This is a genomic window from Thiohalorhabdus sp. Cl-TMA (assembly GCF_041821045.1).
Taxonomy (GTDB): domain Bacteria; phylum Pseudomonadota; class Gammaproteobacteria; order Thiohalorhabdales; family Thiohalorhabdaceae; genus Thiohalorhabdus; species Thiohalorhabdus methylotropha.
The window spans coordinates 1-179,177 of sequence record NZ_JBGUAW010000009.1 but is presented as its reverse complement, the minus strand read 5'-3'; the positions used below and the strand labels follow the sequence as shown (position 1 = coordinate 179,177).

The 179,177-nt window shown below is 67.6% G+C and carries 153 protein-coding genes, 2 tRNA genes and 1 pseudogene; 45 read left to right on the top strand and 111 right to left on the bottom strand.

Going from position 1 to position 179,177, the window contains the following annotated elements; translation table 11 throughout:
- The 7 genes from ACERLL_RS14095 to ACERLL_RS14065 form a co-directional block, all read right to left on the bottom strand.
- Positions 1–218, bottom strand: a 218-nt coding sequence (locus ACERLL_RS14095) for a 5'-nucleotidase (protein WP_373656741.1), incomplete at its 3' end; no start/stop codon positions are given.
- A 2-nt stretch (positions 219–220) separates the two neighbouring features.
- Positions 221–1,759: a hydantoinase B/oxoprolinase family protein gene (locus ACERLL_RS14090; RefSeq protein WP_373656740.1), complete on the bottom strand. Its 1,539-nt coding sequence runs from the start codon at positions 1,757–1,759 to the stop codon at positions 221–223.
- Positions 1,760–1,897: 138 nt separating this feature from the next.
- On the bottom strand, positions 1,898–2,335 hold the full coding sequence (locus ACERLL_RS14085; protein ID WP_373656739.1) for a hypothetical protein: 438 nt from the start codon (positions 2,333–2,335) through the stop codon (positions 1,898–1,900).
- Positions 2,336–2,524: 189 nt separating this feature from the next.
- The gene (locus tag ACERLL_RS14080; RefSeq protein WP_373656738.1) at positions 2,525–3,961 is read right to left on the bottom strand and encodes a Glu/Leu/Phe/Val family dehydrogenase; all 1,437 of its coding nucleotides are present in this window, start codon (positions 3,959–3,961) and stop codon (positions 2,525–2,527) included.
- A 129-nt stretch (positions 3,962–4,090) separates the two neighbouring features.
- The gene (locus tag ACERLL_RS14075) at positions 4,091–4,846 is read right to left on the bottom strand and encodes an NRDE family protein (protein ID WP_373656737.1); all 756 of its coding nucleotides are present in this window, start codon (positions 4,844–4,846) and stop codon (positions 4,091–4,093) included.
- 138 nt (positions 4,847–4,984) lie between these two features.
- Positions 4,985–6,343 (bottom strand): pyrimidine/purine nucleotide monophosphate nucleosidase domain-containing protein, encoded by a 1,359-nt coding sequence (locus ACERLL_RS14070; RefSeq protein WP_373656736.1) that lies wholly within the window; start codon positions 6,341–6,343, stop codon positions 4,985–4,987.
- 157 nt (positions 6,344–6,500) lie between these two features.
- Positions 6,501–9,674, bottom strand: a complete 3,174-nt coding sequence (locus ACERLL_RS14065; RefSeq protein ID WP_373656735.1) for an EAL domain-containing protein — start codon at positions 9,672–9,674, stop codon at positions 6,501–6,503.
- A gap of 120 nt (positions 9,675–9,794) precedes the next feature.
- Between ACERLL_RS14065 and ACERLL_RS14060 the strand changes: the two genes are divergently transcribed.
- The 7 genes from ACERLL_RS14060 (at position 9,795) to ACERLL_RS14030 (ending at position 18,931) form a co-directional block, all read left to right on the top strand.
- Complete coding sequence (locus ACERLL_RS14060; protein ID WP_373656734.1) at positions 9,795–10,370, top strand: hypothetical protein; 576 nt, start codon at positions 9,795–9,797, stop codon at positions 10,368–10,370.
- A 109-nt stretch (positions 10,371–10,479) separates the two neighbouring features.
- Positions 10,480–11,277: a LytTR family DNA-binding domain-containing protein gene (locus tag ACERLL_RS14055; RefSeq protein ID WP_373656733.1), complete on the top strand. Its 798-nt coding sequence runs from the start codon at positions 10,480–10,482 to the stop codon at positions 11,275–11,277.
- 205 nt (positions 11,278–11,482) lie between these two features.
- Positions 11,483–11,914: a response regulator gene (locus ACERLL_RS14050; protein ID WP_373656732.1), complete on the top strand. Its 432-nt coding sequence runs from the start codon at positions 11,483–11,485 to the stop codon at positions 11,912–11,914.
- 21 nt (positions 11,915–11,935) lie between these two features.
- On the top strand, positions 11,936–15,262 hold the full coding sequence (locus ACERLL_RS14045) for a PAS domain S-box protein (RefSeq protein ID WP_373656731.1): 3,327 nt from the start codon (positions 11,936–11,938) through the stop codon (positions 15,260–15,262).
- 62 nt (positions 15,263–15,324) lie between these two features.
- A complete protein-coding gene (locus ACERLL_RS14040; protein ID WP_373656730.1) occupies positions 15,325–17,229 on the top strand; it encodes a sensor histidine kinase in 1,905 nt (634 codons plus the stop codon).
- The gene (locus ACERLL_RS14035; RefSeq protein WP_373656729.1) at positions 17,226–17,663 is read left to right on the top strand and encodes a response regulator; all 438 of its coding nucleotides are present in this window, start codon (positions 17,226–17,228) and stop codon (positions 17,661–17,663) included. Before ACERLL_RS14040 ends, ACERLL_RS14035 begins: the two co-directional genes overlap by 4 nt.
- Complete coding sequence (locus ACERLL_RS14030; protein ID WP_373656728.1) at positions 17,663–18,931, top strand: GGDEF domain-containing response regulator; 1,269 nt, start codon at positions 17,663–17,665, stop codon at positions 18,929–18,931. The genes ACERLL_RS14035 and ACERLL_RS14030 overlap by 1 nt, the downstream gene beginning before the upstream one ends.
- A gap of 7 nt (positions 18,932–18,938) precedes the next feature.
- On the opposite strand, the gene ACERLL_RS14025 is transcribed toward ACERLL_RS14030, so the two are convergent.
- Positions 18,939–20,936, bottom strand: coding sequence for a hydantoinase/oxoprolinase family protein (locus ACERLL_RS14025; protein WP_373656727.1), 1,998 nt, complete (start codon positions 20,934–20,936; stop codon positions 18,939–18,941).
- 204 nt (positions 20,937–21,140) lie between these two features.
- On the opposite strand from ACERLL_RS14025, the gene ACERLL_RS14020 reads away from it, so the two are divergent.
- Positions 21,141–21,932, top strand: a complete 792-nt coding sequence (locus tag ACERLL_RS14020) for a DUF4412 domain-containing protein (protein WP_373656726.1) — start codon at positions 21,141–21,143, stop codon at positions 21,930–21,932.
- Between the two features lie 40 nt (positions 21,933–21,972).
- Here ACERLL_RS14020 and ACERLL_RS14015 read toward each other — a convergent pair whose 3' ends face one another.
- Positions 21,973–22,425, bottom strand: coding sequence for a hemerythrin domain-containing protein (locus ACERLL_RS14015; protein ID WP_373656725.1), 453 nt, complete (start codon positions 22,423–22,425; stop codon positions 21,973–21,975).
- A 200-nt stretch (positions 22,426–22,625) separates the two neighbouring features.
- Here ACERLL_RS14015 and ACERLL_RS14010 point away from each other — a divergent pair, with 200 nt between their 5' ends.
- Together ACERLL_RS14010 and ACERLL_RS14005 are read left to right on the top strand one after the other, a co-directional pair.
- The gene (locus ACERLL_RS14010) at positions 22,626–23,249 is read left to right on the top strand and encodes a TatD family nuclease-associated radical SAM protein (protein ID WP_373656724.1); all 624 of its coding nucleotides are present in this window, start codon (positions 22,626–22,628) and stop codon (positions 23,247–23,249) included.
- Between the two features lie 23 nt (positions 23,250–23,272).
- A complete protein-coding gene (locus ACERLL_RS14005) occupies positions 23,273–24,202 on the top strand; it encodes a cation diffusion facilitator family transporter (protein ID WP_373656723.1) in 930 nt (309 codons plus the stop codon).
- 339 nt (positions 24,203–24,541) lie between these two features.
- Here ACERLL_RS14005 and ACERLL_RS14000 read toward each other — a convergent pair whose 3' ends face one another.
- Both ACERLL_RS14000 and thpR read right to left on the bottom strand, forming a co-directional pair.
- On the bottom strand, positions 24,542–26,203 hold the full coding sequence (locus ACERLL_RS14000; RefSeq protein ID WP_373656722.1) for an ABC-ATPase domain-containing protein: 1,662 nt from the start codon (positions 26,201–26,203) through the stop codon (positions 24,542–24,544).
- Between the two features lie 63 nt (positions 26,204–26,266).
- On the bottom strand, positions 26,267–26,803 hold the full coding sequence (gene thpR, locus ACERLL_RS13995) for an RNA 2',3'-cyclic phosphodiesterase (RefSeq protein WP_373656721.1): 537 nt from the start codon (positions 26,801–26,803) through the stop codon (positions 26,267–26,269).
- Between the two features lie 152 nt (positions 26,804–26,955).
- Between thpR and ACERLL_RS13990 the strand changes: the two genes are divergently transcribed.
- Positions 26,956–27,630 carry an energy-coupling factor ABC transporter permease gene (locus ACERLL_RS13990; protein ID WP_373656720.1) on the top strand — a complete coding sequence of 225 codons (675 nt, stop codon included), beginning with the start codon at positions 26,956–26,958 and terminating at the stop codon, positions 27,628–27,630.
- Positions 27,631–27,721: 91 nt separating this feature from the next.
- On the opposite strand, the gene acs is transcribed toward ACERLL_RS13990, so the two are convergent.
- The 5 genes from acs to ACERLL_RS13965 form a co-directional block, all read right to left on the bottom strand.
- Positions 27,722–29,704, bottom strand: coding sequence for an acetate--CoA ligase (gene acs / locus ACERLL_RS13985; protein ID WP_373656719.1), 1,983 nt, complete (start codon positions 29,702–29,704; stop codon positions 27,722–27,724).
- 59 nt (positions 29,705–29,763) lie between these two features.
- Positions 29,764–31,254, bottom strand: coding sequence for a M14/M99 family metallopeptidase (locus ACERLL_RS13980; protein WP_373656718.1), 1,491 nt, complete (start codon positions 31,252–31,254; stop codon positions 29,764–29,766).
- Positions 31,251–32,504: a L,D-transpeptidase Cds6 family protein gene (locus ACERLL_RS13975; RefSeq protein WP_373656717.1), complete on the bottom strand. Its 1,254-nt coding sequence runs from the start codon at positions 32,502–32,504 to the stop codon at positions 31,251–31,253. The genes ACERLL_RS13980 and ACERLL_RS13975 overlap by 4 nt, the downstream gene beginning before the upstream one ends.
- Before the next feature lie 139 nt (positions 32,505–32,643).
- The gene (gene cimA, locus ACERLL_RS13970) at positions 32,644–34,308 is read right to left on the bottom strand and encodes a citramalate synthase (RefSeq protein WP_373656716.1); all 1,665 of its coding nucleotides are present in this window, start codon (positions 34,306–34,308) and stop codon (positions 32,644–32,646) included.
- A gap of 57 nt (positions 34,309–34,365) precedes the next feature.
- The gene (locus ACERLL_RS13965) at positions 34,366–35,607 is read right to left on the bottom strand and encodes an aspartate kinase (RefSeq protein ID WP_373656715.1); all 1,242 of its coding nucleotides are present in this window, start codon (positions 35,605–35,607) and stop codon (positions 34,366–34,368) included.
- Positions 35,608–35,823: 216 nt separating this feature from the next.
- On the opposite strand from ACERLL_RS13965, the gene ACERLL_RS13960 reads away from it, so the two are divergent.
- From ACERLL_RS13960 to ycaO, 6 genes are all read left to right on the top strand, one after another.
- Entirely contained in the window at positions 35,824–36,882 is a 1,059-nt protein-coding gene (locus tag ACERLL_RS13960) for a PDC sensor domain-containing protein (RefSeq protein ID WP_373656714.1), read from the top strand.
- Positions 36,883–37,000: 118 nt separating this feature from the next.
- Complete coding sequence (locus ACERLL_RS13955; RefSeq protein WP_373656713.1) at positions 37,001–37,201, top strand: (2Fe-2S)-binding protein; 201 nt, start codon at positions 37,001–37,003, stop codon at positions 37,199–37,201.
- Positions 37,202–37,353: 152 nt separating this feature from the next.
- On the top strand, positions 37,354–37,827 hold the full coding sequence (gene bfr / locus ACERLL_RS13950; RefSeq protein ID WP_373656712.1) for a bacterioferritin: 474 nt from the start codon (positions 37,354–37,356) through the stop codon (positions 37,825–37,827).
- Positions 37,828–37,894: 67 nt separating this feature from the next.
- A complete protein-coding gene (locus tag ACERLL_RS13945; RefSeq protein ID WP_373656711.1) occupies positions 37,895–39,736 on the top strand; it encodes an autotransporter assembly complex protein TamA in 1,842 nt (613 codons plus the stop codon).
- Positions 39,737–39,768: 32 nt separating this feature from the next.
- The gene (locus ACERLL_RS13940) at positions 39,769–43,710 is read left to right on the top strand and encodes a translocation/assembly module TamB domain-containing protein (RefSeq protein ID WP_373656710.1); all 3,942 of its coding nucleotides are present in this window, start codon (positions 39,769–39,771) and stop codon (positions 43,708–43,710) included.
- A gap of 232 nt (positions 43,711–43,942) precedes the next feature.
- Positions 43,943–45,694, top strand: coding sequence for a 30S ribosomal protein S12 methylthiotransferase accessory factor YcaO (gene ycaO / locus ACERLL_RS13935; RefSeq protein ID WP_373656709.1), 1,752 nt, complete (start codon positions 43,943–43,945; stop codon positions 45,692–45,694).
- Between the two features lie 74 nt (positions 45,695–45,768).
- On the opposite strand, the gene alaS is transcribed toward ycaO, so the two are convergent.
- The 14 genes from alaS to rpiB form a co-directional block, all read right to left on the bottom strand.
- The gene (gene alaS, locus ACERLL_RS13930) at positions 45,769–48,414 is read right to left on the bottom strand and encodes an alanine--tRNA ligase (protein WP_373656708.1); all 2,646 of its coding nucleotides are present in this window, start codon (positions 48,412–48,414) and stop codon (positions 45,769–45,771) included.
- 133 nt (positions 48,415–48,547) lie between these two features.
- Entirely contained in the window at positions 48,548–49,039 is a 492-nt protein-coding gene (locus ACERLL_RS13925; RefSeq protein ID WP_373656707.1) for a regulatory protein RecX, read from the bottom strand.
- A 73-nt stretch (positions 49,040–49,112) separates the two neighbouring features.
- On the bottom strand, positions 49,113–50,234 hold the full coding sequence (gene recA, locus ACERLL_RS13920) for a recombinase RecA (protein WP_373656706.1): 1,122 nt from the start codon (positions 50,232–50,234) through the stop codon (positions 49,113–49,115).
- Positions 50,235–50,436: 202 nt separating this feature from the next.
- On the bottom strand, positions 50,437–51,315 hold the full coding sequence (locus tag ACERLL_RS17805; RefSeq protein WP_474104452.1) for a CinA family protein: 879 nt from the start codon (positions 51,313–51,315) through the stop codon (positions 50,437–50,439).
- A 95-nt stretch (positions 51,316–51,410) separates the two neighbouring features.
- On the bottom strand, positions 51,411–51,878 hold the full coding sequence (locus ACERLL_RS13910) for a phosphatidylglycerophosphatase A family protein (protein WP_373656705.1): 468 nt from the start codon (positions 51,876–51,878) through the stop codon (positions 51,411–51,413).
- The gene (thiL, locus tag ACERLL_RS13905; RefSeq protein WP_373656704.1) at positions 51,875–52,894 is read right to left on the bottom strand and encodes a thiamine-phosphate kinase; all 1,020 of its coding nucleotides are present in this window, start codon (positions 52,892–52,894) and stop codon (positions 51,875–51,877) included. The genes ACERLL_RS13910 and thiL overlap by 4 nt, the downstream gene beginning before the upstream one ends.
- Positions 52,884–53,321, bottom strand: a complete 438-nt coding sequence (gene nusB, locus ACERLL_RS13900) for a transcription antitermination factor NusB (RefSeq protein WP_373656703.1) — start codon at positions 53,319–53,321, stop codon at positions 52,884–52,886. Before nusB ends, thiL begins: the two co-directional genes overlap by 11 nt.
- A 196-nt stretch (positions 53,322–53,517) precedes the next feature.
- Entirely contained in the window at positions 53,518–53,985 is a 468-nt protein-coding gene (ribH, locus tag ACERLL_RS13895; protein WP_373656702.1) for a 6,7-dimethyl-8-ribityllumazine synthase, read from the bottom strand.
- Positions 53,972–55,261 (bottom strand): bifunctional 3,4-dihydroxy-2-butanone-4-phosphate synthase/GTP cyclohydrolase II, encoded by a 1,290-nt coding sequence (locus ACERLL_RS13890; RefSeq protein WP_373656701.1) that lies wholly within the window; start codon positions 55,259–55,261, stop codon positions 53,972–53,974. The genes ribH and ACERLL_RS13890 overlap by 14 nt, the downstream gene beginning before the upstream one ends.
- A gap of 180 nt (positions 55,262–55,441) precedes the next feature.
- Complete coding sequence (locus ACERLL_RS13885) at positions 55,442–56,113, bottom strand: riboflavin synthase (RefSeq protein ID WP_373656700.1); 672 nt, start codon at positions 56,111–56,113, stop codon at positions 55,442–55,444.
- Positions 56,114–56,293: 180 nt separating this feature from the next.
- Entirely contained in the window at positions 56,294–57,415 is a 1,122-nt protein-coding gene (gene ribD / locus ACERLL_RS13880) for a bifunctional diaminohydroxyphosphoribosylaminopyrimidine deaminase/5-amino-6-(5-phosphoribosylamino)uracil reductase RibD (RefSeq protein WP_373656699.1), read from the bottom strand.
- 136 nt (positions 57,416–57,551) lie between these two features.
- Positions 57,552–58,010, bottom strand: a complete 459-nt coding sequence (gene nrdR, locus ACERLL_RS13875; RefSeq protein ID WP_373656698.1) for a transcriptional regulator NrdR — start codon at positions 58,008–58,010, stop codon at positions 57,552–57,554.
- 24 nt (positions 58,011–58,034) lie between these two features.
- Positions 58,035–59,288 (bottom strand): serine hydroxymethyltransferase, encoded by a 1,254-nt coding sequence (glyA, locus tag ACERLL_RS13870; protein ID WP_373656697.1) that lies wholly within the window; start codon positions 59,286–59,288, stop codon positions 58,035–58,037.
- A gap of 89 nt (positions 59,289–59,377) precedes the next feature.
- Positions 59,378–59,815 (bottom strand): ribose 5-phosphate isomerase B, encoded by a 438-nt coding sequence (gene rpiB / locus ACERLL_RS13865; protein WP_373656696.1) that lies wholly within the window; start codon positions 59,813–59,815, stop codon positions 59,378–59,380.
- 108 nt (positions 59,816–59,923) lie between these two features.
- On the opposite strand from rpiB, the gene ACERLL_RS13860 reads away from it, so the two are divergent.
- The 4 genes from ACERLL_RS13860 to ACERLL_RS13845 all read left to right on the top strand — a co-directional run bounded on the left by ACERLL_RS13860 (position 59,924) and on the right by ACERLL_RS13845 (position 65,874).
- Positions 59,924–61,591: an NFACT family protein gene (locus ACERLL_RS13860; protein ID WP_373656695.1), complete on the top strand. Its 1,668-nt coding sequence runs from the start codon at positions 59,924–59,926 to the stop codon at positions 61,589–61,591.
- Between the two features lie 78 nt (positions 61,592–61,669).
- The gene (locus ACERLL_RS13855; RefSeq protein WP_373656694.1) at positions 61,670–62,254 is read left to right on the top strand and encodes a Maf family protein; all 585 of its coding nucleotides are present in this window, start codon (positions 61,670–61,672) and stop codon (positions 62,252–62,254) included.
- A 105-nt stretch (positions 62,255–62,359) separates the two neighbouring features.
- Positions 62,360–63,901: a methyl-accepting chemotaxis protein gene (locus ACERLL_RS13850; RefSeq protein ID WP_373656693.1), complete on the top strand. Its 1,542-nt coding sequence runs from the start codon at positions 62,360–62,362 to the stop codon at positions 63,899–63,901.
- A 104-nt stretch (positions 63,902–64,005) separates the two neighbouring features.
- Positions 64,006–65,874: a methyl-accepting chemotaxis protein gene (locus ACERLL_RS13845; protein ID WP_373656692.1), complete on the top strand. Its 1,869-nt coding sequence runs from the start codon at positions 64,006–64,008 to the stop codon at positions 65,872–65,874.
- A 770-nt stretch (positions 65,875–66,644) separates the two neighbouring features.
- On the opposite strand, the gene ACERLL_RS13840 is transcribed toward ACERLL_RS13845, so the two are convergent.
- Positions 66,645–67,385, bottom strand: coding sequence for an SDR family oxidoreductase (locus tag ACERLL_RS13840; protein ID WP_373656691.1), 741 nt, complete (start codon positions 67,383–67,385; stop codon positions 66,645–66,647).
- Between the two features lie 117 nt (positions 67,386–67,502).
- Between ACERLL_RS13840 and ACERLL_RS13835 the strand changes: the two genes are divergently transcribed.
- On the top strand, positions 67,503–68,036 hold the full coding sequence (locus tag ACERLL_RS13835; protein WP_373656690.1) for a hypothetical protein: 534 nt from the start codon (positions 67,503–67,505) through the stop codon (positions 68,034–68,036).
- 143 nt (positions 68,037–68,179) lie between these two features.
- Here the strand turns inward: ACERLL_RS13835 and ACERLL_RS13830 are convergent, their stop codons facing one another.
- The 9 genes and pseudogenes from ACERLL_RS13830 to ACERLL_RS13790 form a co-directional block, all read right to left on the bottom strand.
- Positions 68,180–68,620 carry a ProQ/FINO family protein gene (locus tag ACERLL_RS13830; protein ID WP_373656689.1) on the bottom strand — a complete coding sequence of 147 codons (441 nt, stop codon included), beginning with the start codon at positions 68,618–68,620 and terminating at the stop codon, positions 68,180–68,182.
- Positions 68,621–68,788: 168 nt separating this feature from the next.
- Positions 68,789–69,991 (bottom strand): EAL and HDOD domain-containing protein, encoded by a 1,203-nt coding sequence (locus ACERLL_RS13825; RefSeq protein WP_373656688.1) that lies wholly within the window; start codon positions 69,989–69,991, stop codon positions 68,789–68,791.
- 96 nt (positions 69,992–70,087) lie between these two features.
- A complete protein-coding gene (locus ACERLL_RS13820; RefSeq protein ID WP_373656742.1) occupies positions 70,088–70,696 on the bottom strand; it encodes a diguanylate cyclase domain-containing protein in 609 nt (202 codons plus the stop codon).
- Between the two features lie 21 nt (positions 70,697–70,717).
- Positions 70,718–70,984 (bottom strand): annotated as a pseudogene (locus ACERLL_RS13815) (hypothetical protein); the annotation flags it as partial.
- 349 nt (positions 70,985–71,333) lie between these two features.
- The gene (locus ACERLL_RS13810; RefSeq protein ID WP_373656687.1) at positions 71,334–74,411 is read right to left on the bottom strand and encodes a DNA polymerase III subunit alpha; all 3,078 of its coding nucleotides are present in this window, start codon (positions 74,409–74,411) and stop codon (positions 71,334–71,336) included.
- Between the two features lie 201 nt (positions 74,412–74,612).
- The gene (locus tag ACERLL_RS13805) at positions 74,613–74,990 is read right to left on the bottom strand and encodes a GxxExxY protein (protein WP_373656686.1); all 378 of its coding nucleotides are present in this window, start codon (positions 74,988–74,990) and stop codon (positions 74,613–74,615) included.
- Between the two features lie 218 nt (positions 74,991–75,208).
- Complete coding sequence (locus tag ACERLL_RS13800) at positions 75,209–76,357, bottom strand: DNA polymerase Y family protein (protein ID WP_373656685.1); 1,149 nt, start codon at positions 76,355–76,357, stop codon at positions 75,209–75,211.
- A 12-nt stretch (positions 76,358–76,369) separates the two neighbouring features.
- A complete protein-coding gene (gene lexA / locus ACERLL_RS13795; protein WP_373656684.1) occupies positions 76,370–76,972 on the bottom strand; it encodes a transcriptional repressor LexA in 603 nt (200 codons plus the stop codon).
- Positions 76,973–77,358: 386 nt separating this feature from the next.
- Positions 77,359–77,655: an HU family DNA-binding protein gene (locus ACERLL_RS13790; RefSeq protein ID WP_373656683.1), complete on the bottom strand. Its 297-nt coding sequence runs from the start codon at positions 77,653–77,655 to the stop codon at positions 77,359–77,361.
- 324 nt (positions 77,656–77,979) lie between these two features.
- Between ACERLL_RS13790 and ACERLL_RS13785 the strand changes: the two genes are divergently transcribed.
- A complete protein-coding gene (locus tag ACERLL_RS13785; RefSeq protein ID WP_373656682.1) occupies positions 77,980–81,771 on the top strand; it encodes an AfsR/SARP family transcriptional regulator in 3,792 nt (1,263 codons plus the stop codon).
- Positions 81,772–81,814: 43 nt separating this feature from the next.
- On the opposite strand, the gene ACERLL_RS13780 is transcribed toward ACERLL_RS13785, so the two are convergent.
- Both ACERLL_RS13780 and ACERLL_RS13775 read right to left on the bottom strand, forming a co-directional pair.
- On the bottom strand, positions 81,815–82,582 hold the full coding sequence (locus ACERLL_RS13780) for a TIGR01458 family HAD-type hydrolase (protein WP_373656681.1): 768 nt from the start codon (positions 82,580–82,582) through the stop codon (positions 81,815–81,817).
- An 84-nt stretch (positions 82,583–82,666) separates the two neighbouring features.
- A complete protein-coding gene (locus ACERLL_RS13775) occupies positions 82,667–83,371 on the bottom strand; it encodes a type 1 glutamine amidotransferase (protein WP_373656680.1) in 705 nt (234 codons plus the stop codon).
- 229 nt (positions 83,372–83,600) lie between these two features.
- On the opposite strand from ACERLL_RS13775, the gene metK reads away from it, so the two are divergent.
- From metK to ACERLL_RS13760, 3 genes are all read left to right on the top strand, one after another.
- Positions 83,601–84,749 carry a methionine adenosyltransferase gene (gene metK / locus ACERLL_RS13770; RefSeq protein WP_373656679.1) on the top strand — a complete coding sequence of 383 codons (1,149 nt, stop codon included), beginning with the start codon at positions 83,601–83,603 and terminating at the stop codon, positions 84,747–84,749.
- A gap of 126 nt (positions 84,750–84,875) precedes the next feature.
- Positions 84,876–85,892 carry a hydroxyacid dehydrogenase gene (locus ACERLL_RS13765; protein ID WP_373656678.1) on the top strand — a complete coding sequence of 339 codons (1,017 nt, stop codon included), beginning with the start codon at positions 84,876–84,878 and terminating at the stop codon, positions 85,890–85,892.
- 93 nt (positions 85,893–85,985) lie between these two features.
- Positions 85,986–87,512, top strand: coding sequence for a glycosyltransferase family 39 protein (locus ACERLL_RS13760; protein ID WP_373656677.1), 1,527 nt, complete (start codon positions 85,986–85,988; stop codon positions 87,510–87,512).
- A 14-nt stretch (positions 87,513–87,526) separates the two neighbouring features.
- Here ACERLL_RS13760 and ACERLL_RS13755 read toward each other — a convergent pair whose 3' ends face one another.
- The 3 genes from ACERLL_RS13755 to ACERLL_RS13745 form a co-directional block, all read right to left on the bottom strand.
- On the bottom strand, positions 87,527–87,736 hold the full coding sequence (locus ACERLL_RS13755; protein WP_373656676.1) for a DUF2970 domain-containing protein: 210 nt from the start codon (positions 87,734–87,736) through the stop codon (positions 87,527–87,529).
- 94 nt (positions 87,737–87,830) lie between these two features.
- Positions 87,831–88,586, bottom strand: a complete 756-nt coding sequence (gene cysZ, locus ACERLL_RS13750) for a sulfate transporter CysZ (RefSeq protein ID WP_373656675.1) — start codon at positions 88,584–88,586, stop codon at positions 87,831–87,833.
- On the bottom strand, positions 88,583–89,812 hold the full coding sequence (locus ACERLL_RS13745) for a cation:proton antiporter (protein WP_373656674.1): 1,230 nt from the start codon (positions 89,810–89,812) through the stop codon (positions 88,583–88,585). The genes cysZ and ACERLL_RS13745 overlap by 4 nt, the downstream gene beginning before the upstream one ends.
- A gap of 412 nt (positions 89,813–90,224) precedes the next feature.
- On the opposite strand from ACERLL_RS13745, the gene ACERLL_RS13740 reads away from it, so the two are divergent.
- Positions 90,225–92,054 (top strand): cation:proton antiporter, encoded by a 1,830-nt coding sequence (locus ACERLL_RS13740; RefSeq protein ID WP_373656673.1) that lies wholly within the window; start codon positions 90,225–90,227, stop codon positions 92,052–92,054.
- Positions 92,055–92,079: 25 nt separating this feature from the next.
- Here ACERLL_RS13740 and ACERLL_RS13735 read toward each other — a convergent pair whose 3' ends face one another.
- The 12 genes from ACERLL_RS13735 to ACERLL_RS13680 form a co-directional block, all read right to left on the bottom strand.
- Entirely contained in the window at positions 92,080–92,388 is a 309-nt protein-coding gene (locus ACERLL_RS13735; RefSeq protein ID WP_373656672.1) for a Na+/H+ antiporter subunit G, read from the bottom strand.
- A gap of 9 nt (positions 92,389–92,397) precedes the next feature.
- A complete protein-coding gene (locus ACERLL_RS13730) occupies positions 92,398–92,670 on the bottom strand; it encodes a K+/H+ antiporter subunit F (RefSeq protein ID WP_373656671.1) in 273 nt (90 codons plus the stop codon).
- Positions 92,667–93,167 carry a Na+/H+ antiporter subunit E gene (locus ACERLL_RS13725; RefSeq protein WP_373656670.1) on the bottom strand — a complete coding sequence of 167 codons (501 nt, stop codon included), beginning with the start codon at positions 93,165–93,167 and terminating at the stop codon, positions 92,667–92,669. The genes ACERLL_RS13730 and ACERLL_RS13725 overlap by 4 nt, the downstream gene beginning before the upstream one ends.
- A complete protein-coding gene (locus tag ACERLL_RS13720) occupies positions 93,164–94,678 on the bottom strand; it encodes a monovalent cation/H+ antiporter subunit D (protein WP_373656669.1) in 1,515 nt (504 codons plus the stop codon). Before ACERLL_RS13720 ends, ACERLL_RS13725 begins: the two co-directional genes overlap by 4 nt.
- Positions 94,675–95,016 carry a Na+/H+ antiporter subunit C gene (locus ACERLL_RS13715; RefSeq protein WP_373656668.1) on the bottom strand — a complete coding sequence of 114 codons (342 nt, stop codon included), beginning with the start codon at positions 95,014–95,016 and terminating at the stop codon, positions 94,675–94,677. The genes ACERLL_RS13720 and ACERLL_RS13715 overlap by 4 nt, the downstream gene beginning before the upstream one ends.
- On the bottom strand, positions 95,004–97,847 hold the full coding sequence (locus ACERLL_RS13710; RefSeq protein WP_373656667.1) for a monovalent cation/H+ antiporter subunit A: 2,844 nt from the start codon (positions 97,845–97,847) through the stop codon (positions 95,004–95,006). The genes ACERLL_RS13715 and ACERLL_RS13710 overlap by 13 nt, the downstream gene beginning before the upstream one ends.
- A gap of 282 nt (positions 97,848–98,129) precedes the next feature.
- Entirely contained in the window at positions 98,130–98,630 is a 501-nt protein-coding gene (locus ACERLL_RS13705) for a hypothetical protein (RefSeq protein WP_373656666.1), read from the bottom strand.
- A gap of 46 nt (positions 98,631–98,676) precedes the next feature.
- Entirely contained in the window at positions 98,677–98,919 is a 243-nt protein-coding gene (locus ACERLL_RS13700) for an FmdB family zinc ribbon protein (protein WP_373656665.1), read from the bottom strand.
- 155 nt (positions 98,920–99,074) lie between these two features.
- Positions 99,075–101,591, bottom strand: a complete 2,517-nt coding sequence (locus ACERLL_RS13695) for a nitric oxide reductase activation protein NorD (protein WP_373656664.1) — start codon at positions 101,589–101,591, stop codon at positions 99,075–99,077.
- Between the two features lie 161 nt (positions 101,592–101,752).
- Entirely contained in the window at positions 101,753–102,613 is an 861-nt protein-coding gene (locus tag ACERLL_RS13690; protein WP_373656663.1) for a CbbQ/NirQ/NorQ/GpvN family protein, read from the bottom strand.
- Between the two features lie 144 nt (positions 102,614–102,757).
- The gene (locus ACERLL_RS13685) at positions 102,758–104,125 is read right to left on the bottom strand and encodes a YhjD/YihY/BrkB family envelope integrity protein (protein WP_373656662.1); all 1,368 of its coding nucleotides are present in this window, start codon (positions 104,123–104,125) and stop codon (positions 102,758–102,760) included.
- A gap of 27 nt (positions 104,126–104,152) precedes the next feature.
- On the bottom strand, positions 104,153–105,478 hold the full coding sequence (locus ACERLL_RS13680; RefSeq protein ID WP_373656661.1) for a YhjD/YihY/BrkB family envelope integrity protein: 1,326 nt from the start codon (positions 105,476–105,478) through the stop codon (positions 104,153–104,155).
- Positions 105,479–105,593: 115 nt separating this feature from the next.
- On the opposite strand from ACERLL_RS13680, the gene ACERLL_RS13675 reads away from it, so the two are divergent.
- Positions 105,594–106,949, top strand: a complete 1,356-nt coding sequence (locus tag ACERLL_RS13675) for a TrpB-like pyridoxal phosphate-dependent enzyme (RefSeq protein ID WP_373656660.1) — start codon at positions 105,594–105,596, stop codon at positions 106,947–106,949.
- 1 nt (position 106,950) lies between these two features.
- Here ACERLL_RS13675 and ACERLL_RS13670 read toward each other — a convergent pair whose 3' ends face one another.
- The 18 genes from ACERLL_RS13670 to ACERLL_RS13585 form a co-directional block, all read right to left on the bottom strand.
- Complete coding sequence (locus tag ACERLL_RS13670) at positions 106,951–110,769, bottom strand: ATP-binding protein (protein ID WP_373656659.1); 3,819 nt, start codon at positions 110,767–110,769, stop codon at positions 106,951–106,953.
- A 153-nt stretch (positions 110,770–110,922) separates the two neighbouring features.
- Complete coding sequence (locus tag ACERLL_RS13665) at positions 110,923–111,642, bottom strand: cytochrome c1 (RefSeq protein WP_373656658.1); 720 nt, start codon at positions 111,640–111,642, stop codon at positions 110,923–110,925.
- On the bottom strand, positions 111,642–112,850 hold the full coding sequence (locus ACERLL_RS13660) for a cytochrome b (protein ID WP_373656657.1): 1,209 nt from the start codon (positions 112,848–112,850) through the stop codon (positions 111,642–111,644). Before ACERLL_RS13660 ends, ACERLL_RS13665 begins: the two co-directional genes overlap by 1 nt.
- 11 nt (positions 112,851–112,861) lie before the next feature.
- Positions 112,862–113,452, bottom strand: coding sequence for a ubiquinol-cytochrome c reductase iron-sulfur subunit (petA, locus tag ACERLL_RS13655; protein WP_373656656.1), 591 nt, complete (start codon positions 113,450–113,452; stop codon positions 112,862–112,864).
- 254 nt (positions 113,453–113,706) lie between these two features.
- Positions 113,707–114,468 carry a Nif3-like dinuclear metal center hexameric protein gene (locus ACERLL_RS13650; protein WP_373656655.1) on the bottom strand — a complete coding sequence of 254 codons (762 nt, stop codon included), beginning with the start codon at positions 114,466–114,468 and terminating at the stop codon, positions 113,707–113,709.
- Positions 114,469–114,554: 86 nt separating this feature from the next.
- Positions 114,555–115,313: a twin-arginine translocase subunit TatC gene (gene tatC / locus ACERLL_RS13645; RefSeq protein ID WP_373656654.1), complete on the bottom strand. Its 759-nt coding sequence runs from the start codon at positions 115,311–115,313 to the stop codon at positions 114,555–114,557.
- The gene (gene tatB, locus ACERLL_RS13640) at positions 115,306–115,797 is read right to left on the bottom strand and encodes a Sec-independent protein translocase protein TatB (protein ID WP_373656653.1); all 492 of its coding nucleotides are present in this window, start codon (positions 115,795–115,797) and stop codon (positions 115,306–115,308) included. Before tatB ends, tatC begins: the two co-directional genes overlap by 8 nt.
- A 68-nt stretch (positions 115,798–115,865) precedes the next feature.
- Positions 115,866–116,108 carry a twin-arginine translocase TatA/TatE family subunit gene (gene tatA, locus ACERLL_RS13635; protein ID WP_373656652.1) on the bottom strand — a complete coding sequence of 81 codons (243 nt, stop codon included), beginning with the start codon at positions 116,106–116,108 and terminating at the stop codon, positions 115,866–115,868.
- A gap of 46 nt (positions 116,109–116,154) precedes the next feature.
- Positions 116,155–116,877 carry a bifunctional phosphoribosyl-AMP cyclohydrolase/phosphoribosyl-ATP diphosphatase HisIE gene (hisIE, locus tag ACERLL_RS13630; RefSeq protein ID WP_373656651.1) on the bottom strand — a complete coding sequence of 241 codons (723 nt, stop codon included), beginning with the start codon at positions 116,875–116,877 and terminating at the stop codon, positions 116,155–116,157.
- Positions 116,874–117,632: an imidazole glycerol phosphate synthase subunit HisF gene (gene hisF, locus ACERLL_RS13625; protein ID WP_373656650.1), complete on the bottom strand. Its 759-nt coding sequence runs from the start codon at positions 117,630–117,632 to the stop codon at positions 116,874–116,876. Before hisF ends, hisIE begins: the two co-directional genes overlap by 4 nt.
- Positions 117,622–118,359, bottom strand: a complete 738-nt coding sequence (gene hisA / locus ACERLL_RS13620) for a 1-(5-phosphoribosyl)-5-[(5-phosphoribosylamino)methylideneamino]imidazole-4-carboxamide isomerase (RefSeq protein WP_373656649.1) — start codon at positions 118,357–118,359, stop codon at positions 117,622–117,624. The genes hisF and hisA overlap by 11 nt, the downstream gene beginning before the upstream one ends.
- Positions 118,350–119,021 (bottom strand): imidazole glycerol phosphate synthase subunit HisH, encoded by a 672-nt coding sequence (gene hisH, locus ACERLL_RS13615; RefSeq protein WP_373656648.1) that lies wholly within the window; start codon positions 119,019–119,021, stop codon positions 118,350–118,352. The genes hisA and hisH overlap by 10 nt, the downstream gene beginning before the upstream one ends.
- Entirely contained in the window at positions 119,021–119,614 is a 594-nt protein-coding gene (gene hisB, locus ACERLL_RS13610) for an imidazoleglycerol-phosphate dehydratase HisB (RefSeq protein ID WP_373656647.1), read from the bottom strand. Before hisB ends, hisH begins: the two co-directional genes overlap by 1 nt.
- A complete protein-coding gene (gene hisD / locus ACERLL_RS13605; RefSeq protein ID WP_373656646.1) occupies positions 119,611–120,930 on the bottom strand; it encodes a histidinol dehydrogenase in 1,320 nt (439 codons plus the stop codon). The genes hisB and hisD overlap by 4 nt, the downstream gene beginning before the upstream one ends.
- Before the next feature lie 167 nt (positions 120,931–121,097).
- Positions 121,098–121,754: an ATP phosphoribosyltransferase gene (hisG, locus tag ACERLL_RS13600; RefSeq protein WP_373656645.1), complete on the bottom strand. Its 657-nt coding sequence runs from the start codon at positions 121,752–121,754 to the stop codon at positions 121,098–121,100.
- A 192-nt stretch (positions 121,755–121,946) separates the two neighbouring features.
- On the bottom strand, positions 121,947–123,203 hold the full coding sequence (gene murA, locus ACERLL_RS13595; RefSeq protein ID WP_373656644.1) for a UDP-N-acetylglucosamine 1-carboxyvinyltransferase: 1,257 nt from the start codon (positions 123,201–123,203) through the stop codon (positions 121,947–121,949).
- A 192-nt stretch (positions 123,204–123,395) separates the two neighbouring features.
- Positions 123,396–123,704 carry a Grx4 family monothiol glutaredoxin gene (gene grxD / locus ACERLL_RS13590; protein WP_373656643.1) on the bottom strand — a complete coding sequence of 103 codons (309 nt, stop codon included), beginning with the start codon at positions 123,702–123,704 and terminating at the stop codon, positions 123,396–123,398.
- 30 nt (positions 123,705–123,734) lie between these two features.
- Positions 123,735–123,989, bottom strand: a complete 255-nt coding sequence (locus ACERLL_RS13585; protein WP_373656642.1) for a BolA family protein — start codon at positions 123,987–123,989, stop codon at positions 123,735–123,737.
- 259 nt (positions 123,990–124,248) lie between these two features.
- On the opposite strand from ACERLL_RS13585, the gene ACERLL_RS13580 reads away from it, so the two are divergent.
- The 4 genes from ACERLL_RS13580 (at position 124,249) to ACERLL_RS13565 (ending at position 127,862) form a co-directional block, all read left to right on the top strand.
- Positions 124,249–124,542, top strand: a complete 294-nt coding sequence (locus tag ACERLL_RS13580) for a hypothetical protein (RefSeq protein ID WP_373656641.1) — start codon at positions 124,249–124,251, stop codon at positions 124,540–124,542.
- 856 nt (positions 124,543–125,398) lie between these two features.
- On the top strand, positions 125,399–126,703 hold the full coding sequence (locus ACERLL_RS13575) for a hypothetical protein (protein WP_373656640.1): 1,305 nt from the start codon (positions 125,399–125,401) through the stop codon (positions 126,701–126,703).
- A gap of 74 nt (positions 126,704–126,777) precedes the next feature.
- Positions 126,778–127,344, top strand: a complete 567-nt coding sequence (locus ACERLL_RS13570) for an FMN-binding protein (protein WP_373656639.1) — start codon at positions 126,778–126,780, stop codon at positions 127,342–127,344.
- Between the two features lie 2 nt (positions 127,345–127,346).
- Positions 127,347–127,862: a hypothetical protein gene (locus ACERLL_RS13565; protein ID WP_373656638.1), complete on the top strand. Its 516-nt coding sequence runs from the start codon at positions 127,347–127,349 to the stop codon at positions 127,860–127,862.
- A 219-nt stretch (positions 127,863–128,081) separates the two neighbouring features.
- Here the strand turns inward: ACERLL_RS13565 and ACERLL_RS13560 are convergent, their stop codons facing one another.
- Positions 128,082–128,849, bottom strand: a complete 768-nt coding sequence (locus tag ACERLL_RS13560; protein WP_373656637.1) for an ABC transporter permease — start codon at positions 128,847–128,849, stop codon at positions 128,082–128,084.
- On the bottom strand, positions 128,849–129,781 hold the full coding sequence (locus ACERLL_RS13555) for an ABC transporter ATP-binding protein (protein WP_373656636.1): 933 nt from the start codon (positions 129,779–129,781) through the stop codon (positions 128,849–128,851). Before ACERLL_RS13555 ends, ACERLL_RS13560 begins: the two co-directional genes overlap by 1 nt.
- A gap of 244 nt (positions 129,782–130,025) precedes the next feature.
- Here ACERLL_RS13555 and ACERLL_RS13550 point away from each other — a divergent pair, with 244 nt between their 5' ends.
- On the top strand, positions 130,026–130,304 hold the full coding sequence (locus tag ACERLL_RS13550; RefSeq protein WP_373656635.1) for an oxidative damage protection protein: 279 nt from the start codon (positions 130,026–130,028) through the stop codon (positions 130,302–130,304).
- Between the two features lie 10 nt (positions 130,305–130,314).
- Here the strand turns inward: ACERLL_RS13550 and hemF are convergent, their stop codons facing one another.
- Positions 130,315–131,226, bottom strand: a complete 912-nt coding sequence (hemF, locus tag ACERLL_RS13545; protein WP_373656634.1) for an oxygen-dependent coproporphyrinogen oxidase — start codon at positions 131,224–131,226, stop codon at positions 130,315–130,317.
- A 143-nt stretch (positions 131,227–131,369) separates the two neighbouring features.
- Here hemF and ACERLL_RS13540 point away from each other — a divergent pair, with 143 nt between their 5' ends.
- On the top strand, positions 131,370–131,666 hold the full coding sequence (locus tag ACERLL_RS13540; protein ID WP_373656633.1) for a hypothetical protein: 297 nt from the start codon (positions 131,370–131,372) through the stop codon (positions 131,664–131,666).
- 76 nt (positions 131,667–131,742) lie between these two features.
- Here ACERLL_RS13540 and ACERLL_RS13535 read toward each other — a convergent pair whose 3' ends face one another.
- Positions 131,743–132,528: a thiazole synthase gene (locus ACERLL_RS13535; protein WP_373656632.1), complete on the bottom strand. Its 786-nt coding sequence runs from the start codon at positions 132,526–132,528 to the stop codon at positions 131,743–131,745.
- Complete coding sequence (thiS, locus tag ACERLL_RS13530) at positions 132,525–132,773, bottom strand: sulfur carrier protein ThiS (protein ID WP_373656631.1); 249 nt, start codon at positions 132,771–132,773, stop codon at positions 132,525–132,527. The genes ACERLL_RS13535 and thiS overlap by 4 nt, the downstream gene beginning before the upstream one ends.
- A 222-nt stretch (positions 132,774–132,995) precedes the next feature.
- On the opposite strand from thiS, the gene ACERLL_RS13525 reads away from it, so the two are divergent.
- The 5 genes from ACERLL_RS13525 to ACERLL_RS13505 all read left to right on the top strand — a co-directional run bounded on the left by ACERLL_RS13525 (position 132,996) and on the right by ACERLL_RS13505 (position 136,542).
- Positions 132,996–133,069, top strand: a tRNA-Gly gene (locus ACERLL_RS13525).
- 63 nt (positions 133,070–133,132) lie between these two features.
- The gene (gene mutY / locus ACERLL_RS13520; RefSeq protein ID WP_373656630.1) at positions 133,133–134,173 is read left to right on the top strand and encodes an A/G-specific adenine glycosylase; all 1,041 of its coding nucleotides are present in this window, start codon (positions 133,133–133,135) and stop codon (positions 134,171–134,173) included.
- A 36-nt stretch (positions 134,174–134,209) separates the two neighbouring features.
- Positions 134,210–134,285, top strand: a tRNA-Phe gene (locus ACERLL_RS13515).
- 518 nt (positions 134,286–134,803) lie between these two features.
- Positions 134,804–135,691, top strand: a complete 888-nt coding sequence (locus tag ACERLL_RS13510; RefSeq protein ID WP_373656629.1) for a sulfotransferase family protein — start codon at positions 134,804–134,806, stop codon at positions 135,689–135,691.
- Positions 135,692–135,882: 191 nt separating this feature from the next.
- Positions 135,883–136,542, top strand: a complete 660-nt coding sequence (locus ACERLL_RS13505; RefSeq protein ID WP_373656628.1) for a protein-L-isoaspartate O-methyltransferase family protein — start codon at positions 135,883–135,885, stop codon at positions 136,540–136,542.
- A gap of 574 nt (positions 136,543–137,116) precedes the next feature.
- Here ACERLL_RS13505 and ACERLL_RS13500 read toward each other — a convergent pair.
- The 10 genes from ACERLL_RS13500 to murJ form a co-directional block, all read right to left on the bottom strand.
- A complete protein-coding gene (locus ACERLL_RS13500; RefSeq protein ID WP_373656627.1) occupies positions 137,117–138,064 on the bottom strand; it encodes a PilW family protein in 948 nt (315 codons plus the stop codon).
- Positions 138,061–138,558 (bottom strand): type IV pilus modification PilV family protein, encoded by a 498-nt coding sequence (locus ACERLL_RS13495; protein WP_373656626.1) that lies wholly within the window; start codon positions 138,556–138,558, stop codon positions 138,061–138,063. Before ACERLL_RS13495 ends, ACERLL_RS13500 begins: the two co-directional genes overlap by 4 nt.
- Positions 138,551–139,078: a pilus assembly FimT family protein gene (locus ACERLL_RS13490; RefSeq protein WP_373656625.1), complete on the bottom strand. Its 528-nt coding sequence runs from the start codon at positions 139,076–139,078 to the stop codon at positions 138,551–138,553. Before ACERLL_RS13490 ends, ACERLL_RS13495 begins: the two co-directional genes overlap by 8 nt.
- Before the next feature lies 1 nt (position 139,079).
- Positions 139,080–143,063, bottom strand: a complete 3,984-nt coding sequence (locus tag ACERLL_RS13485) for a pilus assembly protein (RefSeq protein WP_373656624.1) — start codon at positions 143,061–143,063, stop codon at positions 139,080–139,082.
- On the bottom strand, positions 143,063–143,476 hold the full coding sequence (locus ACERLL_RS13480; protein ID WP_373656623.1) for a hypothetical protein: 414 nt from the start codon (positions 143,474–143,476) through the stop codon (positions 143,063–143,065). The genes ACERLL_RS13485 and ACERLL_RS13480 overlap by 1 nt, the downstream gene beginning before the upstream one ends.
- A gap of 128 nt (positions 143,477–143,604) precedes the next feature.
- Complete coding sequence (gene ispH, locus ACERLL_RS13475) at positions 143,605–144,528, bottom strand: 4-hydroxy-3-methylbut-2-enyl diphosphate reductase (RefSeq protein WP_373656622.1); 924 nt, start codon at positions 144,526–144,528, stop codon at positions 143,605–143,607.
- Between the two features lie 43 nt (positions 144,529–144,571).
- On the bottom strand, positions 144,572–145,060 hold the full coding sequence (gene lspA, locus ACERLL_RS13470) for a signal peptidase II (RefSeq protein ID WP_373656621.1): 489 nt from the start codon (positions 145,058–145,060) through the stop codon (positions 144,572–144,574).
- A 47-nt stretch (positions 145,061–145,107) separates the two neighbouring features.
- Complete coding sequence (gene ileS / locus ACERLL_RS13465; protein WP_373656620.1) at positions 145,108–147,918, bottom strand: isoleucine--tRNA ligase; 2,811 nt, start codon at positions 147,916–147,918, stop codon at positions 145,108–145,110.
- A 213-nt stretch (positions 147,919–148,131) separates the two neighbouring features.
- Positions 148,132–149,067, bottom strand: a complete 936-nt coding sequence (locus ACERLL_RS13460; RefSeq protein WP_373656619.1) for a bifunctional riboflavin kinase/FAD synthetase — start codon at positions 149,065–149,067, stop codon at positions 148,132–148,134.
- A gap of 123 nt (positions 149,068–149,190) precedes the next feature.
- Positions 149,191–150,765, bottom strand: a complete 1,575-nt coding sequence (murJ, locus tag ACERLL_RS13455; protein WP_373656618.1) for a murein biosynthesis integral membrane protein MurJ — start codon at positions 150,763–150,765, stop codon at positions 149,191–149,193.
- A 169-nt stretch (positions 150,766–150,934) separates the two neighbouring features.
- Between murJ and rpsT the strand changes: the two genes are divergently transcribed.
- Positions 150,935–151,198 carry a 30S ribosomal protein S20 gene (rpsT, locus tag ACERLL_RS13450; RefSeq protein ID WP_373656617.1) on the top strand — a complete coding sequence of 88 codons (264 nt, stop codon included), beginning with the start codon at positions 150,935–150,937 and terminating at the stop codon, positions 151,196–151,198.
- Between the two features lie 144 nt (positions 151,199–151,342).
- Here the strand turns inward: rpsT and proB are convergent, their stop codons facing one another.
- The 16 genes from proB to ACERLL_RS13370 form a co-directional block, all read right to left on the bottom strand.
- Entirely contained in the window at positions 151,343–152,473 is a 1,131-nt protein-coding gene (proB, locus tag ACERLL_RS13445) for a glutamate 5-kinase (RefSeq protein WP_373656616.1), read from the bottom strand.
- A complete protein-coding gene (cgtA, locus tag ACERLL_RS13440) occupies positions 152,454–153,473 on the bottom strand; it encodes an Obg family GTPase CgtA (RefSeq protein WP_373656615.1) in 1,020 nt (339 codons plus the stop codon). Before cgtA ends, proB begins: the two co-directional genes overlap by 20 nt.
- 209 nt (positions 153,474–153,682) lie before the next feature.
- Positions 153,683–153,940, bottom strand: coding sequence for a 50S ribosomal protein L27 (rpmA, locus tag ACERLL_RS13435; protein ID WP_054965631.1), 258 nt, complete (start codon positions 153,938–153,940; stop codon positions 153,683–153,685).
- Between the two features lie 47 nt (positions 153,941–153,987).
- The gene (gene rplU / locus ACERLL_RS13430) at positions 153,988–154,299 is read right to left on the bottom strand and encodes a 50S ribosomal protein L21 (protein ID WP_373656614.1); all 312 of its coding nucleotides are present in this window, start codon (positions 154,297–154,299) and stop codon (positions 153,988–153,990) included.
- Between the two features lie 162 nt (positions 154,300–154,461).
- Positions 154,462–154,695, bottom strand: a complete 234-nt coding sequence (locus ACERLL_RS13425) for a formate dehydrogenase subunit delta (RefSeq protein ID WP_373656613.1) — start codon at positions 154,693–154,695, stop codon at positions 154,462–154,464.
- Complete coding sequence (fdhD, locus tag ACERLL_RS13420) at positions 154,688–155,551, bottom strand: formate dehydrogenase accessory sulfurtransferase FdhD (protein ID WP_373656612.1); 864 nt, start codon at positions 155,549–155,551, stop codon at positions 154,688–154,690. The genes ACERLL_RS13425 and fdhD overlap by 8 nt, the downstream gene beginning before the upstream one ends.
- 1 nt (position 155,552) lies before the next feature.
- The gene (gene fdhF, locus ACERLL_RS13415) at positions 155,553–158,414 is read right to left on the bottom strand and encodes a formate dehydrogenase subunit alpha (protein WP_373656611.1); all 2,862 of its coding nucleotides are present in this window, start codon (positions 158,412–158,414) and stop codon (positions 155,553–155,555) included.
- Positions 158,415–158,436: 22 nt separating this feature from the next.
- A complete protein-coding gene (locus ACERLL_RS13410; RefSeq protein WP_373656610.1) occupies positions 158,437–159,969 on the bottom strand; it encodes a formate dehydrogenase beta subunit in 1,533 nt (510 codons plus the stop codon).
- A complete protein-coding gene (locus tag ACERLL_RS13405) occupies positions 159,966–160,433 on the bottom strand; it encodes an NAD(P)H-dependent oxidoreductase subunit E (protein WP_373656609.1) in 468 nt (155 codons plus the stop codon). Before ACERLL_RS13405 ends, ACERLL_RS13410 begins: the two co-directional genes overlap by 4 nt.
- A gap of 393 nt (positions 160,434–160,826) precedes the next feature.
- Positions 160,827–161,690 (bottom strand): diaminopimelate epimerase, encoded by an 864-nt coding sequence (dapF, locus tag ACERLL_RS13400; RefSeq protein ID WP_373656608.1) that lies wholly within the window; start codon positions 161,688–161,690, stop codon positions 160,827–160,829.
- 218 nt (positions 161,691–161,908) lie between these two features.
- Complete coding sequence (gene lysA / locus ACERLL_RS13395; protein ID WP_373656607.1) at positions 161,909–163,177, bottom strand: diaminopimelate decarboxylase; 1,269 nt, start codon at positions 163,175–163,177, stop codon at positions 161,909–161,911.
- A gap of 14 nt (positions 163,178–163,191) precedes the next feature.
- Positions 163,192–163,341 carry an LPS translocon maturation chaperone LptM gene (gene lptM, locus ACERLL_RS13390; protein WP_373656606.1) on the bottom strand — a complete coding sequence of 50 codons (150 nt, stop codon included), beginning with the start codon at positions 163,339–163,341 and terminating at the stop codon, positions 163,192–163,194.
- On the bottom strand, positions 163,338–164,726 hold the full coding sequence (gene argH / locus ACERLL_RS13385; protein ID WP_373656605.1) for an argininosuccinate lyase: 1,389 nt from the start codon (positions 164,724–164,726) through the stop codon (positions 163,338–163,340). The genes lptM and argH overlap by 4 nt, the downstream gene beginning before the upstream one ends.
- Positions 164,727–164,793: 67 nt before the next feature.
- Positions 164,794–165,231 carry a hypothetical protein gene (locus ACERLL_RS13380; RefSeq protein WP_373656604.1) on the bottom strand — a complete coding sequence of 146 codons (438 nt, stop codon included), beginning with the start codon at positions 165,229–165,231 and terminating at the stop codon, positions 164,794–164,796.
- Between the two features lie 115 nt (positions 165,232–165,346).
- Positions 165,347–165,730 carry a VOC family protein gene (locus ACERLL_RS13375; RefSeq protein WP_373656603.1) on the bottom strand — a complete coding sequence of 128 codons (384 nt, stop codon included), beginning with the start codon at positions 165,728–165,730 and terminating at the stop codon, positions 165,347–165,349.
- Between the two features lie 144 nt (positions 165,731–165,874).
- The gene (locus ACERLL_RS13370; RefSeq protein WP_373656602.1) at positions 165,875–167,467 is read right to left on the bottom strand and encodes a dynamin family protein; all 1,593 of its coding nucleotides are present in this window, start codon (positions 167,465–167,467) and stop codon (positions 165,875–165,877) included.
- A 472-nt stretch (positions 167,468–167,939) separates the two neighbouring features.
- On the opposite strand from ACERLL_RS13370, the gene ACERLL_RS13365 reads away from it, so the two are divergent.
- From ACERLL_RS13365 to fusA, 3 genes are all read left to right on the top strand, one after another.
- Positions 167,940–168,845: a deoxyribonuclease IV gene (locus ACERLL_RS13365; RefSeq protein WP_373656601.1), complete on the top strand. Its 906-nt coding sequence runs from the start codon at positions 167,940–167,942 to the stop codon at positions 168,843–168,845.
- 296 nt (positions 168,846–169,141) lie between these two features.
- Positions 169,142–169,945: a PEP-CTERM sorting domain-containing protein gene (locus ACERLL_RS13360; protein WP_373656600.1), complete on the top strand. Its 804-nt coding sequence runs from the start codon at positions 169,142–169,144 to the stop codon at positions 169,943–169,945.
- A 159-nt stretch (positions 169,946–170,104) separates the two neighbouring features.
- Positions 170,105–172,144, top strand: a complete 2,040-nt coding sequence (gene fusA, locus ACERLL_RS13355; RefSeq protein WP_373656599.1) for an elongation factor G — start codon at positions 170,105–170,107, stop codon at positions 172,142–172,144.
- A gap of 8 nt (positions 172,145–172,152) precedes the next feature.
- Here the strand turns inward: fusA and serA are convergent, their stop codons facing one another.
- From serA to ACERLL_RS13340, 3 genes are all read right to left on the bottom strand, one after another.
- Positions 172,153–173,730 (bottom strand): phosphoglycerate dehydrogenase, encoded by a 1,578-nt coding sequence (gene serA / locus ACERLL_RS13350; RefSeq protein ID WP_373656598.1) that lies wholly within the window; start codon positions 173,728–173,730, stop codon positions 172,153–172,155.
- Positions 173,731–174,008: 278 nt separating this feature from the next.
- Positions 174,009–174,671: a protein-L-isoaspartate(D-aspartate) O-methyltransferase gene (locus tag ACERLL_RS13345; protein WP_373656597.1), complete on the bottom strand. Its 663-nt coding sequence runs from the start codon at positions 174,669–174,671 to the stop codon at positions 174,009–174,011.
- Between the two features lie 221 nt (positions 174,672–174,892).
- On the bottom strand, positions 174,893–175,696 hold the full coding sequence (locus ACERLL_RS13340; protein WP_373656596.1) for a choice-of-anchor W domain-containing protein: 804 nt from the start codon (positions 175,694–175,696) through the stop codon (positions 174,893–174,895).
- A 412-nt stretch (positions 175,697–176,108) separates the two neighbouring features.
- Here ACERLL_RS13340 and ACERLL_RS13335 point away from each other — a divergent pair, with 412 nt between their 5' ends.
- Both ACERLL_RS13335 and ACERLL_RS13330 read left to right on the top strand, forming a co-directional pair.
- Complete coding sequence (locus ACERLL_RS13335) at positions 176,109–176,693, top strand: cell wall hydrolase (RefSeq protein WP_373656595.1); 585 nt, start codon at positions 176,109–176,111, stop codon at positions 176,691–176,693.
- Positions 176,693–176,938, top strand: a complete 246-nt coding sequence (locus ACERLL_RS13330) for a hypothetical protein (protein ID WP_373656594.1) — start codon at positions 176,693–176,695, stop codon at positions 176,936–176,938. The genes ACERLL_RS13335 and ACERLL_RS13330 overlap by 1 nt, the downstream gene beginning before the upstream one ends.
- Before the next feature lie 121 nt (positions 176,939–177,059).
- Here the strand turns inward: ACERLL_RS13330 and ACERLL_RS13325 are convergent, their stop codons facing one another.
- Positions 177,060–178,403, bottom strand: coding sequence for a hypothetical protein (locus ACERLL_RS13325; protein ID WP_373656593.1), 1,344 nt, complete (start codon positions 178,401–178,403; stop codon positions 177,060–177,062).
- Positions 178,404–178,785: 382 nt separating this feature from the next.
- The coding region (locus ACERLL_RS13320; protein WP_373656592.1) for a caspase family protein at positions 178,786–179,177 on the bottom strand (392 nt) is incomplete at its 5' end.

Sequence of the window (179,177 nt, the reverse complement as noted above, 5' to 3'; positions counted from 1 at the left end):
ACCGAAGCCTGAGGAGCCCCCAAAGCCCGTTTACTTCTCAAGGCCTGCTGACTGTCCAACGGAATGGGTCCACCCCACATATACGCTCTATATTCAGCTACTGCTGTCTCGGGATCCTCCTCTTTTTTTAACTGAAAAATACGGTCCGTCTCAGAAAGATCAAAGAGAGCTGTGGCTGAAATACCAATTACCAACGTTTCCGACAGATCGACCGGCAAAATTAACCCCTTAAAAAGCTTTTATTTTCCCCACGAGCTCCAAACCCACCCCCACCCGGCAATTCCAAAACCAACACCTCCCCAACCCCCATCCCAAACGCCGCCTTAGGTTTCAGTTCGGAGCCCTCCAATACCACCCGCCCAGGCCGCCCAGCCTCACCACCACCCACCCCAGGCGCCCCGGCCCGAGTCCGCTCCGCCATAACGGAAACATGCGCAGGCTCATCCACCGTCAACCGCACCCGCTGCCCGCGCCCCCCGGTGTGGGTGCCGGCGCCGCCGGAGTCCTCGATCAGCGACTTCTCCAGAATCCGCACCGTCGTCGTCGCCTCGATCACCTCCACGGGCACCGCCTGCACGCCGGACGGGAAGGCTGTGGCGTCGAGGCCGTCCCATTCCGGGCCGGCGCCCATGCCGCCGCTGAGGAAGAAGGTCTGCGCCCAGGGGCGCTCGGTGCCCTGGATGTTCACGCCCCACAGCCCCGTCGCCCCCTCGGCGGGCAGGGGGATGGCCTGGCCGAGGGCGCCCATCACCGCCGGGGTGGCGAAGTGGCCGATGATGTGGCGGGCGGCCACGGGCTGGGGCGGGACGGCGTTCAGCAGGCAGCCTTCCGGGGCGGTGACATGGATGGGGCGGAAGGAGCCGGCGTTGTGCGGGATGTCGGCGGCCACGGCGCAGGTGACGGCGTAGATGGCGTAGGCGGCGGTGTAGTTGAGCACCACGTTGATGCCCCGCGCCTGCGCGGGGGCGGTCCCGGCGAAGTCGCAGGTGAGCTCGTCGCCGCTCACGGTCACCGTGCAGCGGATGGGCAGGGGCTCCTCGAAGCCATCCAGCCAGACCTCGTGGGAATAGCTGCCGTCGGGGACCTGCTTGATGGCCTCGCGCACCGCCGCCTCGGAGCGGCCCAGGATCTCGTCGGCGAGGTCGTTGACGTCCAGGTCCAGGCTCTCCAGGCGGCGGGTGGCCACCTCGCCGCCGGTGACCTGGGCACGCAAGTCGCCGAGTACCACCTCCGGCACGCGCACGTTCTCGCGGATGATGGCCTCGATGGTGGGGTCCGGCTCGCCTTTGCGGTGGAACTTCACCCACGGCAGGCCCAGGCCTTCCTCGAAGACGTCGCGGCCCTCGGTGGTGAGGCCCCGGCCGCCGATGTCGGCGGCGTGGCAGGTGGAGGCGAAGTAGGCGACGGGGGCGCCGTCCCCTGATCCTGACTGGAAGACGGGGGTGACCACGGTGATGTCGTGGCGGTGGCCGGAGACGGCCCAGGGGTTGTTGGTGAGCAGGACGTCGCCCTTTTCCAGGCTGCCAACGGGGACGTCTTCGAGCATGTCGGCCACGGCCTGGGCCATGGTGTTGATGTGGCCGGGGGTGCCGGTGACCGCCTGGGCGAGCATGCGGCCCTGTTTGTCGAAGATGCCGGCGGAGAGGTCGCCGGCCTCGCGCACCACGTTGGAGAAGGCGGTGCGCTGTAGGCTCGCCGCCTGCTCGTTGACCAGGGCCACCAGGCGGTTCCAGCTGGTGCGCAGGCCGATCTCGCTCATCGTCCGCTCCCCTGCCCTTTTCCGTGCTCGGGCGGTTGTGCCTTCCGTTCGTTGGTGTGGGCTCGCCTGTCGCGGCCGGAGGCCGCTCCCACGAGGGGCTTCGGGTCCCGACTGGTGCCTTCGCGCTCCCCGGCTCGGTCAGGGCTCGGAGTCGGAATCGCCCAGGACCCAGATCTCCCCTTCCCCGGAGCTCTCCGGGCAGTTGAGGCAGGCGAACCCTTCCATTCTGCCCCGCACCACGCGGCCCACTGAAGGCAGGGCCGTGACCGGGCCGGTGAGGCGGACGGTCTCGGCGTCCCAGGAGCTGCCGGAGAGGTCCACGGCCTCCAGGGTGAAGGGGCTGACCACGCTGTCCGCCTCGCGGTCGGCGGACTCTTCCGCCGGCTCCTCCTGGTGCGGCGTCTCGTCCTCGTGGATCACCTCCACCATCCAGGCGCCGTCCTCCCCCTGGTAGGCCTTGCCGGTGCCCTCGTAGACCAGGGGCGCTTCAGTTTGCTTCTGCACCAGCCGGGCGCGGAAGAAATAGATCGCCCGGCCGGGGGTCTGCTCGTCTCTATCTTTCCTGTCGGGACTCATTCGCGGGCTTCGGTTCGCTCGGTTCGATTTTGTCGGGTAGCCGCATGTTATTTCCGGGCTTGGACATGACCGTAGCGCCGTACGGGGCTGTCCGCAAGCGCGTTGGGCGCGGGGAAGGCGGGCTCCGGAGGGCGGGAAGGGGCGGGGGCTGGGTCTTGTCGCGGCCGGAGGCCGCTCCCATCAGGAGCGCTAGTAGACCCCCACGTCCAGGTAGGAGCGGGCGATCTTGCGGATGGCGATGACGAAGGCGGCGGTGCGGTAGTCGTCCACGCCGTCGTCCTCGGCCAGCACCTCGCGGATGCCCTGGAAGGCGAGGCGCATGGTGTCGTCGAGGCCGGAGCGGATCAGGTCGATCTCGTCGGTGGGCTCGGCCAGGTTGGCCCGCACCTGCTCGGGGATATGGATGCCGCCGTGCTCCATGAGCAGGGCCGCCATCTGCGTGCCGCGCAGCTCGTCGTGGCGGCGCTGCATGCGGCCGAAGCGGATGTGGGAGAGGTTCCGGATCCACTCGAAGTAGGAGACGGTGACGCCGCCCACGTTCACCAGGCTGTCCGGCAGCACCACCACGCCCCGCTCGCGCAGGATCTCGTCGGCGCGGAAGGTGACCGGGCCGTTGGCCGCCTCCACCACCACGGGGGCGCGGATATTCCGGGCGTTCCCGGAATGGATCTGCGCCTCCAGGGCGGCGGGGATGAGCAGGTCGCAGTCCAGCTCCAGGGCGCCGGCACCGTCCTCGCTGAAGGTGCCGCCGGGAAAGCCGCGCACGGCGTGGTGCTCCTGCTGGTAGCGGTGTAGATCCTCCACGGACAGGCCGTCCTCGTTCATCACCGCGCCGTCGCGCTCGATCACCGCCACCACTCGGACGCCGTCCTCCTCGGAGAGGAACTTGGCGAGGTGGTAGCCCACGTTGCCCAGGCCCTGCACGACGATGCGCTTGCCGCGCAGGCCGCCGGACAGGCCGGTCTCGGCCACCGCCTCGGGATGGCGGAAGAGCTCGCGCAGCACGTACTGCACGCCGCGCCCGGTGGCCTCCACCCGGCCGCGGATGCCGCCCAGGTGCACGGGCTTGCCGGTGACCGCCGCCAGGTAGTTGATGTCCTCGGGATAGAGGTGCTTGTAGGTGTCGGCGATCCAGGCCATCTCCCGCTGGCCGGTTCCCATGTCCGGCGCCGGGACGTTGGTGGCGGGGCTCAAAAAGCCCTTGCGCACCAGCTCCAGGGTGAAGCGCCGGGTGATCTGCATGAGCTCCTGGCGGGTGTAGGCGGTGGGGTCGATGAGCAGGCCGCCCTTGGAGCCGCCGAAGGGCACGTCGGCCATGGCGCACTTGTAGCTCATGAGCGCCGCCAGGGCCTCCACCTCGTCCTGGTCCACGTGGGGATCGAAGCGCAGGCCCCCCTTGGCGGGCAGCCGGTGGGTGCTGTGGGTGGCGCGCCAGCCGGTGAACACCTGGACCTCGCCGCGCAGCTCCACGGGGAAGGTCACCTGGATCACCGAGTTGCAGGGCTTGATGGCGGCGGCCACGCCGGGGTCCAGGTCGATGGCGGCCATGGCCCGGTCCACCATGCGGTCCACGTTCTCGCGGAAAGAGACCTGGCCCTCCGGGGGCTCGACGGTTTCCGGGCCCATAGATGGTCTCCGTAGCTGCGGGAGTAAGGGGACGGGGCCGGGAGGCCCCTCCCACAGGGAACCATCGCCGATGCAGCCCCCTTGTAGGAGCGGCCTTCGGCCGCGACTGGCCCGGGCGCCCCGCCGCCCCTAGTAAGGCACGGCGATGGACTCGAAGGGCGTGCGGTCCGGCGGGCCGGCGGCGAACCAGAACTGCGGACCGCCACCATAGCCGGGATAGCGGGGGATCGCCACCAGGTGGCTGCAGATGGTGCCGAAGCCGTCGTGATCCAGGTTCATGGCCGCGCTAGCGTAGCCCTCCGGATGGCCGCGGTCGGCGAGCAGGGTCCGCCAGGTGTCCCAGTCCTCCAGCTCCGGGTCGGGGGCGGCGGCCTCGCGGAAGCGCGGCAGATTGAAGTTGATCCGGTAGTCGGTGGGGTCGTCGAGGTCGCCGCTGGTGAGCATGTGCAGGCCCTCCCCCACCTCCCGGACCTCGATGTCGCCGCCGTCGTCCTCGCGGTGGGCGATCCAGTAAGCGGTGGAGGGGCCGCCCACTAGCAGGTTGAAGGCGCGGTAGGCACGCGGCTCCAGCTCCGCCAGGGCGGAGGCGGCGCGCTCCGGCTCGGCGTGCTCCAGGGCCTCCAGCACCAGCTCGCCGCGGCTGCGCTTGTCGTCCATGGGCCCCAGGGTGCCGGTGCGGTTGGCCACGGCGGCCACCATGCCGTAGCGATTCACGCCGAGCCAGCTTCCGTGGCCGTGCTCGTCCAGGCCGCCCACCACCTCCGGCTTCTCCGGCCAATGCCGGCCCGGACGCTCCCAGGCGCGGCCGCGCATCTCGTCGCGGTTGGCCCCCACCAGGAGGGGCCAATCGTGATGGGGACGGCGGAGAACGATGAGGGTACACATTACCTGCCCCAGTGGCGCGGTGTGGATTTACGCGGCGGGCCGCCGCGTTGGGCCGGCACGAGAGCCCGCCAGCCCCCATGGTTGTGGCAATCGAGCCGGCGGTTCAAGGCGGGCGGACCCTCGGGGGAATCCGCGTGCTCAGCTGATCCGGTAGGGCCGGCGGTACTCGCCCTGCAGCTTCATGCGGCCGTGCGCGTCGAACCATTGGATGAGCGCGTCGGTGGCCTCCAGGATGTCCCGGTCGCCGTAGATGCGGGGCAGCTCGCCGCCCCAGGCCTCCGCCTCGTCGGGGTACTTCACCGCCAGGTGCACCAGGGAGGAGAAGAAGCGCCGCAGGTTGAGGAGCAGGTCGAAGGGCGACTGATTCCGGGACAGGTCCAGCGCCTCCAGGTTGTCGAAGGTGACCTGGAAGGTGCTCTGCACCTCGGGGGGCACGTACAGGGTGTCGTTCCAGAGCCGGGAGGTGTCGATGTCCGCGCAGGTCTCGTGGATGTACTCGGCGTAGGAGCGCGGGCTGCCCACGTGGACGTGCATGAGGCCGTCCAGGGCGTCGCCGAAGCAGGTGCGCAGCCACTCCGTGACCCGCTTGGCGTAGTCGCCGCCGGTGCGCTCCACCAGATCGAAGGGATAGACCTCGTCGGCGTTCTCCGGGTGGGCCTTCATGCCCAGGAAGGTGAGCATCTCCTCTACGGTGCCGGCGCCGCCGGGGTGGATGCGGCCGCGGTGGGAGGCGCGGATGAAGGCCTCCATGCGCTTCTCCACGTCGGGGAAGATCACCAGCTCGGAGACGATGCCGTTGGGGGCCTCGGCGGCGATGATGCCGCGCTCGGAGAAGCCGATGTAGTCGCGGTGCACGCCGCGCTTGTGGTAGTCCTGCTTGCCGTAGGCCACCAGCGCGCCCTTGAAGGGCGCCTTCATGACTCCCGGCCCGCAGCCGGTGATGAACTCGGTGCCGTTGCCGAGGGCGTCCCAGTAGCCGGTCTCCTTGGCGAAGTCGTATTCCTCGCGGCTGATGGCGTGGCCGCCCCAGACGAAGGTGCGCGGGCGCGGCGCCTGGTCCAGCAGCGGGGTGCGCGCCACATAGCTGCGCACGTAGCGGGAGGTGGCGGCGGAGGGGTCGGTGGCCTCGGGGAAGGCCGGCTCCATGACGAAATCTCGCACCGCCTGGCAGATCTGGCGCTTCTGCCGGGCGGGCAGGTCGCCGTTCAGCAGCGAGCCGGGCGGCACGCCCGTGCAGCGCAGGGTCAGGCCGTGGTCCTCGCGCTGCACGGAGATGTCCATTTCGGCGAACTTCTCGCGCAGCTCGCGCTTGTCGTCGTTGTCCTCCTTGTGGATGTCCATGAGCGCCGCGACGGTCTCGCGGAAGCCGTTGCGGTCGGACTGGATGCGCTCGGCGATCTGCTCGGCCACGGCGCTGTGGAAGGTGTCGATGCCCAGGATGTCGGCGCGGATGCCGACTTCGAGGGTCTCGGTCTCGGGCGGCGGTGTTCGATTCATGGCGCCTCGCTAGGGTTGCGGAGCGGCCGGATATGCCGGACCTACCACCATAGCAGGTTCGCCCTCCCTGCCGATCCCCGCTGGGCCCTCGCATTGACCGCCGCCGAACCTCGGCCAGCACAGGGGCGGGCGCCCCGGGCTCCGGCGCCCCCCGCGCCTACGCCACGAAGTTCGGCACCGCCCGGGGGCGCGCCCAGAGGAAGCCCTGTCCCTGGTCGCAGCCCTCCGCCACCAGGAATTCCCGCTGGCGCCGCGTCTCCACGCCCTCGGCGATCACCGTGAGGTCCAGCGCCCGGGCCAGGGCGATCACGGCACGGGCGATGGCGGTGTCGTTGCTGTTGTCGGGCAGCTCGTCCACGAAGCTCTTGTCGAGCTTGAGCTTGTTCACGGGGAGCTGCTTGAGGTAGCGCAGCGAGCTGTAGCCGGTGCCGAAGTCGTCGATGGCCAGCCCCACCCCCAGCTCGCGCAGGGTGCCGAGCACCCCGAGCGCACGGTCCTCCTCGCCGATGATGAAATCCTCGGTGATCTCCAGCTCCAGGCGCTCCGGGGGCAGGCCGCTCTCGTGCAGGTAGCGGGCCACCAGCCCGGCCAGGTCGCCGCGCTGGATCTGCGGGACGGCGATATTCACGGCCATGCGCCCGAACTCGATGCCCGCGTCCAGCCACTGCCGCGCCTGCTGGCAGGCGGTGCTCAGGACCCATTCGCCCAGGGGATGGATCAGCTCCGTCTCCTCGGCCACCGGCAGGAAGTCATTGGGCGGCACCATGCCGGTCTCGGGATGGTTCCAGCGCAGCAGGGCCTCCACGCCCACCACCGCCCCGGTCCGCAGGTCCACCTGGTTCTGGTAGTGGAGGAGCAGGTCCTCCTGCTGCATGGCGCGGCGCAGGTCGCCCTTCACCAGGACGTTCTGCAGCGCCCGGCTGGTGAGCTCGCGGGTGTAGAACTGGAAGGTGTTGCGGCCCTCCGCCTTGGCCCAGTACATGGCGGCGTCGGCGTTCTTGAGCAGCGCCTCCACGCTGTCGCCGTCGCGGGGATAGAGGCATATGCCCACGCTGGTGGTGATGAACAGGTCCTGCCCCTCCACGGCGAAGGGCTCGGCGAGAGCGCTGGTGAGCTTCTCGGCCAGTTCCCCGGCCTGCTTGGGGTCCTTGAGCTCCTCGGTGAGGACGATGAACTCGTCGCCCCCCAGGCGGGCCACGGTGTCGGCGCGCCGCACGGTGTCCCGGAGGCGCGCGCCCACCTGGGCCAGTAGGGAATCCCCCACGGAGTGGCCGAGGCTGTCGTTGATCTCCTTGAAGCCGTCCAGGTCCAGGAACAGCACGCCCAGCTCCTGGCGGTGGCGCTCGGCCAGGGCCATGGCGTGCTCCAGGTAGTCGTTGAGCTGCATCCGGTTCGGCAGACCGGTGAGGGGGTCGTGGCGCGCCTGGTACTCCAGCTCTGCCTGGGAGCGCTTGATGCGGCTGATGTCCGAGAAGACGCCCACGTAGTTGGTGATCTCGCCGCGCTCGTTCTCCACGCCGTTGAGGGTGAGCCAGATCGGGAAGTACTCGCCATTCTTGCGGTAGTTCCAGAACTCCCCCTGCCAGGCGCCGGCGTGGATGATGTCCGCCCAATCGATGGTCTCGCCGTTCTCGTCGAGCCGATTGTCGTGGAGGAAGGGCGGGATGCCGCCCACGGATTCCTCCGCGGAGTAGCCGGTGATCTCGGTGAAGGCGCGGTTCACCTGCTGGACGCGCCCCTCGGAATCGGTGATCAGCACGCCCTCGTGGGTGCTCTCGAAGACCGCCGCCGCCTGCCGGAGCTGCTCCTCCTGCCGCTTGCGGTCGGAGAGGTCGCGCAGCACGGCCAGCAGATAGCCCCGCTCCCCGAGCACCACCGGGGTCAGGCTCACCTCGGCGTCCACTTCCGTGCCGTCGGCGCGCAGGTGGCGCCACTCGAAGCACTGGGGCTCGCCGTCGTGCGCCGCGCCCGTGTAGCGCCGCGCCTTGTGGCTGGAGAGCTGGCCGTCGGGCTGCAGGTGCGGGGAGAAATCCAGCGGCGACCGGCCCAGCAGCTCCTCCGCCGGGACGCCGAGCAGCCGCTCCGCCTGGGGATTCACCTCCGTGAAGCGCATCTCGGCCATGAGGAAGAAGGCGTCGTTGGCGTATTCGAAGAGCTTGCGGTAGCGGGCCTCGGTCTCCTCCAGGGCGGCCTCGGTGCGCCGCTGGGGCGTGAGGTCGTGCGCGAGCACCACGTGGTACTCGCGGCCCTGGAAGCGCAGGAAGCTGATCCGCAGCTCCACGGGGATGTCGGTGCCGTCGCGGCGCCGGTGGATCGTCTCGATGCTGTCGTAGCCCTTGCGCTCGAGCTGGGCCGAATTTTCCCGGAACTGCTCTGCGGAGAAGGTGGGGTCCAGATCCGGGACCGTCATGCCCAACAGCTCCTCGCGGCCGTAGTGCAGGGCCCGGCACGCCGCCTGGTTCACGGCGACGAAATGGCCCTGCCAGTCCACCAGGAAGGCGGGCTCGCCGATCTGGTCGAGCAGGAGCTGGGACCATTGCTCCAGGTTGTTGGGCAGGGAAGACTCCCGGCGGTTCAGCACGCTGGCCAGGAGGTCAGTGCAGTCCAGGATGCCGCGCACCTCGCCGTTGCCGTTCAGCACCACCGCCCGCCGGTGGCCCTGCTCGCGCAGCCTACGGGCCGCCTGCCGCACCGAATCCTCCCGGGACAGCAGCAGCGCCCCTTCCCGCGCCTCGGCCACGGGGCTCTCCGCCCGGCCGCCCTGCAGCCAGGCAAGGCCCTGCTCGGCGCCCAGGATGGCCGGCGGCAGGGGACCGCGCAGCACCACGGCGCCGCCGCGCCGGGAACGGCCCAGCCGGCTCAGCACCGTCGCCGCGGGATCGACCTCGCTGACCACGGAGGCGGCGGTGGAGCCGCTCGCGCCCACCACCAGCGCTTCCGGGAATTCCTGCAACGCCAGGTAATCGAAGCAGACGTACGGGCTCACCAGCCCCAGGAACGCCCCCTGGCCGGTGGTCACCACCAGGGCGTCCGCCCCCTGCCGGAGGAGGCGGGAAACGGCCTGATCGAGGGCCTCGTTGGGGGCGGCGAAGGTGGGGACGGCCATGATCTCCAGGGCGCGCGCCTTGCGCGAGCCTCCGGGCGGGGAGGCGGCCACCAGATCGCGGGCCGTGAGCAGGCCGAGGGGGCGGCCGCTCTCGCAGACCGGTATGACACCGGCTTCGGCGGGCGGGACCCGGGCCAAGAGGTCGTCGACGGTCTCATCCGGCGCGGCGGTCACCGCCGCCGGCCGCATGACCGCGGCCACATCCACGCCGTCCCAGCTGCGCATGCTACCCCCTTTTGGGGAAAGAGAGGTTCCGATACCGGGCTTTATATCTCCCCGGGGCCCTCATGGTAAGGGGTCGGCGGGGTTTTCGCCCATTTTCTTTCCGCCCTGGAGGTTACCGGAATGAGGCTCAACCAAGATCTGCATATCCATACCACCTGGTCCACGGGCGATGCGTCGGTGGTGCCCGAGCAGACCGTGGACCTGGTGGCCCGGGTGGGTCACGCACGGATTGTGGGCATCAGCGACCACTTCGAGCACGTGGCGGAGGTATGGGACGCCTACGCGCAAGAGGTCCGGGAAGCCGAGCTCCGCCTGGGGACCGAGGTCAACGGCGCCGCCTGGGTGGAAACCGCCCTGGGCGTCAAGCCGGACTATTATATCTACCATTGCTTCGACACGGATGCCGACTACCGGGGGCTGGAACGGCTGCTGGCCAGCGACCGCCCGGTGATCGTCGCCCATCCCAACGCCCTGGACACCGACCTCGACCGGGTGCCGCCGGAGGCCTACGTGGAGCTCAACAACCGCTACGTCTGGCGGTGCGACTGGCTGGAATTCTACGGCCCCTACCGGGACCGCTTCAGCTTCGTGCTGTCCTCGGACGCCCACCGCCCCAACTGGCTGGGCCAGTCCGTGGCCCGCCGGGCCGCGGAGGAGCTGGAGGTGGGCGAGATCCTCGTGTGGCCGATGACGTAGATGGATGAGCCAGCTGTTGCCAAATCGGTGATTGGCCCATTAGCTTAAGGGCACGGTCGGCTCCGCGCCGGCCCGTTCGCATCCCGCAATCCCGATACGGCGCAGGCCAATGACCGAACCCACAAGCAGGAACACGGCCGGATGGACGGAGCCGGAAAGCGATCCCGCGGCGCTCCGGGAACAGATCCCCGGCCTGCTGTCATCCAGTCACATGCTCGTGGCTCTGCTCGACGAAGCCGGGAAGCTTCTGTTCACGAACCCGGCCCTGCGTGCCCAGATCCGACAGGCTCCGGAGACCGTTGCCACCTTCCCGGACCTCTTCACCGCCTGGTCCCGGGACAAGGTCCTGGAGTCGGGCCTGCCGATGGCCCGGGAGCAGGGACTCTGGGAAGGGGGGCTCACCCTCTGCCGGTCCCACCGGAGCCCGGCGGTTCACGCCATCCTGGTGGGCCCGCCATCGCCGGACGAGGGGGACACGATCCTGGCGTTGCTCGTGCCCCATTTCGGAATCGTCGCCAACGGCTCCGATATCGGCACGGATATGCCGGACTTCTCCGCGCGCCTGGCCGTGCCGCTCTATCACGAGACCCGCTTCCTGGATCCGGAGGAGATCGGCTACCTGGAGGCGCACGGCTCCTATACCCAGATCTTTCTCTCCGGACAGACCCTCCTAACCAGCCTTTCCCTTTCCAGCTTCGGGCAGGCGCTCCCGGACAGCTTCATGCGGGTGCACCGCAGCTTCGTCGTCAATCTCCAGAGGGTCCATGCCCTCGTCCGCCGGGATGGCCACCTCTTCCTCAAGCTCGATGATTCCGCGGCCCACGAGGTTCCGGTAAGCCGGCGCCGGGAGCGTCAGCTCCGTCTGGTCCTCGACACCGCTCGACAGGTCAACAACGCCGCTCGTTGACCGCACCCGCGCTCTGACAAAACCGTCCTTGCGGCGTAAAGCCGGCAGCCTACAATGCGCCTCCGGCGGGCCAAGCCGGAGAGGCCTCGTACCGCGCTGACGTTCCCGGCCCCCCAGCGGCGCCGACCGGACTGGGCCGGGACACGCCGGCCCACGCCACCTTCCCGCCGCCCAACCGCCGAAGACCGAGGATCTGAGCCCAAGAATGAAGCCCTTGAGCATCCTGCTCGCCGAGGACTCTCCCGCCGACGCCCGGCTAATCGGCGAAGCACTGGAGGAGAACCGCTTCTTTGTGGCCCTGCACCACGTCATCGACGGCGTGGAGGCTCTGCGCTTCCTGCGCCGAGAGGGGCTCTACGCGGACCGGGAGCTGCCGGATCTGATCCTGCTGGATCTCAACATGCCGCGCAAGGACGGCCGCGAGGTGCTGGCCGAGGTGGAGCAGGATCCCCGGCTGCGCCGCCTACCGGTGGTGGTGCTCACCACTTCGGGGGTGGAAGAGGACCTAGTGCGCTCCACCATGGATCACGCCAACGCCTTCCTCACCAAGCCCGTGAACTGCGATGAATTCATGGCCCTCATCCGCCGGCTGGGCGATTTCTGGCTCACCGCGGTAAAGCTCCCTCCCCATGACTGAGACCGGCCGAGTCAGCCGCCCATGACCGATCCGTCCCCTTCCGTCCCGGACCAGCCCCTGGCCGGGCTCCTGGAGCTGACCCCGGCGGGCACCATCCGCCGCGCCAACGGTGACGCCGCGTGCCTGCTAGGGGCCGACCCCGGCTGTCTCCCCGGTGGCGCCTTTGTCGATTACCTCCCCGCAGACAGCCCGCTGCGCGCGGACTTGGCGAAGATGGCCCGGGGCGAGCGCGAGGTCGCCAGGCGGGAGGAGCGCATTTCCGGGGGCCCGGGAGCGGCGGTCTGGGTGGAGGTGTCGGCCGCCCTGTTGACGGATGCCGAGGGCGCTCCCGAGCGGATCAGCGCAGTGCTCGGCAATACCACGGCCCGGCGTGGGTCCGAAGCCCGGGATTACTACGAGGAGATGTTCCGCAAGAACACGGCCCCCAAGCTTCTCATCGACCCCGAAACCGGCTTCATCGCCGATGCCAATCCGGCGGCCCTGGCGTTCTACGGCTACACCATCGAAGACATCCGGCAGCGGCGCATCCAGGACATCAACCAGCTATCGGAGGAGGAGGTCCGAACCGAGTGGGACAAGGCGCGCCGAGAGGAGCGCCGCTACTTCGAGTTCCGCCACCGCCTCGCCGATGGCGGGATCCGCGATGTGAAGGTCTACTCCGGCCCCATCGAGATCGGCGGGCGCCAATACCTGCACTCCATCATCCATGACGTCACCGAATCCCGCCGCTACCAGCAGTCCCTGGAGCGCTACAAGGCCCTCTTCGACACCTTGCCGGTGGGCGTGTACCGCAACGAGGCGGGCTCGCAGGGCTATTTTTCCGAGGTCAACCCGGCGATGGCCCGCATCTTCGGCGCCGAATCCCCAGAAGAGCTGCTGCGCCACCCCACCGCCAACCTGTACCGCGACCCCGCCGAACGCCAGCGCTTCAGCGACGACCTGCTGGACCGGGGCGCGGTCCACCAACGCGAGGTGGCCCTCCGGACCCTGGACGGCCGCCCCATCTGGGCCGCCATTACCGCGCTGGTCCAGGATTCTGGTGAGGGGGATCCGGTCTTCGACGGCATCGTGGAGGACATCACCGAACGCAAGGCGACCGAACAGGAGCGCGACCGCCTGGTGGCCATAATCGAATCCACCCCGGACCTCGTCGGCATGGCGGACGGGGAGGGGCGCCCCTTCTATCACAATCCGGCCTTCCGGAAGCTGCTGGCCGACCGGGTGAGCACCGGTTCCCTCCCGGACTCGGTGGCCGCCTTCCATCCGGCTTGGGCGCAGCGCAAGCTCGCCGAGGAGGCCTTCCCTCGGGCCCGGGAAACGGGCATCTGGCAGGGAGAAACCGCCCTTCTGGGACCCACGGGCGAAGAGGTTCCCGTATCCCAGATTGTCCTGGCGCACCAGGACGAGACTGGGGCGGTAGTGCGCTACTCCACCATCATGCGCGACCTGTCCCCCATCAAGGAGGCGGAGCACTTCAATCGCCAGCTCCTGGACAGCCTGACCGCGGGAGTATTCGGCATTGATGTCCAGGGACGATTCACGTTCCTCAACGCCGCCGCCGTGGGGCTGTTCGGCTTCCAAGACGAGGCGGCGGTTCTGGGGAAGGACAGCCACGCCCTGACCCACCACAGCTTCCCCGACGGGTCGCCCTACCCAGCCGATGCCTGCCCCATTCTCCAGGTCCTGACCACCGGCGAGCCTCTGGGCGCTTGGGAGGATTGGTTCTGGTGCGCCGACGGCTCCGCCTTCCCGGTGGAGGTGTTCGCGGCCCCCATGCGGGATGCCGCCGGCAACGTGGAAGGGGCGGTGGTCTCCTTCCAGGACATCAGCGAGCGCCTCCGGGCCGAGGCTACCCGCAACCAGCTAGTGGAGGTGCTGGAGGCCACGCCGGACTTCGTCTCCTTCGCACGGCCCGACGGTACCATCCTCTACATCAACCAGGGCGGGCGGCAGATCCTGGGCCTTCCGCCCTCCTCCGGGTATTGGGGCGACGACGTGCCGGCGGACGTCCAGGCAGGCGAGATTGCCGGCCGCTGGGGCCACCCCGACTGGGCTGCCCGGCGTATCAGCGAGGAAGGCATCCCCACCGCCATGGCGGAAGGCTACTGGGAAGGCGAGTCCGCCCTCCTCGACGTGGAGGGGCATGAGATCCCCATGTCCCAGGTCATTATCGCCCATCGGTCGGCGGACGGCGAGGTGGAGCGCCTGTCCACCATCATGCGCGACATCGGGGACCGGGTGCGCCTGGAGGAAGCACTGCGGGAGGAGCGGGACCTGGTCCAGGCCATCCTGGAAGGGCTGCCCGGCGTCTTCTACCTCCTCGACAAGCGGGGCAATTTCACCCGCTGGAGCCGCGACATGGAGCTGGTCACCGGCCTGGACAGCGAGCAGCTGGGCGCCGCCCATTTCACCGAGCTGTTCGGCGACGAAGACCAGGACCGGATCGCAGAGGCCATCGGCCGGGTGTTCAGCGAGGGCGAGGTGACCATCGAGGCGGGGCTGCGCACCATCGACGGCAGCTATACCCCCTACTTCTTATCCGGCCACCGGGTGGAGCTCGGCGGCGCCCCCTTCCTCACGGGTCTGGGGCTGGACATCAGCGACCGGGTGCGGCTGGAGAGCGAGCTGCGGGCCACCAACCAGGCCCTGGAGCACTCCAACAGCGAGCTGGAGCAGTTCGCCTATGCCGTGTCCCACGACCTCCAGGAGCCGCTGCGCATTATTAACAGCTACCTGGGGCTGCTCCAGCGCCGCTACGGTGACCGGCTGGACGATAAGGCCGGGCACTATATCGCCACTACCACCGAGGCCGCCGGGCGCATGAGCCGCATGATCCAGGACCTGCTGGAATACTCCCGGGTCAAGCGCCTCGGCGAGGATATGGAGCCGGTGGACCTGGACGAGGTGCTGGAGGAAGCACTGGCGAATCTGCAGCAGGCCCGGGAGGAGGCCGGGGCCACCATGGAAGCGGACGAGCTGCCCACTGTCTCCGGTGACCAAGGCCAACTGGTCCGGCTATTCCAGAACCTTCTGAGCAACGCCTTCAAGTACCGGCGTCCCGGGGTGCCGTCAAGCATCGCCGTGCGCCTGAAGAAGCGTGACGGCGCCTGGGAGCTCTCCGTAGCCGACAATGGTATCGGCATCGATCCCAGCCAGGCCGGGCGGGTCTTCCAGGTCTTCCAGCGCCTGCATACCCGGGACGAGTACGAGGGCACCGGCGCCGGCCTGGCCCTGGCCAAGCGCATCGTCGAGCGCCACGGCGGCACCATCTGGGTGGAATCGGCGGGGGAAGGGCAAGGAAGCACCTTCCGTTTCACCCTTCCCGTCGCCGAAGACGCGGAACGGTGACCTTCCCCACCCCTCCGGGCTCACCCCGTCCACGATGGAGCCGGCTGGCTGGGGCCGCCGGCTTGGCTGGCTTGGCGGTGCTGGGCAACTTCCTCCACCTCCCCCTGTTCTTCGGCGTGGACCTGATCTTCGGCTCGGTGGCCGCCCTGGTGGCCCTGGCCTGGCTGGGACCGGTCGCCGGGATTGCGGCCGCCGTGGCCGGCGGCCTGTACACACTGGTGCTATGGGGGCACCCCTACGCCCTGGTCATCCTCGTGCTGGAGGTGGCGGTAGTAGCCTTCCTCCTCCACCGCGGCTGGTTCCTGGTGCTGGCTGATGCCACCTTCTGGCTGGTGGCGGGTGCCCCTCTGGTGCTGGCCCTCTATACCGGCCCTCTGGGGATGGACCTGAGCACCGCGGGGCTGATCGCCCTCAAGCAACCCGTAAACGGCCTCATTAACGCCCTTCTCGCCAGCTTCGTCCTGCTCGCCCTGCAGGCCGCCGTCCCTTTCGAGCACCCCGGCGCCCCTAGACAAATCCGCTTTCGCAATCTTCTGTTCGCCCTCTTCATGGCCTTGGCCCTCATTCCCGGCACCCTCCTCGTAGTCACCGAAGCCCGGAGCTTCCGCCAGGGGCTGGAGTGGGCGCTGGCCGAGCGCATGGCGCTGGCTGCATCCTTGAGCACCCTTCGGGGAGAAGAGAAACCGAGGTCCGGGAGTCCATCGGCACACCTGGACGACGGGCTGCGCGTGGCCATTGCAGCGGCGGACTCGTCGGATACCGTCCCCACCCGCGCGGAACCGGGCCATGCCAGGGCCGCGCAAGTGTCCGGCCTGCGCATCCACCTGCCGTCGGCGGATGCCCTGCCGGCCATGGTGCGCTGGAAGCGGGCCGTGTACTCCTACACCCGCCCGTTACCCGATGGTGGGCGGGTGCGGGTCACCGCGCCCGCTGCGGGCCTGGTGGAGCGGATGCGGACGGACTACCGCCGCCAGCTGGGCCTGCTTGCAGGACTGGCACTGCTGGCCGCCGCGGGCGCGGCCCTTCTGAGCCGGTGGCTCACCGGGCCGCTGGACCGCCTCAACCGCCTGAGCGCCCGCCTGCCCGAGCGAACCGGCACGGACGGTCCCCTGCCCGCTTTCCCGCGCAGCCAAATCGCCGATTTTGACACCCTCATCGCCTCGGTGAAGGACATGGCGGTGGCACTTCGAGACAGCCTGCGGGAGAGCGAGAAGGCACGTTCCGAGCTGGAATCGAGGGTACGGGAGCGCGCTGCGGCCCTGGAGCGCAGCAACGCAGAGCTCCGGCGGCTGGCGGAGATTTCCGCCCACCACTTGCAGGAGCCGGTACGCCGCGCGGTCATCTACACCCAGCGCCTGCGCCGCCACCCCGAAGATGATGCCCCGGAGTGGCAGCACCTGGAGGAGCAGTTGGGCTGGATGTCGGAGCTGGTCACCGACCTGCAGCGGTACCTGGCCTACCTCAACCGGGAGCCGCAAACCGTTGCAACGGAACTGGATTCCGTGGTGGCCGAGGCCCGCGCGAAGCTGGGGACGGAGCTCGACGATGCCCACCTGACCACGGACCCCGAGCCCCTGCCCCAGGTCCGGGCCGATCCTGCCCTGCTCACGGAGGTCTTTCGGCAGCTACTGGCCAACGCGGCCCGCTTCCGACGCGTAGAGGCGGAGCCGGCGGTCCATATCACCGCCAGGGCCCACCCCGGCGCCTGGGAGGTGGCAATCACCGACAACGGCCGCGGCCTGGATCCGGAGTATGCGGAACGTATCTTCCGGCTCTTCGAGCGCCTCGATCCCCGGCAGGGCCCCGCAGGCACCGGGATCGGCCTGACCCTCGCCAAGCGCATCGTGGAAAATCACGGTGGGTGGATCCGCGCCGAGTCCGACGGCCCGGAGCGCGGCACCACCATCCGCTTCAGCCTGCCCCACCCGAAAACACCCGAAAACGATACCCGAGGAGCGACCCCATGAGTGCCGTTCCCATCCTTCTGGCGGAGGATTCCGCCGAAGATGTCGACCTTATCCATGAGGCCTTCGAGATCCACGACCTACCGGTGGAGCTGCACCCCGTGCGTGACGGGGTGGAGGCCCTGCGCTTCCTGCGGCGGGAGGCGGATTACGCCGATGCGCCCTGGCCGGGGTTGATGCTGCTGGACCTCAACATGCCGCGCAAGGACGGCCGCGAGGTGCTGGCCGAGGTCAAATCGGACGCCGAGCTGCGCCATCTGCCGGTGCTGATCCTGACCACCTCCGATGCGGAGGCCGATATCGTCGAGTCCTACAACCGCCGCGCCAACGCCTACCTCACCAAGCCCACCGACTTCGACGATTTCCTGGACCTCATCCGCTACCTGGGCGAGTTCTGGCTCACCGCCGCCCAGTTGCCGCCCCGCGGGAGGCATTGATGGCCGAGGGTTCGTACCGCTTGCTTCTGGTGGAGGACAACCCCGCGGACGCCGGACTGGTGGCCGAGCTGCTGGAGGAGGCGGCTGATCCCGGCTTCACGTTGACTCATGCCGACCGCCTGGAAGCGGCGCTGGCTCTTGCCGAAGCCCGCAGCTTCGATGTGGTTCTGCTCGACCTGGGCCTGCCCGACTCCCAGGGGCTGGACACGGCACGCCGCTTCCGCGGGTCCAGCTGCTGTCCCGTGGTGATCCTGACCGGTCAGGAAGACCAGACCCTGGGCAGGCAGGCCATCCAGCTTGGGGTCCAGGATTTCATCCCCAAGGCGGACCTCGCACCCGCCATGCTAGAACGGGTGCTCCATTACGCCGTGGAGCGCCACCGAACCCAAATGCGCCTGCGCCTTCTGGCCGCCGCCTTCGAGAGCGGCCAGGCCGTGCTCATCACCGACGCCGCAGGCACCATCGAGGAGGTAAACTCCGCCTTCACCGCCATAACGGGCTACGAGGCGGAGGAAGTCATTGGCTGCAACCCGAACATGCTGGCTTCGGGATATCACGACGCAAAGTTCTACCGGGCCTTGTGGGATCAGATCCTGGAGGAGGGCCATTGGGAGGGCGAGATCTGGAACCGGCACAAGAGCGGCCGGATCTTCCCGGAATGGGAATCCATCTCCGCGGTACGCAACGAGGCTGGCGAGGTGGAGCGCTTCGTGGCCGTTTTCCATGACATCAGCGAGCAGAAACGCCTGGAAGCGGAGCTGGAGCGCCTGGCTACCCACGACCGGCTCACCGGCATCTACAACCGCACCAAGCTCTACGAGCTGCTGGGGCAGGCCCAGGCGGCCCATGAGCGCTATGGGATACCGTTCTCGGTGATCATGTTCGATATCGATCACTTCAAGGCCATCAACGACCGGCAGGGCCACCATGCGGGCGATCAGGCCCTGTGCGAGCTAACCCGGCGGATCGAGGAAAACCTGCGGGACACGGACGCGCTGGGGCGCTGGGGCGGTGAGGAGTTCCTGGTGCTGGCCACCAGCTCCGACATCGAAGCCACTGCGAGGCTGGCGGAGCGCTTGCGGGCTGTGGTGGCGGGAACACCCTTCGAGGCGGTGGGGACAGTTACCATCAGTTTGGGCGTGGCGAGCATCCAGCCCGGGGAATCGGTTACGCAGCTGGAGGAGCGAGCCGACCGGGCCCTGTACATGGCCAAGGGAACCGGGCGCAACCGGGTGGAGCGGGCGGATTCGGCGATCGCCACCGGCTAAGCCGCACTCAGGACAGCATCAAGCGCAAGCTGCCGTCGCCGAGCAGGTCCACCCGGGCCCCGGGCGGCACCACCAGGGTCGAGGCGGCGTCCACGATGAGGGCCGGGCCGTTCAGGTGGGGCGGCAGGTCGGCGCGCCGGTAGCGCGGGGTGTCCACCCAATCGCCGTCGAATACGGCGGGCGCCTCGGCGTAGGGCTCGCCGCTGCCCGGCTGGACCTGCGGCCAGCCGATCTCCGGGGCGGGGCCCGTGACGCGTACCCGCCAGGAGACCGCCTCCACGGGATTGCCGGGGGCGGTGCGGCCGAACAGCTCGGCGTAGGCGGCCTCGAACCGCGCCCGCAGGTCGTCGCGGTCCAGCTTGCCCTCCGCCAGGGCCACCGGGACCTCGGTGCCCTGCCCCGCGTAGCGCAGGGTGGCCCAGCGCTCCACCGCCACCTCCGCGGCGCCGGCATGGCTCAGGCGGTCCAGGCAATCGTCCTCCAGCGCCTGGAGCAGCCGGTCCACTTCCCCGAGATCCAGCTCCGCGAGCCCGCCCGGCCAAGAGCGGGTGCGCTCGAAGGCGGGCGCCTGCGCCAGGCAGCCGTGCGCCGAGGCCACGCCCGCCCCCACGGGCAGCAGCACCGTCCGCACGCCCAGCCGCGCCGCCACCGAGGCGGCGTGCACCGGGCCGGCGCCACCGAAGGCCACCATGGCGAACTCGGCGGGGTCGAGCCCTTTCTCCACCGCGTGGATGCGGGTGGCCTCCACCATGTCCTCGTCGACGGCCTGGCGCACCGCCCAGGCCGCCTCCACCGGATCGTCGGCGAGGCTCCCCAGGGCGGCCCGCGCCGCGTCCACGTCCAGGCGCATGGCACCCGCCGCGAAGGCCTCGGGGTCCAGGTAGCCGAGCAGCAGGTCGGCATCGGTGACCGTGGGCTCGGTGCCGCCGCGCCCATAGCACACCGGTCCGGGATCCGCCCCGGCGGAGTCCGGGCCGGCCTGGATCAGGCCCAGCGGGTCGCGGCGGGCGATGGAGCCGCCCCCGGCGCCGATCTCGATGAGGTCCACCACCGGCACCAGCATGGGCAGCCCGGAGCCCGCCCGGTGGCGGTGGACCCGCGCCGCCTCGAACCGCGGCTCGATGAGCGGCCGGCCGCCCATGATGTAGCAGGCCTTGGCGGTGGTGCCGCCGATGTCGAAGGACAGGATGCGCTCCTCGCCGGGCATGGAGCGCGCCGCCTCGGTGGCGCCGGCGGCGGGGCCGGATTCCAGGATGCGGATGGGGAAGTGGGCGGCATCCTCGGGGGTGGTGATGCCCTCGTGGGACAGGGCGATATAGAGCGGCGCTGCCAGCCCCTCGGCGGCCAGGGCGTCGCGCATGCGCTCCAGGTAGCGACGGGCGATGGGCAGCACGTAGGCGTTGGCCATGGCCGTGGTCATGCGCGGGTATTCGCGGATCTCCGGGGCCACCTCCGAGGAGAGCGAAACGTCCACGCCCTCGGGAAGCGCGTCGCGCACGGCCTGCTCGTGGCCGCCGCCGGCGTAGGCGTGCAGCAGGCAGACCGCCACCGCCTCCACGCCGGAGAGGTCGAGCTGTTTCACCGCCTCCGGGTCCACCGGGGCCAGCTCCGTGCCGTCCGCGGCCAGCCGTCCCGGCACCTCGAACCGGTGGTCGCGCGGCACCAGCGGCTCCGGCTTGCGCAGGGCCAGGTCGTAGAGGTCGTAGCGGCCCTCGTCGCCGATGTCGGGCAGGTCGGCGAAGCCGGCGTTGGTAATGAGCGCGGTGGGCACCCCCTTGCGCTCGATGAGGGCGTTGGTGATGAGGGTGGTGGCATGGACCACCGCCTCCGCGGCGCCGAAGTCCACGCCCTCCGCCGCCAGTCCGCGGATGCCCGCCACCACGCCCTGGATGGGGTCCGCTGGGGTGGTCAGGACCTTGCGGTCCACGCGCCCGTGGCTGCCCGGCTCCACGGCCACCACGTCCGTGAAGGTCCCGCCGATGTCCACGCCGATGCGCCAGGCCATGTGCCCTCCTATGCCGAGCCGTTTGCTCCCGGAGCCGGGAACCGAAAGGGTAGCGCCCTCTTCGCCGCGAGGGGAAGCCCCTAGGCGCTCTAGGGGGCCACAACCGCCCGTGGGGGCTGTGCAGGGCGCCACCTGTGGGCTAACAATCGAAATTCGGGCTTGTTCTTCCGAAGCGTAGACCAACCATAGCGAGGGGGGAATTTCATGGTCGCCCAACACTGGCTCCGAACCGCGCTCGCCGGCGTCCTGGCCCTGGCCGCTTGGCCCGCCCAGGCCGGGATGGAAATCATCGGCGAGGAAGGCATGACCACCCTCATTTCCGAGGGGCAGCTTAAGAGCATGGGACAGGGACCCAACGATCCCACCCATATATTCGACGTCAACGAGGGCCGGGTCACGCTCGTCTATCCCGCCGAGGAGGTCTATGCCAGCGGCACACCCGAGGAGTACTGCCAGGCCCTTAAGGGGCTTCAGGAGGATATGGAAAAGCGGATGACCGAGGAGGAGCGCCGCATGGTGGAGGAGTTCAAGCGCGGACTCCGCGAGAAGACCAAGCGGAACCCCGAGGTCCGCGTGGAGCCCCGGGGTGGCGGCGGCCAGGTGGCCGGCTTCGGCACCCAGCACTACGCGGTGTACGTGGACCAGCAGCTCACCGAGGAGGTCTGGCTCAGCGACGAGGAGGCCCTGATGCGGGAATTCGGGGACTACCAGAAGCTCATGGACATGACTTCCCGGATCAGCCGCTGCATTTCCTCCACCATGGGCATTGCCGGGGGCTCTCTGGAGGAGCAGAAGGCCTACCAGGAGCTCATGGAGAAGGGCGTGGAGCTGAAGTCGGTGGAGCACACGGACGGGGTCTCGCAAACCGAGCAGGTACAGGATATCGTCCGTCGCGACATCCCGGCTTCCACCTTCGAGCCCCCCGAAGGCTTCAAGGAGACCTCCATCAAGGAGGTGATGCTGGCCGAGCAGGAGGCCCAGAACCAGGGCGGGTGAGCGGGCACGGGCTCCCGCCTGGCCGCCCCGGCTCCGGCGGCTAGGCCTCCGTCCGGATGGCGGCCAGCAGCCCGGCGCATTCCGAGGGGTCGAGCAGGTTGTCGATGGCGGGGTACAGGACCTGCTCCTCCTTGCCGTTGTGGCTGGAGAGCAGCTCGCGGAGCCGTTCCTCCGGCTCCGCCAGATTGCCCACCCAACCGTCGGCCAGCGCCCGCCGGATCTCGTCCAGCACCGCCTCGATCTCGCGATGCTCGCGGCGCATGACCGCCGTGGGGCCGGCCATCTGCATGCCCATATGCGCCTCGAAAACCGGGAACAGGCGCTCCTCCTCCCAGCCGATATGGCGGCGCAGACCCTCCGCGAAGGCGTCGAAGCGGTCCAGGGGCTCCGGGATCCCCAGCGCGCGGGCGTCCTGATACGCCTCGAACAGCCCGTCCAGCCGCCGGTGGTCGTCCTGGAAGAAGGCGGTGATGGTTTCGGTGCCGCATTCCATGGGGTTTTCCCTCCTGTTCGGGCACCCTGGGTCCGGGACGGCCGGGCCGCGGCCGGACTGGCGGGCCTAGCCCAACATGGGCAATCTACGCCCCTACGCCCTAGAGGGAATTGACGGCCGTCAAGACACGGGTCAAGAATACGGTGGTCGAGAATTTCAGTGCGGTATTTCCGGAAGCAATCCCCCGGGAGATCCCCCAGTTGAGCAAGCAAAAGGACCCTCCGGGCCGGCTGGTCTATGCCCTCGGCGACCGGCTTTACATCAACCTCACCAGCGGCTGCAGCCTGAAATGCCAATTCTGCCTCAAGAACAATGACACCGGTCCCATGGTGGGGGATGTGGACCTCTCCCTGGGACGCCAGCCCTCGGCCACGGAGATCCGCAAGGCGCTCACCGACCTGGAAGGCTATGCGGAGGTGGTGTTCTGCGGCTTCGGCGAGCCCACGCTGCGCCTTCCGACCCTCCTGGAGCTCGCGGAATTCCTCAAGCGGAAGAACATGCCGGTGCGGCTGAACACGGACGGCCTCGCCAACCGGGTCTTCCGCCGCGACGTGACGCCGCAGTTCGCGGGACGGATCGACCGCATCTCGGTCTCCCTGAACGCCCAGGATGCCGAGACCTACAACCGGCTCTGCGCGCCGCCGTGGCCCGATGCCTTCCAATACCTGATGGACTTCATCCGCAACGCGCGTGACCACGTGGAGGAGGTATCCGCCACGGCCATCGACGGCCTGGAGGGCGTGGACATCGAGGCATGCCGCCGGCTGGCGGAGGAGGACCTGGGGGTGATGTTCCGCCCCCGGCCACTGGATGATATCGGCTGACCGCGACCGAGGGAGGGCCGCTGTTGGGCGCCCAGCACAGCCACGGCCATGACCACGATCACGGAGCGGGCAACGACCGCCGCCTGCTCTGGGCCCTCGCGCTGACGCTGGGCTTCGCGGCCGTGGAGGCGGTGGGCGGCTGGCTTTCGGGGTCCCTGGCCCTGCTCGGCGACGCCGGCCATATGCTCACCGATTCCGTGTCCCTGGGCTTGGCCGCGCTGGCGGCCCGGGTGGCCCGGAAGCCGCCCACCACCCGGCACTCCTTTGGCCTGGGCCGGGTGGAGGTGCTCACGGCCCTGGTGAACGGCGTCTTCATGCTCGCCGTGGTGGGCGGCATCGCCGTGGCGGCCCTGGAGCGGTTCGCCCATCCGCAGGAGGTGGCCGGCGGCATGGTCCTGGTGGTGGCGGGGCTGGGGCTGCTGGTGAACCTGGGCGCGGCCTGGCTCCTGCACGGCGGCGAGGGTCTGAACGTGCGCGGCGCCATGCTCCACATCATGGGCGACCTGCTGGGCTCCGTGGCGGCCCTCACTTCCGGCGCGGTGATCCTGCTCACCGGCTGGATGCCCATCGACCCCATCCTTTCCCTGCTGATCTGCGCCCTGATCCTCTTCGCCAGCTTCAATCTGCTTCGGGAGGGGCTGCACGTGCTCATGGAGGGGGTGCCGCCCCATCTGGACCTGCCGGAAGTGGGACGGACCCTGGCCGCCGTGGAAGGCGTGCATTCCGTGCACGACCTCCACATCTGGGTACCGGACTCCGGAATGACCGCCCTCTCCGCTCACGTGGTAGTGCAGGACCTCAAGGACTGGGAGGTCCTGCTGGACCGCCTGCACAACGTGCTCCGCCGGGAGTTCAACATCGAGCACGCCACCCTGCAGCCGGAGCCCCTGAACAAGCCCCTGCACCACATGACGCTGGACGCCGCGCCCCATACCGGCTCGACGCTGGAGTGAGCCGCCGGCCTCCAGGCCGGGGCCGCTATCGGCTCTTTCCGGGCTAACGGGAAAGCGGGCCACACCGGATGCAAGTCCTGTGGGCACGCGGATGGGGGGCACGCCTCGTTCCCGGGAGCCTCCGGACTCCCGGGCTACGGGCGGCTTACCCTTCCCCAGAGCAAACCGCGTACCAGGACGGCCACCCCTCCCGTACATCACTGAAACTGCGGCGCGTTTTCTTCCTCCTTCGTCGCCCACGCCGGAAACCGTAAACTTTCCCGACACCGGGAACGCCGCGTAACCGGACCCTTCTCCGGCCAGGCAGCCGGACGAACGTTCCGCGCGCCGACGGCCCCGCTACTTCAGGCGCACCCCCCGCAGGCGGTTGAGGGCGGCCATGGCCTCGAACACCCGGGGCAGGGCCAGGTCGCCGTCGGGCTTGTCGAACAGACGGTGCCATTCGGAGCCCGCCAGACGCTCCCGCAGCCAGGAGGGCGGGTCCTCGACGGTCCCGCCCTCGTCACCGAGCTTGGCCAGGAGCTGGCCGATGGCCCGCACCTGGGAGGCATCCGCCACCTGCTCCACGGCGCGCAGGTCCACGTCCTCGCGGCCGAAGACCAGGTGGTCGCGGCCCTTGCCCTGCACCTTGCGCTTGCCCTTCTTGACGGTGGGATCGACCGATCCGGTCTGCAGGCCGCGGACGCGGGGCCGCTCCAGGTCGCTCTCGTGCTCCTCGCGCCGGCCGGTGACGTGGGTGGCGGCGATCTCGCGCGCCTTTTCGGTGACGTCCAGCGGGATGTACTCCTGCATCTGGACCACTGTGTCGGCGCAGTCGAAGTAGTCCCCGGAGCCCCCCATGACCAGGATGGTGGAGACGCCCAGCCGGTCGCGGAGCTGGCGGATGCGGTCCACGAAGGGCGTGATGGGCTCGTTCTCCTTGACCACCAGGGCCTGCATGCGCTCGTCGCGGATCATGAAGTTGGTGGCCGAGGTGTCCTCGTCCACCAGCAGCGACTGGCAGCCCGCCTCCAGGGCTTCCTGCAGGGCGGCGGCCTGGGAGGTGGAGCCCGAGGCCAGGTCCGTGGAGAAGGCGGTGGTGGACTTGCCGTAGGGCAGATGGTTGATGAAGGGCGACAGGTCCACGCCGGAAACGGCGCGGCCGTCCTCGGCGCGCACCTTCACGGCCGTGGGGTCCGCCACGATCCGCTCGCGACCGTCCCCGGGCACATGGTCGTAGACGCCCGTCTCCAGGGCGTTGAGGAGCGTGGACTTGCCGTGGAAGCCGCCGCCCACGATCAGGGTGATGCCCCGGGGGATGCCCATGCCGCTGACCGCTCCGGCGTTGGGCGTGGCCAGGGTCACGCGCAGGGCGTCCGGCGTCTGCCAGGGAACGGCGTCGGCGAGCGGCCGGTCGTCCACCCCGGAGCGGCGCGGCAGCACGGCGCCCTCGCCCACGAAGGCCACCAGCCCCCGCTCCTCCAGGGCGTCGCGCAGGGCCGCCTGGTCCTCCGCCGCCGCGCAATGATCGAGCAGGGCCCCGGTATCCAGGCGCTCCGCCTCGGCGGCGGAGCGGATGATCTCCGGGAGGCGGTCGCAGAGCAGCTCCCGCGCCTTGCGGCCGAGGATCTTGCGCCCCGCGGCGGGGAGACCGGCGGTGAAGCGCAGCTCCACGCCCGCCTCCGTGAACACGCAGGCGGTGCGGTCGAGGATGGTCTGCCGCCCGGCATCGATGTTCACGTCATCCTCCTCCCGGGCGGCCCGGCGGAAGGCCCGGGCCAGGAAGTCCCGGGCAGCGCGGGTGCGCGGCGGGGAGGCGTGCACCTCCTCCGGGAGGTCGGTCACCGCCCAGGGAATCACGGCGCGCAGCCGGGAAGGGGCCGCGAAGGGGTCCGCCTGGACGTGGTCGATCAGAAGAGTGAAGCGCTCGAAGGCGTAACGCCCGGCGATATCCTTGTAGGCCTTGTAGCCGCGTCCGTCGATGCGCTCCAGGGTCTGTTCAAGCTGCTTTGCGTCGGCCATCTGCGCTCCTCGATGACTGGTTCGGCGTCGCGGCGCCCCCCCGGGCCGGCCTCCTCCGGCGTCCTAGCCGTGAAGCGGCCATTCCCGGAGGAGGGTGTAGGCCGATCCCCCGGGACCGAGCTGGGAGGCCACCAGCACGAAGCGGTCCACCCGCCATTCCAGGGGATCCATGGCCTGCCGGGGCGGTTGCCCGGCGGCCTTGCGCGCCAGGGTGAGGTGGGCCCGGAAGGGGCGGCGATCCCGCTCCAGGCCGCAGGGCTCCAGGGAACGGCCCAGCTCCGCCGCCAGCGCGGGCAGGGCCTCCGGGGCCCGGGAGGGTCCCGCCCACAGCAGCCCCCGGCGGGCCCAGAGCCCCAGCCGGTCGATGGCAAGGGTGAAGGACGGCAGCTCCAGGGACCCGGCCGCCTCCTCGGCGCACTCACGGGTCCGGGCGTCCACCTCGCCCAGGAAGGCGAGCGTGACGTGCAGGTTCTCCGCGGGCACCCGCCGCGCCCGCCGCCCGTCCAGCGCCTCCCGCGCCCGCTCCGCCAGCGCGCGCTGCAGCCCGGGCGGGGGCCACAGGGCGAAGAACAGTCGCTGCTTCCCGGTATCTTCAGGCATGGGCGCCCCCGAAACGGACAAGGCTAACAAGCTCCCGGCACGGGCCCCAAATGCCCCCGGAAGGCCGGCATTCTTGCCGATTACCCTCCACAATCCGTGGCGGGTTACAATCGGAGGCTTGGCTTCCGTTTCGATTGGAGGTGGCCGCCACCATGAACCTGCCCGACGGACTCCTGCCGACCTCCTGGCTCCTGGTGAGCCACCTCGTCTTCGCCCTCCTGCTCGTGGGGCTCATCCGTCTGGCGCCGTGGCGCAACTTGCGGGCCCGGCCCGATCTGGCCCTGGTGTTCGCCGGTTTCCTGGCGGGGGTGGTCCTTCTCTGGACCGTCCGGGCGGGAATCCCGCAGAACCCCGGCCTCAATCTTCACCTGCTCGGCGCCACCATCCTGACCCTGGCCTTCGGCTGGCCGCTGGCGCTGCTGGGCCTCATCACGGTGCTCCTGCTCACCACCCTAATGGGGCTTTCCGGGTGGCAGACTTTCTCCCTGAACGCCCTCCTGCTGGCCGGCGTACCGGTGCTGGTGGCGGCGGCGGTGCACCAGTTCGTATACCGCAAGCTGCCCAACCACCCCTTCATCTATATCTTCCTCAGCGCCTTTCTGGGCGGGGCGCTGACCATGGGCGCCCTGGCCGCGGCCTCGGGCGCGGTGCTCACCTTGTCCGGCACCTACGGTATGGACGCCCTGGTGCGGGAATACCTGCGCTACTTCCCCCTGCTCATGTTCCCGGAAGCCTTCCTCACCGGCGGGGTGCTGTCGATACTGGTGGTGTACCGTCCGGAGTGGGTGGTCACCTTCGACGATGAGACCTACATCAACGGCAAGTAGGCTCCCGGCCTCCCGGTCACAAACCGTCCAGCCACAAAAAGGCCCCGGCATGCGCCGGGGCCTTTTCCGCAGCGTGACCGGCCGGATCTCCTCAGGCCTTTCCCTGGAGCTGGCGCACCACGTTCTCGTCCTCCAGCGTGGAGATATCCTGGGTCACCTCGTCGCCGGCGGCGATGGTGCGCAGCAGGCGGCGCATGATCTTGCCGGAGCGCGTCTTGGGCAGGGAGTCCGCGAAACGGATCTCGTCGGGGCGGGCGATGGCGCCGATCTCGTCGGTGACGTGGGCCCGCAGATCCTGGCGCAGCTGGTCCAGGTCCTGGTCCTCCCGCTTCCCCTGCAGGATCACGAAGGCGAAGATGGAATTGCCCTTCACGTCGTCGGGACGGCCGACCACGGCCGCCTCGGCCACCTTGTCGTGGGAGACCAGGGCCGATTCCACCTCCATGGTGCCCATGCGGTGGCCGGAGACGTTGATGACGTCGTCGATGCGGCCAAGGATCCAGAAATAGCCGTCCTCGTCCTGGGTGGCCGAGTCGCCGGCCAGGTAGAGGTACTGGTCGGTGAAGTGGCTGTAATAGGTGTCCACGTAGCGCTGGTCGTCGCCCCAGATGGTCCGCAGCATGAAGGGCCAGGGCCTGCGCACCACCAGCAGACCGCCGTGGTGGGAGCCGGGCTCCACGGAATTGCCCTCCTCGTCCACCACGTCGGCCATGATGCCCGGCAGCGGCCTGGTGCAGGAGCCGGGCTTGAGCGGCGTGGCCCCGGGCAGCGGGGCGATCATGTGGGCGCCGGTCTCGGTCTGCCACCAGGTGTCCACGATGGGGCAGCGACCGCCGCCGATCTTCTCGTAGTACCACATCCACGCGGCGGGGTTGATGGGCTCGCCCACCGTGCCGAGCAGCCGCAGCTTGGACAGATCGTGCTTGGCGGGCCACTCATCGCCCTGCTTCATGAGCGCGCGGATGGCCGTGGGGGCGGTGTAGAAGACGGTGGTGCCAGTGCGCTCGGCGATGGCCCACAGCCGGCCCGGATCGGGGATGGTGGGCGCGCCCTCGTACATGACCTGGGTGGCCCCCACCGCCATGGGACCGTAAGCGATATAGGTGTGGCCGGTGACCCAGCCCACGTCGGCGGTGCACCAGTAGACGTCGTCCTCGCGGATGTCGAACACCCACTTCATGGAAACGATGGCGCCCAGCAGGTAGCCGGCGCTGGAATGGACCACCCCCTTGGGCTTGCCGGTGGAGCCGGAGGTGTAGAGGATGAACAGCGGGTGCTCGGAGTCCACCGGCTCGGGCGGACAGTCCGCCGATTCGCGCTCCATGATCTCGCGGAAGCCGACGTCCCGGCCCTCGGTCCAGTCGATCTCGTTCTCGGCGCGCCGGAGCACCACCACGTGGTCCACCGTGTCGCAGCCCTCGTTCAGGGCGCGGTCCACGTTCTTCTTCAGGGCCACGGTCTTGCCGCCGCGGATGCCACCGTCGGCGGTGATCACCGCCTTGGCGCCGGCGTCCTCGATGCGGTCCTTGAGGGCCTCCGCCGAGAAGCCGCCGAAGACCACCGAGTGGGTGGCGCCGATGCGGGCGCAGGCCTGCATGGCCACCACCGCCTCGGGCACCATGGGCATGTAGATGATCACCCGATCGCCCTTGCCCACGCCATGGGACTTGAGGGCATTGCCCAGCTTGCTCACCTCGTCGAGGAGCGCCTTGTAGGTCAGGGAACGGGTGTCGCCGGGCTCGCCCTCCCAGAGGATGGCGGTCTTGTCGCCCCGGCCGGCCTCCACGTGGCGGTCCAGGCAGTTATAGCTGACGTTCAGCTTGCCGTCGCCGAACCACTTGTAGAAGGGCGGCGTGCTTTCATCCAGCACCCGGGTGAAGGGGGTCGCCCAGGTGATCTCCTGATTGGCCTGCTCGGCCCAGAAGCCCTCATAGTCCTGAGCGGCCCGCTTCGCCATTTCCCGGTACTGATCCATCCCGGCGATTCGGGCATTCTCGGCGAATTCCGCGGGCACCTCGAACACCCGGTTCTCAGTGAGCACTGACTCCAAGGTTTCGTCCGTCATAACACCCATTCCTTGCCATCTCGCATGAGCTCCCCGACCCCCTCGCCGCCGCGGGGAGCCGGCCTCTATCACCGCTGGGCCGTGGCCTCGGTCGGCTGCTCCGTTTCCTCCCGGACCCGGACCCAGATACGCCCGATTTCCTCATCCTCGCCGTTCACGGCAACCACCGGATAGACTCGGCCCCGTCCCCGCCGGGAGTACTTGGACCAGAAGGCGCCGTCCATGGCGATCTCATAGCCCCGGTCGTCGCCGTCGTTGACCCCCGATTGCTCGGGCACCCAGCCCTTGAAGTTCAGCTTCGGCTGCATGTCGTTGATGCTGTCGCCGAAGGTCTTTACCAGACGCAGGCTGTCATCGGGGCCCACGTCCACGGTGGCTCCGTCCAAGAATACGCGCTCTTCGCCGTTGATCTCCACCAGGAAGACGCGGTGCTCCGTCTTGTGGCGGCCGTTCAGACGAACCGGGATGGCCGCCATGGGCTCGTTGTCCTTGCGGAAGACGATGCGCGTTTCGGCCTGGACCTTCACCGCCTTGCCCAGGTCGTTGAGCCCGGCATAGCCGGCCACGTCGCAGGAAAGGCCGCGCTCGTAGTTGGCCTGGATCTCCGTTACCCCGACCCGATCGCCCTTCTCCACCCATAGGGTCTGGCCGTCCTGGAGGGTGCGCGGCTCACCGTTGACCTGCACCACCGCGTACCGGAGGCGCGGCTCCGGCAGGAAGACCTGGGGGCTCTCCGGGACGATGTCGAGGCGCTCCATGAAGGCGTTGATCACGTAATTGTGGTGGCGGACCTTCATCTCCAGGGTGGGCAGGTGCTTGGAGGCCTCCACCCCGAAGGCCGGCGTGCAGTGCTTGCGCAGCGCGTACCAGGTGGCCGTCTTCTTCATGGACGGGAAGGGCGTATCCGGCTTCCAGGTATGGGTATTGAAGTAGTGGAGGTGGTGCTTTTCCTTGGGGATCCGGGCGTTGACCTCTTTCAGCACCCCCTTTGCCCAGCCTTTCAGGTCCAGCTCGGTGCCGTTCTCGCACGGGAAGCGGTTGGCGTCGGTGATGATGGATTGGCCGTAGCGCTTGGGATTGCGCCACTTGCTCACGTATTCGGGATAGTGGAAGCCCCAGCCGTCGTGCAGGTGGAGGAAGAGGTCCGCCTCCCCCATGAGCTTCTTGAGCTTGCGCACCACCCGGTCCATCTCCTTCTTGACCCGGGGCTGGCTCAGGAAGCGCCGGTTCATGTCGCCGTCGGCGCCGCGCTTGTCCAGGATGATGGACTTGAGGTTGGCGCGGGGAACAACGATCAGGTTGCCCTTCTGCAGGGAGAGGTCCGAGTAGAAATCGGCGGACATGAAGGCGCCCGGCTCGTCCCCCTGGATGCCGCCGACGATCAGCAGGGTCTTGCCGTCGTGGCGTCCGTGGATGCGGTAGATGTTGAGCTCGTAATTGGTACCCGCGAAGTGCACCTCGTGCTGCGTGGAGGGGCGCTCTACGGCCTGGACCCCGCTCGCTCCCCCCCAGGCGAGGACCCCAGCCAGGGCCAGCAGCCATCCCCCGAACCGTTTCAAGGCAGTGGTCTCCAATATTCCGCGGAAATTTCAAATGCCCCGGGGCAGCCGGAAAGCACCAGCGTTTTCACCCCGTAGTCGTTGTAGTCGTCGCTGCGGAAGCGCTGATCGAAGCCCACCACGTACCGGTTGGGACGTATGCGCCGCACCCAGAGGTGCTCCATGCCCACCTGGATGTTGGAGCGGCGCTGGAACACGCCCTTCTTGTAGGTGCGCCACTGCTCCAGATCGGCGCCGTTGTGGGTGAAATCGGCGGCGTAGTGGTCCAGGTAGGAGCCCAGGTCCCGGTTCTCCCAGGACCGGCGCCACCCGGCCAGGAAGTCCTTGACCCGGCGCAGGATCTCCGGGGCGGCGGCGCGGGGGAAGTACTCGGCGGCCATGAGGCGCGGCCGGCCGGACTCGCCCTGCTTGAAATACAGGCGCTTTCGCCCGTAGGCGGCCACGTTGGCGGCGCAGTAGAACTGGTCGAAATCGTAGACCACCCGGTGGCCGTTCTCCTTGTAGACCTGGATGTGATCGGCGTCCACCTGGCGCTGCGGATAGAGGTCCATGAGCCGCTTCTTCTGCGCCAGGTAGGCCTCGGCGTCCTCCCCTTGCGCGTTGCGGAAGTCGGGGTGGACATAGGACTTCAGGGCGGCGAAATCGTTGTTCTCCCAGGCGGACAGGAAGCCCTTAAGCCGGGCGAAGAGGTCCGCGCGGCGCTCCTGATAGCGGGCGGGGGAGAGGAACTCGGCGTCCTTGGTGATCACCACCGGGGTACCGATGTCCAACGCTTCTTTGAGGACCTCCAGGTTGCTGTTGTCGAAAGCCACGCAGCCCTTGGTGGCCCGCTTGTCCTCATCGTCCTCGTCCACGCCGTGGAGCCAGATGCCGTAGCCGGTCTTGTCCTCGATGCGGTCCACGATGTTCGGGTAGTTCAGGGGGAAGGCGCCGGCGCCGTACATGGCCGCCAGGCTCGTGGAGGGGATATAGCGCTGGATATAGTAGACACCCTCCGGCGTGCGCTTGTCCCCCTCCACCAGCTTGTCGCCGCCGTTGGCGCCCATGAGCACCTGGTCGAACCGCTTCACCACCCGGGGGCGGTCGTTCTCGGCCTCCACCAGGTAGGCCGAGTAGGCGTCCTTCTCCACGAGGACCATCTGCTGGGCGGGGCTGTTGTGGAAGAACGCGTTCCCCACCACGGACTCGGCGGCCATCGCCGCCGGTGCCGCCACCCCCAATAGCAAACCGATCAGCACCCGTACGCGCATCGCTCCCCGTTTCCGGCCATACCGGTCCTCGCCGGCCGCGCCCGTTGCCTTGCCGTACCCCGTCCCGCAGCCCGCCTCCGGGCCGTCCCCGGACGCAAGAATCCCCGCTTGCCGCGGGGATTCTCGAGCCGGAACGTCCTCAGCGGGACGCGTCCAGTCCGGCTTCCGCCCGTTCCGCGAAGGAATCGCCCGCCTGCAAATGGTCGGAACGGCCGCTCTTCGCGAGCTTGTAGGTTACCGCATCCACCAGCGCCTGGTAGGAGGCCTCGATGACGTTGGCGGAGACGCCCACGGTTCCCCAGTTGCCGTGGCCGTCCCCGGATTCGATCAGTACCCGCACCGCGGCGTCGGTACCGCCGCCGGCGGAGACCACCCGGACCTTGAAGTCCACAAGATCCATCTCCCGCAGCTCGGGATAGAATCCCGCCAGGGCCTTGCGCAGGGCGTGGTCCAGGGCGTTCACCGGACCGTTGCCGCTGCCGGCGGTATGGGCCCGTTCGCCGCCCACTTCCAGCATGACGGTGGCCTCGCTCTCCGGAGCCTCGCCGGCATGGCGCTTGGCGTCCAGCACCCGGAAGCCCACCAGGCGGAAATACTCGGGCAGGTCGCCGATGACCCGGCGCACCACCAGCTCGAAGGAGGCGTCGGCGCCCTCGAACTGGTAGCCCTGGTGCTCCAGGTCCTTGACGCGCTCCACCACCTGGGTGACGGCGGCGTCGTTGCCCTCCAGCCGCTCCATGAGCCCCAGTTCCTGGAGCTTGTGGACGATGTTGGACTTGCCGGACTGGTCGGAGACCAGGATGCGGCGGATATTGCCCACCGCCTCCGGGGCGATGTGCTCGTAGGTGCGCGCGTCCTTGCGCACTGCCGATACGTGCACGCCGCCCTTGTGCGCGAATGCGGACTGGCCCACGAAGGGCTGGTTGTTCTGCGGACTGCGGTTGGCCAGCTCATCCACCAGCCGCGAGGTGGCCGTCAGGCGCTCCAGCTCCGCAGTGCCCAGCGCCCCCCCTCGGTAGCCCAGCTTAAGGATCAGGTTGGGCAGGATGGCGGTGAGGTCGGCGTTGCCGCAGCGCTCGCCCAGGCCATTCAGGGTACCCTGCACGTGGCGGACGCCGTGCTCCACGGCGGCGAGGCTATTGGCCACCGCCAGGCCGCCGTCGTTGTGGCAGTGGATGCCGGCCACCGTGTCCGGGAACCGCGTCCGCACGGCGTCCACCGCCTCGCCGATCTGCGCCGGCAGGCTGCCGCCGTTGGTGTCGCACAGCACCAGCCGGTCGGCGCCGCCCGCCACGGCAGCGTCCAGGGTGCGCAGCGCGTACTCGGGATCGGCGCGGTAGCCGTCGAAGAAATGCTCGGCATCGAACAGCACCAGCCCCACCTGCGCCTTCAGGTAGGCCACCGACTCCCGGATCAGGTCCAGATTCTCCTCCAGGCCGATGCCGAGCCCCAGCTCCACATGCAAGTCCCAGGCCTTGCCGAAGATCACCACGCCGTCCGGCCGGGCGGAGACCAGGCCGGAGAGCACCGGATCCTCCGCCGGCGCGTTGCCGGCGCGCATGGTGGAGCCGAAGGCGAGCAGGCGGGCGTGCCTGCGCGTCAACCCTCGCGCCGCCTCGAAGAAGGCGTCGTCGCGGGGATTGGCCCCGGGCCAGCCGCCCTCGATGAAGTCCACCCCCAGGTGGTCCAGGGCCTCCGTCAGCTGGAGCTTGTCCTCCACGGAGAAGCCCACGGCCTCGGACTGCCCGCCGTCCCGGAGGGTGGTATCGAAGACTTCGAAGGTTTTATCGGTAAGATTCGCCAAGGCCGCTGCATCCCAATGGCGCGTCCGGGGCCGGTACCGGCCTCCATACGCCCCTGTCTAATGGATGTGATCGCGCTCGTCCACCGGCTTGTCCAGCTCGAAGGCCTCGTGCAGGGCGCGCACCGCCAGCTCGGTGTACTTCTGGTCCACCACCACCGAGACCTTGATCTCCGAGGTGGCGATCATCTGGATGTTCACCCCTTCGTTGGACAGCGCCTCGAACATGCGGTCCGCGACGCCGGCGTGGTTGCGCATGCCCACGCCCACCACGGAGATCTTGGCGATGCGGTCGCTGCCGGTGAGGGCCTCCGCCTCGATGTCCTTGCACACCGGGTCGAGCATCTCCATCACCTGCTTGTAGTCGGCGCGAGGCACGGTGAAGGTGAAGTCCGTCTTACCGTGCTCGCCCTGATTCTGAATGATCATGTCCACGTTGACGTTGGCCTTGGCGACGGCGCCGACCACCGCATGGGCGATGCCGGGGCGGTCCGGGACGCCGATGATGGTGATCTTGGCCTCGTCTTCGTTGTGGGCGATCCCGGAAACTAGGGCCTTTTCCATGGCCTCCTCCTCCACGGTGATGAGCGTGCCTTCCCCCTCGCCAAAGGTGGATCGCACACGCACCGGGACATTGTACTTGCCTGCGAATTCCACCGCCCGGATCTGCAGCACCTTGGCGCCCAGGCTGGCCAGCTCGATCATCTCCTCGAAGGTGATCTGGTCCAGCCGCCGGGCGTCGGCCACGATGCGGGGATCGGTGGTATACACGCCGTCCACGTCGGTATAGATGTGGCACTCGTCCGCCTCGAGGGCGGCCGCCAGCGCCACGGCGGTGGTGTCGGAGCCGCCCCGGCCCAGGGTGGTGATGGAGCCGTCGGGCGCGACGCCCTGGAAGCCGGCCACCACCGGTATGCCGCCCCCGTCGAGCACGACCCGCAGGTTCTCCCGGTCGATATCCAGGATGCGGGCCTTGGTGTGAACGTCGTCCGTATGCACCGCCACCTGGCCGCCAGTGAAGGAGCGGGCGCCGTATCCCCGCTGCTGCAGGGCCATGGCCATGAGGCTAATGGTGATCTGCTCGCCGGTGGCCAGGAGCTGGTCCATTTCACGGTCCGGCGGGCTCTCGTGGAGCGCCTCGGCCATCTCGACGAGCTGGTCGGTCTGCCCGCCCATGGCGGATACCACCACCACGACGTCGTTGCCCCGCTCCCGCTCGGCCAGCACCCGCTCGGCGGCGTGCCGGATCTTGGCCACGTCCGCCAGCGAGCTACCCCCGAATTTCTGAACGATTAACGCCATCGGTTCCCTATTTTGGTGCAGTCCGAAAATCGCCCGCTGCACCATCTTGGTGCAACTGCGAACCGTGTGTCGCGTATTGTACCGTATGCAGCGTACCTCCGGGAGACACCCTATCCGCCGAATTCCCGTACCCACGGGCGTTTCGCCCCGCCTTCACGGTACGGCATCCCCCTTGCAGGAAAATACGCAGTAGGCATCAACCGGGAAAGGCCCGTCATGAGCAGCATGAGCTACATCCACATCCTGGAGCGTTACCACGACCACCGCGGGGCGATCGCCGACCTGCTGGCTTCCCTGCTGACCGGCGTCGCCGAGCAGCGGGCCCTGGACAACCCGGAGCTGCTGGAGCGCGGGGTGAACGCCCTTGTGGACCACTACCCGTTCATCGACATGGTCTTCACGCTGGATGCGGATGGCGTACAGACCAGCGAGAACATCGTCAACCAGCGCAAGACCCTTTCCCATTCCGGGTTGGGCTCCGACCGCAGCCAGCGGCCCTACTTCCGCCTCGCCCGGGGCTCGGACGAGGTGGTGGTGACCGCCCCCTATCTCTCCAGCACCGGGCACAACCTCTGCCTGTCGGCGGCGCTGGAGTGGCGGGACCACAGCGGCGCCGTCCGCGGCTATCTGGTGCTCGACGCCGACATGGCGGAGATCGTCGCCTTCCTGCTGGGTGACAGCCGGCGCCGCCGTTTCCAGCCCTTCTTCAAGACCATCTATACCCTGATCGTGGCCGGACTGCTCACCGTGGTCGGCGTGCTGCTGCTGTTCTCCTTCCTGGAGCTGACCGCCCTCCTGCCGGGCGAGGGGCCACCGGCCGACGCCAAGACCACGCACCTCAAGCCGTTCGGGGTCATCATCTTCCTCACCCTCTCCCTGGCCATCTTCGATCTGGCCAAGACGATCCTCGAAGAGGAGGTGCTCACCCACAAGGACATCTTCCGGCACAGCTCCACGCGACGGACCATCACGCGCTTCATCGCGGCCATCCTGATCGCCGTCTCCATCGAGTCGCTGCTGCTCATGTTCAAGTCGGCGCTCGGCGAGGGGGCCGGCATCCTGCCCGCGGTGGCCATGATGCTCACGGTGGTGGGCCTGCTGCTGGGGCTGGGCGTCTATGTCTATCTGGGCAGCCGCGCGGAGGTCCATCTGATGAGCTGGCAGAAGCAGCAGCAGGAGGAATTCCGCAGCCCAGGACCGGCGCACCCGGTGCCCGGCGCCCCCATGGCCCGGGAGCCCCGCGCGCCCGCTCCGGAGCCGGCCAGGGTGGATTGAAGGCCGGCGGCGGGGAACCCGCTGCCGGCCACCGGGTCGAAGGCAAAAGAAACGATTGCGAATCGTTCCCATTTTGGGTACATTACTCAGAAATACCTTCACCCGGCGGGGTTTGCTCATGTACGTGTGCATCTGCAAGGAGGTCACCGAGCGCCAGATCCACAGGGCCGTTGCCGAAGGGGCCCGGGACCTGGACCATCTCCAGGAGTGGCTGGGCGTATCCACGGGCTGCGGCACCTGCGCGGAATTCGCCGCCGAATGCTTGCAGGAAGCCCTGGAGCAGCTATCCGCTCCCGAGCTCCTGCCGTCCCCCGCCTGAGAATCGCCGGCCTACTACGGGTGCCCGGGCAGCGCCTGCCGGGCTACGGGCACCCCCTGCCGCCGTTGCGGTTATCCCCATGTTTTTCTTCGCCATCCACTGCTTCTGCTAATGTGGACCCTGTACCGTAGGCAGCAACCGCGGAGGGGGCCATGCAGGGCGACGCCAAGGTGGTGGAATACCTGAACCGCGTGCTCACCAACGAGCTCACGGCCATCAACCAGTACTTCATGCATGCCAAGATATGCGAGGACTGGGGGCTGAAGCACCTGGCCTCGGCGACCCGCAGCGAGAGCATCGACGAGATGCGGCATGCCGAGCGGCTCATGGAGCGGGTACTCTTCCTCGAGGGCCTGCCCAATCTCCAGGACCTCAACAAGCTGAAGGTCGGCGAGGACGTGGAGGAGCAGCTGCGCGCCGACCTGCGCCTGGAAGGGGAGGCCATTCCGCTCCTGCGGGAGGCCATCACCTATTGCCGGGACCAGCACGACGAAGGATCCAAGGAGATCCTTCAGCACATCCTCGACGACGAGGAGGCGCACGTGGATTTCCTGGAAACCCAGCTCGCGCTCATCGAGAAAGTGGGCATCCAGAATTACCTGCAATCCCAGATGGAGCCCGGTTAACAGGGCCAGTACCGGCCTCCATCCATACCCGCAGCCGCCCCGGATAGGGCGGCGGAAATGGCTTGCCTTGCCCAGAGCCTCCCTGGCGTTACGGATAGGGCGCGTCCCCCGCCCGCTGCGGTGCTGCGCGGGGCTACTGCTGGTACTGGCGCTCACCGTTCCCGCCGCCCAGGCGGCCCCCGATGCCCTCATGGTGGAAGTGGACGGCGTTAACAAGGAGCTGCGGGAAAATATCCGCGCCTACCTGTCCACCGTCGAGCTAACCAAGGCGAAGGACCCGGATGTCGACCGGATCAGGCGCGCCCAGCGGCGCGCGCGGGAGGAGATCCGCACCGCCCTGCAGCCGTTCGGTTACTATAATCCGAAGATCGACACCTCTCTGACCCGCCAAGGGGATGCCTGGGTCGCCCGCTACCGGGTGGACGCCGGCCCGCCGACCATCATCTCGGAGCTGGAGCTGCGCATTGAGGGGCCGGGCGCCGAGGAGGCGGCCCTGCAGCGCGCCGTGCGGCAATCGGGGCTGAAAGAGGGCAAGCGTCTGCACCACGCCGACTATTCGGCCACCAAGGACGCCCTGCTGGAGCAGGCCGTGGAGGCCGGGTACCTGAACGCCAGCTATACCCGGCATACTATCGAGGTGGACCCCGACCGAAACGAAGCGCGGGTCCGCTTGGTTCTGGACAGCGGCCCGGCCTTTTACTTCGGCGACATCCGCGTCAAGCAGGACATCCTCAGCCCCCGTTTCGTGGCCCGGCTCCTCCCCGTGGAGCGGGGGGAGCGCCTCACTTCCATGCGCCTGCTGGACCTCCAGTTCGCACTCTCGGATACCGACTACTTCGACCGGGTGGCGGTGAACATGATTCGGAAGGAGGCCGTCCCCTTCACCCCGAAGGGCGAGGACGCGCCCGAGGAGGCCCGGCGCATCCCCGTAGAGGTGGATACGAACCCCAAGAAGCCCCGCCTCTACAGCATCGGGGTGGGCTATGGCACGGACACCGGACCTCGGCTGACCGGTGCCGTCGAGTTCCGCCACATCAACCGCGCGGGCCACCAGTTCCGCAGCGACCTGTTTCTCTCGCCGGTGCGGCAGGGCCTGGCGGCGCGCTACCGGATCCCCATCCGGAACGTGCGCACCGACAGCCTCAGCATCCTCGGCCGGATCTCCCAGGAGGAGTTCGGCGACACCCTCAACACGCGGTACGCCCTCGGGGCCAGCGAGGACCTGGGATACCGGGGCTGGCAGCGCAGCATTTACGCCTACGTGTCCCGCGATTTCACCCACGTGAACGGCAGCGTGCAGAGCTACACGCTGTTCACCCCGGGCGCCAGCCTGGCGCGCTCCAAGGCGGACGATCGCCTGTATCCCCGGCGCGGCTGGAGCCTGTTCTTCGACGCCCACGGCGCCCACGAGAGCGCGCTCTCCGATACCACCTTCCTCCAGGGACAGGCCCGCGCCCAGGCGGTGATTCCGCTCCTGCCCCGCTCCCGGCTGCTCATGCGGGTTCACGCGGGCGGCACGTCGGTGGACCGGGTCACCGACATTCCCGCCTCGGAGCGCTTCTTCGCCGGCGGCGACCGCAGCGTCCGGGGATACGCCTACCAGAAGCTGGGTCCAAAGGATGGAGAGGGCAACACCATCGGCGGACGCTACCTCCTCACGGCGAGTGTGGAGGCCGATTACCGGGTTTGGGGAAACTTCGCCCTGGCCACCTTCTATGACGCCGGGAACGCCTCCAACGACTGGCCCCCGGAGCCGGTGGAGGCCGTGGGCTTCGGCGTGCGCTACGCGTCACCGCTGGGCATGATCCGGCTGGATTTCGCCACCCCGCTCGACGAGGTGCTGAACGACAACCTGGAGGAAGTGGCCCCGGCCTGGCGCATCCACTTCAGTATGGGTCCGGACCTGTGATCAAGCGGCTGGCTGCGGTATGGATCACCCTCGTGACTATCGTAAGCGGCGGGGCCTTCCTGCTCCTGAGCGAGACGGGGCTGCAGTGGACCTGGAGCCTGGCGCGACCCGCATTCCCGGAAAGCCTCCGGGTAGCCTCCGTGGAAGGGCGCCTGGTGGGCCCCATCCGGATTCGGGACGCATACATGGAGACCGCCTCCTTCCGTGTCCGCATCGGACGTGCGGTAATGGACTGGCGCGTTACGGACCTGCTCTTTGGGACCGTCTCCATCAACCGGCTGGTGGTGGAGAATTTCCGCTACACCGGCCTGCCCGGCCCGCCGGACCCCCCGCCCGAGCCCGACGAGGGCCTCACCACCAGCGCCCTCCTGCCGGTGCGGGTCGAGCACGCCCGCTTCCTCGACGGCGAGATCCGCAGCGAGCCGGGCGCCGAGCCCCAGCCCATCACCGCCCTCACCGGCGCGGTGGGCATCGGACCGGGCGGCCTGTACTGGCGCACCCTGGCGCTGGAGACGCCGCGCCTGGAGGCGCGCACCAGCGGCCGCATCGACAGCAGGACGCAGGCACCCGACGCCCTGAACGGCGTGCTGCGCTGGACCCTGAAGCTCCCTGGCCGGCCCCGGGCCGGCGGCAAGCTGACGGCCCAGGGCAACCTGCAGGCCCTCGCCTTCGAGCACGAGCTGAACGAGCCCTGGTCCGTGCACATCACCGGGCGTATCCAACAGCCCCTGGAGGATGACCTGCAGTGGAAGGCGGAGATCCAGGGCCAGGAGCTGCCCCTGCAGGCGTTGCGCCCTACCCTGCCGCCGGGACGGGCGGCCATCGATCTGGCGCTCGAGGGCGGCCTGGAGGCGGCACGCACCCGGGGCACCCTGGGGCTCCATCTGCAGGGCCGCCCGCCCCTCCGCCTGCGAACTGCGCTCGAGGGCAACCTCGCCGAGCGCTCGGTCCGCATCCGCAGGCTGCGGCTCACCGCCGAAGGGCTGCCCACCCGGCTCACCGCCCGGGGCCGGGTGGCCATGTCCCCCGGCGGTCCGGAGGCCGACCTGCACGGCGAATGGCGCCAGCTGCGCTGGCCCCTGGAAGCCGAGGATCCACGCTGGGTATCCGGGGAAGGGCGGTGGCGGGTAGCCGGCGGCATGGAGGCGCTTTCCGCGCAGATCCAGGGCGCGCTGGGCGAGGGACGCTTCAACGCGGCCGCCACCTATCGGGGCGGCCCTTTCGGCCTGGCGATCAACTGGCGGGACCTCCGGATGCCCGGGCCCCGGGACATCGCCTCTCCGCGGGGCTACGCCGCCGTCTCGGGAACCACGGAGGACTACAACCTCAATCTGGACGTGACGGCTCGGAGCGAGCAGCTGCCCGGGGCGCGCCTGCGGGCGCGCGGCCGGGGCGACCTGGGCCGCCTGAACCTGGGGCATTTCCGCCTGGATGCCCTGGAGGGCCACATCCGGGGCCAGGGCCGCCTGTCCTGGAAGGAGCGCCTGGGCGCCGAGCTTACGGTGCGGGGCGACGGCATCGACCCCCACGCCCTGCTGCCCCGGTGGCCCGGGAATCTGGACTTGCGCGCGAATGTGCAGCTGGCCATGGCCGACCGGGGCCCCGAGGCCGACATCCGCAGCCTGGAGGTTTCAGGCAAGCTGCGCGAACGCCCCGTTAAGCTGCGGGGGCGCGGCCGCTACGCCGCCGGCATGCTCACTCTGCCGCAGCTCCGCCTGCAAAGCGGCAGCTCCGAGCTCTTCCTGGAGGGCACCGTCAGCCGGCGGGCCGCGGACCTGGATTGGCGGATTGCCAGCGACAATCTGGAGGACCTCTATCCGGGCGCGGACGGCTCGCTCCAGGGCAATGGGCGCGTCACAGGCGATCTTCCACTGCCCAAGGTCACCGCCGACCTTTCGGGCCGCAACCTTCAATGGCAGGCCGCCTCGGTGGCGAAGGTCCGCCTGGAGGCGGACCTGAATCCGCAGGGCGACACCACCTCGCACCTGGACGCGGCGGTAAGCGGGATCCGCCTCGACGGCACCACCGTCCGCAGCCTGCGGCTGGAAGCCCGGGGCACGCCCGCGGACCACACCTTGCGGGCCACCACCGACTCCTCGCTGGGCGGGGCGGAGCTTGCGGCCTCCGGAAGCTGGCAGCAGCAGGCCCGGGAGCTGCATTTCCGGCTCGGGGAGGCCCGCATCCGGCCCGCCAGGCTGCCGGACTGGCGGCTGGAAGGCCCCGTGCGGGGTGTGGTGAGCGCCGACCGGGTCCGCCTCCAGCAGGGCTGCTGGACATCGGAATCCGGCAGACTCTGCCTGCAGGGCGCGCGGGACGCGGGAGGCGTGCGGGGGGAATTCCTGGCGGAGGCCATCCCGCTGGGCTACTTCCTACCGCTCCTGCCGCCGGATACGGGCATAAAGGGCACCTTCAGCGGCTCCGGGGAGGTAGCCATGCCGGCGGACGGTCCCCTCCAGGGCGCTGTCGAGCTCACCACCAGCGCCGGGCGCGTGCTCCAGACCGGCGACGATAACAGCATGGAGGAGCGGAAGTTCCTGGCCTTCAAGCCCAGCTCGATGCGGCTGACCGCCGACGGCGAGCGGATGGAGGCCGAGCTGGTGCTGGACCTTGGGGGGCGCGACCGGCTCACCGGGCGGGTGGCTCTCGCCCAGGGCCGGGGACCGCTCACCCAGCGGCCCCTGTCGGGCCGAATCCGGGGCTCGGTGAACGACTTCGGGTTCCTGCCCATCTTCGCGCCGGAGGTGCGGAAGCTGGACGGTGCCTTGCGCGTTGACCTGGGTATCCAGGGCACCCCGGCCGACCCCCGGCTCTCCGGCGAGCTGTTGGCCACCGCGGAACAGGCGGTGCTCGTCTCTGCCGGCCTGACCATACGCGACATCCGGCTCCGTGCCGCACCGCAGCAGGACCGCAGTATCAGCCTGGAGGGCCACGCGGAATCCGGCAAGGGCGCCCTGAACCTGGTGGGGAGCGTCCGTCTCGACGACGGCACCCCGAAGCTGGATATGACCATCAAGGGCGAGGATTTCCTGGCCTACAACACCGCCGAGATCCAGGTCTGGCTCTCCCCGGATCTGGAGGTGGAGGCGGAGCGGCCGCGGCTGCGGGTCACGGGAGAGGTGAAGGTCCCGCGGGCCCGCATCGAGATCAAGGAGCTGCCCACCTCCGGAGTGGTGACGGTATCCCAGGACCAGGTGATCGTCCGCCGGCACAGCTCCCAGGAGGCCTCTCCCTGGAAGATCTCCGCCCGGGTGCGGCTGATCCTCGGTGACCTGGTCCGGTTCAAGGGCTTCGGCCTGAAGAGCCGCGTGGAAGGGGACCTGACGGTCGAGGAGAAACCGGGGCAGCCCACCACCGCCACCGGGGAGCTGCGCACCGTGGAGGGTCAGTTCCAGGCCTACGGCCAGGACCTCACCATCCAGACCGGGCGCTTGGTATTCGGTGGCGGGCCCGTATCCTCCCCCGGCCTGGAGGTTCGCGCCGTGCGCAAGCCGGAGCCCGGGATCACGGTGGGCGTTGAGGCCAAGGGGCCACTGCGCGAACCAGAGTTCTCGCTGTTCTCGGACCCCGGCATGTCGCAGACCGAGCAGCTCTCCTGGCTGGTGCTGGGGCGCCCCCTGGGAGAAACCTCCGGCGACGAGCAGACCGCCCTGAGCCGGGCCGCCGTGTTCCTGGGCCGTAAGAGCGGCGAGTTCCTGGCCAAGACCATCGGCAAGGATCTGGGTTTGGACGAGGTGAGCCTGCAGACCCAGGAAACCACCACCGAAGAGGGGCAGCGCACCGAGCAGGCCGCCCTGGTGCTCGGCAAGTACCTCTCGCCGCGCCTGTACGTGAGCTACGGGATCGGGCTGTTCGACTCCTCCAACACCTTCCGCATGACCTACTCCATCGACCGCCACTGGAAGCTGGTCACGGAATCCAGCGCCCAGGAAACCGGCGGGGACCTCTTCTACACCATCGAAAGCGGGGGCAATTAAGCTCGAAGAGGGATTAAGAAAACGCCAAGGCAATCCGGCACGGAATTGCTCAGGCAGCTCCAGCCACCCTCCGAGACGCATCACGCGTCTCCCACCGCACCCCCCCGGACTGACGCAAATGCTCGCCCACACGGGCGGTTCCCGGCATAATCCGCGGGCTAGACATGATTACGCCTCCCTGGCGCCGTTCGGCGCCCTGGGCGGCTCCTCTCATTCCCAACCCGGTTTACCCATGGACCAGACCCACCTCAAGGGCAAGGACCGCCCGCTCGAAGCCACCATAGAGAGTTTAACGGAACGCCTGGAAGAGGCCGGATTCGCCGTGGAGGAGGCCTCCCGGCTGAACCCCGTGCCCAACGTCCACTCCGTCCATATCCGGGCCGCGGATGCCCCCATGCTGTTCACCAACGGCAAGGGCGCCTCGCCCAAGGCCGCCCTCGCCAGCGGACTGGGCGAATTCGTCGAACGGCTGGCCAACAACTACTTCTTCGCAGACTTCTACCTCGGCCCGGATGCGGCCGAAACGGAGTTCGTTCACTACCCCCACGAGCGCTGGTTCCCGATTCCGGAGGACAATTCCCTGCCGGAGGGGCTGCTCGACGAGACGCTGCTCGCGATCTACGACCCGGACGGCGAGCTCCACGCCGGGAACCTGGTGGATACCAACTCGGGGGCCTTCAGCCGCGGCATCTGCGCCCTGCCCTACACACGGCAGCGGGACGGCGCCACGCGCTGGTTCCCAGTGAACCTTATCGGCAATCTCTACGTCAGCAACGGTATGTCCGCGGGCAACACCCCGGAGGAAGCCCAGGTCCAGGGACTGGCGGAGATCCTGGAGCGCGCCGTTAAGAACCGCATCATCGCCGAGGGGATCACTCCCCCGCGGGTCCCGAAGGCGGTGCTGGATCGCTACCCGGACATCCGGGCGGGCATCCGCAGCCTTGAGGAGGCGGGCTTCGGCGTGCGGGTCTACGACGCCTCCCTGGGCGGACGCTATCCGGTGATGAACGTCACCCTGCTTAATCCCGCCGACGGCAGCGTGTTCGCTTCCTTCGGCGCCCACCCCACCTTCGGTATCGCCCTGGAACGGGCCCTCACCGAACTGCTACAGGGTCGGAGCCTTGAACAGCTAGACGGCTTCCGGCCACCCACCCTCGACATGGCGGAGGTGGCGGATCCGCAGAACCTGGAGCTGCACTTCATCGATTCCAGCGGCGTGGTGTCCTGGGATTTCCTGGGAGAAGCCCCAGATCACCCCTTCAGCGACTGGAACCTGGAGGCCGACAACACCGCCGAGCGCGACCACCTGATCGGCCTGCTACACGAGGAGGGCTTCGAGGTCTTCATCGCCGACTACACCCACCTGGGTGCCTACGCCTGCCGCATCCTCGTGCCCGGCCTCTCGGAGGTCTACCCGGTGGACGAGCTGGTGGTGAACAACAACAACGAAGGGGCCCGTCTTCGCCCGGAGATCCTGTCCCTGGACCAGCTGGACCGAGCCCGGCTGGATGACCTCTATGAAGCCCTGGAAACGGGCGGGCACAACGACTACCAGCCCGTGCACGAGCTCATTGGCATCGTTCCCGAGCCCGGGACCCTATGGGCCGAGCTGCGCGTCGGCGAGCTGAAGGCCCGGCTGGCGCTCGCCCTGGGCCGGGCCGAGGAAGCCCTGGGCTGGGTGGGCTGGTGCCTACATACCGGGGAGCTGCCGGAGGAGCGGGCACGGCTGTACAGCTGCGTGCACGCCCGGCTGGAGATGGCTCTGGCCGACCGCGCACCCGAGAACTTCGACGAGGCCCTGGCACAGCTCCACGGGACGGAGACGGCCCGTCTGGCGGCCGCCATGGTGGAGGGCCGGGAGGCCTTCGCCGGGATGCTGCCCGCCCCGGGGTCCGCCCTGGATGGACTGGAGCGCCACCGAACCCTGCTGCGGGCCTACGCGCGCCTGCATCGGGTAAAGGAGTCTCCCGCCGGAATCCGGTGACCCGGCCCGAAACGCAAACGGGCAGCCCCAAGGCTGCCCGCTCCCGATGGCAGTCTTTGCCGGTGCCTGCCCGGTCAGGTGGCCAGGCAGCCTTCCACGTACTCGCCTACCCGCTCCAAAGCGGAATCCAGCTTCTCCGGCTCCTTGCCGCCGGCCTGGGCCATGTCGGCGCGCCCGCCGCCCTTGCCGCCCACGCCCTCGGCCACCTGGTTCACCAGGTCGCCGGCGGAGAAGCGATCGGTGAGATCGTCGGTAACACCGGCGATGAGGCTCACCTTACCCTTCTCCGGATCGGGCACGCCGAGGACGATGACCCCGGAGCCGAGCTTCTGCTTGAGCTGGTCCACGGTCTGCCGGAGGGACTTGGGGTCCTGGCCCTCGAGCGCGGCGGCGAGCACCTTGATGCCGCCGATCTCCCGGACGTTGTCGAGCAGATCGCCGCTGGCCGCGGTAGCGAGCTTGCTCTTGAGCCGCTCCACCTCCTTCTCCAGATCCCGGGAGCGCTCCACCAGCTCGGCCACCCGGTCCCCGGCATCGGACCGCGTGCCCTTGAGCATGCCGGCGATGCGGCCGATCTGATCCTCTTGGGCCTGCACGTGGTTGATCGCCTCCTGGCCAGTGAGGGCCTCGATCCGCCGCACCCCGGCGGCGATGCCGGTCTCCTCGACAATCTTGAACAGGCCGATGTTGCCGGTGCGGGACACGTGGGTGCCGCCGCACAGCTCCATGGAGGCCGACCCCATGGTTATGACCCGCACCTGTTCGCCGTACTTCTCGTCGAAGAAGGCGATGGCGCCCTTGCCCTGGGCCTGGTCGAGGGTCATCCAGTCGGCGCTCACATCGTAGTTGGCGCGGATGTGGCGGTTCACTTCGTTCTCGATGGTGCGCAGCTGGTCCGCGGTTAGCCCCTCATAGTGGCTGAAGTCGAACCGCAGGCGGTCCGGCTCCACCAGGGAGCCCATCTGGCGCACGTGGTCGCCGAGCTGGTGGCGCAGGGCGGCGTGCAGGAGGTGGGTGGCCGAATGGTTGTAGGCGGTGGCATGCCGGGCGCTCTCGTTCACCTCGCAGTGCACCGTGTCGCCGGTGTTCAGCCGGCCGCGCTCCAGCCGCCCCACATGGGCCACCAGGCCCGGCAGCGGCACCTGGGTGTCGGTTACCACGAACTCCGCCTCGGAGGTGGTGATGCGGCCCGTGTCACCCACCTGGCCGCCGGACTCCCCGTAAAAGGGCGTCTGGTTGAGGACCAGCACCGCCTCCTCGCCGGCGTTCAGCTCCTTGAAGCAGGCGTCGTCCTTGAGGATGCCGCCCAGGCTGGCCTCGGCGCTCAGGGACTGGTAGCCGAGGAATTCGGTGCCCTGGTGGTTTTCCAGGAGCTCGTAATAGGCCTGCGGCACCTGCTCCTCGCCGGAGCCTCCCCAGGAGGCCCGAGCGCGCGCCTTCTGCTCCGCCATGTGCTCATCGAAGCCGGCGTTGTCCACGGACAGGCCCCGCTCCCGCGCGATGTCCTCGGTAAGGTCGAGCGGGAAGCCGTAAGTATCGTAGAGCCGGAATGCGGCCTCGCCGGGGATCTGCGCGGCGTCGGCGGGGAGGCTGCGGATCACCTCGTCCAGGTGGGCCAGGCCCTCGGTAAGCGTAGCCGCGAAGCGCTCCTCCTCGATCTTGAGGACCCGCTCGATGGTGGCCCGCTGCTCGTCCAGCTCGGTGAAGTGGTGGCCCATGGCATCCACCAGCGGCTGCACCAGCTGGTGGAAGAAGGCGCCCTGAATGCCCAGCATCCGGCCGTGCCGGGCGGCGCGCCTGATGATGCGGCGCAGCACGTAGCCCCGCCCTTCGTTGGAGGGAATCACGCCGTCGGCGATGAGGAAGGCGCAGGCGCGGATGTGGTCAGCGATCACGCGCAGGCTCACGTCCGTGGCATCGGACTCGTTGTAGCGCACCCCCGCCTGCTCGGCGGCCTGGTGGATCAGCGGCAGGAAGAGGTCCGTGTCGAAGTTGTTATGCACCCCTTCCATGACCGCGGCGATGCGCTCCAGCCCCATGCCGGTGTCGATGTTGGGGTTGGGCAGGTCATGGAGGGTGCCATCCCCGTCCCGGTTGTACTGCATGAAGACGAGGTTCCAGATCTCCACGTAGCGGTCGCCCTCGTCCTCTCCGGAGCCGGGCGGCGCGCCGGGAAGCTCGGGGCCGTGGTCGTAGAAGATCTCCGAGCAGGGGCCGCAGGGCCCCGTGTCACCCATGGCCCAGAAGTTGTCCGCGGCGCCCACGTAGGCGAAGCGCTCCGGATCGATGTGCATCTCGTCGAGCCAGATGCGCGCCGCTTCCTCGTCCTCGGTGTACACCGTGACGAAGAGCTTCTCCTCGGGCAGGCCGAGCTCCTCGGTCAGAAAGGCCCAGGCGTGCTGGATGGCCTCCCGCTTGAAGTAATCGCCGAAGGAGAAATTGCCCAGCATCTCGAAGAAGGTGTGGTGCCGGGCGGTGTGCCCCACATTCTCCAGGTCGTTGTGCTTGCCGCCGGCGCGCAGACAGCGCTGGCTGGTCACCGCACGTGTGTAGCCGCGATGCTCGCGGCCCAGGAACACATCCTTGAATTGGACCATGCCGGCGTTGGTGAACAGCAGCGTGGGGTCGTTCTGGGGCACGAGCGAAGCGCTCGGGACCACCTCGTGGTCTCGACCGGCGAAGAACTCCAGAAACTTTCTACGTATCTCGGCGCCTTCCATAACGGGCCTCTTCCGCAATCCTATGGGGGGATATGGTACGCCCCGGCAGCAGGCGCAAGGCGCGGACGGGCGGAGCCACCAACGTGACTCCGCCCGCCAAGTGCCCTTTGGACACTACGCACCCTGATTGTATTTAGAAACCCGCTTCCTCCTCCGGGTTTCCGGCGTCCCGGAGCAGCCGGGCGCAAACCTCCGGATCGAAGCCGCGCTGCTGGAGGTAACGGGTCCGCTTGGCCCGTTCCCGGGCGTCGGCCGGGGGCGCGTCCCCGAACCGTTTGGCGAGCTGTGCCGCCGCCAGGCTCCGCTCCTCCCCGCGCTCCAGGGCGGCGTGCGCCATTCCCTCGGGGCCGATGCCGTGCTCGCGGAGCTCCGCCTCCACCCGGCGGGGACCGTACCCCTTGGCGAAACGGGCACGGGCGTATTCCTCGGCGAAGCGCTGGTCCGACTGGGCGCCTTCCGCCTCCAGCCGGTCCAGGGCCGCATCCGCGGCGGGCCGGGGATGGTCCCGCTCCACGAGCTTGCGGGCGAGCTCTCGGCGGCTGTGCTCCCGGCGCACCAAGAGCTTGAGGGCCTGGGCGTAGGCCGCCTCAACGGCCTCGTCGAACTGGCCTTCACGCTCGTCCAACGCGGAACCTCCGCCTCGTCTACCGACACCCGGCAGCCCCCCGGCCCCGGATACCGGCGGATCTCACCGGGTGTCAGGCCTGCTCCTGCTCCGCCTTGCCACCGGTCTCGCCCTCATCGGACGCTTTCCCGGCCTTCTTGGACCCGGCGGACTTGGCCCCGGTATCGCCCGAGCCGGAAGCCTCGGCGCCGGATTCCGCGCCCGAGCCGGTGAGTCCGGCCGCCTCGCGGATCTTGCCTTCCAGCTCCGACGCCATCTCCGGGTTGTCCTTGAGGAATTGCCGGACGTTCTGCTTGCCCTGGCCGATGCGCTCGCCGTTGTAGGAGTACCAGGCTCCGGACTTCTCGATCAGGCCGTGCTCCACGCCCAGGTCGATGATCTCGCTCTCCCGGGAGACGCCCTCGCCGTAGAGGATGTCGAACTCGGCCTCGCGGAACGGCGGGGCCACCTTGTTCTTGATCACCTTGACCCGGGTATGGTTCCCCAGGACCTCTTCGCCCTGCTTGATGGCCCCGGTGCGGCGGATGTCCAGGCGCACGGCAGAGTAGAACTTGAGGGCGTTGCCGCCGGTGGTGGTCTCCGGGCTGCCGAACATCACGCCGATCTTCATGCGGATCTGGTTGATGAAGAACACCGTGGTCTTGGAGTTGTTGATGGACCCGGTGAGCTTGCGCAGGGCCTGGGAGAGCAGGCGTGCCTGCAGGCCCACGTGGGAATCGCCCATCTCGCCCTCGATCTCGGCCTTGGGCACCAGCGCCGCCACCGAGTCGATCACCACCGCGTGCACGGCGCCGGAGCGCACCAGCATGTCGGCGATCTCCAGGGCCTGCTCGCCGGTATCGGGCTGCGAGACCAGCAGCTCGTCCACGTTCACGCCCAGCTTGCGGGCGTAGCTGGGGTCCAGGGCATGCTCGGCGTCGATGAACGCCGCCACGCCGCCGGCCTTCTGGGCCTCGGCCAAGGCATGCAGGGTCAGCGTGGTCTTGCCGGAGGACTCCGGACCGTAGATCTCCACCACACGGCCCCGGGGATAGCCACCCACGCCCATGGCGATATCCAGGTTCAGGGAGCCCGAGGAGGTCACCGGGACGTCGAAAGCCTCCTGGTCGCCCAGGCGCATGACCGAGCCCTTGCCGAACTGCCGGTCGATATTCTTGATCGCCGAATCGAGCGCTTTCTGCTTCTCCGAATCCATGGCCACCACCTTTTGAAATCATCCGCGCGGCGCGCGGAAATGCGGTTCGGGTATCCTCAAGACTGTACCCCATATGGGCCGTTTTGAGAACAAACCCAAAACATTTTTCGCCGTCCGCCCCGCAAGCCGCCATCCCTCGCGGCTGGGGCCCCTCTGCCGGTGGTGGAGCCGCGCGCCGCCGGCTTCTCGCGGCCTTTTCGGGCTATGCCTCCACGCGATCCAGGGCGAAGGCGATGGCGGCGTTCACGGTTCGCCAGCGCACCGCCCCTCTCGGCCCGGACAGCACCTGATGACGGGCCTCCGCCTCGCCATCGCCGGCGGCCACCCCGATCCAGACCGTGCCCACGGGCTTCTCGGGCGAGCCCCCGGAGGGGCCGGCGATCCCGGTCACGGATACCGCGAGCTGGGCCCGCGAGCCCGCCAGCGCGCCCGTCGCCATGGCCCGCGCCACGGGGTCGCTCACCGCGCCGTGGGCAGCGAGCAGGTCTTCACCAACGCCGAGCTGCTCCCGCTTGGCGGCGTTGGTATAGGTAACCCAGCCGCGGTCCACGTACGCGGAGCTCCCGGGCACGGCGGTCAGCCGTTCGGCCACGCCCCCGCCGGTGCAGGATTCGGCGGTGGCGATCATCTTCCCCTTCCTCTGCAGGCGCCGCCCCAGGTGGCGCTCCGGTGCCCGCAGGTCCGGGTCCAGCCACGGGTGGTCGGCCCCTTCGGCGCCGTCCACCCACCATTCCCCGGGTAGTCCGGGCTCCACCGCGGCCCCTTCCGGGAGCCGGGCGCGCAGGCTCCGCTCGTCCGGCGCCACGGCACTGAACCGTCCCGCCCGGCGCGGGTTGAACCCGGTGGCCGTCAGGGCGCCCACCAGCGCCTCCTCGGCCAGATCGGGCTGCGAGATCCACACCGCCAGGCCCCCGCCATCGCGGGCCCATTCCGCCACGGTTAGGCCGTCGAGAACCATCGGTGTGCCGGCCCCGCCCGCGCCGTTCCCATCCCCGACGAATACCCGCAGGCGCGGCCCGACCGTGTCCGCCGTACCCTCCGGGTATCCGGCCAGGGCGGCGATTGTCCGCAGCCGCGCCAAGCGGGCCACCAGCCAGGGATCGGGGACATCTCCGGGGACATGAAAGACGGCATGTCCGTAAATGGCGAGGGCCTCCCGGTCACGCGGGGCGGGCTTCAGTCACCCAGGGTCCAGGGCCACCAGTGGAAGAGGACCTGGAGCGTCGCCAGGGCGTAGAATCCCGCCACCACATCGTCGAGCATGATGCCCAGTCCCCCGGAAATCCGGGCATCCAGCCAGCTTATGGGAAATGGTTTGAGAATATCAAAGGCCCGGAAGACGATAAAGCCGGCCACCACGGGCGCCCACCCCGGTGGTGCGGCGGTCAGGGCGATGAGGATGCCCACCACCTCGTCCCAGACGATTCCCGAGGGATCGCCCACGCCGTATGCCCGCGCGCCCACGCTGCAGATCCAGACGTGGAGGGGCAAAGCGGCCAGCACCACCAGCAGGTACAGGTGCCACGGCAGGGCCGCCGAAAGCACCATGTACAGGGGAATGCCGAGTAGCGTCCCGAAGGTCCCCGGGGCCAGGGGTATCCGGCCCAGTCCCAGGCCCTCCGCGAGCCAGACCACGGGCTTCATGAGCCCGCCGGCCCGGGCTCGGCGAAGTGATCGTAGCCGCCTGCCGCCTCGGGGACCCCGTCCCCGAAGACCGCTCCGGGCCGCTCGGCCGTCACCCGGCCGATGGCGGTGAAGGGCGTATCGTTCTGATACTTCGCCCGATGGATGCCCTCGAAAGCCTCCTCGCCCGCGGTGAAGACCAGCTCGAAGTCCTCGCCGCCGGAGAGCGCCAGGGGAAGCGGATCCCGTCCCGTGGCCCACGCCCATTCCCCCATGGGCGCGGACAGCGGCAGCCGCGCCGCGTCGATCTCGATGCCCACCCCGCTGGCCGCCGCCATGTGGCGCAGGTCGGCGAGCAGGCCATCGCTCACGTCGATGGCCGCGGAGGCCTCGCCGCCGATCCCCATTCCGAAGGAGAGCGGCGGGCGGGGGCGGAGGTGGCGCTCCACCAGCCAATCGTAGGCGGACTGCCAGACCTCCGGGGGCTCCCGGAGCAGCTCCAGGCCAGCGGCGGCATCGCCCAGGGTGCCCGTCACGTAGACGGTGTCACCGGGACGGGCACCGCTTCGCCGCAGGGCTTTTGCAAGAGGCACCCGCCCCAGCAGGGTAAGGGAAAGAGACAGTGCCCCCGGCGTGGCCACAGTGTCCCCGCCCACCAGGACAACCTCCCATTCCTCCAGGGCCGCCTGCAGTCCGTCGGCCAGGCGCTCCGCGCGCTCCCGGGACATGGAGCGCGGCAGGGAAGCGGCGAGCAGGGCGTGCCGAGGCCGGGCGGCCATGGCGGCCAGGTCGGAAACGTTGACCGCCACCGCCTTCCAGCCGAGCGCCTCCGGATCGCTGCCCGGCAGGGCGTGCACGCCCTCCTCCACGGTATCCACCGCGGCGGCCCAGTCCTCGCCGCCGGCGGCGGCGAGGAGGGCCGCGTCGTCGCCGATACCGCCGTGGACCTCCTCGGGCGGCGCGGGGCTGCGGTTGAAGAGCGCGTCTATGAGGGCGAACTCCCCCGCTTGGCCGATGGAGTCCCCCTTATCCGTCATGGGTGGGAGACTCGTCCTCGGCGGCCCGGCGCTCACGGGCGATGCGGTCGAGCACGGCGTTCACGAACCGGTACCCCTGGTCGGTGCCGAAGGACTTGGCCAGCTCCACCGCCTCGTTGATCACCACCCGGTAGGGGACATCGTCCCGCTCCAGGAGCTCGCAGACCCCGGCGCGCAGGATGGCCTGCTCCACGCCCGTGAGCTCGGATAGGCGCCGGGGCATGATGGCCGGCGCGATCAGGCCGTCGATCTCCTCGTGGCGGTCCACGGCCTTGCGCAGCAGGTGCTGGAAATAGCCCCGCTCCGTGCCTTCCAGATATCCGGCATCCAGGAACTCCATCTCCAGCTCCCGGGGATCAAGCGGGTTGTAGTTCCACTGGTACAGGGCCTGAACCAGGGCCTCGCGGGCGCGATGACGTTCATTCATTGGCGGGATTATTCCTGCTGAGCACGGACTCTGTCCAAGAATCTCGGAAACGGGTCGTCGGACGACGGCCCGGCAATAGACGATCCGCGACCACGACGACCGCTCCTGCATTGGCCGCGCGGGCCATTGCGGGAGCGGCCATCCGGGCCGCGACGAGCGGGGCCCGGGCTCCCGGCTCCGGGAGCCCGGGCCTATGTCAGCCTTCGAACTTCCCCAGGACCCGTACCATCTCCATGGCCGCCATGGCGGCGTCGGCACCCTTGTTGCCGGCCTTGGTGCCGGCCCGCTCGATGGCCTGCTCCAGGGTATCGGTGGTAATGATACCGTATCCCACCGGGATTCCGGACTCCATCTGCACCTGGGCGAGCCCCTTGCTCACCTCCGCGGCCACGTAGTCGAAGTGGGGCGTGGATCCGCGGATCACCGCGCCGAGGGCGATCACCGCGTCGAAGCGGCCGCTGGCGGCCATGCGCTGGGCCGCCAGGGGGATCTCGAAGGAGCCGGGCACGCGGACCAGAGTCAGGTCGTCGCCGCTGGCCCCGTTACGGACCAGGATGTCCTCGGCCCCACCCACCATGTGGTCCACCACCAGGCTGTTGAACCGGCTGGCGACCAGGCCGAAGCGGAGACCGCTCGCGTCCAGCTGGCCCTCAATGGTCTTCATTCGCCCCTCCACGATTGGCGCCTTCTTGTTGAATGGTTGCGTCCACGCGCTCCCGCCGGGTATCCACGGGCTCGCCTTCGGGCGGAAGCATGTGGCCGAGCTTGTCGCGCTTGGCGGCCAGGTAGCGTTCGTTGGCGGGATGCGTGGCGCAGATCAGCGGCACCCGCTCCACCACCTCCAGGCCGTAGCCCCGGAGGCCGATGATCTTCTTGGGGTTGTTGGTCATCAGGCGGAGCTTACGCACGCCGAGCTGACGCAGGATCTGCGCGCCTACGCCGTAGTTGCGCAGATCCGCCTGGTAGCCCAGCTCGCTGTTGGCCTCCACGGTATCCCGGCCGTCGTCCTGGAGGTTGTAGGCGCGCAGCTTGTCGATGAGGCCGATGCCCCGGCCCTCCTGGCGCAGGTAGACGATGACGCCCCGGCCCTCCGCGGCGATCTGCTCCATGGCGCCGTGCAGCTGCGACTGGCAGTCGCAGCGGCGGCTGCCGAAGATGTCGCCGGTGAGGCACTCCGAGTGCATGCGCGTGAGCACCGGCTCGCCGTCGTTGATGTCGCCGAGTACCAGCGCCACGTGCTCGCGGTCGTCCACATCGGACTCGAAGGCCACCACGCGGAATTCGCCGAGGTCGGTGGGCAGGCGCGTTTCCACCGCCTTGCGCACCAGCGACTCGGCCTCCATGCGATACTGGACCAGATCGGCGATGGTACCGATCTTGAGGTCGTGCTCCTCGGCGAAGGTCTCCAGGTCCGGCAGACGGGCCATGGTGCCGTCGTCGTTCATGATCTCGCAGATCACGCCCGCCGGCTCCATGCCCGCGAGCCGCGCCAAGTCCACGGAGGCCTCGGTGTGGCCGGTCCGGGTCAGCACGCCGCCCTCAACCGCCCGCAGCGGAAAGACGTGGCCCGGCTGCACCAGGTCCTCGGGGCCGGCATCCTCGCGGATGGCCGTCTGGATGGTGTGGGCCCGGTCCGCGGCGGAGATGCCCGTGGTCACCCCTTCCGCTGCCTCGATGGAGACGGTGAAGTTGGTGGCGTGCTTGGCATCGCGGTTGCGCACCATGAGGGGAAGCTCGAGCTGATCGGTCTGGTCCGGGGTCAGGGCCAGACAGATCAGGCCGCGGCCGTACTTGGCCATGAAATTGATCTGCTCGGCGGTGGCGTGCTCGGCGGCGAGGACGAGATCCCCCTCGTTCTCGCGGTCCTCGTCGTCCATGAGAATCACCTGCTTGCCGGCGCGCAGATCTTCTAGCAGTTCTGGAATGGAGCTGATGGCCATGGTCTCGTTGCTGCCAGCCGGGTGGGTGCCCGAATCTTCGGGCGGGATTGGTTTCCAGACCGCGGGCTCGTGCCCGGAGTCTCTCCAGCGTCGGGATTGGCGTCCCGCGAACTGTCCGCGACCGGACGCGCACGCTACGGGTAAGACATTGCGGACCCGCCGAGGTTCGGAGCCGCCGCCTCAGCCGCCCTCCCCCAGCCCGGGGAAGCCCGCCCGCGCGAGGGAATCCGCGTCCAGCCCACCCCCTTCGGGTCCCGCTTCGCCGCCCCGGAGGAGCCGCTCCAGGTAGCGGGCGATGATATCCACTTCCATGTTGAGCCGGTCACCGGGCCGACGGTCGCCCAGCGTGGTGTGGGCCAGGGTGTGCGGCACCAGATTGACGTCGAACCGGCTCCCGGAAACCCCGTTCACGGTCAGGCTCACGCCGTCCAGGCAGATGGAGCCCTTCTCCGCCACGTACCGGGTCAGGGCCCCGGGCACCTCCAGGACAAAACGCTCGCTGCGCGCCTCCGGCCGGCGCTCGCCGAGCACGGCCAGACCGTCCACGTGCCCCGAGACCAGATGCCCGCCCAGACGGGTGGTGGGGAGCAGGGCCTTCTCCAGGTTCACCCGCGCGCCCACCGCCAGGTCCGCGAAAGCGGTGCGCTCCCAGGTCTCCACCGAGACGTCCGCGGCGAAGCCGCCCTCCTCCAGGGCCACAACGGTGAGGCAGGGTCCGGAAACGGCGATACTGTCGCCCAGGGCCACGTCGCTCAGGTCCAGCTCCCCGGTGCGGACCCACACCCGCCAATCGCCGGCCGCGGGCTGGATGGACTGGACGGTGCCGACTGCCTGGACGATGCCTGTGAACACGGTCGCAACCTTCGTTCGGCCCTGGCCGTCGGGCCACGGCAGGATCGGGCGGGCTCTTGCCAAGGGGCGGAGACCGCTCAGCGGCGCCCCTTGCCCATATTCTGCTTCCAAAGGATACCGTCCGGCTTGCTCCGGGAAAACCCACTTCCGGGCCCGTTTGCGCCGCATACCCCCTCGGAGTTAACCCCCTTGGCGGGGGACCGCCACGAGCTTCAGATCGGGGCCTAGGCTCCGCCGCTCCAGCACCCGGAGCCCCACCCGCTCGGCCATGGAGCCGATGGGCGGGCCGTCGAACATGCCCCGGCCGCCCACACCGATAATGCTGGGCGCCTGATAGGCGACCAGGCGGTCCACCCAGCCGCCGCGCAGCAGGGCACCGGCCAGGGTGGCGCCGCATTCCACCAGCACGGAGCTGACCTCGCGGCGGCCCAGCTCGCGGAAGACCCCGTCCAGAGTCGGAACGCCCTCGCCGTCCGGATCCAGGCCCAGCACCTCGGCACCGGCGTCCTCCAGGGCCTGCCTGCGTCCATCCGGCGCGTTCCGGGCTCCCACCACCAGAGCCCGTCCCGGGCCGGCGATCACCTTGGCCCCCGGCGGGGTTCGCAGCCGGCTGTCCAGGACCACCCGCCAGGGGTGGGCACCGCCCTCCGGGAGGCGGGCGGTAAGGGAGGGATCATCGGCGAGCACGGTGCCGCTGCCGGTGAGGATGGCCGCATGGGCGTGGCGCAGCCGGTGCACGTCCGCACGGGCCGCCTCGGAGGTGATCCACTGACTCTCCCCGGAGCCGGTGGCCGTGTGGCCGTCCAGGCTGGTGGCCAGCTTCAGGGTGACCCAGGGAATTCCTGTCCGGATGCGCTTGAAAAAGCCCGCGTTCACGCCCTCCGCCTCCGCCTCCAGCAGCCCGCTCTCGGTGGCGATGCCCGCCGCATCCAGGCGGGCTAGGCCACGGCCCTGGACGCGCTCGTAGGGGTCCTCCAGGGCGGCGACCACCCGCGCCACCCCGGCTTCCAACAGCCGGTCGGCACAGGGCGGGGTCCGACCGTAGTGGCTGCAGGGCTCCAGGGTCACGTAGGCCGTGGCCCCGCGGGCGGCCTCACCGGCGCGCTCCAGGGCCGAGGCCTCGGCGTGCGGCCCGCCCACCCGGGGATGGTAGCCCTCGCCCACCACCCGCCCGTCGCGCACGAGCACGCAGCCCACCATGGGATTGGGATCCGTCCAACCCACGCCCCTGCGGGCCAGGGCCAGGGCACGGCGCATATGGCGGGTGTCGGAAGGGTCGGCGAGACTCGGGGAATCAGCCATGGGTGCGGTCCGCGGCGGGGAGGAAGGAAGCGGCTAAGAGCCGGCCGGGAAACGGCGAGCCCCTGCCGGTCCGGAAAGCGCCGGAAGCCCTTCCTCCCGTCCGGTCCGGCCCGCCCAGGGGACCGGCGGGCACGGGTCAGTCCTCACCCTTGTTGAGCCGGTCCAGCTCCGCCCGGAAGGCATTCACATCCTCGAAACGGCGATAGACGGAGGCGAAGCGCACGAAAGCCACCTCATCCACCTCGCGCAGGGCCTCCATGAGCCATTCTCCGATGCGGCGGGAGGGCAGCTCCTTCTCGCCCGACTGCATGAGACGCTGCTTGATGTCGTGGACCACCCCTTCCACGGTCTCCGAGGACACCGGGCGCTTCTCCAGGGCGCGCATGAGGCCGGCGCGGAGCTTCTCCTCGTTGAAGGGCTCGCGCCGTCCGTCCCCCTTCACCACCTGGGGCATCCGCATCTCGGCCCGCTCGAAGGTGGTGAAGCGCGCTCCGCACGCCTGGCAGGCGCGGCGGCGTCGTACCGCCGCGCCCCCCTCGGCCAGCCTGCTGTCCTGGACCCGGGTTTCCTCGTTACTGCAGAAAGGGCAGCGCAAGAGGTGCCTTTTTTCCGTGGCCGGCTAGAAGTCGTAGATGGGGAACTGGCGGTTGAGCTCCAGGACCTGCTCCTTCACCGAGCTGATGGTCTCCTCGGATTCCGGATTGTCCAGGACGTCGGCGATCCAGCCGGCCACCTTCTCCGCCTCGGCGTCCTTGAAGCCGCGGGCGGTGATGGCCGCGGTGCCGATGCGCACGCCGCTGGTGACGAAGGGCGATTCCTTGTCGAAGGGCACGCCGTTCTTGTTGGTGGTGATGTTGGCCTTGCCGAGGGCCGCCTCGGCGTCCTTTCCGGTAATGCCCTTGTCGGAAAGATTCACCAGGAACAAGTGGTTGTCGGTGCCGCCGGAGACGATCTTGTAGCCGCGCTTGGCCAGGGTCTCGGCCATGACCTGCGCGGAGCGCACCACCTGCTTCTGGTCGGACTGGAAGGGCTCCTCCATGGCCTCCTTGAAGGCCACCGCCTTGCCGGCGATCACGTGCATGAGCGGGCCGCCCTGGATGCCGGGGAAGATGTTGGAGTTCACCTTCTTGGCCAGATCCGGGTCGTTGGTGAGGATCAGGCCGCCCCGGGGGCCGCGCAGGGTCTTGTGGGTGGTGGAGGTGGTGAAGTGGGCGTGCGGCACCGGATTGGGGTGCAGGCCCGCCGCCACCAGCCCGGCGATGTGCGCCATGTCCACCAGCAGCCAGGCACCCACCTCGTCGGCGATCTCGCGGAACCTGGCAAAATCGATGGTGCGCGAATAGGCGCTGGCGCCGGCGATGATCAGCTTGGGCCGGTGCTCCTGGGCCTGGGCACGGACGTGGTCGTAGTCGATCTGCTCGTTCTGCTCGTCCACGCCGTAGGCCACCACGTTGAACAGCTTGCCGGAGAGGTTCACCGGGGCGCCGTGGGTCAGGTGCCCGCCGTGGGCCAGGTTCATGCCCAGGATGGTGTCGCCCGGGGACAGCACCGAGAAGAACACCGCCTGGTTGGCCTGGGAGCCGGAGTGCGGCTGAACATTGGCATAGTCGGCGCCGAACAGCTTCTTGGCCCGGTCGATGGCCAGCTGCTCCACCACATCCACGTACTCGCAGCCACCGTAATAGCGCCGGCCGGGATAGCCTTCGGCGTACTTGTTGGTGAGCTTGGAGCCCTGGGCCTCCATCACCCGCGGCGAGGTGGAGTTCTCGGACGCGATCAGCTCGATATGCTCTTCCTGACGGCTCCCCTCGTTCAGGATCGCCTCGTTCAGTTCGGGATCGTAGCTGGCAATGGAGTCCGATTTCGAGTACATGGGTCCTCTCTTCTGCTGCTGGTGGCGCTGATTGGTTGCCCGCCTCCGACCCACGCCGGGAAGGCCGATTGCGGCGGGGGAACGGCCGGCTAGCCGTCGATGGACTCGATCTTGTCCACGCGGTTCTGGTGGCGCCCGCCCTCGAACTCGGCGCTCATCCAGGCATCGAAGATGCTCGCGGCCAAGCCGGGGCCGATCACGCGGCCGCCCAGAACCAGCACGTTGGCATCGTTGTGCTGCCGCGACATGCGGGCCTCGAATTCGTTGTGGCAGACCGCGGCACGAATACCCTTGTGGCGGTTGGCGGCCATGCTGATCCCCAGGCCGGTGCCGCAAACCAGGACGGCGCGGTCGGCCTCGCCGTTGCGCAGCTTCTCCGCGGCCATCACGGCATAATCGGGGTAATCCACGCTAGCGGCCTCGTGGGTTCCCAGATCCACCACTTCATAGCCGCGCTCGCGTACGTGCTCCAGGACCATCTGGCGCAGCTCGAGACCGCCATGGTCGGATGCCATTACAATGCGCATGCCCGCCTCCAGAAAAATGCAATGCCGAAGGTACGCTTCGGCTGGTAATTGGGCAACTGATAAACTAGTTAAATTACGAAATCCTTCCCCCGAGTGCAAGTACCGACTATGGATGTTATCCAGCTACACGCCGCAGCGGCAAGCCTGGCGCCGCGGTTCACGGGCCGCGCCGTGCGCGCCGTGACCGGCCCCGAGCAGGCCCCCGAATTGCGCTTCGGCGCCGCCCCTGTGCTGCGCGTTTCCCTGACCGGCCAATTCCGGGGCCTGTTCCCCCTGAGCGAGAGCCAGGAAGAGCCGGAAGGCGGCTTTCCGAGCTACCTCCATCAGCGGCTGACCGGCTTCCACCTGGAGGCCATCGAGCACCCCTGGCCCGACCGGGTCCTGGTCCTGCGCTTCGCCCGCAAGCGGCTCACCGGGAAATACGACCGCCGCGGGCTGGTGGCCGAATTCCTGGGCAAGCGCTGCAACGCCGCCCTGCTCACCAGCGATGACCGGGTGGACCGCCCGCTGCACCGGCCCGACCTCACGGATCCCGATGCCCGCTTCCTGCCCGGCATGACCTACCAGCCGCCCCCGGCCCCGCCGGGGGCGGAAGCGGCCCGCTGGAGCCTGCTGGAGGGCGCGCCCCCGGCGGATCTGGATCTTTCCGGCAGCGGCAAGGAGCTGGCCCAACGGCTGGTTCCGGTGCCACCCCGGCTGGCGCAGGCCCTTGACGAGCTCCCCGCCGAGGGTCGGACGGCGCTCCTGGCCACCGCTGCCTCCGCCCTGACCGAGCCCTCGGAGCAGTGGTACCTCCACGAAGACGACGGCAAGCGCTTCCTCTACCCCTTTCCGCTCCCCAACTGGGCAACCCCCCGGCTCGCGGGCCCTTTGGAGGAGGCCTGGCCGGAGTACATCGAGGCCACCATCCGGCACGCCCGGGAGGAGCGGACCCGCCAGCGCCTCGAAAGTCGCCTGCGCGGTCACCGCAAGCGGCTGGAGGATCGGCTGGAAAAGGTCCTGGCGGACCAGTCCCGGCACGCCCATCCGGAGGAGTACCGCCGCTACGGTCAGGCCCTGATCAGCCTGGGCGGGGGCGTGGCCCGCGAGGAGAACGTCACGGCCACGGACTACCTGTCCAACCCGCCGGACACCATCCAGGTCCCCGTGCAGCCCGGACGCTCCTACCAGGAAGACGCCGAGCGCTACTTCAACAAGGCCCGCAAGGCGGAGCGGGGGCAGGAGCTGGCGGCCCGCCGCCGCTTCGAAACGGAGAGCGACCTCGCCGAAGTGGCGCGTCTGGAGGAGGACCTGGAAGACGCCGACCCGGAGACCCTGGAGGCCATCACCGACCGGCTGGATCGGCTCGAAGCGCTGCCCGCGGAGGAGCGCCACGGCACCCGCAAGCGCTCCCCCGAGGGACCGGAGCCGCCGCGGGAAGTCCAGTACGGGGAGCACACCATCCTGGTGGGCGCCACCCGGGCCACCAACGACTGGCTCACCTTCCGCCGGGCGCGCCCCTGGGATATCTGGCTCCATGTCCAGGGCTTGCCCGGCGCCCACGTGCTGATCCCCCGGGACCGCAAGGACCCGCTGCCCGGAGACGAGGTGCTGGCGTACGCGGCGCGCCTCGCGGTCACCCACAGCCCCAAGGCGGACCGCAAGGCGGAGGTGGACTGGACGGAGGTGAAGTACGTCCGCCGTCATCCCAACGGCAAGCCCGGACAGGCCCTCTACACCAACTACCAGACCATCATGGCCGAGGCCCTCGACGAGGAATCCGAGGACCTCTCCTAACGGCAGGGCCGGTGTGCCCGAACCGCACCGGGATCGCGCCCCGTTCCGAGCCGGCCCCGAGCAAACGAAAGGAAGCCCATGGATACGCCCCCGCTGATCCTCGCCTCCACCTCCCCCTACCGTGCCGCTCAGCTCCGGCAGCTGGAGCTGGAATTCCAGGCCATCCCCCCGGGGACCGACGAGACGCCACTGCCCGATGAGGCCCCGGAAGCCATGGTGGCCCGCCTCGCCGAGGAGAAGGCGGCGGGCGTGGCCAGACAGCACCCCGAGGCGGTGGTGATCGGCTCCGACCAGTGCGCCGCGCACCAGGGCCGGGCCCTCGGCAAGCCCGGCGACGTGGAAACCGCCTGCACCCAGCTCCGGTCGGTCTCCGGCCGGACCGTCACCTTCCAGACGGCCATCTGCGTACGCTGCGAGAACGCCGGGTTCCTGCGGACCGAGGTTTTTCCCTTCAAGACCGTGTTCCGGGAGCTCTCCGACGAGCAGATCCGGCGTTACGTGGAGCGCGACCGGCCCCTGGACTGCGCCGGCAGCATCCGTGCCGAGAGCCTCGGGCTGGCTCTGCTGGTACGCACCGAGGGCGACGATCCCAGCACGGTCACCGGCCTGCCCCTCATCCACACCGTGCGCATGCTGGAGGCGGCCGGACTGTCCGTCCTGTAACCCGGGCAGCCGTGACGCATTGTCCGCACTCGGGTATCCTCGCCCCGATTTTCCATAAATTTTCTACGGGATTCGGGGTCCACGGCGAATCCTCCGGGGAGGACCATGCGACTTCTCAGCGCCTTGCGCGGCAGTCTGGGCGCCCGGCTCACCGCCCTGATCTGGGCCGCACTGATCGTGGCCTGGACCGGCATGGTGGCCTGGGTTTTCTTCGAACAGCGCGAGCTGGCCACCAACCAGGCACGGGACTTCTCCCGCACCCTCCATGAGACCACCATGGCCGGCCTGACCACCCTCATGATCACCGGCCAGATGAACAATCGCGGCAGCTTCCTGGATCAGATCCGGGAGCAGGGCAGCGTGCACGACCTTCGGGTGATCCGCGGTGCCAAGGTGGCGGCGCTCTACGGCGCCGGTCGCGAGGAGGAGCAGGCCCGCAGCTCCCTGGAACGGCGGGCGCTGGATTCCGGCGAGCCCGTGTTCCGGGTGAACGCGGAAAAAGGGCTGCTTCGCTCCGTGATCCCCACCAAGGCCCGGCGCAATTACCTGGGCAAGAACTGCTTGCAGTGCCATACCAACGTCGAGGAGGGGGCGGTGCTCGGCGCGGTGAGCATGAAGATCCCCCTCGAGGACAGCTTCTCCGCCGCCCGCTCCTTTACCGTCAAGCTGTTCTTCATCGCCGTGCTCCTCAGCATGCCGCTGCTGGGCGCGGTCTTCCTCTTCATTCGCCGATCCGTCACCCGACCACTGGAGGGAATGACCGGGGTCCTGACCGAGATCGCCTCCGGGCGCGGCGACCTCACCCGGCGCCTGGCCGACCGCCAGGGTGACGAGACCGGACGCCTCGCCCAGGCCTTTAACCGCCTGCTGGAGAAGCTCCAAGAGCAGATGCGGGACAGCCGCGAGCAGTCCAACCAGCTTGCCGCCGCCAGCGAAGAGCTCACCGCCTCCGCCGAGGGTCTTCAGGAAAGCGCCCAGGACCAGGTGGGGCGGGTGGACAACGCCAACGATTCCATCCGCCAGGTCAACGAGGTGGTCCAGGACGTCGCCAACAACATCACCGAGGTCTCCGAGGCCGCCGGGCAGGTGAACCAGGAAAGCCAGACGGGGAACCGCGCCGCCGAAAAGGCCAGCCGCCAGATGGAGGAGCTCCGCGAGACCACCGAGGACGTCAACCAGATCACCGGGACCATCCAGAGCATCGCCAAGAAGACCGATCTGCTGGCCCTCAACGCCGCCATCGAGGCCGCCAACGCCGGCGAGGCGGGACAGGGCTTCGCCGTGGTGGCCGACGAGGTGCGCAAGCTCGCCGAGCAGACCTCCTCGGCCACCGGCGAGATCGGCGGCATCCTGGAGAAATTCCGCGCCCAGGTGGACGAAAACGCCGCCACCATGGAAGAGCTGAACCAGGCCATGGAGACCATCCGCTCCCATGCGGAGCGAACGGACCAGATGGCCAATCAGATCGCCGCGGCCGCGGAGGAGCTGGCGGCGACAATGAGCGAGACCACCGACAACCTGGGAGAGATCCACGGCGCCGCGTCGTCGGTCACCGATTCCGTGGAGCAGATCCGGCAGGCCGCCGGACAGGTGGACACATTGGCCCGCCAGTTGGCCGATCTTGCGCAGCAGTTCCGCCTGGAATGAGCCCGGCAGGCCATTAGGCGAGGTTTTTGCATCCCTGGCGACTGTCCGGAATTCGTTACTCCTCCGGACATACCTCGATATGCCTGCTACAGGGGAGCACCTCCATGCGTCTGATGCACAGTGTCCGCGGCAAGCTGCTGGTCTTCCTGCTTCCGGTCATCGTCCTCGGCGGACTGATGAATGCCGCCTTCGTGTTCTGGAGCACGACGGGCGCCATCGAGCAGCGGAGCCTGGATTCCCTGCGCACCTTCGAGCGGATGGTGGAGGCCTCCTACGAATCCCAGGCAAACAGCCTTTCCATGTCCATGGACCTGCTGCTGGAGAACCGGGAGATCGTCCGGGCCTTTGCCGAACGGGACCGGCGGCGCCTGGCCGATCTGACCCTGCCGCTCTACGAGCAACGTCTTCACGACGAATACGGCATCCAGCAGTTCCACTTCCATACCCCGGACGGCCACAGCTTCTTCCGGGCCCACAAGCCCGGCAAGCACGGCGACGACCTCTCCGGGTTCCGTAAAACCGTGGTTACGGCCAACCAGGACGGCAAGCGGGTGCGGGGCCTGGAGGTGGGCCGGGCCGGGCTCGGTCTGCGGCTGGTGGCGCCGGTGACCTATCAGGGCGAGCAGGTGGGCACGGTGGAGCTCGGCTCCAGCGCCCACGCCATCCTCGAGACTGCCGCCGAACAGACCGGCACGGCCTTCGCCGCGGGAATCTTCGAGAAGGTGTTCCGCGCCGCGGGACGCTTTGAGGCAGGCAACTCCGACCTCAAGCGCGGCAATCTGGTGTACTACGACTATTCCGCTCCGGAGGTCCGCGAGGTCCTTGGCCAATCCCCCTTAGAGGCCGGCGGTAAATGGGTGGACGTGGGGAACCGAACCTTCGTGACCGCCACCATGCCCCTCACGGACTATTCCGGCGAAACCGTGGGCCGGATCCGCATGTTCAAGGATGTCACCACCGCCTGGAACGGGGTCGTAAGGGATGTCTCGGTTCAGATGGTGGGGCTCGCCGGAGCCGTGGTGGCCGTGCTTCTGCTCCTGTCCATGGCCACCGGGCGCCTGGTGACGCAGCCCCTGCAGCGCATGGCCAGCGGCCTCCATGACATCGCCACGGGCGACGGCGACCTGACCAGACGCCTGGACGAATCCAGCAGGGACGAGATCGGCCGCGCCAGCGCCGCCTTCAACGAGCTCATGGACAAGCTCCAGGATCGGATGCGCAACAGCCGCGAGCAGTCCAACCAGCTGGCCGCGGCCAGCGAGGAGCTTAACGCCTCCGCCGAGGGCCTCCAGGAGAACGCCCGCTCCCAGATGGACCAGGTGGAGCAGGTGAACAGCTCCTCCCAGGAAGTGAACAAGGTGGTCCAGGACGTGGCCAGCAACGTCTCCGAGGTCTCGGAGTCCGCGGGCAAGGTGAACCGGGAATCCAACAGCGGCCGGGAGGCCGCCGAGCAGGCCAGTCGGCAGATGGAGGAGCTCCGCGAGACCACGGAAAGCGTCAACCAGATCACCGAGACCATCCAGAGCATTGCCAAGAAGACCGATCTGCTGGCGCTGAACGCCGCCATCGAGGCCGCCAACGCCGGCGAGGCGGGACAGGGCTTCGCCGTGGTGGCCGACGAGGTGCGCAAGCTCGCCGAGCAGACCTCCTCGGCCACCGGCGAGATCGGCGGCATCCTGGAGAAATTCCGCAGTCAGGTGGACAGCAACACCACCACCATGGACCAGCTCCGCCAGGCCATGGAGACCATCAGCACCCAGGCGGAGGCCACCGACTCCATGGCCAACCAGATCGCCTCAGCCGCGGAGGAGCTGGCAGCCACCATGGCCGAGAACACCGAGAACCTGGGACAGATCCAGGACGCGGTGGCCAGCGTCACCAGCGCCACCGAGCAGATCCGCCAAGCGGCGGGACAGGTGGACCATATGGCCAGCCAGGTTGCCGAGGAAGTGGCGCAGTTCAAGCTGGACTAGGCTGCGCCCCGTACCGCTTATCAGGCTACGGCCCGGTTCCGCCGGGCCGTTTTTTTTACGCTCCCTCCCGGAGCCACACAGCCCGCTTCGCGGCAGCCGGCCGCCTCCGGAAAGGGGCTGTCAATATTGACATCCGCGCCCATCCGTCAACATCCGGCGCTGTCGTGGCCCCGCGCGGGGCGAAAAATCCCTATTGGTCGTAAACTTACACGCAGTACCTTGTTATTTCGTATTTTTCCTTTCTGCCCAAGGAATGAGCCGGGCTCCCGATTCGCCCACGACTCGGGGGCCCGAACGAACGCTCAAAACCTTTTCCACTGGTTTTTCCACAAGCTCTGTGGGGAAACCGTCCGGATCCTTCCAGAAAAATTTTCCCCTTGACTGCAGCGGGCTCGAAGGCTGTACACCGCACGGTCCTTGAGAAGGTTCCGACCGGAGCCGAAGGTCACTCCAGCCTTCTCATGGACAGTTCGTGGACAGCGGACATTGCTGTCAATATTGACATTTGTTCACAAGCCTTAACACCTGCCAGCTCGAAGGGGCCCCGATCCCGGCTGAACCCCCGGGGCGCCCGAAAATAAACCTACTATTTTGTTTATAAAGGATTTTTTGTGTTGCACAAATATTAACCATATCCGCCGGAAGCCCGGCGCCGCAAGGCTTCAGACGAGCTATCAAAGCGTTTTCCCCAAACTTCTCCACAGCCCCTGTGGGAAACTATTCTCCCGGATTCGGAAAAAACTTTTCCCTTGACGGAGGGGGATAGCCCCTCAATCGGCCTCTCCCTCCATCAGCTCCCGAACGGTGACCACGCCCCCCGCCCGTTCCGCCGCATGGTGGACTATGAGCTTCCGAACCGCCCGCGCGGTGCGCTCCGGCTCCGCGGCATAGAGGTCCTCGGTTCCGGAGCCGTAAATGGCCTCCACGGTCTCCGTGCGCGTTACCGGCGGCGAAAGCGATACGCACAGGATGCCGTCCTTGCGCAGCTCGGCATCGGCCCCCTGGGTCAGGCGGTCCAGACCCGCCTTGGAGACCCCGTAGGCCACGTTCAGGAATCCGGTTCGCACGGCGGCCCCGGAAGTCATGTTCACTACCACCCCGCCGCCGGCGCGGATCAGGTGCGGCGCCGCCGCCCGCAGGCACAGGAAGGCTCCGGTGAGGTTGGTATCCAGGACCTCGGACCACTGGTCCGGGGAGATATCCAGGAGCCCCCGCTCCCCTGCGAAGACGGCGGCGCCGTTCACCAGCCCGTCGATATGGCCCTCCGCCTCGGCCACGCGCTCCATCAAGGCCTTGACCCCCTCGGCGTCGCGGACATCCGCGGGCTCGGCACGGGCCCGGCCTCCGGCCGCTTCCACGGCCGCCACCGTGGCCGCCACACCCGATTCCCCGTGGGCGGTTCGTGCCACCGCTACCACCCGGGCGCCCGCCCGGGCCAGCTCCAGCGCCGTGGCCCGGCCGATCCCCCGCCCGGCGCCCGTCACGATGATCACCGCGTCCTGCAATTCCATACTGCCCTCCGGCCTCGCCTTTCCCCCCACCCTAAGCCCGCCGCGGGGCCCACGCCATGGTAGGCACGTGCTGTTATCCTGATCCCTTCCATGCGGCGTACGAACAGGAGGGGAGTCATGGGCACCGCCCCGAATCCGCCCGACGTGATCGCCCGGCGGCTGTGCGACGACGGCATCTATCCGAACAACCCCGCCCTGCCGCTGCTGGTGTACCGCAGTGCCTTCGCCGCCGGCGATCCCGACGGTATCGAGCGCGTTTTCGCCACCAACGGCTGGCCGCCCGCCTGGCGGTTCGGCGTGTTCGGCTACCACCACTACCACGGCACGGCCCACGAAGTGCTCGGCTGCTTCACTGGCTCCGCGCGGATCCAGTTCGGCGGTCCGGAGGGACCGGCCCTCGAAGCGGAGGCTGGCGACGTGGTGATCCTGCCCGCCGGCACCGCCCACAAATGCCTGGAGGCCCGCGACGGCTTCCGCTGTGTGGGCGCCTATCCGACGGGGCAGGATCCGGACATGAATACCGGCCGCCCCGGCGAGCACGAGGCCGCTCTGGAGCGCATCGCCGGCGTGCCCGTTCCTGCGGCGGATCCGGCCTACGGGGAGGGAGGGCCCATGCGGTCGCAGTGGATGATGGAGGGAGGACGCAGCTGACGACTCTTACTGGGAAGTCTGGAAGAGACCGGGAATCGCGAAGGGCACGAAGACAAGCGAAACAAAACCAAGCACAGCGACTTTACGGCGGGAACCCCGGGGATCATGCCCTGGGCTATGGGGGCCTTGGGGGCATGCCGGAGCTACTTCAGCCATTTGGGCACTATGGGCTCGTCCGATGGGGACTCCTCCGAGGTGGCGGCATCCAGGGCGGAGCGCCAATTCTCCACCCGGGGGCACTGAAGGAGGGATATGGCTAGGTGCTCCACGGTATCCGGCATTAGGAGCTGACCACTCAGGACCTCCGCCGTTTCGTCCTGGACCCCAGCCCCAAACCGGGCGGCCACCTGCTTCAGAAGCACCATACGCACGCCGGCGACAAAGTCCTCTTGCTGCTGTTGGCTGGGATCCCCCTCGGTCAGGCCATACAGTGCGGCCAGGGCATGGCCCCGTTCCGGTTCGGTTATTTCCCCCACGGGAAGCCCATACAGGTTATGGCGCTTGCCGCCCTGCGCCACAGCGCGAAGGTAACGCGGATCGGAAACATGGCGGCGCAGGGCGGCGATTTTTCGCCAGGACGGCACTGGCCGCCAGCTGATGGCTCAGCTCGCGCTCCACGCGCCGCTGCAGAGGAAGGTAGCCGGACACCGCGGAGTAGCGTTCGTGCAGCTCCTGGAGCAATCGCGTGGTCTGGTGGCTATTGTGCTCCTTGCCCATCACACCCCTAATCCTGGTAGTTTCCGGGGCTGCCCTTACACCAGGGCTTCCCGTAATTCCTCCACCCAGGCCACCGCCTCGCGGTAAGATGCGCCGACTTCCTCGGAATCGAGCGGGAGAGCATCCTTTACCTCCCATTCCCCCCGCTCGAAACGCAAGACCACACCCAAAACCTCCCCGAGGGGGCCATCCCGGCGAAGCAGGGCCGCTGAAAGATCCTCGCTGATGGGCAAAGAGGCCACCACCTCGGCCATGGGCCGATCCACCAGGGCATCAAGGGAGGAGAACAGCCCAGCGGTGAAATACCCATCCCGCGGCCGGTTGCCCATATTCTGGCCGAGTGCTGCAGCCATCCGGGCTCGCACCAGCGAAGTAATCATGAGCTCCTGGGGCTTGTCCTCCACCCTGGCCATGGCGAGCCAAGTCACCCAGGTGCGGACCGGGTTGAGCCCCAGGTAGGCTACGGCCCGGGCAACGGAGTCCACTTCCCGATGGATCGGAAAATAGGAGGAGTTGATGAGCCGCAGTAGGCGATAACTGAGGGAAACGTCTTGCTCCACGAGCCCTATGAGCTCTTCCAGGGTGAGCGCCGGGTCATGCAGGCGCCCCAGAAGATTCACCAATTGAAGGCTGCTCCCTGACAGGGGCCGGCAGCTCACTTCCCGGGGATGGGCGAAGAAGAACCCCTGGAAGAGATCGAAGCCCAGATACCGGCAGAAGGTGAATTCCGCGTGGGTTTCCACCTTCTCCGCCACCAGTCGGGCGCCATACTGCCGCAGGCTGGATGCCACCTCGGCCAGCTGTTCCCATCCATGGGCTTGCACGTCCACCTTCACCAGATCCGCCATTTCCAGCAGTTTCCGATTCTCGGGCTGGAGCACGAAATCGTCCAGCGCAATGGTGTGGCCCTGTCGGGCAAGCTCCTGCACGGAAGCCAGCAATGAAGGGTCCACTACCACATCCTCCAGGACCTCCAGCACCATGCGTTCGGGAACCAGCGGGAGGCTGGGCAGGTCGAGGAGGAACTCCTGGGTCAGATTCACGTAGACCGGATGGCCGCCCACCAGGCGTTCCAGCTCTTCCCCCGTCAGCAGGCTCACCAGCACCTCGGAAGTGGCCCGGTTGCCCCATTCCTCGGGCGACCCGTCCTGCCCGGGGCCGCGATACAGGAGCTCATAACCGGACAGCTGAAGCTCTTGGTCGAAAATGGGCTGGCGTGCCACGAGCAGTCCCGCCATGGTCTTCTCCTCCTCTTCCGCGGCCTTCCGCCTTCTGAGCAGGTTCCGCGCCTTATTGCGCCCTTCCACCGCGGCAAACAAGGGCCCCACTGTAGGTCAGTACGGGTCACCCAGGAGCTCGGTGGCTGTCCCGTCCCAGAACATATACGTATTGCCTCCCTGGGCCTTGGCCCGGTACAAGGCGCGATCGGCGCACTCGAGCACCTTCTCGACGCCGACGCCATCCCATGGACACAGGGCAATGCCCACGCTGCCGCTTAACGAAACCCGGCGCCCCTGCACGGGGATCTCGCGAAGCACCGTCTCCAGGAGCACGGTAGCAATCCGGATTGCGGCGGTCCGGGACCGCTTGGTATCGAGCTCGAAGATTCCCACAAACTCGTCTCCGCCCATGCGCCCCACCGTGTCCTCCTCCCGAAAGGAATGGAGAAGGCGCTCCGCCACCGCCTGCAGGACCCGGTCTCCCGTCGCGTGCCCATAGGTATCATTGATCGGCTTGAACCCGTCCAGGTCCAGGAACATTACCGCCACCACGCCCTCCTGGCGCCGGGCCTGGGTACAGCTCCGGCTCAATCGGTCCTCCACCAGTTGCCGATTAGGCAGCCCGGTAAGGCCGTCCCGATAGGCGTAGTACTCGCTCTCCCGCCATTGCAGCTCCAGTGCCCGCTCCCTTTCCTTCAAGGTCGTGACGTCAATCCAGGTCAATATGCGCCCCTGACTTAGCGGCCGTCCTTGGACCTGAACCCACCGCCCGTCCCCGAGGAGGAAACAGCCCTCCGTGTCTCCCCTGCCGATATCGGAACCGGTACGGGATTCGGACAGCAACGCCCCCAAGGGGGGAGTACTGGCTACGTAATCCCCGGCCTTTACCGCCTGTGCAAATAAATCGTGGAGGGCTATCCCGGTCAGGATTTCTCCCCTACCCGCCAGCCCGGGATGGAGCTCCAGGAATTGGTGGTTGTACCACTGGAGCCTGCCCTGCTTGTCGATCACAACCAGGCCCTGTGGCAGGGCCTCAACAACCTGCTCTGGTGGCAAAGGAATTTGCTCTAGGGAGGGAAGGGGGTGCGTGTAATTCATGGGAACTTCTCTTCTCCATGCATCCGGCTCAAGGACACAGAGAGTCCGTGTCAGCGGCATCAGGACAATCCAGCCCCCCACCTGGACAGCATTGGCAGGGACAGTGTCGGAAATTCACTAGCGGGGGGAAATCAGGGCAAGGACTTATATTTTTAGGGTTTATCCTCATATCTTTTGGGATATCCCTTAGCAGCGCTCTGACTCCGTAACTCCGTGACTGAGGCTCATCCGAAAGGAGCCCTAAGGGGAATCCCCGCCTCCACTAAACCGCCCGCAGCCAATCCACCTCCAGGGTCGCCACTCCCTGCTCCAGGCGCACCACCCCCTCGGTCACAAAGGGCCCGAATCCGTGCAGCAGGCCGCCGTAGGTGGCGTAGGCGTCGGGGAACAGCACGCATTCGCCGAGCCCGGTGCGGTCCTCCAGGGTCAGGAAGCACATGGGGCGATCCCCGGCGCGTGTGCGGGCGGACTTCCGCGTTACCTGCCAGCCGGCCATCCGCACCCGGCGGCCATGGTGGTCCGCTAGGCGCGCCGCCGCCACCATGCCCTGGCGCCATGGCGCCAGGCGGTGCCGGAACAGGACCAGGGGATGGTCGGAGGCCGTGAGCCCCAGGTAGGCCAGCTCCCAGCGCAGGCGCTCCTCCGCGCTCTCGGCGGCCACCGGCGCCGGCTCCGGATCCTGCGGAACCGCGGGAAACAGGTCACCGGTGCCGGTGGCCCGGCCGTGGCCGCACCCCCGGCCCTCCAGCGTCCAGAACAGCGCCCGGCGGCTCGACCCCAGGCCGTCGAGCGCGCCGCAGCCCACCAGCGCCTCCAGCCCGGCCCGGTCCAGCACCGGCACTCGGCGGATGAGGTCCTCCAGATCGGCGAAGGCGCCGTTCCGCCCCCGCTCCGCCGCCAGGGCCGCGGCCGCCTCGCCGGTCAGATCGCGCACCCGGTCCAGACCGAGGCGGATGGCCCAGCCGCCCCGGCCCTCCGGATCCGGCTCGGCGCGCGGTGCCGCGGTGCTGCCGTTCACGTGTGGCGGGCGCACCGCCACGCCGAGGCGCTTGGCCTCGTCCACATAAGCCTGCGGACCGTAGTAGCCGCCCCCGTTGGCGAGCACTGCGGCCAGAAACTCCGCCGGGAAGTGCGCCTTGAGGTAAGCCACCTGGAAGGAGAGCAGGGCGAAGCTGGCAGAGTGGGCCTTGCAGAAGGCATAGCCGGCGAAGCTCTCGATCTCCGTCCATAGCTGCTCGATGGTCTCCTCCGTAACGCCGCGCTCGCGGGCGCCCTCCGCAAAGCGCGCCCGGTAGGTCTCCATGGCATTCCAGTCGCGCTTCTTGGACATGCAGCGGCGCAGATCGTCGGCCTCGCCCAGGGACATGCCGGCGACCACCCCCACAGTCCGGATGACGTCCTCCTGGTAGATCATCACGCCGCAGGTGGTGTCGAGCACCTCCCGCAGGGCGGGGTGGGCGTACTCCACTCGCTCCTCCCCGCGATGGCGGCGGATGAAGCGCTCCATGACCCCGGAATGGGAGACACCGGGCCGGATGATGGAGGAGGCGGCCACCAGGGTCTCGAAGTCGCGGCAGTCAAGGCGCGCCTGCACTTGGCGCATGGAGGGCGACTCGATGTAGAAGCAGCCCATGGTGGCGCCGCGCGCCACCAGATCCCGGGTGGCCGGGTCTTCCGCGGGGTCGAGGGCATCGAAGTCCACCGCCTCGCCGCGTCCGGCGCGCACCGCGGCCACTGTATCCAGCAGCGCCGTGAGGGAGCGGTTACCGAGCAAATCGATCTTGATCAGGCCCAGCGCCTCGGCGGGATACATGGCGTACTGGGTGGTTACCAAGCCCTTGGGGCTGCGCTCCACCGGCACCCGGGCGTCCACCCTGTCGGGCGCGATCACCAGCCCGCAGGGATGGGTGCCCAAACCCTTGGGATTGCCGTCCAGGTAGGCTCCCACGCGCAGCACGGTGGCCAGCGGCTCCCGGTCCGGGTGCAGCTCGATCCCGGCAGGATGCTCCCCCAGGGCCTGCGGCAGCCGATGCAGCGGCACCCGCGGCAGGCGCCTGGAGACCTCCGCCAGCTCCTCGCGGCCGAAGCCCAATGCCGCGCCGATCTCCTGCACCAGACCACGCGATTCGAAGGTGGTGAAGGCACCTACCATGGCCACCCGCTCGGCGCCGTAGCGCGCGTAGACGTAGTCCACCATCTCGTCGCGGCGGTCCCAGGGGAAGTCCAGGTCGATGTCCGGAGGGTCGCGGCGCTCGGGGTTCAGGAAGCGCTCGAAGAACAGGCCGTGCGCCACCGGCTCCACGTGGGTGATGCGCAGAACGTAGGCAACGATGGAGTTGGCCACCGAGCCCCGCCCCAGGGTGGGGATACCGCGCGCCTCGGCGGCCTCCACGATGTCACGGACCACCAGGAAATAGGTGGCGTAGCCCATATCCGTGATCACGGCCAGCTCGCGCTGCAGGCGGCGCTGCGCCTCCAGGGGCACCACCTCGCCGTAGCGCCGGCGCAGGCCGCTCCGGCACAGGCGGCGCAAATACCCGGCGGCGTCCTCGCCGGACGCCAGCGGAAAAGGCGGGAAGCACAGGCGATCCAGCATCCCGTCGAGTACCCGATCGGCGCAGGCGCCGGCTATGTGGAGCGCGTTTTCCAGCGCCTCGCGGTCGTCGACGTAGGCGGCGCGCAGATGCTCGGCGTCGCGCAGCCAAGCCTGCTCGGGGGCATGCAGTGCCGGATCCAGGCGGGCGATGGTGGTGCCGGCACGCATGGCAACCGCCACCCGGTGGGCCTCGAAGGCCTCGGGATCGAGGAATGCCGCCTCCAGGGCCGCCGCCAGGGGCAGGCGCCTATGGCGGGCGTAGCGGGCCAACCGCTCACGCGCCGCGCGCTCTTCCCGATTACGGCACAGGTCCGCGGGTACCCGGCGCACGAACAGGGCCCGCGCGGCACGCAGCGGCGCGCAGTCCAGGCGGTCCACCCAGGCGCGGCTGCCGGCGAGGAAGAACAGGTGCCCCGCCGCCTCCCGGGCGATGGCGCGCCATTCCCCGCCCAGCCGGCGGGCGCTCAGCAGCCGGCACAGGGCCCGGTAGCCGGAGCGGTCCCGGGCCAGGACCACGCAGCCGGGGTCCCGCTCGCCGTCCGCCAGCCGCGCACCCAGCAGGGGCTTGATCTCTGCCGCCAGCGCCGCCCGGTAGAAATCCACGGCGCCGTACAGGCCCTCCACGTCGGTGAGGGCGATCGCGTCGATGCCGCGCGCGGCGGCGGCGTCCGCCAGGGCCTGCGGACTGTCGATGCCGTAGCGGAAAGAGTAATGGGAGTGGGCGCAGAGATGGACGGCGCGCATTTCGGTCCTCCGGAAGCAGAAAAACGGAAAACGCCAAACCGCCAAGACGCCAAGAAAGACCAAGAAAAACAGAAAGGACGAGCGGAAGTCCGTCTCCCCCGGCCTCCGGTGTCCCGCGCAGTCTCTGGGCTGACCGGATTCGCTTCCCGTCGTTGCTTTTCCTTGGCGTCTTGGCTCCCTGGCGTTTTCTCAGATCGCCGCTCACGCGGTCACCCGCCGCACGCCGAACTTCAGCACCGGCACGTTGAAGTTGATGAGCAGCCCCTCCCCCACGCCGGCGAGCCTCAGGTAGGTAAGCAGCCGCGCCTCGAGCGCCGGCTCCGTTTCCGTCTCCGCCGTGCTCTCCAGCTCGACGATCAGGGCTTCCTCCACCAGCAGATCCACCCGGTAACCGCAGTCCACTCGGAGGTCCTTGTAGGCCAGCGGCAGGGGATGCTGGCGCTCGAAGGCCAGCCCCGCGCGGCTCAGCTCGTGGGCGAGGCACTGCGCATAGGCGGACTCCAGCAGACCCGGTCCGAGCCGGCGATGGACCTCCCGGGCCGCGCCCAGCACCCGGTCGGATAGCGCACCGAAAGCCATGTCGCTCCCCCCTTCTCGAACAACGAAACCAGAAGATGCCGAACCGCCAAGAAAGCCGAAAAGAAGCCCCTGAATAGCAGCCAGACGAGCCGGCTGTACTGGATTCCGAAAGGCCTTCCCGAATCCCGCCCTGGTAGGTACCGGTCGCTGGCGTATTTCCTTCCCTCGGCGTTCATGACGCACTTGGCGATTCGATAGGTTTTTTCGCTTTTCCCGGATCAGGTACCGCCGTCCAACCGTCGTCCCCACTGCACGGCGTACGCGCCGAAGCGGTCGCGCACTGCGTCGAGGCCGCGCAACAGGCGGTCCATGCGCGCATCGGCGGGGAACAGCTCGCCCTGGCCACCGCTGATGCGCTCCGACACCGCCACGGTTACCCGGCGCACGGCCACGCGCCGCTCCCAGATCGCCCGCAGCAAGGCGCTCGCGGCCTCGAAGAGCTCGAAATCGCGATCCGTGGGCTCCAGCCGGGCACTACGGGCGCGTTCCACGCCATCGCGGTGGACCACGGTCAGACGCAGCCGCCCGGCCCGCTCTGCACGGTCCCGGAGCGCGCGGCCCAGGCGTTCGGCGGCACCCAGAAGCGCCGGGCCCGCCGCGGTCAGCGACTGCTCCTGCGGCGACAACGGCAGGCTCAGGTACCACTGATCGATATCGGCCTCTTCCGCCCAGCCGGCCACCGGGCGCGGGTCCAGCCCCCGGCTCCACTGCCCCCACAGCCGTCCGCTGGCGCCGAACACCCCTTCCAGACGCGGCAGGGGCACCGTGGCCAGATCGCCGAGCCGGTACAGCCCCAGCCGCTCCAGACGCGACCGCTGCACGGCGCCCAGGCCCGGAAGCACGGACACCGGGAAACCGCGCACGAAGCTGGGCTCGGCGCCCGGCAGGATGCGCGTCACGCGCTCGTCGCCCAGCGCCGCGGTCATGCGCGCCACCGCCTTGCCCGAGGACATGGCGGCCCGCGTCGGCAGTCGCAGCTCCTCGCGCAATACCAGGGACGCTTCGCTGAGCAGGTCCACCGGCGGTTTACGGAAATAGCGGCGGGTCCCGGAAAGGTCGAGATACCAAGCACCACCGCCCGCGCTCTCCACCCGTGGGGTATAGCGGTTGAGCACGGCCCCTACCTCGGCGCGGACGCGGGCCACGGCCTCCGGGTCCAGCGGGCGCACGACCGCCCGGTGCCGCGCCCGTGATACGGGCGTACCGGGACCCACCCCCTCGGCGTGGGCCTCCGCCGATACCGCCACCACCGTGGCGCCGCGCGCCACGGCCACCGGACGGCCTTGCAGGGCGGGGTCGGCGCGGCGGACCAGAGCCACCGGCAGATCGGATAGGACCACGGAAGCGACATCGCGGGCGGCATGCATGGCGGGCCTCCGTTAGCGCTTGCGGTAGGAGCGCATCTGGCCGATTACCACGCCGCGCACCCAAACCCGCCCGGGGTCGTACTCCAGCGGAGCATAGGCGGCATTGGCAGGCGCCAGCACCACGGTCCCGCCGTGGTGGTGAATGCGCTTGAGCGTGACCTCTCCACCGTCCACCAGGGCCACCACCACCTCACCGTCCTCGGCGGTATCGCGGCGCTCCACGATCACCCAGTCGCCGTGGAGGATACCGTCCTCGGCCATGGAATCCCCGTGCACCTGGAGGACATAGGTGGCGCCGCTGCCGCGGAAGGCCTCGGGGATCTGGATCGTCTCCGGCTCCTCCACGGCGTCGATGGGCCGACCCGCGGCCACGCGGCCCAGCAGTGGCACCGTGACCAGACCGCCGGCCCCCTCATCCGTCAGCTCCAGGCCCCGTGCCCGGCCCGGATGACTGCGCAGGCGTCCCGCCGCCTCCAGGGCGGCAAGGTGCTTGTGTACCGTGGCCTTGGAGGCGACCCCGGCGTCTCGGGCCAGCTCCTCCAGGGTGGGCGCCACCCCGTCGCGGGCGACGGCGGCGCGAATCAGGTCCAGGATCTCCCGCTGGCGTGGCGTCATATCCGATCCACCGATCCTATCGTTCTCAATACGTTCTCAATATAGGCGAACATGGGGCGAACGGGCAAGGGCTCGGGAGGCCGGTCTGGACAGGTGCCGGACAACGCGGCGGGGAACGGGCGGGATCCGCCCGAGGCGCAGGCATCGACGGAGGGAAAACGGTTTCCGGGATCCGCGCCCGGGCGGAGCGTTGCCCGAATGGGACGGGACCGATGGCCGGTTCGGCCCGTAATGGACGGGAAGGTTCGGCGACGATTATCCGGAATGCCGGCGAGACGGATAGGACTCGGGGGGCATGCCGCTCCGGGGGGATGGAGCGGCTTGCCGGACCGAACAAGAACCGGGAACGGTTCGGAGGGACGGGGCCGCCGGCCCCGGGAAATCCTCTAACGCTCCTCCACGCCTTCCCGGAAGAGCTTGCCGGGCTTGAACTGCGGCACGCTGGTGGCCGGAATGGGCACCTCCTCCCCAGTGTGCGGATTGCGTCCGGTACGCGGCGCGCGGTCCACGGCCTCGAACTTGCCGAATCCGGATAGCCGGACCTGGCCACCCTGGGCCACCACGTCCATGACGGTATCCATCAAGTCCTCCACGAGGGCCTTGACCTCCTGCTTCGAGAGCTCGGGCCGCTTGCGGCGGAGTGCGTCAACGAGATCGGCCTTGTTCCATACTTCCTTGCTCATCCTGTAACGCTCCCTTTTTTATGAGTGCACTCGATGTATTGCCCATACCGTGAGCCGCATGGCTCCGGGCGCGGGAACTGCCCGGCAGGGGACACGTTAAGCCACCGCGGACGGCGGTCCGGGCAAGCGGGCTCGCACAAACAGCCAACAGCACCCCCACCGCCCGCTGCGTCTCCTGGGGCCCAAGGCACGAGGCCACTGTCGGCGCTGTACGGCTATTATCCGGACACCTGTTAGAAAAGCGTTAAACCGCTTCCAAGACATCCCTTCAGCCCCCCGCGCATATGCTGTAAATTCCCCGGGGATCACGGGAGAACACCCACCATGGGCGACCTCACCATCAAGCTGCTCGGCGGATTGACGGTCAGCCATACCGGACGGCCCGTAACCGGTCTGCGGGCGCTCAAGGCCCGCGCATTGCTGGCGTATCTGGCCGTTGAAAGGGGCCAAGCCCACTCCCGCAGCCACCTGGGCCGGCTGTTCTGGCCCGACCAGGAGCCGGCAGCCGCCCGCACGAGCCTGCGTCAGGCCCTGTTCCAGCTGCGCCGGGTGCTGGAGTCGCCGGGAGACACGCGCCTCTTCGTCACGGACCGGGAAACGGTCCGCTGGAACCCCGAGGTGGCGTTGTGGCTGGACATGGCCGCCTTCCTGTCCCCGGCCACCGGATCCGGCGGCGCACTCGACCCCGCGACGGAGAGTCCGGCGATCCTGGAGCAGCGGGCGGCCCTGTATCGGGGGCCGTTCCTGGCGGAATTTCCCATCCCTCCCCCCCTGGAGGCCTTCCGGGAATGGCTGGAGGGACAGCGCACCTTCCTGCACCGGCTGGCGCTGCAGCTGGTGGGCCGGCTGAGCCGTCACTACGAGGCGGGCGGCGACCTGGCCACCGCCCTGCGCTACGCCCGCCGCCACGTGGCGCTGGACCCCGGCGCGGAGGAAGGGCACCGCCTGGTCATGCGCATCCTGGCGCGACAGGGAGAGACCAACGCCGCCCTGCGCCAGTACGAGCGGTGCCGTGAAACCCTGTACGCGGATCTCGGCGTTCTCCCGGAGGAGACCACGGACGCCCTGCGGGACCGGATACTGGACGGCCGGGTGGGAAGCGAGACCGGCGTGCCGACCCTCGCGGATTGCGGCGAGCCGGTCCTCGCCGCCGAACGGCGCCAGGTGACCATCCTCGCCTGCGACTACCAGCCCCGCGGGGTGATGGACCCGGAAGAGCGGGCCCGCCTGCTGGGCCGCCTGCTGGAGCGGGCCGCGAGCCACGTGCAGGGGTGGGGCGGCCACTACCTGCGTCCCCACGGCGGCACCCTGCTGGCCTATTTCGGCTTCCCCGCCGCCCGGGAGGAGGCCTCCCGGGACGCCCTGGAGGCCGCCATGGCCCTGCGGGAAGAGCCGGATGCCGCGGAGGCCCTGCGTGTGGGCATCCACGCGGAGACCATTATTACCGGAACGGACCACGAGGTGCCCGACCCCGCCGGCCTCGCCACCGAGCAGGCCATGGAAGCCCGCAATCGGGCCGCGCCCGGGGAGATCGTGGTGACATCCCGGATCCGGACGCTAACCTCAGCGGCCTTCCGCTTCGAGCCCCTGACGGGGGACCTGTTCCGCCTCGAAGGCCGGAGCGCCCGGGAATCGGGCGTCGAGAAGCGGTCGCCGACTCCCTTCGTGGGCCGGGAGCGGGAGCTCGGCACGCTCTGGCGCCATGTCCGGGACACCCGGGCGGGGCGGGAGCAGCTGGTGCTGGTGCGCGGCGAGGCGGGGGTAGGCAAGACGAGCCTCCTGGAGGCAGTTCGCAGACGGCTGGCGGCCCAGGGCGATTTCGTGATCCACGAGCTCCGCTGCCGCAGCGAAACGCATTCCGTTCCCTTCGGTCCGGTAACGGAGCTCCTGGCCCGGCGCCTCGGCGCCGGCGGGAAACCGGACCCGGCAGTCGCGCAACGGTTCCTGGATACCCACCTGGAAGAGCTGCCGAATCCCGATGCCACCCGCCTGCTGGGCCGGCTGCTGGGGCAATCGGACCCGGACCGGGCGCACCGGGATCCCGACCCGCGGCGGGAACGGCTCCGCATCCAGGAGACCTGCCTGCAGATCGTTACCGAGCGCGCCGCCCGGCAGCCGGTCCTGATCCTGCTGGAGGATCTGCACTGGGCGGATTCGGGGACTCGCGACCTGGTAAACCGCCTCCCCGACGCGGTTCGCGACCTGCCGGTGCTCGTCCTCGCCTCCAGCCGCTCCGGGGAGGAAGTAACCGCCCCGCGGGACTGGACCTTCCTGGACCTGCCACCCCTCGATGCCCGGACGAGCCGGACCCTCCTGACCGCCCTGGAGAGCGGCACGCCCCTGCCCGATGCGGTGCGGACGCGGATTCTGGAGCGCGCGGAGGGCATCCCCCTGTTCCTGGAGGAATTGATCCGGACCTACCGGGACACCCCGGCCGCCGCGGAGGGCGATTCGCAGATACCCGCCACCCTGCAGGAGCTCCTCTGGGCCCGCCTGGAAGTCCTGGGCCCGGCGAAGCGCATCGCGCAGCTCGCGGCCACCCTGGACCGGGAGTTTTCGGAGGAATGGCTGGCGGCCATAACCACCCTGGACCGGGCAAGCCTGGCGGGCCACCTGCGCCGATTGGTGGAGGCGGGGATCCTGGAGGCCAGCCCCGAGTCGCGGAAGATGGGATACCGCTTCCGGCACGCCCTTTTCCAGCAGGCGGCCTACGAGATCCAGCTCCATCGCGACCGCCGGGCGGCCCACCGGCGGATCGTGGAGGTTCTGCAGGAGCGCTTCCCGGAAACCGCCCGCGAGCGTCCCCAGCTCGTGGCCCGGCACGCCGCCTCCGGCGAGCTTCCGGACACCGCCCTCGAGGCCTGGATACAGGCCGGGTGGCGCGCCCTGGACGAGGCGGCCCACCGGGAGGCGCTGGAGCATTTCGCGGCGGCCGAGGCCCTGGCCGAGCGCACCCCCTGGGATGACACCCGCAAGCAGCGGGAGCTCAGCATGCACCTGGGCGGCGGGCTCGCCTCGCTGGCGCTGCACGGCTACGGATCCGCGGAGGCGGATCGGTCCTTCCGCAGGGCCCTGCGGCTCCTGCGTCCGGGCACGGACGAGTGCTCCCGCTTCCAGATCCTGTGGGGGCTATGGCTGGGCGCCAGCTCGCACTCCGGCTACGAGGAGGCCAAGATCCTGAGCGGCCACCTGCTGGAGATCGCCGAGCGCCTGCAGGAGCCCGCCCTGCGAACCACCGCCCATCTGGCCGCCGGAAACACCCGATTCATGACGGGTGCCCCGGAGCAGGCCCTTACCCATCTGGACACGGCCGTGGCCGCCTATCGTCCCGAGGACCACGATTTCCTGGTGCGCTCCTTCGGGGAGAATCCCGCCATCACCGGCTATGCTTTCCGGAGCTGGCCCCAGTCCCTGCTGGGCCATACGGCCGCGGCGGCCGAGACCATGAACGTGGCGATTGACCGGGCCCGGGAAGTGGATCATCCCCCCACCCTGGCCTTCGTCCTAACCTTCGCCGCCATGGGGGCCTTTTTCCTGCGCGACGGCGAGACGGCCGGGGAATGGGCGGAGGAAGTCCTGCAGCTCGCCGAACGCTACCGGTTCCGCCTCTGGGAGGCCTCCGGGTCCGCGCTGTACGGGTGGGCGCGGGTGGCGCGGGGCCACGCGGACGGCATGGCACCGCTGGAGCGCAGCCTGGAGGGCATGCGCAAGGCCATGTCGGGAGCGGGCACGGCCTTCCTGGCCCTGCTGGGTGACGCCCATCTACGGCTGGGCAACCGCGAGCCGGCGATCCGCGCCTTCGAGGAGGCACAGGCCACCATAGGGCGGGTGGGGGATGTCTTCTACAAGCCGGAGATCCTGCGCATGCGGGGCCGACTCGCCGAGGACACGCCCTGGCGTGCCGGGGCACTTTTCCGGGAGGCCGCCGCCCTGGCGCGCGCGCAGGGGGCGCTCCTCTGGGAGCTGCGCGCGGCCACCGAGCTGGCGCGCCTGGATGGGCCGGAGAACGGGGCGCGACTGGCGGAGACCCTCGGTCGCTTTCCGGACGGAGCGGCGGGACCGGATGTCCGGGAGGCACGGCGTCTCATGGCGGACCGGGTCGGTTCGGAGCCATGACCATGCGAAGCGGCCGGCCCGCTCCGAAAATCCGGGGCTTCGGCTAGGTGCGCGCCCGCTCGAGGATCCAGCGCGCGGCCTCCTCCAGATCCTCGCAGACCACGGCCCCCGAGCCCGCCACCGCCGCCTCGTCCCCGGCTCGGAATTTGCCCGTCCGGACGAGCACGGCCTGAAGGCCGTTATCCAGGGCGCCGCGCACGTCGGACTCCACATCGTCCCCCACCATGACGACCTCCCCGGCCGGAAGGTCCAGGCTCCGCAGCGCCGCCTCGAAAAACGCGGGAGCCGGCTTGCCAAGGATGACGGCCCGTGTCTGCGCGGCGTATTCCAGGGCGGCCACGAAGGGCCCCTGATCCAGGCTGAGGCCGTCCTCCTCGCGGAAATACCGGTTACGCCCCATGGCGAGCAGGGGCGCGCCCTCCAGCAGCAGCCGGAAGGCCCCGTTCAGCCGCTCATAGGTGAAGCCCGGCCCCGCGTCCCCCACCAGCACGGCATCGGCCTGCCGTTCTGGACAATCGGCGAATTCCGGCCGCAGATCGGGATGGATCACCGGGAAGGGGGACAGGCCGTGCCGGTGCAGGTAATCGCGGGCCACCCGGGGGGCGGCGTAGAGCTGGTCGGCGGGCAGATCGAAGCCGAGCCCGGAGAGCTTCTTCAGCAGGGCATCGCTGGTGCTGCGGGTGGTGTTGGTGAGGAAGCGCAGGGGGAGCCCCGATTGCCGCAGGGACTCCACGGAACGGGGCGCACCCGGAAGCGCCCGGTCCCCCTGGTAGAGGACCCCGCTGAGATCCAGCAGGACACCGCGGACCATAGCCACCTCCTCCCTGCCAACCGGTTCGCGCCGCGCCGGGCTCCACCGCCCGCCCCCGACAGCGTCCCCGGAAATCCGGAAGACCTAGGACAGGCCTTCGACCCAGCGCCCATAGAGCTGATCGGCCACCTTGTGCAGGCTCCGGCAGCGCTCCTCCAGACCATCGGTGAGCTCCTCCCGGCCCTGCACGGTGGACGGCCGGGGCTCGGCCAATTGGGCGGCGTTGATCTCCGCCCAGTCGCGCACCAGATCCGGCTTCATTTCCACATGGCACTGTAGGGCCAAACAATTTCCGGAGACAAATCCCTGCGAAGGCGTATGCCCGTTGGTCAGCAGGGGACTGGCGCCCGCGGGCAGCCCGAACCGCTCGCCGTGCCAGTGGAACACCTCGAACCGCCCGGGCAGATCCCGCAGCCAGGAATCCGCGGCCTCCCCGGGCACCCGGTCCACCGGGAACCAGCCGATCTCCGGCGCCTCCCCGGGACCCACCGTGCTGCCCATGGCCCGGGCGATGAGCTGTCCGCCCAGGCAATGGCCCAGCACCGGCATGCCCCGGGCATGGGCCTGGCGGATCAGGTCCACCTCCGCGGGAACCCAGGGCAGCGGATCGTTGACGCTCATGGGTCCGCCCATGAAGACGAGCCCGCTGGCCCCGTCGGGGCGGGACGGCACCGGCTCCCCGGCGTCCACGGCCACCACCTCGAAGGGGAGGCCCCGGGCGCGGAGGAAATCGGCGAAATAGCCGGGCCCTTCGTGGGCCACATGGCGGAAAATCCAGACGGGAAGCATCCTATTCTCCCTGATCCTCGTGGGCACTCGCCGGGCGGCGGCCGCGGCGCGGACCCTTGCCCGGAAACGGCCGCGAAAGCTCCGGACCTTCATTGTCCCCGATCGGGCGGATTGCCGGAACCCTTCCCCCACCACGACCTTGATCCAGCGGCGGGAATGGCGCCTTCCACGCATGGACAGCCCGCCGCTGCGCACCTATTCTGAGGATTCCCTTCTCCCGGAGCAGCGCATGGAATCCGTATACACCGCCGAATCCGTGGCCATGGGCCACCCCGACAAGGTCTGCGACCAGGTCTCCGACCGCCTCCTCGACCGCCTGCTGGCGCAGGACCCGCATGCCCGGGTGGCCGTGGAGACCGCGGTGAAGACCGGACTCGTCGTCCTGCTCGGCGAGGTGACCGCCGACGCCCGGACCGACTTCGCCGCCTGGGTCCGGGAAGTGGTCGGCGAGATCGGCTACGACCGCGAGGGGCTGGGCTTCAGCGCGGAGGGTGTCGGGGTGGTGGACGCCATCGAGGCCCAGAGTCCCGACATCGCCCGGGGCGTGGACCGGGAAGGCGGGGAGCTCGGTGCCGGGGACCAGGGCATCATGGTGGGCTATGCCTGCGACGAGACGGACACCCTGATGCCGGCTGCACAGCATTACGCCCACCGCATCATGGCGCGTCAGGCCGATGCCCGCCGGGAGGAGCGGCTGCCCTGGCTGCGGCCCGACGGCAAGTGCCAGCTCTCGGTGCGCTACCGGGACGACCGCCCCGTGGGTCTCGATAAGGTGGTGGTCTCCCTGCAGCACGGACCCGAGGCGAATCCCGCCGAGGAGCGCGAGGCGGTGGTGGAGGAGCTATTGCGGCCGGTACTGCCCGCGGGCTGGCTACCGCCCGCCGACCGCCTCCTGATCAATCCCACGGGTCGCTTCGTCATCGGCGGGCCCAAGGGGGATGCCGGAGTTACGGGCCGCAAGATCATCCAGGACACCTACGGACCCCAGCGGCCGCACGGCGGGGGCGGCTTCTCCGGCAAGGACCCCACCAAGGTGGACCGCTCCGCCGCCTACATGGCCCGCTATGCCGCCAAGAACCTGGTGGCCGCCGGCGTGGCGCGCCGCGCGGAGGTGCGCCTGGCCTACGCCATCGGCGTGGCGGAGCCCGTCATGGTGGCGGTGGACACCTTCGGCACCGGCAGCGTGGCGGACGAGCACCTCGGCACGGTGCTGCGCGCGGTATTCGATTTCACCCCCCGTGGCTGCATCGACACCCTGGACCTGCAGCGCCCCCGCTACACCGAGACCGCCCGCTTCGGCCACTTCGGGCGCCCCGACCCGCTCTTCCCCTGGGAGCGAACCGACCGGACCGACGCCTTGCTCGCGGCACTGACCTGAAGCGGAGCCCGAGCCTTCGGGACCACCCGTCGTACTCCGCCCCCTGTCCCCAATAGGCCTCATCGCTCCTTGGCGGTACGCTGTTCCCAGCCAATGCCGCAGTGCTCGGGAAGCCGGAGGGGGGTCATGCGGATCGCCGTATTCGAGGTGGAGTCCTGGGAGGCCGAGGCCCTGGCAGAGCTGGAATCCGAGCACTGGATCACCTATCACCGCGAGCCCCTTGAAGCCGCCAACGCGGCCGAGCACGCCGACGCGGAAGCCGTCTGCACCTTCATCTACTCGGAGATTGGCCCCGGGGTGCTCGCCGCCCTCCCCCGCCTGCGTGTGGTGACCACGCGCTCCACCGGCCATGACCACATCGACTTGGCCGCGTGCCGGGAGCGGGGAATCACCGTCTGCAACGTGCCGAGCTATGGCGAGAATACCGTGGCCGAGCACGTCTTCGGCCTCCTTCTGACCATCAGCCACAACCTCACCGAGGCCATCGACCGCACCCGGCGGGGCGACTTCTCGCCCGAAGGGCTGGAAGGGTTCGACCTGCGCGGCCGGACCCTGGGGGTGGTAGGCACCGGCGCCATCGGCCGCCATGTGCTGGAGATCGCGCGGGGCTTCGGCATGGAGCGGCTGGCCTACGACAAATACCCGGACCCGGAGGCCGCCGAACGGCTGGGCTTTGCCTACCGCGATCTGGACGCACTGCTCGCACACGCCGACGTGGTGAGCCTTCATGTCCCGGAAACGCCGGAAACGCACGGACTGATCGGCGAGCGGGCCTTCGCATGCATGAAGGACGGGGTTGTGCTCATCAACACCGCGCGGGGCGGTCTGGTGGACGTGCACGCCCTGCTGCAGGCGCTGGCGTCGGGCAAGGTGCGGGCGGCAGGCCTGGACGTCCTGCCCGAGGAGCCGGTGATCCGGGAGGAGTCCGAGGTTCTCCGCTCCCTGTTCCAGCGGGAATACGACTACCGCACCCTGCTTGCGGACCACGTGCTGCTGCGCATGCGCAATGTCTTCATCACCCCCCACTCGGCCTTCGATACCCGCGAGGCCCTGCAGCGCATCCTGGACGTGACCATTGCCAACCTGCGCGGCTTCGCCCGGGACGCCCCCCGGAGCGTAGTGGCCGGTCCGGTCTCCGGGTAGCCGCAAGACGCGGATAGCGCGGACGGACCCGTCGCCGGAAAGGGCGGACCCCAATTGGCCGGGCTTTTCGGCCCGTGCTACCCGGAAAGGATGATGGAATCGACCCTGTCCCGGCCCGCCCTGGTCCTGAGCACCCGCTCCGCGCTGGCCCTGCTGACCCTCTTCCTCGTCGGCCTAACCGCCTATCGGCTCGCGGTCCTCCTGAGCCTGGACCTGGGCCTGTACGGCGACGAGGCCTACTACTTCACGTGGTCCTGGAACCCCGACTGGGGCTACTACTCCAAACCGCCCATGGTGGCCTGGCTGATCGCCGCGACTACGGCGCTGGCGGGCAATACGGCCATCGGCGTGAAGGCGGCCTCCCTGGTGCTCTACCCGGCCACCAGCCTGATCCTGTTCGCCGTGGCCAACCGCCTGTACGGCCCCCGGACCGCCCTGGTCGCGGGAATGGCTTTCGCCACCCTCCCGGGCATCTTCTTCGGCTCCATGGTCATCAACACCGACGTGCCGCTGCTGTTCTTCTGGGCGGCGGGGCTCTGGTTCTTCCTGCGCGCCCTGGAAAGCGGCCGCTATCGCCACTGGCTGGGCGTGGGCGCGGCCCTGGGGCTGGGCCTGCTCAGCAAGTACACCATGGTGGCCTTCGCCGCCAGCGCCGCCCTCTACCTGCTCGCCGCTCGCCCCCTGCGGCCCCATCTGGCGCGCCCCGGCCCCTACCTGGCCGCGCTGACGGGCTTCCTCCTGTTCCTGCCCAACCTGCTCTGGAACGTCGGCAACGGCTTCATCTCCTTCCTCCATACCGCGGAGATCTCGCAGCTGGACGAGGCCCTGTTCCATCCGGACCACCTCGCCGCCTTCCTGGGCGCCCAGTTCGGGGTTTTCGGGCCGGTGCTCATGGGGGTGCTCGCGGTGCTGATCGCCGGCCGGGACGGCGTGTACCGGCGGGAGCCGGAGCGCATCCTGCTCGCCTTCACCGTGCCCCTGCTCGCGGTCATCGGCCTGCAGAGCTTGCTCGCGGAGGCCCACGCCAACTGGGCGGCGCCGATCTACCTGTCCGGAACCATCCTGGTGGTGGGCTGGCTGCTGCAGCGCCGGCCCCGCCTGCTGGCGGTGGGCCTGGCCGTCAACGTCCTGCTCGGCCTGTCCCTCTACCACTACCAGGACATTGCCCGCGCCATGGGGGTGCAAGAGATCCCCCACCGTCTCGACCCCCGGGCCCGCATCCGGGGCTGGGACCAGCTCGCCGCGGCGGTGGACCGGACCCGTCAGCGCCACCCCGGGGCGCGGCTGCTGGCGGCGGACCGCTTCGTGCTGGCCGAGCTGCTGTTCCACCTCCGTCCGCCGCCGGAGCGCTACGGCTTCTGGAATCCCGGCGGTGACATCGACAACCACTATGCCCTGACCACCGATATCCGGGGCCGCTGGTGGGCGGATTTCCTGCTGGTAACCGGGGACGCCGGGGCGGGGAAAGCGCTGGCGCCCTATTTCGAGGAGCGAAGGGCGGTAGGCACGGTCACCATCCGGCGCAGCGCCGAGGAGACCGATACCTATCATTTCTGGATCCTGCGCGGATTCCGCGGCTACGGAGCGGCCGGGCCGGGGAGGGAGAAGGCGGACCGATAGGGCGCCAGGACGCCTCAGGCGGCCAGGCCCAGAATCAGCTGTACCAGGCCCCAGATCCCCAGCACGAAGAGCAGGGTCATGATCAGGCCCGTGAGGATATAGGGCGTGGCGCTGCTGCTGCCGAAATCGCGCTCCTGGTTGCGGCGGCTCTGAACGCCGAACATGGCCGCCAGCACGCTGCCGACGACCTGGGGCAGGCTGGGATCTTTGCGGCTTTCGTCCATGATGCGGAACCTCCTGGCGAAATGGATGAAGGGCGAACGCCCTCCCCCGTTTTTAACCCCCGCGGGGCGGAACCGGCAAGGAGGGCGACGGCGGTTAAGCGTCCGGCTCCTGGGATACCTCCGGGGCGGCGGAAGTTCCGACGCGCTCGGCGAACAGCCGCGTGGCGCCGGCCACCGCCGCCGGCATGGCGACCAGGTTCACCACGGGGATGCTGGTGGCAACCAGCGCCGCCAGCCCGAAGCCGAGGGCGGCGGGCCGCTCGCGGGCCACCAGGGCGCGCTGCTCCCGGAAGGCCAGTCCCCGCGCCCCCAGGGGATAATCGGCGTATTCCAGGGCCAGCAGCCAGGCGTTGAAGACGAGCCAGAGCGCGGGCGCCACCAGATTGAGGCCGGGGATGAGGGTCAGCACCAGCAGGGGGATCGCCCAGCGCAGGGAGTAGACCAGCACCGCCACCGTGTTGGCCGCCGCCCGGGCCCCGTCCCGGAGCAGCTGCGACCAGTTCCCTTCGGGATGCGGCGTGCCGCGCGTTTCGGCAAGGACCCGCTCGGCGAGCAGGTCGTTGAAGGGGGCGCCAATGAGGTTGGTGAGATGGATGTAGGTGAATACCCACACCAGAATGATGGCCACGGCGAACAGCGGCCATAGCAGCCACTCCAGCCAATCCCATCCGGCCGGCAGCAGGGCGGCCATCCAGGTATCGAAGCCCCAGCCGAGCAGCGCCGCCAGCCCCAGGAAGACCACCAGGCTGACCAGTACCGGGGCGGCTGCGTAGCGCCGCATACCGGGCCGGGCGACGATCCGGAAGCCCTCCGCCATGAAGCCCATTCCGGTGAGAAAATCGCGGATCATGCCTCCTCCTTCTCCGGCTGCAGGCGTTGCAGGAGCGGCCGCAGGGCCAGCGGCGTGATCAGGCAGGTACCGGCGGTCACCACCACACCTGCGGCATAGACGGCGGGCGGCACGGCCCAGTCTCCGAGCTGCCGGCCCTGGTCCAGGATGACCATGGTGATCTCGGCGCGGGGCACCATGCTGACCCCGATCAGCGCGGCGCCGCCCGTCCCGGCGACCAGCCAGGCCGGCAGACCGGCCCCGGCCACCTTCGCCAGCACCGTGGTGAGCAGCAGCAGTCCGCCGATTCCGGCCCCCTCCGCCAGGGAGGCGGGCTCCATCTCCAGCCCGATGCCGATGAAGAAAAAGGGCACGAAGAACTCGTAGAGGTCCTCGAAATTGGCCTCCGTACGCACCGCGGCGGGATCGCGGCTGAAGGTGAGCCCGGCGAACAGGGCTCCGATGGCCAGAGAGAAGCCCAGCCAGCCGCCCAGGGCGGCGATCAGCAGGCCCACGCCCGCCACCGTGAGCATGCGTCCGGGGGCCGGCTCCAGGCGTGCCGCTTCGCGGGTCAGGGGCGCCTCCGCGTAGCGGGCGAACAGGTAGCAGAACCCGGCGAAGGCGACGAGCTTTGCGACGAACAGCGCCACCGCTCCGCCGATGATGCCGGCGGAGACCGTGCCGCCGTTATGGAGCATGGGCACCATCACCAGGAGCAGGGCCATGAACGCCACACCGGACAGGTCGTCCAGCTCGCCCACGTCCACCAGCAGCTGTCCCGTGGCGCTGTTCAGGGCCCGGGCCTCCTGCCAGGGCGGCACGGCCACCCCGAGGCTCGTGGCGGTCAGGGCGGCGGCCAGGACCAGCGATGGGATCAGGGCCAGATCCAGCACCCAGAAGGCGGCGGCAAATCCGGTCAGGGCCGATAGGGCTATGTCTCCGGCCCAGATGATGCTGGCCCGGGGCAGCTTGGCCACCAGCTTGCCCGGATGGCTGTCCAGCCCCACCCGGAACAGCAGGGCGATGATCCCCACGTCGGCGAGGAAGGCGAAGGCGTGGCGCACCGGCTCCGTCACCACGCCCCAGCGGGAATCGACGAGACTCAGGAGGAAGCCCAGCAGCAGGTAGCCGATGAGCGGCGGGATGCCGGCTCGGCCGAGCAGGGACTTGAGCAGCGTGGACAGCACCACCGCCCCGCCCACCAGCGTGATCCACAGGGCATGGGCCTGGGCGAAATCCGTGCTCATGCCCGGGAGCACCGGGGAAAGGGGCTATTCGGCATGGGAGGACCCCTATACTGCCCCGCGACTCGGGGCGTGGAAATCGTGGCCGGCCCATAGTTTCCCGTGAACGGGCCCCCGGAGTCCAAGGACACGGTGTCCGGAAGGGGCATTTTCCCCGGGAATTGTCCGCCGCCATCCGTGGCGACTGTCCATGGCATCCGGGATATTCCTTATGCGATCGAAACCGGTGCCCTTCGTACTTCGAGGTTGTTATAGTTGCCCGCTCTTTTTCTCGGCGATGGTTCGCCCCGCTAGCGCTGGGGGTTCGGCGCGGGCCGCCCGGCCCCGGAATGCCCCCAGGCTATCTGCCGGCAGTTCAACACGGGCCTGTGCGGGAAGGCGCTTTCCGGGCCCCAAGCAGCAGGAGGCGGACCGCATGGTCCCTACCCTCGAAGTCGGAATCACCCTGGCCGTGGTCCTCGGCATTTTCGCGCAGTGGGTGGCGTGGCGCTTCGGCTTCCCCGCCATCGTCCTGCTCGCCGTCTGCGGCATCACGCTGGGCCCCGGGCTCGGCGTGCTCAACCCCACCGCGGACTTCGGGCCCCTCTATCACACGCTCGTGGGGCTGGCGGTGGCCATTATCCTGTTCGAGGGCGGCTTCAGCCTCAAGCGATCGGAGATCGAGGGGGTGGCGCGCGGCGTCCTGCGGCTCATCTCCCTGGGCGTGGTGCTGGGCTGGATCTTCGCCTCCCTGGCCGCCCATTACATCGCCGAGCTGGCCTGGCCGCTCGCCATCACCCTGGGCGCCATCCTGGTGGTCACGGGCCCCACGGTGGTCGGACCGCTGCTGCGCCATGCCAAGCTCTCGCCTCGGCCCGCTTCCCTGTTCAAGTGGGAAGGGATCATCAACGACCCCCTGGGCGCCCTGCTGGCCATTCTGAGCTTCGAGTACGCCCTGGGCAGCGGGACCGGCCAGGGAACGCTGTGGGACCTCACCTTCCAGCTGCTGGGCGCGCTGATCTTCGCCTCCCTGCTCGGCGGCGTCGTGGGCTGGGCCCTGGGCCGACTGTTCCGCACCGGGCTGGTCCCCGAGTTCCTCAAGGCCCCGGGGCTCCTGGCCTTCGTCATGCTGGTCTACGTGCTGGCCAACTCCATGCTCCACGAGGCGGGGCTGCTGGCGGCCACGGCCATGGGCCTGGTCATGGGCAACATGGAGCTGGCCGATGCCCTGGACCTGCGGCGCTTCAAGGAAAACATCGTCGTATTCCTGATCACGCTGCTCTTCGTGGTCCTCACCGCCGACATCGAGCCCGAGACCCTGGCCCAGCTGGACTGGCGCAGCGCCGCCTTCGTCGGCGTGGTGCTGTTCGCCGTGCGCCCGGCGGCGGTGATGCTGTCCACGCTCGGCTCCAGCATCCGCCTCCGGGAGCGCCTGCTCCTGGCGTGGATCGCCCCGCGGGGCGTGGTGGCGGCGGCCATGGCGGGGATTCTCGGCCAGAACCTGGCGCGGGCCGGCTACGAGCAGGCCAACCTCATCTTCCCGCTGGTCTTCGCCATCATCCTGATCACGGTCCTCCTCCACGGCCTGACCATCCGGCCCCTGGCCCGGAAGCTCGGCCTCACCGCGGCCAGCCCCAACGGTCTGCTGCTAGTGGGCGCCAGCCCCTGGTCCATCCAGCTGGCGCAGCGGCTCCACGAGGAGGGCGTCCGCGTGATCCTCGCCGACTCCTCCGCCCACCGGCTCCACGCCGCGCAGGCCGTAGGCGTGCCCACCCATGTGGGCGAGATCCTGTCCGAGCTGGGCCGCCAGCAGCTGGACCTGGCAGGCATCGGCAACCTCCTGGCGGCCACCGACAACCCCGCCTACAACGCCCTGGTCTGCACCCGCTTCGCGCACGAGCTGGGGCGGCGCCACGTCTTCCAGCTGCCCGCCAGCAAAGGCACCGAGGAGGATACCCCGGAGTTCAGCCAGGAGGTCCGCGGGCGCACCGCCTTCAGCATGGACGCCACCTACGACGAGATGACCCGGCGCTACTATCTGGGCTGGCACTTCGACCAGTACTGGATCACCGGATCCAACCCCCGCGGGCCCTACTGCCCCGAGGGCAGCGAGACCCTGCTCCTCCTGCGCCGGAACGGCGAGCTGATCCTCCACTCGCCGGACCGGACCAGCGAGCCCCGTCTGGGTGACCGGGTGATCTGCTATATCCCCGCCCCCGAGGAAGAGGAGGCGCCGGAGGAGCCGGCGACCACCCGAGCCTCCTAGCTTACCGGGCTCACTTCCAAGGGCCCTACGCTGATTCCTCGTCGCTGTCCCGCTTTTCCAGGTGAAGCGCCGCCTTGGCCATGAGGTGGGCGCTCACCGGGGCGGTCAGGAACAGGAACAGAATCACAAGCAGCTCGTGAAAGCTCCACCCCCCGACTGCGCTGAAATGGATCATGGAGGCCACCAGCATGCCCCCCACCCCGAGGGTGGTGGCCTTGGTTGGTCCATGCAGTCGGGCGTAGAAATCGGGCAGCCGGGCCAAGCCGATGGAGCCGATCAGCGCGAATACCGCGCCGACCAGGAGAAAGAACGCCACGGTAAGCTCGAGCACCATGCCCCTCTCCTATTCGATTATGTCCCCGCGCAACAGGTACTTGCTGAAGGAAATAGTAGTGACGAAGCCCAGCAGGGCGATCAGCAGCGAGGCCTCAAAGAAGGCTGTGCCGCCCCGCAGGACGCCCAGCAGGATCAACAGGGAGATGGTGTTGATGAACATGGTGTCGAGGCCCAGGATCCGGTCAGGCAGCGAAGGCCCCTTTAGGATCCGCCACAGGTTCAGGATCATGGCCAGCACCATGCAGGCCACGGCGGTCCAGCCGGCATACAGCAGGATCATGGGAAGATCTCCTCGAGAAGCCGCTCATAGCGTTGCCGGATGCGCTCGATCAGGGCCTGCTCGTCCTGCAGGTCCAGGCAATGGATCCACAGGCGCCCCCCTTCGCGGTCCACATCCACGGTCACCGTCCCCGGGGTCAGGGAGATGAGGCTGGACAGGATGGTGACCGGCACCGGGTCCCTGAGCCGCAGCGGATAGGCGATGAAGGCGGAGCGGGGGCTGCGCCACCAGCGCAGGATCAGGGCCGCCACCGACAGATTGGCCACCACGATGTCCCCCAGCAGGCGCCCCAGCAACCGCAGCACCAGCAGGGGACGGCGGGGCACGACGGTGGGCCGCCCCCAGAACCGGTCCGTGAACCCGGCCACCAGCAGACCGATCAGCAGACCGGCGGCGACCACCCCCGGACTCAACCGATTGTTCAGCAATACCCAGAACCCCGCCAGTACCAGGGCGAGCCAGGGCCGCGGTACCCAGTGTCCCAGGAAGCTCCTCATGGCCTCTCCTCCCTGCCGGACGCGTCCGCTTCCGGCCCCAGAACCGCCTCGATATAGGAGGTCGGCTGCCGGATCTCCGCCGCTGTTCCCTCGGCCCACCGGGCGGTGGGACCGGCCCCCAGGGCAAGTACCAAGGTGCTGAGGATCAGGGCCGCGGCGGGCCCCAGGGTACGTACGCCGGCGGCCCGCACCGGCCCCGGATCCAGGCCCTGTTTCCAGAACAGGGTGGACCCGGCCCGCGCCAGGGGCAGGATCACCATAAAGCCGCCGAACAGCACGCCGAAATAAACCGGGACCATGAACGGCTCGGTGAGGAACGCCTGGAGGATCAGCAGCTTGCCGAGGAAGCCGCTGAGCGGCGGCAGCCCCGCCACGCCGATGGCCCCGATGAAGAACAGGAGGCCGAGCGCCGTGGGCTGGGCGAGCGCGGCACCGGCCTGGAGGCGGTCACCCAGGGGAGCGCGCTGGCGGGCGATCACCCCCACCAGCAGGTAGAGGCCCGCGGTGAGCAGCGTGGTATGGAAGAGATAATACAGCGCGGCGCCCATCCCCTGGCCCTCCCGAGCGCCGAAGCCCAGCAGCAGCGTGCCGATGGACACCAGCATCAGATAGCTGACCATGTTATTGAGCCGGGCGGCCCCCAACGTCCCCAATGCGCCCACCAGCAGGGTGGCGAGGCCGGCGTAGAGCAGCAGGAATTCCAGACCGGGCCCCGGCAGCGCACCGAACAGGAGGCTGTCCAGGCGCAGCACGGCATAGATGCCCACCTTGGTCATCACCGCGAACAGTGCGGCCACCGGTGCCATGGCGGCCCCGTAGGCGGCCGGCAGCCACATATAGAGCGGGAAGATGGCCGCCTTCAGGGCGAACACCCCCAGCAGCACCAGACCGCCCGCCCGGGCCAGATCCGCCGATTCCCGCGGCAGCTCGGGCAAGGTGCGGGCCAGGTCGGCCATGTTCAGGGTGCCGGCGGCTCCGTAGAGTACCGCCAGCCCCACCAGGAAGAACAGGGAGGCCGTCAGGTTGAGCGTCACGTAGTGGAAGGCCACCCGGCTCCTGCGCCCTCCGCCGCCGTGCAGGAGGAGGCCGTAGGAGGCAATCAGCAGGATCTCGAAGAAGACGAACAGATTGAAGAGATCGCCGGTCAAAAAGGCCCCGTTGAGGCCCATCAGCTGGAACTGGAACAGGGGATGGAAGGCGTGACTGTGCTTGTCCGTGCCTCCGGTGGCGAAGATCAGGCTGCCCAGGGCGATCAGGGCGGTCACCGCCAGCAGCGAGGCGCTCAGGCGATCGAGGACCAGGACGATGCCCAGCGGGGGGCTCCACCCGCCCACCTGATACACCTGGGGACCCTCGGCGGCAAGGTACAGTAGCCAGCCCGCCAGCAGGCTCAGGGCCAGGGTGGAGGCGACCCCCAGGACCCGCTGCGCCCCCATGCCGCGCAGGGCCAGCTGCAGGGCGCTCACCACCAGGGGCAGCACCACCGGGGCAATGACGGCCAGGGCGTTCATCGCTGCTCCCGCCGACCGTCCACGTGGTCGCTCTTCAGGGCACGGCGGTTGCGCAGGGCCAGGATCAGCGCGAAGGCGGTCATGGCGAAACTGATCACGATGGCGGTGAGAACCAAGGCCTGCGGCAGGGGATCAGCGTAAGCCTCCCCATGCCCTTCCCCGTGGATCAGGGGCGGGGACGCCTCCGCCGGGATGCCTCCCGAGAAGAACAGGGTCAGGTTGGCGGCGTGGGACAGGAGGGCCAGGCCCAGGATCACCGAAAAGGTCCGGGCCCGCAGCAGGAGGTAGATCCCGCACGCCGTCAGCCAGCCCACCGTCACCGCCACTACCAGGGCCATTCGCTTCCCGCTCCTTTCTGCCTCTCGCCCTCCCCCGTCGCCGGGAAGGACCGCGCATCCAGCTTCTGGCCGAGCCGCCCCAGCTCGGCGAGGATCAGGGTCACCGCTCCCACCACGGTCAGATAGACGCCGATGTCGAACAGGAGGGTGGTGGCCCAGGGTATGTCACCGAGCACGGGTAGGTGGAAATGGCCATGGGCGGAGGCCAGGAAGGGATCTCCCCATACCCAGGCCAGCATGCCCGTTCCGGTGGCGATTCCCAGGCCCACGGCCAGTAGGGGGCGGTAGCGGAGGTGCAGCCGTTTCCGCACCCAATGGCTGCCGCTGGCCAGGTATTGAAGGATCAGGCCGATGCCCGTGACCAGGCCGGCGACGAAGCCGCCGCCCGGCTCGTGGTGGCCGCGCACCAGGAGGAACAGCGACACCACAAGGGCCAGCGGCAGCAGGGCACGGGAGATGGTCACCAGCACCAGGGGGTGCGCGTCCCTGTCCCAAGGCATACCGCGCAGCTCCGGGCCGGGCGGGATCAAGAAGCCGCGCAGCATGGTTAGGATACCCACCGCGGCGATGGCCAGCACGGTGATCTCACCGAGGGTGTCGAAGCCGCGGAAGTCCACCAGGATGGTGTTTACCACGTTTCCGCCGCCCGCTTCCGGGAGGCTAAGCTCCAGGAACTGCCTGCCGATCCGGGCGGGGTCCGCAACCAGGGCCCGCCATAGCAGCCCGCCCACCGCCACTCCTGTCAGGCCGGCGAGGACAGCGTCCCGCCAGCGGCGCGGCACCCCCGAATCCACCGGGCTGCGCTGGGGAAGGAAATACAAGGCGAGCAGCAACAGGACGCCGGTAACCAATTCCACCGTGAGCAGGGTCAGGGCCAGATCCGGCGCGGCAAAGCGGACGAAGAACAAGGCCACGCCCAGACCCACTACGCCCAGCCAAAGCACCGCCAGGAAGCGGCGCCGCCGCAGGACCACCGTGGCACCCGCGCCGAAGGCCAGGCCCAGGGCGATCATGATCACCGACGAGCCGGGATCGCCCCCCGGGGCGGGCAGGGCCAACGGCTGTGCGCCATTGAGCCAACCTGCCGCCGCTAGGGCCACCACCGTTGCCACCAGCAGGAACTGGTAGCGCTGCAGGGAACCGGTCTCCAGCCAACGCCCCGCCCGTGCGCCCAGCCCGACCGCCAGCTCCTCCATGCGCACGTACCGGACTATCGGTTCGATTACGGGAACCAAGCGATCATGCCAGCGATAGGCCCAATACCGCGCGGCGTATAGTAGGGTTCCGCCCACCAGGGCGGCCACGCTCATGAAGAAGGGCGGCGTAAAGCCGTGCCAGACGGCCAGGTCAAAATAGGGCAGCGGCCCCTGGACCACCGCTTCCGCGGCCATGACCAGCCACGGGGCCACAGTCCACCCCGGAAGGATGCCCACCAGCAAGCACAGCGCCACCAGCACCTCGATGGGCACCCGCATGTAGCGCGGCGGTTCGTGGGGCTGCTTGGTGAGCCCCACCGGCTCGCCGTTGAAGAATACGTCGTGGATGAAGCGCAGGGAGTAGGCCAGCGCGAACACCCCGGAGAGCACGGCGGCGGCGGGGAGCAGCATACCCAGCCCTGCCGGCGCCCCGAGGTGCAGGGTCTCGGCAAAGAACATCTCCTTGCTCAGGAAACCGTTCAGCAGAGGCACCCCCGCCATGGCAGCGGCGGCCACCATGGCCAGCAAGGCGGTGTGCGGCATGTAGCCGAACAAGCCGTTGAGCTGGCGCATGTCGCGGCTTTCGGTCTCGTGCTCGACGATCCCGGCGGCCATGAACAAGGAGGCCTTGAAGATGGCGTGATTAATTATGTGGAAGACCCCGGCCACCGCGCCCAGGGGCGTACCCAGGCCGAATAGCATGGTGATCAGGCCCAGATGGCTGATGGTCGAATAGGCCAGAAGCCCCTTTAAATCGTGCCGAAACAGGGCGAAGAAGGCCCCGAACAGCAGGGTCAGGAGGCCCACTCCGGTCACCAGAGCGAACCACAGATTGGTTCCGGCGAGGGTGGGGAAAAGGCGGGCTAGCAGGAAGACGCCGGCCTTCACCATGGTGGCCGAATGGAGGTAGGCGCTCACCGGCGTGGGCGCGGACATGGCCTGGGGAAGCCAGAAGTGGAAGGGGAACTGGGCGGACTTGGTGAAAGCCCCCAGCAGGATCAGGCCCAGGATCCAGGGATAGGCCGAGTCCGCCTGCACCACCTCCCCCGCCGCCAGCACCGTGGTGAGGTCGTAGCCACCCGCCACTTCGCCGAGCAAGAGCACGCCGGCGAGCAGGGCCAGGCCGCCGCCCCCGGTGACCACCAGCGCCATGCGCGCCGACTGGCGGGCAGCGGGGTTCAGGTTCCAGAAGCCGATCAGCAGGAAGGAGCTGAGGCTGGTGAGCTCCCAGAACAGCACCAGCAGCAGGAGGTTCTCCGACAGAACCAAGCCGAGCATGGCCGCCGCGAACAGCAGGAAGAGCACATAGAAGCGGTGCAGCGGGGCGCGCTCAGGCAGGTAGTAATAGGAATAGAGGACGATCAGCAGCCCGATGCCGAGCACCAGGAACACGAACAACAGGCTGAGTCCATCCAGGCGCAAGGCCAGGTCCAGCCCCGCCGAAGGCAGCCAGGTCCAGCGCTCCACGAACACCTCGCCACCGAGCACTGCGCCACCGTAGGGCAGCACCATGGCCAGCGTGACCCCCAGGACCGCGGCCGCCCAGGCTGCGTTGGCACGATGGCGGCGATGCCCGCCGATCAAAGGCAGCAAGGCCCCCAGCAACGGGAGAAGGACCAGGGCCAGCAGGCTCATCCGCTAACGCTCCCACCACCGCAGGGGCCGCCGGCCGGGCGGTCCCGTTCAGAGAATTCACTCCTTCGGTCCCGGGCATCCGGGAGTCATGGGCAATGCCCACCCTGACTCCCTGACATCCGGGAGCGGGCATGAAAGCCCGGATACCGCCATTTCCAGGGAAGGGAACACCTTCGGGGTACCGGAAGCGGGCATTTACAGCCCATGATGGAAGCATGGGCTGTAGACCAAAAGCGCCCCCGCCGTCAGGGGCGGAGGCGCAAAAAATCAGTCCCTACTACGCTAGATGAGCCCGTAGGGCGTGTCCACTAGATTGTCTTCCGGATCCAGGACCCAATCCACCGAAAAACCGCCCTCCTCGGGATACAGCAGGGCGTGGGGCCGCTCGGTCATATCCTCCAGGATCATGCCCACCTCCGCGGGATCACAGACGCCGCCATGGCGCCGCAGATGCCGCGCACGCAGATGGTCGCGGTCCTCCACCTTCACCAGCACCGGCCGGGGCAGCCCGAGCGGCAGGATATGCTCGCGCACCAGCCACTGTACGGGATACAGCCTGCGTATCGGCGTGCCCGGCCGGAACGCCGGACCGCTCACGTCGATGCGGAAATGGCCGCCCCCGCCGGGCTCGTGCACCAGCTTGCCGAGCCAGCCCTGCGGCAGGCCGTCGTGCACGAGCAGGGTGCGGCCCGTATAGCGGTCGAAAAAGGCTTTCTGCAAGTTGTTCTGATCGGGCTCCCGGCCGATCCGCTCCAGGAGTCCGCGCATCCAGCGGGTGGCCATGGCCGCCTCCGTGGTACGCGAGCGCCGCCCCCCGGGGCGGGCGGATTCAGGAATCCGTGCCCGTACTGCTCCCGCTGGAGGAGGATTCGCTCTGCCGCTCCTTCGAGCTGGAATAGCCGTCCTTGTACCAGCCACCGCCCTTGAGCACGAAGGAGCCGGCGTTATTGAGCTGCTTGCGCAGGCCGTGCTCCTTGCATTCGGGACATTCGGTGAGGGAATCCTCGCTGATGCGCTGTTTCACTTCCAACTGGTGACCGCACGAGGAACAGGCATATTCGTAGGTGGGCATGGATTACAGTCCTCCATAGGGCAAAGACGAAAGACAGCCGGCACGGCATGCCGGCACCGGTCTCTATATAGGGGCTTTGGTGTCCCGGTTCAAGCATTCGCTGCAATTCCGCGAGACGGGGAGTCAGGCGCAGCAAGGCGCCGACCCGGGACAGCTCAGGCGGCCCGCAGCCGCAGATAGACCTCCGGCAGCCTGCGCGGCAGCTCGTCCACCCGGTCCACGACCAGGTAATGCCCCGGTCCGAATATGGCCGGCAGGTAGTCGGCCCCCGAGGGGTCGAGGGTCAGGCAGAAGGGGTGAATCCCCTGGCTTGCCGCCTCCTTGACCGCCATGCGGGTATCTTCGTGGAGATAGCGGGGATCGCCGCCGTCATCATAATCCGCCGGGCGCCCGTCGGATAGTAGCAGCAGCAGCCGGCGTTCGGCGCGTACCCCCGCGAACCGCCGGCAGGCATGCCGGATTGCGGCCCCCATCCGGGTGGCGAGGCGGCCGTTGATGCCGGCGATGGTGCCGCGGACCTCGGCGTTCAGGGATCCCTCGAAGCCCTTGATGGGGTAGTAGCTTACGCCGTCCCGGTACTTGGAGGCGAATCCGGCCAGTGCGAATGGATCGCCCAGGGCGTCCAGCGCCTCGGCGAACAGCAGCATCCCCGCGCGCAGGCGGTCCACAACCCGCCCCTCGCCCGACTGGCAGGGCGCCATGATGGAGGTGGACAGGTCGGCCAGCAGCAGCACCGCCGTGTCGCGCTCCACCCGGGCGCGGTGCTGGTAGACGTACGGCTCGGGCGCGTTGCCGGCCCGCTTTTCGGTGACGAAGTCCATGGCCGCCTCCACGTCCAGCTCCTCGCCGTCGAGCTGGCGGCGTAGCGGCGCCGGACGCTGAGGCTTCTGCATTTCCAGGGCGCGCTTGAGGCGGGTCAGGGTATCGCCGTGCGCGGCGAGCAGCTCCGCGGCGCCGTCGGCATCCGACTCCGCCAGGGCCTTTTCCTGGACCCAGGCCCAGTCCGGCTTGTAGTCCTGGTCCCGGTAGTCCCATTCCGGATAGCCGATGCCCACCTGGTCGGCGCGCCGCTGGCGTCGCCTGCCGGAGACCGTGGTGGCGGTATTGATGCCGGCGCCGATGCGGCCACCGCTGCCCCCGGTCTCCTCCGGAGGCATGGACCAGTCCGGGTCCTCCTGCGTCTCGCCGCCTTCCTGCTCCTCCTGGCGCTCGCTTTCCTCGCCGCGGCTGTCCTCCAGCCCGTCGGAGGCGGAGGGATCCTCGTCCTCCTCACCGAGACTGCGGGGATAGACGGGCCGGGAGGCATTGGGGCCACGCCCGGGCAGATAGGCGCGGTCCCGGTCGCCGATATCCGGCGTGGGCAGGTCGGCCTCCTCCGCATAGAGCCGGTTGGCGACGCGGAAGGCGTCGAGCAGGGCCGCCTCCGGCGACAGCAACGGCCGCAGGCGCTCGTCCAGCTCCGCCGTCCCGAGGGCGCCGCGCACGCTTTCCAGGGCCAGATGCCAGTAGGGCGCGGCGGCCCCTTCGGGGGCTTCCCCCCGCCCGGCCAGGGCCTCCAGGCGGCGCAGATGGCCCGGGAGGACCCGGTCTAGGGCCGAATCCACGCGCAGGTCCTCGCACAGGTCGAACAGCAGCTGAAAGCGGAACAGCTCGTCGCCGTAGGCGGCATAGAGGGGCCGCCAGGTGATGCGCTGGTCGTCCTCCAGGGGTGGATGGGCCATGCCCGCTTCCCGGAACAGGGCCTCGATGGCCCCCCGATCGTAGGTGCCCAGCTCGATATGGCCGGCCACGTGGAGCACAGCCAGCAGCGCCTCGTCGCGGGACGGAAAGACCGCAGGCAGGTAGATGGCCTCGCCGTCGGTGTCCGCCAGGGGGCGGCCCGCCCCCGGGATCCACTCGCTCTCCGCGAAGGGGTGGGCCCGGCCGAACCAGGCCGTCTGCAGCATCTGCAGCAGCCGGGCGTGGTCCCGGACCCGATAGCCGGGCACCGCCTCCAGCAGCAGCCCGACGCTCTCGGCGCTCTCCAGCCGGAAGTAGGCTTCGCCGCGCTGCCGCGAGGCCTGGAGGATGTCGGCGCCGCGCCGTGCCCACTGGTCCAGGCCCTCCGGCCCCACCAGATCGCGCACCCGCAGGGCGCCGGTGATGTAGCTGCCGAGCGCCACCCGGCGCTCCTGGAACAGCTTCTCGGCGGGCGCGAGGAGCTCCTCCATGCCCGCCGCCCCCTTGCCGCCGGCGAGGTCGCGCCACGGGGTGCGGAAATAGCTGGTGCCCGAATCCAGGTGGCGCTCCAGCCAGCGGACGCCGATCTCGAACCAGATCCGCTCGCCTTCGGGACCGAGCTCGGCGTACACCTCGCCCACCTGCGGCATGAAGGCCTCCAGGGCCTTGTCGGAGCCCCGCCAGCGCAGAAACGCCGCCGCCTGCTCCACCCAGTCCAGGCAGCCGCAGGCGGCCACCGCCTGCTCCGTATTGCGGATAAAGGCCTTGCCCGCCTCGCGGTCGTGAAAGAACAGGTCGCGGGCATGCTCCAGCCAGTGCAGGGCCGCCTCGGCGCCGAAGCGCTCCTGGACGGTGGGCAGCACCTCCGTGGAGTCGCGGTGGGCGACGAAGCTCACCCCCTCCAGATGCTGGCGAATCTCCTCGATCTCGAGGAGGGCTTCGTTTTCGGTCATGGCTTCTTCACGAATTATTGAACCGCCAAGGACGCCAAGTAAAACGACTCAAAAAGCACCACTGAAGTTCTCTCCAAAAGCGGAGGCGTCCAGCCTCGCTTCCCTTAAGAATCTTCATTATCTTGCTGTTTTTGCCATCCTTGGCAGTTAGATTCCTGCCGTTACGCCGTGGCCTCGGCGCCGAAGTGGGCCCGCACGATCTCCATCAGCGCCTCGGACAGCTCCGGGTCGTCGGTGATGGGGGCGACCATGGCGGCGCGGCAGGCTTCCACGGGCTCCATGCCGGCCTGGATGAGCTGTCCGGCGTAGACCAGGGCGCGCGTGGAGGTCACCTCGTCGAGACCGTGATCCTTGAGGTTGCGGGCCTGACGGCCGGCGGCCACCAGCTTCTCGAGCAGGTCTCCGTCCAGGCCCTCGGACTCCCTGGCCACGATCTCGCGCTCCACCGCCTCCGAGGGATAGTCGAAGCTGTAGCCCACGAACCGCTGCTTGGTGGAGGGCTTCAGGTCCTTGAGCACGGTCTGATACCCCGGGTTGTAGGAGATCACCAGCATGAAGTCCTCGTGGGCGTCGATGATCTGGCCCTTCTTGTCCAGGGGCAGCTGGCGGCGATGGTCGGTGAGCGGGTGGATCACCACCGTGGTGTCGGTGCGCGCCTCGACGATCTCGTCGAGGTAACAGATGGCACCTTCCTTAACCGCCTTGGTGAGCGGCCCGTCCTGCCACACGGTTTCCTCGCCCTGCAGGAGGAACCGGCCCACCAGGTCGGAGCTGGTGAGGTCCTCGTGGCAGGAGACGGTGACCAGCGGCCGGCCGAGCTTGTGGGCCACATGCTCCAGGAAGCGGGTCTTGCCGCAGCCCGTGGGGCCCTTGAGCATCACCGGCAAGCGCTGGTCATAGGCGGCTCGGAAGAATCCGATCTCGTCGCCCTGGGCCGCGTAGAAGGGCGCGTCGCCGTCCTCCGGGCCCTGGATCACATCCCGCTCCACGCCCCGCAGTTTATCGATGAACTTCTTGACCATGTATCGGGCTCCTCATAACGCGCGGTGCCGGCATTCGATCCGGTGCAGAGCTCCGAGCGGACCGCGCCCGCGGCTATCCGATTTCAGTATACCTAAAGATTCTAATATATCAGTCCGGCCCGGTCGGGCGAAGCGGACAGGGGCTCAGCCAGCCCCGAGCTCCCGGGGCTGGTCCCCATCCTCCGCTCCGGTCTCCACCAGTGCCCCCAGGCTGGTGTCCACGAACTCACGCTCCAGGGCCCGATCCGCCCGCTCCAGGACGTGATTCACCACCGGGTGGGGGCGCAGGCGGTAGCGCGGCGGCTCCCGCTTCCCCGGCGACAGGGAAACCGCGTCCATGACTGCCTTGACGGTGATGCCGTAGGGGTCCATGGCGGGCAGGAAGGCGGGGGGCTCGTCCCGGGTCGGCGCGATCAGGCCCGCCTGGTGAAGGTCCTCCAGCACCCCCTTGAGTGGATTGCGGGGAATGCCCAGACGCGCCTCCAGCCGTTCCAGGGTCCAGGCCGGCTCCCGGCGCTGGAAGCTCCGGCAGAGCAGGAACATGGCAGTTAGCGCGGCGCGCTGACGGGGCCGACCGCGTAGCGGGGTGCCCGGGTCGGGCTGGCCCAGGTACTCGGGGTGCTGGAAGTAGAAAGTGATGCGGGCCCCCACCAGCAGGATCAGCCAGCTCAGGTAGAGCCAGATCATGAACAGCAGGCCGATGGCGAAGCCCGAATAGATGAAGGTGTAGTTGGTGGAGGTGGCCACGAAGGTGCCGAAGGCCCATCCGGATAGCTGCCAAAGCAGTCCGGCCACCACGCCGCCGGTAAAGGCGTTGACCAGGGGCACCGGAGTGTTCGGCACCAGCAGGTAGAACAGCGTGAAGGCCCCGATCACCAGCAGATAGGGAATCAGCTGGGAGACCAGAGTTACCAGGGTGCCCAGGGGCTCCAGCCCGGAAACGACCCGGAACAGCGGGGAGTCCAGGACGGCGGCGGTCATGCCGGTGGCGGTGAACAGCAGGACGGGGCCGCCGAAGATCACGCTCAGGTAGCCGCTTACGCTCTGCGGCCAGCTCCGGGCCTCCCGGATGTCCCAGATGAAATTGAAGCCGGTCTCGATCTTGTAGATCAGGGACCCCACCGTGAAAAGCAGGAAGCCCAGCCCCACCGTGCCCAGCACGCCCACCTCGATCTGGCCCACGAAGCCCAGGATGCGATTGGCGAAATCCTGGCTTTCCGAGCCGAGCGGTGCGAGGAAGCCCAGCAGCAGCGGCTCCAGGCGGTTCTGCATGCCGAGCCCGGTGAGCACCGAAAAGCCGAAGGCCAGCAAGGGCACCAGGGAGAGCAGCGTGGTGTAGACCAGGCTGGTGGTGAGCTGGGTCATGCGGCCGTCGTAGAGGTCGATGGCCAGCGCGCGCAGGATCTGCGCCGTCCGTACCAGAACCCGGCGGTGCCAGGGCAGGGCCGCCACCTCCTGCTCCCAGAGGATCCGGTTCATCTTGCGGACAAGCCGCTCCCAGCGGTTCGCCATACCCTTCCCCGTGTCCGGCGCGGCCGATCAGGTGGCGGCCGGCCCGCCTGCCAGGTCCACCACGGTGGTCCGCCCGAGGGTTTCCTCGCAGGCCTGCTCGCAGGCGTTCATGTACCGGTCCACCAGAGCGTCCTCGGGGAGGCGGTAGGGCGGCACCACCTCGTTTCCGCCCGCCGACCGCACCGCCTCCATGAGCTCGCGCATGGGGATGCGCTCGGGGCTGCGGCCGGGCACGAGGCCCGGCGGCTCGCCCCCGGTGGCGAGCAGGAGTCCCGCCTTCCGGAGATCCTCGGCGATGCGCTCCACCACCTGCACCGGCACCTCCATCCATTCCGCCAGCTGGTCGGAGGTCCAGGGCAGGCGCTCGCCCTGGAGATAGTCCCGGACGATCCGGGCCATCATGAGCAGCGCCAGCCGCTCCGCGAGGCGGGCGCTTATGCGGGTGCTGCCCGAGCGCCGCAGCGATTCGGGATGCTGTACATAGAAGGCCAGGCGTGCCCCGAACAGCAGGATCAGCCAGCTCTGGAATACCCAGATCATGAACACCACCAGGATGGCCAGGCTGGAATAGACCGCGGAGTAGCGCGTGGACCCCACGGCCATGGCGCCGAAGATCCAGCCCACCGTCTCCCAGAGGACCCCGGCCACCAGCCCGCCGATGAAGGCCGCCTTCACCTCCACCCGCGCATTGGGAATGATGAGGTAAACGAAGGTAAAGGCCAGTATAACCAGCAGATAGGGAAGGATGGTCAGAAAGAAGGTGATGACGGCCCCCAGCGGGCCTATGGCGATGAGGGCCTGAACCCGCTCGCTGCCCAGCACCGAGGCGGACAGGGCCAGAGAGCCCACCGCCAGGAGCGGGCCCACGGTGATGATGCTCAGGTAACCGACGATCCGCTGCACGTAGCCCCGCAGGCGGCGCACCGCCCATAGCTCGTTCAGGGCATCCTCGATCTTCTGCGCCAGGGAGATGGCCGTATACAGGAGGAATACCACCCCCACCGCGCCCAGCACGCCCACGTTCACGTCCTCCACGAAGCCCATGAGCCGTTCCGCCATGCGCGTCCCGGCCTCCCCGAGGGGCTCGAAGGCCCCCGCCAGCAGGGGATAGACCTCCGTGTGCAGCCCGAAGCCCTTGAGCACCGAGAAGCCCACCGCCAGCAGGGGCACCAGGGCCAGCAGGGTGGTGTAGACCAGGCTGGTGGCCTGGTCGGGAATCCGGCCTTCCCATACCACCTCCCGCCCCAGCACATGGAGCAGCCGCAGCACGCGCACCGCGGCGCGGCGCGGCCGCCGGGAGCCGGGATCGGTCTCCCAGACGAATTGGTACAGCGATCGAAGCAGGTTCCCCATGCCTTCGCGCCTTTATCATGACGGGGTTCGTGCCGGGCTCATTCCAGCCTACAATACCGCCAACCCCACTAGCCCCCGGGCGTCCAGGAGCGCCCCGCGGTTCAAGGAGCGCGCAGTGCAGACCAAGATCCTCCTCGAAGAGAACGAGATCCCCCGCCATTGGTACAACGTGGTGGCCGACATGCCCAATCCGCCCGCTCCGCCGCTCGGACCGGACGGCAATCCGGTGGGGCCGGAGGCACTGTCGGCGATCTTCCCGCAGCGGGTCATCGAGCAGGAGGTGGCCACGGACCGCTGGATCGAGATCCCCGAGCCGGTGCGCGAGGCCTATGCGCTGTGGCGGCCGGCCCCCCTGTACCGCGCCCACCGCCTGGAGGCCGCGCTGGGGACGCCGGCGCGCATCTATTACAAGTACGAAGGCGTCAGCCCCGCCGGCTCGCACAAGCCCAATTCCGCCATCGCCCAGGCCTACTACAACAAGCGGGAAGGCTTCACCCGGCTGGCCACCGAGACCGGCGCCGGTCAGTGGGGCTCCTCACTGGCCTTCGCCGGCGAGATGTTCGGCCTGGACGTACGCGTCTACATGGTCAAGGTGAGCTACGAGCAGAAGCCCTTCCGGCGCTCCATGATGCAGACCTGGGGCGCCGAAGTCCTCCCCAGCCCCACCGACCGGACCGAGGCCGGCCGCAAGGCCCTGGCCGAGGATCCGGAAAACCCCGGATCGCTGGGCCTGGCCATCTCCGAGGCAGTGGAGGACGCCGCGGGGCGCGAGGACACCAACTACGCCCTGGGCTCCGTGCTCAATCACGTGCTCCTGCACCAGACGGTGATCGGCCTGGAGGCCAAGAAGCAGTTCGACAAGGTGGGCGACTACCCGGACATGGTCTTCGCCCCATGCGGCGGCGGCTCCAACTTCGGCGGCGCGGCCTTCCCCTTCCTGGCCGACAAAGCGTCCGGCAAGGAGGTCCGGCTGGTGGCGGTGGAGCCCACATCCTGCCCCACCCTAACCCGCGGCCACTACGCCTATGACTTCGGTGATTCCCAGGGCCTGACGCCGCTGACCCTCATGTACACCCTGGGCCACGACTTCATGCCGCCGTCCATCCATGCCGGCGGCCTGCGTTATCACGGCGATTCGGCCCTGGTGTCCCAGCTCTACAACGAGGGCCTCCTCGAGGCCGTCGCCGTGCCCCAGGTGGAGACTTTCCGGGCCGGCGTCACCTTCGCCCGGGCGGAGGGCATCATCCCCGCCCCGGAGACCAACCACGCCATCCGGGCCTGCATGGACGAGGCGCTGCGCTGCAAGGAGAGCGGTGAGGAAAAGACCCTGTTTTTCAACCTCTCCGGCCATGGCCATTTCGACATGGCGGCCTACGACAAGTACTTCTCGGGTGCCCTGGAGAACTACGAGTATCCCGCCGAGGCCATCGACGCCGCCCTGCACCGCCTGCCCAAGGTGCGCGGGGGCTGATTCACAGCAGGCGGCCCAGGCAGCCCGTTTCCAATCCGTCCCGGCCCTCCTTCAGGCCGTTATGGAGCGGGGCCGCCAGCCGCCTCGCCTCCCCCTCCCTGCCCTGGCCGAGCAGGAGCCGTCCCAGCAGGCTCCCGATGCGGGCCCCGTAGCCAACGGAGCCCATCTCCCCGGCCAGGGTCAGGGCCCGACGCAGGTCCTGCTCGGCCGCCTCCGGCTCCTCCCGCGCCCGGATCCGCCCACGCGTCAGGAGCAGCTCGGGCACGGTGACCCGATCCCCCACCGCTGTGGCCGAATCCAGCCCACGGGCCACCACGGCCCGCGCTTCCGCGTCGCGACCGAGGAGCGCCAGGGCTTCCGCCATGCGGTTCAGTGCCGTCGCTCCCATGCCCGCGGCGCCCCGGCACATGTTCTCAGTGCCCTCCACCAGCGGGCCCGTCGCCGTCTCCCAGCCTTCCACCGCATCCGCCCAGGAGGCATGAAGCCAGGCCCAGCCCCAATGGATAGGCCCCCCCGCGGAATCCCCGAGCTGCTCCATCCGCCGGACAAACCTGCGGACCTCCGCCACATCCTGGCGGAGGAATGCTATCGCCATGCAATAGGCAAGCACGGCCCCCAGGGAATAGGGGTGACCGTGGGCCTCGGCCACCTCCAATGCGTCCCGGCTGACCGTAACCGCCGTCTCCGGATAACCAAAGTGCCAATAGGCGAGGGCCAGATAACACAGGCTCAAGGCCGCAGGGTCGAGGCCGAAGCGGGCCACGCGGTCTCGTCCAGCCAGAGGATCCTCCAGGCCGTCCGGCTGGCTCTCCCGCCCAGCGCCGCGCCGCGCCGCGGTCTCGACCCTCTGCAGGTCCCCCAGCCAGTAGGCGGTGCAGCCCACCGCATAGTCGGCGGCACCGCCGTAGGGCGGTCCCAGCTTGGCCGCCAGGGATTGCAGCTCCTCGGCGATCTCCAGCGCGTGAGCGTGCCCCTCGCGGGTGGCCGCCCCGAGCCACAGCCCCCAAAGGGCCTGGAAACGATCGCCCCGGGCCGCGCCGGGTGCGCAGAGGTCCAGCGCCCCCCGGAAGGCCGCCTCCACCTCCGGGGCACTGTAACCGCGCAGTGCCATCCGGGCCCGGCCCAGGATCAACAGCAATTCCCGCTCCTTGGGTCCGGTATCCGCCGCGGAGGTCCGCGCCGCCTCCAGCCCCTTGAGACATAGATCCACTGCCTCGGCATTGGCCACCTGCCGCCAGGCCTGCCGGGCGGCCTGGAGCCAGGGGGGAAGGGCGTCTCCCGCCCTACCCCCCTCTGTCAGGTGATGGGCGAGCCAGGCCGGCTGACTCTTTTCAATGTCGGGATGATGGGCTTCTATGGCCGCGGCGACGGCGGCGTGATTGGCCCGCCGCCGCTCGTGGAGCTGGCTGCGGTAGGCGGCCTCCTGCAGCAGCACGTGCTGGAACTGGAGCCGGTTGCCCCCGCTGGCGTCGATGGGGCCCAGGATGCCTTCCCGGTCCAGATCCGCCAGGGCCGCGTCCAGCTCCCCCCTGGAAAGGCCCGCGGCATGGGCCAGCAGGGAGGCGGGGAAATCCCGGCCGATGGTGGCGGCCAGCTGGATGAGCGGACCCCGTTCCGGAAGGCGGCTGAGGCGCGCGCCGAAGATGTCTTCCAGGGTCTCCGGCATGGAGGGCATGGAGCGTTCCGGAGGCGGTGCTTCCCGGATCTCCCGCAGCAGCTCCAGCGCGAATAGCGGGATCCCGTCGCTCCATTCCTGTACGCTGCGGCACAGGCGCTCCGGAGGATGGCGCTCGCCGGTGGCGCAGGCGATCAGGGAAACCACCTGCGCCTCTTCCAGGGGCGGGATGTCCAGAAGCTCCACGGCCTCTCCCGCGGAAAGCTGCCACTCCGGCATCCGGCGCGCTGTCAGGACGAGGAAGAGCGGCTCCGTCGTCAGGCGATGAACCATGCGCTCCAGCACCGCCAGCGTGGACGGATCGGCCCAGTGGAGATCCTCTACCACCAGCACCTGCGGCCCCTCCCGGTCCCGGGAGAAGGCCACCTCCAGGATCACCTCCCGAAGCCGCCTGCCCTCCTCCGCCGGCGTCAGCCCCGGGTCCGGATAATGCGCTTCCACGGGGAGTCCGAAAAGCCGGCCCAGCAGATAGGGGCCCTGGCGGGGCACCCTCGGGTAACCGGCCAGAAAGCGCTCTATTTTGGTGATCCGCGTCGCAGCGTCGTCCGACTCGCCGAGCCCGAGCAGCTCGGGAAAAGCGCCGGCGGTGAAGGGATGGTAAGGATCGTCCTGGTGCATGGGCAGGCAGCGGTATTCCCGTACAGTCCCCGTCCGGCCGCTCAGCCGTTCGGCCATGGCCCGCACCAGCCGGGTTTTGCCGATCCCGGCCTCCCCGCGTAGCAGAACCGCCCGTCCCCGTCCCCCCTCCACGTCACGCCAGCATTTGGTGAGCCAGTCCAGCTCGCGGTCCCTTCCCACCAACCGACCGGCCGTCTCCCAGCCGCCGCTGGCTCGCTCAGCCTCCACCGCGCGCAGGCCCCAGGAGCCCTCCGAGGAGGGGGCCTGGGGATCCTGAACGCGGATCTCCGTCTCGTGGAACTGGAAAAATTCCCTGACCGCACGCCGCACGGGCTCGGTAGCAAGCACCGTTCCGGGACCGGCGTGAGCCGCCGCCGCCCACGCCGGTCCGGTCACCATGCCGGAAGCGTCCGGCTCTTCCGGACCGGCGTCGAATTGGACCGTCGCCCCCATATGAACCGCTAGCCGCATATCGAACGGGGGCTCCATTTCCGCCCCGCCCTCGCCGCTCTCCTCCAGCAGCTGCAGGGCGGTCCGGACGGCATGTACCGCCATCCACTCGCGATCCTCCCCGAGGCCGAAATAGATGAGGAAATTCCCGCCGTGAGGGCGGATAACCCGCGCTCCGTAGCGCTTCGCCACCCGGTCCACCGCCCGGGCCATGGGGGCGATCCGGGCCGCCGCCGCTTCCGGATCCCGCTCGCCGGGGAAGGTGACGCGGCACGCAAGCACCGCGATCCGGACCCTGCCCGGCGGCGGATGAGTCGCCCTGACAGGTACCTCAGACGCGCCTACTTCCCCAGACCCCGCCCCGCGTAGCCTGTCGCGGAGCCTTTGCGTCTCCTCTTCGGGGGCGACACCCAGCTCCCGCCCGAGCAGATCCGCCAGGCTATGGTAGTGCACCAGGGCATCCTCCCGCCTGCCCTGCTCCGCCAGGAGCTCCATGATGAGCCGGTGCCCCCCCTCGTGCCACGGATCCACCTCCACCAAGCGTCCGGCGTAATGCAGGGCGTCCTGCGGCCGGCCGAGGGTACGGCAGCAGTCGGCCAATCGTTCCATATAAGCGGCCGCGCGCTTGTGGAACCGCTCCCGCACGGCACGAAGCCACGACTCGAGCTCCTCCATGCCGTTGCCGAGGCGGATCCCGTCCAGGAAAGGCCCCGCGTAGTAGAAAGGCCGGTCGGGATCCGTGCACTCCGGAAGCGGCGCCTCCAGGTACGCGGCGTCCACCGTCACGTCTCCTTGCGGATCGAATCGTACCGTCCGCTGATCGCTTCTTATCGCCTCCACGCCTTCCAGAATCCGCCGCAGCTGGTGCAGGGATTGACGGAGATTGTTCCGCGCCCTGCTCCCGGGCTGCTCGGGCCAGAAAAGACCGGCGAGCCGCTCCCGCTCGTGCGGCTGCCCCCGCTCCACCGCCAGATAGGCGAGGAGCGCGGCGACCTTGCCCTCCCCGAGGCCGGGCAGTGGCTCTCCGTCACGGAGCACGGCCATGCGGCCGAGCGTCCGGATATACAGCTGGGGCAAACCATTCCCCCTTCCGGTGTCTGTGCGGGACCGTACCAGGGTACGGCCAACCACCGGCCACTTCCATCCCCGCGCACGCCCCCTACCAGAGCAAAGAAAAGCCCCGCTTCCGGAGAAGCGGGGCTTTTCGGGCCGTACTCGGACTGCCGGACTCTAGTGGATATCCCGCCAGTACTCCTTCTTCACCAGATAGGTGAGAACGCCCAGCACGGCAAGGAAGAGCAGCACCCAGGGGCCCATGGAATGCCTGGCCAGGACCGAGGGATCGCCCAGATAGGCCATGAAGGACACCAGGTTCTGCACCTTCTGATCGAGCTTCTCGGGCACTTCCGGATATTCGGCCTCGCCCTCGCCATGATGCGGCTTGGGCATGGCGGCGTAGTAGCCGGGGGCCTGCTCGGTCATGTGGTACAGGACGTTGGGCATACTGACCTCGGGGAACACATGGTTGTTCCAGCCGGTGGCCGCGCCGTCATCCTTATAGAACCGCAGGAGGTAGGTGTAGATCCAGTCGGTGCCCTGGACCCGGGAGGTCAGGGACAGATCCGGCGGCGCCGCGCCGAACCAGTCGGTCCCCTGCTCCTGCGACATGGCCGACATCATGTGCTGATTGACGTCGGTGAGCCCGTACATGAGCTTGTCCTCGACCATGGTCTTGGACATGCCGAGGTCGTCCACCAGGTTCTTGAGGCGGTAGTACTTGGCGGAGTGACAGCCCAGGCAGTTATTCATGAAGGTCTTGGCGCCGTCCCGCAAGGTCTCCTTGGAGTAGTCCACCTCCATGTGCATGAGATCCGCCTCGCCGCCAGCGGCCTGCGCCAGGCCCGGAAGGGCGACGAAGCCCATCACGATAGCTGCGATCCAGTTCTTCATCACTCAGTCACCCTTTCCGGAACCGGTTTCGGCTTTTCCCATTTGGACACGAACGGCAGCGCGATAAAGAACGCGAAGTAAATCACGGTGAAGATCCGCGCGAACATGGTGTAGGTCGCGGTTGCCGGTTGTGCGCCCAGATACATCAGCACCAGGAAGCTGATGCCGAACAGGATGACCATCTGCTTGTAGATGGGCCGCAGCTTCCAGGATTTGACCTTGGACCGGTCCAGCCAGGGCAGCAGGAACAGCAGGGCGATGGCCAGGAACATAAGCACCACGCCGGTGAGCTTGTCGGGCACTGCGCGCAGGATGGCGTAGAAGGTACCGAAGTACCACACCGGCTTGATGTGGGCCGGGGTCTGGAGCGGGTTGGCCTGCTTGAAGTTGTCGTGCTCCAGGAAGATCCCGTTGAAGGTCGGCAGGTAGAAGACGATCACCGACACCACGAACAGGAACACCACCGCGCCGAAGATGTCCTTCACGGTGTAGTAGGGATGGAAGGGAATGCCGTCCAACGGCTTGCCGCTCTCATCCTTGTGCTTCTTGATGTCCACGCCGAGGGGGTTGTTGGAGCCCACCTCGTGCAGGGCGATCAGGTGCACGGCCACCAGGGCGAGCAGCACGATGGGCAGTGCCACCACGTGAAGCGCGAACAGGCGGTTCAGGGTCGGATCAGCGATGGAGAATCCGCCCCGGATCCATTCCGCCAGATCAGCACCGAAATACGGGATGGCGGTGAACAGGTTAATGATCACCTGGGCGCCCCAGTAGGACATCTGGCCCCAGGGCAGCACGTAGCCCATGAAGGCTTCGGCCATGAGCACCAGGTAGATCAGCATGCCCACCACCCATACCAGCTCGCGCGGCTGTTTGAAGGAGCCGTACATCAGGCCGCGGAACATGTGGAGGAAGATCACCACGAAGAAGGCCGAGGCGCCGGTGGAGTGCATGTACCGGATCAGCCAGCCGTAGTTCACGTCGCGCATGATGTGCTCGACGGAAGAGAAGGCCAGGTCGGCGTCCGGTTTGTAATGCATGGTCAGCCAGATCCCGGACAGGATCTGCACCACCAGCACCAGCAGCGCCAGGGAGCCGAAGAAGTAGAAGAAGTTGAAGTTCTTCGGTGCATAGTACTCGGTCAGGTGCTCGCGAATGTTCCGCATTAGCGGATAGCGGGCATCGACCCATTCGATCACTCGGTTCACGTTGCTCCCCCTTAGCCCACGGCCTCGCCGATGCGGATTTCGCTATCGGAGAGGAATTCGTAATAGGGAACCGCCATGTTGAGCGGCGCGGGACTGCCTTCCATGACCCGTCCGGCAAAGTCGTAGCCGGAACCATGGCAGGGGCAGAAGAAGCCGCCCTTCCAAGTGCCCGACCAGAAGTTACCGCCGGATTCCGGATGGTAGCTGGGAATGCAGCCCAGGTGGGTGCAGATGGCAATCATCACCAGCCATTCCGGCTTGCGGGATCGGTAGTCGTTGGCCGCGAACTCCGGCTGCTCGGAGGCCGAGGATTCGGGGTCCTTGAGCTGTCGCACCACCTTGGGATCTTCGAGGGTTTCCAGCATCTCATCCGTGCGGCGGACCACCCAGACCGGCTTGCCCTGCCACATCACGGTGATGCGCTGACCCTTCTGGATCTTGGAAATGTCCACCGTTGTGGTGGCCTGGGCCATGACGGCTGCGCTGGGCGACATGCTCCGGATGAAGGGGACAGCCGCGTACCCCACGCCTACGGCCCCAACCACGCCAGCGGTCCAGTTCAGGAACCGTCGGCGGTTGGGGTTCACACTGTCCGTACTCATAGCTCCTCCTAGGACGGGAAAGGCTTCGATCGCGAGAACGGGAAATCACAATATTCGGTCGGATACAAAGGGCCTGGGGCGAAGAAAGCTCCGCCAAAGGGAATATTCCGTGCGAAACCGGGGGCACAACAAAGGAAAGCCGGCTTCTTAGCCGGCATAGGTTCCTGCATGCAAGGGCATTCGGTCAAGGCCAGGCAGGTCTTTGGCACCATAAAAGTATTTTATAAAATAATACTTATAAATCCGGAAAAAGTCTAGGCCGGATTGGGTATATCCACGAACCTGTGCTGAAGGCCGAATTCCCCGGCCAAATGCCGGCCCAGGGCGGCGGCACCGAAACGCTCGGTGGCATGGTGGCCGGCGGCGATGAAATGGATCCCCATCTCCCGGGCCATGTGCGTGGAGCGCTCGTTGGACTCTCCGGTCAGGTAACAGTCATAGCCGGCCTCCGCGGCCTCCTCCACCAGATCCGGCGCCCCTCCGCTGCAGAGGGCAACCCGTTGGATCCGCTCCTGGGGTCCGGCGACGTGCAGAATCCGGGTTTCCAGGCGGCCCTCCACCCGCTCCAGGAAGACGCCCGGATCGGTGGGGGTGGCCAGCTGCCCGCCCATGCCGATGGCCACTCCGCCGAGCCGGCCGAAGGGCACGGCGCCCTCCACTTCCAGCACCCGCATCAGCTCGGCGTTGTTGCCCACCACCGGGTGGCGGTCCAGGGGTAGGTGGTAGGCGAGCAGCGAGAGGTCATTGCGCAGGAGCGTGCGCAGACGCCGGCCCTTCATGCCCACCACACGGGGGTCCTCACCCTTCCAGAAGTAGCCGTGATGCACCAGCACCAGATCCGCCTCGGCGGCCACCGCCTCATCGAGCAGCGCCTGGCAGGCGGTTACCCCGGAAACGATGGAGCGCACCGGTGATCGGCCCTCCACCTGGAGGCCCTGCGGGCAGAAATCCGTTACCGCCTCCACTTCAAGGAAATCGTTGCAGTAGGCGGCAAGCTGGTTCAGTTCCACTGCCATTTCCGATCCTCAAATCATCCGGGTGGGCTCGCAGGCGGACAATACGCCGATGAAAATACGCCCGAAAGGTAACGGCGGGGCCGCGCTCAGGACTCCTCGCCCGCGGATTCCGTATCCTCCTCCTGCGGAGTCACGTAGCGCGAGAGCACGATGCCAAGCTCGTAGAGCAGCCACACGGGAAAGCCAAGCAGGAGCTGGGAGATCACGTCGGGCGGGGTGATCAGCGCCGCCAAAACGAAGGCACCGGCGAACACGTACCGGCGCTTGGCACGCATGCCGTCCACGGTGACCATGCCCAGGCGCACCAGGGCCATGCAGACGATGGGGATCTCGAAGGACGCGCCGAAGGCCAGGATGAGGGTCAGCGAGAAGCCCAGGTATTCCCTCATGGTGGGCATGGCCATGATCTGGTCGTTGGCGAAGCCCACCAGGAACTGGAATGCCAGCGGGAAGACCAGGAAGAAGCTGAAGGCCGCCCCGAACAGGAAGAGGAAGATGGACAGGATCAGCATGGGGAAGAATAACCGGCGCTCGTTCTTGTAGAGGCCGGGGGCCACGAAGGCCCAGAATTGGTACATCACCACCGGAATGGCCAGCAGGAAACCGGTCAGAAGGCTGACCTTGAGATAGGTAAAGAAGGCTTCCCCGGGGTTGGTGAATATGAAGGAGGACTTTTCGGGCAGGACCCGGGTCATGGGGGCGATGAAGAATTCGAAGATCCGTTCCTTGAACGGATAGGCCGCCAGGAAGCCCACCAGAACGCCGGCCAGGGCCCGCGTGAGCCGGGACTTCAGCTCCAGGAGGTGACCGACCAGGGTATCCGAGTTCTCGCTTGGGTCAGTCACGGTGCCGCTGGTCCTGCGGTTGGTCCTGGTTCAGCTCCCGCTCCATGTCATCGGCGGCCTCCTGTTCCGCATCGGCCACCTCCCCGGATTCCGGGTCGGAGCGGGCTCCGTTGCCCTGCTGCCCGGCGGACGGCTCCGGATCCTCCGCCGCCACGGAGCGGTCCGCCGGCCCCTGCCCCCCGTCCCCGGCGGAGTCGGATGCGTCCCCCGCGGGGGCCCGGGAAAGGTCGGTGGATTCGCGGGTATCGCGGTCGAGGTCGTCCAGGGAGCTTCGGGTCCGTTCGAAGGACTCCCGGGTTTCCCGCTGCAGCTCGCTCAGATTGAGGTCCCGGTCCAGCTCCGACTTCATGCCGTCCAGGTATTTCTTGGCCTCATGGACCCAGCCGCCCACCGTGCGGGCCACCTCCGGGAGGCGTTCGGGACCCACCACCAGCAGGAGGATGAGGCCGATGACCAGCATCTCGATGAAGCCGATATCAAACATGGCCCGAAGGGAACCTCAAAAGGCGCGCCCCGGGACCATGGGCCCCGGCGCGGGATAAAGGGAGGTGGCTATTTCTTCTCTTCTTCCTTCTGGCCCACCGTGCTGCCCTCGATGGTCTCGCCCTTGTCGTGCTCCAGGCTATCCGGATCCTTCTTCTCGTCCTTGGACTCGCCGTCGTCCATGGACTGCCGGAAGCCGCGGATGCCCTTGCCCAGGGCGCTGCCGATCTCGGGCAGCTTCCCGGCGCCGAAGAACACCAGCACGATGACCAGGACGATTAACAGCTCGGGAATGCCGAATCCACCAAACATGGCCCTTCCTCATTAGGTTTGATTGCGAATGCAGGCGGCCGCCGGCTCACCCGGCGCCGCCCCGGGCCGCCTTTTCCGTGTGTCCGGAAGTGCCGAAGCGGCGATCCAGCTCGTCGAGCACCGCTTCCGGACTCAGCCCCTGCTCGGCGAGCATCACCATGCAATGGAACCACAGGTCCGCCGTTTCCGAGACCAGCGCCTCGCGATCCTTCTCGCCGTCCTTGGCGGCCAGCAGGACCTCGGTGGCCTCCTCGCCGACCTTCTCGAGGATCTTATTGCGGCCCTTGGCGTAGAGGGAGGCCACGTAGGAATCCTCCGCGGGCGCGGTCTTGCGCTCCTCCAGGATGGCCGCGACCCGGTCCAGAACCTCCCGGCCGGCGCTTGCCGACTCCCCGGACCGGGCGGGGGGAACGGGCTCGGTCTTCACCCAGGCGCCGTCCTCCAGGCGCTGGAAGAAACAGTTGGCCCGACCGGTGTGGCAAGCCGGACCGGTCTGGCGCACCCGAAGCAGCACGGTGTCATTGTCGCAGTCCAGCCGGATTTCCTCCACGGCCTGGAGATGCCCGGAGCTCTCCCCCTTCCGCCACAGCTTGGACCGGGACCGGGACCAATAGGTTGCATAACCGTCGCGCAGGGTGGTCTCCAGCGCCTCCCGGTTCATGTAGGCCTGCATGAGGATCTCACCCGTCTGCATCTCCTGGGCGATGGCCACCACCAAGCCCTGGGCATCCCATTTGACCGCGTCGAGCCAGTCATTCTCCGCGCTCATTGCCGCACCTCGATCCCCGCGGCGGCCAGGGCCGCTTTGGCCTCCGCCACCGAGTGCTCGCCGAAGTGGAAGATGGAGGCCGCAAGGACCGCGTCCGCGCCACCGTCGCGCACCCCCTCCACCAGGTGGTCCAGATTTCCCACGCCCCCGGAGGCAATCACCGGGACCGCGACGGAGTCGGCCACCGTGCGGGTCAGAGCCAGGTCGAAGCCGTCCTTGGTGCCGTCCCGATCCATGCTGGTGAGCAGGATCTCACCGGCGCCGCGCTCGGTCACCTCCCGGGCCCAGGCGACGGCGTCGATACCCGTATCCGTCCGCCCGCCGTGGGTAAACACGTGCCACTCGCCCTCACCAACCCGCTTGGCGTCGACGGCCACCACGATGCATTGCGATCCGAACCGCTGAGCAGCCTGGGTAACCACCTCCGGATCCTTCACCGCGGCGGTGTTGATGGCCACCTTGTCGGCGCCCGCCCGCAGCAGCCGCTTCACGTCGTCGCTGGTGCGCACGCCGCCGCCCACGGTGAGGGGAATGAACACCTGTGCGGCCACCTGCTCCACCACCTCGACGATGGTATCGCGCCCCTCGTGGCTGGCGGTGATATCCAGGAACACCAGCTCGTCCGCACCGGCCTCGTCGTAGCGGCGGGCGATCTCCACGGGATCGCCGGCGTCGCGGATCTCGGTGAAGCGCACGCCCTTCACCACCCGGCCGGCGTCCACGTCCAAGCAGGGGATCACGCGCTTAGCCAGCATGGTCTTGCGCCACCTCACGCGCCTCGGCGAAGTCCAGGGTGCCCTCGTAGATGGCCCGGCCGGTTATGGCGCCGCTCACCCCTTCCTCCTCCACGTCCTTCAAAGCCCGGATGTCCTCCAGGGTGTGGATGCCACCGGAGGCGATGACCGGAATCCGCAGCGAACGGGCCAGCGCCGCGGTGGCCCCCACGTTGGGCCCGGAAAGCATGCCATCCCGACCAATGTCCGTGTAGACGATGGCCTCCACGCCGTAATCCTCGAACTTCTTGGCCAAGTCCGCCACGTCGTGCCCGGTCACCTTGGACCAGCCCTCCACGGCCACCTTTCCGTCACGGGCATCGAGGCCCACCATGACATGCCCGGGGAACTCGGTGGCGGCCTGGCGCACGAAACCGGGATTCCGCACGGCCGCGGTGCCCAGGATCACGTAGCTGATCCCGGCGTTGAGGTGGGCCTCGATGGTCTCCAGGTCGCGAATGCCGCCGCCGAGCTGCACGGGCACCGACCCCGCCGCCTCGGTGATGGCGCGGATGGCCGGCTCGTTCTCCGGCCGCCCGGCGAAGGCACCATTGAGGTCGACGATATGCAGGCGCCGGGCACCGGCTTCCAGCCACCTTCGCGCCGTCGCGGACGGGTCTTCGGAGTACACCGTGGAATCGCTCATCTCCCCCTGGCGCAGGCGCACGCAGGCGCCGTCCTTGAGGTCGATGGCGGGGATCAGCAGCATTGGCCCGCCTCCTTGGCGTGTGCGGGGTCCCAGGCGATGAAGTTGGCCAGCAGCTGGAGACCGTGCCCGGAGCTCTTCTCCGGGTGGAACTGGGTGGCGAAGACGTTCTCCCGGGCCACCGCCGAGGTAAACTGGATGCCGTAGATGGTGGCTCCGGCGATGAGCTCGGGCCCGGCCGGTTCCACGATGTAGGAGTGGACGAAGTAGAAGTGGCTGCCGTCGCCGATCCCGGCCCACAGGGGATGCTCGGCCTCCATGAAGTGGACCCGGTTCCAGCCCATGTGCGGGATCTTCAGCCGGTGTCCCTCGCCATCCACCATGGCCTCCTCGGGGAAGGGCACCACCCGTCCGGGCAGGAGGCCGAGGGCGGCGTGCTCGCCGTACTCCAGGGAGGTCTCCATGAGCGCCTGCATGCCCAGGCAGATGCCGAGGAAGGGCTTGCTGGCGGCGGCCTCCACCACCGCCTCGCGCAGCCCTTGCTCGTCGACGGCGGCAACACAGTCACGGATGGCCCCCACACCGGGGAAGACCACCCGGTCGGCGGCCGCCACCTCGGCCCGCGAGGTGGCGATGGTCACGTCGCCGCCGGCGTGCTCCAGCGCCTTGGACACGGAACGGAGATTGCCCATGCCGTAGTCGATAACGGCGATGCGATTGGCCATCACAGGCTGCCCTTGGTGGAGGGAACCGCGCCCCCGGAGCGGGGATCCTCGGCGACGGCGAAGCGCAGCGCCCGGCCGAATGCCTTGAAGGCGGACTCGGCGATGTGGTGGGCGTTGTGGCCGCGCAGGTTGTCCAGGTGCAGGGTCATGGTGGCGTGGTTCACCAGTCCCTGGAAGAACTCCTTGAGCAGGTCCACATCGAAATCGCCGATCCAGCCGCGCTGGAACAGCAGGTGGTATTCCAGGCCCGGCCGGCCGGAGAGGTCCACCACCGCCCGGGACAGGGATTCATCCAACGGGCAATAGGCGTGGCCGTAGCGGTAGATGCCGCGCTTATCGCCCACCGCCTGCGTGAGCGCCTGCCCGAGGGTGATGCCCACATCCTCCACCGTGTGGTGGGCATCGATCTCCAGGTCCCCCTCGGCGCGCACGGTGAGGTCCATGGACCCGTGGCGGGCGATCTGGTCGAGCATGTGATCGAGGAAAGGCACGCCGGTGCGGGAGTCACACTGTCCTGCGCCATCCAGGTCGATGACCACCCGGATGTCCGTCTCTGCAGTGCTACGAAAAACCTCGGCGCTACGGGCGCTCATTCTCCCTTCTCCTGCTTTCCGGCCCGCACGCGGTAGTCCGCGGAGTGGGCGTGGGCGGTGAGCCCCTCGGCGCGGGCGAGCACCGAGGCCATGCGTCCCAGCTCCTTCGCCGAATCGCCACTGCAGCCGATCAGGCTGGTGCGCTTCTGGAAATCGTAGACACCGAGCGGCGAGCTGAAGCGGGCCGTGCCCTCGGTGGGCAGCACGTGATTGGGTCCGGCCACGTAGTCGCCCATCACCTCGGCGGTATGCGCTCCCAGGAACACCGCGCCGGCGTGCCGCACCTCCTCCAGCAGGGCGTCGGGCTCGGCCACGGACAGCTCCAGGTGCTCGGGGGCGATGCGGTTGGCAACCTGCACCGCCTCCCTGAGGTCGGCCACCTGGATGAGCGCCCCCCGGCCCTCCAGGGAACGGCGGGCGATCTCGGCACGATTCAGGGTCTCCACCAGGCTGCGCAGGCTGTCGGCCACCTTCTCCAGGCTCTGCGCGTCGGGCGTTATGAGGATCGCCTGCGCGTGCTCGTCGTGCTCGGCCTGGGAGAGCAGATCCATGGCCAGCCAGTCGGGGTCGGTCCCGCCATCGCTGACCACCACGATCTCGCTGGGGCCGGCGATCATGTCGATGCCCACGCGGCCGAACACCAGCCGCTTGGCGGTGGCCACGTAGCGGTTGCCGGGACCCACGATCTTGTCCACCCCCGGCACGGTCCCGGTGCCGTAGGCCAGCGCCCCCACCGCCTGGGCGCCACCGATGGTGAAGGCCAGGTCCACGCCGGCCACCGCGGCGGCGGCCAGCACCAGGTCGTGCACCTCTCCGCCCGGGGTGGGCACGGTCATGACGATCTCGCCCACCCCGGCGACCTTGGCCGGGATGACGTTCATCAGGACCGTGGAAGGATAGGCGGCGGTGCCGCCGGGGATATACACGCCCACCTTGTCCAGGGGGGTCACCTTCTGGCCGAGCCGGGTCCCGGAGTCGTCCACGTAGGACCAGCCCCGGTCCTTCTGCCGGGCGTGGAAGTCGCGGATCCGGGCGGCGGCACCCTCCAGGGCCTCGCGCTGCTCGGCCGGGATGCGCTCCAGGGCCGCCTCCATGCGGTCGCGGCTGATCTCCAGGGCGGCCATGGTGGTGTGCTCCACCCGGTCGAACTGCTGGGTGTATTGCAGCACCGCCTCGTCGCCCTCGTCGCGCACCCGGTCGAGGATGGTGCGGACCGTGGATTCCACCTCGCGGTCCGCCTCCTCCTCCCAGGCCAGCAGGGCGTTCAGATCCTGGGAGAAACGGCTGTCCGTGCTGTTCAGTCGGCGGATATTCATGACTCGCTCCGGCATATGCATCCCGCGGGGGAACGCGGGTACGGCCTATGGCGGGGGCCGAAGCGACCCCCGGCAATTCGGCTCGCATGGGTATCCCGGGCCACCCGGCCCGGATGCTTCCTAAAAAGGTCGGCCCTAGACCCGGAATCCGCGCCGGCCCGGAGCGCTCAGGAGGCCTTGTCCTCCAGGGCCTCGGACAGGCTGTCGATCAGGTCGGAAACCTGCGGGTGCTTCAGCTTCAGAGAGGCCTTGTTCACCACCAGCCGGCTGGAGATGCTGAACAGGGTCTCCACCTCCACCAGGCCGTTCTCCTTCAGGGTCCGCCCCGTGCTGACGAGATCGACGATGCGGTCGGCCAGCCCCACCAGCGGCGCCAGCTCCATGGAGCCGTAGAGCTTGATGATCTGGGCCTGAACGCCCTGACGGGCGAAAAAGTCCTTGGTGATATTCGGGTACTTGGTGGCGATGCGGACCCGATCCCACCGGCTGGGATCGTCCTCGGCGGCAAGCCCCTCCGGCTCGGCCACCACCATGCGGCACTGCCCGATCCCCAGGTCCAGGGGCTCGTAGAGATCAGCGCCCTGCTCCATCAGCACGTCCCGGCCGGCCACGCCCACGTCGGCGGCCCCGAACTCCACGTAGGTGGGGACATCGGTGGCCCGCACGATGACCAGCTCCACCCCGGGGCGGTTGGTGCCCACCACCAGCTTCCGGGAGGCATCGGGGTCCTCGCTGGGCCGGATGCCCACCCGCTCCAGCAAGGGGAGCGTGTCATCCAGGATCCGGCCCTTGGACAGGGCGATGGTCAGCTTGGATTCGAGCATGGGGGAAGCTCTTTCGCTTAAACGGAATTCAGAAAACGCCAAGAAGCCAAGACACCCAGAAAAAATCCATTCCCAGCCTAACAATTAAGGCCGGAGCCAATCGGAGCCACCTTCCCGATTATAGACTTCAGTTGCCGTTTTTTTCGTTCTTGGCTTCTTGGCGCCTTGGCGTATTTTCGGTCTCTTCGCTCTTCAGGCCGGCATGCGCCGAACATCGGCACCGAGCAGGGCAAGCTTCTCCTCGATGCGCTCGTAGCCCCGATCGATGTGGTAGATGCGCTCCACCACCGATTCGCCCTCGGCCACCAGGCCCGCCAGCACCAGACTGGCGGAGGCGCGCAGATCGGTGGCCATTACCGGGGCGCCGGTGAGCGTCTCGACGCCTTTCACGAAGGCGGTATTCCCGGAAAGCTCAATCTCGGCGCCCATGCGCTGGAGCTCCTGGACATGCATGAAACGGTTCTCGAAGACCGTTTCCGTCACCGTGGCCCCGCCATCGGCCAGGGTGTCGAGGACCATGAGCTGGGCCTGCATGTCGGTCGGAAAGCCCGGATAGGGCTGCGTACGGAGATTAACCGCGCGCGGCCGGCCATCCATCTGCACCCGGATCCAGTCCCCGCCCTCGCTCACCTCGGCGCCCATCTCACGCAGCTTCTCGCTTACCGCCTCCACGTGCTCGGGGTCGGTGTTGCGCAGGGTCACGTCGCCGCGGGTCAGTGCCGCGGCGGCCATGTAGGTCCCCGCCTCGATGCGATCCGGCAGGACCCGGTGCTCCACGCCGTGCAGCCGATCCACGCCCTCGATCACCAGCTCGTCGCTGCCGATACCGGAGATCCGGGCGCCCATCTTGTTCAGGCAATGGGCGAGGTCGGACACCTCGGGCTCGCGGGCGGCGTTCTCCAGGACCGTGGTGCCTTCGGCCAACGTGGCGGCCATCATCAAATTCTCGGTGCCGGTCACCGAGGCCTGGTCGAAGAAGAAGCGCGCACCCTTAAGGCGGGAGGCCCGCGCCTTGATATAGCCTTCCTCCACCTCGATCTCCGCGCCCATGGCCTCCAGGCCCTTGAGGTGCAGGTTCACCGGCCGGGTGCCGATGGCGCACCCGCCGGGCAGGCTCACCTCGGCCTCGCCGTACCGGGCCAGCAGCGGACCCAGCACCAGAATGGAGGCCCGCATGGTCTTGACCAGCTCATACGGAGCGCGGAGGGAAGTGATCTCTGTGGCGTCCACTTCCACGCTCATGCGCTCGCCGATGATCACCTGCGCGCCCAGCTGGCCCAGCAGCTCGATGGTGGTGGTGACGTCCCGGAGATGGGGGACGTTGGTGAAGTACATCGGAGCCTCGGCCAGCAGTGAAGAGGCGAGCAGCGGCAGCGCGGCGTTCTTCGCCCCACTGACCTGCGTCTCGCCTTCCAGCCGGTTACCCCCCCGAAGGATGATTTTATCCACTAACCTCTCGCCTACCTTAGCCCCGCAAACCCCTTCCCGAAGAACGGGCCCGCTTTAGGTCCCAATTCGTGCAAAGGGCTAATTAAACCACATACCCGGTGTAAGCAGCCAGGGCGCCCGGGGCGAAACAAGTCGACCGCCCCGGAGGGCGGCCGAAGAGAGCGCGATGGTGCTCGCGAGTCGCCGGAAGGCCTACTTCAGCATCCCTTCCAGCTCACCGTTCTGGTACATCTCCAGCATCAGGTCACTGCCGCCGACGAATTCACCATCGATGTAGAGCTGCGGGATGGTGGGCCAGTCGGAGTACTCCTTGATGCCCTCCCGGATGTTGCCGTCCTCCAGCACGTTGACGTCCTGGAAGTCCACACCCAGGTTCTGCAGGATCTGCACGGCACGGCCGGAAAAGCCGCACTGCGGGAAGTCCTTGGTGCCCTTCATGAACAGCACCACCTTGTGGCCGTTCACGAAGCCTTCGATTTTTTCGTTGACCGCGGTATCCATTGCCTTCTGCTCCTCCTTCCCGATCCATGCCTAGCCGGGATTGTTGGCCTCGACCATGGCCCGGTACTGCTCCGGGGTAAATGTCTTCACTTCCAGGGCGTGCAATTCGCCCTTGAGCTCTTCGCCCAGGGCGGAATAGACCTTCCGGTGCTGTTTGACCCTGGGCATGTTCTCGAATTCCTGGGCCACCACCAGCACGCCGAAACGATCCCCCTCGCCCTGCACGACGATCTGGGCCTCCGGCATCTCGGCCTGGATCTTTGCTTTCACCGTTTCCGAGTCCATCGAGTCCCATTCCTTGAGTCATTTTGTCGGAATTGGTCAATGTTACCCGATTCGGACTTGAACAGGAAAGCCTATATTACCGCCCACTTATCCGAAATCCTGGTCTTCATCTGGAAAGGGCTCCGCCTGCCTAATTGCTCGATCAGGTCAGCCTGGGGACGGTGCTGGTTGACAGGGATACCCATCAGCATTTAAATGTAAATAATTATCATTTACATAAAGCGCTTCCCATTCCGCCTTCCACCCCGAGGAGCAGCCCATGAAGGAGCGCACCGATGCCGGACGCGGGGGCATTGCCCTCGGCCTGGACAACCTCGATCTGAGCCTGCAGTTCCTGATGACCCGGTACGCCCGCAGCCCGGACCCCGGCACCGCCCAGGCCGTGGTCGATCACCTGACCATGCTGCTCAAGCACCCGCTGGTGGCCGAGCTGCCGGAATACCGGGCGTTCTACAACCAGCAGCTCGCTTGCTGGCAGGATCTGGCCCACCCTAGCGGTCAAGTGGAGCGCCGCCGTTGGCGACGCTTGGTGCCCTCCCTGTCCCACAATTAGCAGCCAGCCCACTCCCCCGGCGCTCTTTCCATCTATCGCACCTTAGGCTGTCATTGTGCGGGCGAGCCCGCGCAACGCTCTTTCGGCGGACGCCTATCGTGGGCCTCCGAGCCGAGCGCCCCGCCGCAATCCGAGACCGGCGCGGGCTCCTGCCCCGGAACCGTCAACACGCGGCCCCCGCCCCTGGGCCAGGTACCCGTTCTGCCGCGCACCCGGCACCGAATCCGTGCGACCCCCGCCGTATTCGCCCCTGGCAGCAGATCGTCCCCTGAAAATACAGCCGAGCCGGCACGCGAAGAGCCAATAACCGACGTCTCCGGGAACGAGCCGTCCGCAAGCGCCACGGAGCGCATTCCCGCGGAATGCCCGACCTCCGCTAGCACCCTCGGATGCGCGGAAGGGCACGAGTGCGCGCCACGCCTCCGAAACGCGGAGCCCGCGGCCCGGAAGCAGCGGGCGCTTCCGGGATTTCACGGAAAAACCGGCACCTTCTTTGGGTAGGAAGTGGTGATGCCCATAAATCTACCTTTCAAGGCATACCACCGAATACCGGCATGCAGTCACGCGGGCATCCTAGCGAGCCCGAAAGGAAAATATCGATGGTAGTCGCGGCCATACGGCCATCTTCGGGGACCGAAATACCGTTGGCGGATTGGAGAATCCCCGGTGCTGGTGGCTGATCGTTTCAATTTTTCGTAATCGATCCAGGGACCGGATTGCCGATGAAGGCCGCCGAAAAGGCCACTCCGAGAACTATTCTCATTTTTATTGACCTCGGCGCATCGGGTGGCGTAGAGTTCCCTTTTGATAATTAATAGTAAGCGTTCTCATTCAAACCCACAAAGGAGAACCTTCCATGCACAAGGCACCAGCCTTACTGACTGCGGCACTGGCTGCTACGGGCCTGGCGCTGCCGGCCCAGGCACAGACGCCGAACGACACTGAACAGCGCCTCGAGGAGCTGGAGCAGAAGGTCGACATCCTCTCCGAGGAGCTGGAAGGCCGCCGGCGCGAAGGCCTGGTCTCGGAGGAGTACGACTATCAGCCCGCCTACGGCGTGGGCCCCGCCGGCGCCAAGATCTACCAGGTGGATCAGGGCCTCTCCATCGGCGGCTACGGGCACGGCTTCTACAAGAATTCCTCCATTGACGGCGCCGACGAGACCGACTTCTACCGGCAGATCTTCTACTTCGGCTACCGCTTCAACGACTGGATCCTCCTGAACACGGAGATCGAGATCGAGCACGTCGAAGAGATCTACGTGGAATTCGCCTACCTGGACTTCCTGCTCCACGAGAAGGCCAACATCCGCGCCGGCATGATGCTCTCGCCGCTGGGCCTGGTGAACGAGATCCACGAGCCGCCGACGTACTTCGGCAACATCCGCCCCGAGGTGGAGAAGCGCATCATCCCCACCACCTCCCGGGAGAACGGCGTGGGCCTGTGGGGCAACCTCACCGAGACCCTGGAGTACCGGCTCTACGTGCAGAACAGCTTCAACGCCATTGATGGAACCGGCCAGTCCACCATCGACCAAGGCGACATCCGGGGCGTGCGCCAGAAGGGCGCCGAGGCCCAGGCCGACGACCTGGCCGTCACCGGCCGTCTGGACTGGAAGCCGCTTTCGGGCGTGATCCTGGGCGGCTCCTTCTGGACCGGCGACATGGGCCACGAGCAGGAGCTGTTCGAGAACGGAACTAACAACTCTTTGGGTACGCCCGATGTGCACATGGACCTCTACGAGGCCCACGTCCAGTACAAGCGCCACGGCTGGTGGCTGCGCGGGATGTTCGCCCAGGCCCAGATCGACGACACCCAGGCACTCTCCGATTCGCTCGGCAGCGGCGTGAGCGACACCATGACCGGCTGGTATGCTGAGGCCGGCTACGACATCATGCCGCACATCGCCGAGCTTCCCGAGCAGTCCCTGTATCCTTGGGTGCGCTACACCGACCTGGACACCAACTCCGACGTGCCCTCGGGCTATCCGGAGGATCCGGCCCAGGATCGCGTCATCACCGAGGCGGGCCTGCACTACATGCCGCACCCCAACGTGGTGGTGAAGGCCGAGGTCAAGATGTTCGACAGCGAGTCTGATCAGGACGGCGCCGGCGAGAACAACCAGACCGAGTACCTGGTGGGTATCGGCTACAACTTCTGAGCCCGGCCGCATAGCGGGCAATGCGAGCACGCCCGGCATCGCCGGGCGTGCGCCTATTGGGAGGACCCGTCGTCATGTTGCAGCAAGCGAAGCTGCTCCGGCCATCTACCACCCTGGCCCTGATCCTGGCGCTGTTGCTGGCGGGCCCAGCCATCGGGCGAGCCGAGGTCCTGATGACCAAGGACGAAGCCCTAGCCGCAGGGCTGGGTAAGGCGGAACGGGTGGAAAAGGAAGTGCTGTTCCTGTCCGATGCGGAACGGCAGGAGGTCCAGCAGAAAGCGCGGGCCGAGCTCAAAAGCCAGCTCTTCACGGTCTACAAGGGCATGGCCGGCGACGCGATTACCGGCTACGCCTTCATCGATACCCGTACGGTGCGCTCCAAGCCGGCCACCTTCATGGTGGTGCTATCCCCCGAGGGGAAGGTCCGGGAGCTGCGGGTGCTCGCCTGGAAAGAGCCGCCGGAGTACCGGCCCAGCGGGCGCTGGCTCGCCCAGTTCGAGGGCCACGGCCTGGAGCCCCATACGGCCCTCGGACGGGAGATCCAGGGCATGAGCGGCGCTTCCCTTTCCTCCCGCACCCTCACGGACGGGGTCCGCCGGGTCCTGGCGGTCTACCGGGTGAAGCTGGCGGAGGGCGGCTGACCATGCGCTTCACCGTCACCGGCGAGCAGCGCAAGAACCCTTTCCTGCGCACCGTCATCCTGCTGTTCCTCGGCTACATCTTCCTGCACTGGATCAGCAACGGCGCCATGTACTTCCTCAACATGGGCCTCACCTACGACTCCGTGGTGCACTACTACCTGGGCAATCCCGAGGAATTCAGCCGGCCACGCAGCTACGACGGCATGCTAGAGGTGGCCCATTTCCACCTCTTCGCCATGGGTATCCTGCTGATTACCCTGGTTCACCTGATGCTGTTCGCTCCCCTCTCCGATCGCGCCAAGCACTTCGGCATCTGGCTGCCCTTCGTCCTCGCGGTGGGCAACGAGGGAGCTGGCTGGCTGGTGCGGTTCGCCGCCCCCGAATTCGCCTACCTGAAGGTCGTCACCTTCCTGGGGCTGGAGCTCAGCCTGCTGTGGGTCATGGGTATTACCCTGTGGTCCCTGGTCGCCAACCGGCGCGGCGGCTACCGGATCCGGACCACCTCCGAAGAAGCCTGAACAGAGCAAAAACGCCAAGGCTCCGGAACCGCCAGGCGCGCCAGGAACGGCGAAGCCTACTGGCCGGCAAAGGGCTCTTCCAACATGCAGGAGCGGCCGTGACGGCCGCCCCTAATCAAGACACTAGCGTCTGGTTCGCCTCCCACCCTGTTCCGCAGAAGCCCAGCTCCCCCGGGCATCCGTTTACTTCCCCCGGCGTCCTTGGCGGTTACGCGCCTTTTAGCCCCGCATCTTGTAGCCGGTGACCAGCATCCGCAGGGCCAGGGTCGAAAGCAGCACCAGGAAGCCCAGAACGAAGGAGACGCTGAAGGCGAGCGAGACGTCCGAGTGGCCGATGAAGCCCGCCCGGAAGCCGTCGATCATGTAGAAGAACGGATTCAGGTGCGACACGGTCCGCCAGAAGCCGGGCAGGTCGTTGATGGAGTAGAAGACCCCCGACAGGAAGGACAGCGGCATCACGAAGAAGTTGGTGAATGCGGCGATCTGGTCGAACTTCTCCGCCCAGATGCCAGCGATGACCCCGAAGGCCCCCATCACCGCGCTGGCCAGCACGCCGAACAGGAGGATGGCGCCCACATTGTTCAGCGGCAGATCCACGAAGGCCAGCGCCACCACGTAAACGCTGAGGCCCACCAGGATGCCACGCAGGGAAGCGGCCAGGACGAAGGCCAGGTAGAACTCCAGGCTCGACAGGGGCGGCAGCAGGATAAACACCATGTTGCCGGTGACCTTGGACTGGATGAGGCTGGAGGAGCTGTTGGCGAAGGCGTTCTGGATCATGGACATCATCATCAGGCCGGGAACCAGGAACTCCGTGTAGGAGACCCCAGCGTAGACGTTCACCCGGTCCTCCAGCACATAGCTGAAGATCAGCAGGTACAGGAGGGTGGTCACCATGGGCGAGAATACCGTCTGAACTCCCACCTTCCAGAAGCGCATCACCTCCTTGCGCAGCAGGGTGTAGAAGCCCATAACGTTGAATTCCATCAGGAGACCTCCTCGGTGCTGAGGTGCTCGCCGGTGAGGCTCCGGAAGATGTCCTCCAGGGAGGGGCTGAAGGTATGGAGGTCCTTCACCGCCACCCCGGCCTCCTGGAAGCGGTTGAGCAGCTCCACGGGGCTGTGCTCCTCCTTGTTGAACCGCAGGTGCACCTCTTCGCCGTCCCGGTCGGCGAGGAAAGGTGTCAGGGTCTCGGGGATCCGCGCCGCGGCGTCCTCCAGGGTGACGCACAGCGACCGGGTGGTGTCCCGGGCCAGCAAGGCGTCCTTGGTGTCCAGGGCCTGGACCGCGCCGTTGTGGATGATGGCGATGCGGTCGCAGAGCTCCTCCGCCTCCTCCAGGTAATGGGTGGTGAGCACTACGGTCATGCCTTCGCCGTTCAGGCGCCGGGTGAACTCCCAGAGGCTGCGGCGCAGCTCCACGTCCACGCCGGCGGTAGGCTCGTCGAGAATGGCGATGGGTGGCCGGTGGGCGAGGGCCTGCGCGATCAGGACCCGGCGCTTCATACCGCCGGAGAGCTGGCGCATGTTGGCGTCCCGCTTGTCGTCGAGCTCCAGGGCGTCCAGGAGCTCATCCAGCCAGCCGCCCATGTCACGCACGCCGAAATAGCCCGCCTGATTGCGGATCACCTCTTCCACGGTAAAGAAGGGGTCGTAGACCACCTCCTGGGGCACCACGCCGATATTCCGGCGTGCATGCCGGTAATTCTTCACGGTATCGTTCCCGAGCACCTCCACCTTTCCGCCGTCGGGCACCACCAGGCCCGCGATGGTACTGATCAGGGTGGATTTGCCCGCCCCGTTCGGCCCGAGCAGGCCGAAGAATTCGCCCCGCTGTATCTCCAGATCGATGCCTTTCAGGGCCTGGAGCTTACCGAAGCTCTTGCGGATTCCTTGGATGCTTATGGCTGCCTGGCTCATGCAGGCACTCCCTAGATTTCTGATCGAGAAAAAGCGGATATGCTAACGCATACGGCGGTATGCGGACACGGAGCCCGTCCGGGCGGCAGGCACCAATAGGTAGCGGATGCGCCCCGGTATCGACGGAAGCATCCTTCCCCTGCTTGCGGGGGTGCCAGGTTTCGCCTTATGGTTGCCGCCCGATCGAGCCCGGGTGATCGACTGCGAGAATCACCAAGAGCAATAAAACGGAAGGAGCCGGATCATGGCGCGCACGGTGCATTGCGTATATCTGGGCCGGGAGGCCGAGGGCCTGGATCGCCCCCCTATGCCCGGCGAGCTGGGCCAGCGCATCTACAACCATGTCTCCAAGGAGGCCTGGCAACAGTGGGTGCAGCGCCAGACCATGCTGGTGAACGAGATGCGGCTGAACCTGATGGATCCCCAGGCCCAGAAGTACCTGCAGGCCCAGATGGAGGAGTTCTTCTTCGGCGAAGGCGCCGAGATGCCGGAGGGTTACGTTCCGCCGGAAGAAAGCTCGTAGCGACGGGACACTAACCGCCCCCCACTGCCCAGTCTCGGGGCTGCAGGAAGCGCTCCTGGAGCTCCGCCTCCGGGCTTCCAGGCTCCGGCCGCCAATCGTAGCGCCAGGAGGCCAGCGGCGGCATGGACATGAGAATGCTCTCGGTCCGCCCGCCGCTCTGCAGGCCGAATAGGGTCCCCCGGTCGTAGACCAGATTGAACTCCACGTAACGGCCGCGGCGCATGAGCTGGAAATGCCGCTCGCGATCCCCGTACGCCGTCTCCCTCCGCCGCTCCACGATGGGCCGGTACGCATCCAGAAAGGCGTCACCCACGGCCTGCGTGAAGCCGAAGGTCTGCTCCCAGCCGTCATTCAGGTCGTCGAAGAAGATCCCCCCGACCCCGCGCATCTCGCCGCGGTGCTTGATGGTGAAGTAGTCGTCGCACCACGCCTTGAAGCGGGGGTAGTATTCCCCGTCGAAGGGATCGCAGGCCGCCTTCAGGGTGCGGTGGAAATGCACCGCGTCTTCCTCGAAGCCGTAGTAGGGCGTCAGGTCCGCGCCACCCCCGAACCACCACGTGCTGCCCGCGTCGAAGAAGCGCACGTTCATGTGCACCGTCGGCACGTAGGGATTGCGGGGATGCAGGACCAGGGACACGCCGGTGGCGGAAAAGGCCTGACCGGCCAGCTCCGGGCGCCGGGCGCTGGCGGACTCGGGAAGCTGGTCACCGTGCACAGCGGAGAAATTGACCCCACCGCGCTCGAACAGGGCACCTTCTTCCAGGACGCGGGTTCGGCCCCCTCCGCCGCCCTCCCGGTCCCAGGCGTCCTCGTGGAAAGCGGCGTTCCCGTCCAGGGCCTCCAGACCGGCGCAGATGCGGTCCTGGAGATCCCGCATGTATGCCTGGACCTGCTCGACGCGGGCCTGCTTATCATCCGGCAATCCGCCCTCCTTGTCCGTTTCCCCGTGAAAAGCCATGCAAGGCCTCGTTTTGAGGTCTAAAATATGACGTTTGAAATCGGCAATTCCCGAACCGGGAAGCCCCGCCCGTAGTCGGGCGCCGCAACCCAAGGAGCCGGACCCCTATGGCCGAGAATGACCGTCCCACGGCAGCCGAATGGGCCAAGCGTGCTGAAGAGGACCTGGGCGGGCTCACCGACGATCTCCGCTTCCTGGTGGAGGAGATCCTGGAGCCGCTCATCCAGACGCAGAACGAGCGGCAATGGGACGACGACGCTCGGGTCATCTACGAGGCCGCGGGACGTCTCGCCCGGGCGGGTAATATCGCCGCGGAGATCGGCGGGATCTGGGAATATCTCCAGGCGGAAGTCCAGCGCGCGGAGGAGCAATCCCCCTCCTCCAACAACGGCTTCACCCACTGACCGCCGTACTGCGGTGGCCCTCCTCGCCGCGGACCCGCTCCCACTTCCCCATCCAACGGCGCTGCCGGTTCCCGGGCTAGAAAAAGGTGCCGTCCAGCGGCGAGGAGGCGGACCCGTACAGCCGCTTGGCCATGCGGCCCGCCAGGTAGGCATTACGCCCCGCTTCCACGCCTTGCCGCATAGCGGTGGCCATCCGTACCGGGTCTGCGGCCTCGGCGATGGCCGTATTGAGCAGAACGCCGTCGCAGCCCAGCTCCAGCGCCACCGCCACATCCGAGGCCGTCCCCACCCCGGCGTCCACCAGGATCGGCACGTTGGCCTGTTCCAGAATGATGCGCAGGTTGTATTTGTTCTGTATGCCCAGGCCGGAGCCGATGGGGGCCGCCAGGGGCATTACGGCGGCGCAGCCCATCTCCTCGAAGCGCTTGCAGGCGATGGGATCGTCCATGGTGTAGACCATCACCTGGAAGCCTTCCTCGATGAGCGTCTCCGCCGCCCTGGCGGTTTCCCATAGATCGGGGTACAGAGTCTTTTCGTCGCCGAGCACCTCGAGCTTTACCAGGGTCCAGCCGCCCAGCTCCCGGGCCAGACGGCAGGTACGCACGGCATCCTCCGCCGTATAGCAGCCCGCCGTATTGGGGAGGATGGTGTAGCGGGTCGGATCCAGGTAGTCGAGCAGATTGGCCTCGTCCGCCTGCTGACCGATATTGGTTCGACGCACGGCTACCGTGATGATCTCGGAGCCGCTGGCCTCCACCGCCGCCTTGGTCTGGTCGAGATCCGCGTACTTGCCGGTACCCACCAGGAGACGGGAAGAAAACTCCCGGCCGGCGATAACCAGGGGATCATTGCTCTGCGTCATGGCGCTTTCCGCTCGGGGATTCGGTTCAAAGGGAAGGGCTGGCGGGTGCCGCCACCGATGGCGCGTACCACCTCCACCCGATCCCCTTCCTGAAGGAGATGCTCGGCATGGATACTGCGGGGGACCACCTCCCGGTTGACCTCCACGGCCACGCCCTTGGGGTCAAAGCCCAGCTCGTCGATGAGCCCCCGGAGGGTGCTCCCCGACTGTACGGACCATGCCTCCCCGTTCACCCAGATTTCCATTCATCCACTCCCATGCCGACGGGGCAATCGAATCAGGTCACGAGTGCCCGACCTCGCGGCGGGCACTCGGGGCCGGGAAGGCCGGCCCGAGGTTCCTCGGCACCCCAAAGGATATCAGACCGTTGCCCTTCCCGGCAGCTTTCACCCGGTTGCGTATGGCACGCAGCATGGTACATTGATGCTGTCTGCGGGGGACGGTGCGAACGCCCCCGTTGGCCGGATGCGGGTGTAGTTCAATGGTAGAACCCCAGCTTCCCAAGCTGGTGATGTGGGTTCGATTCCCATCACCCGCTCCAGTTCCAGACCTTCAAGCGGCCACCCGGCCGCTTTTTTTACGGCCCCAACCGCCCAGACCGCTCATGCATCCCTTCGCCAAGGATCTCCTCGACTGGTTCCGGCGCCATGGACGAACCCTGCCCTGGCGCGGCCTCGACGATCCCTATCCGGTCTGGATATCGGAGATCATGCTGCAGCAGACCCGGGTGGAGACGGTCCTTCCCTACTACCGCCGGTTCCTGGAGCGGTTCCCGACCATCCGCCATCTCGCCGATGCCGAAGAGGACGAGGTACTGGCCCTTTGGTCCGGCCTGGGCTATTACACCCGGGCCCGGAACCTCCACGCCGCCGCGCGCCGGATACGCGACGAGCACGGCGGCGTCTTCCCCGAGGAGCTCTCGGCCGTTGTGAACCTCCCCGGGATCGGACCCTCCACCGCCGGGGCCATCCTTTCCTGCGCCCTCGACCATCCGCTTCCCATTCTCGAGGCCAATGTAAAGCGGGTACTGGCGCGGGTGCTGCTGGAAACGGATTTCCCTGGCCGCTCGCCGGTGGAGCGCCGGCTCTGGGAGCACGCCCGGGAGCGCACCCCTTCCCGGGAGGCCGGCGACTACAACCAGGCCATCCAGGACCTCGGCGCAACCGTGTGCACGCTCCGCAAGCCGAAATGCGGCGTCTGCCCGGTTCAGGTCCACTGCCGCGCCTATGCCGAGGGCATGGTGGAGGAACTGCCCGCGCGCGCCCCGCGCAAGGAGAAGCCCGTCCGCGAAGCGTGGTTCGCCCTGGTGGAATCCGACCGGGGCCTGCTCCTGGAACGGCGGCCCCCCACGGGGTTCTGGGGGGGGCTCTGGTGCCCGCCCTTACTGGAAAAGGACGGGTATACCGCCGCGGAGGCCTGTGCAATGCTGGAAGAACGGCTGGGAAGCCAGCTCCGGCGACTGGACGAGCTTCCGGTCTTCCGGCACACCTTCACCCACTTCCACCTCGAGCTGCACCCATTACGGCTGCAATGGGTAGACGGGGCGACTCTTGCGGACAGTGAACGAACCTGGGCCCGCCAGGAGGATCGGGACCGCCTGGGACTTCCTTCCGCCGTCGCGCCCTGGCTGAAAAGTACTTCTTGACTTCCAGGCCTGAACACGTTTGAATTTGGACCCCTTGCCCGGGTAGCTCAGTCGGTAGAGCAGTGGCCTGAAAAGCCTCGTGTCGGTGGTTCGATTCCGCCCCCGGGCACCATCCCCGCAGCCCAGCCTCAATGGGCACCGATGCACTCCGAAAGCCCCATCCCCACGGCGCCAGCCGGGATGGGGCTTTTTACGTTGACTTCGCCCCTTTCTGCACGAACCCCCTCCTTCGGTAGCCGCACCGGAATGCACAACCCTATCCCTTCTTTGCGGGGGGCGCGGCGCTCATGGAAGCGCGTCATCGCCTGTCGCCAGGGTTCCCGGTCAATGCAGATGGTCCCTGCAAGGAGCGGATGTTCCCACAGCACGACCCCCTTCCGCTGGCACCATTGAAACCAGAAACGAACACCCCGCCATGCAATTCAATCTCGGAACGGCCACCTCCAGAACGAGGAGCATTGACAGAAAAAAGCTCCGGAAAGCAATGTTTATTTATGGCTCCAAGAAAATAAAAACAAGAATTCTCGGACTAATAATATGAAAAGTAATAACAAGGAAAAGCAAGTTACGTATCAAAAAAATGACCAGAAGCGGGATTGAAAGCTACATCAACCTGATCCAGGTAGAGTCATGACCCGATGGCCCAATACATTCATAGTAGGGGCGGCCAAAAGCGGCACCACCTCTCTGCACACCTACCTCGGGCAGCACCCCCAGGCCTTCATGTCTCCCGTGAAAGAACCACACTTCTTCTCGGGCTTCTCTCAACAGCTAGGGGGCTACGATATAGACCAGAAACAGCGTTATCGGGAGTACCTGGGACTGTTCGAAGGAACAGAGGGATTTCCCGTTGTCGGGGAGTCCTCGCCCTCGTACCTTTTTGATCCTTACGCTCCCCGGGAAATCCACGAAACGGTACCCGATGCCCGAATCGTGGTCCTTCTCCGCAATCCCGTAGAAAGAGCCTTCTCCCATTACATGATGGATGTCCGGAATGGGGTGCAGAATCTGACTTTCTATGAGGCCTTGCTGCAGGACTGGAATACGGAGTCCAGAGGCTGGTGGACCTCGAGCCTGTATATCGACCTGGGATTATATGCAACGCAATTATCCCGTTACCTCAACTATTTCGAACGTGAGCAGATCGGCGTTTTCCTATTCAGCGAGCTGCAAGCCAATCCCAGCAAGCTTGCCAAGGAGGTGGTTACGTTTCTTGGCTTGAGTCCCGGGCCGCTGGATGAGCTCGACCAGAGCCACGCCTATAACCCGTATATCGATCCACGCACCGAATGGGCCTGGAAGCTCCTGCGCTTCCGACCATTGCATCTGGCGCTTCGATCAGCCATCCCCCGCAAGGCCCGCTGGTGGCTGTGGAATAACGTCCTGCTAAAGCCGGGCACGAAGCCCGAGCCCGACCACCGGGCGCTGCAGTTCTTGAAAAACCTCTATGCACCTCAGATCGCGTCCCTGGAATCCATGCTCGGCCGCTCCCTGCCAGAGCTCCGCGCGGGATGGTGATCGCAACATATCGGCTCCTACGCCGATTCGCCGGACAGCACCTTGGACACGACGCGCGTTGACACTCTGTTCAAGGGAGTGGTTTAATCGCGAAGCTTTGCCGATTCCCCCGGACCCCATCCTCCGGAAGCGGACAGTTCCTTCAGCCGTAAAGCCGGTCCGGTTTTCCGCGCGCGAAAAGGTGCAAGTGAATGGACTTCGATAAGGCACGCCATAACATGATCGAGTCTCAGGTCCGTACCTGGGAGGTGCTGGATGACCGTATCCTCACCACCCTGGATCGGATACCCCGTCATGAATTCGTGCCGGAAGAGTCCCGGGAGTGGGCCTACATCGACTACCAGATTCCGCTCGGCATCGGAGAGTACATGCTCTCCCCGCTGGTGGAGGCCCGCCTGCTGCAGGAGCTGCGCCTGAATGCCGGTGACAAGGTGCTGGAAGTAGGCACCGGCAGCGGCTATGTGACGGCCCTGCTTGCCGAGCTGGCCGGTGAAGTATGGAGCGTGGAGGTGACTCCGGGCTTCAAGGTGGAGGCGGAGCAGCGTCTCGCGAGCCGCGAATATGACAACGTCCACGTGGAGGTGGGAGACGGCTCGAAGGGCTGGGAGCGCCAAGCGCCCTATGACGCCGTCCTGGTGACGGGCGCCATGCCCTACCTCCCCGACGACATCAAGGAACAGCTCAATATCGGGGGACGCCTGGTCTGCATCCTCGACAGTGATCCGCCGGTACAGGAGGCCTACCGCATCACCCGCCTCGGCGCTGATGCCTTCCGGGAGGACAGCCTGTTCGAGCTGGAAGGGATTCCCCACCTGCGCGGCGTGGAGAAGAAGAAGGAATTCGTCTTTTAGCGGGGCAGCTAATAGAAAGCGCGCAGAGTCGCCTGACGCTGACTGTGTACCTCGCCGTCAGGTCCCGTTACCCATACTGTAGCTTCCATCAGGCTCTCGCTATCTGCCGTTCCCTTTGACGTCCGGGCAAAGATCATCCCCCCGCTGGTTCCGGAAATGGCCCCTGCCGAGATTCGCCGGAGACAAGCCGCCACACTGAGCGTACCCCCCTGCGTATCTACCGTATATTCGATATCCGGATCGTCCTGCTCGCATGGCGCGGGTGCCCCCGCCGCGCTGGCACGGTCCAGCTGACCCCGAATGTAATCGCCGAAATCCTGGCGGCTGTTCCACTGCACTCCATATCCCGCGGGGGCGGACGGTTTGAAGTTGGGAACCGCTACCCGACTGATCAAGGAAGATAACTGTCCCATACCACTTTCTCCAGAGCCCCGGGCCGCCTGATAGCGCGTCTGGTCTACCGCTGATCGCGTACTATCGCTCACCAGCGTATACACCCCGGACATGAGCAGGGCCATGGACCCCAGGACCACCAAAACGGTGATCAGGGCAACTCCTCTCTCGTCCTGCATGGTCATGGCATGTTTTCCAAGGGGGCGCTCCATTCGACGATTTGCCAGCGGTACCGTTGCTGCGCCGAGCTCAAACTGATCGGTGTTCCGAGCTGCAGGTCGGGGTCGTCGTAATTCAAGGGACCGGGAGTGGGGGTCTGATTGCGGTAACCATGCCCCACCTGGATGATCATTCCCACCTTGATCACATCCGGAAAGTCGTCTTCGGGACCCGCCGGGGGAGAGGAGGGGTCCGAGGAGAAACCGATTCCCCCCGAACTGAGCTCGAAGCCGTACTGGAACCGTAGGTCCAGAACGCAATCAATGACCGAGACGGGTCCCATGCCATTGGGGGATGCGTCTTGGAATAGCAGGTTGCTGACGTTGCTGTCGGCGCAGCCGGCACCCGTCCCGCCGCCTCCTAGATAATAGGTACGCTCGTAATAATACCCGCTGGTCGTGGCGTTTGGTGCAGGGAAGAAAAGATTTCGCGGAGAAACAGTGACATTCTGGAGCTGGACGGTCTGGAGCAATTCCCGGTCGGGTGTCATGACCACACCCGGCTGCGTGCCGGCAATATTGCTACCCAGCCAATCGTTTGCGGTCAGGGTGCCTCCGCTCTCATAGAGCACGCCCTGAATCCCTGCCATTGCCCCCTGGCTATGCACCGCTGTGGACCGAAAAGTCAGGCTCTGGTTATCCCCGGTTACTGTTGCAGGTAGCTGCGGATCCGCTACCCCGAAGCCGATCTTCTGGAGATCGCTGCGCACCTGATCCAGTCCCAGCCGGGTATCGAAGCTGCGCTTGCTGAGTGTGGCCTGCTCGCCGCTCTCTGTCAGGAAGTTGATGAAGGTTCCAAAGACCGCGCCCAGGAAGATCCCCACCACCACCATGGCCACCAGCAGCTCCACCAGGGAGAATCCCCTGGATGTGCTCCGTGCGGAGACGGCCACCACTCGATACACGCTCATCGCTCCACCAACCGCTCTTCAGCCAACTGGCTCCCGGCCGGCCCGTCCCAGGTAATCCGCAAGCGCATCACCTGGCTCAGGGTGTTGCCGCCGGCATCCACGATTCCCACCACACCGTAGGAAACGGAGGCGGTCATGCCGACGCTGGGAGTGGACACCGGCGTGGAGAACCCGGACGCAGTGCCAAGATCCGTCAACGCGGACTCCGACATGCCATCCAGAAGGTCCCGGGCCTGCGAATAATTGGACGCGGTATTGCTGATATCGGTCCAGGGGGCCTGATCCACGCTCATCTGGCTCAAATGCGCAACCTGGGATTGCAGTATGCGCACCGCCTCATCCCGCTGAAGGCTGACACTGTTGGCACGGACCCAGGTAAACATGGTAGGGACAATCATGAGCGTTCCTATGGCGAAGATGGTCAGCGCCACCAGGGCTTCCATGAGGGTGAAGCCCCCTTCGCCGGTTTCCCGCACCCGCCGCAGCCTATTCACCGATCCGCCCCGTGGGAAGGAGCGTCACCACCTCGTTCTCTCCACCAGCCCCCAAGGTAACGCTCTGGTTGATATTGAAATTGCTGGCGGTCCCTGCCTTCCGGAAAAATACCCGGTCGTTGGGCAATGTGGTGGACAGGGTAACGGCCACCTCTCTCGCCAGGTCCGTGGTCCGGAGGGTCCGGATTTCTCCCGCATCCATGACCTGATCCCCCGGAGGCGATTCGCAGTAATATTGATGGTCCAGCGTGGCATTTCCCGGGTTGAACTGGACCCCGAACCAGAGCCTCTGGCAGGTATTGCCGTTGTAGGTCACTCGCCCCCAATAGAGTCCTTGCTGTACGGAGCTGGCCCGAGCGCGGGACAATGCGGCTTTCACCTGCATGAAAGCACTGCTCAACCCCTCCCGCTCCTGCCAGCCGGTATAGCTGGGCCAGGCGATGCCGGCCAAAATGGCGAAGATGGCCAGCCCCACCACCATCTCCATAAGGGTCATGCCCCCCTCCCCCCGAGAAGTCACCTCACGGCTCCCGGACAAAGAGAATCCCCGAACGCATCTGCTGCCCTTGCTGGCTGGTGCTGCTGACCTGCCCCGTACTGGTCTGGGTCAGGGCTTTCACTTCCCCTTCCCCCGAGCCCGGCATGGCAGCGAAGCCTTCTCCCAGGGGCGGCACCCCCTTGCCCAGGCTGATTCCGGCGGAAATCTCGTTGTTGCCCTCTGGGTTGAAGCCCTCTGAGCTAAGGAACACCGGACGAGCGGGCGGGGTGCCGGTACGGTAATCCACGGCGATGAACTGGCTCGTCCCCCCGAAGCCACAGATATCGGTATCGGGCGTGAATCCGAGGGCGTTCACCAGGCCGCTCTGCACCGTGGGCTGACTGAAGATCCGCATTTCCCCGGTAAGCGCCCTATACCAGCCCCCTTCGCTCTCGATACCGGCCCGGATTTTCTCGAAGGCGGTATCACCACTCCCGCTACAGGTAAGGGTACCTCCGCAGGTGCCACCGCTATAGCTCTCGCTATCGGTACCGGTCACCACCAGATCGGCTCCGGAGGGGCAGGAATAGGTTCCCCCGCTCTCCGTGGCCTCACCGAAGTAGGTCCCTCCGCAGCGGCATTCGTACTGGGAGGCCGTTCCGGTAACCTGGATCTCGTCCACCCGCACCAGGTCGTTTTCCACGGTAACCCCGGTTCCGCAGGTGGCGGAATCGGATACTCCGTCCCCCCAGCAGTCATCAATATAGCCGAACAGGTACTGGGGATCGGCGTTGTTCGTCTTGTCGTCGGGGCCGAGGAAACGTCCGGTTCCACCGTAGACCCACACGTTTCCGCGACTGTCCCGCGCCACACCCGGGGCGGCGAATACCGCACGCCCGCCGCCGCTGAAGCCGGCGGCCCGGCTCACCATCCAGTTAGCGGGATTCGCATTGTCCTGGGTATGCAGCCGATACAAGCTTCCCAGACCCGAGCCGGCGGCTCCATAGGTCCCGAAGTAGACACTGTCCGTGAGGTCGTCCTGGTCCGGATCCAGGGAAAGCGGCTCACCCACCGCGACGTCCGCATTGTTGCCGACATTGTTACCGTTCTTGAATTTCGCGGAGCTGGTTAGGTCGATCTCCCCTTCCTTGCCGCCGGTCCGGAGGTCATAAACGAACAGCTTGGGGGTGGCGGCGAAGCTGGTCGCCTCCGGATCCATGGGTCCGCTCCCCAGAACCAGATACCAATTGCCGTTATCGCCGTTATCGCTGGCCCGTCGCACCACGGATGGATAGGTCAGGGTCAGGGAGCTATCCGGAAGGCGCTGCTCCCAGAGGAAGGCGGGATCCTGCGGGTTGGTAATATCCAGCACGAACAGGGACGAGCTGCGCAGATCCCCTCCGCTCCCGTCTCCATCGATATCCCCGCAGCTGATTTCCTGGCCGCCGAAGCCCATGGTACCCACCAGAAGCGTGCGCCAATCGCTGCCGTCCGAGGGCTGACTGGTTCCGGATACATCCCCGTCAGCGGGTGCGCCGATGGCGGCGTCCACGAGCTGCACCCGGTAGTCCACGGTGGGCACCATGCACTTGGAGTCCATACGGTGGTACCAGCGCAGATAGGGGAGCGCGTTCTCCGGAATGAAAGCCCAGGCCTCCTCGCCTATGTTCGAGCCGTTCAATGTTGCCTGGGTACTGCCGCTGCCCTCGGTTACCTCTCCAGTGTAGAAGGCATGCAGCATTCCGTCGTTGGCGCCCACGAATACCATGGACTCGCGATCGGTTACCGCCGAGGAGTTGCTGAACGCATTGTAGGTCTCCTGACCATCGGCATACCGGGATACCGGCTGGTCCCGGAGCACCCTTGGCGTGGAGGTCACCACCGCCCCCAGCTTCCATACATCCTGCGCCGTCTCGCTGGAGGCGTTCTCCGCCTGTCGCAGCCGGAAGTCCGCAGTGTTGCCGTTCGGGTTGTCATAGCCACGCAGGTACTTGATCAGGTCCTCGGCACTATTCGGTGTTCCCCCAGCGCCGAGATCCCAATAGGGAGCCAACGCCGACGCCACCGCGGAAGTCGCATCGAAGCGGGTCATCCCTCTGGAGCTGTCGTAGGCACTGAGACTGGAATCCCCGCCGTTGTAGTTGAACCAGATATCCCGGTTGGGCGTATTGGAGCCCGTGTTGGCGTTGATGCCGTCGGTGGTATCGCCGGGATCCCGCGCGGCAAGCTCCTCGCCAACCTCCCAAAGGGGTGCCACATCCACGTTGGGCTTGGTGGTTACCGCGCTGGATCCCGCGTCGCAGGTGTCAGGCACGTTGTCGGAAGCGACGGAGCCGGACACGCTGCCGTCATCCGGAAACAACGTTGCCTTCACCTGCTGGTCTCCGGTATCGAAGAAGAACTGCAGGATCTTGTCCTCATCCAGGACAAGATCGTCGTTGGATCCGGCGTCATTCCGCAGATTGCCGACCGGATCCGTCCATAACGAGCGCAGATACCCTTTCCAGGATAGATTGTACGTACCGGCGCTGCCGGTCTCCGTGCTCTGAGGCAGGTAATAGGCCTGGAGCAGGGTCCCGCCGCTACGGGTCTGGGTGGAGATGGTGGCCACGGTGGAGCCGCTGGAAGCGCGCTCCAGGATCGCGGTGATGGCTTGTCGCAGCTTGCTCTCCAGCTCCGAACCGTCCTGCGCCTCGAAATAATTGTCCGGGTCGCCGTCGCCGTCCTCGTCCCATTCAGCACACCGGCTGTCGGAGTTCGCCGAGCCCAGGCTACAGCCCGAGTCGTCGTAATAGGGTACGCCGTCACCATCGAGGTCCTCGAAGCCCCCGGTCACAGCGGATTTTTTCAGCAGATCGCGGGCACTGGCGTCAGACCCGAAGGCGTAGAGGGGATACAGGATCAGATTCTGGTCGCCGGAGATCTCGTTATAGCCCGCCGAGGAGCTGCGGAAGTCGTTCACCCGGGCGTAAAAGCCCACGTCTTCAAGATATCCCGAATGGTCGATATCGCTGTCGTGGGTGGTGCCGGTGCTCGGATTGCTATTGTAGGAGTGAAGATCGGATGGCGTGTCCTCATCCGCCGTGGGCGCCCCATCGGTTACGTAAAGCACGAAGCTGTCCGCGCATGACGCATACTCGGGGGAGCCCCCGGAGCCGTAGTTCAGGGGATCGCTGTTGTCGTTCACCGAATAATCGCCCCCGCCGTACCGGGGGCCTTCCTGACTTCCGGCATTGATCGAGTCGGGCATTTCCCCCGGATCCCCGGTCTGGGCAAAATACCCGGAAAGCGACCAAAGCGCCTCGGCCAGGGGGGTATTTCCGCCAGGATCCCAGTTTTCGATGCCCGTATAGGTATCGGTGAGATTGCTCTTGGTGATATCCACCTTCACTTCGGCGCCGTCGGCGTTCTTGCCGAATACCGCCACGCCCCACCTGGCCTCGTTGGCCACATCCTGGATGATCCCGGAGGGGTTCTTGTTTTCCGAGGCATCGCTCGGTGTGAAGGTGTCCCCCTCCTCGGTAATGTAGGTATTGATGTCCTTGCCGCTGGAGATGCGCGGGCTCGTCTTTCCGCCCATGAGGGCCTTGCGGGCCACGTCGATCCGTTCCATCTCCAGATAATTCAGATAATTGCCGCTCTTCAGGTAGGAGTAGGAGCCGCTCACCCCGCAATCGGCGGCCGAGGGATTTTCCGGGAGATTGGATCCACTCAGGGAAGACCCGGTAACGAACTCGTAATCATCCTGCGTGTTGGTGCCATCGTTCGGTTCGGTATAGCAGGCATCGACGTCCGCGTATCCGTAGTAGGTCCGGCTCGAGTCATAGGCCGGGCCGTTGTTGTAGGCCATGTATTCCATGCTGCCCGAGCTGTCCAGCATCAGCATGATATTCGGCTTGACGGACGTGCCGATGGCCGGATTCTCGTAGCAATAATCGCTCATGCTCTGGGCAACGGCATGGACCGGCAGCCCGAGAACCGCCCCGGAGGCGCAACCGATAGCCAGCCGCTTCAGTACGGATCCCATTAATCCCCCCGTTCCCCTTGCGGGTCCGCTTCATATGGCAAAACGCGGATCACTTCGGCACGGCGCCCGACACCTTTAACCCGTACGCTGGCCGCATCGTCCAAATGCGCCGGATCATAGGGCCGGCGCCGGCCGGCTCCCTCTTCGGTCCGCTGGGCGGGGGCAAGCTCGACCATGGTCTCTCCATCCACCAGGAAGTGGGTACCGTCCACCACGATTGCATTGTCCGTGGCGCGCGAAACCGGGCCCTCCACCGTCAGGCCATGGGCCGTAAGCGCAAAAAACAGGAAAAACCCGCCTAGGAGGGAAAGTGGGAGAGAACGCGTCATGTATGCCCCCTTTATAGAGCGTTCGCCATGCGTTGAAGGACTCTGCCAGCCATTCACAGGACAGTCCAGGCCCTTGCAGATCATGACTAATCTCCTGATCTGCAAGAACCGGACCGTACTGTTTAGCTGGCTATTGGAGAGGGCTGCAATGTCCGGAAAAGGACAAAATGAGGCAGGCGGGGAGACTTTTTGTCGACAAAAACCGTCGGAAGCTAACTTCTCAATGCCACCGGAATCTGGAAATGCACCCCTTCCTCGGGACCCTCAAGGTCGCGTGGCTGGCCGCCGCCCAGGTTCTGTAGCCGGGTGATCACGCCCTGGACTAGGCTCTCGGGTGCCGAGGCACCCGCGGTCACACCGATGGTATCGCGGCCCTCCACCCATGCCGGATCGATGTCTTCCGCACTCTGGACCAAGTGCCCCGGGACACCGAGCCGGGAGGCCACCTCCACCAGGCGGTTGGAGTTAGAGCTGTTGGGCGCGCCAACCACGAGGATCAGCTCGGCCTGCTCGGCCAGCTTCTTAACAGCGTCCTGGCGGTTCTGGGTGGCGTAGCAGATGTCGTCGCCTCGCGGCCCGGTGATATTGGGGAAGCGCTCCTTCAGGGCCCGCACCACGCCAACGGTGTCGTCCACGGAGAGGGTGGTCTGGGTGACGTAGGCCAGGTTGTCCGGATCCGCCACGTCCAGCTTGGCGGCTTCCTCCTCCGTGGCGATCAGATGGATGCCGCCATCCACTTGTCCCATGGTGCCCTCTACCTCGGGGTGATTAGCGTGCCCGATGAGGACCACCTCGCGGCCCTCCTTGTGGTGCCGAACCACCTCGATATGCACCTTGGTTACCAACGGACAGGTGGCGTCGAAGACCTTGAGGTCGCGAGCCTTGGCCCGTTCGCGCACCTCCTGGGAAACCCCGTGCGCGCTGAAGATAGCCGTTTCCCCGGAGGGAATCTCGTCCACCTCCTCGACGAATACCGCCCCTTTCTCCCGCAGGTCGTCCACTACCTGACGATTATGGACCACCTCGTGCCGGACGTAGATCGGCGCGCCGAAGCTATCCAGAGCCCGCTCGACGATCTCGATGGCGCGGTCCACCCCCGCGCAGAAACCGCGGGGGTTGGCGAGCAGGATTTCCATGAACTATCTCCTCGGAGGTGCGACCTCCAATGGGTACGTTAACTTATCGGGCCCGGTCGCGGCGTACCGCCAGCTCCTCGCGGATCAGCACGCCCACCAGCACCATGGCGCCCAGGGTAATGCCCGAATCCGCCACGTTGAAGGCAGGGTAGTGGTACACCGATTTCCAATGGACATCGACGAAGTCCACCACGTAACCAAGCCAAACCCGGTCGATCAGATTGCCCACCGCGCCTCCGAGGATCAGCCCCAGGGCCAAACGGGTCCCCCACTCGGAGCGCCCCAGCCGGAACAGCCAGACCCCGAGCGCGATAATCACCCCGAAGGTCACTACCGCCAGCAACGGCACCTGCCATCCTCCGGCACCGTCCAGCATACCGAAGGCCACCCCCCGGTTGTGGGCATGCACCAGATTGAGGAAATCGGGAATCAGAATGATCCCCTCTCCCGGCGCCAGGGCCGCCTGAACGAGATTCTTGGTTACCTGATCAATCACTACAATGACAGCCGCCAGGACCCAAGGCCAAGCCATCCGAACCGCCTCTCGTTTTCGTATCCGGTTGCGGGAGATATGGCGACCTAGATGGCCTCCCGCTCCTCCCCGCCCCCGTCAATGTTGGCGACGCAACGGTCGCAAAGGTCGGGATGCTCGGCGTGCGTGCCCACCGTTTCCCGACGGTGCCAACAGCGTCCACACTTGGGCGCTTCACTGACCCGGGGGGTCAGCCGCAGCCCGGCCGGCTCCTCGACGGCGACCGCGTCCTTCGGGGCCTCCTCCGCGGAGCGCACCCGGGCCTCCGAGGTAAGCAGCATGAAGCGCAGCTCCGGCGCATAGGCGTCCAGCAGGACCTTGAGCTCCCCGTCGGCGAACAGATCCACCTCGGCATCCAGGGCGGAGCCGATGGTCTTGTCCGCCCGCATGGGCTCCAACACCCCGTCCACGGCGGTGCGGACCGCGCGCATGCGCGCCCAGCGCGTGCACAGGGTCTCCGGCTCCCTCACCTCCGGTAGCTCGTAATAGGTCTCCAGGAGCACGCTCTCGCTCCGTTCCCCGGCCATGTGCCGCCATATCTCCTCGGCGGTGAAAGACAGCACCGGCGCCAGCCAGCGCACCAGGGCCTCCAGGACATGGTGCATGGCGGTCTGCGCGGAGCGGCGGCCCCGGGATTCCGCGGGCATGGTGTAGAGCCGATCCTTGAGGATATCCAGGTAGAAGGAGGACAGGGTCTCCGCGCAGAACTGATGCACCCGGGTATAGACACGGTGAAAGGCATAGTCCTCGTAGGCGCGCGCCACGTCCCGCTGCACCTCAGCGGCCTCCGCCAGGATCCAGCGGTCCATCTCCAGCAGGTCATCGGTCTCCAGGGCGTCGCGCTCCGGCTCGAAGCCCGCCAGGTTGCCGAGGATGAAACGGGCGGTGTTGCGGATGCGGCGGTAGGCCCCGGCGAGCTGGTCCAGGATCTCGTCGGAGATGCGGATGTCGCCGCTGTAGTCCTGGGCGGAGACCCACAGGCGCAGGATGTCGGCGCCGAGGCGCTCCATGACGTCCTGCGGGGCCACCACGTTGCCCGCGGACTTGGACATCTTCTTGCCCTCGGCGTCCACGGTGAAGCCGTGGGTGAGCACGCCCTTGTACGGGGCGCGGCCGCGGGTCAGCACCGACTCGATCAGGGAGGACTGGAACCAGCCGCGGTGCTGGTCGGATCCTTCCAGATAGAGGTCGGCCGGGGATTGCAGGTCGTCGCGCTTCTCCAGAACGGCTGCATGGGAAACCCCGGAGTCGAACCAGACGTCGAGGATGTCTTCCACCTTGTGGAAGCTGCCACCCCCGCAGTGGGCGCAGGCTCGGTCCGGGGCCACCACCTCGGCGAGATCCATGTCGAACCAGGCGTCTACCCCCCTGGCTTCCACGGCCTCCGCCACCGCCTCCATGACCGCGGGGTCCTCCACGGGCTCGCCGCAGCCGTCGCAGGCCACCAGGGTAAGCGGCACGCCCCACAGGCGCTGGCGGCTGATGCACCAGTCCGGACGGTTCTCCACCATGCCATGGATGCGGTGCTCGCCGCTCGCCGGGACCCACTCGGTTTCTCCGATGGCGGCGAGGGCCCGGCCGCGCAGGTCGTTCTCCGAAAGGCTGATGAACCACTGGGGAGTGGCGCGGAACAGAACCGGGATCTTGTGGCGCCAACAGTGCGGGTAGCTGTGGGCCAGATCTTCCCTGTGGACCAGCATGCCGCGCTCTTCCAGCAGTGCCACCACGTTCTTGTTGGCCTTCAGGGCCTCCTGGCCGGCGAAGTGGGGGGTGTCCTCCTTGAAACGGCCTGCCTCATCCACCCGGGTATCCACGGGCAGGTCGTAGCGCAGCCCCACCTGGTAGTCGTCCTGGCCGTGACCAGGGGCGGTATGGACGCAGCCCGTGCCCGCCTCGATGGTCACGTGCTCGCCGAGAATCAGCGGAACCGCACGGTCCTCCAGGAAGGGGTGGTACAGGCGAACGCCTTCCAGGTCGCGACCCCGGCAGCGGGCCACAACCTCGGGCTCGCCGAGGCCCCAGCGCTCGGCCACATCGGCGGCCAGCTCCTGGGCCACCAGGTAGCGGCGGTCGCCGCCCTCGATGACCACATATTCCAGGTCCGGATGCACCGCCACCGCGCGGTTGGCGGGCAGTGTCCAGGGTGTGGTGGTCCAGATCACCGCGGCCACGTTATCGCCCGCGCCCGGGCAGGCGGCCTCCAGGCCTTCGGCCGCGGGGAAGGCAACGTCGATGGCCGGATCGCTGCGGTCGTGGTACTCCACCTCCGCCTCGGCCAGGGCGGAGCCGCACTGTACGCACCAATGCACCGGCTTGGCGCCACGGTAGATGTTGCCCGCCTCCAGCACCTTGCCCAGCTCGCGGACGATCTGCGCCTCGTAGGCGTAGTCCATGGTGACGTAGGGGGCTTCCCATTCCCCGGCCACGCCAAGGCGCTTGAACTCGTCGCGCTGGACGTCGATGTAGGTCTGGGCGTACTCCCGGCAGCGGCGCCGGAACTCGGCGGCGGAGACCTGCTCCCCGGCCTCCGCCAGCTGCTCCTCCACCTTCTGCTCGATGGGCAGGCCGTGGCAGTCCCAGCCCGGCACGTAAGGGGCGTCGAAGCCCGCCAGGTGGCGCGACTTGCAGATGACGTCCTTGAGAACCTTGTTCACCGCGTGGCCGATGTGAATGTGGCCGTTGGCGTAGGGCGGTCCGTCGTGGAGGATGAACTTGGGCCGGCCCCTGGCCGCATCGCGAACCTTGCGGTAGGTGTCGTTCTCCTCCCAGCGGGCGAGCTGCTCCGGCTCCCGCTTGGGCAGGCCGGCGCGCATAGGGAATTCGGTCTTGGGGAGGTTCAGCGTCTCTTTATAGCTCATGGTCGCTGCCGGGTTCGGAGGCGATTGGGAACGGTGCTCATCGGCCCGGCGGCGGGGACTGCATGGCGCGCACCAATGGCACGCGGCGGCGGCACGGGCACCCGCCGGCGGAACCTTCCGCCGGGAGCCTGTCCGGGCCGCCGCGGAGCCGGCAACCTACGCCGCTTGGCCGAAAGGGGCCAATGGTATCATTTCAGACGGGATTCGTCGGGCCTATTCCAGGGGTAGGCCAAAATGCTCGCGGCTTTCCCGGACGTCGGCGTCGATCTGGGCCTTGAGGCTGTCCAGATCCGGGAAATTCCACTCCTCCCGCAGGAAGCGCTCGAACACCAGCTCCACCCGAGCGCCGTACAGGTCACCTTGGAAATCCAGCAGGTGGGCCTCCACCCGCACGTCGATTCCCTTTATGGCGGGTCGTGTCCCCACACTCACCGCCGCCGGATGCCCGTGCAGCCCCCCGCCGTGAATCCGCCCGGCGAACACCCCTTCCACGGGCAGCCGGCGATGGTGCATATGGAGGTTCAGAGTGGGAAAGCCCAGATCGCGGCCGATCTGGTCGCCGTGGATCACCCGGCCGCACAGGCTGTAGGGCCGCCCGAGCAGGCGCGCGGCCTCGTCCAGATCTCCTTCGGCCAGCGCCTTCCGGATTGCCGTGGACCCAACGGCCCGGCCATCCTCCCGGTACTCCGGGATCTCCTCGGCGGCGAAGCCGCGCTGCCCGCCGTGCCGACGCAGATCGGCGATGGAGCCCTTGGCACCCTTGCCGAAGACGAAGTCGTGCCCCACCACCACGTGGCGGACCCCCAGTCCATCCACCAGCACCCGGTCCATGAAGGCCTCGGGCTTCAGGGAGGCCAGGGCCCGGTTGAAGGGCAGGACCAGCACCCGGTCCACGCCATGCTCGCGCAGTACCGCCACCTTGCCGCGCAGGTCGGTGAGTCGGGCCGGTGCCTGCTCCGGAGCGAAGAACTCCTTGGAATGGGGCTCGAAGGTGACCACACAGGCGGGCACTCCCAGGGCATCCGCCCGCTCCCTGGCCCGATCCAGCAGGCGCGCATGCCCCCGATGCACACCATCGAAATTGCCGATGGTAGCCACGCAGCGGCGATGATGCGGCTTGAGGCTTTGGGTACCGCGAATCAACTCCATGATTCGGCCTTCAACCCATCCGGTTCCATGAATAGGGCCTGTCGATCTCCAACCTACCAGACCCCGAGCGGGGACGGCTCGACAGCGGGACGCGTCGGCCCCGGTACGGACAAACGGACAACCTTATCGCCCGCCCCTACCACCGTCAAAAAGGCGCACCGCGAGCAGACGCGGCACCCGGCGCACGCCGTCCACGTTCAGGAGCCAGGCGGCGACCAGGTAGGTCAGCCCGGTAATGCCCACCACCAGGAATAGATTCAGGGCGCGCATCCAGGCGCTCGCCCGGTCCCACACCTCCTGGGGAGGCGTCACCAGCCAGGCGGTCAGCGCCATGACCGCCACCGATAGCGTCACCTTGCCCAGATGCAGCGCCCAGCCTGGCTCGGGCCGAAACAGTCCGCGCGCCATCAATACCCGCAGCAGCAGCCCCGCGTTCAGGAAAGAAGCTAGGCTGGTGGCCAAGGCGAGTCCCGCATGGGCCAAGGGGCCTATGAGCGCGAGGTTGAGCAGGATATTCGCCGTCAGCGCCCATACGGCCACCCGCACCGGTGTTCGGGTATCCTGCTGGGCGTAATAGGCTGGCGCCAGAACCTTCACGCCGATGAAGCCCACCAGCCCTGCGGCGTAGGCCGCCAGCGCCTGGTAGGTGCGTACGGTCGCGTGGGCTCCGAACTCTCCATACTGGAACAGCGTGGCGATAATAGGATACCCCAGCAGCACCAGCCCCGCCGTAGCCGGGATACCGATGGTTAGGATGGTCCGCAGGGCCTGATCCAGGGTGGTCGCGTACTCCTGACTGCGGCCGTTGCTCACCAGCCTGGAAAGGGTGGGAAGGATCGCCGTTCCCAGCGCGATACCGAACAGCCCCAGGGGGAACTGCACCAGCCGGTCCGCGTAGTAGAGGTAGGAGACGCTGCCGCCCGCCAGCAGGGAGGCCAGGATGGTATCGATGAGGATACTGATCTGAGCCACGCTCACCGACAGCATACTCGGCCCCATTAGCCGCACGATCCGGCGCACCCCGGCATGCCCTGGACGGAAGCGCGGCCACAGGGCCATGCCGATCCGGCGCAGGAACGGCCACTGGAACAGAAACTGCAAAACCCCGCCCGCCAGCACTCCCCAGGCCAGGGCCGTAATGGGCTGCGCGAAATAGGGAGCCGCCACCGCCGCCGCCACGATCATTGCCACGTTCAGGAGCACCGGGGTGAAGGCGGGGGCGGCGAATCGGCTGAAGGTGTTGAGGACCCCGCCCGCCAGGGCCACCAGCGAGATGAAGAAGAGATAAGGGAAGGTTATCCGCAGGAGGTCCGCGGTGAGCGCGAGCTTCTCGGGCTGGTCCCCGAACCCGGGAGCCAGGACCCAAACCAGGTAGGGCGCCCCAAGGACGCCCAGCAGCGTCACCCCGGCAACCACCGTGGCCAGGACTCCGGAAACCGCCGCCAGCAGCCCGCGCAGCTCGTGCTCGCTCCGGTGCTCCCGGTATTCGGTGAAGATCGGCACGAAGGCGGTGGCGAAGGCCCCTTCGCCGAACATGCGGCGGAAGAAGTTGGGCAGTTTGAAGGCGACGAAGAAGGCATCGGTGGCCATCCCCGCTCCGAATACCCGCGCCAGCACCATGTCCCGGACGAAGCCGAGGATGCGGGAGATCAGCGTCATGGATCCGATGGTCGCCGTGGAACGGAACAAGCCGGCCAAGGGGGCCTCCGGAGTGCCTGCGGTGGTTGGTCATGGCCCGACCCGTGCGGAGCTTTCCAGGCTTTGACACGGGCACGCAAAGCAAGGGATAATACGCGTTTCCCCGAACCCGGGGAAAGATTGATCGACGACCCAGCGAATACCGAAGGCCCGACAGGAGGAAGCGAGCGTGGCGAATACGCCCCAAGCCCGCAAGCGCGTGCGCCAGAACGAAGAGCGCCGGCAGCGCAACCAGCATCACAAGTCCCGCATGCGTACCGCCATCAAGAAGGTGGAAAAGGCCGTCGCCAACGGCGACAAGCAGACCGCCGAGGCCAATCTCGCCCCGGCCGTGTCCATTATCGACAACATCGCCGGCAAGGGCGTTATCCACCGCAACGCCGCCGCCCGCACCGTCAGCCGGCTGACCCGCAAGGTTCAGCAGCTCTCCTAACGCAGGCACGGGTACGCTGGGGCCCTCCCGTCCGCCCTTACCCGGGCGGCATGGGAAGGACCCCACCGGGTCGCCGGCCTTGTGCGTCCTGCCGCGCCGGTCCCGCCGGGCGTCGATCCGTCCGGCGATGCGGACCGCCTTTCTCTATACCGTGGCGAGATCGTCGCGGTGGATCAGCTCCTCCGTATCCAGATAACCGAGCACCTCGCTGATCCGCGAGGAGGCCACGCCCTTGATCCGGCGCACCTCGTGGGCCGGGTAGTTCACCAGTCCCCGGCACACCTCCCGCCCCTGCGGGTCCACGCAGGAAACCACCTCGCCCCGCCGGAAGTCGCCTTCCACGGCCGTCACTCCCACGGGTAGCAGGGAGCGCCCCTCCTCCCGGATCACCCGGGCCGCCCCCGCGTCCACATGCAATCGGCCGTGGACTTGTAGCTGGTTGGCCAGCCACTGCTTGCGCGCCGCCAGCACGTCCCGCCCCGGGTGGAGGAAGGTTCCCAGCTGCTGGCCCCGCCGGAGCCGCAGGATGCCGTCCTCCTCATAGCCCGAGGCGATCACGGTGGCGGTTCCGGAGCCGGCGGCCCGCCGCGCCGCGAGGATCTTGGTACGCATGCCGCCCGTGCCCACGGCGCTGCCCGCGCCACCCGCGACGCGGAGCATTGCCGGGTCGCTCGCCTCGCCTTCCCGGATCAGAGATGCATGCGGATCCACGCGCGGATCAGCCTCGAACACGCCCTCGGAATCCGTGAGGATCACCAGCAGATCGGCCTCCACCAGATTGGCCACCAGCGCGGCCAGGGTATCGTTGTCTCCGAAGCGGATCTCCTCGGTAACCACCGTGTCGTTTTCGTTGACGATGGGGATAACCCCCAGCTCCAGGAGGGTGCGGAGGGTATTGCGGGCATTCAGATATCGGCGGCGATCCGACAGATCGTCATGGGTGAGGAGGACCTGCGCGCTCAGTAGCCCGTGGCTGGCCAAACGGTCCTCGTAGGCCTCCACCAGGCCGCTCTGCCCCACCGCGGCCGCGGCCTGAAGGTCATGGATGGCGGAGGGCCGCTCGCGCCAGCCAAGCCGGCCCATGCCGGCGGCAACAGCGCCGGAGCTGACGAGGATGGGCTCCACCTCCTCTCCCGCGAGCTCGGCGAGCTGGCGCACCCACTCGCCGATGGCGTCCAGGGCCAAGCCGCCCCCCGTCCGGGTAAGCAGGCTGCTGCCCACCTTCACCACCCAGCGCCGCGCCGCCCGTTGGCAGTCACTCCGATTCGCGTTCACCCTCGAGCTCGCTCATGATGTCGGTTACCAGTCGCCGCAGCCCGATATCGGCTTCCGCCGAGATCCCGTACACCGGACCCGGCCAGCCCAGCTCCTCTGCGAGCAGATCCAGCCAGTCTTGGCGCTCCGTCTCGGGGACGAGATCCATCTTATTCGCCACCAGCCACCGCTGGCGACCCAGCAGCTCCGGGTCGTACTTCTCCAGCTCGCGCTCCACCCGCCGCACATTGGCGGCCGGATCCGAACCGTCTGGCGGGGCCAGGTCCACCACGTGCAGAAGCAGCTTGTTCCGGGCGAGCTGGCGCAGGAACCGCGTACCCAGGCCGGCACCCTCCGCGGCCCCCTCGATAAGGCCCGGGATGTCGGCGATCACGAAGCTACGCTCGGGATCCACCCGGACCACACCCAGCACGGGCTGCAGGGTGGTGAAGGGGTAATCGGCGACCCGTGGACGCGCCGCGGACACCGCCCGCACCAGGGAGGATTTCCCGGCGTTGGGCAGGCCCACCAGACCCACGTGCGCCAGGAGGCGCAGCTCCAGGCGCAGTGCATATCGCTCACCGGAGCTCCCCTCGGTGCTCTGGCGCGGAGTGCGGTTGGTACTGCTCTTGAAATGGACATTCCCGAGCCCGCCGCGCCCCCCCTTGGCCACCACCAGCCGCTGGCCGTCACTGACGATGTCCCCCACCAGCTCGCCGGTCTCCTCGTTGAAGACCTGGGTGCCCACCGGCACCGGGAGCATACATTCCGAGCCGGACCGCCCCGTGCGCTGCTGCCCGGCGCCGTCGGTGCCCCGCTCCGCCCGGTAATTCTTTTGGTAGCGGAAATCCACCAGGGTAGCCAGCGATTCGTCCCCCACCAGGACCACATCGCCGCCATTGCCGCCGTCTCCGCCATCCGGCCCCCCCCTGGGGACGAACTTCTCCCGGCGGAAATGGACCACCCCGTGGCCGCCATCGCCCGCCTGGACACGGATATTGGCCTCATCGACAAAATGCATGGATCAGCTCCCAGGGAACCTGCGGCAGCAGCCGGGCTAACGCCTACGACTTTTCCGGACGGGAACACCGTGCCTGGCGGGCCTATCGGGCCCGCACGGCAATGGCGCGCAGTACGCGGCGCCCCAAAACGACAGCGGCCCCGCCACCGAATAGCCCGAGGCCGATTTCGGTGGCGGGGCCGCCGGGTCCCGTTGCGGGACGCGAGCGTCTAGTGGTTGACGACGCTCACGTACTTGCGCTGCTTGGGGCCCTTCCGCTCGAACACCACGCGGCCGTCGGCCTTGGCGAACAGGGTATCGTCATTGCCCCGGCCCACGTTGGCACCCGGATGGAACCGGGTTCCGCGCTGCCGGACCAGGATGTTGCCGGCCTTAACGGCCTGACCGCCGGAGCGCTTCAAGCCCAAGCGTTTCGATTCGGAATCGCGACCGTTGCGGGTACTCCCGCCTGCCTTCTTATGCGCCATGCCTCACACTCCGTTTTGCTCTACCGAACCACGGGGCCCGTATACCGTCAGGACTGGATGCCGGTGATTTCCAGCTCGGTGTAGTCCTGCCGGTGGCCCTGGCGCTTGGTGTAGCCCTTGCGCCGCTTCTTCTTGAAAATACGGATCTTCTCGCCCCGGCCGTGCTCCTTGATGGTGGCCTTGACGCTGCCGCCGTCCACCACGGGCTGGCCCACCTTGACGTCACTGCCGTCCGCCACCATCAGCACGCGGTCGATCGTGACATCGTTGCCCGGCTCACCATCCAGCTTCTCCACCCGAATGGTATCGCCCTGCTTTACCTTGTACTGTTTTCCACCCGTCTCGATGACCGCGAACATTGACCGTCTCTCCGTGCCGATGACATCTCTCGCGAAAGCCGAAAATTATACGTCCATCCGGGTATCGAAGTCAAAAGCGGCGGTCCGCTGGCAACCACTTTCCCCGGAAAAAAGGGCAGCCTCTGAGGGCTGCCCCTTCCATGCGGCGAGACCGGACCGGATTCAGCCCTGGACCTGCTCCCCGGCCGCTTCGGCCAGCTGGTCGGCGGCCCATTCCACCAGCGGGTGCATTCCCTCGCCCCCGCCCTTGCGGAAGGCGGCGAGCTCGGCACGCTTCTCGGAGGGCCAGAACTTCTGGATATGATCCAGAACGCCCTGCCGGGCGCGCTCTTTCGGGTACACCTCGAAATAGGCCGCGATCTGGTTCGCTTGGTGAACCATCTTCGTGTCATCCATCGGTTAAAGCCTCCGTCCCTTCTATCCGTTCGCTACCCGCGAGCACGATGAACGAATCCCCGCGGACCAGGGATACCAGGCTGATGTTGGCCTGCCGCGCCAGGCGGACAGCCAGGGCCGTCGGTGCCGAGATGGTACACAGCAGCCGGACCCCGAAGGCCGCAGCCTTCTGCACCAGCTCGTAGCTGCACCGGCTCGAGGTAACCATGAACCCGGATTCCGGAGTGATTCCGTCACGCATCAGCGCCCCGATCAGCTTGTCGAGGGCATTGTGCCGCCCCACGTCCTCCCGGGCCCGCAGCAGGTCTCCCCCCGCCTCGGCAAACGCGGCTACATGCATGGCACCGGTAACCGCATTGTAGGGCTGGTTGTCGCCGAGCTGCGCCATGGCCCGGGTGATGGCCACTCCGTCGAGCACGGGGCCATCAGGAACCCGTGCGATGGGCCGCACGGCCTCCCGCAGACTCTCCACGCCGCACAGCCCGCAGCTGCTGACGCCGGCGATCCGCCGCTCGCGGCGCATCTGCGCCGGCATGGCGCCGAGCAGGCGCACTTGCACCACCTGACCTTCCGGGCGGACGAACGTGTCCACGGAATCCACCTCGGCGACATCCCGAATGACGCCTTCGGTGTGCAGGAATCCGTAGGCGAAGTCGGTCAGATCCGCGGGCGAGCCGAGCATGACCGCATAGTTGTCGTCGTTGACCACCATGGCGATGGGCACTTCTTCCGGAAACGCCCGGCTATCGCTTTCGACTCCGTCTTCGGTCCATCGCCGGAACCCCAGCCGCCCCGCCACCCCGAAGGTGGAAGCCTCCTTCGGGGCCGGCTTATTGACGGGCTCTTGGAGTCGCACTTCAGGCCTCCTCGCCAGATTCCTCCGGCACACGCTCGCCGTCGATGCGCAGCTGGCGCTCCCGGGTATCGAGATAGCGCTTCTGCCATTCGGACAGGGTGTTGCACGGCCGCACCTCCACCGCCGTCACCTTGTACTCGGGGCATTCGGTGGCCCAGTCAGCGTACTCGGTGGTGATCACGTTGGTTGCGGTCTCGGGGAAGTGGAAGGTGGTATGCAGCACCCCCGGCATCACCCGCTCGCTCACCTTGGCGCGCAGGGTGGTCTCGCCCATGCGACTGGCCACGGCCACCAGGGTATCGTCGGCAATGCCACGCACCTCGGCGTCGGAGGGGTGGATCTCCAGGATATCTTCGCTGTGCCAGAGGCTATTGCCGGTGCGGCGCGTCTGCGCCCCCACGTTGTACTGGCTGAGGATCCGCCCGGTGGTGAGCAGCAGCGGGAATTTCCGGTTGGCCCGCTCATCCGAGGCCACATAAGGCGTCAGCATGAACTTCCCGCGGCCGCGCACGAAGTCGCCCACGTGCATGACCGGTGTGCCCTCCGGATGCTGCTCGTTGCACGGCCACTGCACGCTGCCCAGACGGTCCAGCTTGTCGAAGCTGACGCCGGTAAAGGTGGGCGTGGTGCGGGCGATCTCGTCCATGATCCCGCTGGGATCGGAATAATTCATGGGATAGCCCAGCGCCTGCGCCAAATCCTGGGTGATCTCCCAGTCGGCCTTCCCGGCGGGCGGCTCCGCCACCTTGCGCACGCGGTTGATGCGGCGCTCGGCGTTGGTGAAGGTACCCTCCTTTTCCAGGAAGGTGGAGCCGGGCAGAAAGACGTGCGCGTAGCTGGCGGTCTCGTTCAGGAACAGATCCTGGACGATCACGCACTCCATGGCGCTCAGACCGGAGGCGATGTGCTTGATATTGGGGTCGGACTGCAGGATGTCCTCGCCCTGCACGTAGAGCGCCTTGAAGGTGCCGTTGGTGGCGGCGTCGATCATGTTGGGGATGCGCATTCCCGGATCGCTGTCCAGGGAAACGCCCCACTCCTTCTCGTAGATGTCGCGCACGCCGGGATCGGAGATGTGGCGATAGCCCGGCAGCTCGTGCGGGAAGGAGCCCATGTCGCAGGAGCCCTGCACATTGTTCTGGCCGCGCAGGGGATTGACGCCCACGCCGTTGCGCCCGATGTTGCCCGTGGCCATGGCGAGGTTGGCCATACCCATCACCATGGTGGAGCCCTGGCTGTGCTCGGTAACGCCCAGGCCGTAGTAGATGGCCGCCTCGCCGCCGGTAGCGTACAGCCGGGCGGCCGCCCGGATGCTCTCGGCATCGACGCCGGTGATATCGGCAACGGCCTCGGGGCTATTCTCGGGCCGCAGGATGAACTCCTTCCACTCGGCGTACTCGTCCACCTCGCACCGTTCCTTGATGAACGCCTCGTCCTCGAGCCCCTCATCCAGCACCGTATGCGCCAGGGCGTTCACCAGCGGCACGTTGGTGCCGGGCTTGAGCTGCAGGTGGTAGTCGGCCTCGACGTGCGGCGTGCGGACCAGATCGATAGCGCGCGGGTCCACCACGATCAGCCGCGCCCCTTCCCGCAGCCGCCGTTTCATCTGGGAGCCGAACACGGGGTGGGCATCGGTTGGGTTGGCGCCGATCACCAGGATCACGTCCGAGGCCTCCACCGAGTCGAAACCCTGCGTGCCGGCGGAGGTGCCGAAGGCGGTCTTGAGACCGTAGCCCGTGGGGGAGTGGCAGACACGGGCGCAAGTGTCGACGTTGTTGGTGCCGAAAACCGCGCGCGCCAGCTTCTGGACCAGATAGGTCTCTTCGTTGGTACAGCGCGAGGAGGTGATGGCGCCCAGGGCACTGTGGCCGTGCGCATCGCTTATGGACTGGATGCGCTTGACGGCGAAGTCGTAGGCCTCCTCCCAGGTGACCTCGCGCCAGGGATCGGTGACCTTGTCGCGGATCATGGGTGCGGTGATGCGGTCGGGGTGATTGGTGTATCCCCAGGCGAAGCGGCCCTTTACGCATGAATGGCCGTGGTTGGCCTTGCCGTATTTGTAGGGAACCATGCGGACCACCTGGTCGTCCTTCAGCTCGGCCTGGAAGGAGCAGCCCACGCCGCAGTAGGCGCAGGTGGTGACCACCGACTCCTCCGGAACGCCCTGCTCGGCCACTTCCTTCTCCAGCAGGGCCTCCGTGGGGCAGGCTTGGACGCAGGCACCGCAGGAGACGCATTCGGAATTCAGGAAATCGTCCTGATCCGTGCCGGCGCTGATCATGGAGCCGAAGCCCCGGCCGTCCACCGTCAGGGCGAAGGTGCCCTGCACCTCGTTGCAGGCGCGCACGCAGCGCGAGCACACGATGCAGCGGGTGGGATCGAAGGCGAAGTAGGGGTTGGAGACGTCCACCTCGGCGTCCTGGTGGTTGCGGCCGCTGGGATAGCGGACCTCCTTGACGCCGAGCTTGTCGGCGACCTGGAGCAGCTCGTCGTCGCCGGAGCCCTCGCCGGTCACGCTCTCGCCCGGGTGGTCGGACAGGTACAGCTCCACCACGCCGCTTCGCAGCTGGTTCAGCTTTTCGCTCTGGGTACGCACCTGCATATCCTGCGCAGCCGGCAGGGTGCAGGAGGCGGGATAGCCGCCCTTGCCCTCGATCTCGACCATGCACAGCCGGCAGGAGCCGTAGGGCTCCAGGCTGTCGGAGGCGCAGAGCTTGGGAATATCGATGCCGGCCTCCATGGCCGCGCGCATCACCGAAGTACCCTCGGGCACGGTTACCGTCTGTCCGTCGATCTCCAGGGTGACCTGGCTCTCTGACTGGCGCGCCGGGGTTCCATAGTCGATCGGTTTTAGAGACGCCATGGCTATCTCCTATTGGATATCGCTAGACCGCGGCCGTCGTACGGGGCTCGAAGTCGTCGGGGAAATGATTGAGCGCGGATAGCACCGGATACGGCGCCATGCCGCCGTGCGCACAGAGCGAGCCCTCGATCATCGTTTCACAGAGCTCGCGGAGCAGGGCGATGTTGGCCTCCCGGTCGTCGTCGTCCGTGATGCGGTCGATGACCTCCTGGCCGCGGACCGAGCCGATGCGGCAAGGGGTGCATTTTCCGCAGGATTCGATGGAGCAGAACTCCAGCGCGAAGCGGGCCTGGGCGGCCATGTCCACGGTGTCGTCGAACACCACCACGCCGCCGTGGCCGATCATGCCGCCCGCCTCGCCGAACTCCTCGTAGGCCATGGGCGTGTCGAAACGCTCCACGGGCATATAGGCGCCGAGGGGGCCGCCCACCTGCACCGCCCTCGGGGGCCGTCCGCTGGCGCAGCCGCCGCCGAGGTCGTTGATCACGTGCCCGAGGGTGACGCCGAACGGGATCTCGTAGAGGCCGGGCCGGGCCACGTTGCCGCAGAGCTGAATGGTCAGCGTGCCGCGGGATTTGTTCATGCCCAGCGAGCTGTGGACCTCGGCGCCCTCGGCGAGAATGGTCGGAACCGTTCCCAGGGTGATTACGTTGTTCACCACCGTGGGCCGGCTGAGGAAGCCCTGAATGGCCGGCAGGGGCGGCTTGAACCGGATCATGCCGCGCTTGCCCTCGAGGCTCTCCAGCAGGGAGGTCTCCTCGCCGCAGATGTAGGCCCCGGCACCGATGCGCACCTCGATGTCAAAGGCCCTGCCGGATCCGAGCACGCTGTCCCCCAGCATGCCGTTGGTCCGGGCGCTCTCCAGGGCGCGCTCCAGCATCCGGTGCGCATCCGGGTATTCGGAGCGCAGGTAGATGTAGCCCTGCTCGGCCCCCACGGCGAGGCCCGCGATGGTCATGCCCTCCAGCAGCGCCAGGGGGTCGCCCTCCATGAGCATGCGGTCGGCGAAAGTCCCGCTGTCGCCCTCGTCGGCGTTGCAGACGATGTATTTGGGCGTGGCCTCCGCGTCGTGGACGGTCTGCCATTTGATGCCGGTGGGGAAGCCCGCGCCGCCCCGCCCGCGCAGGCCGGATTCCTTCACGGCGTCCACGATGGACTGGGGCTCCATGTCTAGGGCCTTGCGCAGGCCCTCGGTGCCGCCGTTGGCGACATAGTCCGCCCACTCGCCCGGGGCCACCACGCCTGTACGCCGCAGGGTGAGCCGGCGCTGCCCCTGGCTCTCCAGCAAGGCCTCGACGTCGCCGACACAGAGGGGATGTCCGGTATCACCGCTACGCAGAGCGTCCAGCAGTCCCGGGATATCCCCGGCGGTAACCGGACCGTAGCCGATGCGCTGGCCGTCCCGCTCCACCTCCACCATGGGCTCCAGCCAGTACAGGCCGCGGGAGCCGGTACGCTTAACCGTAATGGCCGGATCATTGCGGGTCAGGGCATCGGCTACCTCGTCGGCGCCGATGGAAACGGCCGTGCTGTCACAGGGAACGCAAACGTTCATGACGACGAACCTCCGCTGGCACCGGCGATCAGGGCGCTCACTTTTTCCGGGGTGAAACGGCCCAGCGTCCGCTCGTCCATCTGGACGGCCGGACCGCAGGGACAGTTGCCCAGGCAGTACACCGGCTCGACTTCCACCTGACAGTCCGGGTCGGCCGCCATGGCCTCGGCGGTGGCCCAGACCTCGCGCCCCCCGGCGGCCTGGCAGGCCTCCGCCCGGCAGACCTTCAGCATGTGCGGGCGCGGGGGCTCCTCCCGCAGATCGGGATAGAAGGTCACCACGCCGTAGACTTCGGCGCGGGTCAGGTTGAGATAGTGGGCGATCCGGCCGACCGCCTCGTTCGAAATATAGCCGTGACCTTCCTGCACCTCGTGCAGGATCGCCAACAACGGCCCCTCGCGCTGTTCATGGCGGGCGCAGATCGACTCGATCTCCAGCGCGTCGCCGGTCTCGTCCTTGCTCATGGGAATATGCTCAACCTTGTCATATGTATTTGCATTCATATGTTAAATGCTGCATATGTATCGGCAGCCAACCGCTATTATGCCCTTTCTTAAAATTAAATTTCAAACGCCAAAGTGGTTGTCAACAGGGCTACCCATTCCCGTATATATGCGCTATTTATCACATTTTCACGGATGGCGGCGGCTACTAGCCTTCGTCGTATCGGAGCGGAAGATGCGCGGGGGGATCGAGGCAAAAGGCGCGGCGGGGAGGAAGCGCCGGAACGATTCACTCTTGAAGGAGGTTGGGAACCGGGCCCTTGCGCACGCGGGGTTATCGCCGCCGGCCCGGGACGGCATGGACGAGTGTCTTCGTGGTGACGGAGCGGAAGAGAGGCGGAGGGTACCCCTCTACTACGGGCCCGCAGTGGCCGGCCGGGAGGCCGGCCACTGCCCCAGGACTCCGCGGAAGGTGATCACGGCGGGCCCGGTCATCAGGATCGGCTCTTCCGGACCCGCCCATTCGATGGTCAGGTTCCCGCCGTCCAGCTCCACTTCGGCTCGGGGCCCGACCCGGTCCCAGAGACGCGCGGCGACCACCGAGGCGCAGGCGCCGGTGCCGCAAGCCAGGGTGACCCCGGCTCCGCGCTCCCATACCCGCACCCGGATCCGGTCCGGGGAACGCACCTCCACGAATTCCACGTTGGCACGGTTGGGGAAAAGCGGATGGTGCTCCAGCACCGGGCCCAGGGTGGAAAGCGGCGCGGCCGTGGCGTCCTCCACTTCGAGCACGCAATGGGGGTTGCCCACGGAAACGGCGGTGATCCGCCGCCGCTCCCCCGCCACCTCCAGGGGGGCCCGAACCCATTCTCCGGGCTCGGAGAGGGGGATGTCCGCACCTTCCAGATGCGGCACCCCCATATCCACGGTAACCCGCCCGTCCGGCAGGATCCGGGGCATGATCTCGCCCCCCAGGGTCTCCAGGCGCAGCCGGTCCTTGTCCGTCAGCCCGGCCTCCCGGGCGAAAAGCGCTACGCAGCGCGCCCCGTTGCCGCACTGCTCCACCTCGCCGCCGTCGGCGTTGTAGATCCGGTAGGCGAAATCCACGCCGGACCGCTCGGCGGGCTCCAGAACCAGCACCTGATCGCAACCGATGCCGAAGCGCCGGTCGGCGATGGCGCGGATTCGCTCCCGGGTCAGCTCCACGGCCTGGCGGACCCCGTCGAAGACGACGAAGTCGTTACCCAGGCCGTGCATCTTGGCGAATTCGAGGTTCAAATCCCTCCCCCATGATCCCGCTAACCGCAGGCAACAGAACGGACAACGCAACCGTCAAGGCACGCCAAGCAAGAAACAACCTTCCGGATCGGCTGCAGCGTAAGCCCAGCCGGAACCGGTTCAGCGCCCACCCCCTCCCATAGAGGGCAGCCACTGATGGAATTATTTGGTGCTATTGATTGCTTGGCTTCTCGGCACCTCGGCGTTTCCTTCGCCGTTCACCCGGCCTCGAACCAGTCCGCATCCGGAATGAGCTCCGGCGCGTAGAGCTCCGCGACGGTTTCGCGGCGGCGCACCACCTCGAAGCGATCGCCATGCACCAGCACCTCCGGGGCGCGCGGTCGGGTGTTGTAATTGGAGGCCATGGTGGCGCCGTAGGCACCGGCGCTCATCACCGCGAGCTGGTCACCCCGCCCGAGCCTCGGCAGGTGGCGGTCCTTGCCCAGGAAATCGCCCGTTTCGCAGATGGGGCCCACCACGTCCACTACTTCCGTATCGCCGCCTCCTTCGCGCACGGGCTTGATCTCCTGCTCCGCTCCGTACAGGGCGGGCCGCATGAGGTCGTTCATGGCGCCGTCCACCACGGCGAACCGCTTGTCCGGCTGCTCCTTGGTATAGAGCACCTCGGAGACGAATATCCCGGCATTGCCTGCAATCACCCGGCCCGGCTCGAAAATGAGCTTGCCCGGCCAGTAGCCGAGCTGCTCGTTGATGGCCCGGCCGAAATCCTCGGGGTGGGGCGGCGCCTCGTCCAGGTAGGAAATGCCGAGACCGCCGCCCAGGTCCAGATGGTGGATAGCGTGGCCGTCCTCGGCCAGCGCAACCATGAGGGCCTGCAGCCGCTGCAGCGCCTCCACGAAGGGCGCCACGGAGGTGAGCTGGGAGCCGATGTGGCAGTCCACGCCCACCACCTCGATGCCCGGCATGGCCGCGGCGCGTCCGTAGAGATCGCGGGCCTCGCCGATGGATACGCCGAACTTGGTGGCGCGCAGGCCGGTGGCGATGTAGGGATGGGTGAGCGGATCCACGTCCGGGTTCACCCGCAGGCTCACGGGCGCTGGCTGGCCACGCGCGGCCGCCACGGCGTCGAGCAGCTCAAGCTCGCCCACGGACTCCACGTTGAAGGCCAGGATCCCGGCGTCCAGGGCCGCCTCCAGCTCGTCGCGGCGCTTGCCTACGCCGGAGAACACCATGCGCTCCGACGGTATGCCGGCGGCCAGCCCCCGAGCCATCTCGCCGCGCGAGACGATATCCAGGCCACTTCCCTCGCGGCCCAGCAGGTGCAGTACCGCCAGATTGGAGTTGGCCTTGGCGGAGAAGGCGATGAGGTGATCGCGATGTCGGAAAGGGGCCTGGAATACCTGGAAATGATGGCGCAGTGTGGCGCTGGAATAGCAGTAGAACGGCGTGCCTACCGACTCGGCGATGGCGGGCAGCGGCACATCCTCGGCGTGCAGGACGCCGTCGCGGTAATGAAAGTGGTGCACGGCGGTCTCCGGATTCAGTCCGCGGTTTGCTCGGCAGCGTCGGGGGCGCTCTCCGCGCGCTCCTGCTGCGTTTCCGGTTCGGGACGATAGAGCGGGCCCTTCTGGCCGCAGCCGCCGAGGACAACGAGGGCGACGGCCACCAGGAGCGGTATCCTGCCGGTCATGTCCCTTCCTCCGCCATGCGCTGCCGGGCCCGCTGCACGGCGGCACGCACCTGCGCCGGCGCGGTGCCGCCGACGTGGTCCCGGGCGCTCACCGAGCCCTCCAGGGTCAGCACCTCGTAGACGTCGGCGCCGATCACATGCGAGAAGCCCTGCAGCGTGGCCAAGTCCATGTCCGGCAGCTCCAGGCCGTTGTCGATGCAGTGCCGCACCGCCTTGCCAACCACCTCGTGGGCCTCGCGGAAGGGCAGGCCCTTGCGGACCAGGTAATCGGCCAGGTCGGTGGCGGTGGCGAACCCGGCGCTGGCCGCCTTGCGCAGGGCCTCGCGGTGGAACTCGATACCCGGGACCATATCGGCCATGACCTTCAGGGAGCCGCGTACCGTGTCCAGGGCGTCGAACAGCGGCTCCTTGTCCTCCTGCATGTCCTTGTTGTAGGCGAGCGGCTGGCCCTTGATGAGCGTGAGCAGGCTCATGAGGTCGCCGTTCACCCGCCCCGTCTTGCCACGCACCAGCTCCGGCACGTCCGGATTGATCTTCTGCGGCATAATGGAGCTTCCCGTGCAAAAGCTCTGCGGCAGCGTGGCGAAGCCGAACTGCGGCGAGGCCCACATCACCAGCTCTTCCGCCAGGCGCGACAGATGGGCCATCACCAGCGAGCAGGCCGACGCCGCCTCCACGGCGAAGTCCCGGTCGGAGACGGAATCCAGGGAGTTCTCGGTGACGCCGTCGAAGCCCAGCTCGCCCGCGACCCATTCCCGGTCGATGGGGAAGGTGGTTCCCGCCAGGGCGCCGCTGCCGAGTGGCAACCGATTCACCCGCTTGCGGGCGTCGTGGAAGCGGCCGGCATCGCGGTGCGCCATCTCGAAATAGGCGAGCAGGTGGTGGCCCAGGGTAACCGGCTGCGCCGCCTGCAGGTGGGTGAAACCGGGCATAACCGTGTCCGCCTCCCGCTCGGCGGTGTCCGCCAGGGCAGCACGGAAGCGGGCCAGCTCCGCCAGGATGGCGTCGATCTCGTCACGGACATAGAGCCGGAAATCGGTGGCCACCTGGTCGTTGCGGGAGCGCCCGGTATGGAGCCGCTTGCCCGCATCGCCAATGCGCTCGGTGAGGCGGGCCTCGATGTTCATGTGGATGTCCTCGAGGCTGACCGAATAGGGGAACTGCCCCGCCTCGATCTCGCCGCGCACGTCCTCCAGACCCTTCAGGATGGCCTCCACGTCCGCCTCCGACAGAATGCCCTGTCGGCCCAGCATACGCGCGTGGGCCTTGGAGCCCGCGATATCCTGCCTGGCCAGCCGCCTGTCGAAGTCGATGGAGGCGGTGAAGGCCTCCACGAACTCGTCGGTGGGCTGGGTGAAAGCGCCGCTCCAGGGCTTCTCGCTCAATGTGCTCTCCAACCGGCTACGTCGTGGCTCGTGGTGCTGGGACGCATGCGGGCGAAACACCGCCCCCTCATCCGCCCCGGAAATCCGTTTTCACCCACCGGGCAATGGCCCGGTACTCCTCCCGGGTCACCCAGCGGCGGATCCGGAGGATCCCGTCGAGGGTCTGTTTGACGGGCTCGTGGTGCTCGGCCCAGTCCATGGCCCGTTTCTGCTCCGCCACCTTCGCCGGCTTGAGGTCGCGGACACGCGGGGCTCCCCCCTTTCCCATGTCGTCCATGACCGCCACGCCCTCCAGGAACAGGCCGGCCACCCCGACCCCCAGAAGGACCACCGGAACCAGCTCGCGTGCCCCGCCATAGAGGGGCAATCCTCCCGCCAGGCCCAGTCCGATGAACCCCAGGGCCAGCAGGGAGCGCAATACGATGGTCTTCCTGCGCCGCCGCTTCAGCTCCGATTCGATCTGCTCCTCGGTAAGCGGCTGCTCCAGAACATCCGGCTTGGCCATCAGTGCCTGCCCTCCGAGCTGTCCGAAACGACCGGCGGACCGGCCTTCCCGGCCGGGCGCGCACGACCGCCCCTTCCCCTTGACGCGCGTTTACCCGAGACGGAAGGAAATCCACTCATGCCTTTTCGGGCGCCTCGATCAGCTCGATCTTATAGCCGGTGGGATCCACGGCGAAGGCGATCCGGGTACCGTTTTTCATGGTCTTGGGCGCTAGCGAGAAGGACACGCCGCGGGACTGCCACGCCTCATAGGTGGCATCGACGCTCTCCACGTAGAAGGCGATGTGGCCGAAGGCGTCGCCCAGGTCGTAGTCCCGGCCGTCATGGTTATAGGTGAGCTCGATCTCGTGGCCCGACTTGGGGTCGCGTACGAAGGCCAGGTCGGCATCGGCCCCCGGCAGCTCCTTGTGGGTGCGCAGCTCGAGGCCGAGCTTGTTCGTGTAGAAATCGAGCGAGTCGTCCATGGACTTCACTCGGAGCATGGTGTGGGCGATGCGCACGAATGCCTCCTGCTTCTTCGGGACTCGGGGAGAGCGCAAGACGGGAAGGATACCAAACCAGGCGCGCAAAAACCGACCCCGGTCGGAGACCGGGGCCGGGGAAAGCGGCGGAAACGGGCGGGGAACGCCTTGGCCGAGGGTGGCCTATTCCGCGGTACGGGCCGCAGTCTGCCGCCCAAGCGGGACCTCTTCCCGGGACGGCTCTTCGTCGGATTGCTCGTCCGCGGCCTCGCCCCTGCGACCACCTCCCGGGCCCGAGGGGCTGGTGCCCGGAGCGGGCGCGCCCTGCCCTTCCCCCGAGGGGCTGGCGAACCGGTCATTCAGCCGCTGCACGTAGCCGTCCGCCGTTTCGATCAGGCCCTTCAGCCGCTTCCTGGCGGGGCGTCCCCATCCGGCGGGACTGGTGGTCAGTGCGCTGCGCCAGGGCCGGGTGCTCCGCGCGAAGGCCCGCTTCAGCTGTTCCTGCACCGGGCTAGTGGGATACGTGGCCTCGATCCAGCGGGTCACCCTGCCGGCCATCCAACGGCGCACGCCAAAATGGGCCCACAAGAGCCCCCCTACAATGACCACCGAGGCCGAAATGGCGCCCACCGCGCTACCGAATACCGCCGCCAGCCATTCGGGCGGCTGGAACTGCAGACCGTTCCAGTAGCCCATCCAGGCAGAGCCACCGCCGAGCAGCACCAGGGCGGTCAGCAGCAACAGGCCGTCCGTGACCCAGACCCCCTGGACCCACCGCTTCAGGGCCCGCCGCAACTGCGGCACCCGCTCTTCCTCGATCTCCCGGGCGGTACGCTCCAGATCGCCGATGATGCGGTAGGCGCGCTCCACGCCCACGCGGCGCATACGCTGGTGGATTTCCTGCAGATCCGCGTCCCGCTTGGACTCGAAGCGCCGCTTTTTGGCCTCGTCCTCGATGGTCACCGCGGAATCCGGGTTGTAGATGGTATAGAAACGGCCGGCCGTCAGCCCCTCCTGCGCCAGGGCCCGCTGCCAGGAGGAAACCACGTCCTCCGGGTTGTCCTCGGCGGCGGCCGTATCGATCTGGTTGAGGATGTAGAGGAACTTGCTGGAATCGCTGCGGCTGTTGGTGTTCGCCACCAGATGGCTGAGCGTGTCCTGCATGGCGCCGGGCTCGGGATGGCGGGCGTCGAAGAACACCAGCACCAGATCGGACAGATCGATGATGTAATCGGTGATCCGGAGCGTGGAGGTACGCTGCGCGTCGGCGTCGAATCCGGGGGAGTCGATCAGTATCTGCCCGCGCAGCTCGGGCGCCGGACAGGTCTTCAGGCGCAGGTAGGAATCGAGCAGCTCGCCCTCCCCCGGCGCCACCTTATCCAGCTCCTCGCTCATCTGATAGAAGGGGAACCGGGCGTCGGAATTGAGGGAGATGCCGGGGAGCTCCCGCACCTGCTCATCGCCGGCGTAGCAGAGGACCGAGAACTTGTCGTCCACGGCCTGGGTCCCGGTTCTCTGCACGGGGTACTGCAGATACTGATTGATGAAGCTGGATTTCCCCGCGGAGAATGTGCCCAGCACGGAGATCAGGGGCCACCAGGGGATGAACATGGCATAGGACTCGTCGCGGTCGAGGAGCCCCATTCGGTACCCTACCCGGTCGAGCCGGCGGAAGCTCCGGACCACATCCACCAGGATGGGGTTCTCCTCCTGGAGATGCTGCTCCAGGTTGGAAAGCTGCTGCTTGATGTAATTTGAAGCCTGGGAACGGAACACGGCGCCCTCCTCTCAGAATCGCAAACCTGGCCTACCACATTGGGAATTCCTGCCCACTAGCGACCGGGGCTCGACGGCATTCGGGCTCATACCCCCCAAGCGGAAGCCCGCAATGTTAGCACTCACAAACATAAGAATCATGCCCAATCCGGTTCCCGAGTCAGGCCTATTTCCTTCCTCGCCGGCTCCAACATTCCCGTTCTTTCCTCCGCAAACGGATAGGGCACTCCTTCATTCATGGGAACAGCCACTTATCCGGGTCAAGGGCCAGGAACCGGCCTCTCCCCACCGGTCGAAAGCGCTAACCTCCTGGAAATGGCCCGATTTCCGTCACACACAATGTGCGGCTTCCGCCCGCACGGCCCGCGGATACGCTGATGAGCGCTTTCCATCGGCGGTTCCGCGGGTTACGGTTGCCTTCCTGCCGACAACTTGATCGCCGCCAATGAAAAGGCAGAAAGCCGCTTCCCGAATGCACGAACAACGGGAATCCACCGCGATACAGGCGGGTGCCCATGTCTCCGCCCAGGGCGGCGTCCACACGGCCCCGGATCGGGGTACGGACATCGGCGCGGACTGCATTCAGGTCTTCACCCGCAATCAGCGCCAATGGGAGCCTAAGCCCCTGGACGACGCGGAGGCGGGCGCCTTCGTCCGCGCCCGCGGCGAATCCGGGCTGCGGACCGTCATGAGCCACGGCTCCTATCTCATCAACCTCGCGGCACCGGATCCGGAGAAGGCCGCCCGATCCTTCCACGCCATGGAAGCAGAGCTGGATCGTTGCCACCGTCTGGGCATCGACATGCTCAATTTCCATCCGGGCGCCCATATGAAGGCGGGTATCGAAACGGGCGTCGCGCGCATTGCCGAGGCACTGAACGCCTTGTGCGCCCGGAATCCGGAAAAGGGCGGGGTCCGCCTGGTACTGGAGAACGTGGCGGGCCAGGGCACCACGGTGGGGAAGAGCTTTTCCGAGCTGGCGGCCATCCTGGCGCGTCTGGAAGCGCCGGAGCGGTTCGCCGTGTGCGTGGACACCGCGCACGCGTTCGCCGCCGGCTACGACCTGCACACCGACGAAGGCTGGGAGACCACCTGGGCGGCGTTCGATCGGGAGCTGGGCCTGGACCGGCTTGCCGCCTTCCACGTGAACGACTCGGCGGTACCCTTCGAGGCCCGCAAGGATCGGCACGCCAACCTGGGCCGGGGCGCCATCGGCACCTCGGCATTCCGAAGGCTGGTGCGGGATCCCCGGACGCGTGGTGCGCCCATGTTCCTGGAAACTCCCGGCGGACCGGAGCGCTGGCGGGAAGAGATCCGCTGGCTGCGCGCACTGGCCGCCGGAATGGAAGAGCCGCCTCCCCAACCACCCCCTTCCTGAGCGCTCGACGCCACGCTTTCAATATTTTTTACAGCCCCGCCATTCCGAGGGGCTCGCCGCTCCGATATTCCTCCGCCCGCTCACGGCACTGGAAAAATTACGGAAAGAAAATAAAGTTTTTCTACACCGTCGAACGGCTTAACAGCCGGTGTCGATTGTTTTTCAGGTAAAGGAAAAATAACACAAATTCAGATATTTACATTTAGGCATGCCGCTTGCTCCCGACAGGAATGAAACCCTCTGGACGATCCATGTCCTTTTCATTCAGCCCTGAGGGGCAAATCAGGAGTAACGCCATGCAAAACCTGTCGACGCTCGGTAAAGCCGCGCTTCCACTGGTGGGCCTCGGAAGCCTGTTTCTGCTCGCGGGCGACGCCAACGCTGCCGCCTATGGAGAATCCGCTCCCCTGACCGGGGTCCGGGATAACTTCGACATCGGCGGCCTGGAGGGATCCAATCGCTGGAGCGGGGATTCGGCGGACGAGCGGATGACCCTGAGCTGGGACATCACGCAGGTCAACAGCAGCTGGGAGTACGAATACACCTGGTCCGGAACGGAAGCGGCGCTCGACAAGATCAGCCACTTCACCCTCGATGTAACCGACAACTGCTACAGCGACGCCGACTGCGTCACCGAGGCCAACGCCGCCACCGAGTACATCGACATGCTGGGGCAGGATCCGGGAGAGCAGCCCGAGGATTTCGAGAACCTGGGCGTGAAGTTCGACCAGGCCCAGGCGGTTTATTCATTCACTTCCAACCGCGCGCCGGTATGGGGAGACCTCTGCCTCAAGGACGGCGACGGCCCGGATACCTGCGCCAATCTGAGCGATACCGACGGGGACGATTTCTACGAGTACACCGGGGATACCACATTGCTCTGGAACACCGGGTTCGCCAATCGGGATTCCCAGAACACGCTCTATTATGTCGCCCGGCCGGATGCCGTCGATAACGGCAACGGCGACAACGGCAACGGCGACAACGGCAATGGCGACAACGGCAATGGCGAGCCGATCCCGGCTCCCGGCACCCTGGCGCTGCTGGCCATGGGCATGCTCGGGGCCGGCGTCAGCGGCGGGCGCTTCAAAAAGTCCTGAAGCCACTGTAGTGACCGCTCCGAAAGGCGCCGGCCCGGGCCGGCGCCTTTCTTGTGTAGCGCCCCTGCGGACCGGGTCATCGATCCGCCTCCCTGTGGCGGTGAAAACAGACAGGGATTACCTTGGAATGGAGGGCCGCCATTCCGGGAGGGCTGGGCCATGGCCATCCATGAAACGACGGAAATCCGCAATATCGCATTAGTGGGCCATGCCGGGTCGGGAAAGACCAGCCTGGTAGAGGCCCTGCTTCAGGAATCCGGCGCCAAGACCACCGCCGGTGAGGTGGAGCGGGGTAGCGCCACCACCGACTTCGATCCCCTGGAACGAAGGTATCGCCACTCCTTGAACCTGGGCCTGGCCGGGTGCGCGCACCTGGACCGCTGGATCAACCTGATCGACACCCCCGGCTATCCGGACTTTCAGGCCCAGACCCTGGCCGCGCTCACCGCCGCCGAAACCATGGTGGTGGTCGTCAACGCCCAGACCGGGATCGAGCCCATGACCCGCCGCATGATGGATTGGGCCATCGCGGAGCGAATGCCGTGCATGGTGGTAATCAACAAGATCGACGCCAACGGCACGCACCTGGGCCAGCTATTCGACGAGCTCACCGCCACCTACGGCAAGGAGTGTCTCCCTCTCGACCTCCCGTCGGGACACGCCCGACAGGTGGTGGACGTTCTGGGACAACGCCAGGGCGCCACCGATTTCTCCTCCGTTTCGGAGGCGCACGCCGCCCTGGTGGAGCAGGTGGTGGAGGTGGACGAAACCGCCATGGAACGGTATCTGGAGGAGGGGGACATGGACGAACAGACGCTCCATGCCCCATTCGAGCAGGCCTTGCGGGAAGGGCACCTGATTCCGGTCTGCTTCGCCTCCGCGCGTACCGGAGCGGGCGTGGGCCAGCTACTGGAGATCTTCGCCCGGCTCGCCCCCAATCCGCTTGAGGGCAACCCCCATCCCTTCCTCCGCCACGACCCCGACGGGGACCGGGACCTGTGGCCGCAAGCCACGCCGGAGGCGCCGCTGCTTGCCCACGTGTTCAAGGTGGAGCACGACCCGTTCATCGGCACCCTGGGCTTCGTGCGTATCCATCAGGGACGTCTGCGCAAGGGGGATCCGGTGCTGATCGGGCCGGAAGGCAAGACGGTCAAGGTGGCCCACTTGCTACGGGTACAGGGCAAGGAGCACGAGGAGATCGACGAAGCGGAGGCAGGGGATATCTGCGCCGTGGCCAAGGTGGAGGAGCTTTTCCAGGATGCCGTCCTGCATGCCGACCACGAGCAGGACGACATGGCGCCGGGGGGAATCGCCTACCCCACTCCCCTGGTCGGCCTCGCCCTGAAGGCCCGTCGCCGCGGCGATCAGCAGAAGATCGCGGAGGTCCTGCAGCGGCTGGTGGCGGAAGACCCGGGCCTGCGCCTGGATCTGGATAAGCACGCCAACGAAACGGTACTGCGCGGCCTGGGCGAATTCCACCTGCGCGTGGCCCTGGAAAAGCTCGACGAGCGCTATCACATGGAGGTTGATACCCGGCCGCCCAGCATCCCCTACCGGGAGACGGTGACTGTCCGGGCCAGCGGACACTACCGGCACAAGAAGCAGACGGGAGGCGCCGGCCAGTTCGGCGAGGTGGAGCTGGAGGTGGAGCCCCTGGAACGCGGAGCGGGCTTCGAGCTCGTGGACCGGATCACCGGAGGCGCCATCCCCGCGCCGTTCATTCCCGCGGTGGAGAAGGGGGTGCGCCAGGCCTTGGAGGCGGGAACCGTGGCGGGCTATCCGGTACGCGACCTGCGCGTCACGCTAACCGACGGCAAGCACCACCCGGTGGACTCCAAGGAGGTGGCCTTCGTCACCGCCGGACGCAAGGCCTTCCTGGAAGCCTACCGGAAGGCGGCGCCGGTGCTCCTGGAGCCCATCGCGGACCTGGAGGTGAAGGTCCCGGGAGCGGCCATGGGCGATCTCTCCGGCGAGCTGGCCGCCCGCCGGGCGCGGATCACCCATACCGGATACGACAGCCGCGGCGAGGTCACCATTGCCGCCCAAGCCCCCCTGGCGGAGCTGGAGGATTTCGCCACCCGCCTGAAATCCCTTACCGGCGGCGAGGGGAGCTGGACCATGCGGTTCCATCACTACGAGACCGCCCCCGAAAAACTCCGCGAGGCCCTGGCGGACCGGTCGCGGACGGAGGAGGTCTGAGCGGAGCCCTACAGGGAGATCTCGAAGACCTCGTAGATGCTCGCCAGGGACTTGATCCGGTCGAGCGCCTGCGCCGGGACCGGGTTGTCCACGGCCAGGAAGGAGAAGGCTTCGCCCTGGGGCTCCTTGCGGCCGTACTTGAACCCGGCGATATTGACGCCTTCTTCACCGAGGATGGTGCCCAGGCGGCCGATGAGCCCCGGCTCGTCCAGGTTGGCCATGTACAGCAGGCGGCCGTCCGGCACCAGCTCCAGCTCCACGCCGTTGAACTCCACCACCCGCGGCGTGCCGTGCACGAGCGTGCCGTCGATGGTCCAGGTGCGCTTCTCGGTGGCCAGCGTCACCCGGATGCGGCTGGTGAACTCGTCCGCCTGCTTCTTGCGCGTCTCGCTCACCTTCACCTCGCGCTCCTCGGCGAGCAGCGGCGCGTTCACCAGGTTCACCGAGTCCGGCAGGATCGGGTCGAGCAGCCCCTTCAGGATGGTGGTGGTGATCGGCTGCTGGTTGAGCGCCGAGACCTCCCCGGCGTACTCGATCTCTACCCGCTTCAGCCCGCCCTGCGCCAGCTGGCCGAGGATGGAGCCGAGCCGCTCGCCGAGGTTCAGGTAGGGCTGCAGCAGCGGCATCTCCTCCTCCTCCACGGAGGGGATGTTCACCGCGTTCTGGATGATGCCCCGCGTCAGGTAGTCGCTGATCTGCTCCGCCACCTGCACCGCCACGTTCACCTGCGCCTCCTCGGTGGAGGCGCCCAGGTGCGGGGTGCAGATGAAGTTGTCGTGGCGCAGCAGGGGATGGCCCTCCACGGGCTCCTCCTCGAACACGTCGAGCGCCGCGCCCCGGATCTTGCCCGCCTCGAGCGCCCGGTCGAGCGCCTGCTCGTCCACCACCCCGCCGCGCGCGGCGTTCACCAGGATCGCCCCGTCCTTCATGGCGTCAAAGGCGGCGTCGCTGATCAGGTGCCGGGTGGCGCTGGTGAGCGGCGTGTGGATGGTCATAAAGTCCGCCCGCCGGTAGAGCTCTTCGAGCTCCACGAGCTCCACCCCGAGGTCGTCGGCGCGCTCCTGGGAGATGTAGGGGTCGTAGGCGATGACCCGCATCTTGAGCCCGTGCGCCCGCTGGATCACCAGGGAGCCGATGTTGCCGGTGCCGATCACGCCCAGGGTCTTCTGGTAGAGCTCCACCCCGCCCCACCGGCTCTTCTCCCAGCGCTCCGCCTTCATGGACGCCGTGGCCTGCGGCACGTTGCGCGCCGCCGAGACCATCAGCGCAATGGCGTGCTCGGCGGTGGTCACCGTGTTGCCGAAGGGCGTGTTCATGACGATGATGCCCCTCTGCGAGGCCGCCGGGATGTCCACGTTGTCCACCCCGATCCCCGCCCGACCCACCACCTTGAGGTTGGGCGCCGCGTCCAGGATCTCCGCCGTGACCTTGCTCGCCGAGCGGATCGCCAGCCCGTCGTAGGCGCCAATCACCCCGGCCAGCTCCTCGGGGCTCAGCCCGGTCTGCACGTCCACCTCGATGCCGTGCTCGGCAAACACGGACTCCGCCTTCGGCGACATCTTGTCGCTGATTAAAACCTTGGGCACGGAGGGAGCTCCTCTTCCCTGTCTGATTGGGTGTGGTTTCCATGCCGGATGCGCGCCCATCACGCGGGACCGGCGCAACCGGAAAACGCGGGCCCCATATTATGGCGCAAATGACCTTTCAGGTCTCTAGGCATACCGGATTATTTTCCCGAACCGGACGCTCCAGAGTCCCGGTTTCCCGTTGCCGAATTCCGGAGCTTTCCGGGTCAAAGCCTCACTGGGGGACCAGCGCCCGCCCGGCTCCGGCCCCTGAACGTTACCAAAAGCCCCTGGCCGCTTCAGCCGGGCACGCCGGGGTGGATCAGGGGAACGAAGGCGACAGGAAGGATGGGCTGGCTGGTGCGTGCGCCCTCGCTGTCCTTGGTGACGACCTGGATGTCCTGTCCGGCATCGGGCCCCTCCAGAGGCAATACCAGACGGCCGCCCGGTGCCAGCTGTTCCACCAGGGCGACAGGGACCTCGCGGGCCCCCGCGGTCACCACGATCCCGTCGAATGGCGCGGCTTCCGGCCAGCCCCGGTTGCCATCGGCCACGCGCACCGAAACATTGCCATACCCCAGACGTTTCAGGCGCTCCCTCGCGGCTTCTCCGAGACCGGGAATCGCCTCCACGGAGTAGACCTCCTGTACCAGTTCGGCGAGAACCGCCGCTTGGTACCCGCATCCGGTGCCCACCTCCAGGATCCGGTGCCCGGGCTCCGGCTCCAGAAGGTCGGTCATCAACGCCACGATGAAAGGCTGGGAGATGGTCTGGCCCTGCCCGATGGGGAGGGGGACATTCTCATAGGCCTGCTCCCGGAGGTTCGGCGGCACGAACTCCTCCCTGGGCACCGCGGTCATGGCCTCCAGCACTCCCGTGCGCAGCCGGGCGCGGCCCGTGTAGCCCACCGTAGAACGGACCTCCTCCTCGATTTCCCCGATCATCCTCTGCTTGCGGTCCACTGCAGCCCTCCGTTGCTTGGCCGGCCGGCGGCGCGGAACCGCCCTCCGAAGCGCCACCGGTTTTTCCAGTTGGACTATGCCGGGAGGGCGGGGATTCTGGGATGCTGCTGGTCCGTACGGAGGAGGGAAGAACCCGAAAAAAGCGGGGCCCTTGCGGACCCCGCCGGGAACCCCCCTATCAGGGAGGAGGCCTTGGCAGCAGCGCGTACGCGTTTTCCCGGTTACGCCTTCCGGCGACGGCTGAAGCCCCAGAAGCCCAGCAGGCCTCCGGCCAGGAGCGCGCTCGTGCCGGGGACCGGCACCTCGTTGGTGTGGTTGGCTCCCTTGATCTGGAAGGCCAGATTGGACTGGGAGGGCTTGTTGCCGGTGGGCCAATCCATGGCCACCTCCCCGGTCAGATAGAAGCCGTCGGCCAGGTCCAGATCGTTGGAGATGCCCATCCACTTCACGAGCCGATCCGGATCGGCGGCGTGGCTGTCGTAGTTGTTGATGAAGTCCGGCAGACCATTGCCGTTGATCGAGCTCGCATCCAGCGGGCCATTGATGTCGTCCGCCCCGTACAGGGCCATATCCGTCAGGGCCACCTCGGTTCCCGAGCCCGGCGTGGCGGCCCGGATGAGCAGGCTGTTGAAGCCTTCCAGGTCCCCGAAGCTGTCATAGGACACGCTATCCGCACCGATGATGGAAGTGATGACGTTATCACCTTCCCCGATGGACCAGGTGGCGGTGGTGCCGTCGAAGGCGAGACTGAAAGGCTCCGGATCCCCCATGGGCCAATCATGCTCGCCGGTGGAGAAGTCCCCGGAAGTATCGCTGCCCACGTCCATCTCGAAGGTTCCGGGGCCACCGATCCGTCCCTCGGCCACGAAGGGCAGGGCGCTGTATCCCTCCACGGCGAAATCCGTGGCCGCCGCATCAGTGTCCGCGTTATAGGTCTCGGTCGTGACGGCGCCAGCGGAAGCGGACACCGCCAATCCGGCGGCCATACCGGCAGCCCCGAGCAAAGCACGCACAGGCGGTTGCATAACGATCCTCCTAATTTTCCGGAACTTGAATTGCCTGTCCGTACTGACTTCGCAAGGGGTGTGCCATGTATGGACACCCGGAGCCCTGCGGGCTTGTAAAACGGGCGAACAGTTCTGCCGGAGCCCGCTGTTAAATTTTGCTACACAGTTCCCGGCGCCGCCGCCAGCACGGTCCGCCCGGTTAAGAGGCTTCACGCCACGGCGGCGGCTCGATTTGGGGCGCCTCCGGACGGTCCCGGGGCGTAAATTTTTTCTACAACAGCGGCCTGCGGTTTCCGGCCTCCGCGGGTTTCCTTTCGCACCGGCGCCCAATTCGAAGGGGTTGCTCACTTACTTTCTTTTCGTTCAGCATCGTTCCGCCAAGTCGTAGGGGGGGGACCACGCACCTGGCTTTTCTAAACAAAGGCGCACCATGCGGGCCATGCTGAACGGCATTGCCACCGGGCTGGCGGTGGCCATCTTCTGGCTGGATCTGGGGCCGTTTCCGATCTACGGGGAAAGCGCCCACCTTGCCCCCCAAACCTTCGGGTCCCTGGCCGGACCCAGCCTGCCCGTGTCGGGCTCCAGCTCCACGGCCCCGGGAATGGGCCCCTTTCTGCTCACCGAGCGGGAATCCCGCTGTCTCGCCCGCACCGTCTTTTTCGAGGCCCGGGGCGAGCCGCTGCTTGGGGAGCTGAGCGTCGCCCTGGTGGCCCTGAACCGGGTGCGGCAGCCGGCCTATCCTTCCGACGCCTGCGCGGTGATCCACGAGGTGGCCGCCTTCTCCTGGTATTCGGACGGAGAATCCGACGACCCCACGGACTACCCCGGAATCGCCAACCGGCGGGCCTGGGTCAGGGCCCAGCGGCTGGTGGAGGCCCTCCAGACCAGCCGGGTCATGGACCCTACCGCCGGAGCGGACCACTATCACGCGGTCTACGTTTCCCCGGACTGGGCAAAAGAGTTCCCGCAAACAGCCCGAATAGGCTCCCACCTGTTTTATCGGCGGGGCCGGTGATGCCACTCCGCCTTCCGGCCGACCACGTCCTGGACCTCCTACCCCACTCGGAAATTCGGCTGGTTGCCCGGGAGTGGTCGGGAGGGCCGCTCGCCGAGGGGCGCACCGCCTGGGCCCGTCAGGCCCTCCGCCGCCGCCTGCTCCGCATTCTGGCGCGGATCGGGGCGCGCTACCTGATCGGCGCGATAATCGGCATGCTGGCCGGCTGGGCCATCACGGCTCTGGTGGTGATGTGGTACTGGTGACCATGGGCCAAACCACCCAGCGGGCCCGCCGTAGCCCATCCCGGAGCGAGCGCGCGACCCGCCACCCCCGGCATTTTCCAGGCTGCCGGCGACACGGCCACTGAACGGACGAGGATCGCGGTTAGCGTTTGGGGGCCGTGGTGAACATTAATACCGCCTCCGCCGATTTCACCGCTTCGGAAGTTTTCGGCTTAAGGGCCCGGGTCTTGGTCACGCCTTCGGAAGCATCCCCCCCAAGCATGTAGAGCCCTTTGGCTTTGTCGTAGGTATAGTCGGGAAGCTCTCCCACCAGATCCTCGCTGCTGGCGATCATCTGCATACTTTCCACGCCGAAGGGCTGGGCCACCTCGAAGGCGCCGAGACTGACCCACTTGTTGGTCTCCTCCGCGTTCATGTAGCGAACGAACCGCCGATCGCCTCGGCCGTCCTGCAGAGGCACCAGATAGGAATAGCTCTGACCGTCGCGAATGGTATGGCCGGTGAGATAGTAGTAGCCGGGGCGGTTGAGCTTGATGAGCAGCTCCACCTCCTGACCCTTTCGGAACAGCAGGTCCTCCCGTCCCTGGTTGGTGGCCAGGCTGGCCCGGAAGTCATCGTCCACGGCCAGACCCTGATGGAGGAGACGGTCGAAGCTGACCGTTTCCGGTTCCACCCGCAGGTGGGCGTAGGCCTCGGGGGCCAGCCGGGCGGTCCGAACCTCCCGGGTGACGTGATTCCGGTCGGTTAGGCGATAGGCCACCGACACCCCTTGCTCCGTGACCTGGTATTCGCCCCTTAGGCGATAGTCGGCGGAGGTCGGCTCGGAAGTAGTTTGCAGGCGCTTCGCCATGGCGCTTTCCAGGGCGCGGGCAAAGGGGGTTACCTCTCCCGATTGCGCGGGGTGAGGAGGGGTAAGGTGGATCGTGTCATCGGGAAGATCTTGGACCAGCTGCTCGGCGGCCAGGTCAAGGGAAGGTGCCACCCGCTCCAGCTCATCCAGGGCGACGCGTAGCTCGGCCGCCGACCGGGCCCCCATGGACGGCACCTCCAACCCCAGGAAGCGGGCAACAAGCGCGAAGCGGTCGTAGCGATCCGCCAGGGCCAGCAGCTCGGTCAGTAGCCGATGGCGCTGCTTCCCCAGCGAGGTCTCCTCCAGTGCCGCTTCAAGCTCCCCTGCCTTGCTCCGCAGGTCCCGCAGGCGCTCACCGTAAAGACTCCGGGCCCGGCCGGGCTCCAGGCGGGCGGTGCAGATGAGCTCCCCTCCGCTGCGCCGGGCCTTTTGTTCCGTCCCCAGCAGGGGAAGATTGGTGGAGGTCTGGATGTCCTGAAGGGCGGAGGTGCTAACGCGGCTACCGCCCGATCCGGCCCGGGAGGACTTCTTGGTCACGCGCAGGCTGGCCCGCACCTCCACCTGCAGAGATTCCGCTAGCCCGGCCAGGGCGCTACGGCAGGCAGCCTGCCGCGTTTTCCCCCTTCCCTCCCCCATGAGGGACTCGGCGGGAGCTTGGCCAGGGGAAAGCAGACCTCCTATTAGAGCACCCATGAGGAGAAGGCGAATCGGTGATTTCCGGCAATTGCTCATAGGCCTTGGCGCTCCATGATTCCCCCCGGAAACCGCGGTTTCCTGTTCTTGAAAGGGCAGAAACGGTATCCGGTAGTGGTGGCCACCCACCCTATCAATCCTCGCCAGGTACCTCCTGGTGTCCGGCCGAACGACCCCGGGACAATCTTCCGGTTCATTGACCTCTTCCTGTCGCTTTTTGCCCACTCGTCCCTCATCATTTCAAAATCAGCGCCAAGCATTCCGACGAAGCGGCCACGGGTCCAAAGGCACAAGGGCTGCGTCCACTCGCGGACCCGTGGGCGCCCTACCGCACCCCGATGGGGAAGCTCATGCCCCGCAGGCTGCGCTGCGGCACCTGCTCGTAGCCGAACTCCTCGTAGCTCACCTCCGGCAGCCGCTCCTCCACGTAGCCCGCCAGCTCGTTCACCGTGAGCCGGTCGTCGCCGCCGAAGCCGTCCCCCTGCAGGGCCTCCAGCAGGGTCCAGGTGAACAGGCCGTGGCCCCGGTAGCCCTCCAGCGCCACCTGGGTGTCCGCCGAGGCCATCAGGGTCGCCGTGCCGGTGGATTTCACCAGCCGCGACAGCGCGGCCTTCTCCTCCAGGCCGCGGGTCTTGAGCTTGGCGAAGGCGCCGCTCTGGCAGGTGTCCAGCAGCACCAGCGCCTTGCCCGCCGGCACCCGCGCCAGGCTCTCCTGGA

Coding starts and splice junctions, on each gene's coding strand:
- ACERLL_RS14090 (WP_373656740.1), bottom strand. CDS start 1,759: ATGAGCGAGATCGGCCTGCGCACCAGCTGGAACCGCCTGGTGGCCCTG.
- ACERLL_RS14085 (WP_373656739.1), bottom strand. CDS start 2,335: ATGAGTCCCGACAGGAAAGATAGAGACGAGCAGACCCCCGGCCGGGCG.
- ACERLL_RS14080 (WP_373656738.1), bottom strand. CDS start 3,961: ATGGGCCCGGAAACCGTCGAGCCCCCGGAGGGCCAGGTCTCTTTCCGC.
- ACERLL_RS14075 (WP_373656737.1), bottom strand. CDS start 4,846: ATGTGTACCCTCATCGTTCTCCGCCGTCCCCATCACGATTGGCCCCTC.
- ACERLL_RS14070 (WP_373656736.1), bottom strand. CDS start 6,343: ATGAATCGAACACCGCCGCCCGAGACCGAGACCCTCGAAGTCGGCATC.
- ACERLL_RS14065 (WP_373656735.1), bottom strand. CDS start 9,674: ATGCGCAGCTGGGACGGCGTGGATGTGGCCGCGGTCATGCGGCCGGCG.
- ACERLL_RS14060 (WP_373656734.1), top strand. CDS start 9,795: ATGAGGCTCAACCAAGATCTGCATATCCATACCACCTGGTCCACGGGC.
- ACERLL_RS14055 (WP_373656733.1), top strand. CDS start 10,480: ATGACCGAACCCACAAGCAGGAACACGGCCGGATGGACGGAGCCGGAA.
- ACERLL_RS14050 (WP_373656732.1), top strand. CDS start 11,483: ATGAAGCCCTTGAGCATCCTGCTCGCCGAGGACTCTCCCGCCGACGCC.
- ACERLL_RS14045 (WP_373656731.1), top strand. CDS start 11,936: ATGACCGATCCGTCCCCTTCCGTCCCGGACCAGCCCCTGGCCGGGCTC.
- ACERLL_RS14035 (WP_373656729.1), top strand. CDS start 17,226: ATGAGTGCCGTTCCCATCCTTCTGGCGGAGGATTCCGCCGAAGATGTC.
- ACERLL_RS14030 (WP_373656728.1), top strand. CDS start 17,663: ATGGCCGAGGGTTCGTACCGCTTGCTTCTGGTGGAGGACAACCCCGCG.
- ACERLL_RS14025 (WP_373656727.1), bottom strand. CDS start 20,936: ATGGCCTGGCGCATCGGCGTGGACATCGGCGGGACCTTCACGGACGTG.
- ACERLL_RS14020 (WP_373656726.1), top strand. CDS start 21,141: ATGGTCGCCCAACACTGGCTCCGAACCGCGCTCGCCGGCGTCCTGGCC.
- ACERLL_RS14015 (WP_373656725.1), bottom strand. CDS start 22,425: ATGGAATGCGGCACCGAAACCATCACCGCCTTCTTCCAGGACGACCAC.
- ACERLL_RS14000 (WP_373656722.1), bottom strand. CDS start 26,203: ATGGCCGACGCAAAGCAGCTTGAACAGACCCTGGAGCGCATCGACGGA.
- thpR (WP_373656721.1), bottom strand. CDS start 26,803: ATGCCTGAAGATACCGGGAAGCAGCGACTGTTCTTCGCCCTGTGGCCC.
- ACERLL_RS13990 (WP_373656720.1), top strand. CDS start 26,956: ATGAACCTGCCCGACGGACTCCTGCCGACCTCCTGGCTCCTGGTGAGC.
- acs (WP_373656719.1), bottom strand. CDS start 29,704: ATGGGTGTTATGACGGACGAAACCTTGGAGTCAGTGCTCACTGAGAAC.
- ACERLL_RS13975 (WP_373656717.1), bottom strand. CDS start 32,504: ATGCGCGTACGGGTGCTGATCGGTTTGCTATTGGGGGTGGCGGCACCG.
- ACERLL_RS13965 (WP_373656715.1), bottom strand. CDS start 35,607: ATGGCGTTAATCGTTCAGAAATTCGGGGGTAGCTCGCTGGCGGACGTG.
- ACERLL_RS13960 (WP_373656714.1), top strand. CDS start 35,824: ATGAGCAGCATGAGCTACATCCACATCCTGGAGCGTTACCACGACCAC.
- ACERLL_RS13955 (WP_373656713.1), top strand. CDS start 37,001: ATGTACGTGTGCATCTGCAAGGAGGTCACCGAGCGCCAGATCCACAGG.
- bfr (WP_373656712.1), top strand. CDS start 37,354: ATGCAGGGCGACGCCAAGGTGGTGGAATACCTGAACCGCGTGCTCACC.
- ycaO (WP_373656709.1), top strand. CDS start 43,943: ATGGACCAGACCCACCTCAAGGGCAAGGACCGCCCGCTCGAAGCCACC.
- alaS (WP_373656708.1), bottom strand. CDS start 48,414: ATGGAAGGCGCCGAGATACGTAGAAAGTTTCTGGAGTTCTTCGCCGGT.
- recA (WP_373656706.1), bottom strand. CDS start 50,234: ATGGATTCGGAGAAGCAGAAAGCGCTCGATTCGGCGATCAAGAATATC.
- ACERLL_RS13910 (WP_373656705.1), bottom strand. CDS start 51,878: ATGAAGCCCGTGGTCTGGCTCGCGGAGGGCCTGGGACTGGGCCGGATA.
- thiL (WP_373656704.1), bottom strand. CDS start 52,894: ATGACGGATAAGGGGGACTCCATCGGCCAAGCGGGGGAGTTCGCCCTC.
- nusB (WP_373656703.1), bottom strand. CDS start 53,321: ATGAATGAACGTCATCGCGCCCGCGAGGCCCTGGTTCAGGCCCTGTAC.
- ribH (WP_373656702.1), bottom strand. CDS start 53,985: ATGAAGACCATTGAGGGCCAGCTGGACGCGAGCGGTCTCCGCTTCGGC.
- ACERLL_RS13890 (WP_373656701.1), bottom strand. CDS start 55,261: ATGGCCATCAGCTCCATTCCAGAACTGCTAGAAGATCTGCGCGCCGGC.
- ribD (WP_373656699.1), bottom strand. CDS start 57,415: ATGGCTGATTCCCCGAGTCTCGCCGACCCTTCCGACACCCGCCATATG.
- glyA (WP_373656697.1), bottom strand. CDS start 59,288: ATGTACTCGAAATCGGACTCCATTGCCAGCTACGATCCCGAACTGAAC.
- rpiB (WP_373656696.1), bottom strand. CDS start 59,815: ATGCGCATTGTAATGGCATCCGACCATGGCGGTCTCGAGCTGCGCCAG.
- ACERLL_RS13860 (WP_373656695.1), top strand. CDS start 59,924: ATGGATGTTATCCAGCTACACGCCGCAGCGGCAAGCCTGGCGCCGCGG.
- ACERLL_RS13855 (WP_373656694.1), top strand. CDS start 61,670: ATGGATACGCCCCCGCTGATCCTCGCCTCCACCTCCCCCTACCGTGCC.
- ACERLL_RS13850 (WP_373656693.1), top strand. CDS start 62,360: ATGCGACTTCTCAGCGCCTTGCGCGGCAGTCTGGGCGCCCGGCTCACC.
- ACERLL_RS13845 (WP_373656692.1), top strand. CDS start 64,006: ATGCGTCTGATGCACAGTGTCCGCGGCAAGCTGCTGGTCTTCCTGCTT.
- ACERLL_RS13840 (WP_373656691.1), bottom strand. CDS start 67,385: ATGGAATTGCAGGACGCGGTGATCATCGTGACGGGCGCCGGGCGGGGG.
- ACERLL_RS13835 (WP_373656690.1), top strand. CDS start 67,503: ATGGGCACCGCCCCGAATCCGCCCGACGTGATCGCCCGGCGGCTGTGC.
- ACERLL_RS13825 (WP_373656688.1), bottom strand. CDS start 69,991: ATGGCGGGACTGCTCGTGGCACGCCAGCCCATTTTCGACCAAGAGCTT.
- ACERLL_RS13810 (WP_373656687.1), bottom strand. CDS start 74,411: ATGCGCGCCGTCCATCTCTGCGCCCACTCCCATTACTCTTTCCGCTAC.
- ACERLL_RS13805 (WP_373656686.1), bottom strand. CDS start 74,990: ATGGCTTTCGGTGCGCTATCCGACCGGGTGCTGGGCGCGGCCCGGGAG.
- ACERLL_RS13800 (WP_373656685.1), bottom strand. CDS start 76,357: ATGCATGCCGCCCGCGATGTCGCTTCCGTGGTCCTATCCGATCTGCCG.
- lexA (WP_373656684.1), bottom strand. CDS start 76,972: ATGACGCCACGCCAGCGGGAGATCCTGGACCTGATTCGCGCCGCCGTC.
- ACERLL_RS13790 (WP_373656683.1), bottom strand. CDS start 77,655: ATGAGCAAGGAAGTATGGAACAAGGCCGATCTCGTTGACGCACTCCGC.
- ACERLL_RS13785 (WP_373656682.1), top strand. CDS start 77,980: ATGGGCGACCTCACCATCAAGCTGCTCGGCGGATTGACGGTCAGCCAT.
- ACERLL_RS13780 (WP_373656681.1), bottom strand. CDS start 82,582: ATGGTCCGCGGTGTCCTGCTGGATCTCAGCGGGGTCCTCTACCAGGGG.
- ACERLL_RS13775 (WP_373656680.1), bottom strand. CDS start 83,371: ATGCTTCCCGTCTGGATTTTCCGCCATGTGGCCCACGAAGGGCCCGGC.
- metK (WP_373656679.1), top strand. CDS start 83,601: ATGGAATCCGTATACACCGCCGAATCCGTGGCCATGGGCCACCCCGAC.
- ACERLL_RS13765 (WP_373656678.1), top strand. CDS start 84,876: ATGCGGATCGCCGTATTCGAGGTGGAGTCCTGGGAGGCCGAGGCCCTG.
- ACERLL_RS13760 (WP_373656677.1), top strand. CDS start 85,986: ATGGAATCGACCCTGTCCCGGCCCGCCCTGGTCCTGAGCACCCGCTCC.
- ACERLL_RS13755 (WP_373656676.1), bottom strand. CDS start 87,736: ATGGACGAAAGCCGCAAAGATCCCAGCCTGCCCCAGGTCGTCGGCAGC.
- cysZ (WP_373656675.1), bottom strand. CDS start 88,586: ATGATCCGCGATTTTCTCACCGGAATGGGCTTCATGGCGGAGGGCTTC.
- ACERLL_RS13745 (WP_373656674.1), bottom strand. CDS start 89,812: ATGAGCACGGATTTCGCCCAGGCCCATGCCCTGTGGATCACGCTGGTG.
- ACERLL_RS13740 (WP_373656673.1), top strand. CDS start 90,225: ATGGTCCCTACCCTCGAAGTCGGAATCACCCTGGCCGTGGTCCTCGGC.
- ACERLL_RS13735 (WP_373656672.1), bottom strand. CDS start 92,388: ATGGTGCTCGAGCTTACCGTGGCGTTCTTTCTCCTGGTCGGCGCGGTA.
- ACERLL_RS13730 (WP_373656671.1), bottom strand. CDS start 92,670: ATGATCCTGCTGTATGCCGGCTGGACCGCCGTGGCCTGCATGGTGCTG.
- ACERLL_RS13725 (WP_373656670.1), bottom strand. CDS start 93,167: ATGAGGAGCTTCCTGGGACACTGGGTACCGCGGCCCTGGCTCGCCCTG.
- ACERLL_RS13720 (WP_373656669.1), bottom strand. CDS start 94,678: ATGAACGCCCTGGCCGTCATTGCCCCGGTGGTGCTGCCCCTGGTGGTG.
- ACERLL_RS13715 (WP_373656668.1), bottom strand. CDS start 95,016: ATGGCCCTGGTAGTGGCGGTGACGGTGGGCTGGCTGACGGCGTGCGGG.
- ACERLL_RS13710 (WP_373656667.1), bottom strand. CDS start 97,847: ATGAGCCTGCTGGCCCTGGTCCTTCTCCCGTTGCTGGGGGCCTTGCTG.
- ACERLL_RS13705 (WP_373656666.1), bottom strand. CDS start 98,630: ATGGCCACCCGCTGGATGCGCGGACTCCTGGAGCGGATCGGCCGGGAG.
- ACERLL_RS13700 (WP_373656665.1), bottom strand. CDS start 98,919: ATGCCCACCTACGAATATGCCTGTTCCTCGTGCGGTCACCAGTTGGAA.
- ACERLL_RS13695 (WP_373656664.1), bottom strand. CDS start 101,591: ATGACCGAAAACGAAGCCCTCCTCGAGATCGAGGAGATTCGCCAGCAT.
- ACERLL_RS13690 (WP_373656663.1), bottom strand. CDS start 102,613: ATGGTCAAGAAGTTCATCGATAAACTGCGGGGCGTGGAGCGGGATGTG.
- ACERLL_RS13685 (WP_373656662.1), bottom strand. CDS start 104,125: ATGGCGAACCGCTGGGAGCGGCTTGTCCGCAAGATGAACCGGATCCTC.
- ACERLL_RS13680 (WP_373656661.1), bottom strand. CDS start 105,478: ATGGGGAACCTGCTTCGATCGCTGTACCAATTCGTCTGGGAGACCGAT.
- ACERLL_RS13665 (WP_373656658.1), bottom strand. CDS start 111,642: ATGAAGAACTGGATCGCAGCTATCGTGATGGGCTTCGTCGCCCTTCCG.
- petA (WP_373656656.1), bottom strand. CDS start 113,452: ATGAGTACGGACAGTGTGAACCCCAACCGCCGACGGTTCCTGAACTGG.
- ACERLL_RS13650 (WP_373656655.1), bottom strand. CDS start 114,468: ATGGCAGTGGAACTGAACCAGCTTGCCGCCTACTGCAACGATTTCCTT.
- tatB (WP_373656653.1), bottom strand. CDS start 115,797: ATGTTTGATATCGGCTTCATCGAGATGCTGGTCATCGGCCTCATCCTC.
- tatA (WP_373656652.1), bottom strand. CDS start 116,108: ATGTTTGGTGGATTCGGCATTCCCGAGCTGTTAATCGTCCTGGTCATC.
- hisIE (WP_373656651.1), bottom strand. CDS start 116,877: ATGAGCGCGGAGAATGACTGGCTCGACGCGGTCAAATGGGATGCCCAG.
- hisF (WP_373656650.1), bottom strand. CDS start 117,632: ATGCTGGCTAAGCGCGTGATCCCCTGCTTGGACGTGGACGCCGGCCGG.
- hisA (WP_373656649.1), bottom strand. CDS start 118,359: ATGCTGCTGATCCCCGCCATCGACCTCAAGGACGGCGCCTGCGTGCGC.
- hisH (WP_373656648.1), bottom strand. CDS start 119,021: ATGGCCAATCGCATCGCCGTTATCGACTACGGCATGGGCAATCTCCGT.
- hisB (WP_373656647.1), bottom strand. CDS start 119,614: ATGAGCGCCCGTAGCGCCGAGGTTTTTCGTAGCACTGCAGAGACGGAC.
- hisD (WP_373656646.1), bottom strand. CDS start 120,930: ATGAATATCCGCCGACTGAACAGCACGGACAGCCGTTTCTCCCAGGAT.
- hisG (WP_373656645.1), bottom strand. CDS start 121,754: ATGCTCGAATCCAAGCTGACCATCGCCCTGTCCAAGGGCCGGATCCTG.
- grxD (WP_373656643.1), bottom strand. CDS start 123,704: ATGGATACCGCGGTCAACGAAAAAATCGAAGGCTTCGTGAACGGCCAC.
- ACERLL_RS13585 (WP_373656642.1), bottom strand. CDS start 123,989: ATGGACTCGGAAACGGTGAAAGCAAAGATCCAGGCCGAGATGCCGGAG.
- ACERLL_RS13580 (WP_373656641.1), top strand. CDS start 124,249: ATGAAGGAGCGCACCGATGCCGGACGCGGGGGCATTGCCCTCGGCCTG.
- ACERLL_RS13575 (WP_373656640.1), top strand. CDS start 125,399: ATGCACAAGGCACCAGCCTTACTGACTGCGGCACTGGCTGCTACGGGC.
- ACERLL_RS13570 (WP_373656639.1), top strand. CDS start 126,778: ATGTTGCAGCAAGCGAAGCTGCTCCGGCCATCTACCACCCTGGCCCTG.
- ACERLL_RS13565 (WP_373656638.1), top strand. CDS start 127,347: ATGCGCTTCACCGTCACCGGCGAGCAGCGCAAGAACCCTTTCCTGCGC.
- ACERLL_RS13560 (WP_373656637.1), bottom strand. CDS start 128,849: ATGGAATTCAACGTTATGGGCTTCTACACCCTGCTGCGCAAGGAGGTG.
- ACERLL_RS13555 (WP_373656636.1), bottom strand. CDS start 129,781: ATGAGCCAGGCAGCCATAAGCATCCAAGGAATCCGCAAGAGCTTCGGT.
- ACERLL_RS13550 (WP_373656635.1), top strand. CDS start 130,026: ATGGCGCGCACGGTGCATTGCGTATATCTGGGCCGGGAGGCCGAGGGC.
- ACERLL_RS13540 (WP_373656633.1), top strand. CDS start 131,370: ATGGCCGAGAATGACCGTCCCACGGCAGCCGAATGGGCCAAGCGTGCT.
- ACERLL_RS13535 (WP_373656632.1), bottom strand. CDS start 132,528: ATGACGCAGAGCAATGATCCCCTGGTTATCGCCGGCCGGGAGTTTTCT.
- thiS (WP_373656631.1), bottom strand. CDS start 132,773: ATGGAAATCTGGGTGAACGGGGAGGCATGGTCCGTACAGTCGGGGAGC.
- mutY (WP_373656630.1), top strand. CDS start 133,133: ATGCATCCCTTCGCCAAGGATCTCCTCGACTGGTTCCGGCGCCATGGA.
- ACERLL_RS13510 (WP_373656629.1), top strand. CDS start 134,804: ATGACCCGATGGCCCAATACATTCATAGTAGGGGCGGCCAAAAGCGGC.
- ACERLL_RS13505 (WP_373656628.1), top strand. CDS start 135,883: ATGGACTTCGATAAGGCACGCCATAACATGATCGAGTCTCAGGTCCGT.
- ACERLL_RS13500 (WP_373656627.1), bottom strand. CDS start 138,064: ATGAGCGTGTATCGAGTGGTGGCCGTCTCCGCACGGAGCACATCCAGG.
- ACERLL_RS13485 (WP_373656624.1), bottom strand. CDS start 143,063: ATGGGATCCGTACTGAAGCGGCTGGCTATCGGTTGCGCCTCCGGGGCG.
- ACERLL_RS13480 (WP_373656623.1), bottom strand. CDS start 143,476: ATGATCTGCAAGGGCCTGGACTGTCCTGTGAATGGCTGGCAGAGTCCT.
- ispH (WP_373656622.1), bottom strand. CDS start 144,528: ATGGAAATCCTGCTCGCCAACCCCCGCGGTTTCTGCGCGGGGGTGGAC.
- lspA (WP_373656621.1), bottom strand. CDS start 145,060: ATGGCTTGGCCTTGGGTCCTGGCGGCTGTCATTGTAGTGATTGATCAG.
- ileS (WP_373656620.1), bottom strand. CDS start 147,918: ATGAGCTATAAAGAGACGCTGAACCTCCCCAAGACCGAATTCCCTATG.
- ACERLL_RS13460 (WP_373656619.1), bottom strand. CDS start 149,067: ATGGAGTTGATTCGCGGTACCCAAAGCCTCAAGCCGCATCATCGCCGC.
- cgtA (WP_373656615.1), bottom strand. CDS start 153,473: ATGCATTTTGTCGATGAGGCCAATATCCGTGTCCAGGCGGGCGATGGC.
- rpmA (WP_054965631.1), bottom strand. CDS start 153,940: ATGGCGCATAAGAAGGCAGGCGGGAGTACCCGCAACGGTCGCGATTCC.
- rplU (WP_373656614.1), bottom strand. CDS start 154,299: ATGTTCGCGGTCATCGAGACGGGTGGAAAACAGTACAAGGTAAAGCAG.
- ACERLL_RS13425 (WP_373656613.1), bottom strand. CDS start 154,695: ATGGATGACACGAAGATGGTTCACCAAGCGAACCAGATCGCGGCCTAT.
- fdhF (WP_373656611.1), bottom strand. CDS start 158,414: ATGGCGTCTCTAAAACCGATCGACTATGGAACCCCGGCGCGCCAGTCA.
- ACERLL_RS13410 (WP_373656610.1), bottom strand. CDS start 159,969: ATGAACGTTTGCGTTCCCTGTGACAGCACGGCCGTTTCCATCGGCGCC.
- ACERLL_RS13405 (WP_373656609.1), bottom strand. CDS start 160,433: ATGAGCAAGGACGAGACCGGCGACGCGCTGGAGATCGAGTCGATCTGC.
- lptM (WP_373656606.1), bottom strand. CDS start 163,341: ATGACCGGCAGGATACCGCTCCTGGTGGCCGTCGCCCTCGTTGTCCTC.
- ACERLL_RS13380 (WP_373656604.1), bottom strand. CDS start 165,231: ATGGCCAAGCCGGATGTTCTGGAGCAGCCGCTTACCGAGGAGCAGATC.
- ACERLL_RS13365 (WP_373656601.1), top strand. CDS start 167,940: ATGCACGAACAACGGGAATCCACCGCGATACAGGCGGGTGCCCATGTC.
- ACERLL_RS13360 (WP_373656600.1), top strand. CDS start 169,142: ATGCAAAACCTGTCGACGCTCGGTAAAGCCGCGCTTCCACTGGTGGGC.
- fusA (WP_373656599.1), top strand. CDS start 170,105: ATGGCCATCCATGAAACGACGGAAATCCGCAATATCGCATTAGTGGGC.
- ACERLL_RS13340 (WP_373656596.1), bottom strand. CDS start 175,696: ATGCAACCGCCTGTGCGTGCTTTGCTCGGGGCTGCCGGTATGGCCGCC.
- ACERLL_RS13335 (WP_373656595.1), top strand. CDS start 176,109: ATGCGGGCCATGCTGAACGGCATTGCCACCGGGCTGGCGGTGGCCATC.
- ACERLL_RS13330 (WP_373656594.1), top strand. CDS start 176,693: ATGCCACTCCGCCTTCCGGCCGACCACGTCCTGGACCTCCTACCCCAC.
- ACERLL_RS13325 (WP_373656593.1), bottom strand. CDS start 178,403: ATGGGGGAGGGAAGGGGGAAAACGCGGCAGGCTGCCTGCCGTAGCGCC.